The 230,686-nt window shown below is 61.1% G+C and carries 214 protein-coding genes and 4 tRNA genes (1 of these 218 cut by a window edge); 98 read left to right on the top strand and 120 right to left on the bottom strand.

The genetic code is table 11. The features are described 5' to 3' along the window. The 8 genes from CAF74_RS21940 to rluD form a co-directional block, all read right to left on the bottom strand. A protein-coding gene (locus CAF74_RS21940) for a methyl-accepting chemotaxis protein (RefSeq protein WP_085608689.1) crosses the window boundary here: on the bottom strand, positions 1–247 show its 5' end (the start). 1,379 nt of this gene lie to the left of the window's left edge; 247 of the gene's 1,626 nt are visible here — the first part of the coding sequence; it begins with the start codon at positions 245–247; its stop codon lies off the left edge, out of view. Between the two features lie 160 nt (positions 248–407). After that, positions 408–484 (bottom strand) — tRNA-Pro (locus CAF74_RS21935). 97 nt (positions 485–581) lie between these two features. Beyond that, positions 582–657, bottom strand: a tRNA-Lys gene (locus CAF74_RS21930). A 5-nt stretch (positions 658–662) separates the two neighbouring features. Then, positions 663–739, bottom strand: a tRNA-Pro gene (locus CAF74_RS21925). A 9-nt stretch (positions 740–748) separates the two neighbouring features. Continuing rightward, positions 749–824, bottom strand: a tRNA-Asn gene (locus tag CAF74_RS21920). A 298-nt stretch (positions 825–1,122) separates the two neighbouring features. Then, positions 1,123–3,687 carry an ATP-dependent chaperone ClpB gene (clpB, locus tag CAF74_RS21915; RefSeq protein WP_085747730.1) on the bottom strand — a complete coding sequence of 855 codons (2,565 nt, stop codon included), beginning with the start codon at positions 3,685–3,687 and terminating at the stop codon, positions 1,123–1,125. 130 nt (positions 3,688–3,817) lie between these two features. Further along, positions 3,818–4,540, bottom strand: a complete 723-nt coding sequence (pgeF, locus tag CAF74_RS21910; protein ID WP_085747729.1) for a peptidoglycan editing factor PgeF — start codon at positions 4,538–4,540, stop codon at positions 3,818–3,820. Next, positions 4,537–5,499, bottom strand: coding sequence for a 23S rRNA pseudouridine(1911/1915/1917) synthase RluD (rluD, locus tag CAF74_RS21905; RefSeq protein ID WP_085747728.1), 963 nt, complete (start codon positions 5,497–5,499; stop codon positions 4,537–4,539). Before rluD ends, pgeF begins: the two co-directional genes overlap by 4 nt. A gap of 152 nt (positions 5,500–5,651) precedes the next feature. On the opposite strand from rluD, the gene CAF74_RS21900 reads away from it, so the two are divergent. From CAF74_RS21900 to CAF74_RS21885, 4 genes are all read left to right on the top strand, one after another. Beyond that, entirely contained in the window at positions 5,652–6,668 is a 1,017-nt protein-coding gene (locus tag CAF74_RS21900) for an outer membrane protein assembly factor BamD (RefSeq protein WP_085747727.1), read from the top strand. 125 nt (positions 6,669–6,793) lie between these two features. Continuing rightward, positions 6,794–7,027, top strand: coding sequence for a PP0621 family protein (locus tag CAF74_RS21895; protein ID WP_085747726.1), 234 nt, complete (start codon positions 6,794–6,796; stop codon positions 7,025–7,027). Then, positions 7,017–8,606: a PAS domain-containing sensor histidine kinase gene (locus CAF74_RS21890; protein WP_085747725.1), complete on the top strand. Its 1,590-nt coding sequence runs from the start codon at positions 7,017–7,019 to the stop codon at positions 8,604–8,606. Before CAF74_RS21895 ends, CAF74_RS21890 begins: the two co-directional genes overlap by 11 nt. After that, complete coding sequence (locus tag CAF74_RS21885) at positions 8,603–9,949, top strand: sigma-54 dependent transcriptional regulator (protein WP_085747724.1); 1,347 nt, start codon at positions 8,603–8,605, stop codon at positions 9,947–9,949. Before CAF74_RS21890 ends, CAF74_RS21885 begins: the two co-directional genes overlap by 4 nt. Before the next feature lie 59 nt (positions 9,950–10,008). On the opposite strand, the gene thiO is transcribed toward CAF74_RS21885, so the two are convergent. The 7 genes from thiO to CAF74_RS21850 are packed head-to-tail and all read right to left on the bottom strand — an operon-like array spanning position 10,009 to position 16,782. Next, a complete protein-coding gene (gene thiO / locus CAF74_RS21880; RefSeq protein ID WP_085747723.1) occupies positions 10,009–11,109 on the bottom strand; it encodes a glycine oxidase ThiO in 1,101 nt (366 codons plus the stop codon). Between the two features lie 57 nt (positions 11,110–11,166). After that, positions 11,167–11,568, bottom strand: coding sequence for a type IV pilin protein (locus tag CAF74_RS21875; RefSeq protein WP_085747722.1), 402 nt, complete (start codon positions 11,566–11,568; stop codon positions 11,167–11,169). Between the two features lie 15 nt (positions 11,569–11,583). Continuing rightward, a complete protein-coding gene (locus CAF74_RS21870; protein WP_085747721.1) occupies positions 11,584–14,676 on the bottom strand; it encodes a pilus assembly protein in 3,093 nt (1,030 codons plus the stop codon). Further along, complete coding sequence (locus CAF74_RS21865) at positions 14,663–15,142, bottom strand: PilX N-terminal domain-containing pilus assembly protein (protein WP_085747720.1); 480 nt, start codon at positions 15,140–15,142, stop codon at positions 14,663–14,665. Before CAF74_RS21865 ends, CAF74_RS21870 begins: the two co-directional genes overlap by 14 nt. A gap of 10 nt (positions 15,143–15,152) precedes the next feature. Continuing rightward, positions 15,153–15,866 (bottom strand): PilW family protein, encoded by a 714-nt coding sequence (locus CAF74_RS21860; RefSeq protein WP_085747719.1) that lies wholly within the window; start codon positions 15,864–15,866, stop codon positions 15,153–15,155. Then, positions 15,863–16,312 carry a type IV pilus modification protein PilV gene (pilV, locus tag CAF74_RS21855; RefSeq protein WP_085747718.1) on the bottom strand — a complete coding sequence of 150 codons (450 nt, stop codon included), beginning with the start codon at positions 16,310–16,312 and terminating at the stop codon, positions 15,863–15,865. The genes CAF74_RS21860 and pilV overlap by 4 nt, the downstream gene beginning before the upstream one ends. Continuing rightward, positions 16,309–16,782 carry a GspH/FimT family pseudopilin gene (locus CAF74_RS21850; RefSeq protein WP_085747717.1) on the bottom strand — a complete coding sequence of 158 codons (474 nt, stop codon included), beginning with the start codon at positions 16,780–16,782 and terminating at the stop codon, positions 16,309–16,311. Before CAF74_RS21850 ends, pilV begins: the two co-directional genes overlap by 4 nt. A 127-nt stretch (positions 16,783–16,909) precedes the next feature. Between CAF74_RS21850 and CAF74_RS21845 the strand changes: the two genes are divergently transcribed. Next, a complete protein-coding gene (locus CAF74_RS21845; RefSeq protein ID WP_085747716.1) occupies positions 16,910–17,464 on the top strand; it encodes a GspH/FimT family pseudopilin in 555 nt (184 codons plus the stop codon). Here the strand turns inward: CAF74_RS21845 and ispH are convergent. The 6 genes from ispH to murJ all read right to left on the bottom strand — a co-directional run bounded on the left by ispH (position 17,436) and on the right by murJ (position 24,857). Next, positions 17,436–18,380 carry a 4-hydroxy-3-methylbut-2-enyl diphosphate reductase gene (gene ispH / locus CAF74_RS21840; protein WP_038361699.1) on the bottom strand — a complete coding sequence of 315 codons (945 nt, stop codon included), beginning with the start codon at positions 18,378–18,380 and terminating at the stop codon, positions 17,436–17,438. The two genes, CAF74_RS21845 and ispH, sit on opposite strands and share 29 nt — an antisense overlap. A 75-nt stretch (positions 18,381–18,455) precedes the next feature. Then, positions 18,456–18,893 carry an FKBP-type peptidyl-prolyl cis-trans isomerase gene (gene fkpB, locus CAF74_RS21835; RefSeq protein ID WP_173892710.1) on the bottom strand — a complete coding sequence of 146 codons (438 nt, stop codon included), beginning with the start codon at positions 18,891–18,893 and terminating at the stop codon, positions 18,456–18,458. 7 nt (positions 18,894–18,900) lie between these two features. Next, the gene (gene lspA, locus CAF74_RS21830; RefSeq protein ID WP_074691487.1) at positions 18,901–19,413 is read right to left on the bottom strand and encodes a signal peptidase II; all 513 of its coding nucleotides are present in this window, start codon (positions 19,411–19,413) and stop codon (positions 18,901–18,903) included. Continuing rightward, a complete protein-coding gene (gene ileS, locus CAF74_RS21825) occupies positions 19,406–22,237 on the bottom strand; it encodes an isoleucine--tRNA ligase (RefSeq protein WP_085747714.1) in 2,832 nt (943 codons plus the stop codon). The genes lspA and ileS overlap by 8 nt, the downstream gene beginning before the upstream one ends. Positions 22,238–22,250: 13 nt before the next feature. Continuing rightward, positions 22,251–23,189, bottom strand: a complete 939-nt coding sequence (gene ribF, locus CAF74_RS21820; protein ID WP_085747713.1) for a bifunctional riboflavin kinase/FAD synthetase — start codon at positions 23,187–23,189, stop codon at positions 22,251–22,253. Between the two features lie 129 nt (positions 23,190–23,318). Next, on the bottom strand, positions 23,319–24,857 hold the full coding sequence (gene murJ, locus CAF74_RS21815) for a murein biosynthesis integral membrane protein MurJ (protein WP_085747712.1): 1,539 nt from the start codon (positions 24,855–24,857) through the stop codon (positions 23,319–23,321). 252 nt (positions 24,858–25,109) lie between these two features. On the opposite strand from murJ, the gene rpsT reads away from it, so the two are divergent. After that, positions 25,110–25,382 (top strand): 30S ribosomal protein S20, encoded by a 273-nt coding sequence (rpsT, locus tag CAF74_RS21805; RefSeq protein WP_003228351.1) that lies wholly within the window; start codon positions 25,110–25,112, stop codon positions 25,380–25,382. Positions 25,383–25,505: 123 nt separating this feature from the next. Here rpsT and CAF74_RS21800 read toward each other — a convergent pair whose 3' ends face one another. From CAF74_RS21800 to rplU, 5 genes are all read right to left on the bottom strand, one after another. After that, entirely contained in the window at positions 25,506–25,970 is a 465-nt protein-coding gene (locus CAF74_RS21800) for a CreA family protein (RefSeq protein WP_085747711.1), read from the bottom strand. Positions 25,971–25,980: 10 nt separating this feature from the next. Then, positions 25,981–27,099 (bottom strand): glutamate 5-kinase, encoded by a 1,119-nt coding sequence (gene proB, locus CAF74_RS21795; protein WP_045121906.1) that lies wholly within the window; start codon positions 27,097–27,099, stop codon positions 25,981–25,983. Between the two features lie 134 nt (positions 27,100–27,233). Further along, positions 27,234–28,457, bottom strand: a complete 1,224-nt coding sequence (cgtA, locus tag CAF74_RS21790; RefSeq protein WP_085747710.1) for an Obg family GTPase CgtA — start codon at positions 28,455–28,457, stop codon at positions 27,234–27,236. Between the two features lie 193 nt (positions 28,458–28,650). Beyond that, complete coding sequence (gene rpmA / locus CAF74_RS21785) at positions 28,651–28,908, bottom strand: 50S ribosomal protein L27 (protein ID WP_003228360.1); 258 nt, start codon at positions 28,906–28,908, stop codon at positions 28,651–28,653. Positions 28,909–28,943: 35 nt separating this feature from the next. Then, positions 28,944–29,255: a 50S ribosomal protein L21 gene (gene rplU, locus CAF74_RS21780; protein ID WP_003228361.1), complete on the bottom strand. Its 312-nt coding sequence runs from the start codon at positions 29,253–29,255 to the stop codon at positions 28,944–28,946. Positions 29,256–29,496: 241 nt separating this feature from the next. Here rplU and CAF74_RS21775 point away from each other — a divergent pair, with 241 nt between their 5' ends. The 3 genes from CAF74_RS21775 to CAF74_RS21765 all read left to right on the top strand — a co-directional run bounded on the left by CAF74_RS21775 (position 29,497) and on the right by CAF74_RS21765 (position 31,396). Next, positions 29,497–30,465, top strand: coding sequence for a polyprenyl synthetase family protein (locus tag CAF74_RS21775; RefSeq protein ID WP_007950962.1), 969 nt, complete (start codon positions 29,497–29,499; stop codon positions 30,463–30,465). A gap of 124 nt (positions 30,466–30,589) precedes the next feature. Then, positions 30,590–30,931 carry a zinc ribbon domain-containing protein YjdM gene (locus CAF74_RS21770; protein WP_007950963.1) on the top strand — a complete coding sequence of 114 codons (342 nt, stop codon included), beginning with the start codon at positions 30,590–30,592 and terminating at the stop codon, positions 30,929–30,931. Positions 30,932–31,138: 207 nt separating this feature from the next. After that, entirely contained in the window at positions 31,139–31,396 is a 258-nt protein-coding gene (locus CAF74_RS21765) for a hypothetical protein (RefSeq protein ID WP_007950964.1), read from the top strand. Between the two features lie 49 nt (positions 31,397–31,445). Here the strand turns inward: CAF74_RS21765 and CAF74_RS21760 are convergent, their stop codons facing one another. The 3 genes from CAF74_RS21760 to CAF74_RS21750 all read right to left on the bottom strand — a co-directional run bounded on the left by CAF74_RS21760 (position 31,446) and on the right by CAF74_RS21750 (position 33,120). Next, positions 31,446–32,063: an FKBP-type peptidyl-prolyl cis-trans isomerase gene (locus CAF74_RS21760; protein ID WP_007950965.1), complete on the bottom strand. Its 618-nt coding sequence runs from the start codon at positions 32,061–32,063 to the stop codon at positions 31,446–31,448. 127 nt (positions 32,064–32,190) lie between these two features. Continuing rightward, complete coding sequence (locus tag CAF74_RS21755) at positions 32,191–32,496, bottom strand: DUF6482 family protein (protein WP_074691490.1); 306 nt, start codon at positions 32,494–32,496, stop codon at positions 32,191–32,193. A 135-nt stretch (positions 32,497–32,631) separates the two neighbouring features. Next, the gene (locus CAF74_RS21750) at positions 32,632–33,120 is read right to left on the bottom strand and encodes a TIGR00645 family protein (RefSeq protein WP_007950967.1); all 489 of its coding nucleotides are present in this window, start codon (positions 33,118–33,120) and stop codon (positions 32,632–32,634) included. 162 nt (positions 33,121–33,282) lie between these two features. Here CAF74_RS21750 and CAF74_RS21745 point away from each other — a divergent pair, with 162 nt between their 5' ends. Then, positions 33,283–35,112: a hypothetical protein gene (locus CAF74_RS21745; protein ID WP_085747709.1), complete on the top strand. Its 1,830-nt coding sequence runs from the start codon at positions 33,283–33,285 to the stop codon at positions 35,110–35,112. Between the two features lie 21 nt (positions 35,113–35,133). Here the strand turns inward: CAF74_RS21745 and CAF74_RS21740 are convergent, their stop codons facing one another. Then, entirely contained in the window at positions 35,134–35,463 is a 330-nt protein-coding gene (locus CAF74_RS21740) for a hypothetical protein (RefSeq protein WP_007950969.1), read from the bottom strand. 241 nt (positions 35,464–35,704) lie between these two features. Beyond that, complete coding sequence (locus CAF74_RS21735; protein WP_085747708.1) at positions 35,705–38,143, bottom strand: Lon protease family protein; 2,439 nt, start codon at positions 38,141–38,143, stop codon at positions 35,705–35,707. Positions 38,144–38,444: 301 nt separating this feature from the next. On the opposite strand from CAF74_RS21735, the gene CAF74_RS21730 reads away from it, so the two are divergent. The 4 genes from CAF74_RS21730 to CAF74_RS21715 all read left to right on the top strand — a co-directional run bounded on the left by CAF74_RS21730 (position 38,445) and on the right by CAF74_RS21715 (position 41,885). Then, a complete protein-coding gene (locus CAF74_RS21730; protein WP_007950971.1) occupies positions 38,445–38,933 on the top strand; it encodes a DUF3015 domain-containing protein in 489 nt (162 codons plus the stop codon). A gap of 92 nt (positions 38,934–39,025) precedes the next feature. Continuing rightward, positions 39,026–40,879, top strand: coding sequence for a DUF4105 domain-containing protein (locus CAF74_RS21725; RefSeq protein WP_085668048.1), 1,854 nt, complete (start codon positions 39,026–39,028; stop codon positions 40,877–40,879). 84 nt (positions 40,880–40,963) lie between these two features. After that, positions 40,964–41,320, top strand: coding sequence for a hypothetical protein (locus CAF74_RS21720; protein ID WP_085747707.1), 357 nt, complete (start codon positions 40,964–40,966; stop codon positions 41,318–41,320). A gap of 70 nt (positions 41,321–41,390) precedes the next feature. Next, complete coding sequence (locus tag CAF74_RS21715) at positions 41,391–41,885, top strand: GreA/GreB family elongation factor (RefSeq protein WP_085747706.1); 495 nt, start codon at positions 41,391–41,393, stop codon at positions 41,883–41,885. Positions 41,886–41,895: 10 nt separating this feature from the next. Here CAF74_RS21715 and gdhA read toward each other — a convergent pair whose 3' ends face one another. Beyond that, complete coding sequence (gene gdhA / locus CAF74_RS21710) at positions 41,896–43,233, bottom strand: NADP-specific glutamate dehydrogenase (protein WP_085747705.1); 1,338 nt, start codon at positions 43,231–43,233, stop codon at positions 41,896–41,898. 193 nt (positions 43,234–43,426) lie between these two features. Beyond that, complete coding sequence (ettA, locus tag CAF74_RS21705) at positions 43,427–45,091, bottom strand: energy-dependent translational throttle protein EttA (RefSeq protein ID WP_007950976.1); 1,665 nt, start codon at positions 45,089–45,091, stop codon at positions 43,427–43,429. Positions 45,092–45,376: 285 nt separating this feature from the next. Between ettA and CAF74_RS21700 the strand changes: the two genes are divergently transcribed. The 5 genes from CAF74_RS21700 (at position 45,377) to CAF74_RS21680 (ending at position 53,783) form a co-directional block, all read left to right on the top strand. Then, on the top strand, positions 45,377–49,225 hold the full coding sequence (locus tag CAF74_RS21700) for a bifunctional diguanylate cyclase/phosphodiesterase (protein ID WP_085747704.1): 3,849 nt from the start codon (positions 45,377–45,379) through the stop codon (positions 49,223–49,225). 240 nt (positions 49,226–49,465) lie between these two features. Next, on the top strand, positions 49,466–50,719 hold the full coding sequence (gene glyA, locus CAF74_RS21695) for a serine hydroxymethyltransferase (protein WP_007950978.1): 1,254 nt from the start codon (positions 49,466–49,468) through the stop codon (positions 50,717–50,719). A gap of 276 nt (positions 50,720–50,995) precedes the next feature. After that, on the top strand, positions 50,996–52,309 hold the full coding sequence (locus CAF74_RS21690) for a C4-dicarboxylate transporter DctA (RefSeq protein WP_085747703.1): 1,314 nt from the start codon (positions 50,996–50,998) through the stop codon (positions 52,307–52,309). Positions 52,310–52,358: 49 nt separating this feature from the next. Further along, positions 52,359–53,063, top strand: coding sequence for a FadR/GntR family transcriptional regulator (locus CAF74_RS21685; RefSeq protein ID WP_007950980.1), 705 nt, complete (start codon positions 52,359–52,361; stop codon positions 53,061–53,063). A gap of 24 nt (positions 53,064–53,087) precedes the next feature. Next, positions 53,088–53,783, top strand: coding sequence for a GntR family transcriptional regulator (locus CAF74_RS21680; RefSeq protein WP_085747702.1), 696 nt, complete (start codon positions 53,088–53,090; stop codon positions 53,781–53,783). A gap of 13 nt (positions 53,784–53,796) precedes the next feature. Here the strand turns inward: CAF74_RS21680 and yjiA are convergent, their stop codons facing one another. The 3 genes from yjiA to CAF74_RS21665 all read right to left on the bottom strand — a co-directional run bounded on the left by yjiA (position 53,797) and on the right by CAF74_RS21665 (position 57,136). Next, complete coding sequence (gene yjiA / locus CAF74_RS21675; protein WP_085747701.1) at positions 53,797–54,768, bottom strand: GTPase; 972 nt, start codon at positions 54,766–54,768, stop codon at positions 53,797–53,799. Positions 54,769–54,856: 88 nt separating this feature from the next. Beyond that, entirely contained in the window at positions 54,857–55,054 is a 198-nt protein-coding gene (locus tag CAF74_RS21670; protein WP_003228401.1) for a YbdD/YjiX family protein, read from the bottom strand. Between the two features lie 15 nt (positions 55,055–55,069). Continuing rightward, a complete protein-coding gene (locus CAF74_RS21665) occupies positions 55,070–57,136 on the bottom strand; it encodes a carbon starvation CstA family protein (RefSeq protein ID WP_007950983.1) in 2,067 nt (688 codons plus the stop codon). A gap of 159 nt (positions 57,137–57,295) precedes the next feature. Between CAF74_RS21665 and CAF74_RS21660 the strand changes: the two genes are divergently transcribed. Continuing rightward, on the top strand, positions 57,296–57,664 hold the full coding sequence (locus CAF74_RS21660; protein WP_085608710.1) for a PilZ domain-containing protein: 369 nt from the start codon (positions 57,296–57,298) through the stop codon (positions 57,662–57,664). Here the strand turns inward: CAF74_RS21660 and radA are convergent, their stop codons facing one another. Beyond that, positions 57,665–59,032, bottom strand: coding sequence for a DNA repair protein RadA (gene radA / locus CAF74_RS21655; RefSeq protein ID WP_007950985.1), 1,368 nt, complete (start codon positions 59,030–59,032; stop codon positions 57,665–57,667). Positions 59,033–59,175: 143 nt separating this feature from the next. Next, the gene (gene katB / locus CAF74_RS21650) at positions 59,176–60,714 is read right to left on the bottom strand and encodes a catalase KatB (protein ID WP_085747700.1); all 1,539 of its coding nucleotides are present in this window, start codon (positions 60,712–60,714) and stop codon (positions 59,176–59,178) included. A 285-nt stretch (positions 60,715–60,999) separates the two neighbouring features. Here katB and mscL point away from each other — a divergent pair, with 285 nt between their 5' ends. Continuing rightward, entirely contained in the window at positions 61,000–61,413 is a 414-nt protein-coding gene (mscL, locus tag CAF74_RS21645) for a large-conductance mechanosensitive channel protein MscL (RefSeq protein ID WP_085608712.1), read from the top strand. A 32-nt stretch (positions 61,414–61,445) separates the two neighbouring features. On the opposite strand, the gene CAF74_RS21640 is transcribed toward mscL, so the two are convergent. Next, complete coding sequence (locus CAF74_RS21640) at positions 61,446–62,222, bottom strand: ferredoxin--NADP reductase (RefSeq protein WP_085747699.1); 777 nt, start codon at positions 62,220–62,222, stop codon at positions 61,446–61,448. Between the two features lie 305 nt (positions 62,223–62,527). On the opposite strand from CAF74_RS21640, the gene CAF74_RS21635 reads away from it, so the two are divergent. Together CAF74_RS21635 and CAF74_RS21630 are read left to right on the top strand one after the other, a co-directional pair. Continuing rightward, positions 62,528–63,235 (top strand): autoinducer binding domain-containing protein, encoded by a 708-nt coding sequence (locus tag CAF74_RS21635; RefSeq protein WP_085747698.1) that lies wholly within the window; start codon positions 62,528–62,530, stop codon positions 63,233–63,235. A gap of 175 nt (positions 63,236–63,410) precedes the next feature. Beyond that, on the top strand, positions 63,411–64,535 hold the full coding sequence (locus CAF74_RS21630) for a class I SAM-dependent methyltransferase (RefSeq protein WP_085747697.1): 1,125 nt from the start codon (positions 63,411–63,413) through the stop codon (positions 64,533–64,535). A 70-nt stretch (positions 64,536–64,605) separates the two neighbouring features. Here the strand turns inward: CAF74_RS21630 and CAF74_RS21625 are convergent, their stop codons facing one another. From CAF74_RS21625 to CAF74_RS21615, 3 genes are all read right to left on the bottom strand, one after another. Next, entirely contained in the window at positions 64,606–64,773 is a 168-nt protein-coding gene (locus CAF74_RS21625; RefSeq protein WP_007950992.1) for a DUF2474 domain-containing protein, read from the bottom strand. Positions 64,774–64,850: 77 nt separating this feature from the next. Continuing rightward, complete coding sequence (gene cydB / locus CAF74_RS21620) at positions 64,851–65,858, bottom strand: cytochrome d ubiquinol oxidase subunit II (RefSeq protein ID WP_085747696.1); 1,008 nt, start codon at positions 65,856–65,858, stop codon at positions 64,851–64,853. 3 nt (positions 65,859–65,861) lie between these two features. Then, positions 65,862–67,298, bottom strand: coding sequence for a cytochrome ubiquinol oxidase subunit I (locus CAF74_RS21615; RefSeq protein WP_085747695.1), 1,437 nt, complete (start codon positions 67,296–67,298; stop codon positions 65,862–65,864). A 400-nt stretch (positions 67,299–67,698) separates the two neighbouring features. Between CAF74_RS21615 and CAF74_RS21610 the strand changes: the two genes are divergently transcribed. The 3 genes from CAF74_RS21610 to CAF74_RS21600 all read left to right on the top strand — a co-directional run bounded on the left by CAF74_RS21610 (position 67,699) and on the right by CAF74_RS21600 (position 69,624). After that, entirely contained in the window at positions 67,699–68,937 is a 1,239-nt protein-coding gene (locus CAF74_RS21610) for an MFS transporter (protein WP_085747694.1), read from the top strand. A gap of 106 nt (positions 68,938–69,043) precedes the next feature. Beyond that, entirely contained in the window at positions 69,044–69,322 is a 279-nt protein-coding gene (locus CAF74_RS21605; RefSeq protein ID WP_085747693.1) for a type II toxin-antitoxin system RelE/ParE family toxin, read from the top strand. A 14-nt stretch (positions 69,323–69,336) separates the two neighbouring features. Continuing rightward, positions 69,337–69,624 carry a HigA family addiction module antitoxin gene (locus CAF74_RS21600; RefSeq protein WP_085747692.1) on the top strand — a complete coding sequence of 96 codons (288 nt, stop codon included), beginning with the start codon at positions 69,337–69,339 and terminating at the stop codon, positions 69,622–69,624. A 5-nt stretch (positions 69,625–69,629) separates the two neighbouring features. Here CAF74_RS21600 and CAF74_RS21595 read toward each other — a convergent pair whose 3' ends face one another. Together CAF74_RS21595 and CAF74_RS21590 are read right to left on the bottom strand one after the other, a co-directional pair. After that, positions 69,630–70,181: a DJ-1 family glyoxalase III gene (locus CAF74_RS21595; RefSeq protein ID WP_085747765.1), complete on the bottom strand. Its 552-nt coding sequence runs from the start codon at positions 70,179–70,181 to the stop codon at positions 69,630–69,632. A gap of 67 nt (positions 70,182–70,248) precedes the next feature. Continuing rightward, the gene (locus tag CAF74_RS21590) at positions 70,249–70,698 is read right to left on the bottom strand and encodes a DUF4879 domain-containing protein (RefSeq protein WP_085747691.1); all 450 of its coding nucleotides are present in this window, start codon (positions 70,696–70,698) and stop codon (positions 70,249–70,251) included. Positions 70,699–70,918: 220 nt separating this feature from the next. Here CAF74_RS21590 and CAF74_RS21585 point away from each other — a divergent pair, with 220 nt between their 5' ends. Then, on the top strand, positions 70,919–72,214 hold the full coding sequence (locus CAF74_RS21585; protein ID WP_011336038.1) for an NCS2 family permease: 1,296 nt from the start codon (positions 70,919–70,921) through the stop codon (positions 72,212–72,214). Next, positions 72,211–73,290 (top strand): tRNA (uridine(54)-C5)-methyltransferase TrmA, encoded by a 1,080-nt coding sequence (gene trmA / locus CAF74_RS21580; protein WP_085747690.1) that lies wholly within the window; start codon positions 72,211–72,213, stop codon positions 73,288–73,290. The genes CAF74_RS21585 and trmA overlap by 4 nt, the downstream gene beginning before the upstream one ends. A gap of 55 nt (positions 73,291–73,345) precedes the next feature. Here trmA and CAF74_RS21575 read toward each other — a convergent pair whose 3' ends face one another. Both CAF74_RS21575 and CAF74_RS21570 read right to left on the bottom strand, forming a co-directional pair. Continuing rightward, entirely contained in the window at positions 73,346–73,792 is a 447-nt protein-coding gene (locus CAF74_RS21575; protein ID WP_085747689.1) for a hypothetical protein, read from the bottom strand. Then, complete coding sequence (locus tag CAF74_RS21570; RefSeq protein ID WP_085747688.1) at positions 73,789–74,217, bottom strand: DUF4160 domain-containing protein; 429 nt, start codon at positions 74,215–74,217, stop codon at positions 73,789–73,791. Before CAF74_RS21570 ends, CAF74_RS21575 begins: the two co-directional genes overlap by 4 nt. A 203-nt stretch (positions 74,218–74,420) precedes the next feature. Here CAF74_RS21570 and CAF74_RS21565 point away from each other — a divergent pair, with 203 nt between their 5' ends. The 3 genes from CAF74_RS21565 to CAF74_RS21555 all read left to right on the top strand — a co-directional run bounded on the left by CAF74_RS21565 (position 74,421) and on the right by CAF74_RS21555 (position 76,774). Beyond that, positions 74,421–75,332 (top strand): LysR family transcriptional regulator, encoded by a 912-nt coding sequence (locus CAF74_RS21565; protein ID WP_085747687.1) that lies wholly within the window; start codon positions 74,421–74,423, stop codon positions 75,330–75,332. 141 nt (positions 75,333–75,473) lie between these two features. Further along, on the top strand, positions 75,474–75,914 hold the full coding sequence (aroQ, locus tag CAF74_RS21560; RefSeq protein WP_011336043.1) for a type II 3-dehydroquinate dehydratase: 441 nt from the start codon (positions 75,474–75,476) through the stop codon (positions 75,912–75,914). A 5-nt stretch (positions 75,915–75,919) separates the two neighbouring features. Then, positions 75,920–76,774, top strand: a complete 855-nt coding sequence (locus CAF74_RS21555) for a shikimate dehydrogenase (RefSeq protein ID WP_085747686.1) — start codon at positions 75,920–75,922, stop codon at positions 76,772–76,774. Positions 76,775–76,807: 33 nt separating this feature from the next. On the opposite strand, the gene CAF74_RS21550 is transcribed toward CAF74_RS21555, so the two are convergent. Next, entirely contained in the window at positions 76,808–77,485 is a 678-nt protein-coding gene (locus CAF74_RS21550) for a TetR/AcrR family transcriptional regulator (protein ID WP_085747685.1), read from the bottom strand. Between the two features lie 102 nt (positions 77,486–77,587). Next, on the bottom strand, positions 77,588–79,489 hold the full coding sequence (quiC, locus tag CAF74_RS21545) for a 3-dehydroshikimate dehydratase QuiC (RefSeq protein ID WP_085747684.1): 1,902 nt from the start codon (positions 79,487–79,489) through the stop codon (positions 77,588–77,590). A 273-nt stretch (positions 79,490–79,762) separates the two neighbouring features. On the opposite strand from quiC, the gene CAF74_RS21540 reads away from it, so the two are divergent. Continuing rightward, complete coding sequence (locus CAF74_RS21540; RefSeq protein WP_007958787.1) at positions 79,763–81,100, top strand: MFS transporter; 1,338 nt, start codon at positions 79,763–79,765, stop codon at positions 81,098–81,100. A 60-nt stretch (positions 81,101–81,160) separates the two neighbouring features. Here CAF74_RS21540 and CAF74_RS21535 read toward each other — a convergent pair whose 3' ends face one another. From CAF74_RS21535 to CAF74_RS21520, 4 genes are all read right to left on the bottom strand, one after another. Next, positions 81,161–82,039 (bottom strand): DMT family transporter, encoded by an 879-nt coding sequence (locus tag CAF74_RS21535; RefSeq protein ID WP_007958785.1) that lies wholly within the window; start codon positions 82,037–82,039, stop codon positions 81,161–81,163. A gap of 66 nt (positions 82,040–82,105) precedes the next feature. Further along, positions 82,106–82,921 (bottom strand): sugar phosphate isomerase/epimerase, encoded by an 816-nt coding sequence (locus CAF74_RS21530; RefSeq protein WP_085747683.1) that lies wholly within the window; start codon positions 82,919–82,921, stop codon positions 82,106–82,108. Between the two features lie 2 nt (positions 82,922–82,923). Continuing rightward, entirely contained in the window at positions 82,924–83,985 is a 1,062-nt protein-coding gene (locus tag CAF74_RS21525; protein WP_085747682.1) for a Gfo/Idh/MocA family protein, read from the bottom strand. A 116-nt stretch (positions 83,986–84,101) separates the two neighbouring features. Then, entirely contained in the window at positions 84,102–84,878 is a 777-nt protein-coding gene (locus CAF74_RS21520; RefSeq protein WP_085747681.1) for an IclR family transcriptional regulator, read from the bottom strand. A gap of 177 nt (positions 84,879–85,055) precedes the next feature. Between CAF74_RS21520 and CAF74_RS21515 the strand changes: the two genes are divergently transcribed. From CAF74_RS21515 to CAF74_RS21500, 4 genes are all read left to right on the top strand, one after another. Then, on the top strand, positions 85,056–86,792 hold the full coding sequence (locus CAF74_RS21515) for an FAD-dependent oxidoreductase (RefSeq protein WP_176240506.1): 1,737 nt from the start codon (positions 85,056–85,058) through the stop codon (positions 86,790–86,792). Then, complete coding sequence (locus CAF74_RS21510; RefSeq protein ID WP_085747680.1) at positions 86,776–87,609, top strand: aldo/keto reductase; 834 nt, start codon at positions 86,776–86,778, stop codon at positions 87,607–87,609. The genes CAF74_RS21515 and CAF74_RS21510 overlap by 17 nt, the downstream gene beginning before the upstream one ends. Before the next feature lie 190 nt (positions 87,610–87,799). Further along, complete coding sequence (locus tag CAF74_RS21505; protein WP_039771788.1) at positions 87,800–88,687, top strand: neutral zinc metallopeptidase; 888 nt, start codon at positions 87,800–87,802, stop codon at positions 88,685–88,687. Next, a complete protein-coding gene (locus tag CAF74_RS21500) occupies positions 88,688–89,641 on the top strand; it encodes an alpha/beta fold hydrolase (protein ID WP_085747679.1) in 954 nt (317 codons plus the stop codon). It abuts the gene before it with no gap. A gap of 31 nt (positions 89,642–89,672) precedes the next feature. Here the strand turns inward: CAF74_RS21500 and CAF74_RS21495 are convergent, their stop codons facing one another. From CAF74_RS21495 to CAF74_RS21485, 3 genes are all read right to left on the bottom strand, one after another. Continuing rightward, positions 89,673–90,266 (bottom strand): HAD family hydrolase, encoded by a 594-nt coding sequence (locus CAF74_RS21495; RefSeq protein WP_085747678.1) that lies wholly within the window; start codon positions 90,264–90,266, stop codon positions 89,673–89,675. Next, complete coding sequence (gene tesB / locus CAF74_RS21490; RefSeq protein ID WP_085608733.1) at positions 90,263–91,132, bottom strand: acyl-CoA thioesterase II; 870 nt, start codon at positions 91,130–91,132, stop codon at positions 90,263–90,265. The genes CAF74_RS21495 and tesB overlap by 4 nt, the downstream gene beginning before the upstream one ends. Before the next feature lie 106 nt (positions 91,133–91,238). Next, the gene (locus CAF74_RS21485; RefSeq protein WP_064382143.1) at positions 91,239–91,808 is read right to left on the bottom strand and encodes a GNAT family N-acetyltransferase; all 570 of its coding nucleotides are present in this window, start codon (positions 91,806–91,808) and stop codon (positions 91,239–91,241) included. Between the two features lie 82 nt (positions 91,809–91,890). Between CAF74_RS21485 and CAF74_RS21480 the strand changes: the two genes are divergently transcribed. Both CAF74_RS21480 and CAF74_RS21475 read left to right on the top strand, forming a co-directional pair. After that, a complete protein-coding gene (locus tag CAF74_RS21480) occupies positions 91,891–92,811 on the top strand; it encodes a histone deacetylase (protein ID WP_085747677.1) in 921 nt (306 codons plus the stop codon). A 175-nt stretch (positions 92,812–92,986) separates the two neighbouring features. Beyond that, positions 92,987–94,222, top strand: coding sequence for a TIGR03862 family flavoprotein (locus tag CAF74_RS21475; protein WP_085747676.1), 1,236 nt, complete (start codon positions 92,987–92,989; stop codon positions 94,220–94,222). A gap of 248 nt (positions 94,223–94,470) precedes the next feature. Here the strand turns inward: CAF74_RS21475 and CAF74_RS21470 are convergent, their stop codons facing one another. Beyond that, complete coding sequence (locus CAF74_RS21470; RefSeq protein WP_085747675.1) at positions 94,471–95,811, bottom strand: DEAD/DEAH box helicase; 1,341 nt, start codon at positions 95,809–95,811, stop codon at positions 94,471–94,473. A 66-nt stretch (positions 95,812–95,877) separates the two neighbouring features. Further along, positions 95,878–96,828, bottom strand: coding sequence for a drug/metabolite exporter YedA (gene yedA / locus CAF74_RS21465; protein ID WP_085747674.1), 951 nt, complete (start codon positions 96,826–96,828; stop codon positions 95,878–95,880). Positions 96,829–96,991: 163 nt separating this feature from the next. Between yedA and CAF74_RS21460 the strand changes: the two genes are divergently transcribed. Next, entirely contained in the window at positions 96,992–97,453 is a 462-nt protein-coding gene (locus tag CAF74_RS21460) for an Lrp/AsnC family transcriptional regulator (RefSeq protein ID WP_085747673.1), read from the top strand. Between the two features lie 44 nt (positions 97,454–97,497). On the opposite strand, the gene CAF74_RS29075 is transcribed toward CAF74_RS21460, so the two are convergent. The 5 genes from CAF74_RS29075 to CAF74_RS21440 all read right to left on the bottom strand — a co-directional run bounded on the left by CAF74_RS29075 (position 97,498) and on the right by CAF74_RS21440 (position 101,713). Next, positions 97,498–98,139, bottom strand: coding sequence for a hypothetical protein (locus tag CAF74_RS29075; protein ID WP_129972477.1), 642 nt, complete (start codon positions 98,137–98,139; stop codon positions 97,498–97,500). A gap of 19 nt (positions 98,140–98,158) precedes the next feature. Continuing rightward, positions 98,159–99,541 carry an AAA family ATPase gene (locus CAF74_RS21455; protein WP_085747672.1) on the bottom strand — a complete coding sequence of 461 codons (1,383 nt, stop codon included), beginning with the start codon at positions 99,539–99,541 and terminating at the stop codon, positions 98,159–98,161. Positions 99,542–99,684: 143 nt separating this feature from the next. Continuing rightward, positions 99,685–100,296: a PolC-type DNA polymerase III gene (locus tag CAF74_RS21450; protein WP_085747671.1), complete on the bottom strand. Its 612-nt coding sequence runs from the start codon at positions 100,294–100,296 to the stop codon at positions 99,685–99,687. 41 nt (positions 100,297–100,337) lie between these two features. Continuing rightward, positions 100,338–100,817 (bottom strand): NYN domain-containing protein, encoded by a 480-nt coding sequence (locus CAF74_RS21445; RefSeq protein WP_003228475.1) that lies wholly within the window; start codon positions 100,815–100,817, stop codon positions 100,338–100,340. 137 nt (positions 100,818–100,954) lie between these two features. Next, positions 100,955–101,713 carry a DUF2076 domain-containing protein gene (locus CAF74_RS21440; RefSeq protein ID WP_085747670.1) on the bottom strand — a complete coding sequence of 253 codons (759 nt, stop codon included), beginning with the start codon at positions 101,711–101,713 and terminating at the stop codon, positions 100,955–100,957. A 178-nt stretch (positions 101,714–101,891) separates the two neighbouring features. Between CAF74_RS21440 and CAF74_RS21435 the strand changes: the two genes are divergently transcribed. After that, positions 101,892–102,566, top strand: a complete 675-nt coding sequence (locus CAF74_RS21435) for a YciC family protein (RefSeq protein WP_218189661.1) — start codon at positions 101,892–101,894, stop codon at positions 102,564–102,566. Positions 102,567–102,640: 74 nt separating this feature from the next. Then, positions 102,641–103,717, top strand: a complete 1,077-nt coding sequence (locus CAF74_RS21430) for an endonuclease/exonuclease/phosphatase family protein (protein ID WP_085747669.1) — start codon at positions 102,641–102,643, stop codon at positions 103,715–103,717. Positions 103,718–103,719: 2 nt separating this feature from the next. Here CAF74_RS21430 and CAF74_RS21425 read toward each other — a convergent pair whose 3' ends face one another. The 5 genes from CAF74_RS21425 to CAF74_RS21400 form a co-directional block, all read right to left on the bottom strand. Beyond that, positions 103,720–104,556 carry an ABC transporter ATP-binding protein gene (locus CAF74_RS21425; protein ID WP_085747668.1) on the bottom strand — a complete coding sequence of 279 codons (837 nt, stop codon included), beginning with the start codon at positions 104,554–104,556 and terminating at the stop codon, positions 103,720–103,722. Continuing rightward, positions 104,544–105,347 carry an ABC transporter permease gene (locus CAF74_RS21420; RefSeq protein ID WP_085747667.1) on the bottom strand — a complete coding sequence of 268 codons (804 nt, stop codon included), beginning with the start codon at positions 105,345–105,347 and terminating at the stop codon, positions 104,544–104,546. The genes CAF74_RS21425 and CAF74_RS21420 overlap by 13 nt, the downstream gene beginning before the upstream one ends. A gap of 10 nt (positions 105,348–105,357) precedes the next feature. After that, the gene (locus CAF74_RS21415) at positions 105,358–106,335 is read right to left on the bottom strand and encodes an ABC transporter substrate-binding protein (RefSeq protein ID WP_085747666.1); all 978 of its coding nucleotides are present in this window, start codon (positions 106,333–106,335) and stop codon (positions 105,358–105,360) included. A 401-nt stretch (positions 106,336–106,736) separates the two neighbouring features. Then, positions 106,737–108,107 (bottom strand): aspartate aminotransferase family protein, encoded by a 1,371-nt coding sequence (locus CAF74_RS21405; protein WP_085747665.1) that lies wholly within the window; start codon positions 108,105–108,107, stop codon positions 106,737–106,739. A 32-nt stretch (positions 108,108–108,139) separates the two neighbouring features. After that, positions 108,140–109,633 (bottom strand): aldehyde dehydrogenase, encoded by a 1,494-nt coding sequence (locus tag CAF74_RS21400; RefSeq protein WP_085747664.1) that lies wholly within the window; start codon positions 109,631–109,633, stop codon positions 108,140–108,142. A gap of 238 nt (positions 109,634–109,871) precedes the next feature. Here CAF74_RS21400 and CAF74_RS21395 point away from each other — a divergent pair, with 238 nt between their 5' ends. Continuing rightward, entirely contained in the window at positions 109,872–110,786 is a 915-nt protein-coding gene (locus CAF74_RS21395) for a LysR substrate-binding domain-containing protein (protein ID WP_085747763.1), read from the top strand. A 3-nt stretch (positions 110,787–110,789) separates the two neighbouring features. Here the strand turns inward: CAF74_RS21395 and hrpB are convergent, their stop codons facing one another. Beyond that, complete coding sequence (hrpB, locus tag CAF74_RS21390; RefSeq protein ID WP_085747663.1) at positions 110,790–113,309, bottom strand: ATP-dependent helicase HrpB; 2,520 nt, start codon at positions 113,307–113,309, stop codon at positions 110,790–110,792. 108 nt (positions 113,310–113,417) lie between these two features. Between hrpB and CAF74_RS21385 the strand changes: the two genes are divergently transcribed. Both CAF74_RS21385 and CAF74_RS21380 read left to right on the top strand, forming a co-directional pair. Continuing rightward, positions 113,418–113,837 (top strand): hypothetical protein, encoded by a 420-nt coding sequence (locus CAF74_RS21385; RefSeq protein WP_039771823.1) that lies wholly within the window; start codon positions 113,418–113,420, stop codon positions 113,835–113,837. 15 nt (positions 113,838–113,852) lie between these two features. After that, positions 113,853–114,749: a cation diffusion facilitator family transporter gene (locus tag CAF74_RS21380; protein WP_085747662.1), complete on the top strand. Its 897-nt coding sequence runs from the start codon at positions 113,853–113,855 to the stop codon at positions 114,747–114,749. Here CAF74_RS21380 and CAF74_RS21375 read toward each other — a convergent pair. Continuing rightward, positions 114,743–115,801, bottom strand: a complete 1,059-nt coding sequence (locus tag CAF74_RS21375; RefSeq protein WP_085747661.1) for a DUF6515 family protein — start codon at positions 115,799–115,801, stop codon at positions 114,743–114,745. The genes CAF74_RS21380 and CAF74_RS21375 overlap by 7 nt on opposite strands. Positions 115,802–116,254: 453 nt before the next feature. Between CAF74_RS21375 and CAF74_RS21370 the strand changes: the two genes are divergently transcribed. Together CAF74_RS21370 and CAF74_RS21365 are read left to right on the top strand one after the other, a co-directional pair. Beyond that, positions 116,255–116,734 (top strand): Lrp/AsnC family transcriptional regulator, encoded by a 480-nt coding sequence (locus CAF74_RS21370; RefSeq protein ID WP_007909658.1) that lies wholly within the window; start codon positions 116,255–116,257, stop codon positions 116,732–116,734. Positions 116,735–117,028: 294 nt separating this feature from the next. Further along, entirely contained in the window at positions 117,029–117,238 is a 210-nt protein-coding gene (locus CAF74_RS21365) for a DUF2788 domain-containing protein (RefSeq protein WP_003228500.1), read from the top strand. On the opposite strand, the gene CAF74_RS21360 is transcribed toward CAF74_RS21365, so the two are convergent. From CAF74_RS21360 to CAF74_RS21345, 4 genes are all read right to left on the bottom strand, one after another. Continuing rightward, the gene (locus tag CAF74_RS21360) at positions 117,233–117,868 is read right to left on the bottom strand and encodes a pseudouridine synthase (RefSeq protein ID WP_085612563.1); all 636 of its coding nucleotides are present in this window, start codon (positions 117,866–117,868) and stop codon (positions 117,233–117,235) included. The two genes, CAF74_RS21365 and CAF74_RS21360, sit on opposite strands and share 6 nt — an antisense overlap. A gap of 72 nt (positions 117,869–117,940) precedes the next feature. After that, entirely contained in the window at positions 117,941–119,440 is a 1,500-nt protein-coding gene (gene amn / locus CAF74_RS21355) for an AMP nucleosidase (protein WP_162130486.1), read from the bottom strand. Between the two features lie 192 nt (positions 119,441–119,632). Beyond that, a complete protein-coding gene (locus tag CAF74_RS21350; protein ID WP_085747660.1) occupies positions 119,633–121,282 on the bottom strand; it encodes an acyl-CoA dehydrogenase family protein in 1,650 nt (549 codons plus the stop codon). 95 nt (positions 121,283–121,377) lie between these two features. Further along, positions 121,378–123,726 carry a hybrid sensor histidine kinase/response regulator gene (locus CAF74_RS21345; RefSeq protein WP_085747659.1) on the bottom strand — a complete coding sequence of 783 codons (2,349 nt, stop codon included), beginning with the start codon at positions 123,724–123,726 and terminating at the stop codon, positions 121,378–121,380. Between the two features lie 304 nt (positions 123,727–124,030). On the opposite strand from CAF74_RS21345, the gene CAF74_RS21340 reads away from it, so the two are divergent. From CAF74_RS21340 to CAF74_RS21325, 4 genes are all read left to right on the top strand, one after another. Beyond that, complete coding sequence (locus CAF74_RS21340; protein ID WP_039771996.1) at positions 124,031–124,828, top strand: hydroxymethylpyrimidine/phosphomethylpyrimidine kinase; 798 nt, start codon at positions 124,031–124,033, stop codon at positions 124,826–124,828. 24 nt (positions 124,829–124,852) lie between these two features. Further along, positions 124,853–125,476, top strand: a complete 624-nt coding sequence (gene thiE / locus CAF74_RS21335; RefSeq protein WP_007958698.1) for a thiamine phosphate synthase — start codon at positions 124,853–124,855, stop codon at positions 125,474–125,476. 10 nt (positions 125,477–125,486) lie between these two features. Continuing rightward, on the top strand, positions 125,487–126,770 hold the full coding sequence (gene hemL / locus CAF74_RS21330; RefSeq protein WP_064599654.1) for a glutamate-1-semialdehyde 2,1-aminomutase: 1,284 nt from the start codon (positions 125,487–125,489) through the stop codon (positions 126,768–126,770). 226 nt (positions 126,771–126,996) lie between these two features. After that, entirely contained in the window at positions 126,997–127,551 is a 555-nt protein-coding gene (locus CAF74_RS21325; RefSeq protein ID WP_003228518.1) for a tetratricopeptide repeat protein, read from the top strand. 98 nt (positions 127,552–127,649) lie between these two features. Here CAF74_RS21325 and CAF74_RS21320 read toward each other — a convergent pair whose 3' ends face one another. Beyond that, a complete protein-coding gene (locus tag CAF74_RS21320; RefSeq protein ID WP_007958692.1) occupies positions 127,650–127,979 on the bottom strand; it encodes a DUF1820 family protein in 330 nt (109 codons plus the stop codon). Positions 127,980–128,111: 132 nt separating this feature from the next. Here CAF74_RS21320 and miaB point away from each other — a divergent pair, with 132 nt between their 5' ends. The 5 genes from miaB to lnt all read left to right on the top strand — a co-directional run bounded on the left by miaB (position 128,112) and on the right by lnt (position 133,513). Then, entirely contained in the window at positions 128,112–129,440 is a 1,329-nt protein-coding gene (gene miaB / locus CAF74_RS21315) for a tRNA (N6-isopentenyl adenosine(37)-C2)-methylthiotransferase MiaB (RefSeq protein ID WP_074691567.1), read from the top strand. 195 nt (positions 129,441–129,635) lie between these two features. Further along, positions 129,636–130,640: a PhoH family protein gene (locus tag CAF74_RS21310; protein ID WP_085747658.1), complete on the top strand. Its 1,005-nt coding sequence runs from the start codon at positions 129,636–129,638 to the stop codon at positions 130,638–130,640. Further along, entirely contained in the window at positions 130,633–131,127 is a 495-nt protein-coding gene (gene ybeY, locus CAF74_RS21305) for an rRNA maturation RNase YbeY (protein ID WP_007958682.1), read from the top strand. The genes CAF74_RS21310 and ybeY overlap by 8 nt, the downstream gene beginning before the upstream one ends. 5 nt (positions 131,128–131,132) lie before the next feature. Next, entirely contained in the window at positions 131,133–131,972 is an 840-nt protein-coding gene (locus CAF74_RS21300; RefSeq protein WP_007909641.1) for an HlyC/CorC family transporter, read from the top strand. 17 nt (positions 131,973–131,989) lie between these two features. Next, a complete protein-coding gene (gene lnt, locus CAF74_RS21295) occupies positions 131,990–133,513 on the top strand; it encodes an apolipoprotein N-acyltransferase (protein WP_085747657.1) in 1,524 nt (507 codons plus the stop codon). Positions 133,514–133,586: 73 nt separating this feature from the next. Here lnt and CAF74_RS21290 read toward each other — a convergent pair whose 3' ends face one another. Then, on the bottom strand, positions 133,587–134,366 hold the full coding sequence (locus tag CAF74_RS21290) for a YdcF family protein (RefSeq protein WP_085747656.1): 780 nt from the start codon (positions 134,364–134,366) through the stop codon (positions 133,587–133,589). Positions 134,367–134,471: 105 nt separating this feature from the next. Then, positions 134,472–134,795: a hypothetical protein gene (locus CAF74_RS21285; protein WP_085747655.1), complete on the bottom strand. Its 324-nt coding sequence runs from the start codon at positions 134,793–134,795 to the stop codon at positions 134,472–134,474. Between the two features lie 254 nt (positions 134,796–135,049). On the opposite strand from CAF74_RS21285, the gene leuS reads away from it, so the two are divergent. The 5 genes from leuS (at position 135,050) to CAF74_RS21260 (ending at position 141,115) form a co-directional block, all read left to right on the top strand. Beyond that, on the top strand, positions 135,050–137,656 hold the full coding sequence (gene leuS, locus CAF74_RS21280; RefSeq protein ID WP_085747654.1) for a leucine--tRNA ligase: 2,607 nt from the start codon (positions 135,050–135,052) through the stop codon (positions 137,654–137,656). A gap of 87 nt (positions 137,657–137,743) precedes the next feature. Beyond that, on the top strand, positions 137,744–138,349 hold the full coding sequence (lptE, locus tag CAF74_RS21275; RefSeq protein ID WP_085747653.1) for an LPS assembly lipoprotein LptE: 606 nt from the start codon (positions 137,744–137,746) through the stop codon (positions 138,347–138,349). Positions 138,350–138,388: 39 nt separating this feature from the next. Next, the gene (gene holA / locus CAF74_RS21270) at positions 138,389–139,426 is read left to right on the top strand and encodes a DNA polymerase III subunit delta (protein WP_007958673.1); all 1,038 of its coding nucleotides are present in this window, start codon (positions 138,389–138,391) and stop codon (positions 139,424–139,426) included. A gap of 140 nt (positions 139,427–139,566) precedes the next feature. Further along, positions 139,567–139,731, top strand: coding sequence for an alternative ribosome rescue factor ArfA (gene arfA, locus CAF74_RS21265; RefSeq protein ID WP_007958672.1), 165 nt, complete (start codon positions 139,567–139,569; stop codon positions 139,729–139,731). Between the two features lie 61 nt (positions 139,732–139,792). Further along, complete coding sequence (locus CAF74_RS21260; RefSeq protein ID WP_085747652.1) at positions 139,793–141,115, top strand: lytic murein transglycosylase; 1,323 nt, start codon at positions 139,793–139,795, stop codon at positions 141,113–141,115. Positions 141,116–141,166: 51 nt separating this feature from the next. Here CAF74_RS21260 and CAF74_RS21255 read toward each other — a convergent pair whose 3' ends face one another. From CAF74_RS21255 to CAF74_RS21195, 13 genes are all read right to left on the bottom strand, one after another. Continuing rightward, on the bottom strand, positions 141,167–142,114 hold the full coding sequence (locus CAF74_RS21255; protein WP_085747651.1) for an LD-carboxypeptidase: 948 nt from the start codon (positions 142,112–142,114) through the stop codon (positions 141,167–141,169). Positions 142,115–142,287: 173 nt separating this feature from the next. Continuing rightward, the gene (gene lipA, locus CAF74_RS21250) at positions 142,288–143,286 is read right to left on the bottom strand and encodes a lipoyl synthase (protein ID WP_162130488.1); all 999 of its coding nucleotides are present in this window, start codon (positions 143,284–143,286) and stop codon (positions 142,288–142,290) included. A 25-nt stretch (positions 143,287–143,311) separates the two neighbouring features. Further along, positions 143,312–143,959 (bottom strand): lipoyl(octanoyl) transferase LipB, encoded by a 648-nt coding sequence (gene lipB, locus CAF74_RS21245; protein WP_039771855.1) that lies wholly within the window; start codon positions 143,957–143,959, stop codon positions 143,312–143,314. After that, positions 143,959–144,234, bottom strand: a complete 276-nt coding sequence (locus CAF74_RS21240) for a DUF493 domain-containing protein (RefSeq protein WP_007958664.1) — start codon at positions 144,232–144,234, stop codon at positions 143,959–143,961. Before CAF74_RS21240 ends, lipB begins: the two co-directional genes overlap by 1 nt. A gap of 84 nt (positions 144,235–144,318) precedes the next feature. Beyond that, positions 144,319–145,476, bottom strand: coding sequence for a D-alanyl-D-alanine carboxypeptidase family protein (locus CAF74_RS21235; RefSeq protein WP_085747650.1), 1,158 nt, complete (start codon positions 145,474–145,476; stop codon positions 144,319–144,321). A 183-nt stretch (positions 145,477–145,659) separates the two neighbouring features. After that, positions 145,660–146,667: a septal ring lytic transglycosylase RlpA family protein gene (locus tag CAF74_RS21230; RefSeq protein WP_011336096.1), complete on the bottom strand. Its 1,008-nt coding sequence runs from the start codon at positions 146,665–146,667 to the stop codon at positions 145,660–145,662. Continuing rightward, positions 146,667–147,677, bottom strand: coding sequence for a lytic murein transglycosylase B (gene mltB / locus CAF74_RS21225; RefSeq protein WP_007958658.1), 1,011 nt, complete (start codon positions 147,675–147,677; stop codon positions 146,667–146,669). The genes CAF74_RS21230 and mltB overlap by 1 nt, the downstream gene beginning before the upstream one ends. A 17-nt stretch (positions 147,678–147,694) precedes the next feature. Next, positions 147,695–148,798 carry a rod shape-determining protein RodA gene (rodA, locus tag CAF74_RS21220; protein WP_052026248.1) on the bottom strand — a complete coding sequence of 368 codons (1,104 nt, stop codon included), beginning with the start codon at positions 148,796–148,798 and terminating at the stop codon, positions 147,695–147,697. A 31-nt stretch (positions 148,799–148,829) separates the two neighbouring features. Then, positions 148,830–150,725: a penicillin-binding protein 2 gene (gene mrdA, locus CAF74_RS21215; protein ID WP_007958656.1), complete on the bottom strand. Its 1,896-nt coding sequence runs from the start codon at positions 150,723–150,725 to the stop codon at positions 148,830–148,832. Positions 150,726–150,734: 9 nt separating this feature from the next. Continuing rightward, complete coding sequence (rlmH, locus tag CAF74_RS21210) at positions 150,735–151,202, bottom strand: 23S rRNA (pseudouridine(1915)-N(3))-methyltransferase RlmH (protein WP_003185785.1); 468 nt, start codon at positions 151,200–151,202, stop codon at positions 150,735–150,737. A gap of 9 nt (positions 151,203–151,211) precedes the next feature. Next, positions 151,212–151,706: a ribosome silencing factor gene (gene rsfS / locus CAF74_RS21205; RefSeq protein WP_007958654.1), complete on the bottom strand. Its 495-nt coding sequence runs from the start codon at positions 151,704–151,706 to the stop codon at positions 151,212–151,214. Between the two features lie 72 nt (positions 151,707–151,778). Further along, on the bottom strand, positions 151,779–152,501 hold the full coding sequence (nadD, locus tag CAF74_RS21200) for a nicotinate-nucleotide adenylyltransferase (protein ID WP_007958652.1): 723 nt from the start codon (positions 152,499–152,501) through the stop codon (positions 151,779–151,781). Beyond that, positions 152,470–153,741: a glutamate-5-semialdehyde dehydrogenase gene (locus tag CAF74_RS21195; protein ID WP_007958650.1), complete on the bottom strand. Its 1,272-nt coding sequence runs from the start codon at positions 153,739–153,741 to the stop codon at positions 152,470–152,472. Before CAF74_RS21195 ends, nadD begins: the two co-directional genes overlap by 32 nt. A gap of 177 nt (positions 153,742–153,918) precedes the next feature. On the opposite strand from CAF74_RS21195, the gene CAF74_RS21190 reads away from it, so the two are divergent. Continuing rightward, positions 153,919–154,614, top strand: coding sequence for a DNA-3-methyladenine glycosylase (locus tag CAF74_RS21190; RefSeq protein WP_007958648.1), 696 nt, complete (start codon positions 153,919–153,921; stop codon positions 154,612–154,614). 54 nt (positions 154,615–154,668) lie between these two features. Continuing rightward, entirely contained in the window at positions 154,669–155,985 is a 1,317-nt protein-coding gene (locus tag CAF74_RS21185; RefSeq protein WP_085747649.1) for a bifunctional DedA family/phosphatase PAP2 family protein, read from the top strand. Here CAF74_RS21185 and CAF74_RS21180 read toward each other — a convergent pair. Continuing rightward, a complete protein-coding gene (locus CAF74_RS21180; RefSeq protein WP_085747648.1) occupies positions 155,982–156,560 on the bottom strand; it encodes a hypothetical protein in 579 nt (192 codons plus the stop codon). The genes CAF74_RS21185 and CAF74_RS21180 overlap by 4 nt on opposite strands. A gap of 48 nt (positions 156,561–156,608) precedes the next feature. Further along, positions 156,609–156,818, bottom strand: a complete 210-nt coding sequence (locus tag CAF74_RS21175; protein ID WP_256578400.1) for a hypothetical protein — start codon at positions 156,816–156,818, stop codon at positions 156,609–156,611. Between the two features lie 166 nt (positions 156,819–156,984). Here CAF74_RS21175 and CAF74_RS21170 point away from each other — a divergent pair, with 166 nt between their 5' ends. Together CAF74_RS21170 and CAF74_RS21165 are read left to right on the top strand one after the other, a co-directional pair. Further along, a complete protein-coding gene (locus tag CAF74_RS21170) occupies positions 156,985–160,434 on the top strand; it encodes a calcium-binding protein (protein ID WP_256578399.1) in 3,450 nt (1,149 codons plus the stop codon). A gap of 196 nt (positions 160,435–160,630) precedes the next feature. Beyond that, complete coding sequence (locus tag CAF74_RS21165; protein WP_256578398.1) at positions 160,631–162,109, top strand: hypothetical protein; 1,479 nt, start codon at positions 160,631–160,633, stop codon at positions 162,107–162,109. 12 nt (positions 162,110–162,121) lie between these two features. Here CAF74_RS21165 and CAF74_RS21160 read toward each other — a convergent pair whose 3' ends face one another. The 3 genes from CAF74_RS21160 to CAF74_RS21150 are packed head-to-tail and all read right to left on the bottom strand — an operon-like array spanning position 162,122 to position 163,801. Further along, positions 162,122–162,712, bottom strand: coding sequence for an LON peptidase substrate-binding domain-containing protein (locus CAF74_RS21160; protein WP_085747646.1), 591 nt, complete (start codon positions 162,710–162,712; stop codon positions 162,122–162,124). A gap of 10 nt (positions 162,713–162,722) precedes the next feature. Beyond that, positions 162,723–163,439, bottom strand: a complete 717-nt coding sequence (locus CAF74_RS21155; protein ID WP_007958637.1) for an LrgB family protein — start codon at positions 163,437–163,439, stop codon at positions 162,723–162,725. Then, positions 163,439–163,801 carry a CidA/LrgA family protein gene (locus CAF74_RS21150; RefSeq protein WP_007958636.1) on the bottom strand — a complete coding sequence of 121 codons (363 nt, stop codon included), beginning with the start codon at positions 163,799–163,801 and terminating at the stop codon, positions 163,439–163,441. The genes CAF74_RS21155 and CAF74_RS21150 overlap by 1 nt, the downstream gene beginning before the upstream one ends. A 193-nt stretch (positions 163,802–163,994) precedes the next feature. Between CAF74_RS21150 and CAF74_RS21145 the strand changes: the two genes are divergently transcribed. From CAF74_RS21145 to CAF74_RS29070, 4 genes are all read left to right on the top strand, one after another. Next, entirely contained in the window at positions 163,995–164,450 is a 456-nt protein-coding gene (locus tag CAF74_RS21145; protein WP_085747645.1) for a MaoC family dehydratase, read from the top strand. Between the two features lie 110 nt (positions 164,451–164,560). Next, positions 164,561–166,288: a C13 family peptidase gene (locus CAF74_RS21140; RefSeq protein WP_085747644.1), complete on the top strand. Its 1,728-nt coding sequence runs from the start codon at positions 164,561–164,563 to the stop codon at positions 166,286–166,288. Between the two features lie 27 nt (positions 166,289–166,315). Further along, positions 166,316–166,957, top strand: coding sequence for an oxidoreductase (locus tag CAF74_RS21135; RefSeq protein ID WP_007958634.1), 642 nt, complete (start codon positions 166,316–166,318; stop codon positions 166,955–166,957). A gap of 244 nt (positions 166,958–167,201) precedes the next feature. After that, a complete protein-coding gene (locus CAF74_RS29070; RefSeq protein ID WP_139832927.1) occupies positions 167,202–169,787 on the top strand; it encodes a hypothetical protein in 2,586 nt (861 codons plus the stop codon). A 43-nt stretch (positions 169,788–169,830) separates the two neighbouring features. Here the strand turns inward: CAF74_RS29070 and CAF74_RS21120 are convergent, their stop codons facing one another. From CAF74_RS21120 to CAF74_RS21105, 4 genes are all read right to left on the bottom strand, one after another. Continuing rightward, entirely contained in the window at positions 169,831–170,115 is a 285-nt protein-coding gene (locus tag CAF74_RS21120; RefSeq protein WP_085747641.1) for a YceK/YidQ family lipoprotein, read from the bottom strand. After that, on the bottom strand, positions 170,108–170,755 hold the full coding sequence (gene ubiX / locus CAF74_RS21115) for a flavin prenyltransferase UbiX (RefSeq protein ID WP_007958630.1): 648 nt from the start codon (positions 170,753–170,755) through the stop codon (positions 170,108–170,110). Before ubiX ends, CAF74_RS21120 begins: the two co-directional genes overlap by 8 nt. Further along, positions 170,752–172,101 carry a UDP-N-acetylmuramate:L-alanyl-gamma-D-glutamyl-meso-diaminopimelate ligase gene (gene mpl, locus CAF74_RS21110; protein WP_085747640.1) on the bottom strand — a complete coding sequence of 450 codons (1,350 nt, stop codon included), beginning with the start codon at positions 172,099–172,101 and terminating at the stop codon, positions 170,752–170,754. The genes ubiX and mpl overlap by 4 nt, the downstream gene beginning before the upstream one ends. 297 nt (positions 172,102–172,398) lie before the next feature. Next, the gene (locus tag CAF74_RS21105; RefSeq protein WP_085747639.1) at positions 172,399–174,318 is read right to left on the bottom strand and encodes a sigma-54-dependent Fis family transcriptional regulator; all 1,920 of its coding nucleotides are present in this window, start codon (positions 174,316–174,318) and stop codon (positions 172,399–172,401) included. Between the two features lie 299 nt (positions 174,319–174,617). Here CAF74_RS21105 and CAF74_RS21100 point away from each other — a divergent pair, with 299 nt between their 5' ends. From CAF74_RS21100 to CAF74_RS21025, 16 genes are all read left to right on the top strand, one after another. Then, a complete protein-coding gene (locus CAF74_RS21100) occupies positions 174,618–176,138 on the top strand; it encodes an aldehyde dehydrogenase family protein (protein WP_007958625.1) in 1,521 nt (506 codons plus the stop codon). A 202-nt stretch (positions 176,139–176,340) separates the two neighbouring features. After that, positions 176,341–177,711, top strand: coding sequence for an ethanolamine permease (gene eat / locus CAF74_RS21095; protein WP_085608773.1), 1,371 nt, complete (start codon positions 176,341–176,343; stop codon positions 177,709–177,711). An 80-nt stretch (positions 177,712–177,791) separates the two neighbouring features. Beyond that, positions 177,792–179,186 carry an ethanolamine ammonia-lyase subunit EutB gene (locus CAF74_RS21090; protein WP_085747638.1) on the top strand — a complete coding sequence of 465 codons (1,395 nt, stop codon included), beginning with the start codon at positions 177,792–177,794 and terminating at the stop codon, positions 179,184–179,186. Beyond that, entirely contained in the window at positions 179,183–180,016 is an 834-nt protein-coding gene (gene eutC / locus CAF74_RS21085; protein ID WP_371857353.1) for an ethanolamine ammonia-lyase subunit EutC, read from the top strand. The genes CAF74_RS21090 and eutC overlap by 4 nt, the downstream gene beginning before the upstream one ends. A gap of 118 nt (positions 180,017–180,134) precedes the next feature. Further along, positions 180,135–180,596, top strand: coding sequence for an N-acetyltransferase (locus tag CAF74_RS21080; protein ID WP_074691599.1), 462 nt, complete (start codon positions 180,135–180,137; stop codon positions 180,594–180,596). Between the two features lie 227 nt (positions 180,597–180,823). Next, positions 180,824–181,474, top strand: coding sequence for a DedA family protein (locus CAF74_RS21075; protein WP_085747636.1), 651 nt, complete (start codon positions 180,824–180,826; stop codon positions 181,472–181,474). Between the two features lie 4 nt (positions 181,475–181,478). Beyond that, positions 181,479–182,291, top strand: coding sequence for a zinc-dependent peptidase (locus CAF74_RS21070; RefSeq protein ID WP_085747635.1), 813 nt, complete (start codon positions 181,479–181,481; stop codon positions 182,289–182,291). Between the two features lie 114 nt (positions 182,292–182,405). Then, positions 182,406–182,933 carry an inorganic diphosphatase gene (gene ppa, locus CAF74_RS21065; RefSeq protein WP_007933577.1) on the top strand — a complete coding sequence of 176 codons (528 nt, stop codon included), beginning with the start codon at positions 182,406–182,408 and terminating at the stop codon, positions 182,931–182,933. A gap of 221 nt (positions 182,934–183,154) precedes the next feature. Then, positions 183,155–183,895: a S24 family peptidase gene (locus CAF74_RS21060; RefSeq protein ID WP_085747634.1), complete on the top strand. Its 741-nt coding sequence runs from the start codon at positions 183,155–183,157 to the stop codon at positions 183,893–183,895. Positions 183,896–184,381: 486 nt separating this feature from the next. Then, positions 184,382–184,813 (top strand): hypothetical protein, encoded by a 432-nt coding sequence (locus tag CAF74_RS21055; RefSeq protein WP_080770657.1) that lies wholly within the window; start codon positions 184,382–184,384, stop codon positions 184,811–184,813. 130 nt (positions 184,814–184,943) lie between these two features. Beyond that, a complete protein-coding gene (locus tag CAF74_RS21050) occupies positions 184,944–185,864 on the top strand; it encodes a restriction endonuclease (RefSeq protein ID WP_085747633.1) in 921 nt (306 codons plus the stop codon). 185 nt (positions 185,865–186,049) lie between these two features. Then, the gene (locus CAF74_RS21045; protein ID WP_085747632.1) at positions 186,050–186,631 is read left to right on the top strand and encodes a DarT ssDNA thymidine ADP-ribosyltransferase family protein; all 582 of its coding nucleotides are present in this window, start codon (positions 186,050–186,052) and stop codon (positions 186,629–186,631) included. Beyond that, positions 186,628–187,272, top strand: a complete 645-nt coding sequence (locus tag CAF74_RS21040) for a DUF4433 domain-containing protein (protein ID WP_074691609.1) — start codon at positions 186,628–186,630, stop codon at positions 187,270–187,272. The genes CAF74_RS21045 and CAF74_RS21040 overlap by 4 nt, the downstream gene beginning before the upstream one ends. Beyond that, positions 187,269–188,354, top strand: a complete 1,086-nt coding sequence (locus CAF74_RS21035) for a macro domain-containing protein (protein WP_085747631.1) — start codon at positions 187,269–187,271, stop codon at positions 188,352–188,354. The genes CAF74_RS21040 and CAF74_RS21035 overlap by 4 nt, the downstream gene beginning before the upstream one ends. A gap of 187 nt (positions 188,355–188,541) precedes the next feature. Further along, positions 188,542–189,102, top strand: coding sequence for a hypothetical protein (locus CAF74_RS21030; RefSeq protein WP_085747630.1), 561 nt, complete (start codon positions 188,542–188,544; stop codon positions 189,100–189,102). 15 nt (positions 189,103–189,117) lie between these two features. Continuing rightward, positions 189,118–189,552 carry a hypothetical protein gene (locus tag CAF74_RS21025; protein ID WP_039772002.1) on the top strand — a complete coding sequence of 145 codons (435 nt, stop codon included), beginning with the start codon at positions 189,118–189,120 and terminating at the stop codon, positions 189,550–189,552. A 23-nt stretch (positions 189,553–189,575) separates the two neighbouring features. Here CAF74_RS21025 and CAF74_RS21020 read toward each other — a convergent pair whose 3' ends face one another. From CAF74_RS21020 to CAF74_RS20995, 6 genes are read right to left on the bottom strand one after another with little or no spacing between them, the layout of a single operon-like run. After that, entirely contained in the window at positions 189,576–190,388 is an 813-nt protein-coding gene (locus CAF74_RS21020; RefSeq protein WP_085747629.1) for a YfaP family protein, read from the bottom strand. 3 nt (positions 190,389–190,391) lie between these two features. Then, positions 190,392–192,011: a DUF2300 domain-containing protein gene (locus CAF74_RS21015; protein ID WP_085747628.1), complete on the bottom strand. Its 1,620-nt coding sequence runs from the start codon at positions 192,009–192,011 to the stop codon at positions 190,392–190,394. Position 192,012: 1 nt separating this feature from the next. Then, on the bottom strand, positions 192,013–196,578 hold the full coding sequence (locus CAF74_RS21010; RefSeq protein WP_085747627.1) for an alpha-2-macroglobulin: 4,566 nt from the start codon (positions 196,576–196,578) through the stop codon (positions 192,013–192,015). Beyond that, complete coding sequence (locus CAF74_RS21005; RefSeq protein ID WP_085747626.1) at positions 196,575–197,240, bottom strand: DUF1175 domain-containing protein; 666 nt, start codon at positions 197,238–197,240, stop codon at positions 196,575–196,577. The genes CAF74_RS21010 and CAF74_RS21005 overlap by 4 nt, the downstream gene beginning before the upstream one ends. Continuing rightward, on the bottom strand, positions 197,210–198,922 hold the full coding sequence (locus CAF74_RS21000; RefSeq protein ID WP_085747625.1) for a DUF2138 domain-containing protein: 1,713 nt from the start codon (positions 198,920–198,922) through the stop codon (positions 197,210–197,212). The genes CAF74_RS21005 and CAF74_RS21000 overlap by 31 nt, the downstream gene beginning before the upstream one ends. 51 nt (positions 198,923–198,973) lie before the next feature. After that, the gene (locus CAF74_RS20995; protein WP_085747624.1) at positions 198,974–199,765 is read right to left on the bottom strand and encodes a YfaP family protein; all 792 of its coding nucleotides are present in this window, start codon (positions 199,763–199,765) and stop codon (positions 198,974–198,976) included. Between the two features lie 277 nt (positions 199,766–200,042). Between CAF74_RS20995 and CAF74_RS20990 the strand changes: the two genes are divergently transcribed. The 5 genes from CAF74_RS20990 (at position 200,043) to CAF74_RS20970 (ending at position 206,431) form a co-directional block, all read left to right on the top strand. Beyond that, positions 200,043–201,188, top strand: a complete 1,146-nt coding sequence (locus tag CAF74_RS20990) for a Fic family protein (RefSeq protein WP_085747623.1) — start codon at positions 200,043–200,045, stop codon at positions 201,186–201,188. Between the two features lie 88 nt (positions 201,189–201,276). Then, complete coding sequence (locus CAF74_RS20985; RefSeq protein ID WP_007894317.1) at positions 201,277–201,519, top strand: exodeoxyribonuclease VII small subunit; 243 nt, start codon at positions 201,277–201,279, stop codon at positions 201,517–201,519. After that, positions 201,516–202,403 (top strand): (2E,6E)-farnesyl diphosphate synthase, encoded by an 888-nt coding sequence (gene ispA, locus CAF74_RS20980; protein WP_085747622.1) that lies wholly within the window; start codon positions 201,516–201,518, stop codon positions 202,401–202,403. Before CAF74_RS20985 ends, ispA begins: the two co-directional genes overlap by 4 nt. 91 nt (positions 202,404–202,494) lie before the next feature. Continuing rightward, positions 202,495–204,393, top strand: coding sequence for a 1-deoxy-D-xylulose-5-phosphate synthase (gene dxs, locus CAF74_RS20975; RefSeq protein WP_085747621.1), 1,899 nt, complete (start codon positions 202,495–202,497; stop codon positions 204,391–204,393). A gap of 154 nt (positions 204,394–204,547) precedes the next feature. Next, positions 204,548–206,431: a TonB-dependent receptor domain-containing protein gene (locus tag CAF74_RS20970; RefSeq protein ID WP_085747620.1), complete on the top strand. Its 1,884-nt coding sequence runs from the start codon at positions 204,548–204,550 to the stop codon at positions 206,429–206,431. Here the strand turns inward: CAF74_RS20970 and CAF74_RS20965 are convergent. The 12 genes from CAF74_RS20965 to nrdR form a co-directional block, all read right to left on the bottom strand. Next, positions 206,428–207,228 carry a cobalamin-binding protein gene (locus CAF74_RS20965; RefSeq protein WP_085747619.1) on the bottom strand — a complete coding sequence of 267 codons (801 nt, stop codon included), beginning with the start codon at positions 207,226–207,228 and terminating at the stop codon, positions 206,428–206,430. The genes CAF74_RS20970 and CAF74_RS20965 overlap by 4 nt on opposite strands. Continuing rightward, positions 207,228–207,647, bottom strand: a complete 420-nt coding sequence (locus CAF74_RS20960; protein ID WP_085747618.1) for an MFS transporter — start codon at positions 207,645–207,647, stop codon at positions 207,228–207,230. Before CAF74_RS20960 ends, CAF74_RS20965 begins: the two co-directional genes overlap by 1 nt. Then, on the bottom strand, positions 207,644–208,261 hold the full coding sequence (gene ribA / locus CAF74_RS20955) for a GTP cyclohydrolase II (RefSeq protein ID WP_007955551.1): 618 nt from the start codon (positions 208,259–208,261) through the stop codon (positions 207,644–207,646). The genes CAF74_RS20960 and ribA overlap by 4 nt, the downstream gene beginning before the upstream one ends. Positions 208,262–208,394: 133 nt before the next feature. Continuing rightward, positions 208,395–209,120, bottom strand: a complete 726-nt coding sequence (locus CAF74_RS20950; protein WP_085747617.1) for an ABC transporter substrate-binding protein — start codon at positions 209,118–209,120, stop codon at positions 208,395–208,397. A gap of 28 nt (positions 209,121–209,148) precedes the next feature. After that, positions 209,149–209,652: a phosphatidylglycerophosphatase A gene (locus CAF74_RS20945; RefSeq protein WP_085747616.1), complete on the bottom strand. Its 504-nt coding sequence runs from the start codon at positions 209,650–209,652 to the stop codon at positions 209,149–209,151. Continuing rightward, the gene (gene thiL, locus CAF74_RS20940) at positions 209,649–210,614 is read right to left on the bottom strand and encodes a thiamine-phosphate kinase (RefSeq protein ID WP_085747615.1); all 966 of its coding nucleotides are present in this window, start codon (positions 210,612–210,614) and stop codon (positions 209,649–209,651) included. The genes CAF74_RS20945 and thiL overlap by 4 nt, the downstream gene beginning before the upstream one ends. Before the next feature lie 27 nt (positions 210,615–210,641). Next, positions 210,642–211,142: a transcription antitermination factor NusB gene (nusB, locus tag CAF74_RS20935; protein WP_007955566.1), complete on the bottom strand. Its 501-nt coding sequence runs from the start codon at positions 211,140–211,142 to the stop codon at positions 210,642–210,644. Beyond that, positions 211,139–211,615: a 6,7-dimethyl-8-ribityllumazine synthase gene (ribE, locus tag CAF74_RS20930; protein WP_003228649.1), complete on the bottom strand. Its 477-nt coding sequence runs from the start codon at positions 211,613–211,615 to the stop codon at positions 211,139–211,141. Before ribE ends, nusB begins: the two co-directional genes overlap by 4 nt. Before the next feature lie 91 nt (positions 211,616–211,706). Continuing rightward, positions 211,707–212,798 (bottom strand): bifunctional 3,4-dihydroxy-2-butanone-4-phosphate synthase/GTP cyclohydrolase II, encoded by a 1,092-nt coding sequence (ribBA, locus tag CAF74_RS20925; protein ID WP_007955569.1) that lies wholly within the window; start codon positions 212,796–212,798, stop codon positions 211,707–211,709. 16 nt (positions 212,799–212,814) lie between these two features. Next, entirely contained in the window at positions 212,815–213,492 is a 678-nt protein-coding gene (locus CAF74_RS20920) for a riboflavin synthase (RefSeq protein ID WP_085747614.1), read from the bottom strand. 47 nt (positions 213,493–213,539) lie between these two features. After that, entirely contained in the window at positions 213,540–214,673 is a 1,134-nt protein-coding gene (ribD, locus tag CAF74_RS20915) for a bifunctional diaminohydroxyphosphoribosylaminopyrimidine deaminase/5-amino-6-(5-phosphoribosylamino)uracil reductase RibD (RefSeq protein ID WP_085747613.1), read from the bottom strand. Beyond that, the gene (gene nrdR / locus CAF74_RS20910) at positions 214,670–215,134 is read right to left on the bottom strand and encodes a transcriptional regulator NrdR (RefSeq protein ID WP_003228656.1); all 465 of its coding nucleotides are present in this window, start codon (positions 215,132–215,134) and stop codon (positions 214,670–214,672) included. The genes ribD and nrdR overlap by 4 nt, the downstream gene beginning before the upstream one ends. Positions 215,135–215,262: 128 nt before the next feature. Here nrdR and CAF74_RS20905 point away from each other — a divergent pair, with 128 nt between their 5' ends. Genes CAF74_RS20905 through trxA form a run of 3 tightly spaced genes read left to right on the top strand, consistent with a single transcriptional unit; the run spans position 215,263 to position 217,292 of the window. After that, positions 215,263–215,727: a YbaY family lipoprotein gene (locus tag CAF74_RS20905; RefSeq protein ID WP_085747760.1), complete on the top strand. Its 465-nt coding sequence runs from the start codon at positions 215,263–215,265 to the stop codon at positions 215,725–215,727. Then, a complete protein-coding gene (locus CAF74_RS20900) occupies positions 215,724–216,380 on the top strand; it encodes a methyltransferase (protein WP_085747612.1) in 657 nt (218 codons plus the stop codon). The genes CAF74_RS20905 and CAF74_RS20900 overlap by 4 nt, the downstream gene beginning before the upstream one ends. A 39-nt stretch (positions 216,381–216,419) precedes the next feature. Then, the gene (trxA, locus tag CAF74_RS20895; RefSeq protein ID WP_085747611.1) at positions 216,420–217,292 is read left to right on the top strand and encodes a thioredoxin; all 873 of its coding nucleotides are present in this window, start codon (positions 216,420–216,422) and stop codon (positions 217,290–217,292) included. A gap of 3 nt (positions 217,293–217,295) precedes the next feature. Here trxA and CAF74_RS20890 read toward each other — a convergent pair whose 3' ends face one another. Then, positions 217,296–217,655, bottom strand: a complete 360-nt coding sequence (locus tag CAF74_RS20890) for a hypothetical protein (RefSeq protein ID WP_085747610.1) — start codon at positions 217,653–217,655, stop codon at positions 217,296–217,298. Positions 217,656–217,790: 135 nt separating this feature from the next. Here CAF74_RS20890 and CAF74_RS20885 point away from each other — a divergent pair, with 135 nt between their 5' ends. From CAF74_RS20885 to CAF74_RS20865, 5 genes are all read left to right on the top strand, one after another. Then, the gene (locus CAF74_RS20885) at positions 217,791–218,384 is read left to right on the top strand and encodes a DUF2796 domain-containing protein (protein WP_007955585.1); all 594 of its coding nucleotides are present in this window, start codon (positions 217,791–217,793) and stop codon (positions 218,382–218,384) included. A gap of 14 nt (positions 218,385–218,398) precedes the next feature. Further along, positions 218,399–219,109, top strand: a complete 711-nt coding sequence (locus tag CAF74_RS20880) for an ABC transporter ATP-binding protein (protein ID WP_007955587.1) — start codon at positions 218,399–218,401, stop codon at positions 219,107–219,109. Between the two features lies 1 nt (position 219,110). Beyond that, positions 219,111–220,376, top strand: coding sequence for an ABC transporter permease (locus tag CAF74_RS20875; RefSeq protein WP_064599744.1), 1,266 nt, complete (start codon positions 219,111–219,113; stop codon positions 220,374–220,376). Positions 220,377–220,387: 11 nt separating this feature from the next. Further along, positions 220,388–220,906 (top strand): DUF3299 domain-containing protein, encoded by a 519-nt coding sequence (locus CAF74_RS20870; RefSeq protein WP_064384123.1) that lies wholly within the window; start codon positions 220,388–220,390, stop codon positions 220,904–220,906. Between the two features lie 158 nt (positions 220,907–221,064). Further along, on the top strand, positions 221,065–221,763 hold the full coding sequence (locus tag CAF74_RS20865; RefSeq protein ID WP_074691639.1) for an OmpW family protein: 699 nt from the start codon (positions 221,065–221,067) through the stop codon (positions 221,761–221,763). A 178-nt stretch (positions 221,764–221,941) separates the two neighbouring features. On the opposite strand, the gene CAF74_RS20860 is transcribed toward CAF74_RS20865, so the two are convergent. Beyond that, positions 221,942–222,871, bottom strand: a complete 930-nt coding sequence (locus CAF74_RS20860; RefSeq protein ID WP_085747609.1) for an NAD-dependent epimerase/dehydratase family protein — start codon at positions 222,869–222,871, stop codon at positions 221,942–221,944. Continuing rightward, positions 222,864–223,748, bottom strand: a complete 885-nt coding sequence (locus CAF74_RS20855; RefSeq protein WP_011336149.1) for a sugar nucleotide-binding protein — start codon at positions 223,746–223,748, stop codon at positions 222,864–222,866. The genes CAF74_RS20860 and CAF74_RS20855 overlap by 8 nt, the downstream gene beginning before the upstream one ends. Before the next feature lie 178 nt (positions 223,749–223,926). Here CAF74_RS20855 and CAF74_RS20850 point away from each other — a divergent pair, with 178 nt between their 5' ends. Continuing rightward, positions 223,927–228,222 carry a DEAD/DEAH box helicase gene (locus tag CAF74_RS20850; protein WP_085747608.1) on the top strand — a complete coding sequence of 1,432 codons (4,296 nt, stop codon included), beginning with the start codon at positions 223,927–223,929 and terminating at the stop codon, positions 228,220–228,222. Here the strand turns inward: CAF74_RS20850 and CAF74_RS20845 are convergent. Next, positions 228,216–230,321, bottom strand: a complete 2,106-nt coding sequence (locus CAF74_RS20845; RefSeq protein WP_085747607.1) for a mechanosensitive ion channel family protein — start codon at positions 230,319–230,321, stop codon at positions 228,216–228,218. The two genes, CAF74_RS20850 and CAF74_RS20845, sit on opposite strands and share 7 nt — an antisense overlap. Positions 230,322–230,686 lie beyond the last annotated feature (365 nt).

Below are 230,686 nucleotides of genomic sequence, written 5' to 3'. Positions count from 1 at the left end.
TGGCGATGTTGGCCGGATCCTGATCCAGCGCCATGCGCAGGGAAATGGTGCGAATGCGCAACATGATCTCGCGAATCTCGTCGCCACCACGAATGCTCGGCAGCCACTGCGTCTCCACTGCCACTTCGCTGTCGCGGATGCTCGACATCTGCCCCAGCGCAAACACCCCGAGCAACGCCACGAGTACCGCAATCAGGGCAAAGCCCAGGGCGGCACGGGGAGCAATATTCAACTGACGAAGCAACATGACGAACGCCCTTTTTCTTGTATTGGCAGAATTCAGGGGCGTTTGATGCGGCAGGCCCCTTTCGTTAGCGGGCTATCGGCAAGTTGTATGACGACTTGAATGAAACATTTCCGCAGGGCAAAAAAAATCCCCGTATCTTTCGATACGAGGATTTTTAATATGGTCGGGGTAGGGGGATTCGAACTCCCGACATCCTGCTCCCAAAGCAGGCGCGCTACCGGACTGCGCTATACCCCGGTAAAAAAAAGGCGACCTTTCAAAGATCGCCTTCTTCGATCAGCGCTTTTGGCCTCTGATCTTAAGATTCGATCCCAGTATTACCTGGTTTCAAAAATGGTGGGTCGTGTGGGATTCGAACCTACGACCAATTGGTTAAAAGCCAACTGCTCTACCAACTGAGCTAACGACCCAAAAATGGTCGGGGTAAGGGGATTCGAACTCCTGACATCCTGCTCCCAAAGCAGGCGCGCTACCGGACTGCGCTATACCCCGGTTTGAAATTGGCTCCGTGACCAGGACTCGAACCTGGGACCCAATGATTAACAGTCATTTGCTCTACCGACTGAGCTATCACGGAACTACATATTTCAATTTACAACGGTGAAACTTGCAGCTTCTCGACATCGTTTTCGCATCGCTGCGTTCGTGTGTCTGAGGCGCGCTATTCTACAACCTAGAACACCTCTGTCAACCCCCTAAATTGCTTTCAAGTTAATGATTTGCAACTTATTTCAGATTTCTGCCCAGTGAGCTGAAACCGTGTTGGTGACTGACTGCGGGGCGCACTTTACAAGCCTTTTCCTTTGAGTTCAACAGCCTGGCGAAAAAAAAGGCCTCGCATTGCGAGGCCTTGATTACTTCACCACCGTCGAGCGTCAGTTGAACGTGATCTCGTCGTTCTCCACCACACCGGTCGCAGTCTCGCCCGGCATGAAGCGTCCCGACAGGATCAACTGCGCCAACGGGTTCTCGATCCAGCGCTGGATCGCCCGCTTCAGCGGCCGTGCGCCATAGACCGGGTCGTAGCCGACGGCAATCAGCTTGTCCATCGCTTCCGGGCTCAGCTCCAGCTTCAGCTCGCGCTCGGCCAGACGGCTGCGCAGACGGCCCAGTTGGATCTCGGTAATGCCCGCGATCTGATCCCGCGCCAATGGCTCGAAGATCACTACTTCGTCGACCCGGTTGATGAACTCCGGACGGAAGTGGGTGGAAATCGCATCCATCACCGCTGCCCGTTGCGCTTCACGATCACCGACCAGTTCCTGGATCTGCATCGAACCGAGGTTGGAGGTCATGACGATCACGGTATTGCGGAAGTCCACCGTGCGGCCATGACTGTCGGTCAGACGGCCATCCTCCAACACTTGCAGCAGGATGTTGAACACGTCCGGGTGCGCCTTCTCGACTTCGTCCAGCAGGATCACCGAGTAAGGCTTGCGCCGTACCGCTTCGGTCAGGTAACCGCCCTCTTCGTAGCCGACGTAGCCCGGTGGCGCACCGATCAGCCGTGCCACGGAATGTTTCTCCATGAACTCGGACATGTCGATCCGCACCATCGCCTCTTCCGTATCAAAGAGGAATTCGGCCAGCGCCTTGCACAGCTCGGTTTTACCGACACCGGTCGGGCCGAGGAACATGAACGAGCCGCTCGGGCGATTCGGATCGGACAACCCGGCACGGGAACGCCGCACCGCGTTGGCCACGGCAACCACTGCTTCGTCCTGGCCGATCACGCGTTGATGCAACAGGCTTTCCATCTTCATCAGCTTGTCGCGCTCGCCTTCGAGCATTTTCGACACCGGAATACCGGTCCACTTCGAAACGACTTCGGCGATTTCCTCTTCGGTCACCTTGCTGCGCAGCAACTGGTTTTCGCTCTTGCCGTGCTGGTCGACCATTTGCAGGCTGCGTTCCAGATCCGGGATCACCCCGTACTGCAACTCGGCCATGCGGTTCAGGTCGCCTTTACGGCGCGCGGCTTCCAGTTCCTGACGGGACTGTTCGATCTTCTGCTGAATCTGTGCAGAACCCTGCACCTCGGCTTTTTCCGAGTTCCAGATTTCTTCCAGATCCGAATACTCACGCTCGTGGCGGACGATTTCTTCCTGGAGTTTTTCCAGGCGCTTGATCGCCGCTTCGTCGCTTTCTTTCTTCAGTGCCTGGGATTCGACTTTCAGTTGAATCAGGCGCCGCTCCAGACGATCCAGCACTTCCGGCTTGGAGTCGATCTCCATGCGGATGCGGCTGGCCGCCTCGTCGATCAGGTCGATCGCCTTGTCCGGCAGTTGCCGGTCAGTGATGTAGCGATGGCTGAGCTTGGCTGCCGCGATGATCGCGCCGTCGGTGATCGCCACCTTGTGGTGAACCTCGTAACGCTCCTTGAGGCCACGCAGGATCGCGATGGTGTCTTCTTCGCTCGGCTCGTCCACCAGCACTTTCTGGAAGCGCCGCTCGAGGGCCGCGTCCTTCTCTATATATTGGCGGTACTCGTTGAGCGTGGTCGCGCCGACGCAATGCAGCTCACCACGGGCCAGGGCCGGTTTGAGCATGTTGCCGGCGTCCATCGAGCCTTCGCCTTTACCGGCGCCGACCATGGTGTGCAGTTCGTCGATGAACAGAATGATCTGCCCTTCCTGCTTCGACAGCTCGTTGAGCAGCGCTTTCAGGCGCTCTTCGAACTCGCCGCGATACTTGGCACCGGCAATCAGCGCCCCCATGTCGAGGGACAGCAGGCGCTTGCCGCGCAGGCCATCCGGCACTTCGCCGTTGATGATGCGCTGGGCCAGTCCTTCGGCAATCGCGGTTTTACCCACGCCAGGCTCGCCGATCAGCACCGGGTTGTTCTTGGTGCGGCGTTGCAGAACCTGAATGGTGCGACGGATCTCGTCGTCACGGCCGATCACCGGGTCAAGCTTGCCTTCTTCGGCGCGCCTGGTCAGGTCGACGGTGTATTTATCCAGCGCCTGACGCGACTCTTCGTGGTTGGCATCATTCACCGCCTCGCCACCGCGCAGGTTGTTGATCGCATTCTCCAGCGCCTTTTTGCTCACGCCCTGGCCGAGCAGCAACTTGCCGAGCTTGCTGTTCTCGTCCATCGCGGCGAGCAGCACCAGCTCGCTGGAAATGAACTGGTCGCCCTTCTGCTGGGCCAGACGGTCGGCCTGATTGAGCAGACGCGCCAGATCCTGCGACATGTTCACGTCGCCGGTCGGGTTCTGGATTTTCGGTAATTGATCGAGCTCTTTGGTCAGTTCTTTACGCAAGCTGTTGACGTCGAAGCCCACCTGCATCAACAGGGGTTTGATCGAACCACCCTGTTGTTCAAGCATGGCTTGCATCAAATGCGCCGGCTCGATGGCAGGATGATCGTGGCCGACAGCCAGGGATTGGGCATCGGACAACGCCAACTGCAATTTGCTGGTTAAACGGTCTATACGCATGGGTCACCTTCCTTTTGAGCAGGCCGGACCTAAAAAACCATCCTGAATAAAGAAACCTGCCAGATACCGCTATAGATGCGGTCGATTCTGGAAGATTCAAGCGTCAGGGAGTTGATGCAGATCAGAGAGTTTAGCGGGTAAGCCAGACTAAAGAGGCGAAGCGACCAGTGCGAGGCGCACGGCGATAGGAAAAGAAGCGCGGATCGGTCACTGTACAGAAACCGCCACCATAAACAGCGGTGACACCGCGGACCGCCAGACGCAGCCGCGCCAGCTTATAGATGTCAGCCATGAACTTGCCGGCGTTGTGGCTCGGGACAAAGGCTGTCTCGGCTTCGGGCAATTGATTGATGAATACTTCCCGGACTTCCGGGCCGACTTCAAAGGCTTGCGGGCCGATAGCCGGGCCGAGCCAGACCAGAACGTCTTCGGCGGGCACGTCCAGACTGTCGAGGGTGGCCTCCAGCACGCCGGCCGCCAATCCACGCCAACCGGCATGAGCCGCCGCGACGCGAGTACCGGCACGGTCGCAGAACAGCGCCGGCAGGCAGTCGGCGGTCATCGCCGCACACGCGATACCGGGTGTTGCCGTCCAGCTGGCATCCGCCGTGGCCACCACGGACGGATCAGCATGCGCCACGGCAATCCCGTGCACTTGCTGCAACCAGGCAGGCTTTATAGAGAAGTGTTCGGTCAGGCGCCGACGGTTTTCGACGACGGCCTCGGGACGGTCATCGACATGATCGCCCAGGTTGAGGCTGTCGAACGGCGCCTCGCTGACGCCGCCCTCGCGAGTGGTGACACAGGCCTTGACGCTGGCCGGCGCGGGCCAGTCCGGCGTCAGCCAGTTCATCCGATGAATGCCTCGCGGTCCTGTTTGAGCAGGGTCAGCAGCCACACCAGATCTTCCGGCAGCGGCGATTCCCAGCTCATGCGCTCACCGGTGGTCGGGTGATCCAGCTCAAGGAACCGCGCATGCAGGGCCTGACGCGGGAAGTGCTTGAGGGATTCGACCATGGTCTGGCTCGCGGCCGGCGGAATGCGGAAACGACCGCCGTACGCCGGGTCGCCGACCAACGGGAAGTTGATGTGCGCCATGTGCACGCGAATCTGGTGAGTACGACCGGTTTCCAGCTTCACCCGTACGTGGGTGTGGGAACGGAAGCGCTCCAGCACGCGGTAGTGGCTGACGGCCGGCTTGCCGCCTTCCATCACCGCCATGCGCTGGCGCTGCTGGCCGTGACGACCGATCGGGGCGTTGATCTTGCCGCCGGCGGTCACCACGCCGATCACGATGCACTCGTAGATCCGGCTGACGCTGCGGCTTTGCAGCTGCGCGACCAGTTTGGTCTGCGCCTGAATGGTCTTGGCCACCACCATCAGACCGGTGGTGTCCTTGTCCAGACGATGCACGATACCGGCGCGCGGGACATTGATGATGTCCGGAACGTGGTGCAGCAAGGCGTTGAGCAAGGTGCCATCAGCGTGACCGGCAGCCGGGTGCACCACCAGGCCCGCAGGCTTGTTGATCACCAGAATGTCGTCGTCTTCATAGACGATGTCGAGTTCGATGTCCTGAGCGACCCATTCACCCTGGGCCTCCTGCTCGGCAGTCAGCTCAAGGATGGCACCGCCATGAACGATGTCGCGCGGGCGGATGACCGCCCCGTCCACAGTCAGGCGACCTTCTTTGATCCAGGCGGAAAGGCGCGAGCGCGAGTGCTCGGCGAAGAGTTGGGCGGCGACTTGATCGAGGCGTTGGCCGCCCAATTCGGACGGCACCTCTGCGCGAAGTTCAATTTTATCGGACATGCTCGGACTGGGCGTCGGCTACAGCCTTTGGTTTCGGCTGCGCGCTTGTGGTTAAATACGGCGTCTTTTGCCCCGGGGCTTTTCAACGGGGCGCTCATCATAACAGGACGGCCCCGCCCAAGACAGCGGCCGTCATAGGGACGCAAGCCGCCATGCAAGTGAAACACCTGCTGCTGATCGCCATCCTCGCATTGACCGCTGCTTGCTCATCGAAGGAAGTCGTAGACGAAAACCTGAGTGAAGCCGAGCTGTACCAGCAGGCTCAACAGGACCTGGACAACAACAGCTACACCAGCGCCACAGCCAAGCTGAAGGCTCTGGAGTCGCGTTATCCGTTCGGTCGCTACGCCGATCAGGCACAGCTGGAACTGATCTACGCCAACTACAAGAACTCGGAGCCGGAAGCTGCAAAGTCCGCCGCCGAGCGCTTCATTCGTCTGCATCCGCAGCACCCGAACGTGGACTACGCCTACTACTTGAAGGGCCTGACCTCGTTCGACCAGGACGTCGGCCTGCTGGCGCGCTTCCTGCCGCTGGACATGACCAAGCGTGACCCGGGCGCCGCCCGCGACTCCTACAACGAGTTCGCCCAGCTGACCAGCCGCTACCCGAACAGCCGCTACTCGCCGGACGCCAAGCAGCGCATGATCTACCTGCGCAACCTGCTGGCTTCCTACGAAATCCACGTGGCCGACTACTACCTGACCCGTCAGGCCTATGTCGCCGCTGCCAACCGTGGCCGTTACGTAGTGGAAAACTTCCAGGAGACCCCATCGGTCGGCGACGGCCTGGCGGTAATGACCGAAGCCTACCAGCGTCTGCATCTGGACGAACTGGCGGCCACCAGCCTGGAAACCCTGAAGCTCAACTACCCGAACCACCCGAGCCTGCAGGACGGTCAGTTCGTGCCTCGCGTTGCCGAAGCCGACAACCGTTCGTTCCTGAGCAAGGCCACTCTGGGCCTGATCGAATCCCGTCCGCCGCTGCCGCCGGGAGAGACCCGCGCCAACCAGGACGTGCAGAAGCAGTTCCAGGACGCGAAAGACGCGATCCCGAACGAGCTCAAGCCAAAAGACGAAAACGGCGACGTGATCGAAGAGCCGGAACCGGAGTCGAGCGACAGCGACCGTTCCATCTTCAGCTACATGACCTTCGGTCTGTTCGACTGATCACTTCGGTGATGCCAAAAAGGGAGATCTTCGGATCTCCCTTTTTATTGCGGCGTGTGATTGGGCTGTGCGCTTGTCGGGTCCTTGGCTAAACTGCCGAATCATTAGCCGAAAAGCCGCCCATCATGCTTCGTTTACTGTTCTGGATTGCCTTGATCGCCGCTGCTGTCTGGTTGTGGCGCAAATTCAAGGCCCCCGCCTCGTCCGCCCGACCGCCTCGCGAACAGGATGCCGCACCGATGGTGCGCTGCGCCCACTGCGGCGTGCACCTGCCCCGCGACCGCGCGCTGAACCTTCAACAACAGTGGTATTGCAGCCAGGCTCACCTTGAGCAAGGCCCCGGTTCCAGTGATCGCTGAGGCCGAAAACGCCGACAGCAAACAGGCCCAGCGACTGCTGCGCCTCTATCATCTGTACCGTTTGAGTGTCGGCATCACCTTGGTGTTGCTGATCTCCAGCAACATGGACAACCGCCTGCTGACCTCGGCCAACGACGAGTTGCTGCGCAATGGCAGCTGGTTGTACCTGGTGCTGAACATCCTGCTGGTGGTGTTTCTCGAGAACATCCGCCGCCCAGCCCAGTTGTTCGCTCTGGCACTGGTCGACATTCTGCTGCTGTGCGGCGTGTTCTACGCAGCGGGCGGTGTGGCCAGTGCGATCGGCAACTTGCTGATCGTTTCGGTGGCCATCAGCAACACCTTGCTGCGACGACGCATCGGCCTGCTGATCGCCGCCGTCGCCACCCTCGGCATCGTCGGGCTCAGCTTTCTGCTGAGTTTCAGCCATCCCCTGAGCGCCAACGACTATCTGCAGGCCGGCACCCTCGGCGCCTTGTGCTTTGCCGCCTCGCTGCTGGTGCAAGGGTTGATCCGTCGTCTCGAAGTCAGTGAGAACCTGGCCGAGTTGCGCGCCAGCGAGGTCGTGGGGCTCGAAGCCCTCAACGCGCTGATCCTGCAACGCATGCGCACCGGCATTCTGGTGCTCGACGAACAGCGCCGGGTGCAACTGGCCAACCACAGCGCCAAGGCCCTGCTGGGACAAACGCACCTTGAAGGCGACTTGATCGACGACCACTCGAGCGCATTGGTCGAACGCCTGCAACTGTGGCTGAACAACCCGACCCTGCGCCCGCAAAGCCTGAAAATCGCCGGCAACGGCCTGGAGCTGCAGCCGAGCTTCATCGCCCTGGAACAGAGCCCGAATCGCCAGACCCTGGTGTTTCTCGAAGACCTCGCCCAGATCGCCCAGCAGGCCCAGCAATTGAAACTGGCCGCGCTGGGCCGGCTGACCGCCGGTATCGCCCATGAAATCCGCAATCCGCTGGGGGCCATCAGTCATGCCGCGCAGCTGTTGCAGGAATCCGAGGAACTCGACGGCGCGGATCGGCGTCTGACGCAGATCATTCAAGACCACTCCCTGCGCATGAACCGAGTCATCGAAAACGTCCTGCAACTGTCCCGCCGCCAGCAGAGCGCGCCGCAACGGCTGGATCTCAAACCGTGGCTGGAGCAGTTCGTCAGCGAGAGCCGCGAACAGGCCGGCGAGCGCCAGCACATTCATCTGCACATCGGCCCGGGGGATTTCCGCACGTTGATGGATCCCGGCCAGCTCACGCAGATTCTCGACAATCTGTTACGCAACGGCTGGCGCCACAGCGCCCTTTTGCACGATCCGGCCGAGGTCTGGCTGACGCTGTCCATCGACCCCGAGAGCACGCTGGCCGTGCTCGAAGTGCAGGACAACGGCCCCGGCGTGCCGCTGGATCAGCAGGCTCACCTGTTCGAACCGTTCTTTACCACCAGCAGCCAGGGCACCGGCCTTGGGCTTTATCTGTCCCGTGAGCTGTGCGAAAGCAATCAAGCGCGCCTAGACTTCAAATCACGCCAAGGCGGCGGCTGCTTTCGCATCACCTTTGCTCACGGACGGAAACAAAGTTGAACACGAGCCCACGGCAAAAAATCCTCATCGTCGACGACGAGCCGGATATCCGCGAACTCCTGGAAATCACCCTGGGACGGATGAAACTCGACACCTTCAGCGCACGCAATTTCAATGAAGCCCAGGCGCTGCTGCACCGCGAGACCTTCGATCTGTGCCTGACCGACATGCGCCTGCCCGACGGCACCGGCCTGGAACTGGTGCAGCACATTCAGCAACGTTATCCACAACTGCCGGTGGCAATGATCACCGCCTACGGCAGCCTGGAAACGGCGATCAACGCCCTGAAAGCCGGGGCTTTCGACTTCCTGACCAAACCGGTGGACCTGACACGCCTGCGCGAGCTGGTCGGCTCGGCATTGCGCATGCCGGCGCCGGGCAATGTCTGCACTTCGATCGACCGGCGGTTGCTCGGCGACTCACCACCGATGCGCAATCTGCGCAAACAGATCGACAAACTGGCCCGCAGTCAAGCGCCGGTCTACATCAGCGGCGAGTCCGGCAGTGGCAAGGAGCTGGTGGCCCGATTGATTCATGAGCAGGGCCCGCGCGCCAGCCAGCCATTTGTGCCGGTGAACTGCGGGGCGATTCCGTCTGAGTTGATGGAAAGCGAGTTCTTCGGCCACCGCAAAGGCAGTTTCAGCGGCGCGGTGGAGGATAAACCGGGGCTGTTTCAGGCGGCCCATGGCGGCACGCTGTTTCTCGATGAAGTGGCGGACCTGCCGCTGCCGATGCAGGTCAAGCTGCTGCGGGCGATCCAGGAAAAAGCCGTGCGCAGCGTCGGCGGCCAACAGGAAACCGTGGTCGATGTGCGCATCCTCTGCGCAACGCACAAGGACCTCGACGCGGAAGTGTCTGCCGAGCGTTTTCGTCAGGATCTGTATTACCGGCTCAACGTGATCGAACTGCGTGTGCCGTCCCTGCGCGAACGTCGCGAGGACATCGAAGCACTGGCCGTCCATATGCTCAAGCGCCTGGCCAATGGCACCGGGCAACCGGCTGCACGTCTTCATCCTCATGCCCTAGAGGCGCTGAAAAACTACCGTTTTCCGGGCAACGTGCGGGAGCTGGAGAACGTGCTTGAGCGGGCGCACACCCTGTGTGAAAACCGCACGATCGAGGCCGAGGATTTACGCCTGAGTGAAGGAAACGCCGCCGCTGAAGGTGGTATTGCCGATCTCACGCAAATCGACAACCTGGAAGACTATCTGGAGAGCGTCGAACGCAAACTGATTCTGCAGGCGCTGGAGGAGACTCGCTGGAATCGCACGGCGGCAGCGCAGCGGTTGAGTCTTTCGTTTCGGTCGATGCGCTACAGGCTGAAGAAGCTGGGTCTGGATTAACGCCTCTTTCGCGGGCTTGCCCGCGAAAGCGATTTGTCAGTCGCCGAAAGAAAAACTGACTAGATCCGTCCGGCCGGTGCATACGGCGCCGGATCAATGATCGGCGCACGCCCCAGCATCACATCGGCAAACAACTGACAGGATGCAGGCGCCAGCACCAGCCCGTTGCGGTAATGCCCGCAGTTCAGCCACAGACCGTCAAAACCCGGAACCCGGCCAATGTAAGGAATGCCTTCGGGCGAGCCCGGCCGCAGCCCGGCCCAGTGCCCCACCACTTCGGCATCGGCCAGCGCCGGCAACAGTTCGACCGCCGATGCCTTGAGGCTTTCCAGCGCATTGTCCGTCGGGGTTTTGTCGAAGCCTTCGTGCTCCAGCGTACTGCCGATGAGAATATGCCCGTCGCGGCGCGGAATCGCGTAGCGCCCCTTGGCCAGCACCATGCTCGGCAGGAAATCCGCCGCGCACTTGTAGAGAATCATCTGGCCCTTCACCGGCTCCACCGGTAGGGAAAGATTCAGAGTCTTGAGTAATTCGCCGCTCCACGCGCCTGCGGTCAAAACGACCTGATCGCCAGCGATCACACCCGTGGAAGTCTGCACGCCTACCACCCGCTCGCCATCACGGACAAACCCGCTGACTTCACACTGCTCGTGAATCGTCACGTTCGGCAGCGCCTGCAACGCCGCTTTCAAAGACTTCACCAGCCGCGGATTGCGCACGTTGGCTACGTCGGCCATGTAGATCGCCCGGGAAAAACCGCCACCGAGCACCGGCACCGCATCATGCGCCGCCGAGATATCCACAGCCCGCAGTGGGCGGTTTTCCCTTTTGGCCCACGCCAGCGCTTCAGATTCGTCATCCAAGTCCAGCCAGTACAGGCCGGTGGTGTGCACTTCGGGATCGACCCCGGTATCGGCAAAAAGGCGTTCGCCCAGTTGTGGATAAAAATCCTGCGACCAGTGCGCCAGCGCGGTGACGGCCGGGCTGTAGCGCCACGGGTACAGCGGAGAGACGATACCGCCGCCGGCCCAGGACGATTCCTGGCCGACGTTCGAACGATCCAGCAGCACCACGCTGCCGACCTCGGAGGCGAGGTTGTACGCGGTGAGCAGGCCAATCACTCCGCCACCGACAATCACCACTTGCTGTTGCCTGGTCATGTTTGATCCAACCGTAAAAAAGACAGTGGGCGCAAATGGCGCCCGAAATAAAGCGGCTCAGCGGCCCCAGCAATCCTTGGTGGTCAGCCCGGTGGTCGCGTTGTTCATGCTTCTGACACCGGTGTTGGTGAGGGTGAAATCCCCGCACTTGTCAGTGGCCATGGCCGTGCCGGTCTTGCGGGTCGCAGTCAGCAGGAAGGCCTGATCGGTGATCGTCGGCGTGATGGTGTAGAAATCGTTGCCAGTGCTCAACCCGGTGACACCGGTGTAGACGTTGTTCTTCGAATAGAAGCGTTCGAGGATCTGTGCCTGTTCCGACAAATTGCTGACCACGTCGGCACGGCGGCCCTTCTTCACGTATTCGGTGAGGCTCGGATAGCCGATGGTGATGACGATACCTATGATCGCAATCACGATCATGATTTCGATCAGGGTGAAACCTCGGTTGGATCTGCGCATGCCTCGAACTCTCGCTTACTGAATTTGGCGCCACATGATACGACGGCTGCCGCCGCCGGATTTTTCCACCAGGGTGGTGATACCGCCACTGGAATCGTTCACGACCTTGCGTGATGCACCGTTGACGATGGCGTTCAGGGTCGGGATACCGCCGGTGAACACCACGCCGCTGGAAATCGTATCGTTGCTGTCGACCACGCCATCAGCGTTGGTGTCGAGCACCGCGTAGTTGAGCATCTTACCGCTGAACGCATCGAGTTCGATCAGTTTGCCGGTACCGAAACTGGAACACGGGTCGGTGGTATCGACACTGGCCGTGGTGAACACGATGCGTCCCAGCACCAGACTGGCCTGGTTGATCACCCGTTCGCCGGTCAACGCGTTGTTGTACACCAGCGGCAGGTACCAGCCCTTCTCCGCTGGATAGGTCGTGTCGTTCTGGCTGGTGGTGACGAACTGCCCGGTACTGCCGGAGAACACCCCGGTAATCGCCTGCGCCTGCAAACTGCTGACTGTGATCTGGCCCGACCCGCCATCGGCGTCCCACACCGAATAGAACGCCTGCAAATCCTTGTTGGTCTTGTCGGCAGTTTCGTTGAATTTGCCGGTGCCGACGAAAATCTGTTTGCCGCCCAGAGCATTGTCCGCCAGCAACGGTTGCGCGGTGATCGGCTGAGTCGCCCCACCAGCCGTGGTGAACAACGGCCTGCCGGAAAACGCTACGCCCCAGCTGTCGGACGACGTGGCGCTCAGGTCGAATTTCCACAACCGCCCCTTCAAGTCACCGCCATATGCGGCCTGTACCACGTTCTGCGAATTGACCCGCAGCTTCACCGAGGACAAACCGTTGGTGGTTTCCGTACTGTCGATGACGATTTTCCTGATCAGCGAGCCGTCACGCACATCCAGCACATACAGCGCCGCCACCCCGGAGTTGCTGCCGTAACCGTTGGCAATGAACGCCGCCCAGCGACCATCGGCCAAGCGTGCCACCTCCGGACGGGCATAGGCGTAACCCAGATCATTGAAAGCGTTGGAAGTACTGGCGGTGGCGGGCGCGCTGACTTCCCACAAGGCGCGGATAACGTTGCCCGCCGAGGCGTCGAACAGCTGAAGCCCGTAGAAACTCTTGCCACCGGCCCCCGTCCCGCCGATGGCCAGGGTTTTCCAGGCTGTGCCGAATTGCGCGTCGAACACACCGATCTGACCATCCACCAGAAACTTGTGGCTGACGCCGTTGACGTAGTTCGGATCGGCAATAAGGCGCAGCGAGGGCAATACGCTGGACGGCATGTAGGCATAGCGCCGGGTACCGTTGGCCGAGTTGATGACGCTGACAAAACCGTCGTTGGCGTTCACCACCAGGCTGGCATTCATGTTCGAAGCCTTGGTGGTCAGGTAGGTGCTGTAGGTGGTGTCACCGGCCAGATCGGAAGCGGTTTTTTCCGTGGGCGAAGCCAATACGAGCGGCGAGTTGATGATGTCCCCGAGCAATACGCTGCGCACTTTGAGCCCGGCCTTGTTGGTGCCCTTGCTCCATTCGACCAGGTCGATGCCGCTGATGCCGACCGGTAAACCCTGGCTGAGAACGGTCTGCTGGGCCGGGGAGAAGTTGCCGTAGGCCAGCGTCACCGCCGCGTTGTTCAGGGTGTTCCACGACTGGTAGGTCGGCGCGGTAGCGCCGGGCACGATGGCGGTGTCGGTGGTCCACAGCACCGCCGACGTATTGACCGCCCCGGCCGAGTTGAAGCCAAAGGACTTGATCGTGCCGCGCCAGTCCTTGGGGTCATAACTGGTCTGGAAATAACTGGTGCCGCTCGCCAGCGTGGTGCCACTGGCGACACCGCTGCCGCCAGAGCCGGCCTTGGAGGTGATGTCGCTCAACGCCGAAGACAGCGCGGCATTCAGGCCGGCGCTGTCGGTCGCCTGGTAGTAGCGGCCCTGTCCGTAATCGGCGGCGTCCGAGAGCATGTCGTTGGAAGCGGTAAAACCCACGGTGTAGGTGTTCATGTTCTGCCTGGGAAAATCCACCGCATTCCAGCTCTTGCCTGCCGCGTCGGTACCGGTCGAACGCATGTCGATATCGAAGGCGAACTTGGCGATATCGTCCAGATACAGCGTATCGCCCTCCCCGTCCCCGTTCAGGTTGTTCCCGTCATTGTTGATGCCGTCCCAGTTCGGCAAGCGGCTGCCACCCAGTGGATCATTGCTCGGAAAGGTGCGGTCGTAGGTCGGCAAACCGTCGGTAATGACCACCCCGTAGTTTTTCTGGCAGCGGTACTGGATCGGGCTGGTGTAAGTGCTCGGCGTGCTGTTGTAGTACGGCGCCATCCCGCGCATGTAGCGGGTGATTTCGTAGTAGGTCTCGGCCAGCGGCGTGTTGGCCACCGCGCTCAGGCCGTTGATCGACGAAATCAGTGCGTTGTAGTTGGTGTCGGCCTGGGCCTGGGTCACGCTGCCGCTGACCGGTGACAGGTCGCTGATGGAGCGGGCAATGAAACCACCGTTGCCAGGGTTATTGCTGGTGGCCGGGTTGAAGGTGGCCAGACCCATGCGCAGGTTGCGGTTGCTGGTGACCAGTGCGGTGGAAACGTTGCGCGCCACGTTGATCCGGTAGTCGTTGGGAATCGCGCCGGTGGTGAAGTCGCGCGTGCCGTTGTTGATCGCCAGCCCGACCACATAGGAAATGTAATCCGCCGAATAGCGAGTGTTGCCGCTGCCCACCGGATCCGGCAGCTTCAGGCAGAGCGGCGTCAGGCTGTTGTTGTAGAACGCATAGGCACCGCCGGAGCAGCCGGAGGTTGGCAGGCTCGACAGAAAGATCGTATCGCCGGTAATGGCAGTTGAGCTCAGGCACAGGCCGATGACCGCGTTGCACTGGCGGGCCGCCGTGCGATCCACGGTCGGATCAAAACCCGTCGCATAAATGATGCTGTTCATGCTGCCCGAGTCGTCGATCATCAACATCACGTTCGGTGGCACGGCCGCCGCGCTCAACAGCGGCGAATCGGACGGCGTGAAAGCAAACGCCGGTGCAGCCAGATAAAGCCCGGTCAGCATGCCGAGCAGCAGCGACAGCCACTTGAAGCGTCGCTCAGTACTTCGCATAAACACTCTCCACCACACTGCGCGAAGTACCGGCGATGCCGACGGCCGTGACCCTGTACAAAGTCGCCGAGGTGTTGCTCGGCACATTCACCGCCGTCAGGGTCGTGCCGATGTTCTGCACTCCGTAAAACCCGCTGCCAGCGGCGATCCAGGTCACGCCCGACGTGGAGTTGAGCCCCGCTGCGCTGACCACCGAGGATTCCGCCGGCGGCGCACATTGAGTGGTGCTGGCGCACACCGCCAGCGCGTAGCCGTCCAGTTGCACCGCACTTTCACCGATACGCAGTGCCGCCTCGGCAGTCTGGAACGATTGATTGCGCAGGCTCACGCTGCCAGCCATTTTTTCCTGCAGGTTGGCGCTCTGCATCGATGACAGGCCGATCACCGTCAGGAGCAGCAGAAACACCAGACTGACCAGCAACACCATGCCGCCCTGGGACCGTCGCCGATGGAGAGAAACGTTCATCGTTCGCCCCTCACTGCAAGCGGTTGCGCAAGGCGGCAACCACGTTGAAGGTTTGATTGCGGACCCGGTTGTTCGGGTCAGTGAGGGTCAGGCTCAGGCGCACGCTGCGGATCCGTGCCGGATCACCGGGGTTGGCGCTGTAGGTGGACGCCGCGACGTCGGTCGCGGAACTCGCAAGACCAAACATCACCGTGAACGCGCTGACGTTGTTCACCAGCACCTGCTGGGCCGGGTTACCGCTGCCGGTGCCCATCAGAATCTGGTTGTTGCTGAAGCTGTAGACCAGCCGACGGATCGGAAATGCGATCTGGCCCGTCGCCGCCGCCCGCGCGCCGGTATAAGCGGTGGCGCTGTTGCGGCAATCGGAGACCACGGTCCAGGTCGGTGTCCCGCCCGCACTGCCGACATCGGCGGTAACCAGGGTCAGCTTGAGGTTGGCGTTGTCCCAGCTGATCGGCGTGATCTGCGCCGTATTGAAATCCCCCGCCGAGCTGGAATCGGTAATCGTGCCCAGGCAGCCGAACATACCCACCATGCGCAGTTCCTGAATCATCTTGCTCAACACGAACCGCGCGTCTTCCTGCATGGCGGCCGCACTGTTCTGGCTGACGTAAGTATTCTTCGCCGCCAGGAAAATCTGCACCACGCCGAGTACCACGATCAACCCCAGCGCCAGAGCAACCAGCATTTCGATCAGGCCAAAGCCCAGGTTTTTGCGCTTCATGGCGTGGCCACCGGATCGACCGCAGCGCGGCTGGTCAGCACAAAGCTGCGGGTTGCACTGGTCGTATTGGCAGCACGCGCGTCACTCCAGGTGATGGTGATGGTGTACACGCGCTGATTGAGGGTGATGCTGCCGGTGGCGGTCGGTCCGCCAAAATTGACGATGTTGGTGGTGAAGTCGTAGAGATCCTGATCCCGGGCGACACTCAGGTTGCCCGTAGTCGGCGGCGTGACAGTGTAGTCGGCGCCCGAATTGGCACGGATCCGGTCCATCATGTCGTAGGCGATGAAACTCGCCTGGCTGGTCATCCGTGAGCTGTCGGTGTACTTCAGCGCATTGAGCTGAACCGCTGCTGCGCCCAGCAACCCGACCGTCAGAATCAGTAACGCGACCAGCACTTCAATCAGCGTCATGCCCTCCTGTGCGTGCTTGCTCCCTGCCCTCATCCGCAATTTCCACCCAATTGAATTCGTCCGTTCAGACACACGTTCAGCGTCCTGCTTTGCGTTCCCAGCACATAACTGATGGCCACCGCCGTGGACGGTGCCGCCAGCCCGCCCAGGTTGTTGAAATCCAGCGCGGTCACTCCAGAGGGTAGCGTCAGAGTCGCGCCGCTGCTCATCGCTGGAACAACCCGCAATACATTGGCCGGAGTGCCAGTACTGTCGTAGACCGACAGTTCACCGGTCCAGACCGTGCCGCCGGCACTCGGCCGCAAGCGGGTGGTGACGCCCCGGTTGATCGCCTCGAGCCTTGCGTAATTGAGGGCCCGTTGCAGGTCGCCGACCTCGGTGTCGGCCTTGCTGCCCTGCACCGAACGGGTGAATGCCGGCACCGCCATCGTGATCAGGATCACAAACACCGCGAGCGCCACCAACAGCTCGATCAGTGTGAAACCTTTTGTACGATGATCCATCGATGCCCTCCGTTGCCGTCGGCTATACCTGTACAAACCTAGAACATTCGACCGGCATGCGCCGGTTGATTTACCGCGTGCGGCGCACGGATTGCGCCGCCGTGCACAATCCAGGGAGGAGGCGCACATGCCGCAACAGGGTTTCAGTCTGGTCGAACTGCTTATGGGACTGGCGATCGGCGCAATTGTTCTGTCGCTGGTCAGTCCGGCGCTGGCGGACTTCACCGAATCAAACCGGCGGCAGCAGGCCGCGCAGTCTTTGCTCGACGGGATTCGTAATGCCCGGACCATGGCCATCACGCGCAATCAGAGCGTGGTGATTCATGGCATCAACGGTGATTGGGGTCAGGGCTGGCGGATCATTCTGGATATCAGCGGAAAGGGTCCGGTAGATGCCGGTAATCCATTGCTGATCGAGCAGGCGAGTGACGGACGGATACCGATTGTCGGCAACTGGCTGGTGAGCCGCTACATACGCTTCAGCAGCCTGGGCCAGCCACTGGTGCCGGATCGGAAGTTTCAGGCGGGGACGTTACATCTATGCTCGGCTCGCGAGCCGGTCAGCCGGCTCCAGGTGGTGCTGGCAGCAACCGGTCGCGTACGCCTGACCAGCCAAAAGACTGAACAGGCGTTATGCCGAAAGGATAAAGCGATCAGATCGAGCGAACGCGCAGCTCTTTAGGCATCGAGAACGTGATGTTCTCCTCACGCCCGGCCAGTTCGTCGGCGCCGGTGGCGCCCCAGGCCTGCAACTGCTGAATCACGCCACGCACCAGTACTTCCGGAGCGGAGGCGCCGGCGGTGATGCCGATACGCTCGACACCGTCGAACCAGCTTTTTTGCAGGTCTTCGGCGCCATCAATCAGGTAGGCCGGCGTGGCCATGCGCTCGGCCAGTTCACGCAGGCGGTTGGAGTTGGAGCTGTTCGGGCTGCCGACCACCAACACCACGTCGCATTCGTCGGCCAATTGCTTGACCGCGTCCTGACGGTTTTGTGTGGCGTAGCAGATATCGTCCTTGCGCGGCCCGCCAATAGCCGGGAAACGCGTACGCAGCGCATCGATGACACGGCTGGTGTCATCCATGGACAACGTGGTCTGGGTGACGAAGGCGAGTTTTTCAGGGTTGTGCACCTGCAACTCGGCGACATCCTTCTCGTCTTCGACGAGGTAGATCGCGCCGCCATTGCTGGCGTCGTACTGGCCCATGGTGCCTTCGACTTCCGGGTGACCGGCGTGGCCGATCAGGATGCACTCGCGACCGTCGCGGCTGTATTTCGCGACTTCGATATGCACCTTGGTCACCAGCGGGCAGGTGGCGTCGAACACTTTCAGGCCACGGCCGGCGGCTTCGGTGCGCACGGCTTGCGAAACGCCGTGGGCACTGAAGATCACGATCACGTCGTCCGGTACCTGATCGAGCTCTTCGACGAAGATCGCGCCACGACTGCGCAGGTCTTCGACCACGAACTTGTTGTGCACCACTTCATGACGCACATAGATCGGCGGCCCGAAAACCTCCAGGGCGCGGTTGACGATTTCGATCGCCCGGTCCACGCCGGCGCAGAAGCCACGGGGGTTGGCGAGTTTGATTTGCATGCGGTGCCTCGTGTCTTGCGCGCGAAAGATTGGATCATTACAGGAGCCGGTCAGCCGGCTCCTGAAGAACAGCAATTACAGCGCTTTGACGGAGAAGATTTCCACGTCAAAGGTCAGCGTCTTGCCGGCCAGCGGGTGGTTGAAGTCGACGGTCACTTGCGCGTCGTCGAACTCTTTCACCACACCCGGCAGCTCAGTATTGGCCGCATCGTTGAAGATCACCAGCAGACCCGGCGACAGTTCCATGTCCGCGAACTGCGAACGCGGAATGATCTGTACGTTTTGCGGGTTTGGCTGGCCGAATGCGTTTTCCGGTTCAATGGTCAGGGTACGCTTGTCGCCGGCCTTGAAGCCGAACAACGCCGCCTCGAAGCCCGGCAGCAGGTTGCCGTCGCCGACCTTGAAGGTCGCCGGGGCTTTGTCGAAGGTGCTGTCGACTGTGTCGCCGTTCTCCAGGCGCAATGCAAAGTGCAAGGTGACTTCCGTGTTCTGGCCGATGCGTTGCTCAGCCAATACCTGTTCAGTCATGAACGGTTTCTCCGGATTTCTTGGTTTTGAACATGTCCAGTGCCAGCATCACCGCGCCAACGGTGATGGCGCTGTCGGCGAAGTTGAACGCCGGGAAGTACCAGCGGTTCTGCCAGTGCACCAGAATGAAGTCGATCACATGGCCCAGGGCAATGCGGTCATAAAGGTTGCCCAGTGCGCCGCCCAGAACCAGCGCCAGCGCAATGGCCAGCCAGGTTTCGTTGCGGCCCAGGCGCTTGAGCCAGACCACCAGCACCGCACTGACCGCAATCGCGATCAGGGCGAACAGCCAGCGCTGCCAGCCAGAGCTGTCCGCGAGGAAGCTGAAGGCAGCGCCGGTGTTGTAGGCCAGTGTCCAGCTGAAGTAATCAGGGATGATCACAATCTGCTGAAACATCTCGAGCTTGCCTTCGAAGTAGAACTTGCTGGCCTGGTCAATGACCAGAACCAGCAAGCTCAACCAGAGCCAGCTCAGCCGTCCGAAACGGCCAACGGCATTAGGCATAGTGACGAACCTCGCCGGCGCCATCGATGTTGTCCACGCAACGGCCGCAGATTTCCGGATGCTCCGGGTTCACGCCGACGTCTTCGCGGCAGTGCCAGCAACGGGCACATTTCGGGAAGGCGGACTTGACGATCTTCAGCTTCAGGCCGCTGACTTCGGTGGCCACGGCGTCGGCCGGAGCCTGCACGAACGGCGCAACAGTGGCAGTCGAAGTGATCAGGACAAAGCGCAGCTCGTTGCTCAGCTTGGCCAGGTCGGCGGTCAGCGCGTCTTCGGCGAACAGCGTCACTTCGGCTTGCAGGTTGCCACCGACGGCCTTGGCCGCGCGCTGGATTTCCATCTCTTTGTTGACCGCCACCTTCACTTCCATGATGCGATCCCAGTACTCGCGACCCAGCTCGAAGCCTTCCGGCAACTCGGTCAGGCCTTCGTACCAGGTGTTGAGCATCACCGATTCGTTGCGCTCGCCCGGCAGGTATTGCCACAGCTCGTCGGCGGTGAACGCCAGGATCGGCGCGATCCAGCGCACCAGCGCTTCGGAGATGTGGAACAGCGCGGTCTGGCACGAACGACGGGCCTTGCTGTCGGCGCCGGTGGTGTACTGGCGATCCTTGATGATGTCCAGGTAGAAACCACCCAGCTCCTGCACGCAGAAGTTGTGGATCTTCGAGTAGACGTTCCAGAAACGGTATTCGCCGTAGTGCTCTTGCAACTCGCGTTGCAGCAGCAGGGTGCGATCCACCGCCCAGCGATCCAGCGCCAGCATGTCTTCGGCCGGCAGCAGGTCGGTGGCCGGGTTGAAACCGGTCAGGTTGGAAAGCAGGAAGCGTGCGGTGTTACGGATACGACGGTAGGCATCCGCACTGCGTTGCAGGATCTGCTCGGACACGGCCATCTCGCCCGAGTAGTCGGTCGACGCGACCCACAGACGCATGATGTCGGCGCCCAGGGTGTCGTTGACTTTCTGCGGCGCGATCACGTTGCCCAGGGACTTGGACATCTTGCGGCCGGACTCGTCCACGGTGAAACCGTGGGTCAGCAGCTCGCGGTACGGCGCGTGGTTGTCGATGGCGCAACCGGTCAGCAAGGACGAGTGGAACCAGCCACGGTGCTGGTCCGAACCTTCCAGGTACAGGTCGGCACGCGGGCCGGTCTCGTGGCCCATCGGGTGCGAACCGCGCAGGACGTGCCAGTGCGTGGTGCCCGAGTCGAACCAGACGTCGAGGGTGTCGCTGATCTTGTCGTACTGCGGCGCTTCATCGCCCAGCAGTTCGGCCGCGTCGAGTTTGAACCAGGCTTCGATGCCTTCGACTTCAACGCGCTTGGCGACTTCTTCCATCAGCTCGACGGTGCGTGGGTGCAGCTCGCCGCTTTCCTTGTTCAGGAAGAACGGGATCGGCACGCCCCAGTTGCGCTGACGGGAGATGCACCAGTCCGGACGGTTGGCGATCATCGAGTGCAGGCGCGCCTGGCCCCAGGCCGGGACGAACTTGGTGTCTTCGATGGCTTTGAGCGAGCGCACGCGCAGGGTGTCGCCGGATACCGGCTCCTTGTCCATGCCGATGAACCACTGCGCGGTGGCGCGGTAGATCAGCGGGGTCTTGTGGCGCCAGCAGTGCATGTAGCTGTGTTCGATGACAGTGGTGTGCAGCAGCGCACCGACTTCGGTGAGTTTTTCAACGATGGCCGGGTTGGCTTTCCAGATGAACTGGCCGCCGAAGAATTCCAGCGACGGCACGTAAACGCCGTTGCTTTGTACCGGGTTGAGGATGTCGTCGTTGACCATGCCGTATTTCTTGCAGGTCACGAAGTCGTCCACGCCGTAGGCCGGGGCGGAGTGAACCACGCCGGTGCCGGCGCCCAGTTCCACGTAGTCGGCCAGGTACACCGGCGACAGACGGTCATAGAACGGGTGACGGAAATTGATCAGTTCCAGCGCCGAACCCGGTGCGGTGGCCAATACGGTGCCTTCGACGCCGTAACGGGTCAGGCAGGATTCGACCAGTTCTTCAGCCAGCACCAGCAGCTTGTCGCCGATGTCGACCAGGGCGTAGGTGAACTCCGGGTGAACGTTGAGCGCCTGGTTCGCCGGGATGGTCCACGGGGTGGTGGTCCAGATCACGATCGAGGCCGGTTTGCCCAGGGACGGCAGACCGAATGCGGCGGCCAGTTTGGCCTCGTCAGCGATCGGGAACGCTACGTCGATGGTCGAGGACTTCTTGTTCTCGTACTCGACTTCCGCTTCGGCCAGGGCCGAACCGCAATCGAAGCACCAGTTCACAGGTTTCAAGCCCTTGAACACGAAACCGCCCTTGACGATTTCGGCGAGGGCGCGGATTTCACCGGCCTCGTTCTTGAAGTTCATGGTCTTGTACGGATTGGCGAAGTCGCCCAGCACGCCGAGGCGGATGAACTCGGTCTTCTGCCCTTCGATCTGCTCGGTGGCGTAGGCACGGCACAGTTCGCGGGTCTTGTCCGCGCCCAGGTTCTTGCCGTGGGTCACTTCGACCTTGTGCTCGATCGGCAGGCCGTGGCAATCCCAGCCCGGGACATACGGCGCGTCGAAGCCCGACAGGGTCTTCGAGCGGATGATCATGTCCTTGAGAATCTTGTTCAGTGCGTGACCGATGTGGATCGTACCGTTGGCGTACGGAGGGCCGTCGTGCAGGACGAACTTTGGACGATCCTTGCCAATCTCGCGCAACTTTCCGTACAGGCCAATACTGTCCCAGCGCTGCAGGATCTGCGGTTCGCGCTGTGGCAGGCCGGCCTTCATTGGGAAGGCGGTGTCCGGAAGGTTTAGCGTGGCTTTATAGTCGGTCATTTAAGGCTCTTCATTAGCGATGGGCGCTAGGTGCGGCTAGTGCACGGGCGGCGGCGACATCCGCGCTGATCGCCGTTTTCAATGCCTCCAGGGAGGCGAAACGCTGCTCTTCACGCAGCTTCTGGTGGAAAACCACCGTCAAACGCCGGTCATACAGATCGCCGGCAAAATCTAAAAGATGGACTTCAAGGTGGGCCTTGCCATCACCTTGGACCGTGGGCCGAACGCCGATATTGGCGACGCCGGGCCAGGTCTTGCCGTCGATGTCGACGTCGACCAGGTAAACCCCGGTGAACGGCACGCGACGGCGTTTCAGTTGAATATTCGCCGTGGGCGTACCCAGTTGACGGGCCAGTTTCTGGCCATGCAGCACGCGACCGGCAATCCGGTATCGGCGACCGAGCAAACGTTCGGCGAGCGCGAAATCGGCGGCGGCCAACGCGTTGCGCACCTGGGTGCTGCTGACACGAATGCCGTCCAGCTCGACGGTTTGCGCGGCTTCCACGGTAAAACCGTGAACCTGCCCGGCCTGCAACAGGAAATCAAAATCACCGAGACGGTCGCAACCGAAGCGGAAATCGTCACCGACCTCCAGATGCTGCACGCCGAGGCCATCGACCAGGATGGTATCGACGAACTCGCTGGCGCTGAGTTTGCTCAGGCGCTGGTTGAAGGCCAGGCACAAGACCCGGTCGACGCCTTCGGCGGCCAGCAGTTGCAGCTTGTCGCGCAACCGGGCCAGACGCGCCGGCGCGGTCTCCGGGGCAAAGAATTCCCGTGGCTGCGGCTCGAAAATCACCACGCAGCTGGGTACGCCCAACTCGAGCGCACGCTCACGCAGTCGGGCCAGAATAGCCTGGTGACCACGGTGAACACCGTCAAAGTTGCCAATAGTGGCGACGCAGCCCCGATGCTGGGGGCGCAGATTGTGGAGGCCTCGAACCAGCTGCATAACGCGCTTCTTGCTCATAAAGTGGCCGATTATAACCACACCCGACGGCCGACGACAGGCAACACCGTAACCCAAAGTGATCGATCCGACAAAACTGCCGGCTCGCGCCCGTCTTTCAAGGGTGAAACCTCAGTTCAACGCCTTGCGATTGAAGTCGCGCAGGCGGAAACCAAGCAGCAGCAACATACCGAAATAAGCGACCACGCCGGCAACCACCAACGCGCCCAGGCGCAGGAAGCGCTCCAACATGTGGCCCTGATCCCAAGCGGGCATGAAATGCATGCCGATCAACAGCACCGCCGACATCACCGCCACCGCAACCACAAGCTTGAAACCGAACTTCAACCAGCCCGGCTGCGGTTGATACATCTGCTGTTTGCGCAATTGATAGAACAGCAGCCCGGCATTCAGGCAGGCACCGGCGCTGATCGCCAACGCCAGACCGGCATGGGCCAGCGGACCGATCAGCACCAGGTTGAACAGTTGAGTAACCACCAGGGTGAAGATTGCGATTTTTACCGGCGTACGGATGTTTTGTTGCGCATAAAAGCCCGGCGCCAGCACTTTGATCACGATAATCCCGAGCAGACCGACAGAATAGGCAATCAGCGCCCGCTGCGTCATTTCCGCGTCAAAACCGCTGAACTGGCCGTACTGGAACAGCGAAACCGTCAACGGCTCGGCCAGAATCCCCAGCGCCAGCGCACACGGCAGCACCAGCACGAAGCACAGGCGCAGGCCCCAGTCGAGAATCCGCGAATATTCGTGGCGATCCTTGCTGGCGTAGGTCTTGGCCAAGGTCGGCAGCAGAATCGTGCCCAACGCCACACCCAGCACACCGGACGGCAGTTCCATCAAACGGTCGGCGTAATACATCCACGACACCGAACCCGCCACCAGGAACGAGGCGAAAATGGTGTTGATGATCAGGGAAATCTGGCTGACCGAGACGCCGATGATTGCCGGCAACATCTGCTTCATCACCCGCCAGACACCGGTATCGCGCAGGTTCAGGCGCGGCAGCACCAGCATGCCGATCTTTTTCAGGTGCGGCAGTTGATAGAGCAACTGCGCCAGACCACCAACCAGCACTGCCCAGCCGAGGGCCATGACCGGTGGATCGAAGTACGGCGTCAGGAACAGCGAAAACACGATCATGCTGACGTTGAGCAGGGTCGGCACGAATGCCGGCACCGAGAAACGGTTCCAGGTATTGAGGATCGCACCCGCCAGTGAAGACAGGGAGATCAGCAATATATAGGGGAAGGTCACTCGCAGCAGGTCGGTGGTCAGCTGGAATTTTTCCGGCGTATCGGTGAAACCCGGCGCCGTGGCCCAGATCACCCAGGGCGCGGCGATCATGCCGAGCGCGGTGACCAGCGCCAGCACTAGCGTCAGCAGGCCGGAAACGTAAGCAATAAAGGTGCGAGTTGCCTCTTCGCCCTTCTGGTTTTTATATTCGGCCAGGATCGGCACAAAAGCCTGGGAAAACGCCCCCTCGGCAAAAATCCTGCGCAGCAGATTGGGCAGTTTGAAGGCGATGAAGAAGGCGTCGGTCGCCATTCCGGCGCCGAAGGTACGGGCGATGAGCGTGTCGCGAACAAACCCGAGAATCCGGGAAAGCATCGTGATAGAGCTGACGGCGGCCAACGATTTGAGCAGATTCATTGAAGGAATGTGTGCCTGTCGATAAACAGCAGGCGAATAACGCGCCCACTTGTGCGATACTCCGCGCCGCAACAGCACAGAGCCAAAGCTCGCGAGTTTACAGGTCAAGCGCCGGAAATAAATATCCCGCCTCTTTATACCTACCACTTAGCGGAACGTCTCAAGCGCCCTTGACAAGACATCTCTTCATCGGCATGATTCGCGGCCTATTTTGTTTGCTATTTCCTAAAAAGTCTTTCGAGGAGCTCGACGGTGGCCAACTCACCTTCCGCCAAAAAACGTGCAAAACAGGCTGAGAAGCGTCGCAGCCACAACGCCAGCCTGCGTTCCATGGTTCGTACCTACATCAAGAATGTAGTTAAAGCCATCGACGCAAAAGACGCTGAAAAAGCTCAAGCTGCATACGTTCTGGCTGTGCCAGTTATCGACCGTATGGCCGATAAAGGCATCATCCACAAGAACAAGGCTGCTCGTCATAAGAGCCGCCTGAATGGCCACGTCAAGGCACTGAAAGAAGCTGCCTAAGCGACGTAGTCATTAAAAAACCGACCTCAGGGTCGGTTTTTTATTGCCTGCGATTTGCTCTGACCTCAGCAAATCACAGGCAAAAAAAAGAGGAGCCAACCGACTCCTCTTTTTTACGCGCGATTAACGAGCCGACGCCCACGGCAAAATCGGGATCGCCGTCACCGCATTCTGCGGGCTACCCTCGATCAGACGATCGCTGTAGACCAGATACACCAGCGTATTGCGCTTCTTGTCGAGGAATCGCACCACTTGCATGGTCTTGAACACCAGCGAAGTGCGCTCCTTGAACACCTCTTCGCCATCCTTCAACTCACCCTTGAAGTTGATCGGCCCGACCTGACGACAAGCAATGGACGCCTCGGCACGATCCTCTGCCAGACCCAACCCACCCTTCACACCACCCGTCTTGGCGCGCGACAGGTAGCAAGTCACACCTTCAACCTTCGGATCATCGAATGCCTCGACCACGATCCGGTCGTTGGGCCCGACAAATTTGAACACCGTCGACACCTGACCGATTTCCTCGGCCGAGGCCAGCAATGGCAGCGCCATCAACAAGCCCAACAATCCTTTTGCCATGCGCATCGCGTTTTCCTTACACCAGAATCAGGTTGTCACGGTGAACCAGTTCCGGCTCAGCCATGTAACCCAGTAAACCGACAATCGCATCAGACGACTGACCGATGATTTTTTGTGCTTCCAGCGCGCTGTAGTTGGCCAGGCCACGGGCGATCTCACGACCGTCCGGCGCCACGCAAACCACCATTTCGCCGCGACGAAAACTGCCCTGAACCAGTTTGACACCAACCGGCAGCAAGCTTTTGTTGCCCTGGGACAACGCGGAAACCGCACCATCATCCAACACCAGCGTGCCACGGGTTTGCAGATGTCCGGCCAGCCACTGCTTGCGCGCCGCGAGCATGCCGCGCTCAGGCGACAGCAACGTACCAATGCGCTCACCCGCCTTCAGACGATCAAGCACGCGCTCCAGACGCCCACCAACAATGATGGTATGCGCGCCGGAACGTGCCGCCAGCCGCGCCGCGCGCAGCTTGGTCTGCATGCCGCCACGACCCAATGCACCACCAGTACCGCCCGCCACCGCATCCAGCGTCGGATCATCGGCGCGCGCTTCGTAAATCAGTTGGGCGTCAGGGTTATTGCGCGGATCGGCGTCGAACATGCCGTCGCGATCCGTCAAGATCACCAGCAGATCGGCCTCAACCAGGTTGGCCACCAGCGCCGCGAGCGTATCGTTGTCGCCGAAACGGATTTCGTCGGTGACCACGGTGTCGTTTTCGTTGATCACCGGGATGACTTTCAGCTCGACCAACGCGCGCAAGGTACTGCGAGCGTTCAGGTAGCGCTTGCGATCGGACAGGTCGTCGTGGGTCAGGAGAATCTGCGCAGTGTGTCGGCCATGCTCGGCAAAGCTCGATTCCCAAGCCTGCACCAAGCCCATCTGGCCGATTGCGGCAGCGGCCTGGAGCTCGTGCATCGCACTGGGTCGAGCGGTCCAGCCCAAGCGACTCATGCCCGCCGCCACTGCCCCGGAGGACACCAGCACCAGCTCGACGCCGGCCTCGTGCAAAGCCACCATCTGCTCGACCCAGACACCCATTGCCGCGCGATCCAGCCCTTTGCCATCCGCCGTCAGCAAAGCGCTGCCGATCTTCACGACCCAACGCTGCGCACCTGTCACCTTGCTCCGCATCATCTTCAACCTTAGCTTGAGGGCAACGCGACCCAGCGCTGCCCGTGACGTTATTCGTGGTTATTCGTGACCAACCGATTTCCAGATACTAAAACGCCGCTCGATTGAGCGGCGCTTAAGTTTACTGCAACGAATCAGTCACGCACGTAAATGATTTCCGGACCGTCTTCGTCATCCACATCTTCTTCGTCCCAGTCATCGTCACCGATGTCGTGAACCGACTTCACGCCACTGCGACGCAGGGCACGCTTGTCGTCCAGCGCCTGCAACTGAGCACGGGCTTCGTCTTCGATGCGCTGATCGAGATCGGCCAGCTCTTCCTTGTAGGCCGGGTCATTGGCCAGGCGATCGGCACGATCCTCCAGGTAGCGCATGATGTCGCGCGTCAGGCGCTCGGTGCCTTCTTTGGCGATGGCCGAAATCACGTAGACCGGACCGGTCCACTCCAGACGATCAACGATTTCCTTGACCCGCTCCTCGTGCTCTTCTTCGAGGATCTGGTCGCACTTGTTCAGCACCAGCCAGCGATCACGCTCAGCCAGCGACGGGCTGAACTTGATCAGCTCGTTGACGATCACTTCAGCGGCGTCCGGCGCACTGCTGTCGTCCAGCGGCGCCATGTCCACGAGGTGCAGCAACAGACGAGTACGCGCCAGGTGCTTGAGGAAACGGATACCCAGACCGGCACCGTCGGAAGCGCCTTCGATCAGCCCCGGGATGTCGGCGATGACGAAGCTTTTCCAGCGATCGACGCTGACCACACCCAGGTTCGGCACCAGCGTGGTGAACGGGTAATCGGCGACTTTCGGCTTGGCAGCCGATACCGAGCGGATAAAGGTGCTTTTACCCGCGTTCGGCAGGCCCAGCAGGCCAACGTCGGCCAGAACCTTCATTTCCAGTTTCAGGTCGCGCTGCTCGCCCGGCTTGCCCGGGGTGGTCTGGCGCGGCGCACGGTTGGTACTGGATTTGAAACGGGTATTACCCAGACCGTGCCAGCCACCCTGAACCACCATCAGCTTCTGACCAGCCTTGGTCAGGTCGCCGATGACTTCCTGGGTGGCTGAGTCGATCACGGTGGTGCCGACCGGCACGCGCAGGATCAGGTCTTCACCCTTCTTGCCGGTGCAGTCGGTGCTGCCGCCGTTGGAGCCACGCTCGGCATCGAAGTGCCGGGTGTAACGGTAGTCCACCAGGGTGTTGAGGTTTTCGTCGGCCATCATGTAGATGGAACCGCCGTCACCGCCATCACCACCGTTCGGACCGCCGTTTTCAATGAATTTTTCCCGACGGAAACTCATGCAGCCATTGCCACCGTCACCAGCCTTTACGCGGATCGATACTTCATCAACAAACTTCATAACCAACGCCTCTCGCCGTACGGACGAGCCGAAAAACAATCAAGACATAAGACTCTTGCAAAAATGAGCGCAGCGACCCCAATCCACGACCTGCATCGCACGCCGGCAGCCCATACAAACAGCTTTGCAAGAGACTCACCCCACAAACGAAAAAGCCCCGTCGCAAGACAGGGCTTCTCCAGCACTCTCGCAGTTAGGCTGCGACAACGCTCACGTAACGACGACCGAAGGCGCCTTTTACTTCAAACTTGATCACGCCTTCGATTTTCGCGAAGAGGGTGTGATCCTTACCCATGCCAACGCCGTAGCCAGCGTGGAATTGGGTGCCGCGCTGACGCACGATGATGTTGCCGGCCTTGATGACCTGGCCGCCATACATCTTCACGCCAAGGCGTTTGGCTTCTGAGTCGCGACCGTTACGGGTACTACCACCAGCTTTTTTGTGTGCCATGAGTTCAATTCTCCTAGTGAGGAATTAGGCTGTAATTAAGCCTGAATACCGGTGATTTTGATCTCGGTGAACCACTGGCGGTGGCCCATACGCTTCATGTGGTGCTTACGGCGACGGAACTTGATGATGCGGACTTTATCGTGACGACCTTGGGAGATCACTTCAGCCTTGACGGTTGCGCCAGCAACAACAGGTGCGCCGATGTTCACGTCGTCGCCATTGGCGACCAACAGAACGCGGTCAAAAGTCACGGATTCGCCAGTAGCGACTTCCAGTTTTTCGATCTTCAGGTATTCACCTTCAGCGACCTTGTATTGCTTACCGCCGGTAACGATTACTGCGTACATGGTATTTCTCCGATAATCCTGCTCACCCAGCTCTTTATAAGAAGAGGTATTGGCTGGCATGGCTGCATGGGGCTGGAACGGCCCAAGTGCAATTGCGTAAGGCAGGTGCTGCCCAGGAAGTTCAGGGTGCGCGATTGTACGCAAGCCTTCGAAGTCGTGCAAGGGGCCGTCCATCGCGCCTTGACAGGCCCGGACGTGGGTCCTAGCATGCCGCGCAACCCTTCTGGAGCACCTGTCGCTGATGCAACCCCAAGCTTTCTACCGCGCGGTGGCGGACGATTTTAGCGCCGTCGACGGCATCATCAAGAAGCAGCTGACTTCCCGAGTGCCGCTGGTATCGAAAATCGGCGATTACATCACGTCGGCCGGCGGCAAACGCCTGCGTCCTTTACTGGTGCTGCTGTGTGGCAAGGCCCTGGGTCGCGAAGGCGACGACATGCGCCTGCTGGCCGCCACCATCGAATTCCTGCACACCGCCACCCTGCTGCATGACGACGTGGTCGACATGTCCGGCATGCGCCGTGGCCGTTCGACCGCCAACGCCATGTGGGGCAACGCCCCGAGCGTACTGGTCGGCGACTTCCTGTACTCGCGCTCGTTCGAGATGATGGTCGAACTGGGCTCGATGCCGGTAATGAAGATCCTGTCCCAGGCCACGCGCATCATCGCCGAAGGCGAAGTGCTGCAGCTGTCCAAGGTTCGCGACGCCAGCACCACCGAAGAAACCTACATGGAAGTGATCCGCGGCAAGACCGCGATGCTGTTCGAGGCTTCGACCCACAGCGCCGCTGCGCTGGCCGGTGCCACCGCCGAGCAGAGCGAAGCCCTGCGCACCTTCGGTGACCACCTGGGCGTGGCGTTCCAACTGGTCGACGACCTGCTCGACTACAAAGGCGACGCCGAAACCCTGGGCAAGAACGTCGGTGACGATCTGGCCGAAGGCAAGCCGACCCTGCCGCTGATCTATACCATGCGCGAAGGCACGCCAGAACAAGCCGCACTGGTACGCCAGGCGATCCAGAAAGGCGGGATCGAAGACCTGGAAAGCATCCGCATTGCCGTGGAAGCGTCCGGTTCGCTGGAATACACCGCGCAACTGGCCCGTGACTACGTGGCCCGTGCGATCAAATGCCTCGACGCACTGCCAGCCAGCGAATACCGCGATGCACTGGTTGAGCTGAGCGAATTCGCGGTCGCCCGCACGCACTGATCAACGCCGCATCATAAAAAACCGCAGCCTCCGTTGGAGCCTGCGGTTTTTTGTTGCCTGCCATCAGCGGCTAAAACCCTATACAATGTGCGACTTTTAGCGATCCCCTCTCCAAGGAGCCTTAGTGAGCACGTTGCCACCCTGCCCGAAATGCAATTCCGAATACACCTATGAAGACGGCACCCAACTGGTGTGCCCGGAGTGCGCCCACGAGTGGTCTGCCGGCGGTGAAGCCGAAGTGGCATCCGACGATGCCGTGAAAAAAGATTCGGTCGGTAACGTCCTGCAGGACGGCGACACCATCACCGTGATCAAGGACCTGAAGGTCAAGGGCACCTCGCTGGTGGTCAAGGTCGGCACCAAGGTCAAGAACATCCGCTTGTGCGATGGCGACCACGACATCGACTGCAAGATCGACGGCATCGGCCCGATGAAACTCAAATCCGAATTCGTCAGAAAAGTCTGATTCTGCTGTCTTCCATCCCGCGCCCGCCGTGGGATGGAGCTTCGCCCTCCCCCGCAATCCTCATCAAATCCTCGCGATAGCCAAACGCCAGCCGTTTTGACCTTACGCAATCTTTACCCGCAAAAAATCACAAACCGCCAATAGGCGCTTGCTATTTGACGAATAAGAATTATTCTCATTGAAACCCTTTCAATGGAGATGAGACCCATGACTTATTTGATCGACGCCTGGCTGGATCGCCCGCACCCGTACCTCAGGATCCTGCATCGGGAAACCGGTGAAGTCTGCGCCGTACTGGAAGAAGAAGCCCTGCACGAGTTGCAGGATCAAGGGGATCTGGACGTCAGCGGCCTGAGTTCCAGCGAGCCCTTGGTGCTCAAGGAGCTGGTGCGCAATCTGTTCCTGTTCTGCTATGCCCGGGCCTTGCGCCCGACCAGTGAACTGCACAACAAGATCGAAGTATGAGATCGGCGGAGAAACCCTGCACAAGCCACGCTTGTGCAGGGTAACGGGATTACAGAACGTCGAGCAGCTCGACGTCGAACACCAGAACGCTGTGCGGCGGGATGCTGCCAACGCCTTGAGCGCCGTAAGCCAGTTCGCTCGGCACGTACAGACGCCATTTGCTGCCGGCATTCATCAGTTGCAGGGCTTCGGTCCAGCCAGCGATAACGCCGCCCACCGGGAATTCAGCCGGCTGGCCACGCTCGTAGGAGCTGTCGAACACAGTGCCGTCGATCAGCGTGCCGTGGTAGTGAGTACGCACGGTGTCTTCACGGGATGGCTTGGCGCCTTCACCTTGAGTCAGCACTTCGAACTGCAGGCCGGAAGCCAGGGTGGTGATGCCTTCTTTCTTGGCGTTTTCAGCCAAAAATGCCAGGCCTTCGCCAGCGGCGGCTTCAGCCTTGGCAGCGGCTTCGGCTTGCATGATCTCGCGGATCACCTTGAAGCTGGCGGACATGGCTTCCTGGCTTACACGGCTTTCCTTACCGGCGAAGGCGTCGGTCAGGCCGGCCAGGATGGCGTCCAGGCTGACACCCGGTGGCGGGTTGTCGCGCAGCTGGTCACCCAGCTGACGGCCGATGCCGTAGCTGACGCGGGTTTCGTCGGTGGACAGATTTACTTCGGACATGACACTGCTCCGCTGTGCGGACGGCCTCAGGACATGCCGTGCGTACACAGCGCGTCCCGGCGCGCCCGGAACCAAAAGGGCGAGCAGACTAGCACAGATGTTCCGGCATTGATCAGGCCCCGGGGGCCTACAACGCGGATCGCCAGGCCAGCGGCACCTTCAGGCTTTCTTCGCCACTGGCACCAAGACCGCACATTTCATCGTGCACCGAGGTGTGCACCAGGTTGAACGGCAGTACCGGCAAGTTATGCAGCACATCCCGGGCATGTTCAACCGAACGCAGCGTCAGCATTTTCCCCTGCGGATCGCTCAGCGGATACGCCGCACCATGCATCCGGGCCTCCAGCAGATAGATCCCGCCTTCCATGGAGATCAGGTTCAGTTCGTCGACCTTTCTGGCGACGGCGAACGCATTCAACTCTTGCAGGTTCATAAACGCACCTCACGCGGTGGCGAGCCTTGAGACCTACAGGGATAGGCCTTGGCCGATCAAAGCACAAGCCACAAACGACACCGCCCGTCTGTTTCGCAACAGACGGGCGGTTTTGTTACAGCAATCGTCAGCTCATCAGTGCTTGGTGAGCTTGTCCAGATAACCCATGGCAAACGCCGAGATCACGAAGGTCATGTGGATGATCACGTACCACATCAGGTGCTCGGGATCGACGTTCTTGGCATCCATGAAGATCCGCAGCAGGTGGATCGAGGAGATCGCCACGATCGACGCCGCCACTTTCATCTTCAGCGACGAGGAGTCCATGGTGCCCAGCCAGCTGAGCTTCTCTTTGCCTTCATCGATGTTCAGCTCGGACACGAAGTTTTCGTAGCCGGAAATCATCACCATCACCAGCAAGCCGCCAACCAGCGCCATGTCGATCAGCGACAGCAGCACCAGAATCAGTTCGGACTCGGCCATGGAGAAGACATTGGGAATGACATGAAACACTTCCTGGAAGAATTTCAATGCCAGCGCCAGCAGCCCGAGGGACAGCCCGATGTAGATCGGCGCCAGCAGCCAGCGCGTGGCGTACATTGCATTTTCGATAAAGCGTTCCATTGACTCTCACACAAGAAGGGTTGAAATCGGCGGCGAGTATACCAGCCGCCCATGACAGCCAGAAACCGCCCGGAAATCCGCCACCTGCGTGTGTGTGTCAAAGTTTTTCTGCTAGTGTCCAAACCATTGACAGCCCAGCGACAGTGCACAGGAAGACTGGAAATGGATGTGCGATTGCCGATATCGACTGCCGGAATTTGTTTCGCCCTGTTGCTTGGCGGGTGTTCGCCCGGCGATGAAAAACCCGCCGTCAGTCTCGAAGAAAAGACTGCGCAGTTCGAGCAGTCGCTGGACGCCATCACCGACCCCAAACTCAAGGACGCCGTAACCGAACTCGGCGGCTCGCTGCTGTTGCTCGAACGCGCCCAACAGAAGCTCGACAACAAACCGACCCGGACCGAATACGGCGAAGACGCCCTCGGCGTACTCCGGCATTACCCGACACCCCAGGCGCTGGTCGACACGTTCATCAATGGCCTGTTCGTGCTGCACAAGGATTCCAGCTCCGATTACCTCACCGATCTGCAACCGGTGTTCCCCTTCGTGCTCAACATCCCCGGCGGCTTTCTGTTCCCCCATGGCGTGGAGTGGCACTCGGTCACCCTGAGCAACAAACGGGTGATCGCCTATCAGCCGGAATGGTCGGAAACCGATCCGGGCATTCAGTTGAGTCCGTCCAGCTCCAACGTCACCAACCCCGATGACCTGACCGTCACCTACCCGTTCATCGAAGGGCTGAATGTCGACAAGAAGAACCTGCCGCGTCCGGTCAGCCTGCAAGGCCAGGTGGAAGTCATCGCCCCGAAACGCCTGCACAGTTTCAATCTGGATAAAAAGGACGTCGGCCAGACCCGCTCCGACGGCAATCTCAGCGTAACCCTGCTGAAACTGGACACGCACTACGCCGAACTCGAGTTCAGCAACCAGCTGCCGCTCGCCCCGGAAGTCGCCAACATCCGACTCAATCCGTTGATCGTCCAGGCCCGCGACTCGACGGGCCAGTATCTGGTGCGTGCCGGCGCTATCAACGAAAACCCCGAGCAGGTGGCGTTCTATCAAAAACAGCTGGCGTACCTGCAACAGCAAAAAGCCTGGAGCGAGGCGCTGGAAAAGAAGCTGGACGATGAACAACAGGCCTTTGAACAGCAGCATCCGCGCCACTACAACAAGGTGTACTTCAACGGCCCGATCGACAGCCTCGAAGTCAGCCTGCTGGATTTTTCCGAAGCGACCGTCACCCGCAAAGCTCTGGATCTGCCCGTGCGCGAATTCGATCCGCACACCACGGAAAAAACCGTGCAGCCGCTCGACCTGCCGATCACTGTCTACGACGATCAGGCGCCCGAATGGCTCAAAGGCGCGTCCCTGACTGAAGAACAGCTGAAAAGCGGCGTTCATATCCGCCAGTCGGTTGAAGAGCCGAGCGCCGCGCGCATCGAATTCGACCACCGCAAAACCTTCAACGATGAAATGCTCGGCGACGACTTCAGCCCCGGCGAAAGCCCGGTGACGTTCTTCACGGAAAAGCACAACGGCAAACTCGACGAGCCGATCGAACTGCCGCCCGAGGCGTATCAGGTCGATCCACTACAGGCGACCATCACCTACGACCTGAACCTGTTCCCGGAAACCCCGGCGATTGCCGTCGGCTCGATGCCCTTGTTCCTGGCCACGGTGGACAAACAGGTTTATGAAGCCAAGGCCCTGCCCAAGGGTCTGGAAATCAGGAACAACGCGTTGGTGGTGGATTTGAAGCGATACCCGGCCAACGAATGGCGATTCTTCGTCAAGGACGACAGCGGTCATTACCTGAAGCAGATTCTGTCGGTCAGCCACGACGCGAGCGCCGAAGGGCCGGCGTTATTCGGCGTGCATTATTTCTACGGCCGTCCGACGCGCGTGGAAACCTACCAGCGAACCGACCTCGCCACCGTGCAATACGGCTTTGAGGTCAAACTCGACAAGGCGCAGACCCAGGGCGCTGCACCCTGATCGACACTGATGATCGGCACTCTAGTGATCGAAAGTGCCGATGCTGCGTCCGCGTCCACCGTTGATCTGCCGCAACTGCGCCTGCAGATGCAACGACCAGATCTGTGGATCATTGGCCAGCTCATAGCCATGCATCGTCAGGCTTTCAACGATGGTGTCGAGAATCGACTCGGCGGCGATCGGCCCGTGAAACGGGCCCTGGGCCTTGATGGCGGAAGGTTGTTCACCGGCCATGCCGGCGGCGAAGAGCAACGTCCACATGCCGTTATCGCCGGCCAACGGCTTGATGGCGCATTCGATACGGGTCACGAGACCCAGGCATTGACGGGTAAGGCAGAGGTTGCGCGACATGGCGGCGACCCTCGGTAAAGCCGGTGTTCAGCCCTTGCTGAAGAGCTGTTTCGATCCAGTGATACTGTCGATGTCCTTGAGCAGAGAATAGAAGAAAAGTCCGCCGCGCAAGCCGCACAGAACCAGAAGGCGCCGAATGGTCATTGTGTGAATATTGACGCCAGAGTGATGGCACTTTTGCCGACGTTCGCGACAAAACAAAAACGGGAGCCAAGGCTCCCGTTTTGTGACTGCCGCTGACTCAGGCCGGCTTGGCCTCCGCCAGCGCCTCCTGCGCCAGTTCCTTCTCGGCCTCTTTCAGATCCTCTTCGCTGATCATCTCGGCAATCACCCGCAGGCGCTCCACTACCCGCGCGTTGACGCTGCCTTCCGGGAATTCGCCCTCTTCGTTCGGCTCACCGGCCGGCTCGCCCACCAGCAGGCTCAACGCTTCGTCGGCCTGACGCACCGCGTAAACGTGGAACTGCCCGGCACGCACCGCCGCCAGTACTTTCTCATCGAGCATCAAGGTGGCGACGTTGGCCTGCGGAATGATCGCGCCCTGTTCGCCCGTCAGCCCGCGTGCTTCGCAGAGACGGAAGAAGCCTTCGATCTTCTCGTTGACCCCGCCCACCGCCTGCACTTCACCGAACTGGTTGATCGAGCCGGTGATCGCGAAGCATTGCTTGAGCGGGGTTTTCGACAACGCCGAAATCAGCGTGCACGCCTCGCCCAGCGACGCACTGTCGCCATCGACGTAGCCGTAGGATTGCTCGAGCGCGATGCTCGCGGAAATCGCCAGCGGGAATTCCTGGGCGTAACGGCTGCCCAGATACCCGGTGAGGATCATCACGCCCTTGGAGTGAATCGGCTGGCCAAGGTTGACCTCGCGCTCGATGTCGACGATGCCGCTGCCGCCCGGGTACACCGTGGCGGAAATCCGCGCCGGCACACCAAACGCCGAGTCGCCGACTTCGAGCACGGTCAGCCCGTTGCACTTGCCGACTGCGGCGCCGTCGGTGTCGATCAGAATGATCCCCGCCAGCATGTCATCGAGAATCCGCGCCGACACCCGACCGGTACGAGTAGCCTTGGCCTTCAGGGCACGCTCGATGTGGCCGGCGTCGGTCATTTCATCGTTGGCCAGATGCCGGATGAAATCCGCCTCGCTGACCAGCTGGAACAAATCGCCGATCCGCGCCGACAAACGCCCCTGGTGTTCGGCCAGACGCGCACTGTAAGTCGCCAGACGCGCCACCGCGTCGGCGGTCAGCGGCGCCATGCCTTCTTCCGAAGTACGGGTTTTCAGCAACTGGGCGAACTGCTCCAGGCTTTCGTCGACCATCGGGATGTCTTCGTCGAAGTCCACCAGAACGCGGAACATCTCCTGGAAGTCCGGATCGAGGTCCTGCAACGTGTAATACAGCTGACGGGCACCGATGATGATCACTTTGACCTGCAGCGGAATGTGCTGCGGGTTGAGCGTCACGGTGGCGAAACGGCCCATCTCGCCCAGCGGCGATTCCATCTTCAACTTGCGCGATTGCAGGGCGCGCTTCAGCGCATCCCATACGAATGGCTCGCCGAGCATTTTTTCCGCTTCAAGAATCAGGAAACCGCCGTTGGCGCGGTGCAGTGCACCCGGACGCAACTGGCGATAGGTGGTGTAGAGCGCGCCCTGATCGGTGGTGTACTCGATACGGCCGAACAGGTTTTCGTAGGTCGGATGCGGCTCGAACACCACCGGCGCACCGCCGCTGGCCGGATGGCCGACCACCAGGCTCGGGGCGTATTGCTCTTCCAGCAGCTTGCGGGCGACAGCGTCGGTCTTGCTGTCATCGACCAGTTGCTCGACCACGGTTTTCAGCAGATAGACCTGCATCGCTTGCAGGTAACCGCAGACGGCAGCGTTTTCCGCGTACTTCTCCGACAGCGGTGCGAGCAAGGGCTGCAAGGCCAGGGTGATGGTTTCTTCGTTGAGCTGACGCAGTTGGTTGCTCGACTCGCGCTTCCACTGCGGCAGGCTGGCGAGTTCTTCGTTCAGGCGTTCTTCGAGGCCGGAAATATCGTCGTGAAAGCGTTCGCGCTCGGCTTCCGGCAATTGGGCGAATTCGGCTTCGTCCAGCGCCTTGCCTTCAAGCATCGGGGTGAAGGCGATGTTACTGCTGTCACGGTACAGGGCGACGTCTTTTTCCAGGGCCAGACGTTCGATGACGTCCAGCGCCTTGTCGTAGCGCTGGTTGAAGGCGCGGTCGATAGCGCTCTTCTTCTGCTGGTAGGACGGGTGTTCGAACACCGCAGGAAAGGTCGCCAGCAGGTTATCGATCAGGCCGTTGATATCGCCGATGAAGGCACCCGCGCTGCCCGACGGCAATTCCAGGGCGCGGGGCTCGCGCGGCTCATCGAAATTGTTGACGTAGACCCAGTCCGCCGGGGTCTGCAGGCGTTTGCCTTCGGCCTTCAGGTAGCGTTTGACGAACGAGAACCGGCCGGTGCCGGGCTCGCCCATGACGAACACGTTGTAACCGGGGCGTGGCATGGCCACACCGAACTGCAAGGCTTCGACCGCACGTTCCTGGCCGAGCACACCGCGAAAGGGCTCCAGATCATTGGTGGTAGTGAAGCTGAACTGTTCAGCGGAAAACGGACGGGTCAGCGCTTCGGGCGCTAGACGCAAGCTGGCAGCAACAGGATCAGGCATCGGGCTTCCTTAACAATCAGGCGGGGCAGATAGCGGCATTCTGGCGCTGCCCGAGCCCCACTGGCAAGGCGCGCCACACGACAAAGCATAGACAACCGGCCAACCATGACCCAGCCCCAGTGAAACCGGGGTTATCACCAAATCTTTTGTAAAAAATCACGGAACCCCGGGAACGTGCCTAAACTCCAAACTGCGCGGCTGGAACTAATACCGGCCCACTGGCTTCGTTTTGATCTGTTTCGTACAGAGCTTGGGGGGCCAGAACCCTGTCCATTGGTATGCACATAAAGAGAACAAAGCTATGAAACGGATTCTTCTCGGTACTCTCTTCACCGCTGTATCCATCAACGCAATGGCGCAAGCTCCAGGCGGCCCGGATTGCGGTTGGGGCAACATGCTGTTCGAAGGTCAGCGTGGCACTCCGGCTCACTTCCTGGCATCCACCACCAACGGCACCTCCGGCAACGCCACGTTCGGCATGACGTCCGGCACCAACGGTTGCTCCACCAACGCTTCGCTGACCTATGGCGGCAAATCCTGGTTTGCCATGAATGGCATGATGAACGAGCTGTCCGAAGACATGGCAAAAGGCAACGGCGAAGCGCTGACGACCTATGCCGTGGTACTGGGCGTGGCGCCGGAAGACCGTGCGCACTTCGCCGCCGTCACTCACGAGCACTTCCAGCAGATCTTCAGCAAGGCTGACGTGACCGCCGAAGACGTGCATACCAACACCCTGGCCGTTCTGAAGGCAGACCCACGTCTGGCCAAGTACGCGACTCAGGCTTAAGCTCGACCCACCCGCTTCCTTCGGGAAGCGGGTTTTATTTTTTCGGCCCGCCCTTCCTGGGCTTTGTTTCTTTTCGACTTAAGTTGCCATTTATGCTCAAACGCCTTGCCTGGTTGGCGCTGTGTGTCTGCGCCCCGCTGTCCGCCGCGCCTCACATCGACCCTCAACGTTTGCAGCAACTGGCCAACGACCGCTTCTGGATTTCCCTCGGTCATTACGAAACCGCCAAGCTCGGTGGCTGGCGCAGCTACGTCAGCGACAAAAAATTCTTTCTTGCCCCCGATGGCAACGAACACCCCGACCACGAACTGGCCGCCACCGTGCAAGCGCTGTACGCCCCGGCCAGTCTCGGTGAGCAACACGCCCAGTGCGTTTACCCGGCACGCACCCGCTGGTTGAAAGATCAACTCAACCTGACCGACTTGCCGACGCCGGACTGCGCCGAATTCAAGAAGTGGTTCAAGGACGTCTCGCCCCACAGCGCGGTGATGATTTTCCCGGCGGCCTACCTCAACAGCCCGTCGTCGATGTTCGGTCACACCCTGCTGCGCATCGACCAGGCCGACGTGCAAAGCGACAAGACTTCGTTGCTCAGTTACGCGATCAACTTCGGCGCCTACATCGAAGGCTCGGACAACAGCATCCTGTACGCCTGGAAAGGCCTGATGGGCGGTTATCCGGGATTGTTCGCGCTGGTGCCCTATCAGGAAAAACTCTCGGAATACCGCAGCCTGGAAAACCGCGACCTTTGGGAATACCGGCTCAATCTGACGCAAGCCGAAACAGCGCGGATGGTCGAGCATGTGTGGGAGCTGAAGCAGATCCAGTTCGACTACTTCTTCTTCGATGAAAACTGCTCCTATCGCCTGCTGGAACTGTTGCAGGTGGCGCGCCCGAGCCTGCGCCTGACCGAGCAATTCCCGCTGACGGCGATCCCCACCGACACCGTCAAAGCGGTGAAGGAAGCCGGGCTGGTCGAGCACATCGAATATCGTCCGTCCCGCGAGCGCGAACTGCTCAGCCGTGCCGAGCCCTTGAGCGGCGAAGAACAGGACTGGGTGCTGAAAGTCAGCGCCGACCAGCAGCAATTGCAGGATCCAGCCTTCCAGGCCCTGCCCCGGGATCGCCAGGCGCTTATTGTTGACGCGGCGTATCGGCTGGAGCGCTACCGCGCCAATGGCCAGGAGCGTGATCCACAGCGGGCGCAGCGCAGTTTCGAACTGCTGCGGGCGATCAACAAGAACCCGGCGCCGGAGCTGCAAATTCCACAACCGGGTCTGCCCGAGGACGGCCATGAATCGCGCACCTGGCAGGCCGGTCTCGGCACTCGGGGTGACCGCGCATTCGGCGAGTACGGCTTGCGCATGGCCTATCACGACCTCAACGACAACGCCGAGAGTTTCCCCCTCGGTGCGCAGATCGAAATCCTTCAGATGAAGCTGCGCCAGTACGAAGGCAATCACTGGCAGTTCCAGCAACTGGATCTGGCGACCATCCGCTCGCTGACGCCGCGCAACGCGCTGTTGCAGCCGCTGTCGTGGCAGGTCACCGGTGGTCTTGAGCGTGTACCGGGCAAGCATGATGACGAGACGCTGGTCAGCCACGTCAACGGTGGCGGCGGCGGCACCTGGGCGCTGGGTGACGATGTGCTGGGGTTCGCCCTCGGTACGGTGCGCGTTGAACACAACAATGATTTCGCCGAGTTCGTTTCCCCCGCAGGCGGTTTCAATACCGGCGTACTGTGGAAAAACCCGTTGGGCAATCTCAGCCTGGAGGCCAAAGGCGATTACTTCTTCAATGGTGAAGTGCGCCGTAGCCTGAGTCTGAACCAACAGTGGGAACTGTCGCGCAACCTCGGCCTGCGCCTGAGCGCCCAGCGCGAGTTCAGCCACCTGGCAACGCCGGAGACCGAGGTGATGCTGGAAGTGAAGTGGTATCACTACTGAGGTTTTGATCTTTCTTTCACGCCCCATCGACGAATCCGCTTCTAGACTTTCCCTATCAGCCGTTTAACGGCCCGGGAGAGTGTGATGTGGCGGTGTGCGGTTTTTGCGGGTGTGTTGCTGGTGCTGGGTGGCTGTCAGAGCACCCACGAAGATCTGATCGCCAAGGGTTTTCCACCGGCGTTCGCCGACGGTTTCGATGACGGGTGCATCAGCGGTCGCCAGGCGGCCGGCTCGATCAGCGGCGAGTTTCGCAAGAACGTGCCGCGCTATCTCAAGGACAAGCAATACGCCGAGGGCTGGAGCGACGGCTTCCGCCAATGTCAGGCGATGCTGGAAAACAAGGATCGCGAACAGTATCGCAACGAACACTGGGACGAACGCGAGCGCGCCTGGCAGCAGGAAAAGGATCAGGGCGCAGCGCGGGCCTATCGTTCGCAGTAGGTCGCTTCCAGACATCCAGCGAAACCTTTTGCCTGCGACCATGGCCCAACGGCTATAACAGGAGCCCACCATGAGTCGCGCTTTCGTCAACGAAGACAACGCCGCTGCGCAAGCCGATCAGCCGGTCGAACGGCAGGTCAGCACGCTGCCCAATTACGTCACGCCGCAAGGCCTTGCCCAGTTGCAGGCGAAAGTCGCCGAGCTGCAAAGCCTGCACGCCGAACAATCCGCCAAGGGCGAACAGGCCGACAAGCAGCGGCTGGCCGATCTCGAACGGGATTTGCGTTATTTCAATCAACGGGTCGGCAGCGCTCAGGTCGCGCCGGCCCCGACGTCGAACGACAAGGTGCAGATCGGCAGTTGGGTGACCTACGCCGACGAACACGACACCGAGCGTCGGGTGCAACTGGTCGGCGAGGATCAGGCTGATGCGGCCAACGGGCTGATCAACTGGGCTTCACCGCTGGGCCGCGCGCTGCTTGGCGCGCGGCTCAACGATGAAGTGCTTTGGCAGCGCCCGGCCGGTGATCAACTGATTGAAGTGATCCGCATCGAGCGCTCTTGAGCACCGTTGCTTAAACCACGCCTTGCGCCAGCATCGCGTCGGCGACTTTGACGAAGCCCGCGATGTTCGCGCCTTTGACGTAGTTGATCCGGCCGTTTTCCTCACCGTAATGCACGCAGGCGTGGTGGATCGACTGCATGATTCCGTGCAGCTTGCTGTCCACCTCGCCGCCGGTCCACAGCAGGCGCATGGCGTTCTGCGACATTTCCAGACCGCTCACCGCCACGCCGCCGGCATTCGATGCCTTGCCCGGCGCGAACAGAATGCCGGCTTCGATAAAGAGATCCACAGCCTCGAGGGTGGTCGGCATGTTCGCGCCTTCGGCCACGCAGATGCAGCCGTTGCGCAGCAAGGTGCGGGCGGATTCCGCGTCGAGTTCGTTCTGGGTCGCGCATGGCAGCGCGATGTCGCACGGCAACGACCATGGCAATTGACCGGCGCGGAACTCCAGGCCGAATGCCGCCGCCAATTCGCTGATCCGTCCGCGCTTGACGTTCTTCAGTTCCAGCAGCGCCAGCCACTGTTCTTCGCTCAGGCCCGCCTCGCAATAGAGCGTGCCTTCGGAGTCGGACAGGGAAATCACCTTGCCGCCCAGGTCCATCACTTTGCGAGCCGCGTATTGCGCGACGTTGCCGGAACCGGAGATCGCCACGCGTTTGCCTTCGACGGTCTGCTCGCGGCGCTTGAGCATTTCCTCGGCGAAGTACACGCAACCGAAACCGGTGGCTTCCGGGCGGATCAGACTGCCGCCATAGGTCATGCCTTTTCCGGTCAGCACGCTGGTGAACTGGTTGCTCAGGCGTTTGTACTGGCCGAACAGGAAACCGATCTCCCGTGCGCCGACACCGATATCACCGGCCGGCACGTCCACATCGGCACCGATGTGGCGGTACAGTTCGCTCATGAACGCCTGGCAGAAACGCATGACTTCGGCGTCGCTCTTGCCCTTCGGATCGAAGTCCGAACCGCCCTTGCCGCCGCCCATGGGCAATGAGGTCAGGGAGTTCTTGAAGGTCTGTTCGAAGGCGAGGAATTTCAGTACGCCCATATTCACCGAAGGGTGGAAGCGCAAACCGCCCTTGTACGGGCCGATGGCGCTGTTCATCTGGATGCGGAAACCGCGATTGACCTGAACCTTGCCCTGATCGTCGACCCACGACACGCGGAACACCACCGCCCGCTCCGGCTCGCAGATGCGCTCCAGAATCCCCGAGGTCAGATAGTGCGGATTGGCTTCGAGAAACGGCCACAGGCTGCGCAGGACTTCTTCGACGGCCTGGTGGAATTCGGGTTGATCCGGATCGCGTTTTTTCAGACGGGCGAGGAAGGATTCGACGGATTCGATCATGGGAAAAGTCTCGGCAGATTTGTTGTCGTTGGAAGCGATTGAGCCGGACTGTAACAAACGACATGTACACAGCAACAGACAAAAATGTCGCATTTATGAAAACAAATAGTACACAAGGTATAAAACAGCCTGCATTGCAGGCAAAAAAAAGCGGAGCCCGAAGGCTCCGCTTTTTCATGCAACCAACCCGTAATCAGGCCAGTTTCTTGTGGCGTACCCGGTGTGGCTGGGCCGCTGCTTCGCCGAGGCGCTTTTTGCGATCGGCTTCGTACTCGGTGTAGTTGCCTTCGAAGAACACCGCCTGCGAGTCGTCTTCGTACGCCAGGATGTGAGTCGCGACGCGGTCAAGGAACCACCGATCGTGAGAGATCACAATGGCAGCGCCCGGGAAGTCCAGCAGGGCTTCTTCCAGGGAACGCAGGGTTTCAACGTCGAGGTCGTTGGACGGTTCGTCGAGCAGCAGGACGTTGCCGCCCTCCTTCAGGGTCAGCGCCAGGTGCAGACGACCGCGCTCACCACCGGACAGGTCCTTGACGAACTTCTGCTGATCGCCGCCCTTGAAGTTGAAACGACCGACGTAGGTACGCGACGGGATCTCGTAGTTGCCGATGCGGATCTGGTCGGAACCGTCGGAGATCTGCTGGAACACGGTCTTGCTGCCGTCCAGGTCTTCGCGGCTCTGATCCACGCAGGCCAGTTGTACGGTTTCGCCGATTTCGATGCTGCCGGAGTCCGGGGTTTCCTTGCCCATCAGCATGCGGAACAGGGTCGACTTACCGGCACCGTTACCGCCGATCACGCCGACGATGGCGCCTTTCGGCATGGAGAACGACAGATTGTCGATCAGCACGCGATCGCCGTAGCCCTTGGTGACGTTCTTGAATTCGATGACCTTGTCGCCCAGGCGCGGACCGGCCGGGATGTAGATCTCGTTGGTTTCCGAACGCTTCTGGAATTCCTGCGACTGCATTTCTTCGAAGCGTTGCAGACGTGCCTTGGATTTCGACTGGCGGGCCTTGGCGCCTTTGCGCACCCACTCCAGTTCTTCCTTCATGGCTTTTTCGTGGGCCGATTGCTGCTTGGATTCCTGGGCCAGACGATCGGACTTGGCTTCCAGCCAACCCGAGTAGTTGCCCTCGTAAGGAATGCCCGCGCCGCGGTCGAGTTCCAGAATCCAGCCGGCAACGTTGTCCAGGAAGTAACGGTCGTGCGTGATCGCTACCACAGTGCCCGGGAAGTCGTGCAGGAAGTGTTCGAGCCACGCAACGGAGTCGGCGTCCAGGTGGTTGGTCGGTTCGTCGAGCAGCAGCATGTCCGGGGCGGACAGCAGCAGACGGCACAGGGCCACACGACGTTTTTCACCACCGGACAGGTGCTCGACCTTGGCGTCCCAGGCCGGCAGACGCAGCGCATCGGCGGCGACTTCCAGCTGGCGCTCCAGGTTGTGACCGTCGCTGGCCTGCAGGATCGCTTCGAGCTTGGCCTGTTCGGCGGCCAGCTTGTCGAAGTCGGCGTCCGGGTCGGCGTAAGCGGCGTAGACCTCGTCCAGACGCGCTTGCGCATCCTTGATCACGCTGACCGCTTCCTCGACCACTTCACGCACGGTCTTGGTCGGATCCAGTTGCGGCTCTTGCGGCAGGTAACCGATGTTCAGTTCCGGCATCGGGCGCGCTTCGCCCTCGAACTCGGTGTCGACGCCGGCCATGATTTTCAGCAGCGTGGATTTACCCGAACCGTTGAGGCCGAGTACGCCGATCTTGGCGCCGGGGAAGAAAGACAGCGAAATGTTTTTCAGGATTTCCCGCTTCGGCGGAACAACTTTGCCCAGCCGATGCATGGTGAAGACGTATTGAGCCATGGAGAACCTTGGGTCAGTGACAGATGAATGATTGGAGCGCAGGCGATGCCCGGCCAGACCGATGCGCGTCGTTCACTTGATGGTCATCAATGCGTGCGCGCTGAAAAAGTCTGAGTCTAGGAGCTGGAACGCTCCCGCGTAACCGGCAAAGCTACCTGAATGACCGATGGCAGTCCAGCCGAGTGGGGCTGGCACTTCGCCACAACTCAAGGCATGCTAGCCGCCCTTGGGCGTCCGGCTTATAGTGCACGTCGCGCCAGTCCAGCCAGACCGCAGGATTACAGCTTGTCCAACGTCACTCCGCCAGCCTCTGTGAGCAGCACCCAACCGGCGCCCGGCTCGTCCCTGCGCGGAACATTGAAAGGCGCGCTGGCGACGCTGGTGCTTTTGCTGCTGGCGCTGCTGTTCTGGCAGCTGCTCGATCAACTGCGTGAAACCCAGAAAAACCAGCGTCAGTACACCATCGACTACACCGCCGACCTCGCCGCGCAGGTCAGCCTGAACATGGCGTTGAACGCGCAGATCGCCCTCAACCTGCTACCGATCGTCGAACAACCGCAGTCGGCCGACGAACAGCAGGCGCTGCTGCGCAAACTTCAGAAGTCGCTGCCCGACCTGCGCAGCCTGGCCCTGCTCAGCCCCTCCGGAAAAATCCTCAGCGACAGCGCGACTGACAGCCAAGACGCCGATTACCTCAGCGATCTGGTACGCCGCAGCCGCGCTCAGGCGCATTATTTCAGCAATGACGACGACGGCTCGGTGGTGCATCTGCTGTTGCATCAGGCCAGTGGCAGCACTCGCGGTTACTGGGCACTGCGGCTGACACCCACCTTCTTTAAAGCACTGACCAAACAAGGCGAAACCGGTATCCGTCCCCTGTGGCTGGTGGAAAATCGCATCAACCATCAGATCATCAGCCGCGACGAAGCGATGCCCATCGGCAGCACCAGCGTCCTGACCCCGGACGATCTGGCCAACAGCGTGCTGACCGTGCCGCTGAGCAGCAGCGACTGGCAACTGCGTGGCCTGTTCGACCGTCAACATGTGCTCGAACAACTGCTGCCGGCGTTCATCGGCAAATGCCTGTTGGGCCTGGCGCTCTCGCTGCTGCCGTTCATCGCGCTGCTCAATATGCGCCGCCGTCAGCGTCAGGTGCATGAAGGGCGTCGGCGTTATCAGGATATTTTCGAAGGCACCGGCGTGGCGTTGTGCGTGCTGGATCTTTCGGGGCTCAAGCTGATTTTCGAGAAAGCCCAGATCCAGACCAGCGACCAGCTCAAGGCCTGGCTCGACCAGCCGGCGCAGCGCCAGCAATTGCTCCACGAACTGCGGGTCACCGAGGTCAACCAGGTCGCGCTGCAACTGCTCAATGTCAATTCCTGCGATCACGCCTGGCAACTGTTGATCGACGGTCAGCCGCACAGTCAGTGCGCCATCGGCAATCAGGTGCTCGACGCCGTGCTCCAGCAGCAAAAGCAGCTGGAACTGGAAATCAAACTCCCGGACATCAATGGCCGCGACCAGCACCTGTGGCTGGTGCTGCGCCTGCCGCAGGAACAGCACGACTACAAGGCCGTGATCCTGAGCATCAACGACATCACCAGCCGCAAGCTGATCGAACTGTCGCTGCTGGAGCGCGAAGGTTTCTGGTCGGACGTGGTGCGTACCGTGCCGGATCACCTGTATGTGCAGGACGTGATCAGCCAGCGGATGATCTTCAGCAACCACCACCTCGGCCAGACTCTCGGTTACAACCGCACCGAACTGCATCAGATGGGCGAGTACTTCTGGGAAATCCTCCTGCACCCGGAAGACGCCGACTATTACCATCGCTCGCGGCAGATGCAGCGTCACGCTGGTTACAGCCAGTTGTTGCAATGTCAGCTGCGCTTCCGTCATCGCGACGGCAAGTGGCGGCGCTTCGACATTCGCGAACAGGCGCTGGCCCGGGACAAGCACGATCAGGTCACGCGGATCATCGGCGTGGCCAAGGACATCACCGAGCAGATCGAAGCCAGCGAATCGTTGCGCGACAGCGAACAACGCTACCGGATGCTCGCCGAAAGCATCAGCGACGTAATCTTCTCCACCGACAGCAAGCTCTCGCTGAACTACGTCAGCCCGTCGGTGCAAGCGGTGCTGGGTTATGACGCCGAATGGATTTTCCAGAACGGCTGGCAATCGACCATCGCCAACCCGCAGCAACTGAGCGGCATCTATCACCTGATGGATCGGGTCAGCAAAGCTCTGGGCAAACCCGAGCAACTGGTGATTTTGCGCAGCCAGGTGCAGACCCAGATGTTCCTGTTCGACTGCCTGCGCGCCGACGGTCGCAAGATCCCGATCGAACTGCGTCTGGTGCTGGTGTGGGACGAACATGGCGCCTTCGAAGGCGTGCTCGGGGTCGGTCGCGATATCAGCCAGCAGCGCCGTGCGGAGAAAGACCTGCGCATGGCGGCCACGGTATTCGAGCACTCGACTTCGGCGATCCTGATCACCGACCCGGCCGGTTACATTGTCCAGGCCAACGAGGCGTTCAGCCGGGTCAGCGGCTACGCGGTGAGCGAAGTGCTCGACCAGTTGCCGAACATGCTGACCGTCGACGAACAGCAGGACGCGCACCTGCGCTACGTGCTCAAGCAGTTGCATCAGCACAGCACCTGGGAAGGTGAAGTCTGGCTCAAGCGCCGCAACGGCGAGCATTACCCTGCATGGGTCGGCATCACCGCCGTGCTCGATGACGAGGGCGATCTGGCCAGTTACGTGTGCTTCTTCAGTGACATCAGCGAGCGCAAGGCCAGCGAGCAGCGGATTCACCGCCTCGCCTACTACGACGCCCTGACTCACCTGCCGAACCGCACGCTGTTCCAGGATCGCCTGCACACCGCGCTGCAATCGGCCGAACGGCAGAAGTCGTGGGTGGTGCTGATGTTCCTCGACCTCGACCGATTCAAACCGATCAACGACTCCCTCGGTCACGCCGCCGGCGACCGCATGCTCAAGGACATGGCCACGCGCTTGCTGGCCTGCGTCGACGATGACGACACCGTGGCGCGGATGGGCGGCGACGAATTCACCCTGTTGCTGCAACACCGCTCCAGCCGCGAAATGGCACTGAACCGTGCGATCCACGTGGCCGAGCAGATCCTTGCCAGTCTGGTGCGACCGTTCGTGCTCGAAGGCCGCGAGTTCTTCGTCACCGCCAGTATCGGCATCGCCCTGAGCCCGCAGGACGGCAACGAACTCAGCCAGCTGATGAAGAACGCCGACACCGCGATGTACCACGCCAAGGAGCGCGGCAAGAACAACTTCCAGTTCTATCAGGCCGACATGAACGCCAGTGCGCTGGAACGTCTGGAACTGGAAAGCGACCTGCGCCACGCGCTGGAGCAGAACGAATTCGTGCTGTACTACCAGCCGCAGTTCAGCGGCGACGGCAAACGCCTGACCGGTGCCGAAGCCCTGCTGCGCTGGCGTCATCCGCGTCGCGGGCTGGTGCCGCCGGGGGATTTCATCCCGGTGCTCGAAGAACTCGGGCTGGTGGTGGACGTCGGCGACTGGGTGATCAGCGAGGCCTGCCGTCAGCTCAAGACCTGGCACCAGAGTCGCGTGCGCGTGCCGAAGGTCTCGGTGAACATTTCCGCCCGGCAGTTCTCCGATGGCCAGCTCGGCACGCGGATCGCCACCATCCTCAAGGAAACCGGCCTGCCGCCGGCGTGCCTGGAGCTGGAGCTGACCGAAAGTATTCTGATGCGCGAAGTCAGCGAGGCGATGCAGATCCTTGCCGGCCTGAAGAACCTCGGCCTGAGCATCGCGGTCGACGACTTCGGCACCGGTTACTCGTCGCTGAACTACCTCAAGCAATTCCCGATCGACGTACTGAAGATCGACCGCACCTTCGTCGACGGCCTGCCGTCCGGCGAGCAGGACGCGCAGATCGCCCGGGCAATCATCGCCATGGCCCACAGCCTGAATCTGGCGGTGATCGCCGAGGGCGTGGAAACCCATGAACAACTGGACTTCCTGCGCGAGCATGGTTGCGACGAGGTTCAGGGTTATCTGTTCGGGCGGCCGATGCCGGCGGGACGGTTCGAGGCGCAGTTCAGCAATGATGCGCTGTTCATGTTCGACTGAGACTTTGTGGGGAAGCCATCGCCAGCAGGCTGGCTCCCACAAGGATTGATGCCGATCAGGGAATTTGCAGGCTATCGCGATTACTGTGGGAGCCAGCCTGCTGGCGATTTGGCCGGCACAATCACCGTATATCCACGCATGAACGCCACTTGTCTGCGACATGATGTCGTTTCATATGCCATCCAAAACCCGATGGGTTAGAATGCCCCCCTTTTCTGCCCCCGATCCTTGAGGACCGCCATGTTCAGCCGTGATTTGACTATTGCCAAGTACGACGCCGATCTTTTTGCCGCCATGGAGCAAGAAGCCCAGCGCCAGGAAGAACACATCGAGCTGATCGCTTCGGAGAACTACACCAGCCCAGCGGTGATGGAAGCTCAAGGCTCGGTACTGACCAACAAGTACGCCGAAGGCTACCCGGGCAAGCGCTACTACGGTGGTTGCGAGTACGTCGACGTCGTTGAGCAACTGGCCATCGACCGCGCCAAGGAACTGTTCGGCGCCGACTACGCCAACGTTCAGCCGCACGCAGGTTCCCAAGCCAACGCCGCTGTCTACCTGGCCCTGCTGTCGGCCGGTGACACCATCCTGGGCATGAGCCTGGCTCACGGCGGTCACCTGACCCACGGCGCCAGCGTTTCCTCCTCCGGCAAGCTGTACAACGCCATCCAGTACGGCATCGACGCCAACGGCCTGATCGACTACGACGAAGTCGAGCGTCTGGCGGTTGAACACAAGCCGAAAATGATCGTGGCCGGTTTCTCTGCCTACTCGCAGATCCTCGACTTCCCGCGCTTCCGCGCCATCGCCGACAAGGTTGGCGCCTACCTGTTCGTCGACATGGCTCACGTAGCCGGTCTGGTCGCCGCTGGCGTCTACCCGAACCCGGTTCCGTTCGCTGACGTCGTGACCACCACCACCCACAAGACCCTGCGCGGTCCACGTGGTGGCCTGATCCTGGCCAAAGCCAACGCCGACATCGAGAAGAAGCTGAACTCCGCCGTATTCCCGGGCGCCCAGGGTGGCCCGCTGGAGCACGTGATCGCCGCCAAAGCGATCTGCTTCAAGGAAGCACTGCAGCCGGAGTTCAAGGCTTACCAGCAACAAGTGGTGAAAAACGCCCAGGCCATGGCCGGCGTGTTCATCGAGCGCGGTTTCGACGTGGTTTCCGGCGGTACTGAAAACCACCTGTTCCTGCTGTCGCTGATCAAGCAGGAAATCTCCGGTAAAGACGCCGACGCCGCTCTGGGCAAAGCGTTCATCACCGTAAACAAGAACTCCGTGCCAAACGACCCACGCTCCCCGTTCGTCACCTCCGGTCTGCGCTTCGGTACTCCGGCTGTGACCACTCGCGGCTTCAAGGAAGCAGAGTGCAAAGAGCTGGCTGGCTGGATCTGCGACATCCTGGCTGACCTGAACAACGAAGCGGTGATCGACGCCGTTCGTGAGAAAGTCAAAGCCATCTGCAAGAAACTGCCGGTATACGGCGCTTAATTGCGACGGTAAAACCGCAGCATGAAAAACCGGCCAGTGATGGCCGGTTTTTTTTCGCCCGCAAAAAAGTTTCGGACTGCGAATAGCTCAAGGTCGGGGCTTGGCGCCCAACTGGTCAGACCGGTCATGCCAATTCGTCATTTTTCACTTGCGATCCCTAAAAAACCGCGCCTAGACTGCACCCGCACTGGACATACCGGTAAGACCACAATAATTAAGTCCTGAATCTGATGCGCCCCGCGCACGGCAGCCAGGACACCGACCAGGATTCCTCCCATGCTCAGATGGTGCTCGCGTTCAATCTTCCTCCAAGTGGTTCTCGGACTGGTGCTCGGCATCGTCTGCGGGCTGACCCTTCCTGAATATTCGGCCCAGCTCAAACCGCTCGGCGACGGTTTCATCAAACTGATCAAGATGCTCATCGGCCTGATCGTGTTCTGCGTGGTGGTCAGCGGCATCAGCGGCGCCGGCGACCTGAAGAAGGTCGGGCGCATCGGCCTCAAGTCGGTGATCTACTTCGAAGTGCTGACCACCATCGCCCTGGTGATCGGTCTGGTGTTCGCCTTCACCACCGGGATCGGCAGCGGCGCCAACATCCATCTGGAGCAGCTGTCCGCCGCCGACATGGGCGACATCGCCGAACGCGGCCAGCACATGCACACCACCACCCAATTCCTGATGGACCTGATCCCGACCTCGGTACTCGGCGCCTTTGCCGACAACAACATTCTGCAAGTGCTGCTGTTCTCGGTGCTGTTCGGCAGCGCGTTGAATCTGGTGGGCGAAGCGGCTTCCGGGATCTCGCGGCTGATCAACGAGCTCAGCCACGTGATCTTCCGGATCATGGGCATGATCGTGCGTCTGGCACCGATCGGCGTGTTCGGCGCCATCGCCTTCACCACCAGCAAATATGGCCTGGATTCGCTGCAACACCTGGGCAGTCTGGTCGGTTTGTTCTACCTGACCTGCATCGCTTTCGTCAGCGTGATTCTGGGTCTGGTGATGCGTGCCTCCGGCCTGCGCATGTGGCCGTTGCTCAAGTACCTGCGTGAAGAACTGCTGATCGTCATGGGCACCGCGTCCTCCGACGCCGTGCTGCCGCAGATCATGCGCAAGCTTGAGCATCTGGGTATCGGCAGCTCGACCGTCGGGCTGGTGATTCCCACCGGTTACTCGTTCAACCTCGACGGTTTTTCGATCTACCTGACCCTGGCCATCGTATTCATTGCCAACGCTACCGGTACGCCGCTGGCCATGACCGATCTGCTGACTATTTTGCTGGTGTCGCTGATTACCTCCAAAGGTGCCCACGGCATTCCGGGTTCGGCGCTGGTGATTCTGGCCGCCACGCTGACGGCCATCCCGGCGATTCCGGTGGTCGGCCTAGTTTTGGTGTTGGCGGTGGACTGGTTCATGGGCATCGGCCGCGCGCTGACCAACCTGATCGGCAACTGCGTAGCCACCGTGGCCATCGCCCGCTGGGAAAAGGACATCGACGTGCAGCGGGCGAACAAGGTGCTCAACGGCGAGCAGGGCTATAACTTTCAGCCGAGAAAAACGGTCGCTCAAGCGGCGGCCAAAGAATTCTGAATGAGCGCCGTGCCTGCGCCAATGCAGGCACGGCTCATGGAGCGAACACGTGATTACTACATCAACCGTCGTCAACTCAGTGGTGGAAAAACTCCGGGCCGCGCTGGCCCGTGGCCAGTGGCGCTCCGGCGAGATGCTACCGGGGCAGCGCGAGCTGGCCGAGCAACTGGGCATCAGCCGCCCGAGCCTGCGTGAAGCGGTGATCGTGCTGGAAACCCTCGGTCTGGTGCGCTCGATGCCGGGCAAAGGCGTGGTGGTGCTCGACGCCCAGGCCAGTGACAGCCAAAGCCACGACAGTGCAGTGGCCGGCGCCAGCCTCGAAGACGTGCTGCAACTGCGCTACACCCTCGAACCGTTCATTGTCGGTCTGGTAGCGCAGTCGATCAGCAGCAAGGAAGTCGGGCAGTTGCGCCTGACCCTGATGGACATGCGCGAAGCCCTCGAAGCGGGTGACAGCGAGGCCGGGGTCAGCGCCTACATCGCGTTCCACGAGGAGCTGTTCACCCTGACCTCGAACCCGATTTTCCAGAGCGTGGTGCAACAGACCAGCAACGCCCTCAAGCAAAGCGCCGAAGTGCTGCGCAATTCGCCGGAGCACCTGGCCGAACGCCTTGAGGAAAACGAAGCCGTGGTGCGCGCGATCCGCAGCAAGAACAGCGCCCAGGCCAGCGCCGAAATGCGCCGGCACATTTTGCGTGAAGGCCAGCGGATGGGTATCGAGCTGAATATTCCGGATGACAACCTGAGCCACTGAAACGCCTCACACTGGAGACCGGCCATGAACAGTCTTGCCACGCCGTCGCACCCTCGCCCGACCTCGACGGCCCTGCCCTTCTCCCGCCTGCATGCGCCGGTGGAGGATCTGTATCCGCGCCTGTTAGACGCAATCCTCGAGCAACGCATCGATGCCGCCAGCCGTTTCACCGAAGAAAGTCTCAAGGAGATGTTCGGCGTCAGCCGCGCCGATGTGCGTCGGGTGCTGACTCAACTGTCCCACGAACAGATCATCGTACTGCGGGCCAACCATCGACCACGAGTGGCTGCGCCGGATGCCGAGCAGACACGTCAGGCCCTGCACGCTCGGCGTCTGGCCGAGAACACGCTGGTGCGATTGGCTTGTCAGCATGCGCAGGCTGAAGATCTGAAGCGCCTGCGAGCGTTGATCGAACGGGAGCGTCAGGCTGTGGATAAAGATCGGCGCGGGGCGGCGATTCGCTTGTCCGGGGAGTTTCATTTGCAGGTAGCGAAAATGGCGCGGAATGCACCGTTGGCGCATTTCCTCGGCACGTTGGTGCCGCTGACCTCACTGGCGATTGCGCGATGCACAGAAACCACGCACAGCTGTTGCGGCTGGCAGGATCACGCCCGGATCGTCGAGGCGATCGAGCGTGATGACGCTGGCGAGGCGGTGTCGCTGATGAACCGTCATCTGGATCACCTGGAGCAGACGATTCTCAGCGGCTCCACTCACTGAAAGCGCGGCGGACTCAGTTCGCCGCCACCCTGGCAAACCCCGCCCGGATTTTCTCTTCCGGCAAATCGTCGGCGATAAACACGATCACGCTTTCCCGCGCCTCGCCCTCGGCCCACTCGGTGTCCCAGTCGAAGCCGTAGAGTTTCAGCACGCCCTGGAACACCAGCCGCCGATCTTCACCCGCAATGTTCAACACACCTTTGTAGCGCAGCAATTGCTTGCCGTGCTCTTCCAACAGTTCATTCATGAATTCGCTGAGCTGATCGATATCCAGCGGCTGATCGGTACGCAGCACCAGACTGGAAATCCGGTCGATGGATGGCGCCTTGCTCACCGGCCGCAGACTCACCCCGCCGCCGAGATCGGCATTCAGGTTGAAACCGCGCACATCGAGCAATTCGGCCAGATCGATGTTGCCGTGTTCGACCACGCGGATCGGTGCACGACGGTTGATGCGGGTCAGGCGTTCGCTGAGCGCGGTGAACGCGGCCTCGTCCACCAGATCGGTTTTGCTCACCAGCAAGCGGTCGGCAAAACCGATCTGCGCCTGGGCGATGGTCTGGGTCAGGTGCAGTTCGGCGTGAGCGGCGTCGACGAGGGTGATGATGCCGTCGAGCAGATAACGTTCGCGCAGTTCTTCGTCGATGAAAAAAGTCTGCGCCACCGGAGCCGGGTCGGCCAGGCCGGTGCATTCGATGACCAGCCGATCGAAGGCGATTTCGCCGCTGTCCAGCCGTTCGAGCAACAGGTACAAGGCCTTGGTCAAATCGGTGTGGATGGTGCAGCAGACGCAGCCGTTGGCCAGGGTCATGACTTGCACCGGCTCGTCGCCCAGCAATTGGGTGTCGATGCCGGCGTCGCTGAATTCGTTTTCGATCACGGCGATTTTCAGGCCGTGCTCGGCTTTCAACAGATGGCGCAGCAAGGTGGTCTTGCCGGCGCCGAGGAAACCGCTGAGCACCGTGACCGGGATGGGAGAAGACAAACTCGATCTCCTTCAATTGCACAAATAAAAATGGGAGCAGGCCGAAAGACCTGCTCCCACCTATCTCTGCTGAACCGCGATCAGCGGCTCAGCAGCACTTCGGCCCACCCTTGCCACCGTAACGGGCTTCCTGACGTTCGCGAAAGAACATCTCGTAGCTCATCACCGGTTTGTCCGGGTGTTTGGTCTGCATATGCTCGACGTAGGTGTCGTAGTCGGGCATGCCGACCATCAGGCGCGCGGCCTGACCGAGGTATTTACCGAGGCGACTCAGGTCATTGAACATGCTGCAATCCTCTGGTTACGCGTCCGGCAGGGCCTGGAATGGCGATTCTTTGTCCGTACGCTCTTTTTTGCCCCAGGCGGCGATGCCGACCTTGAGCGCATAGAACAGGATGCTGAATACCACGAACAGGAACAGCGCGGTCAATGTAGCGTTGGTGTAGGCGTTGAAGATCACGTGCTGCATCTGCTCGACGCTTTTCGCCGGCGCCAGCACCTGACCGTTGGCCAGTGCATCGCTGTACTTCTTGGCCAGCGACAGGAAGCCGATCGCCGGGTTGGCGTCGAACAGCTTGATGAAGCCAGCGGTCGTGGTGCAGATCAGCAGCCAGGTGGCCGGCAGCAGGGTGACCCAGATGTAGCGCTGGCGCTTCATCTTGATCAGGACCACGGTGCCGAGCATCAGCGCGATACCGGCAAGCATCTGGTTGGAGATGCCGAACAGCGGCCACAAGGTGTTGATACCGCCCAGTGGATCGACCACGCCCTGATACAGCAACCAGCCCCACATCGCGACACAACCGGCGGTGGCGATCAGGTTGGCGGACCAGGATTCGGTGCGTTTCAGCGCCGGTACGAAGGAGCCGAGCAGGTCCTGCAGCATGAAGCGACCGGCACGGGTGCCGGCATCGACTGCGGTCAGGATGAACAGCGCTTCGAACAGGATCGCGAAGTGGTACCAGAACGCCATGGTGTTTTCACCCGGCAGCACACTGTGCAGGATCTGCGCGATACCGACCGCCAGGGTCGGCGCACCACCGGCACGGGCCAGGATGGTGGTTTCACCGATGTCATGCGCCACGGCTTGCAGGGCTTCCGGGGTAATTGCAAAGCCCCAGTTGCTGACCGCAGTTGCCACGGACACCACATCACCGCCGACCACGGCGGCCGGGCTGTTCATGGCGAAGTACACGCCTGGCTCGATCACCGAGGCAGCGACCATGGCCATAATGGCCACGAACGATTCCATCAGCATGCCGCCGTAACCGATGTAACGGGCGTTGGTTTCGTTATCCAGCAGTTTCGGCGTGGTCCCGGAAGAGATCAGCGCGTGGAAACCCGATACCGCACCGCAAGCAATGGTGATGAACAGGAACGGGAACAGACCGCCCTTCCACACCGGACCAGTGCCGTCGACGAACTGGGTCAGGGCCGGCATTTTCAGCTCGGGCATGGTCACCAGGATGCCGATCGCCAGGGCGACGATGGTACCGATCTTGAGGAACGTGGAGAGATAGTCACGCGGCGCCAGAATCAGCCAAACCGGCAGCGAAGCGGCGACGAAACCGTAGCCGACCAGCATCCAGGTAATCTGCACGCCAGTGAAGGTGAAGGCCTTGGCCCAGACCGGATCGGCGGCAATCTGCCCACCCAGCCAGATCGAACCGAGCAGCAGCAACACGCCGACGACCGAGATCTCGCCGATGCGGCCCGGACGGATGTAGCGCATGTAGATGCCCATGAACATCGCGATCGGGATGGTCGCCATCACGGTGAAGATGCCCCAAGGGCTTTCAGCCAGGGCTTTCACCACGATCAGCGCCAGCACCGCGAGGATGATGATCATGATCAGGAAGCAGCCGAACAGCGCGATGGTGCCGGGGATACGGCCCATTTCTTCACGCACCATGTCGCCCAGCGAACGGCCGTTGCGACGGGTCGACATGAACAGAACCATGAAGTCCTGCACCGCGCCCGCCAGCACCACGCCGGCGATCAGCCACAGCGTACCGGGCAGGTAGCCCATCTGCGCCGCCAGTACCGGGCCGACCAGCGGCCCCGCGCCAGCGATGGCCGCGAAGTGGTGACCGAAGAGAATGTGTTTGTTGGTTGGAACGTAGTCCAGACCGTCGTTGTTGAGTACGGCGGGGGTGGCCCGACGCGGATCGAGTTGCATCACATTGTTAGCGATGAACAGACTGTAGTAACGGTACGCAACCAGATAGATGGCCACGGCGGCGACCACAATCCACAAGGCGTTGATCGCCTCGCCTCGGCGCAATGCCACTACGCCCAGGGCGCACGCTCCTACGATTGCCAGCAGCAGCCAGGGTAAGTGGCGTAGCAGGCTATTATTATTTTTCATTTTATTATTCCAGCCAGGGTGGACAAGAAAGACAGCCACCCCGAGTTTAGCGCTGTTGGCGGCAAAGGCCATACCCCGACATTGGTCTAGACAGTCCATTCGTTGGCAACACCCCGCCGGTCGGGTCTATAGTCAGCTGACCTTCCTGAGGATTGCGCCATGAGCGAGCACCCGTCCGAGCGTCGCCGCTTCAAACGTATCGCGTTCGATGCCCGAACCGAATTGAGCCAGGGCGAGTACATCTGGCCGGTGAAGCTGATCGATCTGTCGCTCAAGGGGCTGTTGATCGAGCGGCCCGAGCCCTGGCTGGGCAATTCCGAGCAGGATTTTTTCGTCGATATTCATCTGAGCGAGGACGTACACATCGAGATGGATGTGCAACTGGCTCATGAAGATCACGGCCAGCTCGGTTTCGTGTGTCGGCATATCAGTCTGGAGTCGATTCAGCGCCTGCGTCGCCTGATCGAACTCAATCTGGCCGACGAAACCGAACTGGAACGCGAGCTCGCGGCGCTGATTGACGTCTGATCACTCGAACAACGAGTCCAGCGCCTGCTCCAGTCGTGTCACCGCAATGATCTGCAACCCTGGCGGAGCTTCCTTCGGCGCATTGCCCTTGGGCACGATCGCGCGCTTGAAGCCGTGCTTGGCGGCTTCCTTCAATCGCTCCTGACCGCTCGGCACCGGGCGCACTTCGCCGGACAGGCCGACTTCGCCGAACACCAACAAGTCATGGGGCAACGGCCGGTTACGCAGGCTCGACATGACGGCCGCCATCAACGCCAGGTCGGACGCAGTTTCCAGCACCTTCACCCCGCCGACCACGTTGAGGAACACGTCCTGATCGTGGGTCGGAATGCCGCCGTGACGGTGCAGCACCGCCAGCAACATCGCCAGACGATTCTGATCCAGACCCAGCGTGACCCGACGCGGGTTGGCCAGATGACTGTCATCCACCAGCGCCTGGACTTCCACCAGCATCGGCCGGGTGCCTTCCCACGTTGCCATCACCACGCTGCCCGGGACTTCTTCCTGAGCGCGGGTGAGAAAAATCGCCGAAGGGTTGGAGACTTCTTTCAGGCCCTTGTCGGTCATGCCGAACACGCCGAGTTCGTTGACCGCGCCGAAACGGTTCTTCACCGCCCGCAGCAGGCGCAATCGCCCGTCGGACTCGCCCTCGAAATACAGCACGGTATCGACCATGTGCTCCAGCACGCGAGGCCCTGCCAGCGCACCTTCCTTGGTCACGTGGCCGACCAGAAAAATCGCCGTACCGCTTTGCTTGGCGTAACGCACCAGCAACGCCGCACTCTCGCGCACCTGGGACACGCCACCCGGTGCCGACTGCAGTTGCTCGGTGAAGATCGTCTGGATCGAGTCGATCACCATCACCTTGGGTTTTTCCTGACGGGCGGTGGCGATGATGGTTTCGATGCAGGTTTCGGTCATGACCCGCAGTTGATCCTGCGGCAGGCCCAGGCGGCGTGCGCGCATGGCGACCTGTTGCTGGGACTCTTCGCCGGTGACGTACAGCGCCGGCATGCTCTTGGCGAGGTTGCACAGGGTCTGCAAGAGGATCGTCGATTTGCCGATGCCGGGATCGCCGCCGATCAGCACCACCGAGCCGTCCACCAGACCACCGCCGAGCACTCGGTCGAGCTCGCCGGAGGCTGTGGAAAAACGCGGAATCTCTTCGATGCTGACTTCGGCCAGGGTCTTGATCTGGGCCTGCTGTCCGGCCCAGCCGGTGCGCCCGCTCGGGGCGGCGGCACCGCCGCTCTCGACCATGGTTTCGGTCAGGGTGTTCCAGGCGCCGCATTCGCCGCACTGCCCGGCCCACTTGGGAAAGGTTGCGCCGCACTCGGTGCAGCCATACATGCGCTTGGCCTTGGCCATCTGAACCCCCGGCAAAAACCGCGATGATAACGCAGCCATCGTCGATCAGCGCGGCGCGTCGGGACGGATTTCTCCGCTGGCCAGACGCACGGCGCTGCTGCCGGTCAGTCCCCGGCAATTGCCGGGGCTTGAAAGGGTCGCTGTCAGTCGACCAGTTTGGCGGCCAAGGCCTTGACCCGATCCAGGTCACCCTTGGCCACTTTGGTCACACCGGCGCCGTATTCCGGATCCGCCTTATAAAGGAAGGACAGCATGATGTGCTTGCTCTCGTCATCGGCGCCCGCCAGCGAACCGCCAAAGCTTTCGATCAGATCCTGGCGTTCCTTCTTGCTGAACGAGCGATACAGATCACCGGCCTGTTTGAAGTTCTGTTCGCGCTGGATCTTCGCCTGTTGCGTGCTGCCCTGCAGCGCGGTCTGGCTGTATCGCGCAGCCGGGGTCTCTTCACGCGGCTGCAGACGGCTTGGCTCATAGTTGATGCCCGAGGTGCTCGCACCGGCATTCATCGCGCCATCCTGATTGCCATTGTTGACGGCGGTTTTGGCGGCATTGATCGGCAATTGCAGGGCGTTGGCGCCAAGGCGATACATCTGGGTGTCGGCATAGGCAAATATCCGGCCCTGCAGCAGACGGTCTTCCGAGGGCTCGATGCCCGGAACAACATTTGAGGGAGCCATGGCCACTTGTTCGGTTTCCTGGAAAACATTCGCAGGATTGCGGTTCAAGACCATTTGTCCAACTTTTCGCTCCGGAACACCTGGCCAGATCTTGGTTGCATCAAGTGGATCGAAATCAAACTTCGACAAGTCTTGCGGATTCAAGACTTGGATGTACAAGTCCCACTTGGGAAAATTGCCTTTGTTAATATTTGTTACTAAATCGTGAGTCATGTGACTGTAATCCCGGCCCTGAACTTGCACAACTTGTTGCGGATCGAGATTCTTGATGCCTTGCAAACTTTTCCAGTGAAACTTCACGTAATGGACTTCGCCTTTGGCATTGACCAACTTGTAGGCGTGCACACTATTGCCATCCATCTCCCGATAACTGGCCGGGGTTCCCGAGTTGGAATACAGCTCAGTCAAAGTACGGGTGGCTTCCGGTACATGAGAGAAGAAGTCGAATCGGCGCGAGTCATCGTCAAGGTTGGTGCGAGGATCGGGCTTGAAGGCATGCACCATGTCCGGGAACTTGATCGCATCGCGGATGAAAAACGTCGGGAAGTTATTGCCCACCAGATCCCAGTTGCCATCGGCGGTGTAGAACTTGGTCGCGAAACCCCGTGGGTCACGCAGGGTTTCCGGGGAATGGTTGCCGTGAACCACCGCCGAGAAACGCACGAACACCGGCGTGACCTGGCCGGTGGTAAACACCTTGGCCTTGCTCAGATCGCTCAGATCGTTGGTCGCAGTGAACGTACCATGGGCACCAGTGCCTCGGGCATGCACAACGCGTTCGGGAATGCGCTCGCGGTCGAAGCGTTGCAGCTTCTGGATCAGTTGCACGTCCTGCAACAGTACCGGGCCGTTGGCGCCGGCGGTTTGCGAGTTCTGGTTGTCGCCGACCGCCGCACCGTTGTCACGGGTCAGCGGCGCGGCGTTCACGGAAAGGGTCAACAGGCTGGCGGCCAATACACCAACGGTGCGACGGGGAGTAATCCCTGAGCCAAGTGTGGAATTCATTTCAGGTTCCTCTGTTTTTTTGAGGCGCATCCAGGTGCGCCAGACAGAGGCTAGAAGCTCGATTCGCCAAACCTAAATAGAAAGATCACAACGCCGTGATTGAATATTTTTTCTTCGGAATCAGCGGCTTGAGGCGTATTCCGCGCGCGATTAGTGGCACTTTGCAAACTAATTGCGAAATGGTGTGTCGATAAAAACAGGCTTTGTAAGAAGGTGTTACGCGCAGGACGCGTTATGCTGATTTACACTGCGTACACCAAACTCATCTGTAACAAGGAAATAACTATGGGCGTGCTCAGCGAGTTCAAGGCCTTCGCGGTCAAAGGCAATGTGGTCGACATGGCCGTCGGTATCATTATCGGTGCGGCCTTCGGCAAGATCGTTTCGTCATTCGTCGGCGACGTGATCATGCCGCCCATCGGCCTGCTGATTGGCGGGGTGGATTTCAGTGACCTGGCCATCACGCTGAAAGCTGCCGAGGGCACTGCCCCTGCGGTGGTGCTGGCCTACGGCAAATTCATCCAGAGCGTTCTTGACTTCGTGATCGTCGCCTTCGCGATTTTCATGGGCGTCAAAGCCATCAACCGCCTCAAGCGCGAAGAAGCCGTGGCGCCTACCTTGCCGCCGGTACCGACCAAGGAAGAAGAACTGCTGGGCGAGATCCGCGATCTGCTCAAGGCCCAGAACAACCGGCCTTGAAGATTGAAACGGCGCCTGAGGGCGCCGTTTTCTTACCAGTAGTTTTCCACCGCCACCTGTCCCGGGCGCCGGGTCAGACTCAAGGCCATGCCGCGTTGCTTGAGCAAGGCCCGGGTGTCGTCGATCATCTGCGGATTACCGCAGAGCATGACCCGCGAATGCTCCGGGGTCAGCTCGACGCCTGCCATCCTCTCCAGCTCGCCATTCTCGATCAGCGTCGTGATGCGTCCGTTGAGGGCGCCGGCATAAGGCTCGCGGGTGACCACCGGAATGAACTGGAATTTATGCGCATATTCAGCCAGGTAGTCACGCTGAGTCAGCTCGGCAATCAGCGGTTGATAAGCCAGTTCCCGAGCCTCCCGCACGCTGTAGACCAGGATGATTCGCTCAAACTTTTCCCAGACCTCGAAGTCCTGCAGGATCGAAAGAAACGGTGCCACCCCCGTACCTGTGGATAGCAGCCAGAGATCCCGACCATCGACAAAACGGTCCAGCGTCAGATAACCAAAGGCCTGACGCTCGATCAGCAAGGTATCCCCTGCTTTCAGCCGGCTCAGTTCGCTGGTGAACTCACCGCCCGGCACTACGATGGAAAAAAATTCGAGAAACTCATCGAACGGCGAAGACACCATCGAGTAGGCGCGCCACACCGTACTGCCGTCCGGGCGCGTCACGCCAATCCGCGCGAATTGCCCGGCGCGGAAGCGGAAACCGGCATCCCGCGTGGTACGCAGGGTGAACAGGTTCGGGGTCAGCGGTTGCACATCGAGTAATGTCTGGCGGCTGAATTTTTCGCTGCTGGCGGTCATCGGTTCACTCCATCAACAATAATTCGATTGTTACGCATAATTGCACGATGAAACACCGATAGTTTGTGATGGAATCTCAAAGTGCCACTAGTTTTAAAACTCTAAAATAGTCAACCTGAAGTCAGAATTATTTAAATGATCTCCCACATATAAAGACTTGTTCAGAGATATTCCAAATAGGAGCACTTACCAAGAACAAAAAAATCCAAACACTTTTGTAGGAAGCATCCTACACTCGAATCCGTGCCACCACATTGGATCCAATACGGCGCCCCCTGCGGATTATTATTTTGGAGAACACTCAAATGGAAAGGTGGAAGGAGTACCAGATAGAACAGATCACGCGCGCGAAGGAAATCGAGAATGCATTTCCGATTCTGAGCACGTTTGCCAGGAACCTCGGCTTTCAGTTTTGCGGCATTAAAGTTTCCCGGCCTGGCTTCCCGTCATTCAACGCGTTCCATATCAATAACTTCACAACGGCGTGGAACGACGAATACGAAAAAACTTACGCAAAGGACGACCCGATAACAGCCTATTGCGATCGCTCCATGCTGCCGTTTCTCTGGAGCAGGAAAGCCTTCTCGAAGGCTCCGCTGATGTGGAGTGCGCTTCAAAATCACGGGATGGAACATGGTTGGTCGCAGTCATATCACGATGAGAAAAATGACTTGTGCTGCACAATCAGCCTGGCCCGAACCCACTGCGAAATTTTTGCCCTGGAGCTGTACAACGAGTACGGCGTATTGCAATACGTCTTGCAGCATTTGTGTGAGTTGTTCCTCATTGCCTGCCCGGCAACGCTGGCCAAGCCTCCGCCTGTGCGATTGTCCACTCGAGAGCTTGAAATCGTAAGGCTGTGCGCCCTTGGCAAAACATCCTGGGAAATCGGCCGGATCCTGAGTATCGCTGAAAGCACCGTGAACTATCACACCAAGAACCTGATCACCAAATTCAACGCCTGCAACAAGATGTCAGCCGTCATCGCCGCCGCCAAGGCCGGATATCTCTAGGCCGCCCTCTTCCACTGCACTGAAATCAGACGAGTATTACCAACAAAAAAAACGTACCATTTGCAGCCTTCCTGAGTGATGTCGTGAGCATTCACGCCGCTGTCCACTCGGTCGGTTCCGCCGCACGACACCCTGGGCCGCGGGACATCCGTCGATTACCCAGAGTCCCCGCCCCATGCCTTTGCTCGATACGCCCTTCGCCCAGCTTGATCTGATCCGCCAGCCCGAACAGCAGAACGAACCGCTGCAAGCCTTCGATGCGGCCGACGAATACCTGCTCAATCATCTGGCCGAACAGAATCTGCCGGCGAATACCCGAGTATTGGTGCTCAACGACAGTTTCGGCGCATTGGCCATCAGCCTCTCGGGCAAGGTGCAGGTCAGCACCAGCGGTGATTCGTTCCTGGCGTTTCAGGGGCTGGAAAAGAACCTGCTGCGTAACGGTCAGGCATTCGATGCGCTGCGCGGTATTCCCGCCAGCGAGCCCTTGGTCGGGCCGTTCGACCGGGTGCTGATCCGCATCCCGAAAACCCTGGCACTCCTGGAAGAACAACTGATTCGCTTGCAGGGTCAATTGGCACCCGGCGCTCAGGTGGTAGCAGCGGCGATGGTCAAGCATTTGCCTCGTGCCGCAGGTGACCTGCTGGAACGCTACATCGGCCCGGTTCAGGCTTCGCTGGCTGTGAAAAAGGCCCGATTGCTGATCGCCACGCCCGAGGCCAAGACACCCGCCGTCTCGCCCTACCCGACCCGCTATCGCCTCGACGAGCCAGCCATCGAACTGCTCAACCACGCGAACGTGTTCTGCCGTGAAGGGCTGGACATCGGCACCCGCGCCTTCCTTCCGCACCTGCCGAAAAACCTCGGTTCGGCACGAGTCGCAGACCTCGGCTGCGGCAACGGCGTACTGGCCATCGCCAGCGCCCTGCAAAACCCCGACGCGCATTACACGCTGTTGGATGAATCGTTCATGGCCGTGCAATCGGCGGCCGAAAACTGGCGCGCGGCGCTGGGTGAACGTGAAGTGATCGTGCGCGCCGGCGACGGTCTGGCCGGGCAGGAAGCGCAGTCGCTGGACGTGGTGCTGTGCAACCCGCCGTTTCACCAGCAACAGGTGGTCGGCGACTTCCTGGCCTGGCGCATGTTTCAGCAGGCTCGCGAGGCGCTGGTCGTCGGTGGTGCGCTGTACATCGTCGGCAACCGTCACCTGGGCTATCACAGCAAACTGGCGCGAATGTTCCGCGGTGTCGAGCAAGTCGCGGCTACGCCGAAGTTCGTGATCCTCAAGGCGCGCAAATAATCCGGGCAAAAAAAAACCCTCCGGTCGGAGGGTCAAAAATCCGTGCCGCAAGGCAGCGGGATGGGAAGTCTCAGTGCGTGGTCAGACCTGCGGCGTTCATGAACATGCGCATCAGGCTGGCGACGATGAACAAAGCACCGACGCTGCCGACCCAGATCATGGCCAACCAGCCGAGCCGCTGCCACAGCGGCTTTTTTTCGGCTTCTTCAATGTCGTGCAGGGAATGTTTGCCAGTCATTTTCTTTAAACCTCTTCAAGATGGATGGCGCCGCTACCGACGCCATCGCGAGCAAGCTCGCTCCCACAGGTTTTTGCTTAGTGATAACCGTCTTCGTGGGTCACCTTGCCGCGGAACACGTAGTAGCTCCAGAAGGTGTAACCCAGGATGAACGGGATGATAAACAGCGTGCCCACCAGCATGAAGCCTTGGCTTTGCGGCGGTGCGGCGGCGTCCCAGATCGAGATCGACGGCGGCACGATGTTCGGCCACAGGCTGATGCCCAGACCGCTGTAGCCGAGGAAGATCAGCACCAGGGTCAACAGGAACGGCATGTAATTGGCATTACGTGCCACCGCGCGAATCAGACCGTACATCGTCACCAGCACCAGAATCGGCACCGGCATGAACCAGAACAGATTCGGCATGCTGAACCAGCGCGTCGCAATTTCCGGGTGGGCCAGTGGCGTCCACAGACTGACGACACCGATCACCGCCAACAGCACGAAGGCCAGAGGACGCGCCAGGTCATGCATCTGTTCCTGAAGCTTGCCTTCGGTCTTCATGATCAGCCAGGTACAGCCGAGCAAGGCATACGCCACCACCAGCGCGGCGCCGCAGAACAGCGTGAACGGCGTCAGCCAGTCCAGTGAGCCGCCGGCGTATTGCCGGTTGACCACGGGCAAGCCGTCGATGAACGCACCAAGTGCCACACCCTGGAAGAACGTCGCGGCCACCGAACCACCAATGAACGCCTTGTCCCACAGGTGACGCTTGTCGTCCTTGGCCTTGAAGCGGAACTCGAACGCCACGCCGCGGAAAATCAGCCCGATCAGCATGAAGATCAACGGCAGGTACAGCGCCGACAACACCACCGAATAGGCCAGCGGGAACGCACCGAACAACGCAGCGCCGCCCAGTACCAGCCAGGTTTCATTGCCGTCCCATACCGGGGCGACGGTGTTCATCATCACGTCACGGTCGACTTTGCCTGGGATGAACGGGAAGAGAATCCCGATCCCCAGGTCGAAACCGTCCATGACCACGTACATCATGATCCCGAAGATGATGATCACGGCCCAGATCAGCGGAAGATCAATACCCATGACTCAAATCTCCTTGGTCAGGCTGCGGTCGTGTTCGGCGCCATCGTCGTCGGCAGCGGACAACGGACGGGCCGGCGTGCGTTTCTGGCCAGGACCACCGTCGTTGGTTTCCTTGCCTTCGTCGGTCTTCGGCCCTTTGCGCACCAGACGCATCATGTAGCCCAGACCCGCACCGAACAGCGCGAAATACACCACCACGAACATGATCAGCGTGATGCTCATCTGCATGAAACTGTGGTTGGACGATGCATCCGCCGTGCGCATCAGCCCGTAGACCACCCATGGCTGACGACCGATTTCAGTGGTGAACCAGCCCGCCAGGATCGCGATCAGACCGGACGGCCCCATCCACAGCGCCAGGTACAGGAACGGCCGCGAGGTGTAGAGCGTGTCGCGCTTGCGCAGCCACAGGCTCCAGAGGCCGGTGAAGATCATCAGGAAGCCGAGGCCGACCATGATCCGGAACGACCAGAACACGATGGTCGAATTCGGCCGGTCTTCCGTTGGGAATTCCTTGAGCGCCGGGACTTGCTTGTCCAGCGAGTGCGTCAGGATCAGGCTGCCGAGGTACGGGATCTCGACCGCATACTTGGTTTTCTCTTCCTTCATGTCCGGCCAGCCGAACAGGATCAGCGGCGTCGCTTCGTTGCCATGGTTTTCCCAGTGGCCTTCGATCGCGGCGATTTTCGCCGGCTGATGCTTGAGGGTGTTGAGGCCGTGGAAGTCACCGATGACTGCCTGAATCGGCGCAACGATCAGCGCCATCCACATCGCCATCGACAGCATGGTGCGAATCGCCGGATTGTCCTTGCCGCGCAGCAAGTGCCAGGCCGCCGACGAGCCGACGAAGAAAGCCGTCGCGACGAACGCGGCAGTCGCCATGTGCATCAGGCGATACGGGAACGACGGGTTGAAGATGATTGCCAGCCAGTCGGTCGGAATGACCTGACCGTTGACGATCTCGAAGCCCTGCGGCGTCTGCATCCAGCTGTTGGAGGCGAGAATCCAGAACGTCGAAATCAACGTGCCGATGGCCACCATTACCGTGGAGAAAAAGTGCAGCTTGCGCCCGACCTTGTTCCAGCCGAACAGCATCACGCCAAGGAAACCGGCTTCGAGGAAGAACGCCGTAAGCACTTCATACGTCAGCAACGGGCCGGTGACGGAACCGGCGAAGTCCGAGAAGCGACTCCAGTTGGTTCCGAACTGGTAGGCCATGACCAGTCCCGAGACCACGCCCATGCCGAAGTTGACGGCAAAGATCTTCGACCAGAAATGGTAGAGGTCACGGTAGGTGTCGTTGCCGGTTTTCAGCCACAGGCCTTCCAGCACCGCGAGATAGCTCGCAAGACCGATGGTGATCGCCGGGAACAGGATGTGGAACGAGATGGTGAACGCGAACTGAATTCGGGCGAGATCCAGGGCCTCTAAACCGAACATAAGCTTTCCTCTATCAGATAACGGTTCCAAGACTGGCGGCCTTGGACCACTGCCCCCACGGGTATGGAGTGCGGCGAACTCGGATTGGTTCTTCTTTTTACAGGCATCGCGACGCAGGGAGTCTGCCAACGGGTCACGGATCAGTTCCGCAATGGGTCTTGATCTGGATCAATCAACGTTAAAAGAGTAGTCCCATTTCCGACGGGGAACCGCGTGGTCTTTTGCCGCGTGACAAGTTGCCTCACAGTCATGGCAACGCCCTGAAATACATCCCTGGCCGGGATCGGTGTCCGGGCGGGGAAAAATCGATGTCTGGCTAACTAAATTTTCTGTCATAGCAACTTCCTGTTACAGACTGGTGATAATCTCGCGGTTCCCCTCGATCAAGACCGGCCCGCAAATGCCCAGCCAAGAGCCCTTGCTGTTACGTCACCACCGTCCCTTTCTTGCGTTCTGGTTGGCCCGGATCTTCACCGCCAGCGGTTTTCAGATGCTCACCGTGGCGATCGGCTGGAATCTCTATCAACTGACCGGCAACGTGCTCGACCTGGGTCTGGTCGGACTGGTGGAATTCGCGCCACGCGTATTGTTCATGCTGCACACCGGCCACGTTGCCGATCGCTACGACCGGCGCAAGGTCGCGGCGATCTGCCAGTCGTTGCAGGCCCTGATTGCCCTGGCACTGGCCATCGGCAGCGCCACCGACCATGTCACCCGGGAAATGGTCTTTATCCTGGCGTTCCTGCTCGGCGCCGCGCGCTCCTTCGAGATGCCGACCACCCAGGCACTGCTGCCGAGCATCGTGCCCAGCGCACTGTTCCCGCGTGCCGTCGCCGCCGCACAATCTGCACAGCAATCGGCCACCATCGTCGCCCCGGCGCTCGGAGGTCTGCTTTATGCCTTCGGCAGCGTGTGGGTCTACGGGCCGACGGTCATTCTGTATGTCATCGCCTGCACGCTGATGCTCAACCTGCCCGCGCGACAAACTCCGCTGAACAAAGGCAAGGCGACGCTGGATTCGTTGCTGGCGGGGATTCGTTTCATTCGCAGCCGCCCGGACATTCTCGGGGCGATTTCGCTGGATCTGTTCGCCGTGCTGCTCGGCGGCGCCACGGCGCTGTTGCCGGTGTTCGCCAAGGACATCCTGCTGACCGGGCCGTGGGGGCTGGGGCTGCTGCGCTCGGCGCCGGCTGTCGGGGCGTTGATGATGTCGCTGTTCCTGGCGCGGTTTGCCGTTGAGCGAAACGTCGGTCGGGTGATGTTCACTGCCGTCGGCGTGTTCGGCGTGGCCACAATCGCCTTCGGTCTGTCGACCTCGTTCTGGTTCTCGCTGGCGGTGCTGGTGGTGCTCGGCGCGGCGGACATGATCAGCATGGTGATCCGCGCCTCCTTCGTGCAACTGGAAACCCCGGACGAAATGCGCGGCCGGGTCAGCGCGGTGAACGGCCTGTTCATCGGCGCCTCGAACCAGTTGGGCGAATTCGAATCCGGCCTGACCGCGCACTGGTTCGGCACCGTGCCGGCGGTGGTGATGGGCGGCATCGGCACGCTGGTGGTGACCGGGACCTGGATCAAATTGTTCCCGACCCTGGCCAACCGCGACCGGATGCATGTGCCGGTGGAAGAGGTGAAAGCCTAGCTACACCGGCTCCACCAGCGGGGCCATCCCCCAAGCACAAATAGCTCGAAAAGATGCGGTACATAGATACCGCATTGAGTGTAATGTATCGCCTTACACTCGCCGCATGATCAAATCCTTTCAGCACAAAGGCCTTCGCGGCTTCTATGAAACCGGTTCGACTCGCGGGATTCGTGCCGATCACGCTAAACGGCTGTCGCGCATGCTGCAGTTCATGGATCGCGCAGCGGCTCCCGGGGATCTGGACCTTCCCGGTTGGCGTCTGCATCCACTGAAAGGGGAGCTTTGCGAGTACTGGTCACTCAGTGTGTCCGGGAACTGGCGGGTTATCTTTCGATTTGCAGGTTCGGATATCGAACTGATCGACTATCTGGATTACCACTGACAGGAGGCAGGCTCATGCCCATGCACAACCCGCCACACCCCGGTGAAACACTGCTGATGGACGTATTGCCGGAACTTGGCATCAGCGTTACCGAATTGGCTCGGCATCTGGGATTCGCTCGTCCTCATCTATCTCGCGTTTTGCACGGACATGCGCCGATCAGCCCGGATCTGGCCGTGCGACTGGAACGCGCGGGGATTGGCAAGGCTCGCATGTGGCTAGGCGTTCAAACCGATTACGACCTTTGGCAAGCCGAGCACCGTGAGCAGCCAGCCATTCGACCAATCGCTGCTCACGCCTGACCTTCTCAGGCCAGCAACTCCCCCGCCACCTTTGCTCTGGCGGCCTTGCCCGCCAGTTGCTCGACCAGTGTCAGCGCAAACGCAAGCGCGGCGCCGGAGCCCTGGGCGGTGATGCAATTACCGTCGACCACCACCGGTTGATCAACAAATGTGCAACCGGAAAGGTTATGACTGCTGACGGGCAGGCAGGTCATCCGGCGTTGACGTAATACACCGAAGCTTTGCAGAGCGACGGCCGGGGCTTCGGCGATGGCGGCGAACAGTCGTCCGGCACTGGCCTGATCCTTTAGCAGTTGTTGAAGAGGCTGGTGCGCGGCAAGGTGTTGTGCGCCGACCGCACCGCCGGGCAAGACAATCAGGTCGAAGGTCTGGGCCAGCACATCAATGAGCATGCCGTCGGCGGTCAGTCGCGTGCCTCGGGCGCAGGTCAGCATGCGCCGGCCCTCGATGCTGGCCGCCACCACTTCGATGCCGGCGCGGCGCAGCACGTCGATCAGGGTCACGCATTGCAGATCATCGATGCCCTCGGCGAGGGTAATCAGGGCTCTAAAGGTCATGGGCGCCATCCGCTGGGTGATCTTTAAAGCGTAGTCAGCTTTGCCCTGCCCTGTTCGGCGACAGCCGTTACTTGATGTAAAGCTGGGTCGACATCGTGTTGCGCGGGGCGTTGATCGAGGTGTTGCTGAAGGTAAAGGTGCCTTCCTGACGAGTCGCCAGATCGAAGGTGTACAGCGAACCGACGGTTTTCGCGCCCGGCGTGCATTCGGTCAGGTTGCCGTTATCGAAGGCACAGACCGGACTCCGGGTGCCGTTCACTTCAAAGCCGTCCAGTGCAGCCTGAGGCTGGCTCTGGCCGTAGCCGATTTCCAGCACATAGACCTTGATGCCCGGCGCGCTGTGATCGCAACGGGTCTGCACCTGGCCATCGGTAATGTCTTCGAGCCCGCAGGACGACGACTGAACCTTGATGACTTTCACCTCGCTCAATGGCGGTGCCGACGCCGCGAGTACCATCGGTGTACCGGCCAGCCACAAGGCCATCAGTCCAGCGGTCTTCATCCAACCCTTGTTCATGCGATCCATCCCCGAAAAAACAGCGCGCAGTATGGCGTAGTTGGCCGTGGTGCAAAACTTCGCCGACGATCGACACCAACATCCGCCATCTTCCTCACGCTGCTGGTATGATGCGCGGCTTTTTCCGGCCCACCACAATTTTCCAGGCGCTTGCGACGGTCTGTGCTTTGCTGTTGAGGTCGATACATTCACGGCGCCACGCGCGCCACGGGGAGCAGACATGCTGGAAAGGCTGTTTCAACTCAAGGCACACAACACCAACGTGCGGACCGAGATTCTCGCGGGCGTCACGACCTTCCTGGCCATGGCCTACATTCTGTTCGTCAACCCGAGCATCCTCGGCGAGACCGGCATGGACAAAGGCGCGGTGTTCGTCGCCACGTGCCTGGCAGCCGCCATCGGCTCCACGGTCATGGGCCTGATCGCCAACTACCCGATCGCTCTCGCACCGGGCATGGGTCTGAACGCCTTCTTTACCTACACCGTCGTGCTGCACATGGGCCACACCTGGCAAGTGGCGCTGGGCGCGGTGTTCATTTCCGCCGTGTGCTTCTTCCTGCTGTCGATCTTCCGCATCCGTGAATGGATCATCAACAGCATCCCGCTGCCGCTGCGCTCGGCAATTGCCGCCGGTATCGGCCTGTTCCTGGCGCTGATCGCCCTGCACAACGCCGGCATCGTGGTCAGTAACCCGGCGACCATGGTTGGCCTCGGCGACCTGAAACAACCGGCCCCGATCCTCGCCACTCTCGGTTTCGCCCTGATCGTTGCCCTTGAAGCCCTGAAAGTGCGCGGCGCAGTGCTGATCGGCATTCTCGCGGTGACCATCGTTTCCATCGTGATGGGCTTCACCCCGTTCGGTGGCGTGACCTCGATGCCACCTTCGCTGGCCCCGACCTTCCTGCAACTGGACATCAAGGGCGCGCTGGACATCGGCCTGGTCAGCGTGATCTTCGCCTTCCTGTTCGTTGACCTGTTCGACAACTCCGGCACCCTGATCGGCGTCGCCAAGCGCGCCGGCCTGATGGGCAAGGACGGCCACATGCCGAAAATGGGCCGTGCACTGATCGCCGACAGTACGGCGGCGATGGCCGGTTCGCTGCTGGGCACCTCGACCACCACCAGCTACATCGAATCCGCTGCGGGCGTGAGTGCCGGCGGCCGCACCGGCCTGACCGCCATCGTCGTCGCAATCCTGTTCCTGCTGGCGCTGTTCTTCTCGCCACTGGCCTCCAGCGTACCGGCCTTCGCCACCGCACCAGCGCTGCTGTTCGTCGCCGTGCTGATGACTTCGGGCCTGGCGGAAATAGACTGGGAAGACATCACCGTCGCCGCGCCGGTCGTGGTCACCGCCCTGGCGATGCCTTTCACCTATTCCATCGCCAACGGCATCGCCTTCGGCTTCATCGCCTGGACTGCAATCAAACTGCTGTCCGGCCGCGCCCGTGAGCTGAACCCGGCGCTGGTGATCCTGTCGATTCTGTTCGTGATCAAGCTGGGTTGGTTCAACGCATGACTTTTGATTCCCAGGCCTACGCCGCACAACTCGAAGACAAGGTCACGCGCTTGCGTGATCTGCTGGCCCCGTTCGATGCACCGGAGCCAACAGTGTTCGACTCGCCGCTGCAGAACTTCCGTCTGCGCGCCGAATTCCGCCTGTGGCGCGAGGGCGGTGAGCGGCACTACGCGATGTTTTCTCAGGACGACAAGCGCACGCCGATCCTGATCGAGGAATTCCCGATCGCCAGCCTGCGCATCAACCAGTTGATGCCGCAATTGAAGGCTGCCTGGCAGGCCAGCGCGGCGCTGAGCCACAAGCTGTTTCAGGTGGAGTTTCTGACCACCTTGGCCGGCGACGCGATGATCACCCTGTGCTATCACCGTCCGCTGGACGAGCACTGGCATGCGGCGGCGACCAAACTGGCGGCGGATCTGGGCGTCAGCATCATCGGTCGCTCCAAGGGCAAGCGCGAAGTGCTCGGCCTCGATTACGTGGTCGAGAAACTCGACGTTGGCGGTCGCACATTCAGCTATCGCCAACCGGAAGGCGCGTTCACCCAACCCAACGGCACCGTGAACCAGAAGATGCTCAACTGGGCATACGAAGCACTGGGCGATCGCAGCGACGATCTGCTGGAGCTGTACTGCGGTAATGGCAACTTCACCCTGCCGCTGGCGACCCGCGTGCGCAAAGTGCTGGCCACCGAAATCAGCAAGACCTCGGTCAACGCCGCGTTGAGCAACCTGGCCGAAAACGCTGTGGATAACGTGACTCTGGTGCGCCTGTCCGCCGAAGAGCTGACCGAAGCCCTGAACGAAGTTCGCCCGTTCCGTCGCCTGCACGGCATCGACCTGAAAAGCTACGAGTTCGGCAGCGTGTTCGTCGACCCGCCACGGGCCGGCATGGACCCGGACACCTGCGAACTGACCCGTCGCTTCGACAACATCCTGTACATCTCCTGCAACCCCGAGACCCTGGCGGCCAACATCGCCCAGCTGCACGACACGCACCGCATCACGCGCTGTGCGCTGTTCGACCAGTTCCCGTGGACTCACCACATGGAATCCGGCGTGCTGCTGACCCGACGTTGATCGCAAGTGCCAGAAACAAGAAAGCCGTCCTCACCGACGGCTTTTTTGTGCCTGTTCATGGCACGGGATCGATCTTGCGCGGGCGCCCGCCCTTCCTGCCGTTGGCCCGGGCAGCTTCGGCTTTCGCGGTGCTGCTCTGGCGGCCATTGCGCGAAGCGATCACCGAGGCGGCCATGGCCATCAATGGTTGACTGGCCGAGATCATGCCGGCGATGGAAACCTGCAGATCCTTGCCATCATGGCACAGCGCGGTGCCGGCAAAGCCGACGTTCAATCCGCTGAAGTCTTCCGGTTCGAAATCATCGAATTCCCGGTAGAGATTCACTGGCAGCAACACGCCGCTGTTGTCCTCGAAGTGAATCACCAGGCATGGTTTCTGAAAGGCCACCGACACGGCTTGCAGGCTGCTGCGTCGGCGCACGCCGCCACGGTCGACGGCTTCGTCCAGACGTTTTTCCGTGACGGGCCGATCCGCGTGCAAGGCGGCTTTGACTGTTTTCATAGTTCTATTTCCACTCCTTCGTGAGCGCCGACCAGGGCCAACAGGGTTTTGTTGACCTCTGGCTCGTAATACGCAGATCCGATCCTGAAACTCGTGCTGGTGACCTCCCGCAGCACCGCCACCTGATTCGACTGTCCGTCCCACCACTGATTGTCGAGACAAGCGGTGCGCAATCGAGTCCACCAGATCCAGCGGGCCCGCCGCAGATGATCGGTTTCGCGCAGCGACTGGCGCAGCCCTTCAAGCAGACTGACCGGCGGTCGATGCGACAACGGCACCACATCCCACAGTTCGACGCCGTTGTGCCAGAAACTGAATTTGAAGCGGGCGCTCCAGGCGCCTGCATCTACATGTGCGTGGGGCGGACAATGTTCGTCACGCAACATGATCACCACTGACAGTCCTTTGTAACTGCATACCTTCATGCTAACCCATCCGTTAGGTTTAAACGTTTCAACACTTGCCATTCCCTGGCAAATCCGACCATCGGCGCCAACGCCTGCTGTGGCCGTTACCTTTCGAGCCTAGTGCGGGAGCCGAAAAAGCCGCGGGCAAAATGGTAAGCAGTTCTTTCGCAGCGGCCGCGCATTTGCTACATACGAAGACTCATTCCCCGGTGTAATCAATCATGCAGCGACACTTCGACGATCTTCAGCTGGGCAGCATCGAGTTGTTTTGCCTGGCCGCCGAGTGCGGCAGTTTCACCGGCGCGGCGCAGGCGGCTTCGGTGACGCCGGCAGCGGTGAGCCGCTCGGTATCACGCATGGAAGAACGCCTGGGCGTGCGGCTGTTTGCACGCACCACCCGCAGCGTGAAACTGACCGACAGCGGCCGGCGCTACTACGAAGAATGCAGCCAGGCACTGGCGCAACTGGTCGAGGCGCAACGGGAAGTCATGGGCCAGCAGCAGGAACCGTCCGGCACCCTGCGTATCAGTATTCCTACAACCTACGCCCATCACCGGATCCTGCCGCTGTTGCCCGCGTTTCGTGCGCGCTTCCCGCAGGTGAAAGTTGACATGCACATCAGCAACCGCAACATCGACTTCGTCGGCGAGGGTTACGACATGGCGATCCGCGTGCGCGCGATTCCCGATTCCGGCCTGATCGCCCGCCATCTGGAAGATGCGGCGTTGGTGATGGTCGCCAGCCCCGACTACCTCAAACGCGCCGGCACGCCGCAGACACTCGAAGACCTCGAACAGCACGAGTGCATTCAGTACGAATTACCCAGCAGTGGGCGGCGGATCACCTGGCTGTTTTACGACGAAGACGCGCCACGGGAAATCCTCGCCGAGGGCAATTTCTGCTGCTCGGACGATGTGCTCGGTGGCGTGACCCTGGCCAGGCACGGTGCCGGGTTGTTCCAGACTTATCGCTTCATCGTCGAAAAAGACCTGGCCGACGGCTCGCTGATAGAAGTGCTCAAACCCTACAGCGGACGCTCGCGGCCGTTCACGCTGCTGTACCCGCAGAATCGCCACATGCCGCTGCGGGTCAGGGCTTTCATCGATTTTCTGGTCGAGCAATTGCCGCACTGAATTGCACCAGTGTGCGATCACCGCACACAAAACCGGGCTGTCGATGCAGAGCAATTGATTAAAGTAACCATCTAGTACAATTTAACTCCACAGGTCGAAACCCTCGGCCCAAGCCAAAAACAATAAGTGGAGTTTGCCCCCATGCCCCCTATCGTTCTGGTGCTCAACGGCCCGAACCTGAACCTGCTCGGCACCCGTGAACCGGCGACCTACGGTCACGAAACCCTGGCCGACATCTCAGCCCTGTGCGGGCGCGCCGCCGAAGAGTTCGGCCTGGCCGTGGAGTTTCGCCAGACCAACCACGAAGGCGAACTGCTCGACTGGATTCACGGCGCCCGCCAGCGCTGCGCCGGCATCGTCATCAACCCGGCCGCCTGGACACACACCTCGGTAGCGATCCGCGACGCACTGGTCGCCAGCGAATTGCCGGTGATCGAAGTGCACCTGTCCAACGTCCATGCCCGCGAGCCGTTCCGTCATCACTCGTTCGTCTCGGCCATCGCCACGGCCGTGATGTGCGGCTTCGGCAGCCACGGTTATCGCCTGGCCCTGGAACATTTCAGCCAGCGCCTGAAGGGGTGATCCGCATGAACCGCAACAACGTGATACTCGCCGGGCTGATCGGCGCCGGCATCCAGGCCTCCCGCACCCCGGCGCTGCATGAACACGAAGGTGACGAACAGGGCCTGCGTTATCTGTACCGCTTGATCGATCTCGATCAACTGCAACTCGACAGCAACGCCCTGCCCGACCTGCTGCTGGCCGCCGAACGGATGAATTACACCGGGCTGAACATCACCTTCCCGTGCAAGCAGGCAATCATCCCGCTGCTCGATGAATTGTCTCCGGAAGCCCGAGGCATCGGCGCCGTGAACACAGTGGTGCTGAAGGACGGCAAACGCGTCGGCCACAACACCGATTGCCTGGGTTTTGCCGAAGGTTTTCGTCGCGGCCTGCCAGACGTTGCCCGCGAACGTGTGGTCCAGATGGGCGCCGGTGGTGCAGGCGCGGCGGTGGCCCACGCCTTATTGAGCGAAGGCGTACAGCAACTGAGCATTTTTGATGTGGACGTAGAGCGCGCCGAAAGCCTGGCCAACAACCTCAACCAGCATTTCGGCGCTGGCCACGCGGTTGCCGGGCATGATCTGGCGAGCACACTGAGTCAGGCGAATGGCCTGGTAAACACCACGCCGATGGGCATGGCCAAATTACCGGGCATGCCCGTACCGGCGACCCTGCTGCGGCCTGAGCTGTGGGTGGCGGAGATCGTGTATTTCCCGCTGGAAACCGAACTGCTGCGCAACGCTCGCGCCTTGGGTTGCCGAACCTTGGACGGCGGCAACATGGCGGTGTTTCAGGCAGTGAAGGCATTTGAGCTGTTCAGCGGCAAGGTGCCGGATGCGCAGCGAATGCTCGCGCATTTTCAAAGCATGAAGGGATAAAACCGTGAGGGGGCGACGCCCCCTCGACTTCGGTCACGCCTGCAAGTAGCGCAGCACCGACTCGCAAATCATCTCGCGATGACGCTGCTTGATGCTTTCGTCCGGCAGGTCGATCTGAAAGATCTCACCGAACGTGTGGCGGTTCGATACGCGATAGAAGCAGAACGAACTGATCAGCAGATGCACGTCCAGCGCGTCGAGCCCGGCGCGGAACACGCCCTCTTCAGCACCGCGACGCAGAATCTCGCCCAGGGAATCGAGGATGGTGTTGTTCATCGCCTTGATCGCGTCGGAACGCTTCACGTACTCGGCGTTGTGGATGTTTTCGATGCTGACGATCCGCACGAAATCGACGTTGCGATCGTGGTGATCGAAAGTGAACTCCACCAGACGCCGGATCGCTTCCACCGGCGGCAGTTCGGCCAGGTGCAGACGGTTCTCGGTGTTGCGGATATCGCCGTAGAGCTTCTCCAGCACCTCGACGTACAACTGCTCCTTGCTGCCGAAGTAGTAATAGATCATGCGCTTGGAGGTGTGGATGCGCTCGGCGATCGCGTCGACGCGAGCGCCGGACAGACCCTGCTGGACGAACTCGACGATCGCCTCCTGCAGGATATTCTCGCGGGTCTTTTCCGGGTTGTTCTTGCGACTTTTGCGCGGCTCTACCGCGGGTAGATCGGAGGCTGCGGAAAGTTCTGAAGTCATCGTCATTGCGGGCTCACGGCCATCACTGCACAGGCTGGCGATTATGGGCCGCGCGCCCCAGTGAAGGAAGCCGCGCGACCCGTGTTTAATCCCGCGTTTACGAATTTCCTACAACTTCGCCTGGCGAATCGCGCCACTGCGTGATTTGGCCATCGCCGCCAGCCGCACCGCGACGTTGGCCGCGCCATAACCGGCGTAACCGTTCTTGCGCTGGATGATCTCGAAGAAGAAACGCCCTTCGAACGGCTCGGTATAGACGTGAAACAACTCGCCACCCTGCGCATCGCGGTCGTACAGCACGTTGTAGTACGCCAGTTCGCTGAGGAATTCGTCATCGAAATCGAAGCGCGCCGCCAGGTCGTCGTAATAGTTGAGGGGGATATCCAGCAGCGGCACGCCCGCCTCTTTCGCCCGGCTGACTTCGGCGAAGATATCGTCGCAATCGAAGGCGATGTGATGCACCCCGGAGCCGCGATAACTCGACAGCGCGTGTGAGATCGCGGTGTTGCGGTTCTCGGAAATGTTCAGCGGCAGACGGATCGAACTGTCGCGGCTACGCAGCGCGCGACTCTTCACCAAGCCATACGGATCGGGCAGCACCACTTCGTCATCGGCCTCGAAATCCAGCAGGCTCTTGTAGAACAGCACCCAGCTGTCGAGGCTGTCTGCCGGCAGCGCCATGGCCATGTGGTCGATGCGCTTGAGGCCGCCCCGCGCAACAGCATCCGGCAGCAGATTGAAGTCGGTGCCGTAAACATCCGCGTCCTGATCCACCAGATAAATCAGGCTGCCGTCCGGCGCACGCACCGCCGCCAGTTCCAGCTCGTTGGGGCCGACCAGTCCGCGATACGGCTGACCTTTATAGGCGACCGCCCGGGCCAGCGCGCTGGCGCTGTCCTTGACCCGCACGGCGGTGGCGCACAGCGACGGGCCGTGGGCCTCGAAAAAGCTGTGGCCGAACGAATAGGGTTCCGAGTTGAGGATCAGGTTGATATCGCCCTGACGCAACAGGCTGACGCTCTTGGAACGATGCTGACCGGCCTTGACAAAACCCAGCCGCTCCAGCCAGTTCGACAGCTTGGCCCCGAGGCTTTCATCCACGGCGAACTCAAGAAACTCGATGCCGTTGTACTCGCTGGCCTTCGGCGTTTCGAAGAGGATTTCGCGGTTATCCACAGGACGGATGTCCTGCTCCAGACGCTGGCGGGTTTTCTCCTCCAGGTACAGCAGCGAACGCAGACCGTCGGCCGCATTGGCCCGAGGCGGTGCGGCGCGGAAGCCGTCGTTGAAGATTTCCAGCGACAGCGGTCCGGTGTAACCACTCTGGATGATCGGTGCGAGGAAACCCGGCAGATCGAATTCGCCCTGCCCCGGGAAGCAGCGGAAATGCCGGCTCCACTCCAGCACGTCCATCGCCAGGATCGGCGCGTCGGCCATTTGCACGAAGAAAATCTTGTCGCCGGGAATCTCGGCAATCGCCCGTGGATCGCCCTTGAGCGACAAGGTGTGGAAGCTGTCGAGCAACACGCCGAGGGCCGGGTGATCGGCCTGACGCACGATGTCCCAGACCTGTTGATAAGTATTGACGTGACGGCCCCAGGCCAGCGCTTCATAACCGATACGCAGGCCACGGGCGCCGGCGCGCTCGGCCAGCAGGCGCAGGTCGTCGATGAGGATCTGTTGCTCGCCGAGGCTGTCGGGGGAGGCATTGCTGCAGACCAGCACCAGGTCGGTGCCCAGTTCCTGCATCAGGTCGAACTTGCGCTCGGCCCGCTCCAGGTTACGGTCCAGACGATCACGGCGGCAGCCTTCGAAATCGCGGAACGGCTGGAACAGCGTGATGGCGATCCCGAGGTCGGCGCACATCTGCCGGATTTCCCGGGGGCTGCCGTCGTAATACAGAAGATCGTTCTCGAAAATCTCCACCCCGTCGAACCCGGCGGCGGCAATGGCTTCGAGTTTTTCCGGCAGGGTTCCGCTCAAGGAGACGGTGGCAATGGATCGCTGCATGTTTCAACTCCCGGTGGAGACGTCGGCTACGGAAATTGCGCCGCTTTTATAGGGTGAGCGAATTATTGGTCCCGGTTTTTCATTGAGCAATTTAAACTGTACTACCCGGTTAGTTTTGCGTGCGATTATCGAACAGAATGCCGGTTTGGCGAATTGACGATTTTTCGTCCACTGCCCAACATCCGTCTCACCTTGAGTCCGGAACTGAACCACCGGTCGCAGCGTGCACAAGAAAAGCACACCAAATAACAAATCCAAAAACGGGTGGAACACATGATTCCTTCACAGACTTCCCGCATGGCTCCGGCCATGAGCACTGCCACGGGTGGCATCGGCGACAAGATCCGCGGCGCCATGGCCGTCGGCAAGACCCGTTGGGGCATGCTGGCGCTGGTGTTTTTCGCCACCACCCTCAATTACATCGACCGTGCCGCCCTCGGCGTCATGCAGCCGATCCTTGCCAAGGAAATGAGCTGGACGGCGATGGACTACGCCAACATCAACTTCTGGTTTCAGGTCGGCTACGCGATCGGCTTCGTGCTGCAAGGACGACTGATCGACCGGGTCGGCGTCAAGCGCGTGTTCTTCTGCGCGGTGCTGCTCTGGAGCCTGGCCACCGGTGCCCACGGTCTGGCGACCTCGGCGGTGGGCTTCATGGTCTGCCGGTTCATCCTCGGCCTGACTGAAGCGGCGAACTACCCGGCCTGTGTGAAAACCACACGCCTGTGGTTCCCGGCCGGCGAACGTGCCGTGGCCACCGGCATCTTCAACGCCGGCACCAACGTCGGCGCGATGTTTACCCCGATGCTGCTGCCGCTGATCCTTCACGTGTGGGGCTGGCAGGCTGCGTTCCTGTGCATGTCGGCACTGGGCGGGATCTGGCTGCTGTTCTGGGGCCTGAAGTATTTCAACCCGGAAGATCACCCGAGCGTTAAACAGTCGGAGCTGGAATACATCCAGAAAGAAGTCGAACCGGAACAGGCCCGCGTGCCGTTCTCGAAGATCCTGCGCATGCGCGGTACCTGGGCCTTCGCCCTCGCTTACTCGCTGACCGCGCCGGTGTTCTGGTTCTACCTGTACTGGTTGCCGCCGTTTCTCAATCAGCAATACAACCTGGGCATCAACGTTACCCAGATGGGCATTCCGCTGATCATCATCTACGTCACCGCCGACTTCGGCAGCGTGGGCGGCGGGATTCTGTCTTCGTTCCTGATCGGTCGCGGCATGAACTCGATCAAGGCGCGGCTGCTGTCGATGTTCCTGTTCGCCTGCTGCATCATCGGCGTGGTCATGGCCGCCGGCTCCGCCAACCTGTGGATCGCGGTTGCCGCCATCTCTCTGGCCATCGGCGCGCATCAGGCCTGGACAGCGAACATCTGGAGCCTGGTGATGGACTACACGCCCAAGCACATGATGAGCACGGTGTTCGGTTTCGGCGGCATGTGCGCGGCGATCGGCGGGATGTTCATGACCCAGATCGTCGGCCACATCCTGACCGTCACCAATAACAACTACACCGTGCTGTTCACCCTGATTCCGGCGATGTACTTCATCGCGCTGACCTGGATGTACTTCATGGCACCGCGCAAGATTCCTACCGTTACCGAGTAGCCCTTCAATACTAAGTAGCCTTCCTGCACTGACCGGCCTGATCTCAGGCCGGTCACGTCTTCAGCGCCGGCTCTGCTGCCACGCTGCCGCCAGCCCGCTGCAACAGATCACCGCAATCCCGATCACCGTCATCAGGGTCGGCGTGTGAGCAAACAGCAACCAGCCCAACAACCCCGCAAACACAATCTGGCAATAACCGAACGGCGCCAGCAACGCCGGCGCGGCATGGCGGAACGCCTGGGTCAGAAACAGGTGCGCGGTCATTCCGCAACTGCCCAGCGCCAGCATCAACAAGGCATGCCCCAGACTCGGCACCTGCCAGAAGAACGGCACCAGCGCACTCATCACCAGCGTGTTGCACAACCCGGCGAAAAAGTTGCTGGTGGTCGGGCTGTCGATTTCCGCGAGCTTGCGGGTGAGCAACTGATAGAAGCAGAAAAACAGCGCCGAGCAGAACGGCAACAGAATCGCCGGGGTGAACAAGTCACCGCCCGGATGGACGATGATCAGCACACCGATGAACCCGCACACCACCGCGATCCACTGACCGCGCGTCACCCGTTCCTTGAGCAGCGGCACCGACAGCGCCGTCACCAGCACCGGAGCAAGAAAGTTGACCGCCGTGGCCTCGGCCAGCGGGATGTACAACAACGCCGTGGTGAAAAAAAGACTGGTGCCCAGCAGGCACAACGCCCGCGCCAACTGCCACAACGGGCGTTTGGTGCGCAGCACGCGCAGCCCGGACTGCGGCAGGAAAATCCCGGCCATCAGCAGCGTGTGCACCAGATACCGCGCCCACACCACCATCACGATCGGATAAAAACCCGAAAGGTATTTCGACAGCGCGTCGTGGCTGGAGAACAGGAAGGTTGCCACGACAATCAGCAAGATCCCCTTGAAGGGTTGGTTGACGCCGGAAAGCGGGGTGCTGACGGTCATTGGCTCTCTCTGAATGAAAAATAAACGGTGACGAGGACGCGTGCGCCCTCGCCCCTTGAAGCAGACTTAAAGCCGGGCCAACAATTCCCGTGTCCGGTCGATCGCCATTTGCGCCCGCTGCAATCCGCTCACGCCCTGCTCCAGCAATTTGACCGTGGGAATTTCCAGACTCAGGGGAAGGTTAGCCGGAAGACTGTGCAACAACCCGATCAGGTCACAATCGCCCTCGCCGGGAAACCGGCGCTCATTGCGAGCCTGACGCAAGATCTCGGCCATGTCCGTCGGCCTCGGCCCGGCAACATCGCACAACTGTGCGTAGCGCAGCCGCGAAGCCGGCACGCCGGCCAGCTCCTCCAGCCGCGACCCGGAGCGGTCGAAGTGAAACGCATCGACCAGCACCGCACCGTTTTCGCGCCCGGCCTTGGCGACGATGCGCAACGCCTGCTCAAGATTGCGTGCATCGGTCCACGGCATGAACTCCAGATGCGGGTGTAAACCGTAGGGCGCCGCCAGATCGCACAGCGCCGCAAAATTATCGGTGAGCCGCTGCTCGTCAGGATCGTTACCGGCGACCAACAACTCACTGGCACCGAACTCCGCGCCGACGCTAAGCAGTTGTTCGAAATCCGCAACCACCGTCTGCGGTTTCAAACGCAGGATTTCCACGTCGAGCACGCCGATTCCGGTGTCACGCAAACGCGCCAGTGTCTGACGCCGCAAATCGCCATCGGCTACCAATGGAAAGTGATATTCCTCGGGCGTCGCCGGCTCCAGACGCAGGCCGACATGGCTGTAACCGGCACGGGCCGCGACCTCGACCATCTCGGGTGGCGACAACTCCAGCACGGTCAGGCTGGCGAGGGACAGAATTCGTTCATTCATGTTCAGGCCTCGATCTGCGCAGGTTCGGTGGCGCGACCGCTGGCCGCTGCTTCACGGATGGCCTCGACCAGCGCCAGAGTGCGGGCGGCATCGGCGGCACTCACCAGCGGTTCAACCTCCCGTCGCGCCACGCGGACGAAATGCTGCAACTGCAACCGCAGCGCTTCATCAGGCGTGAACGGTTCATCGACCGACAGCAACGGCTCGTGCCAACCGGCGTCCACCTGATCGGCGCGGTAATGCCAGCGCTTGAGCTGCGGAATGCTCAAGGCTCCGGCCGTTCCCGCCAGCAAGTAGCAAGGTTGATCGGCCTGGCGCGGATAGGCCGGGTTTTCCCCGGAGTTCAACTCCCAGCTCCACGGCGCCGCCACCGCATCGGAACCGGTCAGCGTACCCAGCGCTCCGCCGTCGAACTGCAGCAGGATCGCCGCGCTGTCTTCATTGGCAAAACCACGCAACGCACGGTCGGTGATCGCCTGCACCGAACGCACTTCGCCGCACAGATGACGCAGCAGATCGAGGTCGTGAATCAGATTGGTCAACAGCATGCCCGCGCCCTCTTCGCGCCGCCACGCGGTTTCGAAATACTGGTCAGGCTTGCGCAGTTGGAACAACGCAGTCACCAGAGTCAGCCGCCCCAATGCTCCGCCCTTGACCAGTTCATGGGCCCGCACGATCAACGGATTGTGCCGCCGATGATGGCCAACCAGCACCGGCACGCCACTGCGTTTCACCGCCGCCACCAGTTCCCGCGCCTCATCCAGATGCACGCCCACCGGTTTTTCCAGCAACACCGGAACGCCAGCGGCCAGGCAATCCAGCGCGGTGCTGACGTGCTGATTATTCGGATTGGCGACGATCACTGCGTCTGGCCGATTCTGCTCCAGCATCTGACGGTGATCGGCGAAATGCGCCACACCCCACTCCGCCGCCAGGGCCGGTGCCTGAGGGCCGGGGTCGGCCACGGCGCATAACGCGGCCTCAGGGAGATTCTTCAGGTGCCGGTAATGTTGCTGGCCCATGTTACCGGCGCCGATCAGGGCGATTCGAAGGGGCGGGTTCAAGGTGCGATCCTCTTGTGATTGTTGTGGGAAAACTCACTCCATCAACAATTTAGAACCCGGTTCCAGATTCTCACACCCATCCGACTGAAAAGTGGGCGAACAGCGCACAGCTTTGCTTAAACGAACAACTCCGAGGCCAGGCTGGCCGCCGACAGCTCCTCGGTAAACGTCAACAGCAACGGCGCCAGTTCATGCAATCGTGCCCCCGGCATTCGTGCGCTCGGCCCGGCGATGCTGAGCACGCCGATCACCCGGCCATCGGCGGGATGTTTCACCACGGCAGCAATCGCCGAAGTGCCCACCGCCGAACTTTCTTCCACACAGGCATAACCCTGTTCACGGGCCACGCGCAGGCGTTCGAGCAGTTCAATATTGGAGCGCGGCGCGTTGGGCCCGATATCCGCCGGCACCTCTGCGCCCTGGCGTTCGACCAGCGACAACGCCTCGGCGTCGCTCATGCACGCCAGCCACGCATGGCCCGACGCGGTGTAGAACAGCGGCGCATCGCGGCCCATGTCCGGGTCGTAACGCAGACCGGTGCGCGCACCCTGGGCCTTGGCAATCCAGGTCTGGCGCTCGCCGTCAATCACGCCAAGGCGCACCAGCTCACCGGTTTCCTGGGCCAGTCGATCGAGCACCGGCTGCAAAATGTCGGCACCGCTGCTCGACAGATATTGAAAGCCCATCGCAACCAATTTGGTGGAAAGGTGATAGCGCAACGTTTCCGGATTCTGCCGCACGTAACCCAGGCGGATCAGCTCGGCGAGCAGGCGGTGCGTCGCGCTCTTCGGAATATCCAGTTGCTCGGCCAGGGTCTGCATCGGCAGCCCGCGCGGATCACTGGTGAGGCTTTCCAGCACGCTGAAAACCCGTTCGATTTGACTGCCGGCCATGGTGCGCTCTCGGTGAAGTTTCGCCGATTCTAGAAGACATCCCAAGGAATGCGAAATCTGGAACCCGACGTCCGATAACCGCCCACTTTGCGCGTCAGTCGGTTGATCTGCTTCGCCCGCACTGGTTATTTTCTGGAACATGATTCTAAAAACAACTGACTGCTGGAGCCCTTGCTGATGTCTGCCCTTCCCGATATCGACTGCGACGTTCTGGTGGTCGGCTCCGGCGCCGCTGGTTTGTCGGCCGCCGTCACCGCCGCCTGGCATGGCTTGAAGGTCATCGTGGTGGAAAAGGATCAGGTGTTCGGCGGCGCCACCGCGTGGTCCGGCGGCTGGGCGTGGGTGCCGTGCAATCCGCTGGCCCGGCGCGCCGGGATCGTGGAAGACGTGGAACTGCCGCGCACCTATCTGCGCCACGAACTCGGCGAGCACTACGACCCGGCCATGATCGACGCCTTCCTTGAAGCCGGCCCGCGCATGGTGGCGTTCTTCGAACAACACACCGCCCTGCAATTTGCCGACGGCAACGCCATCGCCGACATCCACGGCCAAACACCGGGCGCCGGCACCGGCGGACGCTCGGTGATTGCAGCGCCCTACGACGGACGAAAGGTCGGGCGCCTGCTCAAGCGTCTTCGTACAACCATGCGCGAAACATCGTTCATGGGCATGCCGATCATGGCCGGCGCGGACCTGTCGGCGTTTCTCAATCTGACCCGCTCGTTGTCGGCGGCCTGGCACGTGACCCGGCGTTTCACTCGCCACCTGTTGAACCTGGCGCTGCACGGCCGGGCGATGCAACTGGTCAACGGCGTGGCGCTGGTGGCGCGGCTGGCGAAGTCCGCCGAAGACCTCGGCGTACTGCTGTGGGAATCGGCGCCAGTGACGGAACTGTTGCGCGACGATTCACGCATCACCGGCGCTCGCGTGAACACCACAAAAGGCCCGGTCAATGTCCATGCCCGCAAAGCCGTGGTGCTCGCCGCTGGCGGATTTGCCAACGACATCGAGCGGCGCAAAGCCTTGTTCCCTCGCACGCCCACCGGTCATGAACATTGGGCGCTGCCTCCGCTGGCAGTCAATGGCGATGGCCTGCGACTGGGCGAAACCGCCGGGGGCCGGGTCAACACCGATGTGGCCTCTCCTGTGGCGTGGGCACCGGTCTCGCAGGTGCCACATTCCGACGGCAGCATCGGCCATTTCCCACACATCATCGAACGCGGCAAACCGGGGATCATCGGCGTGTTGCGCAACGGCCAGCGTTTCGTCAACGAAGCCAACGGCTATTACGACTACGTCAGCGCCATGGTCGCCGCCGCCCCTGAAGGCGAAGAAGTCGCGTCCTGGCTGATCTGCACCCGCGCGTTCCAGCGCCGTTACGGGCTCGGCATGTCGCGGCCGTTTCCGGTTCCGGTGTCAGGTTTTATCCGCAGCGGCTATCTGAAAACCGGCGATACCCTGGAGGAATTGGCCAGCGCATGCGGCATCGACGCGAAGGGTTTACGCGCCACCGTCGATGATTACAACCACCATGCCCGGCACGGCGAAGACCCGCTGTTCGGTCGCGGCTCGACCCCGTACAACCGCAAACAGGGTGATCCGGCGCAACAGCCCAATCCGTGCGTCGCTCCTATCGAACACGGCCCGTTCTACGCGGTGAAGGTGCAGCCGGGCTGCTTCGGCACCTTCGCCGGGCTCAAGGTCAACCCGCATGCGCAAGTGCTCGACGCCGAAGACTGGCCCATCGCCGGTCTCTACGCCGCCGGTGGCGACATGGCCAGCATCATGGGCGGGCATTATCCGGCGGGCGGGATCAACCTCGGCCCGGCCCTGACTTTCGGTTACATCGCAGCCCGGCACATGGCGGGCGTCACGGCTTTCGAACAGGAGATCGACCATGCAGCACATCGTTAACAGACAAGGACTGAACCTGCCAAAACTCGGCCTCGGCACCTGGCCGATGCTCAGTGACGAATGCACCCGCGCCGTAGAGCAAGCGCTGGAACTCGGTTACCGGCACATCGACACGGCAGCGGCCTACAACAACGAAGATGCAGTCGGACAGGCCCTGGCGAATACGCCGACACCCCGCGAGCAGATTCACGTCACCACCAAGGTCTGGTGGGACCAGTTGCAACCGGATGCCATGCGTCATTCGCTGGATCGCAGCCTCAAGGCCTTGCGCAGCGAGTACGTCGACCTGTTCATGATTCATTGGCCGACCACCGACTGGGACCTGCCGCGCACCCTTGAGACCCTCGCGTCGTTCAAGGAGCAAGGTTTGGCTCGCAACATCGGTGTAGCGAATTTTCCGCTGCCGCTGCTGCGCAAAGTCGTCGAGGAATACGGCATCCCTCTGTCAGCCATTCAGGTCGAGTACCACGTCCTGCTCGGACAAAACGCCCTGCTCGACTACGCCCGTCAACATGATCTGGCGCTCACGGCCTACACGCCACTGGCGCGTAACAAGGTCTCGGAGATTCCACAGATTCAGCAGATCGCCGAAAAACACGGCGTGCTGCCGACTCAAGTGGCGCTGAAGTGGCTGCTGGATCAGGACAACGTGGCGGCGATTCCCAAGGCCAGCAGCAAGACCAATCAACTGGCCAACCTGGCCTCGCTGAATGTCAAACTGGATGACGACGACCGGGCGCTGATCGCTGCGTTGTCCAAGCGCGAACGTCAGGTCAGCCCGGACTTCGCGCCGGTGTGGGATGCCTTCGACCGCTGATACCTGACCCGGCGAAAGAAATCCGCCGGCGGATTGAATTCCCGGCGCTCGCGCTCGTCAATAACAGGCCCGACCTCGTCACCCCGAGGCCGGGCCTTTGTGCGTGTGTGTGAATAGACGGACGACCGGACTGGCGCCACACTCACACACCAGCAACACTCATCACCACGATCAGACAGAGGATTCCCACATGCTATGGAAAAAAGGCCGACGCAGTGACAACGTCGTCGATGCCCGTGGCGATGACATGGGCGGTGGTGGCGGTATGCGCTTCGGCGGCGGCAAGGGCCTGAGCCTCGGGGCGATCCTGCTGATCGTCGGCATCGGCTGGATCACCGGCCAGGACCCGCTGCAGATCCTCGGCCAGCTCACCGGGCAGATGACCGAACAATCGGCCCCCACTTCGCAAACCCGTCAGGCACCGCCGGCCAACGATGAACAGGCCGAATTCGTGCGTTCGATCCTCGGCGACACCGAGGACACCTGGGGCGCGATCTTCCAGCAGGCCGGCCGGCAATATAAGGATCCGACCCTGGTGCTGTTCAGCAACCGGGTCAATTCCGCCTGCGGTCTGGCGACCTCGGCCACCGGCCCGTTCTACTGCCCGGCAGACCAGAAAGTCTATCTGGACATGGCGTTCTTCCAGGAAATGGCCCAGCGCTTCAAGGCTGCCGGCGACTTCGCCCAGGCCTACGTAATCGCTCACGAAGTCGGACATCATGTGCAGACGCTGCTCGGCGTCTCGGCGAAAATTCAGACAGCCCGCCAGCAAGGCCGGCAGATGGAAGGTGACGGCGGGCTGCTGGTGCGTCAGGAACTGCAAGCCGATTGTCTGGCCGGGGTCTGGGCCTACAACGCGCAGAAACGTCTGAACTGGCTGGAACCGGGTGACATCGAAGAAGCCTTGAACGCGGCGAACGCGATCGGTGATGATCGCCTGCAACAACAGGGTCAGGGCCGTGTGGTGCCGGACTCGTTTACCCACGGTACGTCGGCGCAAAGGGTGCGCTGGTTCAAAACCGGATTCGCCCAGGGCCAGGTCGGCCAGTGCGATACCTTTGCGGCGAAAAACCTGTAAATGCATAAATGGCTGTTGGCTTTACTGTTCATCGGCGGCACCGCCCAAGCGGCCGGCGTCGACGCAATCAGTCCCGGGCGCCTGCAATTGCAGGCCGGCGAAATGGCGGTGGGCATCGGCCCGGCGCCAGCGAAAATCGAGCGCGTGCTGATCGTCATTCATGGCCGTCTGCGCAACGCCGAGACCTATCGCAAAAGCGGCGAAGTCGCGGCGGAACTGGCCGGGCAAACCGCCAACACCCTGGTGATCGCCCCGCAGTTTCTCAACGAAAGCGATGTGTCGCTCTACTCGTTACCCGCCAGCGTGCTGCGTTGGCAAGGCAACGACTGGATGGGCGGCGGGTTATCCACAGGGCCGAACCCGCTCAGTTCCTACGCCGCACTGGACGAAATCGTCGGAAGGCTGAGCGATCGCAAGCAGTTTCCGGACGTGAAGCAGATCGTGATCTTCGGTCACTCCGGCGGTGCCCAGGTGGTGCAGCGTTATGCGCTGCTGGCCCAGGAACAGCCGGCGCTCAAGACCGAAGGCATTCGCTTGCGTTATGTAGTCGCCAACCCGTCGTCCTACGCCTACTTCAATGAGCAACGTCCGGTGGCCTTCGATCATGCCAAGTGCCCGGGTTTCAACCGCTGGAAGTACGGTCTGGTGGATCCACCGATCTACTCGGGTGGGCAAACGCCCGCGCAGCTTGAAGGGCGTTACGTCAAACGCGAGGTGATTTATCTGCTGGGCCAGCAGGACACCGACCCGCAGCACCCGGCGCTGGACAAGAGCTGCGCCGCCAAAGCCCAAGGGGCTTATCGACTGGAGCGCGGGAAGTTGTTTTTCGGTTACTTGCTGCGTCGTCACCCTGAAGGGGTCAATCAGCGCCTGGTCGAAGTGCCCGGCGTCGGGCATAACGGCGACGGCATGCTGACCTCGCCGGAAGGCCAGAAAGCACTGTTCGAGCAATAAAAAACGGGGGCCGAAGCCCCCGTTTTTTTTTTCAAGCGAACAACATTCGCCGCAACTCCACACAATCCTTCGCATGCCAATCGGTCAGCTCCGGCCACGGATTATCCGGCAGGTTTACCAGCACCGTGTGCGTACCCGCTGCCCGACCGCAGTCGAGGTCGAAGCGGTAATCTCCGACCATCACCATCTCGCTCGCCGGCACTTGCCAGGCTTCGGCCAGTTTCAGCAAACCGCCCGGATGCGGTTTCGGCGGCGCTTCCTCGCGACCCAGCACATCCTCCACCGCAAAGCAGTCGGCCAGGCCGATGGCTTCCAGCGTCACATGGGCCAGCTCCCGCGCATTGCGGGTCAGGATGCCCAGGCGATAACCCTTGGCGTGCAGGTCGCGCACCAGCTCCACCGCGCCGACCGCCGGGGTCGAGCCGAGCGCCAGATCCCGCTCATGTTCCAGCAGCCACGCATGTTTCGCCGCCGCTTCATCGGCAGGTAATGCCGCGAGGTGGGTAAGGATGTCGTCCTCCGGCGGGATCGCCAGCGCCACGCGAATCGCCGCGAAGTCATGCACGGCGACGGTCAGGGTGCCGTCCATGTCGAACACCCAGTGCCGCACATCCGCCAGACTCATGCCCAGTCCTTGCGATGACGGATCAGGCCTTCCTGAGTCACCGACGCCACCAGTTGTCCGGCGCGGTTGAACACGCTGCCACGGGAGAACCCGCGCGAGTTGCCGGCCCACGGGCTGTCCATGGCGTAGAGCAACCAGTCATCGGCGCGCAGATCGTTGTGGAACCACAAGGCGTGGTCAAGGCTGGCGACCTGCATGTCTTTCTGCCAGACCGATTTGCCGTGGGGCAGCATCGAGGTGGTCAGCAGACCGAAGTCCGAGGCGTAGGCCAGCAGGTATTTGTGCAGCGCCGGGATGTCGGCCAAGGCGCCGTCGGCGCGGAACCACACGTACTTGACCGGATCCGCCGGTTGCGGGTTGTACGGGTCTTTTTCGGTGACCGGGCGCACTTCGATCGGCTTCGGGCACAGCAGCTTTTCGCGCATGTGTTCCGGGATCAGGTGCGCGCGTTGCTGGGTCAGTTCCAGCTCCGACGGCAGGTTTTCCGGGCCGACCACTTGCGGCATCTGGCTCTGGTGTTCGAAGCCTTCTTCGTCGTACTGAAACGACGCGCTGCAAGTGAAAATCGGGTGGCCCTTCTGGATCGCGGTCACGCGGCGGGTGCTGAAACTGCCGCCGTCCCGCACGCGGTCCACCGAGTAGACCACCGGCAACTTGGCATCGCCCGGACGCAGGAAATAACCGTGCATCGAATGCACATGGCGCGTTTCTTCAACGGTCTGACTGGCCGCCGACAGCGACTGGCCCAATACCTGGCCGCCGAACAACTGGCGAAAGCCCAGATCCTGACTGCGACCACGGAACAGGTTTTCCTCGATCGGTTCGAGGGTCAGCAGATCCACCAGATCTTCCAACACTTGGCTCATTCAGACTCTCCTCACACAACGCTATGCCGCGCAGTCCTGACTGCGGCGGCCAATTCAGATTCTGGCGCGAGCCAATGATCGCGCCATTGTAAACGTCCGTGTCGGCTTAGCCATGCAGGGTCTGCAGCCATTGCTCCCGGGTGATGCGGTACAACACATGTCGACGCAACGGATGGTCGACCGCCAGTTTCGGGTGATCAAAATCGTCGGCTGGATCGTGATGCATGCCGATCGCCTGCATGACTTTTTCCGACGGCAGATTGCTCTGCGCAGTAAAGGACACGATTTCCTTCAGGGCTAACCGGTCAAAACCGCAGCGCAGCGCAGTCCACGCCGCCTCGCTGGCATAACCGAGGCCCCAGTGTTCCTTGGCCAGCCGCCAGCCGATTTCCACCGCCGGGGTGAACGGCGCGTCGAAACCGACCACGCCGAGCCCGGTAAAACCGATGAACTCGCCGCTGTCCTTGCGCTCCAGCGCCCACAGGCCATAACCGTGTTCGGCAAAATGCCCGCGCACCCGGCCGATCAACGCGGCGCTTTCCAGCCGGCTCAAGGGCGCGGGGAAGTAGCGCATCACCTGCGGGTCGGCGCACATTGCCGCGAACGCCGGCAAATCCTCGTCCTGCCATTGGCGCATCAGCAGCCTTGCGCTTTCCAGCTCCAGTATCGGTTCCATCCCGCCCCTCCGCTTGATGCCGTCAGTCTACATCGCTGTTAGGCTTTGCACTCTTTCCTGCAGCCTTTATGAATAGTCCACCATGCCGTTGCCGCTGATCTACCACGAAGACTACAGCCCGGAATTCCCGGCGGAACACCGCTTCCCCATGGACAAGTTCCGCCTGCTGCGCGATCACCTGGTGGACAGCGGCCTGACCCGCGACGAAGACCTGCTGCGCCCTGAACTGTGCCCCGCCGACATTCTCACCCTGGCCCATGACCGCGGTTATATCGAACGCTACATGAGTGGCGAGTTGTCCCGCGAAGACCAGCGGCGCCTCGGTCTGCCGTGGAACGAAGCCTTGGCCCGACGCACGGTGCGGGCGGTCGGCGGTTCGATTCTCGCGGCAGAGAAAGCCCTGGAACATGGCCTGGCCTGTCACCTCGCCGGTGGCACCCATCACGCCCACTACGACTACCCCGCCGGGTTCTGCATCTTCAATGACCTGGCAATCATCAGTCACTATTTGCTGCAAAGCGGCCGGGTGAACCGGGTGCTGATCTTCGACTGCGACGTGCATCAGGGCGACGGCACTGCACGGATTCTGCACAACACCCCGGAAGCAATCACCGTTTCCCTGCACTGCGAAAAGAACTTTCCTGCACGCAAGGCCGAAAGTGACTGGGACATTCCGCTGCCCAACGGCATGGGCGATGCCGATTACCTGAAAGTGGTCGACGACGCGCTCAACTATCTGCTGCCGCTGTATCAGCCTGATCTGGTGCTGTACGACGCCGGCGTCGACGTGCACAAGGACGACGCCCTCGGTTATCTGCAACTGACTGACGAAGGCGTCGCCGCCCGCGACGAAAGCGTGATGCGCCACTGCCTGGGCCGCGACATCCCGGTGGTCGGCGTGATCGGCGGCGGATACAGCAAGGATCGCCAGGCCCTCGCCCGCCGCCACGGCATCTTGCATCACAGTGCGCAGCGCGTCTGGCAGTCATCGGGTTGTCATTGAGTTGTGCTGCGTTACCCACAGTGGCTGTGGAACGGCCTGTGGATAACCTGAGCGAAAGGGACTACAGCCCACGCTGAACATGGCTTGCAGCGCGCTGGTTGTTTTTTGATCAGGCCTGACGATGGTCGCTGCTGCTAGAATGCGCGGCTTATTCCGCCACGCTATTGCCGCTGCCATGACCCAGACTTCTGCCGCCCTTCCCGCTCACGTCGCCATCATCGGCGGTGGCCCCGCCGGCCTGATGGCCGCCGAAGTGCTGAGCCAGGCCGGAGTCCGCGTCGATCTGTACGACGGCATGCCCTCGGTGGGCCGCAAGTTCCTGCTGGCCGGGGTCGGCGGCATGAACATCACCCACTCCGAAGCCTACCCGGCCTTCCTCTCGCGCTACGCCGAACGCGCCCCGAACATCGCCCCGCTGCTGCGCGCGTTCGACGCCGACGCACTGTGCCGCTGGATCAACGAACTGGGCATCGAAACCTTCATCGGCAGCTCCGGCCGGGTGTTCCCCACCGACATGAAAGCCGCGCCATTGCTGCGCGCCTGGCTCAAGCGCCTGCGCGACAGCGGCGTGGTTATCCACACCCGCCACCGCTGGCTCGGCTGGGACGAAAACGGCGCGCTGCGCATCGACAGCCCGGAAGGCGAGAAAACCCTCAACCCCGATGCCACCCTGCTCGCCCTCGGCGGCGGCAGCTGGTCGCGGCTTGGCTCCGACGGCGCGTGGATGCTGCCGCTGGAGCAACGCGGCGTAGGACTGGCGCCGTTGCAGCCGAGTAACTGCGGCTTCGAGGTGCAGGCCTGGAGCGAGTTGATGGTCAGCAAATTCGCAGGAGCACCGTTGAAAAACATCGCCATCGGTTTGAACGACGATGTTCCGCGTTTGGGTGAATGCGTGATCACCGCGACCGGCATCGAGGGCAGCCTGATCTACGCGCTGTCAGCGCCGATTCGTGAGGCGATCAATCTGCACGGTGCCGCGACCATTCACATCGACCTGCTGCCCGGCCGACCTGTGGATAAATTGCAGGCGGCGTTGAGCAAACCACGGGGTTCGCGCTCGATGGCCAAGCACCTGCACAGTCAGGTCGGGATTGATGGGGTGAAAGCGGCGCTTCTGCGAGAACTCACTGATGCAGCGACGTTTGCTGATCCGGCAATGTTGGCCCGGGCGATCAAGGCTTTGCCGCTGACGCTGGTGAAAACCCGTCCGCTGGACGAGGCGATCAGTAGTGCCGGCGGGGTGACGTTCGAGGCGATGGACGAGCGGATGATGCTCAAGGCGTTGCCGGGGGTGTTTTGTGCGGGGGAGATGCTGGATTGGGAAGCGCCGACGGGCGGGTATCTGCTGACGGCGTGCTTTGCCAGTGGCCGGGCGGCGGGGTTGGGGATGCTGGACTGGTTACGACGCTGAGATCGGGTCGCCCCTTTCCCCTCACCCCAGCCCTCTCCCGGAGGGAGAGGGAGCAGACCGCGGTGTCTGGCGTCATACATCGACCTGAAAGACCGAGTCGTTTATGGATTTATCGATCAAGTGTTTTTCATAACTTGAGTTCGACTCGATATTTCAGGTCGACGTAACTCGCAAAAACAACTCGATCAGTCCCCTCTCCCCCCGGGAGAGGGCTAGGGTGAGGGGGCTTTTGATCTTTAAGGCAATCTTTAAGGCTTACGCTTACGCGGCCCGGTATTGAACACCGGCACCTTGCGCACAGGCTTGATCGAAGGCTCCGGCGCCTGAGTCTCGCCGCTGTCCACCCACTTGCCCAGATTGCGCTTGCCACCGCCACCACCGGAAGCTTTCGGCTTCTTCGGTTTCTTCGGCTTCTTGATCACCTGGCCACTGGCATCGGTGTCCGGCACGCGGTGCTCCGGCACGAAGTCCGGCTCAACCTCACGCTTCAACGTGCTGCGAGTCAGCATTTCAATCGCCGACAACATGTTCACTTCATCAGCGCACACCAGCGAGATCGCCTCACCGGTCGAACCCGCGCGGCCAGTCCGGCCGATACGGTGAATGTAATCCTCGGCCACGATCGGCAGATCAAAGTTGACCACCAGCGGCAAATCTTCGATATCCAGACCACGGGCAGCAACATCAGTGGCCACCAGAATCTGCACTTCGCTCAGCTTGAACCGATCCAGCGCCCGCTGCCGGGTCGCTTGCGGCTTGTCGCCGTGGATACCGTCGGCGTTCACGCCCAGGCCCTGAAGTTTCTCGACCAGCGCGTCCACACCATTACGGGTCTTGGCGAACACCAGCACCTGCTTCCACTTGTTCTTGCGCATCAGGTGCACGAACAGTTCCGGCTTGCGCTTCTTGTCCACCGTCACCACCCACTGCTTGACGGTGTTGGCGGCCACGTTGCGCGGGCTGACTTCGATGCTCAGCGGATCGTTGAGCATCTGCCCGGCCAGCAGGCGGATGTCATCGGAGAAGGTTGCGGAGAACAGCAACGTCTGACGTTTCTTCGGCAGCGCGCGGTAAATGTTCGCCAGCTCCTCGGAAAAGCCCAGGTCGAGCATGCGGTCGGCTTCGTCCAGCACCAGAGTTTGCAGCTGGTTGAACTTCAGCGCGTTCTGGCGGAACAGATCGAGCAGACGGCCCGGAGTCGCCACCAGCAGATCGACGCCGCCACGCAGCTTCATCATTTGCGGGTTGATGCTGACGCCGCCGTACACTGCATAAGTGCGCAGCGGCAGGTTTTCAGCGTACTGGCGCACGGCTTCGTGGACTTGTTCGGCCAGCTCGCGGGTCGGCACCAGAATCAGCGCACGCACCGAGTTGGCGGTGACTTTCGGCCCTTCCATCGCCAGCAGTTGCAACAGCGGCAAGGCGAAACCGGCTGTCTTGCCGGTGCCGGTCTGGGCCGCGGCCATCAGGTCGCGACCGGCCAGCACGGCCGGAATGGCCTGCGCCTGCACCGGCGTCGGGGTCTGGTAGCCGAGCTTCTCGAGGGAGCGCAGCAAGGGTTCGATCAGGCCAAGGGTGGCGAAAGTCATGGGAGTACCGTAGGAAAAATCAGAGCAGATTGTGCAAAACGAGTATGCGATGGCGCGCAGTTTACCCTAATTCGCACGCTGCTCCGTCGCTATGACCTTCGCTGCGGCAGCCGGCTCGCTGACCACCGGCGACCGCGCCGGACGCCGCCACTGTGGCAGACTGATCAGCACCACCGCGCCGATGATCACCAGCATTGCCAGCGCTTCTTCGATGCCGATGGTCTCGCCGACAAACACGATCCCCAGCAACACCGCCACCGCCGGGTTGACGTAGGCATAACTGGTGGCTGCCGCCGGACGAACGTTTTTCAACAGATACATGTAAGCGTTGAAAGCGATGATCGAGCCAAAGAAGATCAGGTACGCCAGCGCCAGCCAGCCTTCCAGCGGCGGCATAGCCTGCAGGTGTTCACCGCTGGCCGCGCTGCCGATCAACAGCACCACGCCACCAACCAGCATTTCCACGGCACTGGCCATTGCGCCCTGAGGCAGCGGCAGGTGTTTGCTCCACACCGAACCGAACGCCCAGCTCGCTGCCGCGAAAATCAGCAACGCCGCGCCCAGCGGACTCGATTGCAGGTTGGAGCCCATGTTGAGCATCGCGATGCCGATAATCCCCATCACCACCCCGGCCCACTCCAGGCGGGTGTTGCGCGCCCCCCAGAGATAACCGCAGAGCAAAGTGAACAGCGGCACCGTCGCCACCGCCAACGCCGCGACACCCGAGGCCACGCCACTGTGCTCGGCCAGCGTCACTGCGCCGTTACCGAAACTGAGCAACAGAATCCCGATGATCCCCGCCGCCTTCCACTGCGCCCAGGTCGGCGCCGGTGCACCGCGCCAGCGCAGGAACGCGTACATCAGAGTGCCGGCAATCACGAAGCGCACGCCGCCGAGCATCAGCGGCGGCCAGTACTCGACGCCGATGCGGATCACCAGATAGGTCGATCCCCAAATCACGTACAACGCAAAAAACGCGGCGATCAAGGGCAAGGAAAAACGGCGCAAGGCAGACATGGGCAGCTCGAAAGTCAGACTCAGGGGATTGATTATTCTAGAAAGGCCAACCGCTAAAAATAAGTTACAAAACCTGTTTATAGCGCCGGTACACTTTCGAAAACACGGAGATCGACGGCATGAACCGCGATTTCGAAAGTCTGGCATTTTCAGGAGTCCGACCTTGGACAAATACGACCGCATGCTGCTCAGCGCCCTGCTCGAAAACGGTCGCGCGTCCTACGCCGACCTCGCCCGCAAAGTGAACCTCTCCGCCCCCGCCGTCGCCGAGCGCGTGGCCAAACTTGAGGCGGCCGGAGTAATTACCGGGTATCAGGCGAACATCGACCTGTCGAAAATCGGCTTGCCGATCCAGTGCGTGATCGAATTGCGCCTCCACCAGAACGGCAGTCAAAAGGTCTACGACGAAATGGTGAAAATTCCGCAACTGACCGAGTGCTTTCGAGTGACGGGCGATCCGTGCGTGATTATGAAGGCCGCGGTAGGTTCGATGACCGAGCTGGAAGAGCTGATCAACCGGGTGGCGAAATTCGGGTTCAGCAAGACGTCGATCGTGTTGTCGAGTGCGATAGAGAAGCGGGTGCCATTGGGGAAATTAGAAGACTGTATAAATAAAAAGCAGTAACTGTCCCGTTTCGCTTTCGTAAACGGGAACAGTCCAACAAGTTATTACGAATTGAGAAATGCTTGGGAGAAAGAACTAACTTTTCGTCGAAAATCCTGATAGGACGCCAATCCCTTAACGGGCCCTTCCGGATTCAAGTCTATAGTTAATCTCGCTCGCATTTCAGAAAATCGCTTTTTAAATTTTGCTAAACGAGCACCTTGTGTTTCGCTTGCTTCGCAAAGAGCGTCCATCAAAAGTTGCTTCGTATCACGAGTTGATTCGAGTCGACGCATAGCAGGTACACTGTTCAAGGCTCCACGAAAGCTTGAATTACCCGCAACCAGTTTTATAGCATCAACATCTGCAAGCAACCAAGTTTCCAACATCGTAACCGGGATGACCGGAACGACTCTAGACAAGGGCACAACTCCATCGCTAGCTTCAGCTATTTCTTGTTCGCGAATATCCGCACCAACATTATCAGCATCTCGATGGACAAATATCACATCAGCATGAGGATAATATCTCACTAGAGCCTGTAGCTTTTCTCGAACCGAACGCCCCACCGGCGGAGAAAACATACCTAAATCTGGTACCTCACCGCTTACTTCAGAAAAACCTTCGCCAATCAAAATGGTTTGTATATGCTCAACTAAACGAAGATCAGAAGAGCCTTCTCCAGTAAGAACAAATCTTATTTTCATGCATTGGCGCCCTTTGGACTTATTCGTCGAATTCCATTGAGATCTGGCTATCTGGCGGGAGTGCTAAATAAGCAATAATCGATCCCTTATCGATGCATTCAGAACCAGACTTAAATCGCCAGCTTTCACGCAAGCTCTTACAGCGAATCGTTGAGGCCGGCATTCCATCGGGCCCCCGAACTTTGACTACATCTGCATAAATCAAATCATCTGGAGACTCAAGCTTTACCAATACGGGCGAGTGCGTCGCAATCAATATCTGACGCATAGGATTATCCTCTCCAACCGGATAGGCCGTATCGACTGCCAATTCTTTCAACAGTGATAACATCGCCCCCATTTTTGCTGGATGAATACCATTCTCAGGTTCTTCGAAACACAGCAGTCCCTTAAAGTCAGGATCTTCAGCCATGATGCACAAAGCCATAAATCTCAGCGTACCATCTGAAAGAGCACGCGCTGGCAAGAACGCACCCGAGCGTTCTTTTACTTCAACAGTCAATAGCTGCCGAACTTGATCGACATCAACTCTCACATCTGACGTTGGTACAATCTCGGACAAACGACTGGCAATTCGGGAATAAACATTTGCATCTTTACGATAAAGTTTGTGCAAAGCAGCCGCCAGCTTCCCACCATCAGCACCCACGCTGGTTTCTTCATGCATCTTATTCGAACGCCTCATAGCGCTCGGCTCCAACGACAGAAATCTCCACGACTGCATTTCTCGCCTAGCAGCCAAAATAGTTGGCCACACCGCACTATTGGTATTTGCAACTACTGTCTTTGGTATATATCTGGCCGGAATTTTTTGAGGCTGCCCACTGCTCCCACCATCTTGATGCAGATGTATTTCTACAACGCCATCATCTACCTTCTGAGTAGAGATAAACCCCGCACCCTTTCTTTTATTCAATACAACCTGATCACGAAATTGAGAAACACTCAACGGAAAATGCAACAGGTTAGTAGCTTCACCCTTATTAATATGGACGAGAGTTTCACGCGCCAAATACAGTCCCAAAGAGCCTGACTTCTCTTCTGATGGGTCTCTTGCGATCTCAACTTCATATCGTAAAAAGGTTGACGTTGCTTGAGCTTTACGACCGAAGTCGTCGACTATATCCAATGGCACTATCATTTCAACCGCAAGCTTTAAACTCTCTACACGATAGTCACCGTTCGTCCAGAAGACATCAAGTGGATCAGTAGACTCAGAATCTCTGACAGCTAGCGCGGCTTCTACAATTGTCTTATCACTTAACAAAGAAAGAAACTTTATAGCATCGAATATATTTGATTTCCCGACTCCATTCAGACCCGCAATACAATTGAAGGGACCAAAGGACACAGAGAAATCAAGAAGATTTTTGAAACCATGCGCTTCAAGTTTGGTAAGCATATTTAGCTCTCTATCATCGAGCAGCGATTAAATGCCGATCGAGTATCTAAGAATTGACAGCACGATTCAAGCAGAAAAAATCGATAGTTTATAAATTACAACGAAAAAACCTTCTGTTTAAAGCTAGATTTTACGCTTACAGTTTATAGCCCACGATACCGCTGAAGATGCTCCCCAACTTTAGCGGCCGGGACTTTCTGCAATTTGCACAGCAAGTCGTGCGATAGCTCCCGCACCCCATGCTTGTGCCGCAGTTCATCCGCCAGATGCGCCAGCAAATTCGCCGCCATCTCCGCATCCGCCATCGCCCTGTGCGCCTGGCCGGTGTGCGGCAATTGGGCGAAGGTGGTGAGCGTACCGAGCTTGTGGTTCGGCGCCGCCGGCATCAGGCGGCGCGCCAGCAACAGCGAGCAGGCAAAGTTCTGCAAACGGGTGCGTTTGATCCGGCCCAGTTCGAAGTCCCAGAACTTCTGGTCGAACGCGGCGTTGTGCGCCAGCAGGGGTGTGCAGCCGACGAATTCGTTGACTTCGCTCATCACCCGCTCGGCCGACGGCGCTGTGCGCAACATGGCGTTGCTGATGCCGGTGAGTTGTTCGATGAAGGCCGGGACGCGGACGCCGGCGTTCATCAGGCTCTGGTAACGCTCGACGATGCGGCCGTTTTCCAGCATGACCACGGCGATTTCCGTGGCCCGGCAGCTGCTGCTCGGCGAGATGCCGGTGGTTTCAAAGTCGATGACTGCAATGCGTTCCAAACCGGGTTGTACTCCGTCCAAATCAAGTCTTGAGCTTGCGCTCAATTTTTCAACAGCAGTGCGCCTTCGATCGGCACGTAACGACTGGCGGCGCGGATCAGCGAGTTGGCGGTCAGGCCGGGAACGCCGTAGGCCACCGCTTGCACGCCGTGTTTGTTGATGATGCGTTCGAGCAGCATGTCGAAGTCGCCATCACCGGAGGCCAGGACGATCTCGTCGACGTGGTCGGCGGCGTCCATGATGTCGAGGGTGATGCCCACGTCCCAGTCGCCCTTGGCCGAGCCGTCGCTGCGCTGGATGTAGGGTTTGAGTTTCACGGTGAAACCGAGGTTGCGCAGGATCTGCTGGAACTGCTGCTGTTTGCTGTCGCCCCGGTCGATCGCATAGGCGTAGGCCTCGACGATCTGCCCGTCCTTGCTGATGTCCGCCCACAATGCCGCGTAGTTGAAGTGGCAACCATAGGCCTGACGCACGGTGTAGTAGAGGTTCTGCACATCGGCGAACACTGCGATTTTTTTCACCGGAGTTCCTGTGAGCGCTGACGCGCATGAGCCGGATCAGGCACCAGGCCCGAAAAAGGCACTCAGTATGCCAGCCCGAAGGAAGGTTCCGCGAATAATCGGCCCGGGGCGATCAGGCGCCCCGGACGAATGGTGAATCAGACGAAGGAATCGTCGTCATCGAAGAACGATGAGTTGTCATCGCTGTAGTCGGTGTCGGCAAAGCCGCCCTGATCATTACCGTAGGAGTCGTTGTTGGCCATGCGCTGGTCATCGCCCCAGCCGCTGTTGCTCTGATCGTTGACCTGGGCCGGTTCTTCCTTGATGACTTCGACGATTTCTTCCGGCTGCTGGTTGTGATGGAACAGGCTGCTGATGCCTTGTGCCAGCATCACGCCACCCGCCACACCGGCGGCGGTTTTCAGGGCACCGCCGAGGAAGCTGCTGCCGGCCGCCGGGGCCGCTTGTTGCTGGCCATAACCCGGTGGTGGCGCGCCGAAGTTCTGTTGCGGCGCCGGGGCACCGAAGTTCTGCTGCGGTGCCGGCTCACGCCAGCCGCCGGTGGAGGCCGGGGCGCTCTGGGTCGGCGCCGGGCGCGAGCTGCTGCCACCGAAGATGCTCGACAGGAAGCCACCGCCGCTGGAGGCCGGTGGCGCGCTCTGGGCCTTGGCCGATTGCAGCTCGGCCTGCAACTGCTTGACCTGTTGAGTCAGTTGTTTGTTCTGTTCGTCGAGGCTCTTGAGGGCAGCCTCCTGCACCAGAATCGCCTGGGTCATGAAATAACCTGCGGCCGGCTGGCGCGTCAGGTGTTCCTTGATCCGCGCCTCGGCCTGGGCGTCGCGCGGGGCTGCCTCCGTTTCGGCCTGTTGCAGCCGGGAAAACAGTCCATCGATCAGGGTTTGTTCTTCGCTGTTCATGGCGACCTCGTAGATTGCCGGGGATAACGTTGCCCTCCTCCACGTCGGAGAAGATGCACCTCTGTAATGGAGGCAGCAACAGAATGTTTCAATGACCTTTACCGAACGTTTACGTTTGCGCAGCGAAACGGATCATCGGTTAAAGTGGGCCACTGTTTTTGACCTGCGATACCGACTGATGAATGCCTTCGATGTGCTGCGCGACTCCCTGTATTTCTTCAAACGCAATCTGGGCCGGATCGTCCAGTTGTGCCTGCCGCTGGTGATTGTCGAAGCCGTGCTGCAACAGGTGGTCGACCATGCCAGCGATCCGGACGGCTACTCGGCCATCAGCGTGATCGTCGGCCTGCTGGTGTATCCGCTGTACACCGCCGCGCTGATTCTTTTCCTCGATGCCCGCACCCGCGGCGAATCCCCGCAAACCCGCGATCTGCTGGCGATGGCCGCTCGTCTGTGGCCGCGCTTCGCTCTGCTGACTGCACTGAACACGCTGTTGATCCTGCTCGGGCTGTCCCTGTATTTCCTGCCGGGGCTGTGGCTGATGGTCACTCTGGCCTTCGGCGAATACCTGCTGGTGCTGCGCGGTTACGGTCCGCTGCAGGCGATGAAGGAAAGCCTGCGCCTGAGTCGTGGGCATTTTCTGCGGATTCTGGTGTGCATTCTGTGTGTGATGGGGCCGCTGTGGCTGCTCAAGGGCCTGACTTTGCAGGTCTATCCCGATCCGCAGAATCCTTTGATTGCGGTGCTGATCGACAGTGGCCACAGCTTCCTGCAACTGTTCACTAGCGTGGTGCTGTTCCGCCTGTTCATGCTGATTAGCGAATTGCCCGACAAACGTGACGGAATAGTCTGACTGCACCGAGCTTGGGCTGATGGATGGGTCTCGGGTATGCTCGGGACCACTTCCGTATCGCTATAAGCCGAGCCATGACCCGTCTACTGCGCTACATCCTGTTGCCCGCACTGTTCGTCCTCGCCCTGATCGGCACGCTGATCTACAGCCTGACCTGGCGCCCCGACGCCCGGGAAACCCTGCCGGTCAGTTGCACCGGGCAACCGCCGATGCTGGTCCCCGGTCAGGCTCTGAAGGTCATGACCTGGAACGTGCAATACCTGGCCGGCAAGCGCTACGTGTTCTGGAATGACCTGGCGCAAGGCGACGACGAAGCCCCGACTCCGGAAGACATGGCCTTCAGCCTCGATGAAGTCGCGCGAGTGATCCGCGACGAACAGCCCGACGTGGTGCTGTTGCAGGAACTGGATGACGGCGCCAAGGCCAGCGACTACCAGAACCAGCTCAAGCTGTTGCAGGAGCGTCTGACCGACCTCTACCCGTGCAGCGCCCACGCCTTCGACTGGAAGGCCGATTTCGTCCCGGATCCGCACATCTTCGGCAGCGTCGGCCGGCAGCTCGCCACCCTCAGCCGCTACCGCATCGAACACGCCGAGCGCCTGCAATTACCGGTGCAGCCAGCGAACCTCATCAGCCGTCAGTTCCAGCCGAAAGATGCGCTGCTCGCCACCACTTTGCCGCTCAGCGATGGCGGGCAACTGGTGGTGTTCAACACCCATCTGGATCGCGCCACCCAACCGGACGACACCTTGCAAGCGCAGGTGACAGCGGTGGCCAAGGTCCTCGACAAACACGAAAGCCACGGCACGCCGTGGCTGATCGGCGGCGACTTCAACCTGTTGCCGCTCGGCCAGTACCGGCGCCTGCCCACCGAGCAGCGCACGCCCTACTCCGCCGACAGTGCGCTGCATGTGCTGTGGGACAAATACCCGATGATCCCGACCAACAACGAAGCCAGCGGCATCGACCGCGCCAAGTGGCTGACCCACTACCCCAACGACCCCGGCCTCAACGGCCCGGACCGCACGGTCGATTACCTGTTCTACAGCCCGAAGATCAAACGGGTCGAAGCCACGGTGCGGCAGGACGACACCTTGCGCATCTCCGATCATTTACCGGTGATTGCGAAGTTCCTCCTGCCACCCAACTGACCTCAATGAGCCTCTTCGAGATCGTCGTGCAACAGCCCGAAGATCTGCCGCTTCATGTCGATGAACGAGCGTTCCATCACCATGTCCAGCGTGCGCGGGCGTTCGATCGGCACATCGAGAATCTGCTTGATCCGCCCCGGCCTGGCGCCCATCACATACACCCGATCGCCGAGCAGGATCGCTTCGTCGATGTCGTGGGTGACGAACAACACGGTCTTCTTGCTGTTGCCCCACACCCGCAATAACAGCTGCTGCATTTGCAGGCGGGTCTGGCTGTCCAGGGCACCGAAGGGTTCGTCCATCAGCAGGATCTGCGGATCGTTGGCCAGCGCCCGGGCAATCGCCACCCGTTGCATCATGCCGCCGGACAACTGCTTGGCGTAGTTGTCGGCAAACCCGGACAAGCCGACTTCATGCACATAGTGATCGACGATTTCCTTGCGCCGCGCCGCCGGCATGCCCCGGCGCTTGAGGCCGAACTCGACGTTCTGCCGCACGGTCAGCCACGGGAACAGCGTGTAGCTCTGAAACACCATCCCGCGATCCGCGCCGGGGCCCTGCACTTGCTGACCGCCAACGTAGATATCGCCGGAGGTCGGCTCGGCCAGCCCGGCGGTAAGGTACAGCAGGCTCGACTTGCCGCAACCGGACGGCCCGACCAGTACCGCGAACTGCTGGTCCGGCACCTCGAACGACACTTCTTCCAGCGCGGTAAACGTACCGCCGCCGGGTTTGCTGTAGCGCAGGCTGACCTTGTCCACCTGCAACCTTGGCGCGGCGTGGGCCGGTGCGGCGACCGGCTCGATGAAACGACGGTTGGCAGCGGTTACTGAGCCCATGCGGCAATCCTCAAACGCAAGAAGCGGAACAGTTGATCGGTGACCAGGCCGAGCAGGCCGATGATCGCGATGGCGAGAAAAATCACGTCGACCTGAAAGCCGCGCATGGCCTTGAGGCTCAAGTAACCGAGGCCGCTCGATGCGGCGACCAGTTCGGCGACCACCAGATACGTCCAGGCCCAGCCCATGGTCACCCGCAAGGTGTCGAGCACACCGGGCAACGACGCCGGGGCGATCACGTGCAGCACCGCGTCACGCCGGTTGGAGCCGAGGGTGTAGGAGGCGTTGATCAAATCCTTGGAGATGCCTTTGGACACGTCGGCGATCATCACCAGTTGCTGGAAGAACACGCCGAAAATGATCACCGACACCCGTTGCTCCAGACCGATACCGATCCACAGGATGAACAGCGGCACGAACGAGGTCACCGGCAGATAGCGGATGAAGTTGACCAGCGGTTCGAGGAACGCCTGGACGATGCGAAAGCTGCCCATCAGCAAACCCAGCGGCACCGCCACCAGCGACGACACGATGAAACCGACCATCACCACTTCTACACTGGCCCAGACATGCTGGCCCAAGGTGCCGTCACGGCTCAGGCGCACGGCGGCTTCGACCACCGCGCCGGGCGTCGGCAGGAACATCCCCGGCACGATTCCGCCATAGGACAACCCGGCCCACAGGCCGACCAGCAACATCCAGGCCAGACCGCTGGCGCTCCACACCACCGGCACCGGCAATCCGGTCTTCGGCGTGATGCAGCGGCTCAGCCATGAATTGCGCTTGAACATGACCAGTCTCCTAGAGCGGGCTGACGAAACGGTTATCCACCAGATCGTCATTGCTGACGTTGTAGGGCTTGCCCTGCAATTCGCTGGCGGTTTCGTTGGCCAGTTTGATCAGCGGCGCGCTGTCACCCGGCTTGCCCGGCGAGCCAAGGAGTTTTTCGCTCATGGCCTGATCGTAGAAGCGCACGCCCTGCGCGGCGGCGGCCAGTTCCTTCGGATCGGACAGGTAACCGCCGACGCCCTTGGCCATGATTTCGTAGGCTTTCTGTGGATGGTCCTTGGTGAACTGCACGGCTTTGTAGAGGCCGGCGACCAGCGCCTTGACGTCTTCCGGCTGCTTCTCGATCACCGAGCAATTGAGCGCCACCACATCGACGATCACGCCAGGCGTACTGCTGCTGTCGATCAGCACCTTGCCCTGCTGCTTGTCGCGCACCATCGACAGATGCGGCTCCCAGGTCACGGCGGCAGGCACGCGACCGGCAATGAACGCGGTAGCGGCATCGTCGGCGGTCATGTTCTGCACGGTAATGTCGCTCATGCTCATGCCGTTCTTTTTCAGCAGGTACGAGAGCCAGAACTGCGAGGTCGACCCTTCGTTGACGGCCACGGCCTGGCCTTTGAGTTCTTGCAGGCTCTTGACGTTCTTGCCGACCAGCACGCCGTCGCCGCCATGGCTGTCATCCAGCGCGGCCACGGCTTTGAAGCAGAATTGCGGGCGGTACTTGAGCACTTCGTCGATGGTCGAGGCCGAGCCGGACAATTGCCCGGACGCCTGGGCGGCCATGTACATCGACGCTTCTTCGACCACCGGCAATTCGACGGTCAGGCCGTTTTCCTTGAAGTAGCCCAGATCCTGAGCCAGATACAGGGTGCCGTAACCGACCCACGTGGTGTGGCCAATCGACAAGGTGCCGGCCTGGGCGGCGGTGACGCAAAGGGCGGAAATCGCCAGAGGACATGCAAGACGGGTAAACAAGGACTTGTTCATGGAGCACTCCCAACGCTGTTGATTTAGTTGTCATGGGCAGTACGGCCAGCCGTGGTGTCGCGATTGCACGCTGCGGTCTCTGCTGGACTCTGGCGGGCAATGCCTTGGCTGGCGAAATCGATGTTGACCCAGGCTTGGCGTCAGGAAAACGAGGAAATAGTTAGACGCGAACGATGAAAAAACTGGGTAGTGCGCACCGCGAAAGGGCGCGTCGGGCGGGGGTGCCCGAGGTGGGTGCAGATTGGGAAAAAGTCTGGCGGAGATCGTTCCCACGCTCTGCGTGGGAATGCAGCCCGGGACGCTCTGCGTCCCATTCGAGAGCTGGAACGCGGAGCGTCCCTTGAGGCATTCCCACGCAGAGCGTGGGAACGATCAGGACACGGAACGAGCGATCGGGGGAGTTAGAGCCGGCCGTATTCCTGCGCCGTACGATCCAGCGCTTTCAACGTCTTGCCCACCAGCTCGTCAATCTCTTCACGACTGGCAATCAGCGCCGGCGCCATGATCATCCGCCCCAGGGTCGAGCGAATGATCACCCCCTCTTCAAAACCGATCGTGCGGCAGCGCCAGGCGATGTCGTTCTCATTGGCGAAGCGCTTGCGCGTGGCCTTGTCTTCGGCCAGTTGCAACGCCGCGACCATGCCCGTGCCCTGGATATCGCCCACCAACGGGTGATTGCCGAACACCTCGCGCAGGCACTGTTGCAGGTACGGGCCGATGTCATCCTTGACCCGCGTCACCACGCCTTCATCGCGCAAGGCCTTGAGGTTGGCAATCGCCACCGCCGCCGCTACCGGGTGCCCGGAATAGGTCAGGCCGTGGGCGAACACACCGCCCTGCTCCACCAGCACGTCGGCCATTTTCTTCGACAGGATCAGGCCGCCCATCGGGATGTAACCAGAGGTCAGGCCCTTGGCGATGGACAGGGTGTCCGGCTCGAAACCGAAGTATTCGTGGGCGAACCATTCACCGGTGCGACCGAAGCCGCCGATCACTTCATCGGCACACAACAGCACGTCGTACTTGCGGCAGATACGCTGGATTTCCGGCCAGTAGCTTTCCGGCGGGAAGATCATCCCGCCCGCACCCTGGAACGGTTCGGCGATGAAGCCTGCAACCTTGTCGGCGCCCAGTTCGAGGATCTTCGCTTCCAGTTGCTGCGCCGCTCGCTGGCCGAATTCAGCCGGTGTCAGGTTGCCTTCGTGGGCGAAGAAGTACGGCTCGTCGATGTGTGCGATGTCGGGAATCATCCCGCCCATTTCGTGCATGAACTTCATGCCGCCGAGGGCCGTCGCGGCCAAGGTCGAACCGTGATAACCGTTCCAGCGGCCGATCATGATTTTCTTCTCGGGCTTGCCCAGCACCTGCCAGTAACGGCGCACGGTACGGATCAGCACCTCGTTGGCCTCGGAGCCGGAGTTGGTGTAGATCGCGTGGCTGTAGTGCCCCGGCAGCAGGCTGAACAGCAGCTCGGAGAGCTCGATCACCTGCGGGTGGGTGGTGTGGAAAAACATGTTGTAGTACGGCAACTGCTCCAGTTGCCGGCTCGCCGCGGCGTTCAGATCCTTGCGCCCGTAGCCGAGGTTGGTGCACCACAGCCCGGACATGCCGTCGAGGTAACGCCGACCATCGTTGTCCCACAGATGCAGGCGGTCACCGCGCACCATCACCCGTGGGCCTTCGTCGTTGAGGGCCTTCTGGTCGACGAACGCATGAATGTGGTGCGCTGCATCGGCGGCCTGGTAGTCGCGGGTTTCACGTGAGGTGGTCATCGCCGGATCTCCTTTTTTGTTGTGAGCGGCTGTCATGAGCGCAGTTGAAACCAGGTGGTTTTCAACTGGGTGTATTTGTCGAACGAGTGCAGCGACAGATCGCGGCCGAACCCGGATTGTTTGCCGCCGCCGAACGGCACGGTCACGTCCAGCGCATCGACGCTGTTGACCGACACCGTACCGGCTCGCAATTGCCGCGCCACCCGGTGCGCGCGGTGCAGATCATCGGTCCACAGCGACGCCGCCAGACCGTAGACGCTGTCGTTGGCCAGTCGCAAGGCGTGGGCCTCGTCATCGAACGGAATCACCGCCAGCACCGGGCCGAACACTTCTTCGCGAAACAGGGTCATGTGCGGCTGCACGCCGGTGAAAATCGTGGGCTGAATGAAGTTGTCCGAGCCGTTGAAACTCAGCTGCCGCCCGCCGCAGACGCGGGTCGCGCCTTCGCGCTCGGCCTGGTTGATGAAGCGCAGAATGCTTTCGGTCTGACGAGTATCGACGATTGCCCCGGCCGCACTCGCCGGGTCCAGCGGATCGCCCGGCTGCCAGCGTTCGGCCTGAGCCTTCAGCCGTTCAACGAACTGGTCATGAATCGAGCGTTCCACCAGTAACCGCGAGTTGGCCGAGCAGACCTCGCCCTGATTGAAGAAGATCCCGAACGCGGCTTTCTGCGCCGCCAGATCCAGATCCTTGCAGTCGGCGAACACCAGGTTGGCGCTCTTGCCGCCGCACTCCAGCCATACCTGCTTGAGGTTCGACTGTGCGGAGTACTGCATGAAATATTTGCCGACCTGGGTCGAGCCGGTGAACACCAGACAATCGACATCCGGGTGCAGGCCCAAAGCTTTGCCGGCCTGCTCTCCAAGCCCCGGCAGCACGTTCAGCACACCGGCCGGCAGCCCGGCTTCCAGCGCCAGCTCGGCCAGACGCAATGCGGAGAACGGTGATTGCTCGGCGGGTTTGAGGATCACCGAGTTGCCCGCCGCCAGCGCCGGTGCGAGTTTCCACGCGGCCATGTCCAGCGGGAAATTCCACGGCACCACGGCGGCGACCACGCCCAGCGCTTCGCGGGTGATGGTCGCCAGTACATTCGAGGCGCTCGGCGCGACCTGATCGTAGAGTTTGTCGAGGCTTTCGGCGTACCAGCGAAACACCCCGGCGGCGCCCGGGACGTCGATGTTGTAAGCGTCCGTCACCGGCTTGCCCATGTTCAGCGAATCGAGCAGCGCCAGCTCTTCGCGATGGGCCAGAATCAGATCCGCCAGCCGCAGCAGCACTTGCTTGCGCTCGGTCGGTGAACGCCCGGCCCAGGTGCCGGCCTCGAACACCTGTCGCGCATTCTGCACCGCCGCGTCGACATCCTCTTCACCACACGCGGCGACGTTTGCCAGCAGCTGGCCGGTGGCCGGGTTGATCGCGGCAAAGGTCTGCCCCGACTGCGCCGCACGCAGTTTGCCGTTGATCACGGCATGGCTCGGATAGCTCAATTCAGCGGCCTTGCGCTGCCAGTCTGCAAGCTCGAACACGGTGGTTGCTCCTTGGACTTTTATTCTTTTGCGAACACTGCGCAGTCGATAGTCGCTCAGGCTTGTGCGAGCTAAAACCAGTAAAAATGTCTTCGCAGACAATAAAAAAGGTAACCAGCCGATGGCCCCTTCGCGCGCGTATGGGGCTATTGTTCAGAGACAAAAAACCGCCGACAGAACGGAGGCCGGCGGCTTACAAATTGCTTGGATGTGGAATCCGTTCGCTTTGAGGTTCACCGTGGCCGCTTACAACCTGCGTCAGTTGAAATACTTCATCACCACCGTCGAATGCGGCAGCGTCGCCGAAGCGTCGCGCAAGCTGTACATCGCGCAACCAGCGATTTCCACGGCGATCAAGGGGCTGGAAGACAGCTTCGGCGTGCAACTGCTGATCCGCCATCACGCTCAGGGCGTGTCCCTGACACCGAGTGGCGCGCGGTTCTTCCGCAAGGCCCAGGAACTGCTGCGCATGGCCAAGGAGTTCGAACAGAACGCCCTCGCCGACAACGACGTGGTGGCCGGGCAGATCGATATCGGCTGTTTTGAAACGGTGGCGCCGCTGTACCTGCCGCAACTGATTGCCGGCTTCTCGGCGCTGTATCCGGGGGTGAAGATCCGCATCCGCGACGGCGAACAACAGGAACTGGTGCAAGGCCTGACCTCGGGCACCTTCGACCTGGCAATCCTCTACAAACACGACCTCGACGCCACCATCGAAACCGAACCCCTGATGCCGGCCCAACGGCCTTACGCCCTGCTCCCGGCAGATCACCGCTTCGCCCAGCTCAAGCAGGTTTCGCTGCGGGACTTGTGCCTGGAACCGATGATCCTGCTCGACGTGCAACCGAGCCGCACCTACTTCGTCAGCCTGTTCGAAGAACTCGGGCTGTCGCCACGCATCGATTTCAGCTCGCCGTCGATCGAAATGGTGCGCGGCATGGTCGGCCAGGGTTTCGGCTTCTCGATCCTGGTGACCCGCCCGCACTCGGAATGCACCTACGACGGCAAGAAAGTCGTGTGCGTGGACATCGTCGAAGACGTCACCGGCTCAGGCCTCGTGGCCGCGTGGCTCAAACGCGGACAACTGACCAAACCGGCGCAGTTGTTTGCCGATTATTGCCGGGAGCAGCTGACCGCCAAGGCCAGCCGCTGACCCTCACGTACCGCGCGGCTTGGCCCGGGCGGTGGCTTCAGCCACCAGCGGATCATCCGGCCAATAGTGCTTCGGATACCGCCCCTTCAGATCCTTCTTCACTTCGGCATAGGTGCTGCGCCAGAAGTTGGCCAGATCCTGCGTCACCTGCACCGGACGCCGTGCGGGCGACAGCAGGTGCAGCTTGACCACCTGCCGGCCGCCGGCGATGCGCGGTGTGTCGGCGAGGCCGAACAGCTCCTGCAAGCGCACGGCGAGAATCGGCGGTTGCTCGCTGTAGTCGAGTCGAATCGACGAGCCCGACGGCACGCTCAGGTGATGGGGTGCCTGTTCGTCGAGCTGTTGCGGCAGTGGCCATGGCAGCAGATTGCGCACGATGCTCGACAGGTCGAGGTTGGCGAAATGACTGAGGCGCGAGACCTTGCCCAAGTACGGCATCAGCCAGTCTTCAAGGGTTTTCAGCAGCGTGGCGTCGCTGACATCCGGCCATTGGCTTTCGCCTTTGGCGTCCAGGTCGAGCTGACGCAGCAACGCGACTCGCGCCTGCCACTGGCGCAGTTCCGGGGTCCACGGCAGCAGCTCCAGCCCCTTGCGCCGCACCAGATTGACCAGTGCCTGACTTCGGGCGTTTTCGTCGAGACCGGTCAGTGGTTCGCGGCTGAGGATCAGTTCGCCAACCTTGCGTTGGCGCTCTGCGCGCAACACGCCTTCGCGCTCGTCCCAGTCCAGTTGATCGACGTTGTGCACTTGTTCGGCCAGCACCGAATCGAACAGCGCCGGATCGAAATCTGCCGCCAGATAAATCCGTTCCTCACGCTGGCCCTGACGGCTGCCAAGGTCGGCGATGACGATCCACGGTTCCTTCATCAGGCTGTCGGCTTCGGCGAACAGCGCCGCGCGGCCGTTGGCCAGACGATATTCGGCACCACCGGCACGCCGCTGCTGAGCGACGCGGTCCGGGTAGGCCAGCGCCAGCAAGGCGCCGAGCCAGCGCGGGTGATCCGGATCGGCAACTGGTTCGCTGGCCTTGCCGCGCAGATAGCCGCGATATTGCCGCGCCAGTTGCCGGGCGCGCTGCACGCCGCCCTGGGCACCGCGCGCCGCGCGTTCTTCACCGGACAGCAGCACCAGACGACTGTGCAGATCAGCCCTCGCACCGCGCAAAATATCCCGTTCGCCGAGCAATGCAGCGACGTCGCACGCCATGTTCGCCAGCCCCAGTGCCTGACCGCGCAACAGCAAATGAGCGACGCGCGGGTGCGCCGGCAATTCGGCCATGGCCTGTCCATGGCGATTCAGGCTTTCACCGTCCAGCGCACCGAGGCGCTGCAACAAATCCTGAGCCTGTGCATAAGCGGCGGCCGGCGGCACGTCCAGCCAGATCAGATCACTCGGCGCCACGCCCCAGCGACCGAGTTGCAAAGCCAGCCCAGCCAGATCCGCCGACAGAATTTCCGCGCTGCCATAAGCCGCCAGCTGTTCATGCTGATCCTGCGACCACAGCCGATAACACACGCCCGGCTCCAGACGCCCGGCCCGACCCGCGCGCTGGGTGGCACTGGCTTTGGAGATACGCTGAGTGTCGAGGCGGGTCATGCCGCTGCCCGGATCGAAACGCGGCACTCGCGCCAGCCCGGCGTCGATCACCACGCGCACGCCGTTGATGGTCAGGCTGGTCTCGGCGATGTTGGTGGCCAGCACCACTTTGCGCTGGCCTGCCGGCGCCGGGTCGATGGCGGCACGCTGGGCATTCAGGTCGAGTTCGCCGTGCAACGGGCAGAGCAACACGTCGCTGCGCTCACCGATGGCGTCCGCCAGTTGTTGATGAACACGCCGGATTTCCGCCTGCCCCGGCAGAAACACCAACAGGCTGCCGGTTTCATCGTGCAGCGCTTCGAGCACCGTTTGCGTGACGCGTTGATCGATGTATTCGCCGGGCTGGAACGGCCGGCCCCAGCGCATCGTCACCGGGAACATCCGGCCTTCGCTGCGCAGGATCGGCGCGTCGTCGAGCAACCCGGCCAGACGTTCGCCTTCAAGGGTGGCGGACATCAGCAGAATCTTCAGCGGTTGTTCAGCTCGAAACAGCTCGCGACCGTTCAGACTGAGGGCCAGCGCCAGATCGGCGTCGAGGCTGCGTTCGTGAAATTCGTCGAAGATCAGCAGGCCCACGCCTTCCAGCGCCGGGTCGTCCTGCAGACGCCGGGTGAGAATGCCTTCGGTAACCACTTCGATGCGCGTATTGGGGCCGACCTTGCTGTCGAGGCGGATGCAGTAACCGACGGTTTCACCGACCTTCTCGCCCAGCTCGCTGGCCAGCCGCTCCGCCGCTGCACGCGCCGCCAGTCGACGAGGTTCGAGCATGAGGATGGTCTGCCCGTTCAGCCACGCTTCATTGAGCAGGGCCAAGGGCACGCGGGTGGTTTTACCGGCGCCGGGCGGTGCTTCGAGCACGGCTTCGTGGCGTGTCGCGAGGGCTTCACGCAGGGCAGGTAAAACGTCATCGATCGGCAACGAATTCATACTGGCTCCAAAACAGAGGGCCGAGTATAACGGCGAACTGCCAGGCGTTCGTCAGGGTCTTAACTTCACACGATGACGCTTCGTTAACAGATGACTCAGGAGATTCCCATGCGCTTACCTTTTCGCCTGATCGGCGGTGTACTGGTTGCCACCCTGCTCACTCAGATCACCGCGTGCGGTTCGATTTTCTACCCAGACCGGCGCGGCCAGATCGACGGCAAGATCGACCCGGCGATTGCCGTGCTCGATGCCGTGGGCCTGTTGTTCTATATCCTTCCCGGCGTGATCGCGTTTGCAGTGGACTTCGCCACCGGCGCGATCTACTTCGAACCGGGCCATACGGCGCAGGTCGATCCGGCCAAGCTCAAGCAAGCCATCGGCCCGGACGGTCAGGTCGATAACTTGAAGTTGCAGGCTATTCTCGAAACGGAGCTGGGCCGCAATCTGCCGCTGGACGACCCGCGCCTGATCCAGCACAAGGGCAGCACCCAGCAACTGGCGATGTTCGGCCTGCAACCTGCCGCTTAAGGAATAGACGCACCCATGACCACAAGCACCGAACACGCCCGCCTGCTGCGGCTGGCGACCCGCGCCTCGGTGGCGGTGGCCTGTACGCTGATCATCGCCAAAGCCATCGCCTGGTGGCTGAGCGGTTCGGTGAGCATGCTCGCCGGCCTCACCGACTCGGCCCTCGATGGCGTCACTTCGTTGCTCAATCTGCTGGCGGTGCATTACGCGCTGCGCCCGGCGGATGATGATCACCGTTATGGCCACGGCAAGGCCGAGTCCCTGGCGGGCATGGCGCAGGCGCTGTTCATTGGCGGCAGTGCGGTGCTGATCGCGTTTCAGGCTTATGAGCGCCTGAAAAATCCCGAGCCACTCGGCGCGCCGTGGCTGAGCATTGGTGTGATCGTGTTTTCCCTGCTGCTGACTGTCGCGCTGTTGATGCTGCAGCATCGGGTCATCAGGCAGACCGGCTCCAACGCCGTGCGGGCGGATTCACTGCATTACCGTTCGGACCTGTTACTCAACGGCAGCATTCTGATTGCGCTGGTGTTGGCCGGATTGGGCTTCGATCAGCTGGATGCGTGGTTCGGTCTGGGAATTGCGGCATACATTCTGTGGAGCGCGATCCAGATCGCCCGGGAAAGTTTTTCGGTGCTGATGGATGAAGAGCTGCCGACGGATGTCAGTCAGCACATGCTCGAACTGGCGTGCGGCGTGCCGGGAGTATTGGGCGCACACGATCTGCGCACACGGATTTCCGGCAATCACTGGTTCGTGCAGTTGCACCTGGAATTGCCGGGGGAGCTGACGCTGTCAGTCGCCCATGGCATCAGCGATCAGGCGGCGGATGCCATTCACAAAGCCTACCCACGGGCCGAAGTGCTGGTGCACGCCGACCCGCAGGAAGTGGTCAAAGCCGCTCGGGCTCAGTAGTTGACCTGATAACCGCGACTGCTCAGGCAATTGCCCTGGGCCTGACGGTAGGCCTGCACCACTTCGGGCGCCGGTTGATAAGTCGCGGTGCGCGGATTGAAGCCGCTCTGCTGCACCGCGTACTGATAGCACTCATAGCCGTCGCGCTGAACCTGCTCCGGTGACTGACCGTTGGCCGGATACGCTTCCACGTCATAACCATTGCCGGTCGGCTGCGGTGGCTGCGGTGGCTGCGGCGACGGCGGCTCGACTACCACGTAATCCTGGGTCGCCTCCTGATAGGCGTAGTACGAGCCGGCGGCGAGGAACAGCAGCGAACCGCCGATCCACACTTCACGAGCGTAATCCGGCAGGTACTGGATGCGAATCCCGCGCGGCGGCTGAACCACGATATAGCGCGGGCCTTGCGGGCGATACCAGTAGCCGCCGGAGTAGAAATAGTCCTGGCCGCGATACGGCACGCGGTAATCCCGATCCGGGAAACGGTCGATCACATGACCCGGCCGGTATTGCGGGCCAGGGCCCCAGCCGTTGCCATGCCCGTCGGGGCGACCCGGCCAGCGATTGTCGTTGGGGCGGTTGCCGGTCTGCCAGTTCTGGTGATAACCATTCTGCGGACGCTCGTCGCGGTAGTAACCCTGACGCGGTTCCTGGGTCTGGCGCACGGTGTCGGGGCGCGGCTGGATCGGCAGGTCATTGGCCGGCAGTTGCGGCGGCGGTGGCGGCTGGCGCACCGGGTTGGGGTTATAGGCCGGACGTGGCTGGTTCTGGTTCTGCCACTGGCCGTTGTTCGGTTGGCCGTGATTCTGCTGGCCGTTGTGCTCGAACTGGCGGCTGTTGTCGCCACGAATGATGTCGTTGTTCTGCCGCTGCGGATTATCTTGGCCGTGCTGCTGATTGCCGCCGCCATGGCCCTGATTGTTGCCCTGATGCTCCGGCCCGCGTCCGCCGCCGTCGGGGCCGCGATTCTGCGGTTCATCCGCCAGCGCTTGCGCACCGACACTCACACACAGCAAACCAACACTGGCCAGACGCCAGATGCGCGACTTCATGAAATTCCTCACTGCGGACTAGAGCCTGAAATTAAGAGGGCGTGTAGCTAAGACCGGGGATGAGTACACCGGGTTCTGCTACAGGTTATCAGTCACGTCATTTATTTATTGAGCGAGAAGAGTCAAATCGCGGGCAGAAAAAAGGGAGACCCGTCGGCCTCCCTTCTAGAGAACTTCGTCCTGGCTCGACGCTTTTGACGTCGGCTCACCTCACGCCGTCTTCTGGACAGTGTGCAGCTCGGGGGCCGGCACAACCCCGGTGGGGGTGGCGGCCGCGGCAGGCCGGATTGGGCGGGCCGCGTGGACTGTGTTACCGAGCAGTGATTCTGGTGATAAGAATAGGCCCGGCGCCGCGACAGATGATTGCGAAGATTGCTCAAATAAACATCACTTGCGCAATTTTTAACCCTGGATAGATAATCCGCCGCAATAGTTAAGACAAAGGACCGTTTGATGAGCAAACTCGACCGTTACGACCTCAGTATTTTGGCGGAATTGCAGCGCGACGCCCGCATCTCCAACCAGGAACTGGCCGAGCGCATCGGTCTGTCGCCCTCCCCGTGCTCGCGCCGGGTCAAGCAACTGGAGGACGACGGCTACATTTCCCGCCAGGTCGCCCTGCTCGATCGCAAGATGCTCGGCCTGAGCCTGACCGCCTACGTACTGATCGGCATGGACCGGCACACGCCGGAGCGTTTCGAGAACTTCGAAGCGGCGATCCGCACGTTGCCGCAAGTGCTGGAATGCAGCCTGGTCACCGGTGTCGATGCCGATTATCAGCTGAAAGTGGTGGTGCCGGACATGGATCACTATCAGAAGCTGCTGCTGGGGCACCTGACCCGGATCGAAGGCGTGACCAGCGTGCGCTCGAGCTTTGTGCTGAATCAGGTGCTCAACAGCACTGAATTGCCGCTGACTCATCTGCGTAGCTGATCAAGAGCTGCCCTCATCGGAACGCCGCCCGCCCAGCCCTCTCCCGCAGGGAGAGGGGGCCGACGGTGGGTTGCTCGAGAAGTACGCCGACCTGAACGCCCTGCTGTGAATCCATAATCGACTGGAAATTTCAGGTCGATGTATGACGCCAGACACCTCGGTCAGTCCCCTCTCCCCCCGGGAGAGGGTTAGGGTGAGGGCCAGTCGTCGGATCAGACCCAGATCAATGCCACCCCGCCCCCCTTGGCGTATACTCGCCGCGCCCTTTTAGCCCCGTGCGTGCCGGAGAACCCGATGGATCCAGCAGTATTTGAAGAGTGGATGATGACCGGTCTGGTCAGCATCCTGATCATTTTCATGGGTTTCATCGTCTGGGATCTGGCGAAGAAGTCCAAGGCCGGGCGCTTTGGCTCGTTCATTCTGTTTTTCGTGCTGGGCCTGGGCGTGGCCGCATTCATCATCAAGAGCGTGGTGATCGGCCTGATTGAATCCGGCGCTTTATAAGCGCGCCGGCACTTCTTTCCACTGGCCCTGGTCGAGCCCTTCGATCGTCCAGTCACCAATCCTGACCCGCACCAGCCGCAACGTCGGCAGCCCGACCGCCGCCGTCATCCGCCGCACCTGGCGGTTGCGCCCTTCGCGAATCACCAGTTCCAGCCAGGTTGTCGGAATGGTTGCGCGAAAGCGCACTGGCGGATTGCGCGGCCACAGCTCGGGCTCATCCAGTTGCCGCGCTTGCGCGGGCAAGGTCATGCCGTCATTCAATTCGACGCCGTCGCGCAGACGCTGCAACTGCTCGGCCGTCGGCACGCCTTCGACCTGCACCCAATAGGTTTTCGCCAGCTTGTGCTTGGGGTCGGCGATCCGCGCCTGCAACTGGCCGTCGTTGGTCAGCAGCAGCAAACCTTCGCTGTCACGATCCAGCCGTCCGGCCGGGTAGATGCCCGGAATGTCGATGTAATCCTTGAGCGTCGCCCGCCCTTCGCCGTCGCTGAATTGCGTCAGCACATCGAACGGTTTGTTGAACAGGATCAGCTTCGGCTCAGCGGGCGGTGCCTTGGCAACACGGCGCGGGGCTGAAGAAGCTGGCTTCGCGCCGGGGCGGCGGGAAGGTGGACGTTGAGGACGGGACATAAGAGAGCAGACATTTAGCGATCAGGGCTGACAATGCTAGTGCCCCGACCGCCAAATGACCACGACAAACCGTTAGCGGAACGGCGGCTCGTCGAAGCTGCGCAGTTTGCGCGAGTGCAGCGAATTGAGTTCGGTGCGCAGCAGATCCACCGCTTCAATGCCGATCTTCAAGTGCTGGCTGACCGCACGCTCGTAGAACGCGTTGGCCGAACCCGGCAGCTTGATTTCGCTGTGCAGCGGCTTGTCCGATACACACAGCAACGTGCCGTACGGCACCCGCAGGCGATAACCCTGGGCGGCGATGGTGCCGCTTTCCATGTCCACGGCCACGGCGCGGGACAGGTTGATCAGCGGTCGTTCCTGAGCCCAGCGCAATTCCCAGTTGCGGTCGTCGTAGGTCAGCACGGTGCCGGTACGCAGACGTTTTTTCAGCTCTTCGCCTTTTTCGCCGGTGATATTGGCTGCCGCTTGTTGCAGCGCCAGTTGCACTTCGGCCAGCGCCGGAATCGGAATGTTCGGCGGCACCACCCGGTCGAGAATACCGTCGCGACGCATGTAAGCGTGGGCCAGCACGTAGTCGCCGATGGTCTGCGACTGACGCAGGCCGCCGCAGTGACCGATCATCAGCCAGCAATGCGGACGCAGCACAGCCAGGTGGTCGGTGATGTTCTTGGCGTTGGACGGGCCGACGCCGATATTGACCAAGGTCACGCCGTGGCCATCGCTGGCGATCAGGTGATAGGCCGGCATCTGGTAGCGGTGCCAGACCACACCGGCCGCAATCGCCGAGGCTTCGCCGTGATCCATGCCCTTTTCGATGATCACGTTGCCCGGCAAGACCATGCGTACGAAACGCGGGTCGCGGCGCAGTTGTTCCAGGCCATGGACGATGAACTGGTCGACATAACGGTGGTAGTTGGTCAGCAGAATCCACGGCTGCACATGGCGCCAGTCGCTGCCGGTGTAGTGCACCAGACGACGCAGCGAGAAGTCGACGCGCGCGGCGTCAAACAGCGCCAGCGGCAGCGGATCGGTGTTTTCCCAGTCGTAGAGACCGTCGGCGATGCCATCGGTGGCGGCGGACAGGTCGGTACTCGGGAACACCCGTGCCAGCACGGCGGCAGTGACGCCAGAGCCGGCCAGTTCATCGCCCTGCTCGACCACGTACGGATATGGAATGTTCTGCTCGCTGACCCCGACTTCGACGGTCACGGTGAAGTCGTGCATCAGCGGCGTGAGCTGTTCCAGCAGGTATTTGCGAAACGCCGCCGGGTGGGTGACGGTCACGCTGTAGGTGCCCGGCAACTGCACCTTGGCGTAGGCGCGGGTGGTCTGCGGGACTTCGCCCTGGCAGTGGTAGGTCAGACGCAGTTCGGGATAACGGAACAGGGCACGTTGCTCGGCGTCGGGCTCGACGCGATCCTTGAGATAACGCTTGAGCGCCGAGTTCAGCGCCGTGGTGGCCCGCTCATGCAGCTCGGCGAGACGATCCACGGCCTGTTCGGCGGTTTGAACGACAATAAACGCTTCGGTCACGATCAGCTTCCTGTGTTCTGACTTGCAGAGCTTCATCTTGCCTGCATCGTGGCGTCACGGAAACAGTGGCGTTGTGGGTTCACCCTAATCATTCAAACAATGAAGATCCCTGTGGGAGCGAGCTTGCCCGCGATGAGGCCATCACATTCAACATCGATGTTGACTGACAGGCCGTCATCGCTGGCAAGCCAGCTCCCACAGGGTTTTGTTGTGTTTGGGCGACTTGGGTCAGAAACCTTGCGGCGTAGAGCGGGCGACGATGGCTTCGACATCCAGTCCGCGCGGCAACGCGCCGTAGGCCCGCCCGCCTCCGTTCAGACGACTGGCGATGAACGCATCGCTGACCGCCGAATTCCCGGCCTCCAGCAGCAACTTCGCTTGCAGTCCCAGAGCAATGTCTTCAGTCAGTTGCCGAGCGCGGTACTGAATGTCGCTGTTGTCCTTGAACTGTGCCTGCAATTGCTGAATGTGCGCAGCCAGTCGCTTGTCGCCATGACCGTCGCCCAACTCGCTGAACAACACATCGAGTACGCCCGGCTCTTTCGACAACGCCCGCAGCACGTCGAGGCATTGCACGTTGCCGGAGCCTTCCCACGTCGAGTTCACCGGCGCTTCCCGGTAAAGCCGCGGCAGGATGCTCTCCTCGACATAGCCAGCACCGCCCATGCACTCGGCGGCTTCGTTGATCATCCCCGGCGCACGTTTGCAGATCCAGTATTTACCCACCGCCGTCACCAATCGGGCGAACTGCGCTTCATGGCGATCGTCCAGATGATCCAGCGCCTTGCCCATGCGAAGGCTCAGCGCCAGCGCGGCTTCGCTTTCCAGCGCCAGATCGGCCAGCACGTTCTGCATCAGTGGCTGTTCACTGAGCAGTTTGCCGCCGACCTTGCGATGGGCGCAGTGATGGCTGGCCTGAGTCAGCGCCTGACGCATCAGCGAGCTGGAGCCGACCATGCAATCGAAACGGGTCATCGCCACCATCTCGATGATGGTCGGCACGCCGCGCCCTTCTTCGCCGACCATCCATGCCAGCGCGCCTCGGAATTCCACTTCGCTGGAAGCGTTGGACTGGTTGCCGAGCTTGTTTTTCAGGCGCTGGATGTAGAACTGATTGCGCGTGTCGTCCGGGCGATGGCGCGGCAGCAGGAAGCAGCTCAAGCCCTTGTCGGTTTGCGCCAGCGTCAGGAACGCATCGCACATCGGCGCCGAACAGAACCACTTGTGCCCCACCAGTTCATAGGCCTGGCCCGGGCCGCTGGCGCCGACCGGATAAGCTTTGGTGGTGTTGGCACGCACGTCGGTGCCGCCCTGTTTCTCGGTCATCGCCATGCCAATGGTGACGCCCGCCTTGTGGGCCATGCCGACATTGCGCGGGTCGTATTCGGTGGCGAGGATTTTCGGCAGCCATTGCTCAGCCAGATTCGGCTGCAAACGCATCGCGGGGACACTGGCGAAGGTCATGGTCAGCGGGCAACCACTGCCGGCTTCGGCCTGACTGTGCAGATAGGACATGGAAGCGCGGGCGACATGGGCGCCGTCCTGTGGATGAGCCCAGGGCAACGACGTCAAGCCATGTTCAATGGCGATGCGCATCAGCTCGTGATACGCCGGATGAAACTCCACCAGGTCGATGCGATGTCCATAGCGGTCATGACTGGCGAACACCGGTTTGTTCTGGTTGGCGAGGAACCCGGCCTCCATCAGCGGCCCGCCGGCCAGCGCGCCGTAGGCGTCGATCCGCGACTCGGCCCAGCCGGCACCGAACCGCCGCGACCACTCCTGCAACGGCAGGTCGATGCGGTATAGATTGGTGCCGTCCAGCGACGGTGGCTGGTTGGTGACTTCGTGAGTTTCGGCGAACTGATGCAGGTTCATGACGGGGCTCCTTGATCGGCCAGAGCTTCAGTTAAGCACCGCCCCCGAACCGATCAAAGTGTCATATCGGCCTAAATACCGGCGCTTTCACCCTATCAGCAACTCAACACCCGCCGCTGCATCGCAACCTGCAGATCCTCGAATTTCACCGGTTTGCTCAGATAATCGATCGAGCCACCCGACGCGCAATGCTCGCGATCCGCCCCCAGCGCGATCATGAACACCGGCAGATGGGCGCATCCCGGCAGGTCACGAATCTGGCAACACAGCGATGCCCCATCGAGCGGCGGCAACTGGCAGTCGATCAGCACGGCATCGAAGCGCTCGCGCTGCAAACAGTCGAGCGCCGCCGCGCCGTGGTCGGCGGTGCGCACGCGGAAACCGAGCTTGAGCAACATGCCGCGCATCACCAGTTGGTTGACGCTGTTGTCGTCCACCAGCAGCACGGTGCAATCCTGCGGCGCACGCACGGTGTCGCGGCTGAACGCGGGCACGGTTTCCACTTCCGGCAACTCAAACTCGACATCCAGTTGAAAGCGGCTGCCACTCCCCGGTTCGGAGCGGTGTGTGAGCTTGCCACCGAGCAACTCCACCAATTGACGGCAGATCGCCAGACCGACGCCCAGCCCGCCGTATTCGCGGGTCATCGAACCGTCGAGCTGGAAGAAGCGCTGATACATCGTCGCCTCGCCCAGATCGGTAAAACCGATGCCGGTGTCGATCACCGCAAAGGACAGCGCCAGCCGATTGTCCGTCGACGGTTTGCCCGTCACCCGCAATGCCAGACCGCCGACGCGGGTGAACTTGATCGCATTGTCCAGCAGGCACTCCAGGCATTGCGCGAGTTTGGCGCTGTCGCCATGCAGGCGATCCGGCAGGGTCGGCAGCACGTCGACCTTGAAGTCCAGCGACTTGCTCGAAGCATTGCCATCGAACTGCATCCGCAACGCCTCGACCACCCCGCGCAGGCTGAAACTGCCCGGCGTCGCCTTGAGCTTGCCGGCCTGCAATTCGGTCAGGGTCAGGATGCCGTTGACCATGCGCATCATGTCCCGCGCCGAACCGGCGGCAGTCTGCTGGTATTGCTCCAGTTCCGGATCGAGTTCGACGGTCTGCATCAACTCGAGCGAACCGATCACCCCGTTCATGGGCGTGCGCAGTTCGTGGGTCAGGGTCGCGAGGAATTCGTCCTTGAGCTTGTTGCTGTGGGCCAGTTGCTGGTTCAGCACTTCAAGTTTCTGGCCGGCGTCGAACAGGGTCTGCGCCTGTTGTTCGCGCATCGCGTTGATGCGGTCGGCCAGGGCCAGCGACAGCAGCGCCACTTCGATGGCCGAGCCGATCTGGCTGGCGTACATGGTCAGGAACACATTCGGCAGCAGGCCCAGCACCATCATGGTGTTGACGATGCCGCCGATCAGGAACGCCGACCAGGCAATGATGAAATAGCGCGCCACCCGCAGGCCGCGCCACCAAGCGAGGATCCCGGCGGCGAAGATCACCACGGTGAAGGTCAGTGCCAGGGTCGTCGCCAGACGCAGGGCCAGGCCATAACTGGTCATCAACGACAGACCGATCACCACGGCGCCAAAAACAATCAGGGCGATCAACAGACGATCGAGCCAACGGCTGTGGTTCTTCGTCTGCAGGAAACTGCGGGCGAACTGGCTGCCGAAGAGCCCCGCGCAACCGATGAAGAACGGCGTGGCGGCGTTGGCCCACCACGGGTTGTCCGGCCAGAAATACTCGACCGCCGCGCCATTGACCGACAGCTGATAAAGGCCGAACGAGGCGATATAGAAGATGTAATAGAGGTAACTGGTGTCGCGCACGCTGAGGTAGATGAACAGGTTGTAGACCAGCATCCCCAGCAGCACGCCATAAATGATCCCCAGCACGTAGAGGCGCACCGGTTGGTCTTCGAGGTACGCGGTGCTCGACCACAACGTCACCGGCGCCTGGATCGAGCCTTCGCTGGACAACCGCAGATAAACGGTTCGTTGCTGATCCGGCTTGAACGCCAGATCGAACAGGTAATTGTTCTGGCGGATCTCGCGACTGGCGAACGGCAAAGCGTCGCCGGTCTGCCGCACCAGACGGTAGTCACCGGCGGCATCGGGCAGATACAGGTCGAGATGATCGAGCGGCGGATACGCCAGCTCCAGCAACCAGCTGCGCTGCGCCGACGGATTGGTCGGGCGGTAATGCAGGTCGATCTTCAGCCAGAACGCCGAGCGCGAATAACCGGCATTGAGCGTGGCTTTGTCATGGGGTTTGAAGTTTCCAGCGGCGGCTTGCGCGCGGACGTCAGCAATGCTCGCCAGACCGCTCGGGTCTTCGAACACTTGCAGGGATCGACCCAGCGGGAGGCTCTGGGTGAACTCGTCGAACTCGACGGCGCTTGCCAGGAGGGGCAAGCAGAACAGCAACATCAACAAATAGCGCATTGAAGCCCCAGCGTGGCTTGGCCGGTTGTGTCAGGAAGCCCCCCATTCCCTTTGAGATGACGTAAAACCGGTATTACCTGTTATTGGTTTGGATCCACTCTAGCATAGCCGTTGATGGCCATTGAGCACCATGGAAATTTTTCCAAGGAAGGCTCTAGAACGGGCGTTCCAGAGCAAAACACCGGGCTAGAGCTGTTGGCTCGGTCAGATTGTGACAAGCGCTGTGGATCTCGCTACCCGGGTTATCGGCCGCGCGCTGCGCCACAACACCCGCAAAACAGGTTTGGTGGTAAGCTCGCGCACCATGAATATCTACAGCTCACGCCCCGTTGTCCTCTGTCTCTCCGGCCACGACCCCAGTGGTGGCGCCGGCTTGCAGGCAGATATCGAAGCCCTGCTCGCTCAGGGTTGCCATGCGGCTCCGGCCGTCACCGCCCTGACCGTGCAAGACACGGTCAACGTCACTGACTTTCGCGTCCTCGACCGTGAGTGGGTACTGGCCCAGGCCAATGCCGTGCTCAACGACTCCGAAGTCGCGGCAGTGAAACTGGGCATGCTCGGTTCTCTGGAAATGGTCGACACCGTCGTCGAACTGCTTCAGGCGCACCCGCACTTGCCAGTGGTCTGCGATCCGGTGCTGCGTGCCGGCGGCGGCGGACGCCTGGGCAAGGACGAAGTCGGCTACGCCATGCGCGAACGCCTGCTGCCGCTGTCGATCATCGCCACCCCCAACCTTCCCGAAGCCCGGATCCTCGCCGAACTGCCAGAAGGCACCGCAGACGAGTGCGCTGAAAAACTTCTGCCGTTCATCAAGAACCTGCTGATCACCGGCGGTCACGGCGACGAAACTGAAATCCACAACCGCCTGTACAGCCGTGATGGGCTGCGCGAAACCTTCAAGTGCCAGCGCCTGCCGGGCAGCTATCACGGTTCGGGCTGCACCCTGGCCAGCACCCTCGCCGGTCGCCTGGCACTGGGCGAAAACCTTGCGAGCGCGGTGCGTACTGCGCTGGATTACACCTGGCGCACCCTGCGCGATGCCGAACAGCTGGGCAAAGGCCAGTTCGTGCCGCGTCGCCTGCCGCTGGATTTCTGTTCCTGATGTTTCGAGCCTGAGGTCTGCGCGATGAAACTACGTGGCCTGTATGCCATCACCGACAGCCAGTTGCTGGCCGGCAAGTTTCTGTCCTACGTGGAGGCGGCGCTGGAAGGCGGCGTCACCCTGCTGCAATACCGTGACAAGAGCAGCGACGAGGCCCGCCGTCTGCGTGAGGCCGAAGCCCTGCGCGATCTATGCGAACGCTACAAGACGCAACTGATCATCAACGATGACGCCGAACTGGCCGCGCGCCTGAACGTCGGCGTGCACCTGGGCCAGACCGACGGCCCGCTGTCGCCGACCCGCGCCCTGCTCGGCTCCAAGGCGATCATCGGCTCGACCTGCCACGCACAGCTTGAACTGGCCGAACAGGCCGCCAAAGAAGGCGCGAGTTACGTCGCCTTCGGTCGCTTCTTCAATTCCAGTACCAAACCCGGTGCACCGAGTTGCAGCCTCGATCTGCTCGACGAGGCCAAACGTACCCTGCACCTGCCGATCTGCGCGATCGGCGGCATCACCCTCGACAACGCCGCGCCACTGGTGGCCCACGGTGTCGATCTGCTGGCCGTGGTCCATGGCCTGTTCGGCGCCGACAGCACCGCCGAAGTGACCCGCCGCGCCCGCGCCTTCAATGAATTACTAAAAGTCTGAGAGCCCGATCATGTCTCGTTCCGAAACCCTGTTTGCCAACGCCCAGAAACACATTCCCGGTGGCGTGAACTCGCCGGTGCGCGCGTTCAAGAGCGTTGGCGGCACGCCGCTGTTCTTCAAGCACGCCGAAGGCGCCTACGTCACTGACGAAGACGACAAGCGTTATGTGGATTACGTGGGCTCCTGGGGGCCGATGATCCTCGGCCACAGCCACCCGGACGTACTGGACGCCGTGCGCAACCAGTTGCAACACGGCCTGTCCTACGGCGCGCCGACCGCGATGGAAACCGAGATGGCCGATCTGGTCTGCTCGCTGGTGCCGTCGATGGAGATGGTGCGCATGGTCAGCTCCGGCACCGAAGCGACCATGAGCGCGATCCGTCTGGCCCGTGGCTTCACCGGCCGTGACAGCATCATCAAGTTCGAAGGCTGCTACCACGGCCACTCCGACAGTCTGCTGGTCAAGGCCGGTTCCGGCGCACTGACCCAGGGCGTACCAAGCTCGGCCGGCGTACCGGCGGCATTCGCCAAACACACCCTGACCCTGCCGTTCAACGACATCGACGCGGTTGAAAAAATGCTCGCCGAAGTCGGCCAGGACGTCGCGTGCATCATTGTCGAGCCAGTGGCCGGCAACATGAACTGCGTGCCGCCGGCGCCGGGTTTCCTCGAAGGCCTGCGCAGCCTGTGCGACAAGCACGGCGTGGTGCTGATTTTCGACGAAGTGATGACCGGTTTCCGCGTCGCCCTCGGCGGTGCCCAGGCTTACTACGGCGTAACCCCGGACCTGACCACCTTCGGCAAGATCATCGGCGGCGGCATGCCGGTCGGCTGCTTCGGCGGCAAGCGCTCGATCATGGAGCGCATCGCGCCGCTGGGCCCGGTCTATCAGGCAGGCACCTTGTCGGGTAACCCACTGGCGATGGCCGCCGGCCTGACCACCCTGCGCCTGATCAGCCGTCCGGGTTTCCACGCCGAGCTGACCGACTACACCACCCGTCTGCTCGACGGCCTGCAACAGCGCGCCGATGCCGCCGGCATTCCGTTCGTGACCACCCAGGCGGGCGGCATGTTCGGTCTGTACTTCAGCGGTGCCGACGACATTGTTACTTTTGAAGACGTGATGGCCAGCGATGCGGCGCTGTTCGGCCGCTTCTTCCACCTGATGCTGGAAGGTGGCGTGTACCTGGCACCGAGCGCCTTCGAAGCCGGATTCACCTCGATCGCCCATGGCGAAGCCGAGCTGAAACTGACCCTCGACGCCGCTGAGCGCGCCTTCGCCAAATTGAAGTAAAACGCCCCGCCGCTGACGTTGGCCATTGCCAGCGTCAGCGTTCTCCTACATCCGCACGTCTTTTCCGACACGCCTGCCAAAAATCCCCCATAAAGTGGGCGATATATTTCCCGCGCAGCAGAAAATCGAGTAAAGACTTTGTAAGGATGGCCCTGCTTATTTCATAATGCGCGCTTATTGGATCCCTCGACGGGTCCGCGCGCCCTTCAGAGGTAAGTCGATTCCCATGAACCGCACCGGCCGCACCCTTGCCTTGGGCTGCCTGTTGCTCCTTCAGCCGCTGCTCGCACATGCACAAGCAGGCGGCAACTCGTTGTTGATCCCGGCGATGGGTCGCTGCACCCTCAATACTCAGCCGCAAGATGTCACGCAGGCACTCGCCGCCTGCCAAAAGGCAGCGGATGAGGGGGATGCGCAAGCGCAATACGAGTTGGGTGAGTTCTACTACGACGGCAAGAATGCGCCGCGCGACCTCAATCAAGCCCTGAGCTATTTCGAAAAGGCCTCGCTGCAAGGCCACGCCCAGGCGCAATTCAAGCTCGGCACCATGTTCTTCCACGGTGAAGGCGTGCAGGCCAACAACATTCAGGCTTATATCGTGCTGAAGATGGCCGCGGTCAACGGCGCCGAAGACGCGCTCGACACCGCCGACGAAGTGTCTGAAAAGATGTCCCGCGAAGACCTGGAAACCGCGACCCAGGTGCTCGGGCAAATTTTCCGTAAATACCTGATGGAACTGCAGAGCGCCGACGGGCGTACGCCGTTCTCGCCCCTGCCCTGACTAACGATAGTTCCCGCGCTTTTCGTCACCGACGCGAAACGTCGAAGGCGGCATTCCCACGCAGAGCATGGGAACGATCACCTCCATAAAACCCGGTTTTACTTCTCGGGCATCGGCACCGGAAACGGCATCACATTGCCAACACCGCCACGGGCTTCACTGATCTTTGGCGTCCCCAGTCGCTCGACTTCATCGATGCGCACGATTGAGTGCATCGGCACAAAGCTGCGCACCACGCCTTCGAACTGCGCCTTGAGCTTTTCTTCGCTCGGGTCGACGACCACTTGCGTGCGCTCGCCAAAGACGAACTCTTCCACTTCCAGGAAGCCCCACAGATCACTTTGATAGATCTGCTTGGCGTACATTTCGAACACCTGGCCCTGGTTGAGGAAAATCACCTTGTAGATTGGAGCTTCGCGTTTGGTCATGGCGGGCGGACGACATCGGGGTAAAAATGAGGGCGCGAACTATAGCATAGCCACCGGACGCGCAGCGGTAGGAACCTGGGGACATGTTCCCTATAATGCGCGGTTCTTTGAACCACGTGACGACCCTATTCCATGGCCAAGAAGCTTTACATCGAAACCCACGGTTGCCAGATGAACGAGTACGACAGCTCGCGCATGGTCGATCTGCTGGGCGAACACCAGGCCCTGGAAGTCACGGCGCGCGCCGAAGATGCCGACGTGATCCTGCTCAACACCTGCTCGATCCGCGAACGCGCCCAGGACCGGGTGTATTCCCAGCTCGGCCGCTGGCGCGAACTGAAACTGGCCAACCCGGACATGGTGATCGCCGTCGGCGGTTGCGTGGCCAGCCAGGAAGGCGCGGCGATCCGTGATCGCGCCCCGTACGTCGACGTGGTGTTCGGCCCGCAGACCCTGCACCGCCTGCCGGAAATGATCGACGCCGCGCGCATCAGCAAGCTGCCGCAAGTCGACGTCTCGTTCCCGGAAATCGAAAAATTCGACCACCTGCCCGAGCCGCGCATCGATGGGCCAAGCGCCTACGTGTCGGTGATGGAAGGCTGCAGCAAGTACTGCACGTTCTGCGTGGTGCCCTACACCCGCGGCGAAGAAGTCAGCCGGCCGTTCGACGACGTGATCGCCGAGATCATTCACCTGGCTGAACACGGCGTGCGCGAAGTGACCCTGCTGGGGCAGAACGTCAACGGCTATCGCGGGCTGACCCACGACGGTCGTCTGGCGGATCTGGCCGAACTGATCCGCGTCGTCGCGGCGGTCGACGGCATCGACCGCATCCGCTACACCACCTCGCACCCGCTGGAATTCTCCGACAGCCTGATCCAGGCCCACGCCGAAGTGCCGGAACTGGTGAAGCACCTGCACTTGCCGGTGCAGTCGGGTTCGGACCGGATCCTGGCCGCGATGAAGCGCAACCACACGGCGCTGGAGTACAAATCCAAGCTGCGCAAACTGCGCGCCGCCGTACCGGGCATCTGCATCAGCTCGGACTTTATCGTCGGCTTCCCGGGGGAAACCGAGAAAGATTTCGAGCAGACCATGAAGCTGATTGCCGATGTCGGTTTCGATTTTTCCTACTCGTTCGTCTACAGCCAGCGCCCAGGCACTCCAGCCGCCGATCTGGCCGACGACACCCCGGAAGAACTGAAGAAAGAACGCCTGAACGCCTTGCAGCACCGTTTGAATCAGCAAGGGTTCGAGATCAGCCGACAAATGGTCGGTTCGGTCCAGCGCATTCTGGTGACCGATTATTCGAAGAAAGACCCGGGCGAGCTGCAAGGGCGCACCGAGAATAACCGTATCGTCAACTTCCGCTGCGATAATCCGACCCTGATCGGCCAGTTCGCCGACGTCCACATCGACGCGGCGCAACCGCACTCGCTGCGCGGCTCGCTGATCCAGTAACACCCTTTGTTCAACTGTGGGAGCGAGCCTGCTCGCGATGAACGATGACGCGGTTTTTCAGATGAACCGCATTCATGCCCATCGCGAGCAGGCTCGCTCCCACAGGAACGGCATCAATTTAAGAGCTTTCGCACCCACGCCGCTGGCGTTATCCTTGATTTCATCCTAATTGCCCCAGGGCGGCTAAATACGACCTTGAACGCACCCATCGAACCACATCGTTTCATCCTCGAGCCCTTTGAGGCTCGCCGCTTCGCCAATCTGTGCGGGCAGTTCGACGAGCACTTGCGGCTGATCGAACAGCGCCTGGCCATCGAGATCCGCAATCGCGGCAATCAGTTCGAGCTGATCGGCGAGCCCAAGCACACCACTTCCGCGGAAAACCTGATTCGCCGCCTGTACCGGGAAACCAAGGGTTCAGAGCTGTCGCCGGATACGGTTCACCTGTTCCTCCAGGAATCGGCCGTCGAGCAACTGGACAACCCCGCCCCCGCCGAAGCCTCCGTCGCCCTGCGCACCAAGAAAGGCATGATTCGCCCACGCGGCTTGAACCAGCTGCGCTATGTGAAGGAAATTCTCGGCAACGACATCAACTTCGGCATCGGCCCGGCCGGTACCGGCAAGACTTACCTGGCTGTCGCCTGCGCCGTCGATGCGCTGGAGCGCGAGCAGATCCGGCGCATCCTGCTGGTGCGTCCGGCGGTCGAAGCGGGTGAGAAACTCGGCTTCCTGCCCGGCGATCTGTCGCAGAAGATCGACCCGTACCTGCGCCCGCTCTACGACGCGCTCTACGAGATGCTCGGTTTCGAATACGTGGCCAAGCTGATCGAGCGTCAGGTGATCGAAGTCGCGCCGCTGGCCTACATGCGCGGTCGCACGCTGAACAACAGCTTCATCATTCTCGACGAAAGTCAGAACACCACCGTCGAGCAGATGAAGATGTTCCTGACCCGGATCGGTTTCGGCTCCACGGCCGTGATCACCGGCGACATCACCCAGGTTGACCTGCCGCGCGGCACCAAATCCGGACTTCATCACGTCATCGAAGTCCTGAAGGATGTGCCGGGTATCAGCTTCACCCACTTCCAGCCCAAAGACGTGGTGCGCCACCCGTTGGTGCAACGCATCGTCGAAGCCTACGAGCGCTTCGAGACGCGTGTTGCTGATGAAGCGCCAAAGGACACCCGCCACGATGCTTGAGCTTGACCTGCAAATCGCGACCGAAGCGTCTGCGCCGACCGAAGCCGAATTCCGCCAATGGTGCGAACTGGCCTTGCGTCAGCGCACCGCCGACTCGGAAATGACCATTCGTCTGGTCGACGAGGAAGAAGGCCGCGAACTGAATCACACCTGGCGCCACAAGGATTACGCGACCAACGTCCTGTCCTTTCCCGCCGAAGTGCCCGACGAGTTCCTAGACATCCCGCTGCTGGGCGATCTGGTGATCTGCGTGGCGGTGGTCGAGCGCGAAGCCGCCGAACAGGGCAAGGAACTAAAGGCCCACTGGGCACATCTGGTCATTCACGGCTGCTTGCATCTGCTGGGTTACGACCATATAGATGACGAGGAAGCCGAGGAAATGGAAGCACTGGAACGCGAGTTGCTTGCCGAATTGGGTTATCCCGATCCGTACGCGGACGACGAAACCGAAACATCCCCTACTGTTACAACAAAGGATTCAGAGTAATCGCTATGAGCGAAGATCGATCGAGCAACGGGCAAAAGTCATGGCTGGGTAAACTGACCCAGGCTTTTGCCCACGAGCCGAAGAACCGCCAGGAGCTGCTTGAGCTGCTGCGCGATGCACATCAGAACAAACTGCTGGACAGCGAAGCGCTGGCCATCGTCGAAGGCGCCATCCAGGTGGCTGACCTGCAGGTTCGCGACATCATGGTGCCGCGCTCGCAGATGATCAGCATCAAGGCGACCCAGACACCCCGCGAATTCCTCCCTGCCGTTGTCGACTCGGCCCACTCGCGCTACCCGGTCATCGGCGAAAGCCATGACGACGTGATGGGCGTGCTGCTGGCCAAGGATCTGCTGCCGCTGATCCTCAAGGAGAACGGCGACAGCTTCAACATCAAGGACCTGCTGCGCCCGGCCACGTTCGTGCCGGAGTCCAAGCGTCTGAACGTGTTGCTGCGTGAATTCCGCGCCAACCACAACCACATGGCCATCGTGATCGACGAATACGGCGGCGTGGCCGGCCTGGTGACCATCGAAGACGTGCTCGAGCAGATCGTCGGCGACATCGAAGACGAGCACGACGTCGAAGAAGACAGCTACATCAAGCCGCTGCCCAGCGGTGACTTCCTGATCAAGGCCCTGACGCCGATCGAGAACTTCAACGAGTTCTTCGACAGCGAATTCTCCGACGACGAGTTCGACACCGTCGGCGGGCTGGTGATGAGCGCGTTCGGGCACTTGCCAAAACGCAACGAAATCACTGAAATCGGCGCCTATCGTTTCCGCATCCTGAACGCCGACAGCCGTCGGATTCATTTGCTGCGACTGACCCCAATCGCCCGGTAAAAAATCTAAGGATTGAAATGCGCTGGACAACCCGCCCCGGCTGGCCCGGTAACCTGCTGGCCGTGGCGGCCGGTGCAATCACCACCTTCGCTCTGGCACCGTTCGATCTCTGGCCGCTGGCGTTGCTGGCGGTCGGCCTGTTCTATGCCGGCCTGCGCGAGCTGAGCCCGCGACAAGCCCTGGGCCGTGGCTGGTGCTTCGGTTTCGGCCTGTTCGGCGCCGGCACCAGCTGGATCTATTACAGCATCCACCACTTCGGCGGCGCTTCGGTGCTGCTGGCCGGGTTCCTGATGCTGATCTTCACGGCGGCCATTGCCTGGTTCTTCGCTCTGCCTGCGTGGCTCTGGGCGCGCTGGTTGCGGCGTAATGAAGCGCCGGCGGCCGACGCCCTGGCGTTCGCGGCGCTGTGGGTGGGTCAGGAAGCTTTCCGTGGCTGGTTCCTCACCGGTTTCCCGTGGCTGTATTCCGGTTACAGCCAGCTCGACGGCCCGCTGGCCGGGCTCGCGCCAGTAGGCGGCATGTGGCTGGTGTCGTTCGTCCTGGCACTGACCGCTGCACTGATCTACAACGCACCGCGCCTGTTGCAAACCCGCCGCAAAGCCTTCATCGCTGCCGGCCTGGTATTGCTGATCGGGCCATGGGCGGCGGGCATTGCGCTCAAGGGCCATGCCTGGACCAGCCCGGCGGGCGCGCCGCTGACCGTTGCCGCGATTCAGGGCAACGTCGCGCAAAGCATGAAATGGGACCCGGCCGAACTCAATGCGCAACTGGCGCTGTACCGCGACCTGAGTTTCCGCTCCAAACCGGTGGACCTGCTGATCTGGCCGGAAACCGCCGTCCCGGTGCTCAAGGAGTCCGCCGAGGGCTACCTGACCATGATGGGCAACTTCGCCGCCGAGCGTAAATCGGCGCTGATCACCGGCGTACCGATCCGCGAAATGGTTCACCACGAGAGACGCTTCTACAACGGCATCACCGTGGTTGGCGAAGGCGATGGCACCTATCTCAAGCAGAAACTGGTGCCGTTCGGCGAGTACGTACCGTTGCAGGACATCCTGCGCGGGCTGATCGCATTCTTCGACCTGCCGATGTCCGACTTCGCCCGCGGCCCTGCCGATCAGGCCTTGTTGCAGGCCAAGGGATATCAGATCGCGCCGTTCATCTGCTACGAAGTGGTGTATCCGGAGTTCGCCGCAGGCCTGGCGGCACGCAGCGATCTGCTGCTGACGATCAGCAACGACACTTGGTTCGGTACGTCCATCGGCCCGTTGCAACACCTGCAAATGGCGCAGATGCGCGCGCTTGAAGCCGGACGCTGGATGATTCGTGCGACCAACAACGGCGTGACCGGACTGATCAACCCGTTTGGCCAGATCACCGAGCGCATTCCGCAGTTCGAACAGGGCGTGCTGTACGGCGAAGTGGTGCCGATGCACAACCTGACGCCGTATCTGCAATGGCGCTCGTGGCCGCTGGTCATCCTGTGCGTGGTGCTGTTCGGCTGGGCGCTGATGACCAACCGGATGTCCAAGACACTCTGAGATATCGCCCGCTCCCACAGATGACCGCTGTGGGAGCGAGCTTGCTCGCGAAGGCGCCACCAACGACACCGCGTCAATCGGCGCTGTCACCCCCTCGATAGAACATCGAATAACCGATCTGCCCCACCGCTTCGTTCATCAACTGCCCGCTCTGCCAGATCGACTTGAACTCAGGCAGCCAGCCGCCAAACGGCCGGGCATTGTCCGTACCTAGAAAACCAACCGGCGCCGGCACCACTTCGAATCCTGCCTGTTGATAACTCCACACCGCTCGCGGCATGTGCCAGGCCTGGGTCACCAGCACGATGCGTTTGACGCCTTCCGGCAACAGCACTTTGGCGCTGAATTCGGCGTTTTCCCACGTGGTGCGGCTCTCCCCTTCCTGCCAGCGCACCGTCACACCGAAATCATCACGCAACGAGTCGGCCATCAATTTGGCTTCAGTCGGCGGCGTACCGTAATGCAGGCCACCACTGGTCAGAATCGGCAACCCCGAAGCCTTGGCCAGTCGCGCCGCGTAACGCTGGCGCTCCAGCCCGACACCGGTCGGCTGATCTTCGCCCCAGGCGAGATCGCCGCGCTCACGACCGGAGCCCAGCACCACAATCGCATCGGCGCGCTGCGCCAGGCTTGTCCATGCTTCCCGGGCCAGCGGCGGCTCACGCTCCAACGCCTTGGCGCCCCACTGCACGACCACCGGCAGACTCATCAGCCAGAAACCGCCAAACCCTAGGGCAAAACACAGCCCCGCCAGCCGTGGCCGCGAGCGACGCAGCCACCAGGCCGCCAGCAACAGCAGCAAAAGAAGGCCGGGTGGCAATAGAAGTTGTTTAATGAAATAACGAAAAGGCATCGAGCATCTCCAAAGATGCCCGAAGCCTAAGTGGGTTGATACCGTGCGACAACCAGTAGGGTCGGATCCCGTTGAAAAAGATCCGCTTTTTGACCTGCCATGCGTTTACTTGGCCTGCAGAGTCCGCACCTTGACGGTGTCTCTGCCGGGCGCCTTGTCCTTGAGCCAGATGACCTTGGCCGTATGGGCTGCATCGAGTTGTTTCACGGCTTGTGACAGGTATCCGTGGGTTTCACGCTCACTGCGATCCAGATAGGCCTTGACCAGTTTGAACTCGGCGGGACTCAAGCCACGCAATTCCAGCTCCAGGGGGCGCTCGTCGCGCAGCCTTCCAGCGGTTTTTGCCGCGTCCAGGGCCATACCCAGACGATCGATCAACCGCTCGTACAACTCGGGTTTGGTAACGTTTTTTTGCTGTGACTCCACCATCCCTCACCTCATTGAAGATAAGACTCACTCCCCAGTTAGAGCTTAGCTTCGCTGCACAAACCGGCTGCACGCCGCGACCAACGGCCCTCGCCGCAATTTCAGCCGGTCAAACGGCTGCAATCAGGGTTTCCCTAGGCCGAGCGCGGTCATGTATGCTACGGCGCTTCCTGTAACTCCACTTCCAGCTCGTCCGGCACGCCCCGAACGTCGCATTGAAGAGGATTAGGCCACCCCTATCCAGTACAAAAGTAGCCATGCACGAACAATATCAGCCCCGTGAAATCGAAGCCGCCGCCCAGTCGTTCTGGGACGAGCAAAAGTCCTTTGAAGTCAGTGAACAGCCAGGCAAGGAGACTTACTACTGCCTGTCGATGTTCCCTTACCCCAGCGGCAAGCTACACATGGGGCACGTGCGCAACTACACCATCGGCGACGTGATCTCCCGCTACCAGCGCATGCTCGGCAAGAACGTTCTGCAACCGATGGGTTGGGACGCCTTCGGCATGCCGGCGGAAAACGCCGCGATGAAGAACAACGTGGCTCCGGCCAAGTGGACCTACGAAAACATCGCCTACATGAAGTCCCAGCTGCGCAGCCTGGGCCTGGCGGTGGACTGGTCGCGCGAAGTCACCACCTGCAAACCGGATTACTACCGCTGGGAACAATGGCTGTTCACTCGCCTGTTCGAAAAAGGCGTGATCTACCGCAAGAACGGCACCGTGAACTGGGACCCGATCGACCAGACCGTTCTGGCTAACGAGCAGGTCATCGACGGTCGCGGCTGGCGTTCCGGCGCGCTGATCGAAAAGCGCGAAATCCCGATGTACTACTTCAAGATCACCGCTTACGCGGATGAGCTGCTGGAGAGCCTCGACGAACTGACCGGCTGGCCCGAGCAAGTCAAGACCATGCAGCGCAACTGGATCGGCAAGTCGCGCGGGATGGAGGTGCAGTTCCCGTACAACGTCGATTCGATCGGCGAAAGCGGCACCCTGAAAGTCTTCACCACCCGCCCGGACACCCTGATGGGCGCGACTTATGTCGCCGTGGCTGCCGAGCACCACCTGGCTGCTCTCGCCGCCAAGAACAACCCTGAGCTGCAAGCGTTCATCGCCGAATGCAAGGGCGGCAGCGTCGCCGAAGCCGACGTCGCCACTCAAGAGAAGAAAGGCCTGCCGACCGGCCTGTTCGTCGAGCACCCGCTGACCGGCGAAAAACTGCCGGTGTGGGTCGCCAACTACGTGCTGATGCACTACGGCGACGGCGCGGTCATGGCGGTGCCGGCGCACGACGAGCGCGATTTCGAATTCGCCCACAAGTACAACCTGCCGGTCAAATCCGTGGTGCGCACCAGCTCCGGTGAAACCAACCCGGCGCCATGGCAGGACGCCTACGGCGAGCACGGCACGCTGATCAACTCCGGCGAGTTCGACGGCCTGGACTTCGCTGGCGCGTTCGACGCCATGGAAGTCGCCCTGATCAAGAAAAACCTCGGCGCCTCGCGCACCCAGTTCCGCCTGCGCGACTGGGGCATCAGCCGTCAACGCTACTGGGGTTGCCCGATCCCGATCATCCACTGCGATGCCTGCGGTGACGTGCCGGTGCCGGAAGATCAACTGCCTGTCGTCCTGCCGGAAGACGTGGTGCCGGACGGCGCCGGTTCGCCGCTGGCGCGCATGCCCGAGTTCTACGAGTGCGCCTGCCCGAAATGCGGTCAGCCTGCCAAGCGTGAAACCGACACCATGGACACCTTTGTCGAGTCGTCCTGGTACTACGCCCGTTACGCCTCGCCGCACTTCGAAGGCGGCCTGGTGGAAAAGTCCGCGGCCGACCACTGGTTGCCGGTGGATCAGTACATCGGCGGTATCGAACACGCCATTCTTCACCTGCTCTACGCGCGCTTCTTCCACAAGCTGATGCGTGACGAAGGCCTGGTGAGCTCCAACGAGCCGTTCAAGAATCTGCTGACCCAGGGCATGGTGGTCGCCGAGACTTACTATCGTCGTGAAGCCAACGGTGCCTACACCTGGTTCAACCCGGCGGACGTGGAACTCGAGCGCGACAGCAAGGCCAAGGTCATCAGCGCCAAGCTGATCGCCGACGGCCTGCCGGTGGAAATCGGCGGCACCGAGAAGATGGCCAAGTCGAAGAACAACGGCGTCGACCCTCAGTCGATGATCGACCAGTTCGGCGCCGACACTTGCCGTCTGTTCATGATGTTCGCCTCGCCACCTGACATGAGCGCTGAATGGTCGGACTCCGGCGTGGAAGGCTCGCACCGCTTCCTCAAGCGCGTCTGGCGTCTGGCTCAGGCCCACATCACTCAGGGCCTGCCGGGCAAACTGGACATCGCCGCACTGAATGACGAACAGAAAGTCATTCGTCGTGCGATCCACCAGGCGATCAAGCAGGCCAGCCACGACGTCGGCCAGAACCACAAATTCAACACCGCCATCGCCCAGGTGATGACGCTGATGAACGTGCTGGAAAAAGCCGCGCAAGCGACCGAACAGGATCGCGCACTGGTTCAGGAAGGTCTGGAAACCGTGACGCTGCTGCTCGCACCGATCACGCCGCACATCAGCCACGAGCTGTGGAACCGTCTAGGCCACGCCGATCCGGTGATCGACGCCGGCTGGCCGGTGCTGGACGAAAGCGCGCTGGTGCAGGACAGCCTGACCCTGGTGATCCAGGTCAACGGCAAGCTGCGTGGCCAGATCGAAATGCCGGCCGCCGCCACCCGTGAAGAAGTCGAAGCGGCAGCGCGCGCCAACGAAAACGTGCTGCGTTTCGTTGACGGCCTGACGATTCGCAAAGTGATCGTAGTGCCCGGGAAACTGGTCAATATCGTCGCCAGCTAATTGGATCGGGCGTCAGGTGTGCCTGACGCCCAGTAAAACCTTTCGGGCCACAGAGTCGGCCCACATGGTTTCAAGGGGAGCAACACAATGATCAAACGCAATCTGCTGGTGATGGGCCTCGCCGTCCTGTTGAGCGCCTGCGGTTTCCAGCTGCGTGGCACCGGCACCAATGAGCTATCGATCAAGGAGCTCGACCTGAGCGCCCGCAACGCCTACGGCGAAACCGTGACGCAACTGCGTCAGGTGCTGGAGTCCAGCGGCGTCAAGGTCGTTACCGGTGCACCGTACAAGCTGTATCTGGCCGATGAGCAGGAATCCCAGCGGATTCTCAGCTACGCCGGCGCCGGTCGTACCGGCGAGTACCAGGTCAGCACCGTCCTTACCTACGATATCCGTGGCGAAAAAGATCTGCTGCTGAAAAGCGACAAGCTTGAAGTGCAGAAAGTGTTCATCCACGACGGCAACAACCTGGTGGGTTCCGACCAGGAAGCCAACGATGCCCGCCGTGAAACCCGCCGCGAGCTGGTACAGCGCATGATGCTGCGTCTGCAACAACTGACGCCGGCACAGCTTGACGCTCTGCAGCAAACCGCCAATGCACGGGCCAAGGCAGAAGCCGACGCCCTCGAAGCGGCACAGAAGGCTGAAGCGGAAACCCCGCGCCAGTCGCCGCTCGAACTGCCGCAGCAGTAAGACGTTCGGGGCGCTCAGGCGCCCCGTTCGCCCTCTCTTATGAAGCTCGCTCCCGCCCAACTCGGCAAACACCTGCAAGGCGCTCTCGCGCCGGTCTACATCATCAGCGGCGATGACCCGCTGCTGTGCCAGGAAGCTGCCGACGCCATTCGCTCTGCCGCCCGTCAGCAAGGATTCGACGAACGCCAGGTCTTTGCCGCCGACGCCAATTTCGATTGGGGGACGTTGCTGCAGGCTGGCGCCAGCATGTCGCTGTTCGCCGAAAAACGCCTGCTGGAACTGCGCCTGCCTTCGGGCAAGCCCGGTGACAAGGGCGCGGCCGCCCTCATCGAATACTGCTCGCGCCCGGCAGAAGACACGGTGCTGTTGATCAGCCTGCCGAAGCTGGACGGTAGCGCGCAGAAAACCAAGTGGGGCAAGGCGCTGGTCGAAGGTCAGCAGACCCAGTTCGTGCAGATCTGGCCGGTGGACGCCAACCAGTTGCCGAGCTGGATTCGTCAGCGCCTGTCCCAGGCCGGCCTGTCAGCCAGCCAGGACGCGGTCGAGCTGATTGCCGCGCGGGTCGAAGGCAACCTGCTGGCCGCTGCGCAAGAGATCGAAAAGCTCAAGCTGATGGCCGAGGGCGGGCAGATTACCGTCGAAACCGTGCAGGCGGCCGTGGCCGATAGTGCGCGCTTCGACGTGTTCGGCCTGACCGACGCGGTGCTCAACGGCGAACCAGCCCACGCCCTGCGCATGCTCGAAGGGCTGCGCGGTGAAGGGGTCGAGCCGCCGGTGATTCTCTGGGCCCTGGCCCGTGAGTTGCGCCTGCTGGCCAACATCTCGTTGCAATACAGTCAGGGCACACCGCTGGACAAGTGCTTCAGTCAGGCCAAGCCGCCGGTCTGGGACAAGCGCAAACCGCTGATGAGCAAGGCCCTGCAACGCTACTCGGCGCAACGCTGGGCGCAGTTGCTGCTCGAAGCCCAGCGCATCGATGCGCAGATCAAGGGCCAGGCGGCGGGCTCGCCGTGGATGAGCCTGAGCCGGTTGGCGCTGCTGATGGCCGGTCAGCGGCTGACATTGCCTGCCGAATGAGATCCGGGATCGCGCTCTGCGATCCCGTTTTTTACCAAGTCCGTTTCCTACAGAACATCCCGTCCTCGGTCCTATAGACAGATGCTCGAGATCGGCAGATTATCTGCCGCGCAAAACCCCACTCGATCGAGAGAATCCTCATGAGCAAAAAGCCATCGAAACATGGCCACAACAAGGCTAAATCCATCGTCGCCCAACCCCTGTTCCGCAGCCGCCAGGAACGACCAACCAAGGGTAAAGGCAGCTACCGCCGCGAAGCCTTCCAGTCTGACAGCTGGGAGGCTTCTTACTTTCTGGCCGCTTGAAGCACAGCACCCCTTCCTCATGTTAAGGTCTGCACCTGATTCGTATCCCCTGGACCTGTGCATGCCCCTCAGTCTTTCCCGTCGTTGGCCCTTCCGCCAACTGATCGCTGCCTCCAGCTTCGTACTGCTCGTCGCCTGCGCGGAAAAACCCACCGCCGCCGACGCTCAACCGCTTCAGACCGTTCCCGTTGCCACAGCCCCAGCGGTCATCCCGCCGGTAGTGCCGTCCGGTGACAACCTCGACCTGCAACCGACCCAGACCTTTGCCGAATGGCAGGCCGGTTTCCGCAAGGAAGCTCTGGCTGCCGGCATCCGTGCCGACCTGTTTGACCGCGCATTTGCCAATGTCAGCTTCGATGCCAGCGTTATTCGAGCCGACCGCAGCCAGCCGGAGTTCGCCCGGCCGGTCTGGGAATACCTGGATGGCGCACTGTCGCCGTTGCGCGTGCGCAAAGGCCAGGCGCTGATCAGCCAGTACGCCGATATTCTGCAAAGCATCGAACAGCGTTACGGCGTCGATCGTCAGGCGCTGGTGTCGGTGTGGGGGATGGAAAGCAACTTCGGCCAGTTCCAGGGCAGCAAGTCGGTGATCAACTCGCTGGCGACCCTGGCCTATGAAGGCCGCCGCCCGGGCTTTGCCCATGCGCAGCTGATTGCGGCGCTGCAGATCCTGCAACAGGGCGACATCACGCCGGAGAAAATGCTCGGCTCCTGGGCCGGCGCCATGGGCCAGACCCAGTTCATCCCGACCACCTACAACACTCATGCCGTGGATTTCGACGGTGACGGTCGCCGCGACATCTGGGGCAGCCCCGCTGACGCATTGGCCTCCACCGCGCATTACCTGCAAAGCTCCGGCTGGCAGCGTGGCCAGCCGTGGGGCTTCGAAGTGCAGCTGCCGAGCGGTTTCAACTACACCTTGGCCGACGGCGCAATTCGCAAGAGCGTCGCCGAATGGCGGCAACTGGGTGTGATCCTGCCGAACGGCGGCCAGGTGCCGGCCGGCTCCGAGCAACTGTCCGCCGCCCTGCTGCTGCCGGCCGGCTACCGCGGCCCGGCGTTCCTGATCCTCGATAACTTCCGGGCGATCCTCAAATACAACAACTCGTCGTCCTACGCACTGGCCGTCAGCCTGTTGTCCGAGCGCTTCAACGGTGCCGGCCTGATCAATGGCAGCTGGCCAAAAGACGATCTGCCGTTGAGCCGCACCGAACGGATCGAACTGCAAAACCTACTGACCGCGCGCAACTACGACGCAGGCACCGCCGACGGCATCATCGGTGCCAATACGCGCAAGGCGATTCGCGCTGCGCAGCAGTCATTCGGCTGGCCGGCGGATGGTTATCCGACGCACAAGCTGCTGGAAAGCCTGCGTAACCAGTAAAAACCAAAAGACCGCCGCCTCTTCAGGCGGCGGTCTTTTTTTGCGGCTCGATCAGCGAATCACCACATCCTGTTCCAGCATCAACTCCTTCTTCCCTGCGTCCAGTCGAACCAGCGCCCCCAACGGCAGCGTCAGGTTCGGATTACAGTGCCCGCTACGCCATCCTGAAAGCACCGGAATCCGCAGGGGTTCAAAGGTCTGCTTGAGCAAGCGGTTCAAGGCCTCGACATCCACGCCCGCCACGTCCCCGACCAACACGCCACGCAATCGGGCCAATTTGCCCGCCAGGCGCATCTGGGTCAGCAAGCGGTCGATCCGGTACAGCGGCTCGTTGATGTCCTCGATGAGCAGAATCACCCCTTCGACGTCGATTTCGTAAGGCGTGCCCAGGGTCGCGGCGATCATCGCCAGATTGCCACCCTGCAAACGCCCGTGAGCAATGCCGGGCTCCACGGTGGTCAATGGATAAGCCGCCGGATGACTCAGCACACTGCCGGCCTTCAACTGACCGCGCAGCATGGCGAAGAACGACGTCACCGTCGGCGGTTCCTTGTCACCCAGCAGATCGGCATTCAATAACGGCCCATGAAAGGTCACGAACCCGGCGTAGCGACTGATGGCCAGGTGCAGAGCGGTGATGTCGCTGTAACCGACAAAGGGCTTGGCATGGCGGCTCAGCAAGTCGTAGTCGATCCGGTCCAGCAACCTTGGCGTGCCGTAACCACCGCGCAGGCAAATGATTGCATCCACCTCCTCGTCAGCGAACGCCGCGTGCAGATCGTTGAGCCGCACCTCGTCGCTGCCGGCCAGATAGCCATCCTTCTCGTAGACGCCAGGGAACACCCGCAAACCGTAACCCCGGGCGCGCATCCACTGAACGGCCTTTTCGGTATCGAGCGTGCCGGGGCCGGCGGGCGCAATGACGCCTATCAGCCCTTCCGACGGCAGCGCGGGCACGGGCTTGTGCGGAAAAAGGGTGTGGGTCGGTCGAACGGTCATCCATGGATCTCCCTGTGTGAAGTCATGCTCACACAGTAGTCAGGAACGGCGACAAACAGAAGAGGCTCGGCCGCGCCGCAAATTGCAGGAAAAGTCAGTAAAGAGTGTAAGCCAGGCAAAAAAATGCCCGCCGGGCGATAAACCCCGGCGGGCATTTTTTTTTCAGCGCTGAATCAGGAACCGAGCAGCTCGGCCTTGACCAGTTTCGCCTGTTCGTCGGCGTGGTACGAAGAACGTACCAACGGGCCGGACGCGACGTTCTTGAAGCCCATCTTGTAACCTTCCTCGGCGAACCAGGCGAAGGTGTCCGGGTGCACGAAACGCTGCACCGGCAAGTGGCTGCGGGACGGTTGCAGGTACTGGCCCAGGGTCAGCATGTCGATGTCGTGTTCGCGCATGCGCTTCATGACTTCGATGACTTCGTCGTCGGTCTCGCCCAGACCCAGCATCAGGCCGGATTTGGTCGGAATGTGCGGCATCATCTGCTTGAAGCGTTGCAGCAGGGTCAGCGACCACTGGTAGTCCGAACCCGGACGCGCAGCCTTGTACAGGCGCGGTACGGTTTCCAGGTTGTGGTTGAACACATCCGGCGGCTCGGCCGCGGTGATTTCCAGGGCGATGTCCATGCGGCCACGGTAGTCCGGAACCAGGGTCTCGAGCTGCACGTTCGGCGACAGTTTGCGGATTTCGCGGATGCAGTCGGCGAAGTGCTGGGCACCGCCGTCACGCAGGTCGTCGCGGTCAACCGAGGTGATCACCACATACTTGAGTTTCAGGTCGGCGATGGCGATGGCCAGGCTTTCCGGCTCGTTGACGTCCAGTGGCTTCGGACGACCGTGGCCAACGTCACAGAACGGGCAACGACGGGTGCAGATGTCCCCCATGATCATGAAGGTCGCGGTGCCGCCGGAGAAGCACTCGCCCAGGTTCGGGCAGGAGGCCTCTTCGCAGACGCTGTGCAGCTTGTGCTTGCGCAGCAGGCTCTTGATGCGGTCGACTTCCGGCGAAACCGGGATGCGCACGCGGATCCAGTCGGGTTTCTTCGGCAATTCGGTGGTCGGAATGATCTTCACCGGGATGCGTGCAACCTTCTCGGCGCCGCGCAGCTTGACGCCGGCTTCAACCTTGGGACGCGGGGCCGGGCGCTCGGTCACGTCGAGCGTCGGGATCATGGTTTGCACTGCATCAGTAGTCATATCAGTCGATTCCGCCCGTCAGGGTCGTCTGCTCAGCATAGTCGAGGTGTTTGACGAGCTGCGCGCGCAGCCGGGCACTTACCTCGGCAAATTCAATCGATCCTGCGTGCTCGCTCAGCTGGGTCATCGCCAGCCCGGCATAGCCGCAGGGATTAATCCGTCGAAACGGCTCCAGGTTCATGTCCACGTTCAGGGCCAGGCCATGAAAGGAACAACCATGGCGAATCCGCAAACCCAGAGAAGCGATCTTCGCTCCGTCGACGTAGACGCCGGGAGCATCCGGCTTGGCCACGGCGGTCACGCCGTAGCTGGCCAGCAGTTCGATCAGGCAGCGCTCCATGCGGCTGACCAGATCGCGCACGCCGAAACCGAGTCGGCGCACGTCCAGCAGCAGATAGGCTACCAACTGGCCTGGGCCATGGTAGGTCACCTGACCGCCGCGGTCGACCTGCACCACCGGAATATCCCCCGGCAGCAACAGGTGCTCGGCCTTGCCGGCCTGGCCCTGGGTGAACACCGGCGGGTGTTCCACCAGCCAGATTTCGTCCGGGGCCGTGGTGCCACGCTCGTTGGTAAAACGTTGCATGGCCTGCCAGACCGGCTCGTAAGCCATCTGGCCAAGCTCGCGAAAGCCCAGCGTGCCCGGCATCACAGCACCATGTGCACGAAACCGGTGGCCCGCAGTTCGCTGTTGATGTTGTACAGCTGATCCTGGTCGGTCGCGACGATGTGCAACTGGATGGTGGTGTACTTGCCGTTGCTGCTTTGACGCTCGTCGACACGCTCATCGTTGATCTTGGCGTGTTTCTTGACGATGTCGATGATCTTGTCTTTGTTGCCGACGCCCGTATCGCTGATCACCTTAACCGGATAATCAACCTGGGGAAATTCGATCTTTGGCGCCTTTACTTCGGTATCGGTCATGGCGTAACGGCCTCGTAAGCGTAAGCCCGGTAACGAACAAGGCCCCGCTCCGGACCGGAACGGGGCCATGCAGGTCAACTCGAATCAGTTGAACAAGCCGTAGAAGAATAGACGGATGCTATCCCACATGCGGCGGAAGATACCACCCTCCTCGACAGCGTCCAGGGCGATCAGGTCGGCGCTGTGCACCACCTTGTCGTCCAGTTTCACTTCGACTTTACCGATCACGTCACCCTTGGCGATTGGCGCGGTCAGTTGCGGGTTCATGGTCATGCTGGCAGCGAGCTTCTTCAGCTGGCCTTTCGGCAGGGTCATGGTCAGGTCTTGTGCCAGGCCGGCCTTGACTTGACTGGTGGTACCTTTCCACACCGGGGCCTGAGCCAGTTCAGTGCCCTTCTGGTAGAAGGTTTGGGTTTCGAAGAAGCGGAAACCGTAGGTCAGCAGCTTCTGGGTCTCGGCGGCGCGGGCCACTTCGCTGTTGGTGCCGAACACCACGGCGATCAGGCGCATGCCGTCACGTACGGCCGAGGACACCATGCAGTAGCCGGCTTCGTCGGTGTGACCGGTTTTCAGACCGTCGACGGTCTTGTCGCGCCACAGCAGCAGGTTGCGGTTAGGCTGTTTGATGCCGTTCCAGAAGAACTCTTTCTGCGAGTAGATCGCGTAGTGAGCCGGGTCTTCGTGGATGATCGCGCGCGCCAGGATCGCCATGTCGTGAGCCGACGAGTAGTGCTCGGGGTTCGGCAGACCGGTCGGGTTCATGAAGTGGGTATTGGTCATGCCCAGATCGGCGACGGTCTTGTTCATCAGGTCGGCGAACGCATCTTCGCTGCCGGCGATATGTTCAGCCACCGCGACGCTGGCGTCGTTGCCGGACTGGATGATGATGCCGTGCAGCAGGTCGCTGACAGTGACCTGCGAGCCGACCTTGATGAACATCCGCGAACCGCCGGTGCGCCAGGCGTTTTCGCTGACGGTCACCGGGTCGTTTTCACCGATCTGGCCGCGACGGATTTCCAGCGTGGCGATGTACGCGGTCATCAGTTTGGTCAGGCTGGCCGGCGGCAGACGCTGGTCACCGTTGTTCTCCACCAGCACGTTGCCGCTGTTGGCATCCATGAGCACGTAGGATTTGGCGGCCAGTTGTGGTGGCGACGGCATCATCTCGGCCGCGAACACGGCAGGCGAGAGGAGCAGCGGGACTAGCAGACACAGGCGTTTGGCAAAGGTGGTGATGTTCATCCGTCTCTCGAAATCGCTAATGGAAACTGCCCTTGCGGGCAAAATTAATCAGATGGCTTTCTAACGGGCCATCGCGTGTTCAGTTGCTCACTCCAGTCACCCTTGCCGGGCTTTTGTTCTTCGACGAGCCAACAACCTGGTTCACCCCCCAATCGCTGGTGAACCGTCAATCAAGTCCTACGTTTACTCGGTGACCACACTTGGCGAACCCAGGTTGGCCAGGCGCACGCTGTTCTGTACCTGGGCAATTTCACCCGGCGAACCGATCGGTCCCAGGCGAACCCGGTGCAGGGTCTGCTGATTGCGCACGATCGAGCTGATGAACACCGGAGCGCTCACCATCCCGCTGAGCTTCGACCTCAGGAGTTCTGCAGCGTCCGGGTTGGCGAACGCGCCCACCTGCAGATACTGGCCAGACGCTGGTGCAGAAGCGTTTTTTTTTGCATCGAGCTGGACTGGCACGACGGCCGCGGCGTGCTGCTGCGGCGGCGGAGTCCATTGCTCGACGGTACCGGCCGACGCCGTGATCACCGGGGCGCTATTCTGCGCGACTTGCGGCTCGTTGAGCATCAAAGGCGCCGGGCGGCCCTTGGCGGCCCACCATTGTTGCGGGTCGATGCCTTCGACCTTGACCCGCGCGGTACCGATTTCGGCATAACCGAGCTTCTTGGCGGCGGCATAGGACAGGTCGATGATCCGGTCCGAGTAGAACGGCCCGCGGTCATTGACCCGCAGGATCACGCTCTTGTTGTTGTCCAGGTTGGTCACCCGAACGTAACTCGGCAGCGGTAATGTCTTGTGGGCGGCACTCATGCCGTACAGGTCGTAGACCTCGCCGTTGGCGGTGTTCTGACCGTGGAACTTGGTGCCGTACCAGGACGCGGTGCCGGAAGCCACGTACGTCTTGGATTCCTGCAACGGGAAGTAGGTCTTGCCCAGCACGGTGTACGGGTTGGCCTTGTACGGGCCGGTGTGCAGGGTCGGCGTGGCATCCGGGATGCGCGATACGTCGACGTCCCACCACGGCGCGCCGTCCTTGTGGGCCCGGTTGATGTCCAGGCCCGGCTGCGAGCGAACGGCGGTGGTCGGCTTCTGGCTCGGCGAACGGCTGGTCGAACAACTGGCGACCAGTACCGCCAACGCAGCGAAAGCCACCAGCTTCAGGGGTTTATTGATAGGCAATGCCCGCATTACTTGACGCCCCGTGCTTGTACCAGCTGTTCAGACAGTTGATGTACGGCCATGGCGTACATCACGCTGCGGTTATAACGCGTGATCGCGTAGAAATTCTTCAGGCCCATCCAGTATTCCGGGCCATTGTCGCCTTCCAGGCGGAATGCGGTGACCGGCATGTCATCGCGCAGCGCATCATGACTCGACCAGCCCAGCGCTCGCAACTCCCCGACGGTTTTCGTCGGCTCGATGCCGGTGGTCAGGCCTTCATCCACCTGCTCGCCGCGTACATCCGCGCGACTGACCACCGGCTCGCCGGCGACCCAGCCGTGACGCTTGAAATAGCTGGCGACGCTACCGATCGCATCATCCGGGTTGTTCCAGATATTGATGTGGCCGTCGCCGTCGAAATCCACCGCATAGGCGCGGAAACTGCTCGGCATGAACTGCGGCAGACCCATCGCCCCGGCGTAGGAACCCTTGAGGGTCAGCGGGTCGACCTGCTCTTCGCGCGCCAGCAGCAGGAACTCACGCAGCTCCTTGCGGAAAAATTCGGCACGGGGAGGATAGTCGAAACCCAGCGTGGACAAGGCATCGATCACCCGGTAATTGCCGGTATTACGTCCGAAAAAGGTCTCAACACCGATGATAGACACGATCACCTGGGCCGGAACGCCGTATTCCTGCTCGGCGCGGGCCAGTGTGGCCTCGTGCTGACGCCAGAAGTCCACACCGCGGGCGATGCGCGCGTCGGTGATGAACATCGGCCGGTATTCTTTCCACTGTTTGACCCGTTCGGCGGGTTTGGAAATGGCGTCGAGAATCGCCTGTTTGCGCTGGGCCTCGCGGAACACGGCCATCAGCTGTTCGCCGGCAAAACCGTAGTCGCGGGTCATTTCACCGACGAACTCGGCCACTTGGGGCGAGCCTTCGTAATCGCCGGCCAACGCTTCCTGCGCGCTGCCAAGGATGCCTACCAGGCCGAGCCACGGTGCGTATCGTGTCGCCCAGTCACGCATTACTTGCATTGAACTCTTCACCTTATTCAAACCTGTGCGATCCACTTGCGATGGGTATGGATCGACATCAAAACCCCAAACGCTGACAGCAGCGTCACCAGCGAAGTTCCGCCGTAGCTAATGAACGGCAACGGCACCCCCACCACCGGCAACAGGCCACTGACCATACCGATGTTGACGAAAACGTAAACAAAAAACGTCATGGTCAGAGCGCCAGCAAGCAATTTGCCGAACAGCGTCTGCGCCTGGGCGGTAATCACCAGGCCGCGACCGATCAGCAACAGATAGATCAGCAACAGTGCGCAGATGCCCACCAGGCCGAACTCTTCGCCGAGCACGGCGATGATGAAGTCGGTGTGGCTTTCCGGCAGGAAGTCCAGGTGCGACTGGGTGCCCAGCAGCCAGCCCTTGCCGAATACGCCGCCGGAACCGATGGCGGCTTTCGACTGGATGATGTTCCAGCCAGTGCCGAGTGGATCACTTTCCGGGTCGAGGAACGTCAGGATTCGCTGCTTCTGGTAGTCGTGCATGATGAAGAACCACATCGCCACCGACACCGGAATCGCCGCCGCCAGCACGCTGAGAATCCAGCGCCAGCGCAGCCCGCCCATGAACAGTACGAAGGCGCCGCCGGCCAGAATCAGCAGCGAAGTGCCGAGATCCGGCTGACGCACGATCAGGGCGAACGGCACGCCGATCAACAGCAGACTGATGCCGACATGCTTGAGCTGCGGCGGCAGCGTGCGTTTGGACAGGTACCAGGCGATGGTCGCCGGCATCAGGATCTTCATGAATTCCGAGGGCTGGAAGCGGATCACCCCGGGAATGTTGATCCAGCGGGTCGCACCCATGGCGTTGTGGCCCATGATGTCCACCACCAGCAGCAGCACCACCCCGATCACGTAGCCGAGCGGCACCCAGCGCGCCATGAACCTTGGCTCGAACTGGGCGATGACAATCATCGACACCAGACCGATGCCGAACGACGTGGCCTGTTTGGCCAGCAGATCCCAGCTCTTGCCGCTGGCCGAATACAGCACGAACAGGCTGCCGGCCGCGAGAATCAGCAGCAGCACCAGCAACGGACCGTCGATATGCAAACGTTGCAGCAGCGTCGCACGGCGACGCATCACATCCTCGCTGGAGAGCATGCGATCGAAATTATTCATCACGGGCCGTAGCCTCCGCACTGATAGGGCTGGCGTATTCGGCCTTCAACCGTCCGTCCTGATCCAGCAGCCAGGCATCCATGACCTGCCGCACCACCGGTGCAGCGACGCCGGAACCGGACTCACCGTTCTCGACCATCACCGACACCACGATTTTCGGGTCATCCGCCGGCGCGAAACCGACGAACAAGGCGTGGTCGCGGTGGCGTTCCTGAACCTTGGAGCGGTCGTACTTCTCACCTTGCTTGATCGCCACGACCTGCGCCGTACCGGACTTGCCGGCGATCCGGTATTGCGCGCCGATCGCCGCTTTACGCGCCGTACCCCGTGCACCGTGCATCACCTGTTGCATGCCATGGTTGACCTTGGTCCAGTCCGACGGATCGCGCAGGATGATGTCCGGCATCGGATTCTCATCGACCGGTTTCACGCCTTCGAGGGATTTGGCCAAGTGCGGGCGGTTCCACACGCCCTTGTTGGCCACCAGCGCCGTGGCCTGGGCCAGTTGCAGCGGGGTCGATTGCATGTAGCCCTGGCCGATCCCGAGAATCAGGGTTTCGCCCGGGAACCACGCCTGACGCCGGGTCGCGCGTTTCCACTCGCGGGACGGCATAAGGCCGGGGGATTCTTCGAACATGTCCAGCGAGACCTTCTGGCCGATGCCGAACTTGTTCATGTAGGCCGACAACCGGTCGATGCCCAGCTTGTGTGCCAGGTCATAGAAGTAGGTGTCGTTGGACCGCATGATCGCCGTGTCGAGGTCGACGAAGCCGTCCCCGGTGCGGTTCCAGTTGCGGTACTTGTGGTCGTAGTTGGGCAGCATGTAGTAACCGGGGTCGAACACCCGGCTCGACGCTGTCACGACGCCCGCATCGAGACCGGCAATCGCCACCGCCGGCTTGATCGTCGAGCCCGGCGGGTACAGACCGCGCAGCACGCGGTTGAACAGCGGCCGGTCGATCGAATCGCGCAGCTCGGCGTAAGCCTTGAAGCTGATGCCGGTGACGAACAGGTTCGGGTCGAAACTCGGCTGGCTGACCATCGCCAGCACTTCGCCGGTTTTCGGATCGAGCGCCACCACCGCCCCACGTCGACCGCCAAGCGCGGCCTCGGCAGCTTCCTGCAATTTGATGTCGAGGCTCAGGACAATGTCCTTGCCCGGCACCGGATCGGTACGCTTGAGCACGCGCAGGACGCGGCCACGGGCGTTAGTCTCGACCTCTTCGTAACCCACCTGACCGTGCAGCTCGGCTTCATAGAAGCGCTCGATGCCGGTCTTGCCGATGTGGTGGGTGCCGCTGTAGTTGACCGGATCGAGGGTCTTCAGCTCTTTCTCGTTGATCCGCCCCATGTAACCCACCGAGTGCGCGAAATGCGCGCCCTGCGGGTAATGACGCACCAGTTGCGCGACCACCTCGACGCCCGGCAGACGGAACTGGTTCACCGCGATCCGGGCGATCTGCTCTTCGCTCAGCTCGAACAGGATCGGCACCGGTTCGAACGGCCGGCGACCCTGACGCATGCGTTTTTCGAAGATCACCCGGTCTTCCGGCGTCAGCTGCAAGACCTCGACGATTACGTCGAGCACCTGCTGCCAGTCGCCGGAGCGCTCGCGGGTCATGCTCAGGCTGAAGCTCGGACGGTTGTCCGCCACCACCACGCCGTTGCGGTCGAAAATCAGGCCACGGGTCGGCGGGATCGGCTGGACATGCACCCGGTTGTTTTCCGACAAGGTCGAGTGATATTCGTACTGAATCACCTGAAGGTAATACAGCCGCGCAATCAGCACGCAGATCAGCGCCACCACCGCAATTGCGCCGAACACGACGCGACCACGCACCAGACGGGCGTCTTTTTCGTGGTCCTTGATGCGGATCGGCTGAGACATGAGGGCGGATTACTTGTGGTAAGGGTGGCCGGACAGCACGGTCCAGGCACGATACAACTGCTCGCCGATGAGGATGCGCACCAGCGGGTGCGGCAGCGTCAGCGGCGACAACGACCAGCGCTGATCCGCGCGGGCACAGACTTCCGGCGCCAGCCCTTCCGGGCCACCGACCATGAAGTTGACCGTGCGCGAGTCCAGGCGCCAGCGATCGAGTTCGACCGCCAGTTGCTCGGTGCTCCACGGCTTGCCATGAACTTCGAGGGTGACGATCCGCTCGTTCGGCCCGACCTTGGCCAGCATGGCTTCGCCTTCCTGACGGATGAAGCGGGCCACGTCGGCGTTCTTGCCACGGGTATTGAGCGGAATTTCCACCAGTTCCAGCGCCAGCTCGGACGGAAGACGCTTGGCATATTCATGCCAGCCTTCTTCCACCCACTTGGGCATGCGTGAACCGACGGCGATCAGTCGCAGTCGCACAGCAATCCCTTACAGCTGGTCTTTGTTGAGCTTGGTGAAATGCTCGTGGGTGTTTTCCGGGCTGTGGTGCTTGGCGTCCGCCGCACGGCTTTGCTCGGCACCGGCCCACAGGCGCTCCAGGTCGTAGAACTGACGTGCCGAGGCGGTCATCATGTGCACGATCACCAGGTCCAGGTCCAGCAGCACCCAGTCGCTGTCGCCCTTGCCTTCTTCGCCCAGCGGCTTGGCGCCGTTCTTTTTGACCTCTTCGCGAACCTTGTCCAGCATCGCGTTGATCTGGCGGTTGGAAGTACCGGTGGCGATGATCATGTAGTCGGTGATGCTCTGCTTGTCGCGCACATCAATGATCTGGATGTCCTGGGCCTTGACGTCTTCCAGGGCTGCAACGGCCACCTTGACCAGCTCGTCGCCCTTCAGCGGTTCGTTGGTGTTGACCGGCTCTGGCAGCGGGGCGCTCTTGAATGTGCCTTTGCGCTTTACTTTGGTTTGGTCTTTGTCAGTCATATAAAACTCGTTTTGCTCATATTTTCGGCGGCTTGGCGACACGTGGATTCGTATCAGTGAAGCACGCCTTGTTCAGTTCGACGCACGGTACAGACCGTGCGCATCGATGTAGGCCAGGACCGCGTCGGGCACCAGGAAACGTACCGACTTACCGCTGGCCAGCAGTTGACGGATCTGGGTGGCGGAAACCGCGAGCGGTGTCTGCCAGACGAATGCAATCTGTCCGCTCGGCCCCTTCAGGGCCAGCGGGTCGCTCACCGAACGCGCTGCCAGCAGGTTGCGCAAGGCATCCGGCGGTTCGCTGTCGGCGTCCGGGCGCTGTAGCACCAGGATGTGGCAATGCTGGAGCAACTCTTCCCAGCGGTGCCAAGTGGGCAGGCCGCAAAATGCGTCCCAGCCCAGAAGCAGAAAAACCTGGGTCTCGGCGGCCATTTCGGCGCGCAGCGACTCCAGGGTATCGATGGTCCAGGACGGTTTGTCCCGCTGCAATTCGCGGGCGTCCACCACCAGCGGCGGCACACCGGCCACCGCACATTCAACCATTGCCAGCCGGTCCTGCGCCGACACCTGCGGCGTATCGCGGTGCGGCGGCCGGGCGCTGGGCATCATGCGCAGCTCATCGAGCCCCAGCGCTTCGGCGACTTCCAGCGCGCCGCGCAAATGGCCGACATGCACCGGATCGAACGTCCCGCCCAGTACGCCGATGCGCCGGGGACGGGATTTCTTGCCGGGTTTCGGCGCTTTCAGGTCGAGGTCGGACAAGTCAGACCGTCGCCTGGCCGCGCAACTGGCCATCACCGACCACGATGTACTTCTCGCAGGTCAGTCCTTCGAGGCCCACCGGGCCACGGGCGTGCAGCTTATCAGTAGAAATGCCGATCTCGGCACCCAATCCGTATTCGAATCCGTCGGCGAAGCAGGTCGGGGTGTTGATCATCACCGACGCCGAGTCGACCTGAGCCACGAACTGGCGGGTGTCGGCGAGGTTTTCGCTGACGATCGAGTCGGTATGGTGGGAGCCGAAATGGTTGATGTGTTCGATGGCCTGATCCAGGCCATCCACCACGCGGATCGATAGGATCGGCGCCAGGTACTCGGTGCTCCAGTCTTCTTCGGTCGCGGCTACGGCCTCGATGATCGCCCGGGTGCGTTCACAGCCACGCAGTTCGACGCCTTTCTCGCGGAACTGCTTCGCCATCGACGGCAGGAAATCCTTCGCAACACTTTGATCGACCAGCAAGGTCTCCATCGCACCGCAGATGCCATAGCGGTAGGTCTTGGCATTGAAGGCGATGCGCTGGGCTTTCGGCAGGTCGGCGTGTTCGCTGACATAGACGTGGCAGATGCCGTCAAGATGCTTGATCACCGGCACCCGGGCGTCACGGCTGATGCGCTCGATCAGGCCACGGCCACCGCGCGGCACGATCACGTCGACGTATTCAGGCATGGTGATCAGCGCGCCGACGGCGGCGCGGTCGGTGGTTTCCACCACTTGCACCACGGCAGCCGGCAGTTCGGCTTCAGCCAGACCGCGCTGGATGCAGGCGGCAATCGCGCGGTTGGAATGAATCGCTTCGGAACCGCCGCGCAGGATGGTCGCGTTGCCGGACTTCAGGCACAGGCTCGCGGCATCGATGGTCACGTTGGGACGGGATTCGTAGATGATCCCGATCACGCCCAGCGGTACGCGCATCTTGCCGACCTGAATGCCCGACGGACGGAAGCTCATGTCGCGGATCGCACCGACCGGATCCGGCAGCGCTGCGACCTGACGCAGACCGACGATCATGCCGTCGATGCGCGCCGGGGTCAGTTCCAGACGTTCCAGTAGCGCAGGCTCCAGACCGTTGGCGCGACCGGCGGCCAGATCCTGTTCATTGGCTGCCGCAAGCTCGGCGCGGGCGGCGTCCAGGGCATTGGCGGCAGCCAGCAGGGCGCGGTTTTTCTGCGCGGTGCTGGCACGGCCGATGACGCGGGAAGCTTCGCGGGCGGCGCGACCCAATCGGGTCATGTAGTCAAGAACGGACTCAGTCATGGTCTGCTGGGGTCTTGGCAAAGAGGAAAGCGGCAGATTATAGCTGTCGCGTCCCGGGACTAACAGCGGTGACGGGCGGATGGTCGAAATGGACGGCGATTTGCCGACGTTCAGCCGGGATTAAGCCGTGAATTGTTATCATCACGCCCTCTTCCGCCTGGATAAACACTGTTTGCCATGTCCAACCTGACCGTTCGCGCCACCTCCGCGCGCCAGCCTGTCGGCCTTGCGGACGCCTTTTTCGACCGTGACGCCCAGACACTGGCCCGCGATCTGCTCGGCAAAGTCATCCGCCACCGCGTCGGCGATTTGTGGCTCAGCGCCCGAATCATCGAAACCGAAGCGTATTACTGCGAAGAAAAAGGCAGCCACGCGTCCCTCGGCTACACAGAAAAGCGTAAGGCTTTGTTTCTGGACGGCGGCCACATCTATATGTACTACGCCCGTGGCGGCGATTCGCTGAACTTCAGCGCGCAGGGTCCGGGCAATGCAGTGCTGATCAAATCGGCCTATCCGTGGGTCGACGAGATCAGTGGCCCGGCCAGTCTGGCGCAGATGCTGCTGAACAACCCCGATGCCCAGGGGCGCCCGCGTCCGTCGCAGAAACTCTGTGCCGGACAGACGCTGTTGTGCAAGGCGCTGGGGCTGAAAGTGCCGGTGTGGGATGCCAAGCGCTTCGACCATGAAATCCTGCTGGTGGAAGATACCGGACCGGCTCCGACCCACGTCATTCAGACCACCCGACTGGGCATTCCCCATGGCCGTGACGAACACTTGATGTATCGCTTCGTCGATGCCGCCTATGCCCAGTGGTGCACGCGGAACCCGCTGCGTCGGGGTCAGGTCGAAGGTCGCGATTATTTTTTGCTGTGAATGCACACCCTTCGGCTCGCCGATCAGGGACATCAATGAAATGGAGTGGTTTGTATGGGCCCATGGCTCGATAGCGTGACCGGATGGCTGGCCGCCAATCCGCAGTGGCTGGCCGCTGCAGTGTTTGTCGTGGCCTGCGTGGAATGCTTGGCGATTGCCGGTTTGATCGTGCCCGGCACGGTGCTGCTGTTTGCTGTGGCGGTGCTGGCCGGCAGCGGTGCATTGTCATTGAGCGAAACCCTGTTGCTGGGTTTCCTCGGCGGGATTCTCGGCGACGTGATTTCGTATTTCCTCGGCCGCCACTTCCACCAGAACATCCGGCGTCTGCCGGGCCTGCGCCATCACCCGGAATGGATGGCCGGCGCGGAAACCTACTTCCAACGCTACGGCATCGCCAGCCTGCTGGTCGGACGTTTCATCGGCCCGCTGCGGCCGATGCTGCCGATGGTCGCCGGGATGTGCGACATGCCCTTCCCGCGCTTCGCGGCCGTGAGTCTGCTGGCAGCGGCCGGCTGGAGCCTCGCCTACCTGCTGCCGGGCTGGGCCACCGGGGCGGCGATTCGCCTGCCGTTGCCGGAAGGTTTCTGGCTGCAGGCCGGGATTGTCGCCGGCAGCATCGCGGTGATGGTCGGCCTGAGCGCCAACAGCAGCCTGCGCCGCCATCGGCGGGCGACGATCTGGATCAGCAGCATGAGCCTGTTGAGCCTGATCGGCCTGTTCATCGGTTACCCGTACCTGACCGCCCTCGATCAGGGCGTCATGACCCTGGTGCAGGAACACCGCCGCCCGGCGCTGGATGAAGTCGCGGTGGTTTTCACCCTGATCGGTGAATTCCGCAACATGCTGCTCTTCAGCGCCCTGCTGACTGCGCTGCTGTTGCTGTGCCGCCAGTGGCGCCACGCGATCTTCGTGGGCGGCACCCTGCTCGTCACGGCCTTGGCCAACACCGGCACCAAGATGTTCTTCGCCCGGGTGCGCCCGGAAGTACTGACAGACCCGCTCACCAGTTACAGCATGCCCAGCGGCCATGCGTCCGGATCGTTCGCGCTGTTCCTGACTCTGGCTGTGCTGGCCGGACGCGGGCAGCCGCCGAGGTTGCGACTGACCTGGTTGCTGGTCGGCTGTATTCCGGCACTGGCGATTGCCCTGTCGCGGGTGTATCTGGGCGCGCACTGGCCGACGGATGTGCTGGCCGGCGCCATGCTCGCCGCGTGCGTGTGCGCCGCCGGGCTCTGGCTCAGCCAACGGCAATCACCGCTCGGCGCCATGCCGCAGAGAGTCTGGTGGCTGGTGTTGCCGGCGCTGGTCGCCCTGTTCGGTTTCTTCGTGCTGCGACACTTACCGCATACCTTGCTGCGCTATTCGTACTAGGCGACGGCAGACAGTAGCGAAGGATTGGTCCTCAAGACGAACGACACCGACGAAGGGTTGTAGGCATTGTGCCCGGTGTCGTTCGGATTCTTGTCCAGGAAGTAGGTGAGCCCTTCCTTTGTCTCATGCTGAAACAGGCGCATCTTCTTCTCTACGCTGAACAGCGCCACAGAAACCGGATTGGACGGCAGGTCACCAAACGACTTGAGCTTTCCGGCATACGTTTCCAGCTCAAAGTAACTACCGCCACTTTTCGCGGCCAGAAGATGCCTTGTACTTTGATCAAGTCGCAGCTGCCAATTAAAGTAACGACCGGCCGTTTTGACATTAAGGGCATATCGCCCCTGATAATCCGGAACAAACTCCAATAACAGCGGCTCGGCATCATCATGATCCGCGAGTGTCACGATTGGCGAACTGATTTCGTCATTCAGGGAAATCTCCGCATTCAACCTCTGCCCCGTGGTGATCCGCGGCTGCTTCAAACGTTGTTCCATGACTTGATAATTGAGCACCAGCGGAAGTCCATCCGCGAACAGTTGCCCCGTGAAGGTAATATTATTGGCATCAGACATGTGAAGGTTCTCTTCTTGTTAAAAACGGACTGAACAACAGACAGGATTTCATTTACCAGCAGCCTGGGCCGGATCGTTCTTCACACGTCTGCGTTTGCGGCGCTCAAGCACCATGGAATCCGCGTAGTAGCCGGCGGCCTTGAGGACAATGTCGGTATTCAGATCAACGCCTGCATGTTTAAAAATATACTTCCCGGCAATATCATCCCAGAACGCCCATTCATCTTCATAAATTGTCACATCGTTCTCCTTGTTCATGAAACCCGCTTCCTGCGAGCCGGGTTCAACGCTAAATCAAAAGCACCCGACAAACCACTTCAAAGACAATACAAAAAACAACAATACAAACGGAAAAACAATAACAACCGAACACAACCATCCTTCATGCCAAAGTCACCCGACACTTCATCAAAGAGTATTGATTTTGGCCAAACCCTTTAACATCAATCCTGAAACTATTCTTACAGCCTCCATAACAATTTCCGACATTATCACTCCATCAAATTCAACAGCGGCCAAAACCGATACAACGCCCGGTAAAGTTCCCGACCTCAGTGATCTGGACAAACTGTTCGGGCCCCTGCGATTTGGCGAACTGACCGTGAGCCGCCAGACACTTCAGGCGCTGGGTGCCCGGGTCAACGGCGAGGCCATTACAGCAGCCAACACGTACTTCCCCGAGCCCGATCAGGCCTTTATCGATGGGCTGCAATTCGATCCCGCCCAGGTTGAGCAGCGGATCAAGTCAGTCGATGGTCAGGAGCACCAACGGGTCCCGCAATTGCTCTACGAAATCGTCACGCTCCGTTCTCCGGGAGCAGCACCGCTTCTGCGTGAAATGTCCACAAGTGACGCCGGGCACCCCATGCAGAAAATCAGCAAACTGCTGACCGCCACCCAACACCTGGATATCCACAGAAGCCCGCTGCCCGAACATTTGCCGGGCTGGGTAGACAAGGCCAAGAGTCGCGGCATGACCAGTATGGGCGCCGGGCTGCAGGCCTACGGTTTGTACAGCGCCTACATGGGCGCCATCGACGGCCTCAAGAAAGGTCAGATGGGAGAAGTGCTGATCAATGTGGGCGGCGCTCTCGCCGAGATCACTTCACTGGGCCTCGAATACGCGCTGAACAAGACCGGCGAACAGATGATCCGTCAGGGTTCCATGGCCCTCGAACAATTCGGCAAGACCACCATGGGCAAATGGCTGTGCCGGGGCGCAGGCCTGATCGCCAGCGTGCTGACGTTGCCCTTCGATATCTACACCGCCATCAAATCCTTCAACGATGCGGCCAGGGCCCAGGGCAAGGAAGCTCAGGATCTGTACGTCACCGGCGGCTTGAGCGTGTTCAGCGGTGCCCTGTCCATTGCCCTTGGCTGCGCAGCACTGATGGGCTTTCAAGCTGCTGGCCCGGTGGGGATCGCAGCAGCGGCGATCATGATTGTCGGTGCCCGAATCTACGGCGCCGCCCGCATGGTCGACGACATCGACGATTACATCGAACTGACCGTGAACGAACGCTGGCGTGCCGGCTGGTTCGCGTTCACCGGACAAAGCCAGGACAAGGCGCTGATGGAGCGCTACCTGGTCGCCAAGACCACAAGCGACTACGCCAAAGCCTTGAAGACGCGCAGTCTCGGCTGGCTCGACAATGAGTTCAAGGAAAGCGTCGATGTGATCGTCAATGGCCGTTTCGAGGTTACGTTGCAGCCCACTCGCCTCCATCGTTTCCAATGGGATGAAAGCAAAGGCGAAACGCCCTATACCAGCGAAAACCGCCCTGTCGTCAGCGACACGGATGACACCTACGACGCCAGGAAAGGATTACCCGACTCCGACGCTGTCATCGCCAGTGGGAAAAGCGACCCGGCGAAAGGGGTCTTCTGGAATCTGGGCGGCGGCCATGACACGGTGCAAGGCGTCGAGGACAAGCCGAATTTCTTCAGCTATGCCAGTGGCCGTAAAACCCTGGACGGCGGCAACAAGGATGATTCCTTTCTGTTTCAGTCGGCTTCCGAAGCGCTGTCTGATGACCCGACCACCGTCAGTGAGCTGTCCGGTGGTGACGGCACCGACCTGCTCTGGCTGCAAGGCAAACATAAAAACCAAGACCCTCTCGCTAGCCCGCCGCGCCATATCGGTTTTGATGTCGACCTGAAAAAAGGCAGGCTGGCGGTGCGTCCTGCAGACCCAGCGGCTGAACCGGTGCTGCATTCAACCTTCAAGTCCATCGAAAAGGTCGAGACACTGGCCGGCGCGCTCAACCGCGTGACCGGTTCCGACCACGCCGACACCATTGCCGCCAATGGCGATGACCGCGTCGATGCCGGAGCCGGCGATGACCGCATCGCCGTCCGCGGCCTTCGTGGCACCGTCGATGGAGGCAGCGGCCGCGACACCTACGAAATTGCCCCGAACTGCCTCAAGGTTTCCCTCCACGAGGATGGTCAGGAACCGAGCACGGTCTATCTGGGCGTGACGCTCGAAGCCATCCAGCGCTGGTACGTGCGCAATGACGCGCTGGTCATTGAATCCCTGCGCGACGACGACATCCGGTCGCCCATGCGGGAACTGGTGCTGGAGGCGGTGTACCGAACGGTCGATGGCAAACGCACCCTGCGCAACGACAAATGGACGCTCATTACACAGGACGGCTACCACTTGCTGCCGGCGTGGCCTGCCGATACCCCGGACCTGGCCGACCTGACCGTGAAAGTGACCGTTCTGACCGTCGGCACAACGAAATCCTCGCCGGTGCCGGTCAATGATCGCCCTCGCAGGATTTCCAACAAACCGCACTCGTACTACTTCATCTCGCGCCAGATCCGTCATGCAATCCTGATGGCAACGCCACACGCAAATCCGACCCGAAGCACTCTGTACGTCGACCGCGACAGCACGGAAATCGACGAAGTCAGGGCGATTTATACGGTTACAAAAACAAGGCCAAACGCATTCACGCAGCTCAGCTACTCGGACATTCACTACACCATCACATTCCACCAGGGTGGTGGCTTGCTTTCGTTGCACGGTGCTGCAAGAGAAAATCCGGGCAAGAAACGCGACATGGGAGCCGGAATCCTGGCCTCCGGCTGGCAGATGATTCACCCGATGACGCTGGTCATGCGAGACGGGATTTCCTATCACCTCGACTTTCCGCATCCCACGTATCTAAACGACGCAAGGAACCCGGGTTATACCGTAGTGCAAAGCCGCACCTCGCTGCGCGAGCGAGCCGGCCGGTATATTTTCGTCAGGCCCTCTGTCGAGAAGCGCACGCTGAAGGCAACCTCGCAGCGGGTAGACTTTCAGGCAGCCGAGCACAATACGACCTATTGGCTGGAGGGACGATCGTCGAGCTATGAACTGTTTCCCGCCAGCGCCACGTCCATCCGGCTGTCCACCGCAGAAGCGGATGCCAACGTCTCGGGCTCTTCCACCTGGTTCATTCACACGCAACATCTGCAAGAGCAGATCAGCCACCGCGATCTTTCCATCAAGGACAACCTGCTCAGAATCGGCAGCATCCGGATTCAACTGCCGGACAGCAACGATCCGCTGACGCCACTGGAAACCATCGAAGTCGTGGTCTCCTCGGGAAACCGTTATCGGATCAATGCACTGTTCGAGGTGATCGGTCTGTGCGCCATCAATGCCCGAGCCTACCCATCGGTTCAGGCCATCGCCCAGGACATTTGTGAGCATCAACGGCGTGAAGAGCTTGAGTCCGACGAAGTGTCCGTTCACCACATTCGCCTGAGCGAAACCGCTGCCGGCAAGATTTCATACATCATTGCCACCAACGTCTGGAGCAGCGAAACCGCTCCGACCCGCTCGATACCTGTCGAGCACCTGATCATCGTCAAGGAATGACACCATGCGACCAAAACCACCCTCGCCGCCAGGCTTTTCCAAGGGTAATACGCCCGCCGACTCGCTTGCTGAACTCCCACGATTGCGACCGCAAGCGCCAGACCCACAGCTACCGCATTCGTTGCCAGACCTGACAGCCGCGCATCCACGAAACCCGGGACACACCCCGCCCCTCGCGGACACACCGAAAATCGAAGTGTCTGACCTGCCGGTCGCCTCCCGTGAAACGGCGACCGGACTGGACAGTTACCGTTTGAACCCCGGCTTGCTGCGCAACCTGCAACCGGCCAACGAGGAGGGTCTGCGCTACATCGTCGGGCGAGCATTCGTCGATGTGAAAGACAGCGGCACGGTGTATGTGGAATTCGATGCGAACCTGGGCACCTTTCGGGCCATGGATCTGTACAAAAAGCTGTCTCCCGGGCCGGCGCTCTACAGAAATACCGGTGAATCGACCTGGAGCCCGGCCTCACATACCCCCTCGAAACGCCCCCATTCTCAGGTCAGTGACGTTGATACGCCGCAGCCAGCCAAACAAGCGCAGACCTCTCCTTTGTCGGCGCATGAAGCCACCACCCGACTGCTGAACGACTCGTTGCTCACGATGCATCCACTGATGACGCTCGGCCAGCGCGTCGAGTTTTTGCGCGCCTATAACCTGTCGCCACGACAACACATCCGGTTGCACAGTGATCTGACCGCCAATCCCCGGGTGATGCCGGAGTGGGCCGAGCAGCATCACTTACGCTCTCGGGACGAGAACGATCCGACCCGCTTCGATCAACTGTATGAAGAAATCGAACCGCTGCTACTGCCCGTGCGGAACGGAACACTGCGCAGCGACCTGATCGACTTCGACAAAAGCGTCACCCGGGAATTTCTCGACGCCTTTCTGACCCGACTCGGTTACCTGCGCAACAGCAGCGACTGCCTGTATCGCACGGATATTCCGGGTCTGTTCAGGGCCGATGAACGCACGCCTTTCGAGTTCTACAACGACGGACGCATGCTGCCTCGACTGAAACACCCGCGCGGCGCCACGACCGAAAAACCGATCAGTGCCACGGTCAGCCATCAGCTGGTCAAGAGATATGGCGCCAGGGGCACCGAGGCTCCCGATCCGCAGTACCTGCGCTACAACAGCCAGAGAAACAAATATCCCGGCAAAAAACCGGGTGAATCGGACAACGAGTCAGGGAACTCCGACAACGACTGGTCCGATGCATCGGACGTAGAACTGGACACCGAACGCAATTACGAGACGATCCGCCACGATCAGCAGTTCATCTTCTCTTACGTCATCGATACCCGAAGGATGGAGGTGGTCCTCAACGAAGAGAACCATTTGCTCAATCTGGCGGCACGGGAAAAGAATGCCTGGTTTCCAGATGACGAACTCGAAGCCCTGATTTCAACGTCCAAGCGAGGTATCGAATCAGAGCGTCTGTGGCTGCTCGATTCGACCTTCACGCGTGCCGCCAAGGTCGACGATGTCGCCGCTCAAGCCCAAACCAGCTACATCGGCAATGACATCGAGGCGCGGACCCACAGCGGCATTTCCAATCAACATGAATACGACGCGTTGATCGATGCGGTGGCCAGGGCCGGCAAGCCGATCCTTGCATTTCCAGGTGGCCGGGACTGGTTCGCCAATGACATCGTCTGGCCCGTATAACCGAGTCGAGTCTTAAGCGAACAACTCGCCCTGCAATTCATCGAGCAGCGCCTGGATCGCATCCAGTCGCTGCTGCGGGTCGTCGAGTTGCAGCAAATCGATCTTGTCTTCCTCGGCGAACGGCAGCAGATACGCCAACTGATTGGCCAGTGATTGCTGCCCCGCCGCTTCGATGCCCATGTTCAACGCCTCGACCATCGGGTGCTCGGCGAGAGCCTTGAGCAGCGCCACCAGATCGGCGTCTTCATCCTGCAGCGGTTGCTCGGGTTCTTCGTCCAGCCACTCGACCTCGGCCATGATCAATTGATCGCGCTGCACGTCGGTGCTCTGCACGATGAAGCGCCGCCCGCCCTGCACCCGGATGCCCAGCAGTCCGTTGTCCTGCTGCTGGAAATCGGTGATGCGCGCTTCGCAGCCGACCATGGCGAAACCTTCCGGCGCGACGCCGACTTCGCTGCCTTCCAGGATGCACACCACGCCGAACCCGCCGCCCTGTTTCATGCAGCGGCCGATCATGTCCAGGTAGCGTGCTTCGAAGATCTGCAGATCCAGATTGCAGCCGGGAAACAGCACCGTGTTCAGCGGAAAAAGCGGCAGACTCATAGACATTTCCTTACACCACCATCGACACCGCCAACGGCAGGAACACCGCCGTGGCCACGCCCATCAGACTCATCGCCAGCGCCGCGAAGGCGCCGCACTCATCGCTTTCCTGCAACGCCACCGAGGTGCCGACCGCATGTGCCGTCATGCCCAGCGCCATGCCGCGCGCCTCCGGGCTGTGCACGCCCAGACGGGTCAGCAACGCCGGGCCGAAGATCGCGCCGATCACCCCGGTGATCAACACGAACACCGCCGCCAATGCTGCGACACCGCCGATCTGTTCGGCCACCAGCATGGCGATCGGTGAGGTCACCGACTTGGGCGCCATGGTCATCAGGATCATGTGATCGGCACCGAACCACCAGCCCAGCGCCACGCCCATGCCCGTGGCGACCACGCCGCCTATCACCAGCGTAGTAAAAATCGGCCAGAACAATTGCCGGATGCGTCGCAGATTCAGATACAGCGGCACTGCCAGCGCAACGGTCGCCGGGCCCAGCAGAATACTGAGGATCTCGGTGCTCTTGCGGTACTCGGCGTAGGTCAGGCCGCAGCCGACCAGCACGCCGATCACCAACAGCATCGAGACCAGCACCGGTTGCAGAAAGATCCAGCGGGTTTTCTCGAATGCCGCCAGCACCAGTTGATAGGCACCGAGGGTGATGCCGATGCCGAACAGGGGATGGTGAATCACCGAAGCCCAGGCACCTTGCCAGTCGAACAGCATCAGGACTCCTCCGAATGCGGCGCGTGGCGCTTGACCAGCCGTTGCATCAGCACGCCGGCGAAGGCCATCGACAGAATCAGCGAGACCACCAGCGCACCGACAATGGCCCAGAAATCCGCGGCAATCGCCGTGGCATACACCATCACGCCCACCGCCGGCGGCACCAGCAGCAATGGCAGATAACGCAGCAGGCTGCCGGCCGCAAGGTTCAGCGGCTCGCCGACTTCACCGCGCACGATCAGAAATACCAGCAACAGCAAAAGGCCGATGATCGGCCCCGGCAGTACCGGCAACAGCAAATGATTGAGGGCCGTGCCGAGCAATTGAAACAGCACCAGCATGGTCAGGCCGCGTAGCAACATCCGTCATCTCCGTCTTACTTTTCGCCTCGCAAGTCGCCCGCATTATAAGCACGCCTGCGCTATGGATCGGCATTCGCCAAAAGCATGGTCGGTTGACCTGAGCAAATCGCCATGATGATCTACAGTGGTTCGCAGGGCGGTCAAATCCCCCACCTGAAAAACTATAAAACCGATGAACCCAAGGAGAGTCTCAATGCCCTATGTTCCAGTTGCAGAGCTCAAAGATTATGTCGGCAAGGAACTCGGACGTTCCGAATGGCTCACCATCGATCAGGAGCGCATCAACCTGTTCGCAGAAGCCACCGGGGATTACCAGTTCATCCATGTCGACCCGATCAAAGCCGCGCAAACGCCATTTGGCAGCACCATTGCACACGGTTTCCTGTCGTTGTCGCTGATCCCCAAACTGATGGAAGACATCCTGATCCTGCCGCAAGGCGTGAAGATGGTGGTCAACTACGGCCTGGACAGCGTGCGTTTCATCCAGCCGGTCAAGGTCAATTCCAAGGTCCGGCTCAAGGTCGACCTCGGTGAAGTGACCGAGAAAAAACCTGGCCAGTGGCTGCTCAAGGCCACCGCCACCCTGGAGATCGAAGGCTCGGACAAACCGGCCTACATCGCCGAACCGCTGTCGCTCTGCTTCGTTTAAGCGCCTGGATGCGAAGCGGCTCACGCTGTTTCGCATCCGCTCCTCCCCGCCGGCTGTATAAGGTCACATAGCTGCGGCATACTCGGTCGCCTAATTGCCCGGATCCCGCTATGCGCTCATTCGCTCCTCTTGCTCCCCTTGCCTTGACCCTGTTGCTGGCCGCGTGTGGCGACGGCGAATCGCTGTTGCCGCCGGATGCACGCCTGCCCGACGGCGGCCGCTATCGCGGTGAACTGGTCGATGGTTTGCTGCAAGGCCAGGGCCGGGTCGACTACCCCAACGGCAGCTGGTACGCCGGGGCGTTCGACAAGGGGCAATGGCATGGTCAGGGCGAATGGCACGGCAGCAATGGCGAGGTCTATCGCGGCAACTTCCAGCAAGGGCTGTTCGACGGCCGGGGCACGTTGACCACCACGGCCGGCAGCTACACCGGCGGTTTCAAGCTGGGCCGACGTGACGGCGAAGGCACCCTTAAAGAAAACGCGATGACCTATCGCGGCGAATTCAAGGCCGACCAGTATTCCGGGCTCGGTCGCCTCGAGCTGGATGACGGCAGTTCCTATCAGGGCCAGTTCGCCCACGGCAAACCCAACGGCGAAGGCCAGCGCGGTGATGCCAGCGGCAATCAGTTCACCGGTCATTTCGTCAACGGCCAGCTCGAAGGCAACGGCACCTTCAACAGTGCCGACGGCGACATCTACATCGGCGGCTTCAAGAACAATCAACTGCACGGCAAGGGTCGCTACGAAAACGCCGATGGCGATGTCTGGCTCGGGCAGTTCAAGGAAGGCGCGCTGACCGGCAAGGGCGAACTGATCGGCGCCGACGGCAGCCACTACATCGGTTACTTCAATGATTGGCGCTTCAGCGGTCAGGGTCGCCTGAACCTGTCCGATGGCAGCTTCTACGTCGGTGGATTCGACAGCGACAGTTATTCCGGACGCGGCACCCTGGTGCTCACCGATGGCAGCGTGCTCAGCGGCACCTGGATCAACGGCCAGCGGGTACGCGATGCCGACGGCAAGTTGCTGCCGGACACCCTAGAACTCGGCCTGCTGGCCCAGGGTCGCCTGCTCGATGAAGCGCTGGCCAATGTGCCGGCCTCGACCCCGGCAGTGGAGCTGTACACCCTGACCCTCGGCGGCGACGGCAAGCAGAGCGTGTTCCTGCGCGAATCCGATTACGTGGCCAACATGCTCACCAGCCGTTTCGGCGCGTTTGGCCAGATTCGCCTGGTCAACCATCGCGACCACCTCGGCGACCGGCCGATGGCCACCCGCGAGAACCTGCGCCGCGCAGCCCTGACCCTGGCCGAGCGCAGCGGCCCGGAAGACCTGGTGTTCATTTACCTGACCAGCCACGGCACCGCCGAACACGAACTGGTGCTCGACCAACCGCGCATGGAACTGGCCGACCTGCCCGCCGACGAACTCGCCGCCGTGCTCGCACCGCTGAAGAATCGCGACAAGATCATCGTCATCTCCTCGTGCTATTCCGGTGGCTTCATTCCGGCGTTGAAGGATGAACGCACGCTGATCATGACTGCTTCGCGCGCCGATCGCGTGTCGTTCGGTTGCTCCGAGGAGGCCAACTTCACCTACTTCGGCGATGCCCTGTTTGCCCAGGCGCTGAACCAGACCGACGACCTGGAGCAAGCCTTCAAACTGGCCAGGGCCACCGTCGCCGAACGGGAACTGGCGGACAACTTCGAAGCCTCTGAACCGCAGATCTGGGCGCCGAAAACCGTGCTGGCGCACTGGCAACTGCTGCGTAAACAGCAAGCGAGAAAAGCATTGCAAAGTGCTGCGTTGAACGACGGAGCGATAAAGAGCAACTAAGCTGAACAGTATCAAGGGAGAGACACTATGTACTTGACGCCTCAGCATGTCTTGCTTGCAGGAGCCACCGGACTGACCGGTGAACATCTGCTCGACCGCCTGCTCAACGAGCCGACGATCAGCCGCGTCCTTGCCCCCTCACGCCGGCCGCTGGCTGAACATCCGCATCTGGAAAACCCGGTCGGCGATCCACAGACCTTCCTGCCGCAACTGGCCGGTCGGGTCGACATTGCCTATTGCTGCCTCGGCACCACCATCAAACAGGCCGGCTCGGAAGAAGCGTTTCGCGCCGTGGATCTGGACATGGTGGTGGCATTCGCCAAGCGCGCCCGGGAGATGGGAGCACGGCACCTGATCGTGATCAGCGCCCTGGGGGCCGATCGCCGGTCCTCGGTGTTCTACAACCGGGTAAAAGGCGAAATGGAATACGCATTGCGCGCGCAGGACTGGCCGCAATTGACCATCTGCCGGCCATCGCTGTTGCTCGGCGAACGCAGCGAGCCCCGTCTGGGCGAACAGCTCGCCGCGCCATTCTCTAAATTGATCCCCGGCAAATACCGTGGCATCGAAGCCTGCCAACTGGCCCGCGCCATGTGGCGTCTGGCGCTGGAGGAGCAGGATGGTGTGCGGATTGTCGAGTCGGACGAACTGAGAAAACTCGGCAAGTAATCTCACTCGCCACAGCGGTTCAACGCGGATCCCGGGTAACCATTTCCAATGAAGCCTGAGGATCTTGCGTGAACTGGCCGACATTCGAAATAAAGTGAATCGAATCAACCCGCGTGTCGTAGCTATCTACCACGTGCCCCTTCCCTTTCATGGATAACGTGCCCTCCAGCACACCTGCGTCTACGGCCATTCCGCCATGGGATGACACCACAGCACGTCAGGCAATCAATGAAAGGACTCCTTGATGGCACCGCAAACAAAAACGTCGAAAGGCACCAGCAAAACGCCACCCACCCTCGACAGGTCGACTCCGGAAACATCGCCGACCCAGCGTCATGATTTCCCGGGTTTGATTCGATCCCCGGAAACAGACAGCGCCAGCCGCCCCACGGAGGCGCCTGCCCCACTTTCTTCAAGTGACACATTGCCCGCGATACAGATTCAGGATCTGACCCACCCGGCTGGAGACACTCAAGGAAGCTCATCCAGCGACCCACACGCGAGCGGATCGATCCGTCACTACGAGTTACCGGCGCAACTGCGAACGCGATTACCCGCCGTCAACACCGAAGGGTTGCGGGTTCACAGGGGACGCATTTATGCCGAGGTGCAATACACCACGACCACGACGGTCATGGTGGCCTGGGACGAAGGCCTCGGCACCTACCGAGCTATGCGCCCACAGGAAGCGCAGGCGTCGGGCCCCGTCCTGCAATTCGACACCGAAAGCAATACCTGGCGGGTCGCTGAGCCGCGGGTTATCAGTCAGGCCCTCGAGTCCACGGTACACCGGCAGGCAGACAATACCGACGATAACGCAGCACAGCCCCACCTGCCGGGACCGGCCAGGACGCAGCCGAACACTGCACCGATTTACGTCGATACCCAACATTACGTATGGAACGAGAAGGCCAACAATCACCATGGCTATGTGGTCCTGCACCGAAAAATGCGCCGGACCGAAGAGGTCGGACCGCCGCTGCATCATGCATTCATGGACGAAAGCGGCTCATTTGTCAGTGTCGAGCCTTCCGCTTCGCGAATCGATCAGCCAGCCGAACTGTTAACAGCCTGGACAGACCGCGATATCTGGGATCTCTACGGGATACAGGGCGCAGAAATCACCCGCTTCCGCAGCGAAGCGCACAGCACCGGGAAGAAACCTCTATGGGCTACCGTTCGGACACAACGGATGGAAAACGCCTACCTGTTTGACGAGCTGTACCGCTGGTCTGGCATGGACATGGATCGCGACCTGTTCAACAGCCTCCTGAACCATCAGAACCGCACCCCAGCCCAATGGGCAGAACACCTCCAGTCCGTCACCTTGCACCGCAGCCCATCTGGCCCACAAACGCCATTGCCAAGCCCGCCAACACCCGGCTCGCCCTCTCCACGCCCATCAACACCCGACACGTCCAGGACAGCGGACGCCATGATTGCCTACGGTGATCAGCGCCACTACACCTGGGATCTCGACAAGTCGAATTTCCATGGTTATGTCGAGATGCAGCGCAAGCCTGGCCTGAATGACAATCATGGACCTCTCACCCAACTGGCGTTTCGTGAAGGCGCCAGCCTGATTGTCGTCAAAGCCACCGATTATCCGATCTACAAAGAGAATGTTCTGCGCCCGTTCTGGCGGGACATCGACATCTGGAACCTTTACAGAATCGAAGGACCCGACATCGTGCGCTTTCGTCAGGAGGTTGCGTTGCATCAGAAACCGCCTGCGTGGGTCAAACAACGGGAATACCCTTCCCAGCGTGAACAACTGTTCGACTACCTGCGGCTGTGGACCAACCCTGATTCTCCGCTCAAAACACGAGAGCAAATCCTCGCCCGGTTCCAGCCCTACAATCTTTCCGTCCAGCAACTAATACGACTGTGCAAGGAGCTGTCGCCGACAGGGCAGTTCAAGAACCTGATCAATGATGAAATGCCTGGATGGGTCAAGACCTATCAGGATCGCACCCGGCTGGTAACCAACGAAAAACTCTTCGAACCGTTTCTGCCGGAAATCGATGCTGAAATCATTCAGCTGAGAAATCAGGGAGAAGGCACCAGCCTGCTGAAGGCGAGTCTGACCGAACCCTTCTTTCAGGAGCTGTTGCGGCTCAGCGGCTTCAAGCGCAACACGCACAATTATCTGTACAGAACCGACATTCCTGCCGTGTTCAAAGTGGATGACCGGACACCTTTCGAAATAGCCCGGCCCGGGGCCATGGTCCCACGCGTGGTATCGGCTGTGGGCACCACGAGCGAGACACCCGTCAGTGCAATGTTCAGCCTGAAGACCGCCATGGACTTTGCGAATGAAACCAGAGGAGTGACAGGCATAGAGGCGCACCAGACAACCAGCGGCACTTCGACGCCCCCCGCTCAACGCATCCGGTTTTGCTACCTGCTCGATACCCGCAATGTGGAAGTCGTTGCGGGACAGGACAATCGCGTCTACAACCCGACGCGGCTCGAACGAAGCCCCGCGGACGGCAAAACGTGGTTCCCGAGCATGAAAATGGAGGGGCATGTTTCGATGTCGTCGATCGGTTTCACGTCGAGGCGCGTCTGGCTGGTCAACTCGGGCATGACCCGCGCGGCGACAGTGGAAGATATCCATTTGCAGGCGTTGAAGCACGCCACGGGATCGGATCAAAACCCTGCCGACGCCATTGAGTCCCGCACGCGGGCAGGAGAATTGAACCGGGACGAATATGACGGGTTGATCGATGAAGTGGCGAACGCCGGCAAGCGCGTTATCGAATTGCCGGCGGGACAGGACATATTCTCTGACGACATCGTCTTTCCGCCCGAAACGATCACGTTATAGGGAGCTTCAATGGCACGCCCCTGCGGGGTCGTGCCATTGATTTTCATAACCCGCCAGTCGCCTGAAACCCTACACCGATGACCGTCAGCAACGACAACGGCAACAGCAGCGTATCGAGCAATGCGCTGGCCGGCAGATCCACACCGGGATAGCTCGGTGCCTCGGCGCCGAATCGATCCATCGCGCAACATCCGCCATTCATCGCATACAGATCCAGCCGCGTGCCGGAATACACCACCGGCGCGCCGGACTTGGCGGCATCGAGCGTGCGCACGGTGGCGCAGCCGGTCAGTTGCAAGATCAGCAGCATCGCCAGCAGCTTATTCATCGCTGCTCAGATGGTGTTCGCCCCAACGCGGCAGCATGTCTTGGGGAATGCCCAGCAGATTGAGAATCCGCGCCACCACGAAATCGATCAGGTCATCGATGGTCTGCGGCTGGTGATAGAAGCCCGGCGAGGCCGGCAGGATGGTCACGCCCATGTTCGACAACTTGAGCATGTGCTCCAGGTGAATGCTCGAATACGGCGCTTCGCGCGGCACCAGAATCAACTGGCGACGCTCCTTCAAGGTGACGTCCGCCGCCCGCTCAATCAGGTTGTTGCAGGCGCCGGTGGCAATGGCCGACAAGGTGCCGGTCGAGCACGGCACCACCACCATGGCGGCGGGGGCGCCAGAGCCCGAGGCCACCGGCGACATCCAGTCTTCCTTGCCGTACACACGGATCTGCCCGGCGGACGCGCCAGTGTATTCGGTGAGGAACGCCTGCATCATTTGTGGCTTGGCCGGCAGCGACACGTCGGTCTCGGTGGCCATAACCAGTTGCGCGGCCTTGGAGATCAGGAAATGCACCTCGCGATCCTCGCGCACCAGACAATCCAGCAGGCGCAAGCCGTACTGGGCGCCGGACGCGCCAGTCATCGCCAGCGTTATGCGTTCCGGGCCATTGCTCGCCAGACGAGTGTTCATTTCAGCGCCTCGGCGAGTTTGCCGTGCAGGCCGCCGAAGCCGCCGTTGCTCATGATCACCACGTGAGTACCGGGCTGAGCCTGGCTCTTCACGCGTTCGATGATGCCTTCCAGCGAATCGCTGACAATCGACGGCACGGTGCAAAGTGCGGCGGTGCCTGCCAGATCCCAGCCGAGGTTGGCCGGGGCGTACCAGATCACCTGATCGGCATCGACCACGCTGTCCGGCAGACCGTCACGGTGGGCGCCGAGCTTCATCGAGTTGGAGCGCGGCTCGATGATCGCGATCAGCGGCGCATCGCCGATACGTTTGCGCAAGCCATCAAGGGTGGTGGCAATCGCGGTCGGGTGGTGGGCGAAGTCATCGTAGATGGTGATGCCGCGCACTTCCGCGACTTTTTCCATCCGGCGTTTGACGCTCTTGAATGCGCTCAATCCGGCAATGCCCATCGACGGCACAACGCCGACGTGACGTGCTGCGGCCAGAGTGGCCAGGGCGTTGGCAACGTTATGTTGGCCAGTCAATTCCCACTCGACCACGCCTTGGGACACGCCTTCGAACATCACTTCGAACGCCGAGCCATCGTCTTTCAGCAACTTGACCTGCCATTGACCGCCGGCACCGGTGGTCTGCACCGGGGTCCAGCAACCCATCTCGATCACACGCTGCAAGGCCGGTTCGGTGGTCGGGTGAATCACCAGGCCTTCGCTCGGGATGGTGCGCACCAAGTGGTGGAACTGCCGCTCGATGGCCGGCAGATCGGGGAAGATGTCAGCGTGATCGAACTCGAGGTTGTTGAGGATCGCCGTGCGCGGACGGTAGTGGACGAACTTCGAACGCTTGTCGAAGAACGCGCTGTCGTATTCATCGGCCTCGATCACGAAGAACGGCGTGCCGCCCAGACGCGCCGATACCGAGAAATTCTGCGGCACGCCGCCGATCAGGAAACCCGGGCTCATGCCGGCGTACTCCAGCACCCAGGCGAGCATGCTGCTGGTGGTGGTCTTGCCGTGCGTACCGGCAACCGCCAGCACCCAACGACCTTGCAGCACATGGTCGGCCAGCCATTGCGGGCCGGACACGTACGGCAAGCCTTTGTTCAGCACATATTCCACTGCCGGATTGCCGCGGGACATGGCGTTGCCGATCACCACCAGATCAGGTGCCGGATCAAGCTGCGCCGGGTCGTAACCCTGGGTCAGCTGAATGCCCTGGGCTTCGAGCTGGGTGCTCATCGGCGGATAGACGTTGGCATCGGAGCCAGTGACGTGATGGCCCAGCTCTTTGGCCAGAACCGCCATCGAGCCCATGAAAGTCCCGCAGATACCCAGAATATGAATGTGCATAGTCGACCTCGTAAAACATGGCCGCAGGTTAGCGCAGGGAGGGGGAAATGGCACTCTTTAGGTGATTGAGGGTGGAGGTCTGAACTTGTGTCCGACTTGAGATCGCCCCCTCACCCTAGCCCTCTCCCAAGGGAGAGGGAACCGACCGTCGTGTTCTCTCGAGGTACGCCGACCTGACACATCACGGTGAACTCCGGCCCGAATCCATAATCGACTCGGTCGCTCAGGTCGATGTATGCCAAAAGACACCGCGGTCAGTTCCCTCTCCCTTTGGGAGAGGGCTAGGGTGAGGGGCTTTTAACTGACACGCCGCTCAATCCCGTGCTTGCGCAACTTTCTATAGAGCGTATTGCGACTGACGCCCAGTTGCTGCGCCGTGTGGGTCATGTGCCAGCGCGTTTGCTCCAGCGCACTGAGCAAGGCCAGCCGCTCGGCATCTTCCAGCGGATGTTCGGATGCAGTTTCATCGGCTTTCACCAACAGCGGCTGCACATGCCGAAACATCGCCGGCAGATCATCCAGCCCGATCCGCCCCTCATCGCACAACGCCGCCAGCGTGCGCAGCACATTGCGCATCTGCCGCACATTGCCCGGCCAGTTGAACCCGAGCAAAGCCTGGCGCGCCGGTTCGTCGATCAGGATCGTTTCCCCGCCCGCCTCTTCGGCCAGCAGGAAATCCAGCAGCTGCGACTTGTCACTGCGCTCGCGCAACGGCGGCAGCGCCACTTCCAGCCCGTTGAGCCGGTAGTAAAGGTCTTCCCGGAAACTGCCATCACCGACCCGCTCCAGCAAATTGCGGTGGGTGGCGCTGATGATTCGCACGTTGACCGCTTCCGGCTCGCCGCCGATCGGCACCACCTGCCGGTCTTCCAGCACCCGCAACAGGCGAGTCTGCAGAGCCAGCGGCATGTCGCCGATTTCATCGAGGAACAACGTGCCGCCATCGGCCTGCTGCAGCTTGCCGCGCATGCCGTCCTTGCGCGCGCCGGTGAAGCTGCCGCCGCGATAACCGAACAGTTCGCTCTCGATCAGGCTTTCGGGAATTGCCGCGCAGTTGAGGGCGACGAACGCTTTGCCGGCGCGCTGACTGGCGTTATGCACAGCCTTGGCGAATGCTTCCTTGCCAGAACCGGTTTCGCCGTTGATCAGCAGCGGCACGTCACGCTCGAACACCCGCAGCGACTTGCGGAAATCCGACTGCAACGCCGCATCACCAAGGCAAATGCCCGCAAGACGCGGCGCTTCCAAAGGCGCCGGAACCGGCACTGCTGGCAGCGGCCGACGGGTTTCGCCGCGCAATACCGCAAACAGATGCCGCCCATCGCGAGTACGCAGCGGCCAACTGGCACTGGCATTGGCACTGGCGCGCCCGAGCAACTCATCCAGCGAACAGTCGAAAAACGCCTCCACCGGTTTACCGAGCAAGCCGCCACGGATGTGCCCGAGCAGGTTCAATGCACTCTGATTGACCGCACTGATCCGCCCTTCCCCGTCAAACGCCAGCAACCCTTCGCTAAACAGCCCGACAGACTCGGCCTGAAGATGAAAACGCAACAACCATTGGTTATCGAAACAGCGCAGGAAGTAGCAGCTCTCGATCATCTTCGCCGACAGATTGACCAGCGCCATGGTGTGGAACTGGCTCTGCCGCGAGACGTCATGCCGAGCCGAGGAAACGTCGAGCACCGCCAGCAGTTCACCGTGCGGGTCGAACACCGGGCTCGCCGAGCAGGTCAGGCCGGTGTGACGACCGCGAAAGTGTTCGTCCTGATGAATCGTCAGGGCCTGACGTTCCACCAGGCAGGTGCCGATGCCGTTGGTGCCTTCGCAGGCCTCGCTCCAGTCGGAACCCAACCACAGGCCGGCGCGTTCGAAAATCTTGCGTTCGGCGGGGGCGGTGACGCAGTTGAGGATCACCCCGCGCGCGTCGGTCAGCAGCACCGCGTGGCCGGCGCCGGAGAGTTGTTGATGCAGGCTGCTCATTTCATTGCCGGCAATCTGCAACACCTGTTGCAAACGCTCGCGGCTTTCGAGGATTCGACCGTGTTCGAGCACGGTCGGCGCCATGGTCAGGGCCGGGTCGAGGTGATAGTCCTCAAGACAACGCAGCCACGAGCGGGCGATCGACGGGTCGGCACCGGGGCCATGCAGGTGCGGCTTGCCCTGGGTGACGGTGAGAACCTGTTGGGCATGGCGACTCAAATGGTTGTCGTGCATTTCTTATTATTCTCCCCGAGGCTCATCGGCCCATGCGTGAAGTGGTGCCCAGCATCCTCCAGCCAACCGGTCTTTGCAATGCTGGCAAGACCGCCCGGTCACGGGTTGTGCCAGAAGCGGTACAAACTGTCACCCAGGCTGTACCGATACCGCCACAGACGTTTGCCACTTGTCCGACACAAATCTCGCAAAGCCTTGATTTGCCTGACCTGCACGGCAGTGGCCCGACCTTTGCTCTACGCTTATAGCAAGCGCTCATGCGCGTCTCTCTGATAAGTACAACAGCCAAGGAGAACATCATGCGTTACGCTCACCCCGGTACTGAAGGCGCCAAAGTCTCGTTCAAGAGCAAGTACGGTAACTACATCGGCGGCGAGTTCGTCGCGCCTGTCAAAGGTCAGTACTTCACCAACACCTCGCCAGTAAATGGCCAACCGATTGCCGAATTCCCGCGTTCCACGGCCGAAGACATCGAAAAGGCCCTGGACGCCGCCCACGCTGCTGCCGACGCCTGGGGTTCCACTTCTGCCCAGGCCCGTTCGCTGATCCTGCTGAAAATCGCCGACCGCATCGAACAGAACCTCGAAACCCTGGCGATCACCGAAACCTGGGACAACGGCAAGGCCATCCGCGAAACCCTCAACGCCGACATCCCGCTGGCTGCTGACCACTTCCGCTATTTCGCCGGGTGCCTGCGCGCCCAGGAAGGCAGCGCCGCCGAGATCGACGGCAATACCGTCGCTTACCACATCCATGAACCGCTGGGCGTGGTCGGCCAGATCATCCCGTGGAACTTCCCGATCCTGATGGCCGCGTGGAAACTCGCGCCGGCCCTGGCCGCCGGCAACTGCGTGGTACTCAAACCTGCCGAGCAAACCCCGCTGGGCATCAGCGTGCTGCTGGAACTGATCGGCGACCTGCTGCCACCGGGCGTGCTCAACGTGGTGCAAGGGTTCGGCAAAGAAGCCGGCGAAGCCCTCGCCACCAGCAAGCGCATCGCCAAGATCGCCTTCACCGGTTCGACACCGGTCGGCTCGCACATCATGAAATGCGCCGCCGAAAACATCATTCCGTCCACCGTTGAACTGGGCGGCAAGTCGCCGAACATCTTCTTCGAAGACATCATGCAGGCCGAGCCGAGCTTCATCGAAAAAGCTGCCGAAGGCCTGGTGCTGGCGTTCTTCAACCAGGGCGAAGTCTGCACCTGCCCGTCCCGCGCACTGGTTCAGGAGTCGATCTATCCGCAGTTCATGGAAGCGGTGATGAAGAAAGTCAGCCAGATCAAACGTGGCGACCCGCTCGACACCGACACCATGGTCGGCGCCCAGGCGTCCGAGCAGCAATTCGACAAAATCCTTTCGTACCTGGAAATCGCCAAGGGCGAAGGTGCCGAGCTGCTGACCGGGGGCAAGGTGGAAAAACTCGAAGGCAACCTGGCTTCCGGTTACTACATCCAGCCGACCCTGCTCAAGGGCACCAACAAAATGCGCGTGTTCCAGGAAGAAATCTTCGGCCCGGTGGTGAGCATCACCACCTTCAAGGACGAAGCCGAAGCCCTGGCGATCGCCAACGACACCGAGTTCGGCCTGGGTGCTGGCCTCTGGACCCGCGACATCAACCGCGCCTATCGCATGGGCCGCGCCATCAAGGCCGGTCGTGTGTGGACCAACTGCTACCACCTGTACCCGGCGCACGCCGCGTTCGGCGGGTACAAGAAGTCCGGCGTCGGCCGTGAAACCCACAAGATGATGCTCGACCACTACCAGCAGACCAAAAACCTGCTGGTGAGCTACGACATCAATCCGCTGGGCTTCTTCTAAAAACCAAGGGCGGCACCGAAATATCGGTGTCGCCCTTTTAATCCCGATGACACTTCCTGGCCTGGCCGCTCTGGCACGGGCCTTGCGTACCCGTCATTCAGGATTTGCGTGAACACTGCCGCTGCGTGAACAGCATCCACTCACTCAACCGCTGCACCCGAAAGTCCAACAGATCGAACAATAAAAAAGACAGAGAGGACTTATGACTTCCACCACACAGCTCAAACCCACACTCGGCACCCTGCACCTTTGGGGCATTGCCGTCGGCCTGGTGATTTCCGGCGAATACTTCGGCTGGAGTTATGGCTGGGGCACCGCAGGAACCTTGGGTTTCCTGGTCACGGCCCTGATGGTCGCGACCATGTACACCTGCTTCATCTTCAGTTTCACCGAACTGACCACCGCGATCCCCCACGCGGGCGGGCCGTTTGCCTACAGCCGTCGGGCGTTCGGCGAGAAAGGCGGATTGATCGCCGGCATCGCCACCCTGATCGAATTCGTGTTCGCCCCGCCGGCCATCGCCATGGCCATCGGCGCCTATCTGAATGTGCAATATCCGGGGCTCGATCCGAAACTCGCGGCAGTCGGCGCGTATTTCGTGTTCATGACACTGAACATCCTTGGCGTCAGCATCGCCGCGACCTTCGAACTGGTAGTGACCGTGCTCGCCGTCGCCGAATTGCTGGTATTCATGGGCGTGGTCGCGCCGGGCTTCAGCTTCAGCAACTTCGTGCTGAACGGCTGGTCGGGTGCCAATGAGTTCACGATGGGCTCGATTCCGGGCATTTTCGCGGCGATTCCCTTCGCGATCTGGTTCTTCCTCGCCATCGAAGGCGCGGCCATGGCGGCCGAGGAGGCCAAGGACCCGAAACGCACGATTCCAAGGGCCTATGTCAGCGGCATCCTGACCCTGGTATTCCTGGCCATCGGCGTAATGGTGATGGCCGGCGGCGTCGGCGACTGGCGTCAACTGTCGAACATCAACGACCCGCTGCCGCAGGCGATGAAAGCGGTGGTCGGCAACAACTCGACCTGGATGCACATGCTGGTGTGGATCGGCCTGTTCGGGCTGGTAGCGAGTTTCCACGGGATCATCCTCGGCTACTCGCGGCAGTTCTTCGCCCTGGCCCGGGCCGGTTATCTGCCGAAAGGCCTGGCCAAACTCTCGCGTTTCCAGACCCCGCACCGGGCGATTCTGGCCGGCGGCGTGATCGGCATCGCGGCGATCTACAGCGACGGTCTGGTCAACCTGCAAGGCATGACCCTGACGGCGGCGATGATCACCATGTCGGTGTTCGGCGCCATCGTGATGTACATCATCAGCATGCTCAGCCTGTTCAAACTGCGCAAAACCGAGCCGAATCTGGAGCGCACCTTCCGCGCACCGGGCTATCCGGTGGTGCCGGCCATCGCGCTGTTCCTGGCGGTGGTGTGCCTGGTGGCGATGGCCTGGTTCAACACGCTGATCGGCTGTGTGTTCCTGGGTTTCATGGCCGCCGGCTACCTGTACTTCCAGTTGACCGCCAAGCAACGCTCCGAAGCACCGGCAGACGCTATGCTCGAAGGTATCTAAACGCTAACTGAGCTGCACCGGCATCGGGCCTCGGGCTCGGTGCCCGCACTAAAAGCATTCATTCAGGAGGAACGCGCCCCATGGCTGCATTTGCCCATACCGTCGGCGCCCAGACCTATCGCTTCGACAGCCTCAAGGAAGTGATGGCCAAGGCCAGCCCTGCACGTTCCGGGGACTTCCTGGCGGGCGTCGCCGCGCTCAACGATGGCGAACGGGTGGCCGCGCAAATGGCGCTGGCCGACATCCCGCTCACGCATTTTTTGCAGGAAGCGCTGATCCCCTACGAATCCGATGAAGTCACCCGACTGATCATCGACAGCCATGACAAACAGGCCTTCGCAGTCGTCAGCCATCTCACGGTTGGCGGCTTTCGCGACTGGCTTCTGAGCGAAGCGGCCGATGAGCAGAGCCTGCGCGCCCTCGCCCCCGGCCTGACACCGGAAATGGTCGCTGCCGTGTCGAAGATCATGCGCGTGCAGGATCTGGTGCTGGTGGCGCAGAAGATCCGCGTCGTCACCCAATTTCGCGGCACCCTCGGCCTGCGTGGGCGGTTATCCACAAGGCTGCAACCCAATCACCCGACCGACGAACCTTCCGGCATCGCGGCGAGCATTCTCGACGGTCTGCTGTACGGCAACGGCGACGCCATGATCGGCATCAACCCGGCCACCGACAGCATCGCCTCGATCTGCGCAATGCTGGAAATGCTCGACGCGATCATCCAGCGCTACGACATTCCGACCCAGGCCTGCGTGCTGACCCACGTCACCACCTCTATAGAAGCGGTCAACCGTGGTGTGCCGCTGGATCTGGTGTTCCAGTCGATTGCCGGCACCGAAGCGGCCAACGCCAGTTTCGGCATCAACCTGAACATCTTGCAGGAAGGTTATGAAGCGGGTCTGAGCCTCAATCGCGGCACGCTCGGGCAGAACCTGATGTATTTCGAAACCGGCCAGGGCAGCGCCCTGTCGGCCAATGCCCACCACGGCGTCGATCAACAGACCTGCGAGACAAGGGCCTACGCCGTGGCGCGCCATTTCAAGCCGTTTCTGGTGAACACCGTCGTAGGATTCATCGGCCCGGAATACCTGTACAACGGCAAACAGATCATCCGCGCGGGCCTCGAAGACCACTTCTGCGGCAAGCTGCTCGGCGTGCCGATGGGCTGCGACATCTGCTACACCAACCACGCCGAAGCCGACCAGGATGACATGGACACCCTGCTGACCCTGCTCGGCGTGGCCGGGATCAACTTCATCATGGGCATCCCCGGCTCCGATGACATCATGCTCAACTACCAGACCACCTCGTTCCACGACGCGCTCTATGCTCGCCAGACCCTGGGCCTGAAACCGGCGCCGGAGTTCGAGCGGTGGCTGGCGAACATGGGCATCTTCACCCAGGCGGACGGCAAGGTCCGCTTCGGCAACAACCTGCCGCCGGCCTTTCGCCAGGCCTTGGCGCAATTGGGATGAGTCAGATGGAAAAACCGCCCGTCGATCCGCAAAACCCGTGGCTGGAGCTGCGTCGTCTGACCCCGGCGCGCATTGCCCTCGGCCGCACCGGCACCAGCCTGCCGACCCGTGCACAGCTGGATTTCCAGTTCGCCCACGCCCAGGCTCGGGACGCGGTGCATTTGCCGTTCGATCACGCCGGGCTCAGCGCCCAACTGACCGAGCGCCAGCGTGACAGTCTGCTGCTGCACAGCGCGGCGGTGGATCGCAACAGCTACCTGCAACGCCCGGATCTGGGGCGCAAATTGAGCGATCAATCGGCCCAGACCCTGCGCGAATACGCCCAGGCGCATCCGGGCGGTGTGGATCTGGTGATTGTGGTGGCGGACGGTCTGTCGGCGCTGGCGGTGCATCGGCATACCCTGCCGTTTCTCACCCGCCTGGAAGAACAGATGAGCGCCGACGAATGGTCGACTGCGCCGGTGGTACTGGTGGAACAGGGCCGGGTGGCGATTGGCGATGAAATCGGCCAGTTGCTGGGCGCGAAAATGGTCGTGATGCTGATTGGAGAGCGTCCGGGCCTCAGTTCGCCGGACAGCCTGGGTTTATATTTCACCTACAATCCAAAGGTCGGCCTCACGGATGCTTACCGCAACTGCATCTCCAATGTGCGGCTGGAAGGGCTCAGTTACGGCATGGCGGCGCATCGCTTGCTGTACCTGATGCGCGAAGCCTGTCGGCGCCAGCTGTCGGGCGTCAATCTGAAGGACGAAGCGCAGGTTCAGACGCTGGAATCGGAAGCCGGTGCAGACATGAAGAGTAATTTCCTACTCGATCCGCCCCCAGCCTGAACCGTTTCCGCATTGCCTTTCTGCGCCGGTTTGAGGCAGGATCGACGCACGGCCGCCCAAGGTTTCCCGATGCCGTCAGCCCCACGTGAAGACAGCCACTTGAAGGACGAGACCTACCATGCGGATTATCCAAGCGACCCTCGAACACCTGGATTTGCTGACCCCGTTGTTCGTTAAGTACCGCGAGTTCTACGGCTCCCTGCCCTACCCGGACTCGTCCCGGGCCTTTCTCGAAAAGCGCCTGCGACGCAAGGAATCGGTGATCTACCTGGCCCTGGCCGATGACGACGACAAGAAGCTCATGGGCTTCTGCCAGCTCTACCCGAGCTTTTCCTCCCTGTCGCTCAAGCGCGTGTGGATCCTCAACGACATCTACGTCGCCGAAGACGCCCGCCGCCAGCTGGTAGCCGACAACCTGATCCGCACCGCGAAGAAAATGGCCAAGGAAACCCAGGCCGTGCGCATGCGCGTCTCCACCAGTGCCGACAACGAAGTGGCGCAGAAAACCTACGAATCCATCGGATTCAAGGAAGACACCGAGTTCAAGAACTACGTGCTGCCGATCAGCGAAGAACTCTGATCGCGGGGTGCCCTGCGGGGAGGGAGCAGACTCCCTCCCCAAAATGAATGCCAACCCGACATTTATTCACACCGACATCCCCCGCTACAAAACCAACGCGCTTTTCACCCCTCTGCCCGTATAATCCCGATCTTCCCGGCTTGTAAGAAAAACTACACCCGCTTGTAGGCTTACACGAAGTCATCCGCACAGGCCTGCCGAGTCAGGCCATCACCACAGGTGCCTCCATGGATTTCAACCCGCTCGACCTTATCCTGCATCTCGATGTTTACCTCGACCTGCTGGTGAATAATTACGGGCCTTGGATCTACGCCATCCTGTTTCTGGTGATCTTCTGCGAGACCGGTCTGGTGGTGATGCCATTCCTGCCGGGTGATTCCCTGCTGTTCATCGCCGGCGCAGTGGCTGCGGGCGGCGGTATGGATCCGGTATTGCTGGCGGGCTTGCTGATGCTCGCGGCGATCCTCGGCGACAGCACCAACTACGTGATCGGACGAACGGCCGGTGAAAAACTGTTCAGCAATCCGAATTCGAAGATCTTCCGCCGCGACTATCTGCAACAGACCCACGACTTTTACGACAAACACGGTGGCAAGACTGTAACCCTGGCGCGCTTCCTGCCGATCATCCGTACCTTTGCCCCGTTCGTCGCCGGTGTCGCGAAGATGCCTTACCCGCGGTTCTTCGGTTTCAGCGTGTTCGGTACGGTTCTGTGGGTCGGCGGTCTGGTGACGCTGGGCTACTTCTTTGGCAACGTGCCGTTCATCAAGAAGAACCTGTCGCTGCTGGTGGTCGGCATCATTCTGCTGTCGCTGGTACCGATGATCATTGGCGTGGTTCGCAGCCGTTTCGGCGGCGCCAAAGCCCAATCGCACTGAACCGATGTGGTCGCTGAGCGCCTGGCGACGCCGGCGCATTCTGGCGAAGTACCCGATTGCCGACGATATGTGGCAGCGGGTGCGCCATCACCTGAGTTTTCTCGATGGCATCACTGCCGCTGAAGACCAGTGGCTGCGCGAAACCAGCGTGCTGTTCCTCGAAGACAAACACCTGACCGCCCTGCCCGGTGTCGAATTGCATCAGGAACAACGCCTGCTGCTCGCCGCCCAGGCGCAACTGCCACTTTTGCATCTCGGCGATCTGAACTGGTATCAGGGTTTTCATGAAATCGTCCTCTACCCCGACGACTTCCTCAGCCCCCAGCGCCATCGCGATGCCAGCGGCGTCGAGCATGAGTGGGACGGCGAACACAGCGGCGAAGCGTGGCAACAAGGGCCGATCATCCTCGCCTGGCCCGGCGTGATGGCCAGTGGTGGCTGGGAAGGCTACAACCTGGTGATCCACGAACTGGCGCACAAGCTGGACATGCTCAACGGTGACGCCAACGGCCTGCCACCGCTGCATGCCGACATGCGGGTCAGCGACTGGGCCGAGGTGATGCAGGCGGCGTACGACGACCTCAATCGCCAGCTCGACCGCCATCCCGACGCCGAAACCGCCATCGACCCGTATGCCGCCGAGAACCCGGCCGAGTTCTTCGCCGTCACCAGCGAGTACTTCTTCAGCGCTCCGGATCTGCTGCACGAAGCTTATCCACAGGTGTATGCGCAGCTGCGGCTTTTCTACCGCCAGGATCCGTTGGCGCGCCTGAAGCAACTTCAGGCCAGCGACCCGGTCTATCAGGCTCACGAGTAAAGGTCTGCACGACTTCCGGTACATGGCGTCCACGGCAGAATATGCCTATAATCGCCGCCACTTTTTGGTCAATCCGGCCAAGTGTTTTTGGTCAACTAACGGGGGCAACGCCCAATGAGCTACAGCAAGATTCCGGCTGGCAAAGACCTGCCGAACGACATCTACGTCGCGATCGAGATCCCGGCCAACCACGCGCCGATCAAATACGAAATCGACAAAGACAGCGATTGCCTGTTCGTTGACCGTTTCATGGCCACCCCGATGTTCTACCCGGCCAACTACGGTTACATCCCGAACACCCTGGCTGACGACGGTGATCCCCTCGACGTGCTGGTCGTAACCCCTTACCCGGTTGCTCCAGGTTCGGTGATCCGCGCCCGTCCAGTCGGCATCCTGAACATGACCGACGACGGCGGCGGCGATGCCAAAGTCATCGCAGTCCCACACGACAAGCTGTCCCAGCTGTACGTGGACGTGAAGGAATACACCGACCTGCCAGCCCTGCTGATCCAGCAGATCGAGCACTTCTTCGCGAACTACAAAGATCTCGAAAAAGGCAAATGGGTGAAAATCGAAGGCTGGGACGGCGCTGACGCTGCCCGCGCCGCGATCACCAAGTCGGTTGCTGCCTACAAAGGCTAAGTCTCACGACCTGCGACACGCTTGAAGAAAACCCCGGTTGATCCGGGGTTTTTTGTGCCTGCCAGATAAGTGCTTAAACAGCCTGTTTATAGCGACCTACAGAAAAGTTTTGGTGTGTGTAATTTCCCACAAGGACGTCTTACATCCCGTCGCAAAATTTGCCCTGATTTTGAACGCAAGGTTTATTCAAACCGCTCTAGGCCGGTCGTAGACTCGTGTTTATGAGAAAGAACACTAGCGGTCCAAGATTCAAGGCACTCCTGGAAGCTGCGAACATCACCACCACGGGATTCGCAAAGTTCTGGGGCACGGAAGCCCAAAACGTTCATAACTGGTACACCCGGGGCGTACCCGCGTACCGCATGGAAGAAGTTGCGCGCCTGTTGTCCGTCAACAGCCAATGGCTGAAGACCGGCGAAGGCCCGAAAGACGCCCCGCACCTGCATACGGACTCGGGCGACATCCTCGATGCGCATGCCATTCGCGGCGTCTACACGGTGCTCGAAACCAACGACATCGAATTGCCGCTCTACAAAGAAACCCCGGTCGCCCCCGGCTCCGACAAAACCCATGTCATCAAAGACCCGGAACAAACCATCCGCCTGCCCCGCAGCCACCTAGAAACACTGGAGATCCGCCACACCGACGCCATCTGCACCCACATGATCGGCAACAGCATGGCCGAGAAAATCGAAGACGGCTCCACCCTCGCCATCGACCGCGGCCTCACCCAGGTGGTGGACGGCGAAATCTACGCCATCGAACACGACGGCATGCTGCGCATCAAATACCTGCACCGCATGCCCGGCAACGCATTGCGCCTGCGCAGCCACAACAGCGCCGAATACCCGGACGAGATCTTCCGCGCGGCGCAGATCGAGGAGCAGAGGATTCATGTATTGGGGTGGGTGTTCTGGTGGTCGACGCTGGGCAAGCGGCGGCCGGTGGTGCCGTTTCTCTGACCCTCCGTCACTCCCGCCCCCTGCAGAAAACTCTGTGGGAGCGGGGCTGCCCGCGAAGAGGCCCGGATACAAGGTACAAATCCCTGCTTCCTGCCGCAGAAATCGCTCTATTCCGCACTTGAGACTGGGAATCCCCGACAAAACTCAGTATCCTGCGCCCCACATTCGCGCATCGGCCCGCCAAGCGGCCCGGATGACGCCTGACGCGGCAGACCACTGTCTGACCAAGTCCCACAGCCGGACGCAAGATCCGGATGTACGTTTTGAAGGCTGGCGCGGTTTACCAAAAATAAACCAAGCCAGTCCCCGAGAAGCCGGCCACAAGCCGGCTTTTTAATGCCTGCTGAAAAACCGGCCGGGGGTCGGTTTACGGGCAGAGCGCTGTGTAATGGTGCTTGCACAACTCATCGCATAACAGAGCCCCGCCTGCTGGAAGCGACGGCAACTTAGATTGCTCAAGTCACCCCACAAGGACGTTCAACATTCATGCCCAAAACCATCACTTCAAACATGAAATCAGTTGGCCTGACAGCCGCCTCGTGCCTTTGTCTTTCAGGATGTGTTGGAGCAATCGTATCGCTCCCGGAAAAAACAACCGTCAAGACAGACGCTTACAAAGCGCAAAGCTATCGATCAATCACACCGCAAATCAGCAGAACGGTCACGTCGACGCCTACACGGGAATGGTGCGGGATCACCGTTTGGGCACTGATCATTCCGGTGCCATTGAAACTACCGGTGTGCACATCGTATTTCGAGCAGTCCTTCGGCAACGACGAGTTCGGAAACGAAGCCGTTCTGCTCGACTCGCAGCAAAAAGTCCCATCCCCTTTCTACGCTTGCGGCCCATTCATGATGTTGGGACCGATCGTTCATGGTTACCAAGGCAATGCGCTTTGCGGTGTTTTTGCGGATTGATGGTGAAACTGACATAGCGACTTACGCTTTCACCTGCAGACGCTTTAGTCGCGAAGCCCTCCATATCCACCGTTGATTTACAATCGCCATCCGATCGGCACGAAAACACTTTCAGCACAGGGATGCGCCCATGTCCGTTCCAACCTACGATCAGTTCATTGAGCCGATCCTTCGCTTTCTCGCCACAAAACCCGAGGGTGCAATCGCTCGGGACGCTCATGAATCAGCAGCAAAAATGCTGCAACTGAGTGAAGCTCAGCGCGAAGAACTGATCGCCAGTGGTCAGGCTACCTACAAGAACCGATCAGGCTGGGCACACGATCGACTCAAGCGCGCAGGTCTTTCCAGCAGTGCCAAACGCGGTTATTGGAAGTTGACCGACGCAGGCGTGCAGTACGCCAAGGAGCATGCATTTCCACTGTCGACCACGGATGTGGAGCACTTAGCAATCGGCTACATGAATGTGAAGCTGAAAGTCGCGCCTGACGCCGAGCCACTGGATGACCAACCAAATGTGGAGCCCGATCTAGCGTCCGCCACCGAGAGCCCCGACGACCGACTGGAGCGAGCGCTTAAGGAATTACGCGATGCCACGGCGGCCGACCTTTTGGACAACTTGCTGCAAGTAAGCCCTAACCGTTTTGAAGTAATCGTGCTGGATGTTCTTCATCGCTTGGGTTACGGCGCCAGTCGCAACGACTTGCAACGTGTCGGAGGTTCCGGTGATGCCGGCATCGACGGCATTATCTCGCTCGATAAATTGGGGTTGGAGAAGGTTTACGTACAGGCCAAGCGTTGGCAGAACACGGTTGGCCGACCTGAGTTACAGGCGTTCTATGGCGCGCTCGCAGGACAAAAGGCCAAGCGCGGTGTGTTCATTACCACCTCTGGTTTTACGGCGCACGCCGTCGACTTCGCCAAATCGGTGGACGGTATTGTGCTGGTAGACGGGACGCGACTGGTGCATCTGATGATGGATCATGAGGTGGGCGTGACATCGCGTTTGTTGCGGTTGCCGACGCTGGATCGCGATTATTTTGATGAAGAGTGAGTTCGGGCGTGTTGCTGCTTGACCCTGCTAACCAATTTCCTTAGTGGGCTTGTGGCCAAAAGTGATGGCACACTAGAATCGCAGCGATTGTTCTACCAACCCCTACGGATCGAGGGTTACATCAGCACGGGGCGAGGCCGGAACTGAATCCAGTTTAGGTTGATGTGCAGGTCAAGGAGACCACTATGTCGGACGTTAAAAGCATCAAGGATCAGAAGCTTCTCTACCATCTCACTTCAGTTGAAAACCTGGATGGAATTTTCAAGGATGGTTTGAAACCTCGCGCTGGCCTCTCGGGTTTCAAAGACGTCGCAGATGCTGAAATCCTGAAAAAGCGGCAGGCTCTGCAGCTCGACAATTACGTGCCCTTCCACTGGTTTGCGAAGAATCCATTTGACGGAAGCGTCCAGCGCAACAGGCCAGAGGCCCAATTTGTACTGATCTCGGTCTACAGATCAACGGCCAGGCAATACGGCTGGAAAATCATTCCACGCCACCCGTTAGCAGGCGACTCAATACAGCTACTTGATTACGAACAGGGTTTCGAAGCCATCGAGTGGGATGTCATGAGCAGTCGCGATTACCTGGACCCTCATTGCAAAAGCATCTGCATGGCCGAGTGTCTCGCACCGGGGGTTGTTAAACCTGAGGCCTTCTTCAAAATCTTTACCCCCAGCGAAGAAGTCGATGCACTTTGCGTAGCTAAATTGCAGGCAGCGGATGTTAATGTGCAGACCAGCGTGAATCAGAGAATGTTTTATCAATGAACTACACCAGCCTGAATCCAGAGAAAGCTCTGATTTGGCGTATCGTCCATCGCGATAACCTGCCCTGGATTCTGGACAACGGCCTGCATTGCGCAAACTCGGAAGTACAGGCACCTCATTACGTGAACATCGGCAACGTCGACTTGATCGACAAGCGCCGTTCCCGTCAGGTGCCTATCGCACCCGAAGGCGTCCTGGCCGACTACGTGCCCTTCTATTTCACGCCCTTCTCGGTGATGATGCAGAACATCCACTCCGGGTGGAGCGTGCAGCAACGCAGCAATGACGAGATCGTCATTCTGGTCTCAAGCCTCCATCGCGTTGAAGAGCTCGGCCTACCGTTTGTCTTTACAAACGCACATGCCTATCCGAGTTGGACAGACTATTACAGCGATCTGGCGAATCTCGACCAGATCGATTGGACTATCCTTCAACGGCGCGACTTCAAGCGCGATCCTGATGACCCTCGTAAAATAGAGCGTTATCAAGCGGAAGCGCTGATCCACCATCACTTACCGATTACGGGACTACTGGGCATCATGTGCCACACCGATGCAATGAAAGAACGCATAGAACAAGACGTCGCCGCTCGAGGCCTGACGTTGTCTGTCCATGCGCGTCCCAAATGGTATTTCCAATGATCAGATTTACCCAAGGCAACCTGCTGGAAGCCAAGACCGAAGCCCTCGTCAACACGGTGAACACCGTGGGCGTGATGGGAAAAGGCATCGCGCTGATGTTCAAAGAACGCTTTGCGCAGAACTATCGTCTGTACGCAGCGGCGTGCAAGGCCAAGGAAGTTGAAACCGGCAAGATGCACGTGACCGCCACCAACGAACTTGAAGGACCTCGCTGGATCGTCAATTTCCCGACCAAACGTCACTGGCGTTCACCTTCGCAAATGGCCTGGATAACAGAAGGTCTGCACGACCTGCGTCGGTTTCTAATTGAGAATGACGTGAAATCAGTCGCTATCCCGCCACTGGGTGCTGGTAACGGTGGATTGAAGTGGCCTGAAGTCCGCGAACAGATCGTTGAGGTTTTGGGGGATCTGGATGTCGACGTGCTGGTGTTCGAGCCGACCAATCAATATCTGAATGTCGCCAAGCGCAACGGTGTAGAGACGCTCACGCCGGCCCGTGCCCTTATCGCTGAACTGGTTCGACGCTATTGGGTGTTGGGCATGGAATGCAGTCTGCTCGAGATTCAAAAACTGGCTTGGTTTCTTGAGCGGGCAATTGAAAAACTTCCAAGTACAGAGAACCCGCTAAACCTGAAATTTATCGCTCATAAATTCGGGCCATACGCCAATCGACTGGAGCATCTGCTCAACAATCTGGATGGTAGCTATCTACATTGCGACAAGCGTATCAGTGATGCGGAAATCACCGATGTGATTTGGTTTGATCAAGATCGCAAGGCTTTTTTGCAGACCTACCTAAAGACTGAAGCCAGGGAATATTCCCAAGCTTTAGAGCGCACAGCTGAATTAATCGATGGTTTTGAATCCCCCTTCGGAATGGAATTACTCGCGACCGTCGATTGGTTGCTGATTAAGGAAGGGGTTGTTCCGACCGTTTCTGCGGTACGTGAAGCACTGAGAAACTGGGACGGCGGGGGTGGAGCTGCGGTGCGCAAAAATAAACTATTCGATGATCAAGCTCTTGAAATCGCGATTAATCGCCTGATCTCCAGCAGTTTCAGCCCGAAAATAGCGGCCTGACGCAGACAATAAATGCGAGTTTGCCTGTCCGCTTGGTACGTGCAATGAGTAGACGGCTCAGGCGATTATTGAACCATCGCAATAAGCCATTAGCACATCCGCCCTAATTGCCGCCCACCCAACCTCGCCACTAAATTTCCATTCTGTTTTTGTGCATTGCAAAAGCACCAAGGAATGGAGCAACACCATGTCGTCGTTTTTCAAACTCAATCAATCTCTTGTTCTAGTAACCGCACTTCTGACCGCCACTACTTGCGCGCAGGCAGAAGAACCGAACCCCGTCGGTGACTGGTGGATCATTTACGGCAACGGCATTCCCAACAAGAACATCATGTATGTAGCCGACAGCACTTCAGTCGTGCCGTCGAACCATACCAAGGGTGCGAAGTTGGTGGCCGTGACGCTGGTGTATGAAGAACCCGGCAAACCGATGATCGATGCCTACAACCTCGAAGTGCAGTGCTCCACGAACAAGGTCCGCTTTCTTAATGGGCAATCCATAGATCGCATTGCCTACATGATGCGGCACCTGAAAGTTAACGACCAATGGCAACAACCGAAGGAGTTCTGGGTACAGCGCGCCGCCGAGTTTGTTTGCTCCCCCGCCAAGAAAGACATGATCGCGCTGGGCAAGATGGAGCCCTTGCAGATGATTCAGGGCATGCAACAGATGTTCTTCAAGCTGGCACCGATTCAGGAGAAGGGGCAGATGATGGACAACCTGGATTCGATCCTCGGTAACAAGTAAGCGGCGGAACGCATGATGAATCAATGGACTAAAACGTTACTGGCGGTCCTGCTGACACCCACACTATTGCTGCTGCATGGCTGCCACCTGATTGCTCAGTCTCGATGGGAGGGACGCGATGTCCAGGAAGCACTCGACCTGTTCGGCAAACCCGACTCGATGAAAAAACAGACCGGTGCCAACGGTGAGAATCTGGCGGTTCTCACCTGGTTCAAATCCTCCAGCTGGACCACTACAGAAGCGGCCGGGACTTCAATGAACCATACCGGCAACGGCATGGTTTACACCGAGTACTACGAGACAGTCGGTCACAGTTCGGATTGCAAACTGGAGGCCACCGTCAACAAAGCCAAGAAGATCGTGCTGTTCAGGATTGAAGACGGGAAGATCATTCACGGGAAGTGCATCAACGTCCCGTTCGTGCCCGGCTATATTCCGCCCGGCTTCTAATGCAACCCTGAGCAGTCTCCTGCTCAGGGATAACTAAACGACTTCACCAACGTCAACTCCCCCACCGCCCGCATCGGCACGATGAAAGTCTCCATCTTCTCGCTAGGCGTCCCCTCCTCCGTAATCACCGTCACCTGCGCGGTAGTCAACGGCTGCACCGCCTCTTCCCCACCCTCATCATCCCCGCGATACCCACCGCCAAAATAATTCACATACACCAGATACTGACCCTTGATCGGCGCCGGCATGGCGAAGATTTCCGGGCCGTAGCCGGTGGTCACGTCGACATCCAGAGCAGCGCCATTGGGCGCAACGCGATCGCCGTACCAGATGTGCGCGCCGTCGGGTGTGATCAGGTGCAGGTCGAGGTCGGTGCCGTCACTGTCCCACGCCAGCAACACCCGCAGTTTCGCCGGAGTAGCGCCGCCGCTGGTGTTGAGAAATTGCGTGCGGTGCCGTTGCTGGCCGTCGGGGCTGCGGACTTCGACGCTGTTGCTGCCGTTGGGGAAGGAGAACGGGCGGTCGAAGCGGCCGCTGTCGTCGATTTTCAGCGGCATGCTGACGCCGTTGACGATCAGGCGGCCGGGCTCTTTGTTTTTCGGGGTGGCTTTGATTTCGCCGCTGATGCGGGCGGTGTTGGCCTGGCCGAGCGGAGTGTTTACCGAGGAGGCCGGGTAGTTGACGGTCTGGCGGAAACTTTCGCCCTCGCCTTCGGGTGCGCCACTGCGCCAGCCGCCGATCGGGGTGTCGAGTTTGACGCCGTCAGCGGCGATCACCGGCGAAACGGCGGCAAAGACGCAGAGCAACAGCAAGACCTGTGGATAACGGAGTGTCATGGTCTATTCCAGCAAAAGGTGACGGGCGAGCCCTTCGATATAGGTTTCATCCTGGCCGTTGGGATGTGCTTCAAAGGCCAGGTGCAGGTATTCGTGAGTCAGGTCGAGGCGATCCTGCAACGACAGCACGCCTCGCACGTAGATGCGCTGGCGTTCGCGGTCGACGAAGGGGCGGCCGAAGGCGAGTTTGCAGACGGCGAACGTGCTGACTTCGTTGTAGCCGGTTTCGCTTTCCAGCCTGGGACGCCAGCCGCGCCGCTGTTTTTGCAGCCAGTCCTGCGCGGCGGGCAGTGCTTCGCAGGACGCCACCGGGTTGTCCCAGCGGCTAAGGCTCGCTCGTGGATAGGCGTGCAGCAGGATCGCGTCGTAACGCTGCCCGGCATTGGCTTGCTCGACGGCTTGTTGCCAGGCCAGTTTGTCGGGGCCAGGTTGATCGGAGTGATAGGTGACGGTGCTGCCGGCCAATACCAGATCCGACGTCCATGCGGCGATGTTGCGGGATTCGGCGGAAGCCGGGCGCGGGGCGACGCGTTGGCGGGTGCTGCTGTCGTCGATGCTCAGGCATTCGCCGTTGCGCGTGGCGTTTTGCAGCAGATACGTGCGGATCGCCACGGCCAACGCTTTGGCGGCTTCGGCCGGCTCGGGTTTGGCTTCACGCTCCAGCACACGGGCGACGTACTCTTCGCGATCCAGCCGAGCCACAAGCTTGTCGTTGAGCAGAAACAGCTCGCCATCGCTGTGGATATCCAGCGTATTGCCATTAACGAATTCGACGCGGTAATCGCCCTGCAACGGGCCGGAGCTCACCACTCGATCACCGACCAGAACCCGCGAAACCGGATAACGCGAGAACAGTCCGACCTCAACGCATCGCCCCGCTTCCGCTGGCCATGATGCGGGCAACACCGTCGCCAACGCCGAACCGTAATGCCGCAGAACCATCTGACTGGTGCCCCGGCCACCGGCCCAGATCGGCGAGCCATCCGCCGTCCACCCAGCGAATCCACCCTGACGTGATTGCGGGTCCTGATCGCCGAGCCAGCTCCAGGTTTTCACCCGCAAGCGCCCGCCGAGTTCACCGACGACATTGCCGTCCGCCGCATTCAGCACCACGTCGAGCAGCACACGGCGCATCTGATCCTGAGCCGGCAGCAGAGACAAAACCTTCAGCAGGTCAGCCACGGAAACCCGAGTAGCCGGTTGCACCGATGGCAAATCCAGCAACCACGACGGCGCCTGTCGCGCCTGCCAATAGGTTCTCCAATCGCCAGCGGTTATGCCCAACCGCGCCGGCTCGAAATACAGCCCGCAGGATTTTACCAGCGCCTGATCACGCTCGATCTTCCCGCCCGCCGTGCAGCAATAGACTTCTTCCTTCGACTGCCCGCGACATTCATAAGCCGGTTCCTGCGCGCCGGTATCCACCAGCCACGCGTAGACGAACATCTTCCACAAACTGCCCAGCGGCGTATCAAGCGACGAAGGCAATGGCTCGCGGGCGGTCAGTTGCGTGGTGTTCAGCGACAGCAATTCGCCCTTGTAGGCTACGCGCAACGGTTCATCCTGCGCCGTCGCCAGCGCAGGAATCACACACATCAGCAGCCAGACCAGCGGCCGGGTCATGTCAGTTGACCGTGACCTGACCGAGGGCCGCTTTCGCTTCGCGGGCCTGATGCTGCGGCGCGTAGACCTGAGTGAAACGCACCGGCGGCAGGTTGAACTGGCCCTTCTGCGAGAACCGAACCAGATGGCGCAGACGCAATTCACCGCTCAGTGCATCCACCGGAACCGCGTAGGCCAGTTGGCCCGGTTCGAACCGCGCCTTCTCCAGCGCGGTCGGCTCGGTGCCGTCCTTGCCCTGCAACTTGATGCCCCACGTGGTGCGCTCGACATCGGCGCCCGGCGGCAACGGCACTTCGAGCATGCCGTAGCGCAACGGTTTTGGTGCCTTGCTGGTGAGGATCACCTCGTCCAGATACAGACTGTCGCTGGACAACGGCTTGGTGCCGACCGGCTCCAGTTTGAAAGTGAAGGCTTCGTCACCCGGCACCAGACGCGACAGGCGACGAGTGATGGTCACCGCCATCGGATCGACCGCCGGTTGTTGGGTCTGGAAGCTCAGCGCGGCACGCAACGGACGCTCCTGAGTGCCCGACACCGACAACACGCTCGGCACCGGCGCAGCACCCTGCCACGTCCAATACATCTCGCCGGTCGCGCCGTAGTTTTTCTTCCAGCCTTCGCCCGGGGCCAGCGCGATGGTCGGCGATGCCTGGGCGATGCTGCGTTGCAGCCAGGTCAGCGCCAGCGCACGTTCGAGGGTCGATTGCTGCGGCAACAGGCGTTGCAACAACGCCGTGGCACGAGCCTGATCGAACGGTTGCAGCGACAGGTTCAGCGCTTCGGCAAACGGCTGCGAACTGACGGACAAGCGCTGTTGCGCAGCGCCCAACTGACGATTGAACGCATCCGGCAGAGCAACTTTCGACTGGGTGGCCAGCGATGCGGTCAAGACCCGCGCCGCCGCCAGACCGAGCGCCGAATCCGGATCGCCCATCACCAGACTGTCTTCGCCGTCGTCCATCAGGTTTTCGGCATTGCCTTCCCCGGCCTTCGCCAGATCGTCCATCAAACCGCTGAGCAGCGTGTTGACCGGCAGATGCATCTGCTTGGCGAACGACAGGATCAGTGCCCGTTGCAGCAACGGCGTGTTCGGCGCCTGCTTGGCGTAGACCTCCAGCACCCGCTGCCAGTGCTCCGGCGGCAAGGTCAGATCCAGCACCTGACTGGCGTTCCAGTCGGCGTAATAGGCGTAAGCGGTGAGGAACGCATCCGGCTCACCATCAAAGCCCCACCAGGTGAAACTCGCCGACGGCCCGGCCATTTGCACCAGGCGCAGACGGCTGTTCTGCATGATCAGACGCAAGCGGTCGCGGATCTGCGGGCTCGACGCCAGCGACGGATAGGCGATGCTCAGCGGCAGCAAGCGGCTGGCGGTCTGTTCGACGCCGCCGTACGGATAGCTGAGCAGATCGTCGAGGGCCGAACGGAACAGCGCTTGCGGGCTGTCATCCAGACGCAGGCGAATGTCGGTGGCGTCTGCCGGCAGGCTCAGCGGTGTGTCACCGCTGGCCACATCGAGGCTCTGGGTCTGCGTCACTTGCCAGCCTTCGCCGGTGGCGGTCAGGCGTACCGCGAGGGCGTCGGCGGTCTTGCCGTCCTGCACCAGTTCGGCGGTCCATTCGCCGGAGGCCAATGCGAAGGCCGGTAGCGGCAGGTAGTTGATGCCGTTGTTGAGGGTCACCGGCAGGCGCTGTTCGGCGCCGGCGTAATGCGTCACCAGCTCAGCCTTGACCGGTTTTTCGGCCTGACTGAAGGAGAACACGCCGAGTTGCGGCTGATCGCCCTTGCGGAATTTGCTCGGGCCGCTCCACTTCAGGTACAGCGGTTTTTCCGAGCGGACAAACTGCTTCTTCTGCCCGACCTGACCGTCATCGGCAATCGCTCGCGCGGTGATGCGCCAGCGGGTCAGCGAGTCCGGCATCTTGAAGGTGAAACGGGTTTTGCCATCAGCGTCGGTCAGCAATTCCGGTTGCCATGCAGCGGTGTCGACATCTTCGCGACGCGGCCGCTCCAGCACTTTCACCCCACGCTCGCTGCGGTTGGCTTTGCCCGGTGCGCCCGGGCTGCCCGGCAACGCCACGTCGTAGCTGATGAACGACAGGCTGGCGCTGGTGCGCACGTTGTTGCGGCGCGGGTGGTAGAAGAACTGGTCGATGGTCGGCGCAACTTCCGGTTGCAGCGCGTAGACCATTTCATCCACGACGCTGACCGTCAGGTGCGCCGGCACTGCCTTGCCAGCGAACTGCGTGGTCAGGTCGACCGTCACGGTATCGCCCGGCTGATAGGTCTCTTTGTCGGTTTTGATTGCCACGTCGATCTGCGGCGCAACAACCTTGATCCCGGCGTTCTGGAAGCTGTACTGACCGCCCTTGGTGTAGAGCACGGAGAACGTCAGGTTCGGCGCGAAGTTGTCCTTCACCGGGATGCGTGCGCGGTATTGGGTGTTGCTGAGTTTTTCCAGTTTCAGCCAGTCGCCGCCCTTGGTCAGCAGCGCGGTGGCTTCGACCTTGTCACGCTCCAGCGACAGCAGTGCATCGCTGACAGGCTCCGGGAAAGTGATCAGCGCCAGCGCTTCGTCGCCTGCCTTGTACTCGGGTTTGTCGAGGACGATTTCCACGGTGCCCGGCACAGCCTTGACGCCGTCACCAGTGACGGAATGACCAGTCGCACCGAGCACTCGGCCGTGCTGATCTTTCAGCGACAGGTTGTAGGTGCCCGGGCGATCGAACGCCACGCTGAAGCCTTTGTCTTTCGCCGCCAGTTTGCCTTCGCCGGTGGTCTGGTCTTCCAGGCGAACCCAGCTGTAGCTGCTCGGCACAACGGCCTGGGCCTGTTGGCTGCCGCCCTCGTTGGCGTAGCTGAACGCGACCTTGTCACCCACCGCGCTGAAGCGCTGCGGCGCAGTCAGGCGGAAGCTGGCGGCACCGCGGTCGATGAGGATTTCCTTGGTGGTTTTGACCCGATACGCTGCGCCATCGCTGGCAAACACGGTGAGCATGTAGCGGCTCGGTTTGTCGGCGGCCGGCAGGTCTAGGGTCGCGTTGCCCTTGCTGTCGGTGGTCAGTTCGGTGCTGGTCAGCTCCACCGGGAATTGACCGAGGTATTGCAGCTCGTTGTCGACCATCGACAGTTGCTGGGCGCGCAGGCTCAGGGTCAGTTTGGCGTTCGCCACCGGTTTGCCGTCCGGGTAAAGCAGCACCAGGCTGCCCTTCACCGGTTCGCCGGTGCGGTAATCCTGCTTGGCCAGATTCAGCGAGATTTCGAAGTGCGGCTTGATGTACTCCGCCACCCGGAACGCGCTGCTGTAGGCCTGATCCTTGTAGTTGAAACGCAGCTCGTAACCACCGGCCACCGCATTGTCCGGCAACTGGAAACGGCCCTGGGTGCCGGCCTTGGAATCAAGTTTCAGATCGAGCCGCTGCAACTCGGTGCCGGTAGCATCGAGCACGCTGACATTGACGTCCGCCGCGCCCGGCAATACCGAATCCCGCGCGTTCCTGAATTCACGGCCGACGATTTTCAGCGACACCCAATCACCCGGACGATACAGCGGCCGGTCGGTGAAGGCGTAGAGTTTGGTGTCGTAGATTTCGCTGTCGTAATAGAAGTTTTCCGAGACGAATACGCCACCCTCTTCGTCCTCGCCAATCACGAACGAACGCTCCGGGCTGACGTGTTTCAGGCGGAGCAGACCATCGGTGTCGGTGGCGCCGCTGCTCATCACGCCGAGGCCGTCTGTCCACAGCACATTGACCTTCGGCACCGAGCTGCCTTCGTGTTTGCGTGCGGCCCACACCAGCAATTCATCACCGGCAATCTTGCTCACCGCCACGGTGTTGGAAACGAACACCATGGTGGTCGCGCGGTACTTGCCGATCAGCGCTTCGACCAGATACAGGCCAGGTTTCAGATTGCCCAACGGGATGTAGACGTTACCCGGCGCGACGCTGACGAACTCGCTGGAAGACCCGGCCAGATTGACGCCTGTCGGTGGCTGAATCGGTTTGGCCTGCCACAGCGGATAACGGAACTGACTGACCACCGGCAGACCCGGAATCAGGGCGAATTGCGGTTGCGCGTCGTAAGGGGTCGGCGCGGCGATGGCATTGCCCATCTTCAGTTCCGGCACCTCCTCGGTGACTTGCTGGCGCGACTCGTAGGAGAACGCACGCTGCATTACGCGACGGGATTTGCGGTACCAGTTGTCCCACAGGTACGCGAGGGTGTTCGACAGGCCTTCGCCCTTGAACTGGCCGTCACTGACCACGCGGTGCAGGTTCTTCTGGCGCTTGAGGAAGTCCAGCGGCTTGTCGATCTTGTACACCCGGATATCGGCGCCGCCGTACGGTTCCATGCGGAAACGGCGATAGTCGCGACCCGGTGCTTCGAGGCGCACCACCGCCTGTTCGTCGGCGGCGAAACTGCTGTCGGCCAGCAGGAAAAAGCTCTCACCGGACACCGGCGTATAGCCGCTTGGCTCCACGGTGTCTTCGGCATTCACGGCCGAAAACGGCAGGGTCAACAGCAACAGAAAAGGCAGTAAACGCAGCATGCGGGCACCGGTCATTGGGAGAGAAAATTCAGTCGATAGACGCCGATGAAGTTGGGGTTGGCTGCGTCGGGTATCCATCGGGTGTCCTTCCATGTCATGAGTTGCTGCAGGCTTGCCGAACGCATGCCGTTGTCGGTTGGGGTGGTCGTGCCGGTGTGATAGGCGATGTAGCGGCCCATCCAGATCATCAGGTGCTGGTCGTCGCCCTGATCGAAAAACATCAGATCGCCGGGCCGTGCCTGGGACACGTCGCGGCCGATCAGATGGCTGTTGAACTGAATCAGTTTGATCGCGTTGACGTAGGGCCCGACCTTGCCGCCGCCCTGCTGCCATTGCTGGGCGAGCTTGCGCTGATCGGCGCTCAGGTCCAGCTCCGGCGGCAGGTAGCGGTTGGACACGCCATTGCTGCGCAGCCATTTGTCGTCATGGACTTTCAGCGCTTCGTTGGCGGCGAAACGCACCAGCCCCGCGCAGTCCTGCTGATACCAGCGCGGGCTCGGGCCTTTGCTCAACTGCTCCTGAGCGATGCGCACGAACCAGGCGCGAAACACCTGGGATTGCTGCGGATCGAGGGCTGGAATCTCAACGGCTCGGGCACCGGCGCTGAGCAACAGCGCCAGAAGGCCAAGGCTGCGAATGAGTCCGGTCACAGCGCTTTCCACTCCAGCGGCAGCCATTGCCAGTGACCGTCAGGCTCGCTGCCTTCCGGCAACGTCAGGGCGTATTTGCCCATGCCGCCGAGGGTGCGCAGTTTCGGGATCAGGTAGGTTTGCGCGGCGTTGTAGAACACCGGTTCCATGTCCTGCGGCAGGCTGTCGAGGGTTTCCTGCTGGATCAGTTGCGCCATCGAATCCGGGCCGAAGTAGATCGGCATCAGCACGTCTTTCGGCAGTACATCGGCCATCGGCGGGAAGCGTTTGTCGAGGGTGCCGAGCGCCTTGTCGACCAGTTTGTCGTCGAGGGAAAACAGCAGCGTGGAACCGTGGCGCGCCAGGCTGACTTTCATGAAGGCACGGCCGGTGATCGCGTCCGGGTTCTCGGCATCCTTGGCCGCGTAAGGGCCGAAGTTGGAACTGACCTGACGCTGCCAGAGGTGGCTCTGGCCTTCCTGTTTTTCCACCACCGGGAACGCGTGCTCGTCGACCTTGCCTTCGTAAGCGCCGACCATCGAATCGAACAGCGTGCCGATATCAGCGTCGAGTTTGCCGTTGTCTTCGTCGTTCAGACTGGCCACCAGCAACGGCGTGTACAGCCGCGAATCGGCGTACCAGCACAGGCCCGCCGCGCCGGCCACGTGTTCGGTGAGTTTCTGCGCCACGGCTTCTTCGGCGCCGAGTTTCACCAGCAGCGGCTTCTGCGGCTCGGCAGCGACCGGCAAGGTCACGCAGGCACTGGCGCCCAATGGCATGGCCTGCCAGACCGGTTTGAAATCGAAGTCCGGCTGGTTCTCCAGTTCGTCCATGGCGAGGTAGCTGTGCCAGCCCTTGTCGTCCATGTCGAAACGCAGGCCGGCGAAGTTCGGGATGAAGCGCTGGTAACCCATGGCCAGAACGCTGGAATTGACCGACAGGCGCTGTTTGGTTTCAGGTGTTTTGGCCTTGAGCCCGATCGCTTCGGGGAACAGTTTTTCGCCGTTGAGCAGCGCCGCCAGCGCTTGCGGCGAGACATGGCCGGACTCCTCGGAAGCACCACTTTCCGGATCGTAGAATTTGGCCGGATTGGACAGCACCACCAGTTTGTCGCCACGGGAGGCGAACAACAGGGATTTGCCGGCGTTGTAGGTCAGCTGATAGAGCGGTACTTCATCGCCGCCGACTTTCAGGGTGCTGAGCACGCTCAGTTGCGAATCATCCAGGGCGACTTTCGCCAGCGGCTCCAGCACCTTGGCCAGCCCGCCGCGATCCATCACCAGCAGGAAATCCTTCAGCCGGCCATCGGCGCCGCGCCACAACGCCACGTCTGCCGGTTGATCGAAGAGCTGCTCGATCAGGCTGTCCTGCAGCTTCAGGTCATGCTCGTAGATGATCCGCCGCAGACTGCCGATCAACCCGAGACGGTCGGCGTGGGTTTCGTAATAGAAGACGAAATCCTCAGTGAGCGTGGCCTTGAGGAACGGCACCGTCAGCAAGTCCTTGGGCAACTGGCTCAGGGAGCGGGTTTCCAGCAGTGCGTCCGGGCGGCTCAAGCCAAGCTTGTCGCTGGCCAGTTCCGCCGGCGGCGCCTTCGGTTTGTGCATCAGCCAGCCGAGCCCGCCCGCCACGCCGGCCACCAGGCACAGCCCGACCGCCAGCAGCGGCCAGCGCCGGGAAGGTTTGGCGGCGGGCGCATCGGTAGCCGGGGTCGCAGTGTTATCGCTCATCTTCTCGCTCATGTTCCCAAAGCTCGGCAGTTCATCCGTGGTGCGGGATGCTTAATAGTTGAAAGTCTTGACCAGCAGCAGATCACCGATGGCCCGCAGGGGTACGATGAACGTTTCGCGTTTTTCGTCGACGGTGTTTTCGTTCAGCACCAGGGTGATCTGCGAGGTGATGACCTCGTTCTGGTTGCTGGTCTCCTCGAAGTTATAGCCGCCGTTGCCAAAGTTGCCCCAATAGTTGACGTAAACCAGATAGGTGCCGTGCAACGGCGCGGTCATGGTGAACATTTCCGGGCCAGGGCCATCGACGCCGTCCGGATCGAGGCCACCGCCGTTGCTCATCGCCGGACGCGCCCAGAAGGCATGCTGGCCGTCAGGCGTAATGACGTGCAGGTCGAGTTCGGCTTTAGGGTCGTCCCAACCGAGCACCACGCGGATCCGCGCCGGCGTGCGCAGGTTATTGGCTTCGTAGAATTGAACGCGCTTGAGCGACTGGCCGTCGGCGCTGATCACCTCGACGCTGTTGGAACCGGCGCCGAACGCATACGGCCGGGCGAAACGGCCCTGGTCGTCGGTGTACAGATTCAGTGGATTGCCATTCACCGCCAGGCTGTGCGGCGGACGTAAATGGCCGATCGCCTTGAGCTGGCCTTCAATCATCGTGCGATTGCGCTGGATGCCGCGATCGATCGGCGGCGTGGGATAGGCGACTTGCGGGTTTCCCGTGCGATCGAGCAGCCCGTGATAGCGCCAGCCGCCCACCGGCTCCGACAGCTCCGCGCTCGGCGCCGCCAGCAGCGCGGGTGCGCAGGCCAACCCGATCAGCAGCAAAAGAAGTGAACGCATGTGATGCCTCCTGCCATGCCTGAACGAAACCTTGCACCCGATCCTCGGTACTTCACAGCGGTGAAAACTGCGTTTCGTCTGAAAGACCCGTGACTGTCGGGTCGTAGAAGGCGCGAAGGTTAGCGATTCGGCAGTTTTTTAACAATCGGATACATCTGGATTTGCGGTGGGAATCACGGCGACCAGTGGACGATGAGCCGATTAGGCGTCATATTCGGCTCACGAAATGAGCCGAATAGCGTTTCCAATCGGCTCACGCACTCAGGATCAGCAATTAATGGCGACTCACTGGATCTGGCAGCAGCCTGATTGGCCGGACTTCAACTGGCAGGCGGAATGCCTGGCACCGTTGTTGCGCGAGTGTGTTCAGGCACAAGGTCAATTGATGGGCATGGCGGGATCGGTGAGCCATTCACTGAGCGCGCAGACAGAGCTGGACGCTTTGCTGCAAAACATCGTGACCTCCTCGGCCATCGAGGGGGAGCAGTTGAATGTTGAATCCGTGCGCTCTTCATTGGCACGACGTCTGGGGCTGGAATCACCGGATGGCGACAACGTCAGCAAGCGCAGCGAGGGGCTGGCGCAACTGATGCTCGATGCCACTCAACGTTTTGCCGAACCGCTGACGCTGGAACGATTGCTGGAATGGCATTCATGGCTGTTTCCAGAACAGGAGAGTGGTTTCCTTTCGCGAGCAATCAATGTCGGCGCTCTACGCGGCGATGAGCCAATGCAGGTGGTTTCCGGGCGAATCGACCGCCCGACCGTGCATTTCGAGGCGCCACCGCGACAAGGGCTTGAGCGACAACTCGACAGTTTTCTCAAGTGGTTCGACGCCAGTCAGCACCAGGCAGGCCTCGATCCTTTACTGCGGGCAGGCATCGCGCACTTCTGGTTCGTCACCTTGCACCCGTTCGATGACGGCAACGGCCGTCTTACCCGCACGCTCACCGATCTGGCACTGGCTCAGGGCGAAGCGCAGGCGATTCGTTTTTATGCGATGTCCGCCAGCATTCTCGACGACCGCGCGGGCTATTACCGGATTCTCGAATCCAGCCAGAAAGCCACGCTGGACATCACCGACTGGCTCGCATGGTTCCTGCAAACCCTGCTGCGCAGCCTGCAACAGGCCATTGCGCGGATTGAAAGTGTGTTGGGAAAATCACGCTTCTGGCAGGCGCACCGGGAATCCGGGCTGTCGGCGGAGCAGATCAAAGTGCTCAATCGTTTGCTCGACGGTGGTGAGCGCGGTTTCGAGCACGGTATCAGCGCAGCGCAATACCAGAGTGTGGCCAAGGTCTCCAAAGCCACGGCCACCCGACATCTGGCGGAACTGCTGGAAAAGGGCTGCCTGCAACGTCTTCCGGGCGGCGGACGCAGCACTCGGTATCAGATTCAATATCCTGGCGAATTGACCGACTGACACCCTTGTCCGTCGGCCCGCTCATTTGCCCATACCCCCCCTATCTGCTAGTGTCGCGCCGGTTTAACGTCAACCGGAATTAGCCGCCATGGCCCGCAAAAAAGCTGCACTGGATTTCGAACAGTCCCTCGCCGACCTGCAAACGCTGGTGGAGCGTCTGGAGAACGGTGAATTGTCGCTGGAAGACTCGCTGACCGCTTTCGAGCAGGGCATCGGCCTGACCCGTGACTGCCAGGCGGCGCTGGCCCAGGCCGAGCAGAAGGTCCAGGTGTTGCTGGAGCGCGATGGCGAACTCGCCGAGGAACCCTTCGACGCGGATCAGCCAGAATGATTGCAGCGTATTCGGCCACCAGCCAGGCGCGGGTCAACGCGGCACTGGAAACCCTGTTCAACGCCCCGCTGCCAGAACTGGCGCGTCTTTATGAAGCCATGCGCTACAGCGTGATGAACGGCGGCAAACGCGTGCGCCCGCTGCTGGCTTACGCGGCGTGCGAAGCTCTTGGCGGCAAGGCCGAACAGGCCAACGGCGCGGCGTGTGCGGTTGAGCTGATCCACGCGTATTCGCTGGTGCACGACGATTTGCCGGCGATGGACGACGACGATCTGCGCCGCGGCCAGCCAACCACGCACAAGAAATTCGACGAAGCCTGCGCAATCCTCGCCGGCGACGGCTTGCAGAGCCTGGCGTTCAGCGCCCTGCTCGACCCGCGTCTGAGCGACCTGAGCGCGGACATCCGCCTGCAACAGGTCACGGCGCTGGCGCACGCGGCGGGCCCGGCGGGCATGGTCGGCGGTCAGGCCATCGACCTCGGTTCGGTCGGCCTCAAGCTCGACCAGAAAGCGCTGGAACAGATGCACCGGCACAAGACCGGCGCGCTGATCGAAGTCAGCGTCAAGCTCGGCGCCCTGGCCAGCGGCCGTGCCGAGAAGGATGAACTCAAGTCCCTGCAGACTTATGCACAGGCCATCGGTCTGGCATTCCAGGTCCAGGACGACATCCTCGACGTCGAAAGCGATACCGAAACCCTCGGCAAGCGCCAGGGCGCCGACATCGCCCGCGACAAGCCGACCTACCCGGCCCTGCTCGGCCTCGACGCCGCCAAGACCTATGCGCTGGAGCTGCGCGATCAGGCCCTGCACGCACTGCGACCGTTTGACGCGGCTGCCGAGCCGTTGCGCGATCTGGCCCGGTATATCGTCGATCGGCGTAACTGAAGGCTAATCAGCCAAAAAAGACCAACGCGTGGGCAGGGGGCGATGCATCAGGTAAACTGCCGCATCTTTTATACCTATAACGATTCGCCTGATGCCCACGACGTTTCATGAGATTCCCCGCAAGCGCCCGACCACGCCCCTGCTCGACCGCGCTAACACGCCGGACGGCCTGCGCCGGTTAGGCGAAGCCGAGCTGGAAACCCTGGCTGATGAGTTGCGCCTGGAATTGCTCTACACGGTCGGCCAGACCGGTGGGCATTTCGGTGCCGGCCTGGGCGTCATCGAGCTGACCATCGCGTTGCATTACGTCTTCGACACCCCGGACGACCGGCTGGTGTGGGACGTCGGTCATCAGGCCTATCCGCACAAGATCCTCACCGGTCGTCGCGAGCGCATGGAATCCTTGCGCCAGAAGGACGGCATCGCGGCTTTCCCGCGCCGTTCCGAGAGCGAGTACGACACCTTCGGCGTCGGTCACTCCAGCACCTCGATCAGTGCCGCGCTGGGCATGGCCATCGCCGCCCGCCTGCAGAACAGCGATCGCAAGGCGATTGCAGTGATCGGCGACGGCGCACTGACCGCCGGCATGGCGTTCGAGGCGCTGAACCACGCGCCGGAAGTCGACGCCAACATGCTGGTGATCCTCAACGACAACGACATGTCGATCTCGCGCAACGTCGGCGGGCTGTCGAACTATCTGGCGAAGATCCTTTCCAGCCGCACTTACGCGAGCATGCGTGAAGGCAGCAAGAAAGTGCTGTCGCGCCTGCCCGGCGCCTGGGAAATCGCCCGTCGCACCGAAGAATATGCCAAGGGCATGCTGGTCCCCGGCACCCTGTTCGAAGAACTGGGCTGGAACTACATCGGCCCGATCGACGGCCACGACCTGCCGACCCTGATCGCCACCTTGCGCAACATGCGCGATCTGAAAGGCCCGCAATTCCTGCACATCGTCACCAAGAAAGGCAAAGGCTTCGCCCCGGCGGAAGTCGACCCGATCGGTTACCACGCCATCACCAAGCTCGAACCGCTGGACGCCCCGGCCGCTGCGCCGAAAAAGGCCGGCGGGCCGAAGTATTCCGGCGTGTTCGGTGAATGGCTGTGCGACATGGCCGCTGCCGACCCGCGTCTGGTGGGCATTACCCCGGCGATGAAGGAAGGCTCGGATCTGGTGGCGTTCAGCGAACGCTTCCCGTTGCGCTACTTCGACGTGGCAATTGCCGAGCAACACGCCGTGACACTCGCCGCCGGCATGGCCTGCGAAGGCGCGAAACCGGTGGTGGCGATCTACTCGACATTCCTGCAACGCGGTTACGACCAGTTGGTGCATGACGTCGCGGTGCAGAACCTCGACGTGCTGTTCGCCATCGACCGCGCCGGTCTGGTGGGCGAAGACGGCCCGACTCACGCCGGCAGTTTCGATCTGTCGTTCCTGCGTTGCATCCCGGGCATGGTCATCATGACCCCGAGCGATGAAAACGAACTGCGCAAGATGCTCACCACCGGCCACCTGTACAACGGCCCGGCGGCGGTGCGTTATCCACGCGGTACCGGCCCGAACGCGACCATCGAGAAAGACCTCGAACCGATCGAGATCGGCAAGGGCGTGGTGCGTCGTAAGGGCAGCAAGGTCGCCCTGCTGGTGTTCGGCGTGCAAATGGCCGAAGCCCTGAAAGTCGCCGAGACGCTGGACGCGACCGTGGTCGACATGCGTTTCGTCAAACCGATGGACGAAGCGCTGGTACGCGAGATCGCCAACAGCCACGACCTGCTGGTGACCATCGAAGAGAACGCGATCATGGGCGGTGCCGGTGGCGCGGTCAGCGAGTTCCTCGCCCGCGAGAACATCCTCAAGTCGGTGCTGCACCTGGGCTTGCCGGACGTTTACGTCGAGCACGCCAAGCCGGCGCAGATGCTGGCCGAGTGCGGGCTGGATGAAGTAGGGATCGAAGCGGCGGTGCGTGAGCGCCTGACTCTGCTCAACAAGTAATCACCATCCCTGTGGGAGCGGGCTTGCCCGCGATGAGGTCGGCACAGTCAACATTGATGTTGGATGTACCGACGCCATCGCGGGCAAGCCCGCTCCCACAGTGTTTTGTGTCGCTGGAAATCTAGTGCACACCAGAAATACCAACGGAATACCGATGAACCTCTCGCGCCTCGCCCTGCCCCTCCTGCTGCTGCCCTCCGCCAACGCCCTCGCTGACAATTTCGAACGCGATCAGGCCCTGAAGCTGCCGGACATGCTGATCAGCGCCAACCGTCAGGTCGAAGCACGCAACGACAGCAGCGCCGCCAACACCGTGTTCACCCGCGAAGACATCGAGCGTCTGCAACCGCGCAGCGTCACCGATCTGCTGCAGCGGGTGCCGGGCGTGCAAGTCTTGCAAACCGGCGGACGTGGCAGCCTCCCGGGGATCTACATTCGTGGTACGCAATCGGCGCAGAGCCTGGTGCTGGTCGACGGCCAGCGCATCGGCAATTCCACCTCCGGCGACAGCAACCTGCAACACCTGAACATCGAACAGATCGAGCGCGTGGAAGTGCTGCGCGGTTCGCGCTCGGTGATTTACGGCAGCGATGCGATTGGCGGGGTGATTCAGATCTTCACCCGGCGCGGCGGCGAACAAGGCTTGCAGCCGCGGATGCATGTCGGATTCGGCAGCAACCAGACCTGGGAACGCAGTATTGGCCTCTCCGGCGGAGACGAGAAAACCCGCTTCAACCTCGGCGCCAGCCTCGATGAAACCGCCGGCCTCGACCGCACCCACGAGTCCTACCCCAGCGACAGCGACCACGACGCCTACCGCAACAAATCCATCAGCCTGAGCCTCAGCCATGCGTTGACCGATGACATCGAAGTTGGCGCCAATCTGCTGGATAACCGTGGCAAAAGCGAGTTCGACAACCCGTTCGGACGCTTCGACCCGGTGACCTTCGACTCTGTGCAGCAGCAACCGTACAGCGATTTCACCGTCAGCAGTTTCAGCAGCTACATCGACGCGCGGATCAACGAGCGCTGGAAGTCGCGCCTGGAACTCGGCCATAGCGAAAACCGCGAGAAGTCCTTCGACAAGCTCAGCGACGAGCGCTCGGTGTTCAACACCTACCGTGATTCGGTGACCTGGCAGAACGACCTGACCCTCGATGCACGCAACAGCCTGATCCTTGGCGGCGACTGGTACGAAGATCGCGTCAACAGCAGCACCGCGTTCGACGAAGACAGCCGCTGGAACCGCGCAGCCTTCATCCAGCATCGCTTCCAGGCCGACAGTTTCTCCACCGAACTGGGCCTGCGCCGTGACGACAACCAGCAGTTCGGCGGCCAGAACAGCTGGAGCGGCACGCTGACCTTGCCGGTCAACCCGGACAACGATCTGCTGCTCAGCTACAGCGAAGGCTTCCGCGCGCCGACCTTCAACGATCTGTATTACCCGGACTTCAGCAACCCCGACCTGAAACCGGAAACCTCGAAAAGCTACGAGCTGCAATGGCGCAGCCAGTTGAGCGACAGCACTCGCCTCGAAGCCTCGCTGTACCGGACCGATCTGGAAGACGCGATCATCTTCGGCAGCAACTCACGCCCGGAAAACGTCGCCTCGGCGCGAATCAACGGCTTCGAAGCAGCGCTGAAACAGGAGCTGTTCGGCTGGCAGAGCAACCTCGGCGTGGCGATCATCGATCCCCGCGACCGCGACACCGGCCACACTTTGGCACGGCGTGCCCGTCGCACCCTGAGCTGGGATCTGGATCGACAGTTCGATCGCCTTGGCCTCGGCGCCAGTTGGCAGGCCGTCAGCAGCAGTTACGACGATCTGAACAATCAGCAACCATTGGGCGGTTATGCACTGCTCGGACTGCGCAGCAGCTGGGCGCTGAACCGCGAGATCAAGCTGGATTTCAAGGTCGATAACCTGCTGGACAAGGGTTACAGCCGGGCGCTGTACAGCCATGACGGCAGTCAGTATGACTATCGCGAGGAAGGTCGGGCGTTCATGTTCGGCGTGACCTGGACGCCGCAGCTCTAACGATCTGGCGCGATCAGCTGGCAGAGCTTGGCGGTCGCCTCGATCATCTGCCCGCTCGGACGCTCAAGGCCTTTATCGGTGACCAGCAGCAACTGCCCGTGCTTGACCGCTGCCACTTGTGGCCAGGCGTTCCACGCCTCCAGTTGCGGCTGATCGCCGGCCAGTATCACTTCGGGATCACGCTGTAAAACCGCTTCGATGCTCACCTGTGGCGCTGGCAGGCTCAGGTCGGCGAACACATTGCGTGCGCCACACACTTCAAGCGCATCGCTGATGATTTGTCCGCCACCGACGGTGTACAGCGGCTTGTCCCAAACCTGATAGAACACCCGCAGCGGTACTTCGCGGCGGTAGCGCTGGCGCAGCTTATCGAGTTTTTGCCGCAACTCGCTGGCCCGCGCGATCCCACGCTCAGGACGACCGAGCTGTATCGCGATGCCCTCAATCTGCGCAATCAGCTGTTCGAGACTGTGGGGCTCGGCAACGAACGTCGGGATGTTCAGGCGCTTGAGCTGATCACGTTGAGCCGGGCCGACACTGCCGAACCACAACAGCAACAAGTCAGGCTTGAGGCTGAGCAGGCGCTCCATGTCGAGCTGACCGTAACGGCCCACCGAAGGCACGTCCTTGATCGCAGACGGACGCTCACCGGCATCCAGCACCCCGACCAGCAGGTCGGCCGAACCCAGTTCAACCACGATTTCGGACAGGGATGGCGCGAGGCTGACCACCCGCAGAGCGGCCAGCGTTTCACCGCTGACGGCCAGCAGCAGAACCGCCAGCCAGAGACGACGCATCAAGCGAGTTGACGCGGGATACGGTAGAGGTAGAACAGCACCGCCGTGGACAGCGCCAGCAGCATCAGCGGCACCGCTTCAAGGCCGACGAACACCGCCAGCGAACCAATCCATGCCGGCAGCGCTGCGACCACGTATGCACTGCGAAGGCAGGCCGCCAGGGCAATCCAGGCAGCGGGCTCTTCAGGAGTATCGAGGGCTTTTTGCGTGGCGATCAGCGCATGTTTGTAGCGCCCGAAAAACTTCAGGCTGACAAACATCGAGGCCACGCCAGCGATAAAGAAAGGCAGCGCCAGCACCGGCAGAATCGCCTCGCCCTGGCCGAACACAGCGTTGATCACGAACAGCGGCACCAGCGCCAGCGCCAGGTATTTCCACCAGGCGATCGACAGACGGCGCCGCACTTGCCCGCGGGTCACGCCCGGTCTACCTCGCCCTGATGCTCGTTGCCCATCATGTGGTCGAGCTTGCTGGCCTTGGTCGCCAGATAGAGTTTGTTGTGCGGGTTGTGGCCGGTGTGCAGCGGCACGCGCTCGGCAACAACGATACCCATATCGGTCAAGGCTTTGACCTTGCGCGGGTTGTTGGTCATCAGACGCAGGGATTTGACGCCCAGATGCTCCAGCATCGGCAGGCACATGGCGTAGTCACGCTGGTCGGCGGCAAAGCCCAGACGCTCGTTGGCTTCAACGGTGTCGGCGCCGCCGTCCTGCAATTCGTAGGCACGGATCTTGTTCAACAGACCGATGCCGCGTCCTTCCTGACGCAGGTACAGCAACACGCCACGACCTTCGCGAGCGATGGCTTTGAGGGCGCCCTCAAGTTGCGAACCGCAGTCGCAACGCTGGCTGAACAAGGCATCGCCGGTCAGGCATTCGGAGTGCAGACGGCCGAGTACCGGGGCACCGTCGGCAATCTCACCCAGGCTCAGCACGACGTGCTCGCGGCCGGTGGCTTCATCGAGAAAACCGTGCATGGTGAATTGCGCAAAAGGCGTTGGCAGCTTGGAAGCGGCGACAAAAACGACAGGCACCGGTGTGCTCCTGATCTGAAAAGTCTGAAGATTCGCTGGGCGGCATTGTAACAGCAGGTTCCCGCAGGCGCTTAGGCTGAATTATCGGCCATAACGATCAAAAAGTTTGATAACAGGCTCGCCCTTATCGCGTTCATTCGAAGGGATACGGCTGCTTCCAGCGCTCGAAGATCGGTTTCAACTCGCCGTTCTTTACCAGTTGCTCCATGCGCTGGTCGTAGATCGACATCAGTGCACGGGCTTGCGGGGTGTCGGCGAAACCGAGGTACAGCGGCAATTCCGCCAGATGTGAATAACGGTACTGCGACGGGTCGGCGGCGTTTCTCACCACCGCTTCTATTTCCGTCAGCGCATCGATGTAGTAATCCGCCCGCCCCTGTTTGAGCATCGACAGGATGCCGGTGCGACGCTCGATCTGGTTGAAGCGTTTGACGTTCGGCAGGTAGGTTTCGTAGCGATAGCCGCGCACCCAGGCCAGTCGGTATTTGCCCAGCGTCGCCTGGGTCGGCGAGGGATTGCTGGCCAGGCCGAGCGCGTAGATGTGGTCGGAATCGAAATTCCATTTCGGGTACAGCACCTGTTCGGCTTCACCGCGATAGGAACCGACCAGTGCGTCGGCTTCCTTCAACTGCACCAGCCCGACCGAGCGGGTGTAGGGCACGGTGCGAATATCCAGGGTCACGCCGGCCGGCTCGAAGACTTTGCGCAACACGTCCCAGCCCAGGCCATGACCATCGGCGGCGGTGTAGTCTTCCCAGTCTTCGCTGGCCAGGTGAATGACCGACGGCGGTGCGTCCTGTGCCTGGGCCATGGCGCCAAGCAAGGTCAAAACCACTATCGCCAACCAGCGTCGAGTCATCCCTGCGTCCCTCATCCACACCTGGAAATCAGGCGAAAAGCCACACCAGTCCCTGCATCGCCAGCCAGGCGAATACGCCGGCCAGCACGTCGTCGAGCATGATGCCGACGCCGCCGTGAACATGCCGGTCGATCCAGCGGATCGGCCACGGCTTGAGAATGTCGAAGAAGCGGAACACCAGGAACCCGGCGAGCAACCAGTACCAGCCTTCCGGCACCAGCCACAGGGTGATCCACATCCCGACCATTTCGTCCCAGACGATGCCTTCGTGGTCGTGCACCCGCAGATCGTCGGCCACTTTGCCGCACAGCCAGAAGCCGAACAGCATGGTGATACCAAGCATCAGCCAGTAACCCCAGTCGGGCAGCATCTGCCACAACGGGATAAAGGGTAGCGCAACTAACGAGCCCCAAGTGCCCGGCGCCCTGGGCAAGGTGCCCGAGCCGAAGCCGAACGCGAGGAAATGCCAGGGATTGCGCCAGACCGACGGCGGAACGAATTCGGCCGGAACCTGTTTCGGGTGATCTGTCACGGTGACTCCTGAAAATGTTGATAACCCCGGATTTGCGGGGTGATGTCGTGCCCGTCGCGATCCAGCAGCACCACGCCCTGGCCTTGCGTTACGCGGCCGATCACATGGATCGGCCAGCCATCGGCGAGCAGCGCCGGCAACTCGTCGGACGGCAACGTGAAGGCCAGCACGTAATCATCGCCACCGCTCAACGCCGCACGCTCGGCGCCGCGCTGGCCGAGAAACGCCACCAAGGCGTCCGACAACGGAACACGCTCGCGCTCGACTTCGAGGCGAACCTTCGAAGCCAGTGCGATGTGACCGCAATCGGCGAGCAAGCCATCGGAGATGTCCAGCGCCGAGGTGGCCTTGCCACGCAGGGCCTGACCAAGGGCGAGTTGCGGTTGCGGCGACCAGTAATGATCGAGCAGCGGCTGGGCGATATGGGGTTCGGCGTCACGCTGACCCAGCACCAGCGGCAAGGCACCGGCTGCGTTGCCCAGCTCACCGCCGACACACAGCAGATCGCCCGGTTGTGCGCCGCTGCGGGTGAGCGCTTTGCCGGCCGAGACGCGGCCGAACACGGTGACGGTCAGGCTCAACGGCCCGCGCGTCGTGTCGCCGCCAACCAGTGCCACGCCGCAGCCCTGCGCCATGCGGTTCAAACCGCGGGCATAGGCTTGCAGCCAATCGGCGGTCACCGTCGGCAGAGTCAGGGCAAGGGTAAAGGCAACGGGCGTGGCACCCATGGCAGCGAGGTCGCTGACCGCCACGGCCAGCGAGCGCTGACCGAGCAGAAACGGATCGCAGGGATCGGCGAAATGCACGCCGGCCACCAGCGTATCGGTGGAAACCGCCAGCTGTTCCCCGGAAGGAACCGCCAGCAAGGCGCAGTCATCGCCGATCCCCAGTGCAACGCCTTCGCCGCCCTGCGCACAAGGCGCGGCGGCGAAGAAATTGCGGATCAGCTCAAACTCGCCCATGGCCGAGAAAAAGTATTCAAGCGCGGATCAGCGCTTGAACGCCTTCACTTCAGCTTCACGCAGGCGCGGAGCCAGCTTGTCGAGCACGCCGTTGACGAACTTGTGGCCGTCGGTCGAACCGAACACCTTGGCCAGTTCGATACCTTCGTTGATCACAACGCGGTACGGCACGTCGACGCGCTTGAGCAGTTCCCAGGTGGACAGGCGCAGAACGGCCAGTTCAACCGGGTCCAGCTCTTCGATCGCCAGGTCCAGGCAAGGCGTGAGCGCGTTGTCGATTTCGGTCTTGAACTGCGGAACCCCGTGCAGGATTTCGCGGAAGTAAGCACCGTCGACATCGGTGAAATCGTTATCGACCCGGAACTGCGCTTCGATCTCGTTCAACGACTGCCGAGCCATGTGCCACTGATACAGGGCCTGGGTCGCGAGCTGACGGGCTTCGCGGCGCTTGGCGCTTTTCGATGGCTTGCCGGCATCCGCAGGTTTCGGATCGCGCGGGTTGAAACGATCGCTTTCGTCGCTAATCACTTGGCCTCCAACTGCGCCAGCAGGCTGACCATTTCCAGAGCGGACAGGGCAGCTTCAGCACCTTTGTTGCCGGCCTTGGTGCCGGAACGTTCGATGGCTTGCTCGATGGAATCAACGGTCAGGACGCCGAAAGCGACCGGTACGCCGAACTCCATGGACACCTGGGCCAGGCCCTTGGTGCACTCGCCAGCCACGTATTCGAAGTGCGGAGTGCCGCCACGAATGACCGCGCCCAGGGCGATGATTGCTGCGAACTCGCCTTTCTGGGCGACTTTCTGCGCAACCAGCGGGATTTCGAAGGCGCCAGGTGCGCGGATGATGGTGATGTCGCTTTCGCTCACGCCGTGGCGAACCAGGGCATCAACTGCACCGCTGACCAGGCTTTCAACCACGAAGCTGTTGAAGCGGCCCACTACCAAAGCGTAGCGGCCTTTAGGGGCGATGAAGGTACCTTCGATGGTCTTCAGGGTCATTCGTCAGATCTCTTAAAGAGCCGGGACGCGTCTGTTTCGCGTCCCTCAGTGATTTATTTGCCGCGAATTCGGAGCCGGAAACAACCGGTCATTATTCGGAGGGCACGTATTCTACAACTTCCAGATCGAAACCGGATATTGCATTGAACTTCATCGGCGCCGACATCAGTCGCATTTTGCGCACGCCGAGGTCACGCAGGATCTGCGAACCGGCACCAACGATGCTGTAGGTGGTCGGTTTTTTCACCGCCGCCTGATCGCCGGTTTCGCGGATGTGCGCCAGCAACACGTCGCCATCCAGTGGGTGACCGAGCAACAGCACCACACCGCTGCCGGCCTCGGCAACCGCAGCCATGGCGGCGCGCAGGCTCCAGCGGCCCGGTTGTTTGACCATCAGCAGGTCACGCAGCGGGTCCATGTTGTGCACGCGAACCAGGGTCGGTTCTTCGGCGCAAACGGTGCCCAGGGTCAGTGCCATGTGCACGTCGCCTTCCACGGAATCACGATAGGTCACCAGGTTGAATTGGCCCAGTTCGCTGTCCAGCGGCTGCTCGGCAATCCGCTGAACGGTACGTTCGTGGATCATCCGGTAGTGAATCAGGTCGGCGATGGTGCCGATCTTGATGTCGTGTTCGGCCGCGAAGGCTTCCAGCTCGGCGCGACGGGACATGGTGCCGTCGTCGTTCATCACTTCGCAGATCACACCGCTCGGCTCGAAACCGGCCATGCGCGCCAGGTCGCAGGCGGCTTCGGTGTGACCGGCGCGGGCCAGGGTGCCACCGGCCTGAGCCATCAGCGGGAAAATGTGGCCCGGGCTGACGATGTCTTCGGCTTTCGCGTCTTTCGCAGCGGCCGCTTGCACGGTGCGCGCACGGTCAGCGGCGGAAATGCCGGTGGTCACGCCTTCGGCGGCTTCGATCGAGACGGTGAACTTGGTGCCGAAACCGGAACCGTTGCGCGGAGCCATCAGCGGCAGCTTCAGGGTTTCGCAGCGCTCGCGGCTCATCGGCATGCAGATCAGGCCACGGGCGTGCTTGGCCATGAAGTTGATGTGCTCGGCCTTGCAGCATTCGGCGGCCATGATCAGGTCGCCTTCGTTTTCGCGGTCTTCGTCATCCATGAGGATGACCATCTTGCCTTGGCGGATGTCTTCAACCAGTTCTTCGATGCTATTGAGCGCCACAAGGCACCCCCTTCAGTCAGGATTTGAGGTAGCCGTTGGCGGCCAGAAAGCTTTCAGTGATGCCACCGCCAGGCTTTTGTGAAGAGTCAGGCTCAGCGGCCCTGTCGCCCAGAAGCAGACGCTCCAGATAACGCGCCAGCAAGTCGACCTCCAGATTCACCCGGCGACCTGGCTTGTAGGACGCCATGATGGTTTCGCTCAGGGTGTGCGGAATGATCGTCAGCAGGAATTCGGCGCCATCGACCGCATTCACGGTCAGGCTGGTGCCGTCGACGGTGATCGAGCCTTTGTGGGCGATGTACTTGGCCAGCTCTTTCGCCGCGCGGATGCGAAATTCCACGGCGCGGGCATTGTCACTGCGCGATACCACTTCGCCGACACCGTCGACGTGACCGCTGACCAGATGGCCGCCGAGACGGGTGGTCGGGGTCAGGGCTTTTTCCAGGTTGACCGGGCTGCCGCATTTCAGGTCATTCATGGCGGTGCAGTCGAGGGTTTCGCGACTGACGTCGGCGGCGAAGCCGTTGCCCGGCAGTTCAACCGCGGTCAGGCACACGCCGTTGACCGCGATGCTGTCGCCGAGTTTGACGTCGCTCAGGTCGAGCTTGCCGGTTTCGACATGCACCCGCACATCACCGCCCTTTGGGGTCAGTGCGCGGATACTGCCGATGGATTCGATGATGCCGGTAAACATGGGGTTCTCCTTGAGAACGAAGCCAGCGCTAACGCGATGGCCGGGAATTATACGCTCGCCGATGAGACAGGGATTGCAGTGACTCGCCAGTCATCGCCAACCGCGCGAATTTCAGTGATTTTCAGCTCCGGCGCATCCTTCATATAGGCCAGCGGCCAGTCCAGAAGCGGACGCGCCGTGGAGCCGAGGAACTTGCCGGCAATGAAGATCACGAACTCGTCGACCAGACCGAGCTGGGCAAACGCGCCGGCCAGTCGCGGACCGGCCTCGACCAGCACTTCATTGACGCCACGGTTGGCCAGTTCGATCAGCAACTGGTGCAGATCGACCTGACCGTCATCGCCCGGCACGATCAGGCATTCCGGACCGTGGGCGTACTGTTCTTCGATGGCCACGCAGGTGGCAACCAGCGCCGGACCGGCCTTGAAGAACGGTGCATCCAGCGGCACTCGCAGACGCCCATCGATCAGCACCCGCAGCGGCGGACGGCTCAGGGCCAGCGTGGTTTGTTCGGCATCCAGTCCCAACTCGTCACCGCGAACGGTCAGGCGTGCGCCATCGGCCAGCACCGTGTCGGCGCCGGTCAGCACTACGCTGGCCTGGGCGCGCAAACGCTGCACTGCCGAACGCGCGGCCGGGCCGGTGATCCATTGGCTCTCGCCGCTTTCCATCGCCGTGCGACCGTCGAGGCTCATGGCCAACTTGACCCGCACGAACGGCAAGCCGTGTTCCATGCGCTTCAGAAAACCTTGATTGAGCTTGCGAGCTTCGCCTTCCAGCACGCCGCTTTCGGTGGCGATGCCGGCATCGGCCAGACGCTGCAGACCGCGTCCGGCGACTTGTGGATTCGGATCACGCATCGCCGCGACCACCCGACCGACACCGGCATTCACCAGCGCATCGGCACACGGCGGTGTGCGGCCGTGGTGGCTGCAAGGTTCGAGAGTCACGTAAGCCGTGGCGCCCCGGGCCAGTTCACCGGCGGCGCGCAGGGCGTGGACTTCGGCATGGGGTTCGCCGGCACGTTCATGCCAGCCTTCGCCGACAATCTGCCCGTCACGCACGATCACGCAGCCAACCCGTGGATTGGGATGCGTCGTGTAATGCCCCTTGCGCGCCAGCTCCAGGGCCCGGGCCATGAAGTGGGCGTCGAGGATGGCCTGCTCGACGGCGGTGGTCATTCTTTCACCGGTTCGCGGGCGAGGCGGTCGATCTCTTCGCGAAATTCGTTGAGGTCCTGGAAGCGGCGGTACACGGAAGCGAAACGGATGTAGGCCACTTCATCGAGCTTCTGCAGCTCGGCCATCACCAGTTCGCCGACCACGAGGGACTTGACCTCGCGCTCGCCGGTGGCGCGCAGCTTGTGTTTGATATGGACCAGAGAGGATTCGAGGCGCTCGACGCTCACCGGACGTTTCTCCAGGGCGCGCTGCATGCCGGCGCGGAGTTTTTCTTCGTCGAACGGTTGGCGGCTGCCGTCGGTTTTGATCAGGCGCGGCAACACCAGTTCGGCCGTCTCGAACGTCGTGAAACGTTCGCCGCAGGCCAGGCATTCACGCCGGCGGCGCACCTGTTCGCCCTCGGCGACCAGACGCGAGTCGATGACCTTGGTGTCGTTGGCACCGCAGAAGGGACAGTGCATGGTGGCTGGCAACAAAAAAAGGGAGGGCCATGGTAGCGCATCCCGGTGGCAAGACAAGCCATAGGCTTTGCGGTATACAGACTGCCATGATCGTTTGATCCATGGATTTCATTTTGCTGGAGCCGCCAATGTCCCTACGACCGCTCGTTTTGCTCAGTGTTTTCAGCCTGCTGGTTGCCTGTGGCAGCGATACGCCCAAGCCTCAGCCGCCCACGCCGGGCCCGGCGCCGCAACAGGCGCAGAAAAAAGCCCGGGAAGCCGCCGACCTCGGCCCGCTGCCCGCGTATCAACGGGAACTGAGCGGCACCCTGCAAGGCGTGCCGGCCGGCGCCGAAGTCGAACTGGCGCTGCTGGTGATCGACGCAAAGGATCGCCCGCAACAATTGCTCGCCAGCTCCAGCCTGATCGGCAACAACCAGATTCTGCCGTTCCATCTGCGCTTCAACCCCGACGCGTTCCCGGTGGGCGCGCGGGTTGAACTGCGCGGCCGCGCCAGCCAGTCCGGCCAGTTGATCCTGCACCTGCCGTCGCAGACCATCACTCAGCCGACCACCCAGGCGCTGGGCCAGCTGCAATTTGTCAAAGCACCATGAATGCACCGTTAGACCTGCAACAGTCGCTGGGCGAATTGCTCGGCGACGCCCGACTGAAGGCCTGTGCGTTGCCGGACACCGATTTGCAGCTGTGGCTGATCGACGGCGACAACATGGCCCGCGAATTCAGCCAGGAAGAAACCCAACGCATCCTGCATGAGCCGCCTTACTGGAGTTTCTGCTGGGCCAGCGGTCTGGCGGTGGCGCGCTATCTGGCGGAGTTTCCCGAGTGGGTTCGAGGCAAGCGGGTGCTGGATTTCGGCGCCGGTTCCGGAATCGCCGGCATTGCAGCGGTGAAGGCCGGCGCGCTGGAAGTAGTGGCCTGCGACCTCGACCCGCTGGCGATTGCCGCCTGTCGGGCGAATGCCGAACTCAATGATGTGCAGATGAGCTATTCCACGGATTTCTTCGCCGAGGCGGATCGCTTCGATCTGATCCTGGTGGCCGACGTTCTTTACGACCGGGAAAACCTGCCGCTGCTCGACGCCTTCCTGAGCCGTGGCCGCGAAGCGCTGGTGGCGGATTCGCGGGTTCGGGATTTCCGTCATCCGTTGTACCGGCGCATCGAAATGCTCGAAGCCATGACTCTGCCGGATCTGGCCGAGCCCGAAGAGTTTCGCCATGTCAGCCTCTACCATGCGGCCCGCGCCTGACCGTATAGTTGCCCCATTCACGCTTTTACGAGATACCCCATGAGTCAGCAAACGCCGTACATCTTCGACGCCACGACGGCCGACTTCGACCAGTCGGTGATCGAGGCTTCCTTTCAAAAACCGGTGCTGGTGGATTTCTGGGCCGAATGGTGTGCACCGTGCAAGGCGCTGATGCCGATGCTGCAAGGCATCGCCGAAAGCTATCAGGGTGAGTTGCTGCTGGCCAAGGTCAACTGCGATATCGAGCAGGACATCGTCGCCCGTTTCGGCATCCGTAGCCTGCCGACCGTGGTGCTGTTCAAGGACGGTCAACCGGTGGACGGTTTTGCCGGTGCGCAACCGGAATCCGCCGTGCGCGCCCTGCTCGAACCGCATGTGCAGATGCCGGCGCCGTCCGCCGCCGATCCGTTCGAACAGGCTCAGGCACTGTTCGATGAAGGCCGTTACGCCGACGCGGAAGCGGCACTGGTTACGCTGCTGGGCGAAGACAACACCAACGCCAAGGCGCTGATCCTCTACGCTCGCTGCCTGACCGAACGCGGTGAGCTGGGCGAAGCGCAAACCGTGCTCGACGCGGTCAAGAGCGACGAGCACAAAGCCGCATTGGCCGGCGCCAAGGCGCAGATCAAGTTCCTTGGTCTGGCCCGCGACCTGCCGGACGCCGCCGACCTGAAGAGCCGTCTGGCGCAAAACCCGCAGGACGATGAAGCGGTGTATCAACTGGCGATCCAGCAACTGGCCCGTCAGCAATACGAAGCGGCGCTGGACGCCCTGCTCAAGCTGTTCATCCGCAACCGCAGCTACGGCGAAGGCCTGCCGCACAAGACCTTGCTGCAAGTGTTCGAACTGCTGGGCAACGATCACCCGCTGGTGACCGCTTACCGGCGCAAGGTGTTTGCGGCGCTGTACTAAGCGCTACTCGATCCAACTGTAGAGCGGCGTATCCCCGCCGCTCAGCACTTTCACATCGGAAGAATGACGCAGGCGCACCAGCAAGCGCTTGCCCGCCACCGCGCTGCCGGTCAGCCCTTCGAGCTGATCCAGCAATTCCGGGCCGCTGAGTTGCCCGGCCTTGCGCAACAAATCCCTGGCGACCTGCCACAACGCGTCATCCTGATTCACCGGTTTCGCCACAGGCGCCGCCGCTGCTGTCTGCGGCTGGGCCGTCTGCACCTGCACGCCAAACTGCGCACCGAGCCGCGCCCAGTCGCTTTCATCCAGTTCCAGGGTCAAATCCACCGGCAATTCGCCGACGGTTCCGCGTATCCGCAACATAAGCTTCGCTCCCGCACATTTCTGACCTGCATGCTCCCATGGGACTTGTGTAACGCCAAGCGGGCGGGCAAACTCTGCGCACTTTCGTTATAAGATTACATAACAAACTCTTCACTTTACTTCCCGGAGACCGCCATGCGTCGTCTGCTGCTCGCTTTGCCGTTTGCCCTGTTGCCGCTGGCCATCGCCCATGCCGCCGATGAGCATGATCACGACCATGAGCACGGCAGCCTCGGTGCCCACGAACATGGCGTCGGTCGCCTGAACGCCGCGCTCGACGGCCAGACCCTGGAGCTGGAGCTGGAAAGCCCGGCGATGAACCTCGTCGGTTTCGAACACGTCGCCACCAGCGATGCCGACAAGGCCAAGGTCGCAGCCGCGCGTGCTCAGCTGGAAAAACCACTGGCGCTGTTCAGCCTGCCGGCCGCCGCCGGTTGCAAGGTCACCAGCCAGGAACTGGAAAGCCCGCTGTTCGGCGACAAACCGGATGCCGACGACCACGACGAAGAGGAAGCCGGCAAGGACGGTCACGAGCATCATCACGACCACAGCGAAATCCACGCCCACTACCAATTCAGCTGCGCGGCGCCGGGTGCGTTGAAAACCCTGGATCTGGCGAACCTGTTCAATACCTTCCCGGCCACTCAGAAAATTCAGGTACAACTGATCAGCCCGAGCGGCCAGCAAGGCACGGAAGTGACGGCCAAGGCCGCCGCCCTGAAGTTCTGACACGAAACGGCGCCATGACCCAAGCACTCATCGAACTGTCCGACCTGGGCTTCAACTGGCCCGGTCACCCGCCGCTGCTGGACATCCCGGCGTTTCGCCTGGAAGCCGGCGAAACCCTGTTCCTCAAGGGCCCCAGCGGCAGCGGCAAGACCACCCTGCTCGGCCTGCTCGGCGGGGTGCAGAAACCCGGCCGCGGCAGCATTCGCCTGCTCGGCCAGGAGCTGACCGAACTGGGTGCCGGCGCCCGTGATCGCTTTCGCGTCGATCACACCGGCTATATTTTCCAGCAGTTCAACCTGTTGCCGTTTCTCTCGGTGCGCGAGAACGTCGAGCTGCCCTGCCACTTCTCGAAGCTGCGTGCCGAACGTGCGAAGCAACGTCACGGCAGCGTCGATCAGGCTGCTGCCACCCTGCTCGCCCACTTGGGCTTGAAGGACGAAAGCATCCTGAGTCGCCGCGCCGATTCGCTGTCGATCGGTCAGCAACAGCGGGTCGCTGCGGCCCGTGCGTTGATCGGTCAACCGGAACTGGTGATCGCCGACGAACCGACCTCGGCGCTGGATTACGACGCCCGGGAAAACTTCATTCGCCTGCTGTTCGCCGAGTGCCGCGAAGCCGGCTCGAGCCTGTTGTTCGTCAGCCACGACCAGAGCCTGGCGCCGCTGTTCGACCGTCACCTGTCCCTGGCCGAACTCAATCGCGCCGCCACGTCTGCCGAGGTTTGAGATGTATCTGTTCCGTCTGGCCATGGCCAGCCTCGCCAACCGGCGTTTCACCGCCCTGCTCACCGCTTTCGCCATCGCGCTTTCCGTCTGCCTGCTGCTGGCGGTGGAGCGGGTGCGCACCGAAGCCAAGGCCAGTTTCGCCAGCACCATCAGCGGCACCGACCTGATCGTCGGCGCCCGTTCCGGTTCGGTGAACCTGTTGCTGTACTCGGTATTCCGCATCGGCAACGCCACCAACAACATTCGCTGGGACAGCTTCGAACACTTCGCCAGCAACCCGAAGGTGAAGTGGGCGATCCCGATGTCCCTCGGCGATTCCCATCGCGGCTACCGGGTGATGGGTACCACCGAAGCCTATTTCGAGCATTACCAGTACGGTCGCCAGCAGCACCTGGAACTGGCGGACGGCCGCGCCTTCGCCACCGATCCGTTCGAAGTGGTGCTCGGTGCCGAAGTGGCCGAGGCGCTGCACTACAAGCTCGGCGACAAACTGGTGCTCGCCCACGGCGTGGCGGCGATCAGTCTGGTCAAGCACGATGACAAGCCGTTCACCGTGGTCGGCATTCTCAAGCGCACCGGCACCCCGGTGGATCGCACGTTGCACATCAGCCTCGGCGGCATGGAGGCGATCCACATCGACTGGCACAACGGTGTGCCGGCCCGTGGCAACGGCCGGATCAGCGCCGATCAGGCGCGCAACATGGACCTGACGCCGCAAGCGATCACCGCGTTCATGCTCGGCCTCAACAGCAAGATTTCCACCTTCGCCCTGCAACGGGAAATCAACGAATTCCGTGGTGAGCCGATGCTGGCGATTCTGCCGGGCGTGGCGCTGCAGGAGTTGTGGAGCCTGATGAGCACCGCCGAAAAAGCGCTGTTCGTGGTCTCGCTGTTCGTGGTGCTGACCGGATTGATCGGCATGCTCACGGCGATTCTCACCAGCCTCAACGAACGCCGCCGCGAAATGGCGATCCTGCGTTCGGTGGGCGCGCGGCCGTGGCACATCGCGAGCCTGCTGGTGCTGGAAGCCTTTGCTCTGGCGCTGACCGGGGTGATCGCCGGGCTGGCGTTGTTGTATATCGGCATCGCCGCTGCTCAGGGTTATGTGCAGGCCAATTACGGTCTGTATCTGCCGCTGGCCTGGCCAAGCGAGTATGAATGGACGCTGCTCGGTGGCATTCTGGCTGCCGCGCTGCTGATGGGCAGCGTGCCGGCCTGGCGCGCGTATCGCCAATCTCTGGCCGATGGCCTGTCGATCCGTTTATGAGGATGTTCACCATGCCCCGCGCCGTGCTTGCGCTGCTGTTGCTGGTCGCCCTGCCCGTGTGGGCGGCGGCGCCGAAAGACCTGACCTGGTCGGAGATGATCCCGCCGGACGCGGCGCCGGAAGTGCCGAACATGACGCCGCTGCACGACCTCTCGAAGATGAGCGATGCACTGTCTGCCGAGTCCGCGCCAGCGGCCAAGCAGGACATGCCCAACGCCCCCGTGGTGCAAAGCCTCGATGGCCAGAATATCCGCCTGCCGGGCTACATCGTGCCGCTGGAAGTCAGCGAGGAAGGTCGCACCACGGACTTCCTGCTGGTGCCGTACTTCGGCGCCTGCATCCACGTGCCGCCGCCACCGTCGAACCAGATCGTGCACGTAAAAAGCGAACTCGGCGTGAAGCTCGACGAGCTGTATCAGCCGTACTGGGTCGAGGGGCCGTTGCAGGTCAAGCAGTCCACCAGCGAACTGGCCGATGCCGGGTATCAGATGGAAGCGGACAAGATTTATGTGTACGAGCTGCCGGAGTAAGTCCGGCAGTCAGTTATAGCCCTCTCCACTGGCTTTGCGAGCAAAGGTTCCACAAAAAAACCGCCCATCACTGTTTCATTGAGCTGAGTCAAAAGACCGTATCAGACGGATTCGTACCATAGGACATCAAACATTTTTAACGTCCTTTGGGAGCTTCCATGAACAAGTCCTTGCTCAGCGCCTCGCTGTTTGCCCTCGCGCTCGCAGCCCCGCTCGCCCACGCCCACGAAGCCGGCGACATCATCGTTCGTGCCGGTGCGATCACCGTCAACCCGAAGGCCGACAGCTCCAGCGTCAAGGTCGATCAGGGTCCGTTGAGCGGCACCAACCTGGGCGGCAAGGCGACCATGAGCAGCGACACCCAACTGGGTCTGAACTTCGCCTACATGCTGACCAACAACATCGGTATCGAGCTGTTGGCCGCGTCCCCGTTCGAGCATGACGTGAAGCTCAAGGGCACTGCCCTGCCAGCCGCCAACGGCAAACTCGGCACCCTGAAACACCTGCCGCCGACCCTGAGCGTCGTCTACTACCCGCTGGACGCGAAGTCGCCGTTCCAGCCGTACATCGGCGGCGGCATCAACTACACCTGGATCTACGACGAGCACGTCGGCAGCGAAGCCCAGTCCAACGGTTTCAGCAACTTCAAGGCGAAAAACTCCTGGGGCCTGGCCTGGCAGGTCGGCGCCGACTACATGCTGACCGACAACATCATGCTCAACGCCCAGGTGCGCTACATCGACATCGATACCCGCGCCACCGTCGAGAACAACGCCGTGGCCCCGGGCACCCGTGCACGGGTGAATGTGGACGTTGATCCCTTCATCTACATGGTTGGTCTAGGCTACAAGTTCTAAAGAACGTTCACGTGGTGGTGAATGAGGCTTGGTGGCGAGCAGGCTCAGAACTGGCGGCGATGTTACGCCATCGACCGGGGAGCAAGCTCCCTCGCTACAGGAAACCGGTTTGAAAGCCGAATTCCGGCCGTGAAAAAGGCGCCTGTCAAAAGGCGCCTTTTTCATGTCCGCAAGAAGCTCAGCGGCCGAGCAGACGGGCCAGGCCGACGTTCATCGGCGTTGGCGTCGGGCACTTGAATCGCTCAAGCAACCGGCGGTTGTTCGCCCGCGAATGACGGATGTCACCGGAGCGCGCCGGGCCATAGCTGACGGGCGGCAATTCGCCGACCACCGCTTCGAGCGCGGCCAGCATCTGCTTGAGATTGGTCGCCTGATTCCAGCCGACGTTCACCGCACCGACGTCCACTCGCGGCTTTTCGATCGCCTGCACCAGCACATCGACCAGATCTTCGACGTACATGAAATCCCGGGTCTGCTCGCCATCGCCGAACACAGTGATCGGCAGGCCTTTCTGCGCGCGTTCGCTGAAAATGCTGATCACCCCGGAGTACGGCGAGGACGGATCCTGACGCGGGCCGAAGATGTTGAAGAAGCGGAAGATCGCCGGTTCCAGACCGTGCTGGCGACGGTAGAAATCGAAGTACTGCTCGCCGGCCAGTTTGTCCGACGCGTAAGGCGTCAACGGCGCCTTGGGCGTGTCTTCGTCAATCGACTCGCCTTCGCCATTGTTGCCGTAGACCGCCGCACTGGATGCGTACAGCACACGTTTCACGCCAGCCTCGCGCATGGCTTCGCAGACGTTCAGCGTGCCGATGAAATTGCTCTGGTGGGTTTTCACCGGATCATCCACCGACGCCTGCACCGACGCTACGGCGGCCAGATGGGCGACAGCGCTGCAACCCTGCATTGCCTGTGCGACTAGAGCTGCATCGGCCACATCGCCAACGATCAGTTCGACCCTGGGATTATCCAGCGGCAGATTGCTGCGCTTGCCGGTCGACAGATCATCGAGGATCCGCACCGAATGGCCGTTGGCGAGCAACGCGTCAGTCAGGTGCGAGCCGATGAAACCGGCGCCGCCGGTGATGAGAACAGGGCCTTCAGCCATGACGATAAAACCTATCCAGTAAGCCCGGAAGCGCGGCACGCCAGGCGCGCGGCTTGATCCCGAAGGTGTGCAGAATTTTCTTGCAGGCGAGTACCGCGTGTTGCGGTTCTTCAGCGGCATCCGGCCGCGCGGCGTGGGCCTGGGCGGTCGGCGCTTCGATGGCCAGCGGGTGCAGACTGCGCGCCTCGGAGAGAATCGCCTGGCCCAGCGCCAGCGGCGTGGTCGCCTCGTGGCCGGCGTAGTGGTAAGTGCCCCACAGCGGCGCGGCGCAATCGAGTTGCTTGAGCACCGAAATGATCACCCGCGCCGCATCGTCGACCGGTGTCGGATTGCCACGGCGGTCATCGGCCAGCAGCAGTTCTTCAGGCTGTTCGGCACGGGCCAGGAAGCGCCCGAGGATCCCCTCCGGGCTGTCGTCGAGCAGCCAGCCGAAGCGCAGCAGCACGTGTTGCGGACAGGTGGCACGTACGCTCTGCTCGATCCGCCACAGGGCCTGACCGCGCAGGCCCAATGGCACTGGCTCGTCCTTTTCGCTGTAGGCAGTGGCACGAGAACCGTCGAACACCCGATAACTGGACGGCTGCACCAGCACGATGTTGTGGTGCTGGCACAGTTCGGCCAGACGCTCGATCGCGCGTTCCTGTCCGGCCAGACGGCTTTCGCTGACGGCCTCGGCCTGGAACCAGTCGAAATAGTAGGCAAGGTTGATCAATGCATCGGGACGGGTGTCGTCGAGCAATTGGGTCAGGCTCGCGGCATCCCAGCCGTCTTCGGGCGGGCGGGGGGCGAGGAAACCGATGTCTTCCTCCGCACCGAGGCGAATCAGCGCCTGCCCAAGGGCATTTCCGCCGCCCAGTAACATAAGGCGCATTCGCATAGAGTCAGCAGGCCCAGTCTGATTGGAACGATGGCTTTGGCGACGATGCTCGTGGCAGCGTCGTCGATAATTGCCGGAATCGTTGCATTTTGCGGGTTTAGTGCGCAACCGTCACCCGTAAAGTGTAGATCCCGAGCGGTACTTGCAACTTCGCCCGCCCACCCGCATAACTGAAGGCATGAATCTGCCCCTCCCCAAGGACGCGGCCCTGGCAGGCTTCCACCCCGCCGTCAGCGCCTGGTTCAGCAGCACCTTCCCGACGGTAACGGCCGCCCAGGCCCGCGCATGGCCGTTGATCCGCCAACGCCGCTCGACGCTGATCGCCGCGCCCACCGGCTCCGGCAAGACCCTCACCGCGTTCCTCGCGGTGCTCGACGAACTGGTCCACCGTGGCCTGGAAACCCCGGACGGTCTGCCGGACGAAACCCTGGTGGTCTACGTTTCGCCGCTCAAGGCGCTGTCCAACGACATCCGCATCAATCTGCAGAACCCGCTGGCCGGGATTACCGACCAGCTGCGCCAAATGGATCTGCCGGCGCTGGAAATCACCACCGCCGTGCGCACCGGCGACACCCCGCAGAAAGACCGCGCCGCCATGCGCAAGAGCGCGCCGCACATATTGGTGACCACCCCGGAATCGCTCTACGTGCTGCTCGGCTCCGAGTCCGGCCGAAAAATGCTCGGTACCACGCGCACGGTGATCGTCGATGAAATCCACGCCATCGCCGCCGGCAAACGCGGCAGTCACCTGGCCTTGAGCCTCGAACGCTTGCAGTCGCTGTGTCCTGAACCACTGACCCGCATCGGTCTGTCAGCCACGCAAAAACCGATCGATGCGGTTGCGCGTTTTCTGGTCGGCCATGACCGCCCGTGCGAAATCATCGACATCGGCCACGCCCGCCCACGGGATCTGGGCATCGAAGTGCCGCCGGTGCCGTTGTCGGCGGTGATGGCCAATGACGTCTGGGAACTGGTCTACGACCGCCTCGCCGCACTGGCCCGTGAACACCGCACCACGTTGATTTTCGTCAACACCCGACGCCTGGCCGAACGCCTGAGCCGGCACCTGAGCGAACGCCTCGGCAAACACGCGGTGGCCGCGCACCACGGCAGTCTGGCGAAGGAGTTTCGCCTCGACGCCGAGCAAAGGCTTAAACGCGGCGAGCTGCAAGTGCTGATCGCCACCGCCTCGCTGGAGCTGGGCATCGATATCGGCGAAGTCGACCTCGTCTGTCAGATCGCTTCACCGCGCTCGATTGCCGGTTTTCTGCAAAGAGTTGGCCGCTCCGGGCACCAGGTCGGCGGCACGCCCAAGGGGCGCCTGTTCGCCACCACTCGCGACGACCTGATCGAATGCGCCGCGCTGCTCGACTGCGTGCGCCGGGGTGAACTCGATACGCTGCACATCCCCGAGGCGCCGCTGGATGTGCTGGCGCAGCAGATCATCGCCGAGGTCAGTTGCCAGGAGTGGGCCGAGGACAATTTGCTCGCACTGTTCCGCCGGGCCGAGCCCTACGCCCGCCTCGATGAACAACATTATCAGGCGCTGCTGGGCATGCTCGCCGAGGGCTACAACGGCCGTCAGGGCATCCGCAGCGCCTACCTGCACCGCGACGCCGTGAGCCGAACCCTGCGTGGACGACGCGGCGCACGGCTGACCGCCGTCACCAGCGGCGGCACCATCCCCGACAACGCCGACTACAGCGTATTGCTCGAACCTCAGGGCCTGAACATCGGCAGCGTCAACGAAGACTTCGCCGTGGAAAGCATTGCCGGCGACGTGTTCCAGCTCGGCAACGCCTCCTATCGCATCCTGCGAGTGGAAACCGGCAAGGTGCGGGTCGAGGATGCCCAGGGTCAGCCACCGACCATTCCGTTCTGGCTCGGCGAGGCGCCGGGACGCAGCGATGAACTGTCGGCGGCCGTGGCGCGCCTGCACGCGCAGCTCGATCAACTGCTCAGCGCCAGCCCCGGCAACCTGCAACCGGCCCTCGACTGGCTGACCGACACCCTCGGCCTGAACCTGGCCAGCGCCGAGCAACTGGTGGATTACCTGGCCCGCGCCCGCCTCGCCCTCGGCGCCTTGCCGTCCCGGGACACACTGCTGATGGAGCGTTTTTTCGACGAGTCCGGCGGCACCCAGCTGATCATTCATTCGCCATTCGGCAGCCGAATCAATCGCGCCTGGGGCCTGGCCCTGCGCAAGCGTTTCTGCCGCACCTTCAACTTTGAATTGCAGGCCGCCGCCAGCGAAGACGCGATCGTGCTGTCGCTGTCCACCAGTCACAGTTTCGAACTCGACGAGGTCTGGCGTTACCTGCACAGCAACAGCGCCGAGCACATCCTCATTCAAGCGGTGCTGGATGCGCCGCTGTTCGGTGTGCGCTGGCGCTGGAATGCCGGGGTGGCGCTGGCCCTGCCGCGTTACACGGGCGGACGCAAGGTCGCACCGCAATTGCAGCGGATGAAAAGCGAAGACCTGATCGCCAGCGTGTTTCCCGATCAGATCGCCTGCCTGGAAAACCTCGCCGGCGAACGGGAAATTCCCGAGCATCCGCTGGTGGAGCAGACCCTCGATGACTGCCTGCACGAGGCGATGGACAGCGAAGGCTGGCTCGAACTCCTGCGGCGCATGGAGCGCGGCGAAGTGCGCCTGATCGCCCGTGACCTTCCGGCGCCCTCGCCGCTGGCGGCGGAAATCCTCAGTGCCCGGCCCTACACCTTTCTCGACGATGCACCGCTGGAAGAGCGTCGAACCCAGGCCGTACTCAACCGCCGCTGGAGCGATCCGCAATCCACCGATGACCTCGGCGCGCTGGACGCCGATGCGATCGACGCCGTGCGCGAAGAAGCGTGGCCGACGCCGAACAGTGCCGATGAAATGCACGAAGCGCTGATGAGCCTGGCCTGCATCAGCGACCGCGAAGTCGAGGCCAATCCGCAGTGGCGCGACTGGCTGAATGCCTTGGCCGAGACCGGGCGAGCCTGCCGATTGCAGATCGACCCCGTGCATTCACTGTGGCTGGCAAGAGAACGCCTGACCTGTCTGCAAGCGCTGTATCCACAGGCACAGTCGGCACTCCCCACGCTGCCCGGTTTCGACGAACCATGGACAGCCGATGACGCACTGATCGAAGTGATCCGCGCGCGGCTCGGCGCATTCGGTCCGCAACCGCTGGTGGCGATTGCCGAGCCGCTGGCCCTGATGCCGGCCGCTGTTCATCAAGCCCTCGCTCATCTGGAGCGTGAAGGTTATGTACTGCGCGGCCAGTTCACGCCGGGATCGACCGTTGAAGAATGGTGCGAACGCCATCTGCTGGCGCGCATTCACCGCTACACGGTCAAGCGTCTGCGCCGGGAAATCGAGCCGGTGGCGTTGCAGGATTTCATGCGGTTTCTGTTCGACTGGCAGCACTTGTCCCCGTCAACCCGTGGTCAGGGCAGCGGTGTGTTGCCGGCGATTGTCGGTCAGTTCGAAGGCTACCCGGCTGCCGCTTCGGCGTGGGACAGCGACCTCCTTCCCGCGCGGCTCAAGGACTATTCACCGAGCTGGCTGGACGATCTGTGCCGCAGCGGAAAGCTGGTGTGGACGCGCCTCAGCGCCCGGCAAAACATCAGCGGCACGGCGTTGCGCAGCACACCGATCGTGTTGCTGCCGCGCAGTCAGGTCGGCTTGTGGAGTGCGCTGGCCGAGCAGACGCCGGTGAGCGAACTCTCGCCCAAGACCCGCAAGGTTTTCGACGCGCTGAGCCAGCACGGCGCGCTGTTTTTCGATGAGCTGATTCATGAAGCGCACCTGCTGCGCACCGAGCTGGAAATCGCCTTGCAGGAACTGGTCGGCGCCGGGCTGGTGAATGCCGACAGCTTTGCCGGATTGCGCGCGCTGATCACCCCGGCGAGCAAGCGCCAGCAGCGCAGCAGTCGACGCGGACGCGGGGCGTTTGTCGGTGGCATGGACGATGCCGGGCGCTGGGCGTTATTGCGTCGCGGGCCGGTTGTGGAAAACCGTCAAACAGCGTCGCCCGAAACCCTCGAACACATCGCCATTACCTCGTTGCGTCGCTATGGCGTGGTGTTCTGGCGCCTGTTGGAGCGCGAAGCCGATTGGCTGCCGAGCTGGCGCGAACTGCTGCGCACGTTCCATCGACTGGAAGCGCGGGGCGAGATTCGCGGCGGACGCTTTGTCAGCGGTCTGGCCGGCGAGCAGTTCGCCCTGCCCGAGGCGATTCCGCTGCTGCGCGAAGTCCGCCGTCGGCCTCATGACGGCAGCCTGATCGCGGTGTGCGGCGTCGATCCGCTGAACCTCGCCGGCACCTTGTTACCGGGGGCGAAGGTGCCGGCTCTGGCGAGCAATCGACTGGTGTATCGCGACGGATTGCCGGTCGCTGCCGAGGTCGCGGGCAAGCAACAATTCTGGGTGGAACTGGACTCCGCCGCCATGAGCGAAATCCGCAACAGGCTGACCCGTCACTGAGTGCGCGCCTGCTCCGGCAACACCACCGACGAATGCGCAGGCGCCACCTCTTCTTCCTGGCGCTTGGGCAGCAAAACCTGCTGTGGATAAGTCTGCGCGAAATGCACCCACGGGCTGTTATCCACAAGCTTTTTCAGACGCTGGTTGAATGCGCGGCTCACCGCATATTGCCCGCCGGAAACCGTGCGAAATTGCGCGGTCAGCACCACGCCGTTCAGGTCCATCTTGTCCACACCGAACACATCCAGCGGCCCTTGCAGGTTGTACTTGAGGAATGGATCTTCGCGGATCGAATCGCCCGCCTCGCGGATCAGCTCGATGGCCTTGTCGACATCGGTGTCGTAGGTGAACTGCACCGAGAAAAACGCGAACGCAAACTGCCGCGATTGATTGGTCACGGCCTTGATCTGACCGAACGGCACCGAGTGCACGAAGCCCTTGCCGTCACGCAGGCGCAGGGTGCGAATGGTCAGGCCCTCGACCGTGCCGGCATGCCCGGAATCGAGCACCACCCAGTCGCCGATCGAGAGGGTGTCTTCGATGATGATGAACAGCCCGGTGATCACGTCCTGCACCAGTTGCTGCGAGCCGAAACCGATGGCCAGACCGACCACCCCGGCACCGGCCAGCAACGGCGCGACGTTGATCCCAAGATTGGCCATGGTGGTGATCGCGCAGATCACCACCAGGATGATTTTGATCGCGTTGCGCAGCAGCGGCAGGATGGTTTTCACCCGGGTGCTGGGCTGGCGCGCCGAGCGTTTGCTGACCGGTGGTTTCAGTGCTTCCTGGATCGCCGTGTCGAGCACCACCCACAGCAGCCACGTCACGAGGAAGATCAGGCCGATGCTGCTCAGGGCATTGCTGATCGCCCGACCGACCGTGCTGCTTTGCGCGAAGTCGAGCAGCGACACACCCCAGATCCGCCCGAGGATATCGATAAACGCAATCGCAACGACGATCCGCAGCAAGGCGTGCAACAGGCTGAGGAAACGTTCCTTGTAGGCACTGCTGCGCTGGATCGCCTCGGCCCTGCGCGACTTGAACAGGTGTTGCAGCACAGTGCTGAGAAACACCGTGCCGATCAGCAGCACCGTGGTGAGCAACGCGCAGCGCAGGGCTTTCTGGTTGTCCTCGCCGATGCCGATCAGATTGACCGCCGAGACCAGCACCATCAGCACGATCGGCCAGTACCAGAGCCCGGAAAAAATCCGTAGCGACTCCTGCAGCGACGGCTGTTTCAGGCGCTGGGCCAGAGGACGATTGCGGATCAGGTGCGCCACCGGCCGACGCAGGCGAATCACCAGCAGACCGAAGATGATCGACGCCAGCAGACCGGTGAACACCGCGATGCTGCTGGTGATGTTGCCGCCCAGTTGCCGGGCGATCTGCGGGCTGGTCAGGGCGTCACTCAACGCGGCGAGGAAGCCGATCAGGAACAGCGGTTTCGGGCAGTAGTCGCGAATGATCTGCACGGCGCGGCGCTTGTGGCCGACATTAAACATCACCACCACGCACAACAGCATCGACGTGGAAAATATCCCGCTGCTGGTGGCGTAGGCAAAACACAGCGCCAGCGCCCGGCCGACCGAAGCCGACAAAAAATGGCTGACGTACAGGGTCAGCGGCAGACAGATGAGCGCGGGCAGCGTGTAGGGCAACAGGTAACCGAGCAGGTCCTGACTGCGCTGGCGGGTGCGCAGCCAGCGCCCTTCCCGCAGGCGTTTGCCCAGCACGCTGCCGAGCACGGTCAACACGGCAAAGGTGCCCAGCCACACGCCGGAGAGCATCAGGAAATCCCCCGCCACGCTCCAGCCCGAGCGGTTCGAGGGTTGGTTGACCAGCCTGTCGACTTCATCCGCCGCCCGGTCGGCGCGCAGGCGCCAGGCGTCGACCAGATGCTCGTTGAGATCGAGTTTGTCCTGCACGTCGTCGATGCCGGAACTGATGGCGCCGAGCAGTCCTCCCTGCACGATCGGCTCCGGTTTGGCCGGCTCTTCACTGGCCGCCGGAACGCCCGGCAAGCTGGCGGCTTGCACTGCATTGCCGCCGAACAACAGCAATGCCCCCAATAGAATCGCGATCCTGAACCTGGTCAAAACGCAGAGCTCCCTTGGTTGAACCTGTATGGAACTGATCGACATTTGGCCGGCAAAGTTCAAGAGCCCCCTCACCCCAGCCCTCTCTCAGAGGGAGAGGGAGCCGACTGAGTTGTTTTCAATAGTTACATCGACCTGAAAGGTTCGTTTTGATCTCAAGTCCGAGAGCCGGCCTATGCTGCGTCGGAACCTGAGTACGGCTCGGTGTATCACGTCGGCGTAACTCAAAAGGACACATCGATCAGTCCCCTCTCCCCTCGGGAGAGGGTTAGGGTGAGGGCGTGCTTTTGATCTTTGCTCTCAGGTCAAATATCAAATGCCCATCCCTGTATTTTTTCACCCCCACCAAACCCCGACACTGCGCT

The organism is Pseudomonas sp. R45(2017) (assembly GCF_002112305.1).
GTDB lineage: Bacteria > Pseudomonadota > Gammaproteobacteria > Pseudomonadales > Pseudomonadaceae > Aquipseudomonas > Aquipseudomonas paraglycinae.
The sequence above is the reverse complement of the archived record's forward strand: the minus strand, read 5'-3'. Positions and strand labels throughout refer to the sequence as shown.

Coding starts and splice junctions, on each gene's coding strand:
- clpB (WP_085747730.1), bottom strand. CDS start 3,687: ATGCGTATAGACCGTTTAACCAGCAAATTGCAGTTGGCGTTGTCCGAT.
- pgeF (WP_085747729.1), bottom strand. CDS start 4,540: ATGAACTGGCTGACGCCGGACTGGCCCGCGCCGGCCAGCGTCAAGGCC.
- rluD (WP_085747728.1), bottom strand. CDS start 5,499: ATGTCCGATAAAATTGAACTTCGCGCAGAGGTGCCGTCCGAATTGGGC.
- CAF74_RS21900 (WP_085747727.1), top strand. CDS start 5,652: ATGCAAGTGAAACACCTGCTGCTGATCGCCATCCTCGCATTGACCGCT.
- CAF74_RS21895 (WP_085747726.1), top strand. CDS start 6,794: ATGCTTCGTTTACTGTTCTGGATTGCCTTGATCGCCGCTGCTGTCTGG.
- thiO (WP_085747723.1), bottom strand. CDS start 11,109: ATGACCAGGCAACAGCAAGTGGTGATTGTCGGTGGCGGAGTGATTGGC.
- CAF74_RS21875 (WP_085747722.1), bottom strand. CDS start 11,568: ATGCGCAGATCCAACCGAGGTTTCACCCTGATCGAAATCATGATCGTG.
- CAF74_RS21870 (WP_085747721.1), bottom strand. CDS start 14,676: ATGCGAAGTACTGAGCGACGCTTCAAGTGGCTGTCGCTGCTGCTCGGC.
- CAF74_RS21865 (WP_085747720.1), bottom strand. CDS start 15,142: ATGAACGTTTCTCTCCATCGGCGACGGTCCCAGGGCGGCATGGTGTTG.
- CAF74_RS21860 (WP_085747719.1), bottom strand. CDS start 15,866: ATGAAGCGCAAAAACCTGGGCTTTGGCCTGATCGAAATGCTGGTTGCT.
- pilV (WP_085747718.1), bottom strand. CDS start 16,312: ATGAGGGCAGGGAGCAAGCACGCACAGGAGGGCATGACGCTGATTGAA.
- CAF74_RS21850 (WP_085747717.1), bottom strand. CDS start 16,782: ATGGATCATCGTACAAAAGGTTTCACACTGATCGAGCTGTTGGTGGCG.
- CAF74_RS21845 (WP_085747716.1), top strand. CDS start 16,910: ATGCCGCAACAGGGTTTCAGTCTGGTCGAACTGCTTATGGGACTGGCG.
- ispH (WP_038361699.1), bottom strand. CDS start 18,380: ATGCAAATCAAACTCGCCAACCCCCGTGGCTTCTGCGCCGGCGTGGAC.
- lspA (WP_074691487.1), bottom strand. CDS start 19,413: ATGCCTAATGCCGTTGGCCGTTTCGGACGGCTGAGCTGGCTCTGGTTG.
- ileS (WP_085747714.1), bottom strand. CDS start 22,237: ATGACCGACTATAAAGCCACGCTAAACCTTCCGGACACCGCCTTCCCA.
- ribF (WP_085747713.1), bottom strand. CDS start 23,189: ATGCAGCTGGTTCGAGGCCTCCACAATCTGCGCCCCCAGCATCGGGGC.
- murJ (WP_085747712.1), bottom strand. CDS start 24,857: ATGAATCTGCTCAAATCGTTGGCCGCCGTCAGCTCTATCACGATGCTT.
- CAF74_RS21800 (WP_085747711.1), bottom strand. CDS start 25,970: ATGCGCATGGCAAAAGGATTGTTGGGCTTGTTGATGGCGCTGCCATTG.
- proB (WP_045121906.1), bottom strand. CDS start 27,099: ATGCGGAGCAAGGTGACAGGTGCGCAGCGTTGGGTCGTGAAGATCGGC.
- cgtA (WP_085747710.1), bottom strand. CDS start 28,457: ATGAAGTTTGTTGATGAAGTATCGATCCGCGTAAAGGCTGGTGACGGT.
- rpmA (WP_003228360.1), bottom strand. CDS start 28,908: ATGGCACACAAAAAAGCTGGTGGTAGTACCCGTAACGGTCGCGACTCA.
- rplU (WP_003228361.1), bottom strand. CDS start 29,255: ATGTACGCAGTAATCGTTACCGGCGGTAAGCAATACAAGGTCGCTGAA.
- CAF74_RS21775 (WP_007950962.1), top strand. CDS start 29,497: ATGCAACCCCAAGCTTTCTACCGCGCGGTGGCGGACGATTTTAGCGCC.
- CAF74_RS21765 (WP_007950964.1), top strand. CDS start 31,139: ATGACTTATTTGATCGACGCCTGGCTGGATCGCCCGCACCCGTACCTC.
- CAF74_RS21760 (WP_007950965.1), bottom strand. CDS start 32,063: ATGTCCGAAGTAAATCTGTCCACCGACGAAACCCGCGTCAGCTACGGC.
- CAF74_RS21755 (WP_074691490.1), bottom strand. CDS start 32,496: ATGAACCTGCAAGAGTTGAATGCGTTCGCCGTCGCCAGAAAGGTCGAC.
- CAF74_RS21750 (WP_007950967.1), bottom strand. CDS start 33,120: ATGGAACGCTTTATCGAAAATGCAATGTACGCCACGCGCTGGCTGCTG.
- CAF74_RS21745 (WP_085747709.1), top strand. CDS start 33,283: ATGGATGTGCGATTGCCGATATCGACTGCCGGAATTTGTTTCGCCCTG.
- CAF74_RS21740 (WP_007950969.1), bottom strand. CDS start 35,463: ATGTCGCGCAACCTCTGCCTTACCCGTCAATGCCTGGGTCTCGTGACC.
- CAF74_RS21735 (WP_085747708.1), bottom strand. CDS start 38,143: ATGCCTGATCCTGTTGCTGCCAGCTTGCGTCTAGCGCCCGAAGCGCTG.
- CAF74_RS21730 (WP_007950971.1), top strand. CDS start 38,445: ATGAAACGGATTCTTCTCGGTACTCTCTTCACCGCTGTATCCATCAAC.
- CAF74_RS21725 (WP_085668048.1), top strand. CDS start 39,026: ATGCTCAAACGCCTTGCCTGGTTGGCGCTGTGTGTCTGCGCCCCGCTG.
- CAF74_RS21720 (WP_085747707.1), top strand. CDS start 40,964: ATGTGGCGGTGTGCGGTTTTTGCGGGTGTGTTGCTGGTGCTGGGTGGC.
- CAF74_RS21715 (WP_085747706.1), top strand. CDS start 41,391: ATGAGTCGCGCTTTCGTCAACGAAGACAACGCCGCTGCGCAAGCCGAT.
- gdhA (WP_085747705.1), bottom strand. CDS start 43,233: ATGATCGAATCCGTCGAATCCTTCCTCGCCCGTCTGAAAAAACGCGAT.
- ettA (WP_007950976.1), bottom strand. CDS start 45,091: ATGGCTCAATACGTCTTCACCATGCATCGGCTGGGCAAAGTTGTTCCG.
- glyA (WP_007950978.1), top strand. CDS start 49,466: ATGTTCAGCCGTGATTTGACTATTGCCAAGTACGACGCCGATCTTTTT.
- CAF74_RS21690 (WP_085747703.1), top strand. CDS start 50,996: ATGCTCAGATGGTGCTCGCGTTCAATCTTCCTCCAAGTGGTTCTCGGA.
- CAF74_RS21680 (WP_085747702.1), top strand. CDS start 53,088: ATGAACAGTCTTGCCACGCCGTCGCACCCTCGCCCGACCTCGACGGCC.
- CAF74_RS21670 (WP_003228401.1), bottom strand. CDS start 55,054: ATGTTCAATGACCTGAGTCGCCTCGGTAAATACCTCGGTCAGGCCGCG.
- CAF74_RS21665 (WP_007950983.1), bottom strand. CDS start 57,136: ATGAAAAATAATAATAGCCTGCTACGCCACTTACCCTGGCTGCTGCTG.
- CAF74_RS21660 (WP_085608710.1), top strand. CDS start 57,296: ATGAGCGAGCACCCGTCCGAGCGTCGCCGCTTCAAACGTATCGCGTTC.
- radA (WP_007950985.1), bottom strand. CDS start 59,032: ATGGCCAAGGCCAAGCGCATGTATGGCTGCACCGAGTGCGGCGCAACC.
- katB (WP_085747700.1), bottom strand. CDS start 60,714: ATGAATTCCACACTTGGCTCAGGGATTACTCCCCGTCGCACCGTTGGT.
- mscL (WP_085608712.1), top strand. CDS start 61,000: ATGGGCGTGCTCAGCGAGTTCAAGGCCTTCGCGGTCAAAGGCAATGTG.
- CAF74_RS21640 (WP_085747699.1), bottom strand. CDS start 62,222: ATGACCGCCAGCAGCGAAAAATTCAGCCGCCAGACATTACTCGATGTG.
- CAF74_RS21635 (WP_085747698.1), top strand. CDS start 62,528: ATGGAAAGGTGGAAGGAGTACCAGATAGAACAGATCACGCGCGCGAAG.
- CAF74_RS21630 (WP_085747697.1), top strand. CDS start 63,411: ATGCCTTTGCTCGATACGCCCTTCGCCCAGCTTGATCTGATCCGCCAG.
- CAF74_RS21625 (WP_007950992.1), bottom strand. CDS start 64,773: ATGACTGGCAAACATTCCCTGCACGACATTGAAGAAGCCGAAAAAAAG.
- cydB (WP_085747696.1), bottom strand. CDS start 65,858: ATGGGTATTGATCTTCCGCTGATCTGGGCCGTGATCATCATCTTCGGG.
- CAF74_RS21615 (WP_085747695.1), bottom strand. CDS start 67,298: ATGTTCGGTTTAGAGGCCCTGGATCTCGCCCGAATTCAGTTCGCGTTC.
- CAF74_RS21610 (WP_085747694.1), top strand. CDS start 67,699: ATGCCCAGCCAAGAGCCCTTGCTGTTACGTCACCACCGTCCCTTTCTT.
- CAF74_RS21605 (WP_085747693.1), top strand. CDS start 69,044: ATGATCAAATCCTTTCAGCACAAAGGCCTTCGCGGCTTCTATGAAACC.
- CAF74_RS21600 (WP_085747692.1), top strand. CDS start 69,337: ATGCCCATGCACAACCCGCCACACCCCGGTGAAACACTGCTGATGGAC.
- CAF74_RS21595 (WP_085747765.1), bottom strand. CDS start 70,181: ATGACCTTTAGAGCCCTGATTACCCTCGCCGAGGGCATCGATGATCTG.
- CAF74_RS21590 (WP_085747691.1), bottom strand. CDS start 70,698: ATGAACAAGGGTTGGATGAAGACCGCTGGACTGATGGCCTTGTGGCTG.
- CAF74_RS21585 (WP_011336038.1), top strand. CDS start 70,919: ATGCTGGAAAGGCTGTTTCAACTCAAGGCACACAACACCAACGTGCGG.
- trmA (WP_085747690.1), top strand. CDS start 72,211: ATGACTTTTGATTCCCAGGCCTACGCCGCACAACTCGAAGACAAGGTC.
- CAF74_RS21575 (WP_085747689.1), bottom strand. CDS start 73,792: ATGAAAACAGTCAAAGCCGCCTTGCACGCGGATCGGCCCGTCACGGAA.
- CAF74_RS21570 (WP_085747688.1), bottom strand. CDS start 74,217: ATGAAGGTATGCAGTTACAAAGGACTGTCAGTGGTGATCATGTTGCGT.
- CAF74_RS21565 (WP_085747687.1), top strand. CDS start 74,421: ATGCAGCGACACTTCGACGATCTTCAGCTGGGCAGCATCGAGTTGTTT.
- aroQ (WP_011336043.1), top strand. CDS start 75,474: ATGCCCCCTATCGTTCTGGTGCTCAACGGCCCGAACCTGAACCTGCTC.
- CAF74_RS21555 (WP_085747686.1), top strand. CDS start 75,920: ATGAACCGCAACAACGTGATACTCGCCGGGCTGATCGGCGCCGGCATC.
- CAF74_RS21550 (WP_085747685.1), bottom strand. CDS start 77,485: ATGACGATGACTTCAGAACTTTCCGCAGCCTCCGATCTACCCGCGGTA.
- quiC (WP_085747684.1), bottom strand. CDS start 79,489: ATGCAGCGATCCATTGCCACCGTCTCCTTGAGCGGAACCCTGCCGGAA.
- CAF74_RS21540 (WP_007958787.1), top strand. CDS start 79,763: ATGATTCCTTCACAGACTTCCCGCATGGCTCCGGCCATGAGCACTGCC.
- CAF74_RS21535 (WP_007958785.1), bottom strand. CDS start 82,039: ATGACCGTCAGCACCCCGCTTTCCGGCGTCAACCAACCCTTCAAGGGG.
- CAF74_RS21530 (WP_085747683.1), bottom strand. CDS start 82,921: ATGAATGAACGAATTCTGTCCCTCGCCAGCCTGACCGTGCTGGAGTTG.
- CAF74_RS21520 (WP_085747681.1), bottom strand. CDS start 84,878: ATGGCCGGCAGTCAAATCGAACGGGTTTTCAGCGTGCTGGAAAGCCTC.
- CAF74_RS21515 (WP_176240506.1), top strand. CDS start 85,056: ATGTCTGCCCTTCCCGATATCGACTGCGACGTTCTGGTGGTCGGCTCC.
- CAF74_RS21510 (WP_085747680.1), top strand. CDS start 86,776: ATGCAGCACATCGTTAACAGACAAGGACTGAACCTGCCAAAACTCGGC.
- CAF74_RS21505 (WP_039771788.1), top strand. CDS start 87,800: ATGCTATGGAAAAAAGGCCGACGCAGTGACAACGTCGTCGATGCCCGT.
- CAF74_RS21500 (WP_085747679.1), top strand. CDS start 88,688: ATGCATAAATGGCTGTTGGCTTTACTGTTCATCGGCGGCACCGCCCAA.
- CAF74_RS21495 (WP_085747678.1), bottom strand. CDS start 90,266: ATGAGTCTGGCGGATGTGCGGCACTGGGTGTTCGACATGGACGGCACC.
- tesB (WP_085608733.1), bottom strand. CDS start 91,132: ATGAGCCAAGTGTTGGAAGATCTGGTGGATCTGCTGACCCTCGAACCG.
- CAF74_RS21485 (WP_064382143.1), bottom strand. CDS start 91,808: ATGGAACCGATACTGGAGCTGGAAAGCGCAAGGCTGCTGATGCGCCAA.
- CAF74_RS21480 (WP_085747677.1), top strand. CDS start 91,891: ATGCCGTTGCCGCTGATCTACCACGAAGACTACAGCCCGGAATTCCCG.
- CAF74_RS21475 (WP_085747676.1), top strand. CDS start 92,987: ATGACCCAGACTTCTGCCGCCCTTCCCGCTCACGTCGCCATCATCGGC.
- CAF74_RS21470 (WP_085747675.1), bottom strand. CDS start 95,811: ATGACTTTCGCCACCCTTGGCCTGATCGAACCCTTGCTGCGCTCCCTC.
- yedA (WP_085747674.1), bottom strand. CDS start 96,828: ATGTCTGCCTTGCGCCGTTTTTCCTTGCCCTTGATCGCCGCGTTTTTT.
- CAF74_RS29075 (WP_129972477.1), bottom strand. CDS start 98,139: ATGAAAATAAGATTTGTTCTTACTGGAGAAGGCTCTTCTGATCTTCGT.
- CAF74_RS21455 (WP_085747672.1), bottom strand. CDS start 99,541: ATGCTTACCAAACTTGAAGCGCATGGTTTCAAAAATCTTCTTGATTTC.
- CAF74_RS21440 (WP_085747670.1), bottom strand. CDS start 101,713: ATGAACAGCGAAGAACAAACCCTGATCGATGGACTGTTTTCCCGGCTG.
- CAF74_RS21435 (WP_218189661.1), top strand. CDS start 101,892: ATGAATGCCTTCGATGTGCTGCGCGACTCCCTGTATTTCTTCAAACGC.
- CAF74_RS21430 (WP_085747669.1), top strand. CDS start 102,641: ATGACCCGTCTACTGCGCTACATCCTGTTGCCCGCACTGTTCGTCCTC.
- CAF74_RS21425 (WP_085747668.1), bottom strand. CDS start 104,556: ATGGGCTCAGTAACCGCTGCCAACCGTCGTTTCATCGAGCCGGTCGCC.
- CAF74_RS21420 (WP_085747667.1), bottom strand. CDS start 105,347: ATGTTCAAGCGCAATTCATGGCTGAGCCGCTGCATCACGCCGAAGACC.
- CAF74_RS21415 (WP_085747666.1), bottom strand. CDS start 106,335: ATGAACAAGTCCTTGTTTACCCGTCTTGCATGTCCTCTGGCGATTTCC.
- CAF74_RS21405 (WP_085747665.1), bottom strand. CDS start 108,107: ATGACCACCTCACGTGAAACCCGCGACTACCAGGCCGCCGATGCAGCG.
- hrpB (WP_085747663.1), bottom strand. CDS start 113,309: ATGAATTCGTTGCCGATCGATGACGTTTTACCTGCCCTGCGTGAAGCC.
- CAF74_RS21385 (WP_039771823.1), top strand. CDS start 113,418: ATGCGCTTACCTTTTCGCCTGATCGGCGGTGTACTGGTTGCCACCCTG.
- CAF74_RS21380 (WP_085747662.1), top strand. CDS start 113,853: ATGACCACAAGCACCGAACACGCCCGCCTGCTGCGGCTGGCGACCCGC.
- CAF74_RS21375 (WP_085747661.1), bottom strand. CDS start 115,801: ATGAAGTCGCGCATCTGGCGTCTGGCCAGTGTTGGTTTGCTGTGTGTG.
- CAF74_RS21370 (WP_007909658.1), top strand. CDS start 116,255: ATGAGCAAACTCGACCGTTACGACCTCAGTATTTTGGCGGAATTGCAG.
- CAF74_RS21365 (WP_003228500.1), top strand. CDS start 117,029: ATGGATCCAGCAGTATTTGAAGAGTGGATGATGACCGGTCTGGTCAGC.
- CAF74_RS21360 (WP_085612563.1), bottom strand. CDS start 117,868: ATGTCCCGTCCTCAACGTCCACCTTCCCGCCGCCCCGGCGCGAAGCCA.
- amn (WP_162130486.1), bottom strand. CDS start 119,440: ATGAAGCTCTGCAAGTCAGAACACAGGAAGCTGATCGTGACCGAAGCG.
- CAF74_RS21350 (WP_085747660.1), bottom strand. CDS start 121,282: ATGAACCTGCATCAGTTCGCCGAAACTCACGAAGTCACCAACCAGCCA.
- CAF74_RS21345 (WP_085747659.1), bottom strand. CDS start 123,726: ATGCGCTATTTGTTGATGTTGCTGTTCTGCTTGCCCCTCCTGGCAAGC.
- CAF74_RS21340 (WP_039771996.1), top strand. CDS start 124,031: ATGAATATCTACAGCTCACGCCCCGTTGTCCTCTGTCTCTCCGGCCAC.
- thiE (WP_007958698.1), top strand. CDS start 124,853: ATGAAACTACGTGGCCTGTATGCCATCACCGACAGCCAGTTGCTGGCC.
- hemL (WP_064599654.1), top strand. CDS start 125,487: ATGTCTCGTTCCGAAACCCTGTTTGCCAACGCCCAGAAACACATTCCC.
- CAF74_RS21325 (WP_003228518.1), top strand. CDS start 126,997: ATGAACCGCACCGGCCGCACCCTTGCCTTGGGCTGCCTGTTGCTCCTT.
- CAF74_RS21320 (WP_007958692.1), bottom strand. CDS start 127,979: ATGACCAAACGCGAAGCTCCAATCTACAAGGTGATTTTCCTCAACCAG.
- miaB (WP_074691567.1), top strand. CDS start 128,112: ATGGCCAAGAAGCTTTACATCGAAACCCACGGTTGCCAGATGAACGAG.
- ybeY (WP_007958682.1), top strand. CDS start 130,633: ATGCTTGAGCTTGACCTGCAAATCGCGACCGAAGCGTCTGCGCCGACC.
- CAF74_RS21300 (WP_007909641.1), top strand. CDS start 131,133: ATGAGCGAAGATCGATCGAGCAACGGGCAAAAGTCATGGCTGGGTAAA.
- lnt (WP_085747657.1), top strand. CDS start 131,990: ATGCGCTGGACAACCCGCCCCGGCTGGCCCGGTAACCTGCTGGCCGTG.
- CAF74_RS21290 (WP_085747656.1), bottom strand. CDS start 134,366: ATGCCTTTTCGTTATTTCATTAAACAACTTCTATTGCCACCCGGCCTT.
- CAF74_RS21285 (WP_085747655.1), bottom strand. CDS start 134,795: ATGGTGGAGTCACAGCAAAAAAACGTTACCAAACCCGAGTTGTACGAG.
- leuS (WP_085747654.1), top strand. CDS start 135,050: ATGCACGAACAATATCAGCCCCGTGAAATCGAAGCCGCCGCCCAGTCG.
- lptE (WP_085747653.1), top strand. CDS start 137,744: ATGATCAAACGCAATCTGCTGGTGATGGGCCTCGCCGTCCTGTTGAGC.
- holA (WP_007958673.1), top strand. CDS start 138,389: ATGAAGCTCGCTCCCGCCCAACTCGGCAAACACCTGCAAGGCGCTCTC.
- arfA (WP_007958672.1), top strand. CDS start 139,567: ATGAGCAAAAAGCCATCGAAACATGGCCACAACAAGGCTAAATCCATC.
- CAF74_RS21260 (WP_085747652.1), top strand. CDS start 139,793: ATGCCCCTCAGTCTTTCCCGTCGTTGGCCCTTCCGCCAACTGATCGCT.
- CAF74_RS21255 (WP_085747651.1), bottom strand. CDS start 142,114: ATGACCGTTCGACCGACCCACACCCTTTTTCCGCACAAGCCCGTGCCC.
- lipA (WP_162130488.1), bottom strand. CDS start 143,286: ATGATCCCGACGCTCGACGTGACCGAGCGCCCGGCCCCGCGTCCCAAG.
- lipB (WP_039771855.1), bottom strand. CDS start 143,959: ATGCCGGGCACGCTGGGCTTTCGCGAGCTTGGCCAGATGGCTTACGAG.
- CAF74_RS21240 (WP_007958664.1), bottom strand. CDS start 144,234: ATGACCGATACCGAAGTAAAGGCGCCAAAGATCGAATTTCCCCAGGTT.
- CAF74_RS21235 (WP_085747650.1), bottom strand. CDS start 145,476: ATGAACATCACCACCTTTGCCAAACGCCTGTGTCTGCTAGTCCCGCTG.
- CAF74_RS21230 (WP_011336096.1), bottom strand. CDS start 146,667: ATGCGGGCATTGCCTATCAATAAACCCCTGAAGCTGGTGGCTTTCGCT.
- mltB (WP_007958658.1), bottom strand. CDS start 147,677: ATGCAAGTAATGCGTGACTGGGCGACACGATACGCACCGTGGCTCGGC.
- rodA (WP_052026248.1), bottom strand. CDS start 148,798: ATGCGTCGCCGTGCGACGCTGCTGCAACGTTTGCATATCGACGGTCCG.
- mrdA (WP_007958656.1), bottom strand. CDS start 150,725: ATGTCTCAGCCGATCCGCATCAAGGACCACGAAAAAGACGCCCGTCTG.
- rsfS (WP_007958654.1), bottom strand. CDS start 151,706: ATGACTGACAAAGACCAAACCAAAGTAAAGCGCAAAGGCACATTCAAG.
- nadD (WP_007958652.1), bottom strand. CDS start 152,501: ATGGCCAGTTGCGCGGCCAGGCGACGGTCTGACTTGTCCGACCTCGAC.
- CAF74_RS21195 (WP_007958650.1), bottom strand. CDS start 153,741: ATGACTGAGTCCGTTCTTGACTACATGACCCGATTGGGTCGCGCCGCC.
- CAF74_RS21190 (WP_007958648.1), top strand. CDS start 153,919: ATGTCCAACCTGACCGTTCGCGCCACCTCCGCGCGCCAGCCTGTCGGC.
- CAF74_RS21185 (WP_085747649.1), top strand. CDS start 154,669: ATGGGCCCATGGCTCGATAGCGTGACCGGATGGCTGGCCGCCAATCCG.
- CAF74_RS21180 (WP_085747648.1), bottom strand. CDS start 156,560: ATGTCTGATGCCAATAATATTACCTTCACGGGGCAACTGTTCGCGGAT.
- CAF74_RS21175 (WP_256578400.1), bottom strand. CDS start 156,818: ATGAACAAGGAGAACGATGTGACAATTTATGAAGATGAATGGGCGTTC.
- CAF74_RS21160 (WP_085747646.1), bottom strand. CDS start 162,712: ATGAGTCTGCCGCTTTTTCCGCTGAACACGGTGCTGTTTCCCGGCTGC.
- CAF74_RS21155 (WP_007958637.1), bottom strand. CDS start 163,439: ATGCTGTTCGACTGGCAAGGTGCCTGGGCTTCGGTGATTCACCATCCC.
- CAF74_RS21150 (WP_007958636.1), bottom strand. CDS start 163,801: ATGTTGCTACGCGGCCTGACCATGCTGGTGCTGTTTCAATTGCTCGGC.
- CAF74_RS21145 (WP_085747645.1), top strand. CDS start 163,995: ATGCCCTATGTTCCAGTTGCAGAGCTCAAAGATTATGTCGGCAAGGAA.
- CAF74_RS21140 (WP_085747644.1), top strand. CDS start 164,561: ATGCGCTCATTCGCTCCTCTTGCTCCCCTTGCCTTGACCCTGTTGCTG.
- CAF74_RS21135 (WP_007958634.1), top strand. CDS start 166,316: ATGTACTTGACGCCTCAGCATGTCTTGCTTGCAGGAGCCACCGGACTG.
- CAF74_RS29070 (WP_139832927.1), top strand. CDS start 167,202: ATGGCACCGCAAACAAAAACGTCGAAAGGCACCAGCAAAACGCCACCC.
- CAF74_RS21120 (WP_085747641.1), bottom strand. CDS start 170,115: ATGAATAAGCTGCTGGCGATGCTGCTGATCTTGCAACTGACCGGCTGC.
- ubiX (WP_007958630.1), bottom strand. CDS start 170,755: ATGAACACTCGTCTGGCGAGCAATGGCCCGGAACGCATAACGCTGGCG.
- mpl (WP_085747640.1), bottom strand. CDS start 172,101: ATGCACATTCATATTCTGGGTATCTGCGGGACTTTCATGGGCTCGATG.
- CAF74_RS21105 (WP_085747639.1), bottom strand. CDS start 174,318: ATGCACGACAACCATTTGAGTCGCCATGCCCAACAGGTTCTCACCGTC.
- CAF74_RS21100 (WP_007958625.1), top strand. CDS start 174,618: ATGCGTTACGCTCACCCCGGTACTGAAGGCGCCAAAGTCTCGTTCAAG.
- eat (WP_085608773.1), top strand. CDS start 176,341: ATGACTTCCACCACACAGCTCAAACCCACACTCGGCACCCTGCACCTT.
- CAF74_RS21090 (WP_085747638.1), top strand. CDS start 177,792: ATGGCTGCATTTGCCCATACCGTCGGCGCCCAGACCTATCGCTTCGAC.
- eutC (WP_371857353.1), top strand. CDS start 179,183: ATGAGTCAGATGGAAAAACCGCCCGTCGATCCGCAAAACCCGTGGCTG.
- CAF74_RS21080 (WP_074691599.1), top strand. CDS start 180,135: ATGCGGATTATCCAAGCGACCCTCGAACACCTGGATTTGCTGACCCCG.
- CAF74_RS21075 (WP_085747636.1), top strand. CDS start 180,824: ATGGATTTCAACCCGCTCGACCTTATCCTGCATCTCGATGTTTACCTC.
- CAF74_RS21070 (WP_085747635.1), top strand. CDS start 181,479: ATGTGGTCGCTGAGCGCCTGGCGACGCCGGCGCATTCTGGCGAAGTAC.
- ppa (WP_007933577.1), top strand. CDS start 182,406: ATGAGCTACAGCAAGATTCCGGCTGGCAAAGACCTGCCGAACGACATC.
- CAF74_RS21060 (WP_085747634.1), top strand. CDS start 183,155: ATGAGAAAGAACACTAGCGGTCCAAGATTCAAGGCACTCCTGGAAGCT.
- CAF74_RS21055 (WP_080770657.1), top strand. CDS start 184,382: ATGCCCAAAACCATCACTTCAAACATGAAATCAGTTGGCCTGACAGCC.
- CAF74_RS21050 (WP_085747633.1), top strand. CDS start 184,944: ATGTCCGTTCCAACCTACGATCAGTTCATTGAGCCGATCCTTCGCTTT.
- CAF74_RS21045 (WP_085747632.1), top strand. CDS start 186,050: ATGTCGGACGTTAAAAGCATCAAGGATCAGAAGCTTCTCTACCATCTC.
- CAF74_RS21040 (WP_074691609.1), top strand. CDS start 186,628: ATGAACTACACCAGCCTGAATCCAGAGAAAGCTCTGATTTGGCGTATC.
- CAF74_RS21035 (WP_085747631.1), top strand. CDS start 187,269: ATGATCAGATTTACCCAAGGCAACCTGCTGGAAGCCAAGACCGAAGCC.
- CAF74_RS21030 (WP_085747630.1), top strand. CDS start 188,542: ATGTCGTCGTTTTTCAAACTCAATCAATCTCTTGTTCTAGTAACCGCA.
- CAF74_RS21025 (WP_039772002.1), top strand. CDS start 189,118: ATGAATCAATGGACTAAAACGTTACTGGCGGTCCTGCTGACACCCACA.
- CAF74_RS21020 (WP_085747629.1), bottom strand. CDS start 190,388: ATGACACTCCGTTATCCACAGGTCTTGCTGTTGCTCTGCGTCTTTGCC.
- CAF74_RS21015 (WP_085747628.1), bottom strand. CDS start 192,011: ATGACCCGGCCGCTGGTCTGGCTGCTGATGTGTGTGATTCCTGCGCTG.
- CAF74_RS21010 (WP_085747627.1), bottom strand. CDS start 196,578: ATGACCGGTGCCCGCATGCTGCGTTTACTGCCTTTTCTGTTGCTGTTG.
- CAF74_RS21005 (WP_085747626.1), bottom strand. CDS start 197,240: ATGGCTGCCGCTGGAGTGGAAAGCGCTGTGACCGGACTCATTCGCAGC.
- CAF74_RS21000 (WP_085747625.1), bottom strand. CDS start 198,922: ATGAGCGATAACACTGCGACCCCGGCTACCGATGCGCCCGCCGCCAAA.
- CAF74_RS20995 (WP_085747624.1), bottom strand. CDS start 199,765: ATGCGTTCACTTCTTTTGCTGCTGATCGGGTTGGCCTGCGCACCCGCG.
- CAF74_RS20990 (WP_085747623.1), top strand. CDS start 200,043: ATGGCGACTCACTGGATCTGGCAGCAGCCTGATTGGCCGGACTTCAAC.
- CAF74_RS20985 (WP_007894317.1), top strand. CDS start 201,277: ATGGCCCGCAAAAAAGCTGCACTGGATTTCGAACAGTCCCTCGCCGAC.
- ispA (WP_085747622.1), top strand. CDS start 201,516: ATGATTGCAGCGTATTCGGCCACCAGCCAGGCGCGGGTCAACGCGGCA.
- dxs (WP_085747621.1), top strand. CDS start 202,495: ATGCCCACGACGTTTCATGAGATTCCCCGCAAGCGCCCGACCACGCCC.
- CAF74_RS20970 (WP_085747620.1), top strand. CDS start 204,548: ATGAACCTCTCGCGCCTCGCCCTGCCCCTCCTGCTGCTGCCCTCCGCC.
- CAF74_RS20965 (WP_085747619.1), bottom strand. CDS start 207,228: ATGCGTCGTCTCTGGCTGGCGGTTCTGCTGCTGGCCGTCAGCGGTGAA.
- CAF74_RS20950 (WP_085747617.1), bottom strand. CDS start 209,120: ATGACTCGACGCTGGTTGGCGATAGTGGTTTTGACCTTGCTTGGCGCC.
- thiL (WP_085747615.1), bottom strand. CDS start 210,614: ATGGGCGAGTTTGAGCTGATCCGCAATTTCTTCGCCGCCGCGCCTTGT.
- ribE (WP_003228649.1), bottom strand. CDS start 211,615: ATGACCCTGAAGACCATCGAAGGTACCTTCATCGCCCCTAAAGGCCGC.
- CAF74_RS20920 (WP_085747614.1), bottom strand. CDS start 213,492: ATGTTTACCGGCATCATCGAATCCATCGGCAGTATCCGCGCACTGACC.
- ribD (WP_085747613.1), bottom strand. CDS start 214,673: ATGACCACCGCCGTCGAGCAGGCCATCCTCGACGCCCACTTCATGGCC.
- nrdR (WP_003228656.1), bottom strand. CDS start 215,134: ATGCACTGTCCCTTCTGCGGTGCCAACGACACCAAGGTCATCGACTCG.
- CAF74_RS20905 (WP_085747760.1), top strand. CDS start 215,263: ATGTCCCTACGACCGCTCGTTTTGCTCAGTGTTTTCAGCCTGCTGGTT.
- CAF74_RS20900 (WP_085747612.1), top strand. CDS start 215,724: ATGAATGCACCGTTAGACCTGCAACAGTCGCTGGGCGAATTGCTCGGC.
- trxA (WP_085747611.1), top strand. CDS start 216,420: ATGAGTCAGCAAACGCCGTACATCTTCGACGCCACGACGGCCGACTTC.
- CAF74_RS20890 (WP_085747610.1), bottom strand. CDS start 217,655: ATGTTGCGGATACGCGGAACCGTCGGCGAATTGCCGGTGGATTTGACC.
- CAF74_RS20885 (WP_007955585.1), top strand. CDS start 217,791: ATGCGTCGTCTGCTGCTCGCTTTGCCGTTTGCCCTGTTGCCGCTGGCC.
- CAF74_RS20880 (WP_007955587.1), top strand. CDS start 218,399: ATGACCCAAGCACTCATCGAACTGTCCGACCTGGGCTTCAACTGGCCC.
- CAF74_RS20875 (WP_064599744.1), top strand. CDS start 219,111: ATGTATCTGTTCCGTCTGGCCATGGCCAGCCTCGCCAACCGGCGTTTC.
- CAF74_RS20870 (WP_064384123.1), top strand. CDS start 220,388: ATGCCCCGCGCCGTGCTTGCGCTGCTGTTGCTGGTCGCCCTGCCCGTG.
- CAF74_RS20865 (WP_074691639.1), top strand. CDS start 221,065: ATGAACAAGTCCTTGCTCAGCGCCTCGCTGTTTGCCCTCGCGCTCGCA.
- CAF74_RS20860 (WP_085747609.1), bottom strand. CDS start 222,871: ATGGCTGAAGGCCCTGTTCTCATCACCGGCGGCGCCGGTTTCATCGGC.
- CAF74_RS20855 (WP_011336149.1), bottom strand. CDS start 223,748: ATGCGAATGCGCCTTATGTTACTGGGCGGCGGAAATGCCCTTGGGCAG.
- CAF74_RS20850 (WP_085747608.1), top strand. CDS start 223,927: ATGAATCTGCCCCTCCCCAAGGACGCGGCCCTGGCAGGCTTCCACCCC.